Origin of the sequence: Janthinobacterium sp. GMG2, from assembly GCF_033949445.1 — a bacterium.
Taxonomy (GTDB): Bacteria; Pseudomonadota; Gammaproteobacteria; order Burkholderiales; family Burkholderiaceae_D; genus Janthinobacterium; species Janthinobacterium aestuarii.
Genome location: NZ_JAXAWA010000002.1, coordinates 227276 through 452292 on the forward strand (window position 1 = coordinate 227276; position 225017 = coordinate 452292).

209 protein-coding genes, 1 tRNA gene and 1 pseudogene (2 of these 211 running past the window's edge) are annotated in these 225017 nt (G+C 62.7%); 97 read left to right on the top strand and 114 right to left on the bottom strand.

The window, feature by feature from the left end; genetic code table 11:
* The 6 genes from SKZ59_RS07035 to SKZ59_RS07060 all read right to left on the bottom strand — a co-directional run.
* Positions 1 to 70, bottom strand: the 5' portion of a protein-coding gene (locus SKZ59_RS07035; protein WP_319991196.1) for a TonB-dependent siderophore receptor. 2402 nt of this gene lie to the left of the window's left edge; the window shows 70 of its 2472 coding nt (coding positions 1-70); the start codon lies at positions 68 to 70; the stop codon falls past the left edge of the window.
* A gap of 139 nt (positions 71 to 209) precedes the next feature.
* Positions 210 to 1172, bottom strand: a complete 963-nt coding sequence (locus SKZ59_RS07040) for a FecR domain-containing protein (RefSeq protein ID WP_319991197.1) — start codon at positions 1170 to 1172, stop codon at positions 210 to 212.
* Entirely contained in the window at positions 1172 to 1690 is a 519-nt protein-coding gene (locus SKZ59_RS07045; protein ID WP_319991198.1) for a sigma-70 family RNA polymerase sigma factor, read from the bottom strand. The genes SKZ59_RS07040 and SKZ59_RS07045 overlap by 1 nt, the downstream gene beginning before the upstream one ends.
* Before the next feature lie 109 nt (positions 1691 to 1799).
* On the bottom strand, positions 1800 to 2399 hold the full coding sequence (locus tag SKZ59_RS07050; RefSeq protein ID WP_034751900.1) for a metal-dependent hydrolase: 600 nt from the start codon (positions 2397 to 2399) through the stop codon (positions 1800 to 1802).
* Between the two features lie 389 nt (positions 2400 to 2788).
* Positions 2789 to 4150: an FHA domain-containing protein gene (locus SKZ59_RS07055; protein ID WP_319991199.1), complete on the bottom strand. Its 1362-nt coding sequence runs from the start codon at positions 4148 to 4150 to the stop codon at positions 2789 to 2791.
* Positions 4151 to 4625: 475 nt separating this feature from the next.
* Positions 4626 to 5474, bottom strand: a complete 849-nt coding sequence (locus SKZ59_RS07060) for a class I SAM-dependent methyltransferase (RefSeq protein ID WP_319991200.1) — start codon at positions 5472 to 5474, stop codon at positions 4626 to 4628.
* Between the two features lie 148 nt (positions 5475 to 5622).
* Here SKZ59_RS07060 and SKZ59_RS07065 point away from each other — a divergent pair, with 148 nt between their 5' ends.
* Positions 5623 to 6042, top strand: a complete 420-nt coding sequence (locus tag SKZ59_RS07065; RefSeq protein ID WP_034751983.1) for a DUF2177 family protein — start codon at positions 5623 to 5625, stop codon at positions 6040 to 6042.
* Here SKZ59_RS07065 and SKZ59_RS07070 read toward each other — a convergent pair.
* From SKZ59_RS07070 to SKZ59_RS07080, 3 genes are all read right to left on the bottom strand, one after another.
* On the bottom strand, positions 6023 to 6973 hold the full coding sequence (locus SKZ59_RS07070; protein WP_319991201.1) for a PP2C family protein-serine/threonine phosphatase: 951 nt from the start codon (positions 6971 to 6973) through the stop codon (positions 6023 to 6025). The two genes, SKZ59_RS07065 and SKZ59_RS07070, sit on opposite strands and share 20 nt — an antisense overlap.
* 148 nt (positions 6974 to 7121) lie before the next feature.
* Positions 7122 to 7574, bottom strand: a complete 453-nt coding sequence (locus tag SKZ59_RS07075) for a glycine zipper 2TM domain-containing protein (protein WP_319991202.1) — start codon at positions 7572 to 7574, stop codon at positions 7122 to 7124.
* Between the two features lie 120 nt (positions 7575 to 7694).
* Positions 7695 to 8225 carry a GNAT family N-acetyltransferase gene (locus tag SKZ59_RS07080; protein WP_070304745.1) on the bottom strand — a complete coding sequence of 177 codons (531 nt, stop codon included), beginning with the start codon at positions 8223 to 8225 and terminating at the stop codon, positions 7695 to 7697.
* Between the two features lie 175 nt (positions 8226 to 8400).
* Between SKZ59_RS07080 and SKZ59_RS07085 the strand changes: the two genes are divergently transcribed.
* Both SKZ59_RS07085 and SKZ59_RS07090 read left to right on the top strand, forming a co-directional pair.
* Positions 8401 to 9849: a M20/M25/M40 family metallo-hydrolase gene (locus SKZ59_RS07085; RefSeq protein ID WP_319991203.1), complete on the top strand. Its 1449-nt coding sequence runs from the start codon at positions 8401 to 8403 to the stop codon at positions 9847 to 9849.
* A 6-nt stretch (positions 9850 to 9855) separates the two neighbouring features.
* A complete protein-coding gene (locus SKZ59_RS07090) occupies positions 9856 to 10761 on the top strand; it encodes a LysR family transcriptional regulator (RefSeq protein ID WP_319991204.1) in 906 nt (301 codons plus the stop codon).
* Between the two features lie 14 nt (positions 10762 to 10775).
* On the opposite strand, the gene SKZ59_RS07095 is transcribed toward SKZ59_RS07090, so the two are convergent.
* Positions 10776 to 12206 (bottom strand): MFS transporter, encoded by a 1431-nt coding sequence (locus SKZ59_RS07095; protein WP_319991205.1) that lies wholly within the window; start codon positions 12204 to 12206, stop codon positions 10776 to 10778.
* A gap of 121 nt (positions 12207 to 12327) precedes the next feature.
* Positions 12328 to 13185: an MBL fold metallo-hydrolase gene (locus tag SKZ59_RS07100; RefSeq protein WP_319991206.1), complete on the bottom strand. Its 858-nt coding sequence runs from the start codon at positions 13183 to 13185 to the stop codon at positions 12328 to 12330.
* 176 nt (positions 13186 to 13361) lie between these two features.
* Here SKZ59_RS07100 and SKZ59_RS07105 point away from each other — a divergent pair, with 176 nt between their 5' ends.
* Both SKZ59_RS07105 and SKZ59_RS07110 read left to right on the top strand, forming a co-directional pair.
* Positions 13362 to 13598, top strand: a complete 237-nt coding sequence (locus SKZ59_RS07105; RefSeq protein WP_319991207.1) for a hypothetical protein — start codon at positions 13362 to 13364, stop codon at positions 13596 to 13598.
* A gap of 124 nt (positions 13599 to 13722) precedes the next feature.
* Complete coding sequence (locus SKZ59_RS07110) at positions 13723 to 13971, top strand: hypothetical protein (RefSeq protein ID WP_034751890.1); 249 nt, start codon at positions 13723 to 13725, stop codon at positions 13969 to 13971.
* Between the two features lie 24 nt (positions 13972 to 13995).
* Here SKZ59_RS07110 and SKZ59_RS07115 read toward each other — a convergent pair whose 3' ends face one another.
* A complete protein-coding gene (locus SKZ59_RS07115; protein WP_319991208.1) occupies positions 13996 to 14289 on the bottom strand; it encodes a hypothetical protein in 294 nt (97 codons plus the stop codon).
* Positions 14290 to 14339: 50 nt separating this feature from the next.
* Here SKZ59_RS07115 and prpB point away from each other — a divergent pair, with 50 nt between their 5' ends.
* The 7 genes and pseudogenes from prpB to SKZ59_RS07150 all read left to right on the top strand — a co-directional run.
* The gene (gene prpB, locus SKZ59_RS07120; RefSeq protein WP_070304753.1) at positions 14340 to 15227 is read left to right on the top strand and encodes a methylisocitrate lyase; all 888 of its coding nucleotides are present in this window, start codon (positions 14340 to 14342) and stop codon (positions 15225 to 15227) included.
* A gap of 69 nt (positions 15228 to 15296) precedes the next feature.
* Complete coding sequence (gene prpC, locus SKZ59_RS07125; RefSeq protein WP_319991209.1) at positions 15297 to 16451, top strand: 2-methylcitrate synthase; 1155 nt, start codon at positions 15297 to 15299, stop codon at positions 16449 to 16451.
* 11 nt (positions 16452 to 16462) lie between these two features.
* On the top strand, positions 16463 to 19057 hold the full coding sequence (acnD, locus tag SKZ59_RS07130) for a Fe/S-dependent 2-methylisocitrate dehydratase AcnD (RefSeq protein ID WP_319991210.1): 2595 nt from the start codon (positions 16463 to 16465) through the stop codon (positions 19055 to 19057).
* Positions 19058 to 19174: 117 nt separating this feature from the next.
* Positions 19175 to 20365, top strand: a complete 1191-nt coding sequence (prpF, locus tag SKZ59_RS07135) for a 2-methylaconitate cis-trans isomerase PrpF (protein WP_319991211.1) — start codon at positions 19175 to 19177, stop codon at positions 20363 to 20365.
* Between the two features lie 156 nt (positions 20366 to 20521).
* Positions 20522 to 22078 (top strand): MBOAT family protein, encoded by a 1557-nt coding sequence (locus SKZ59_RS07140; protein WP_319991212.1) that lies wholly within the window; start codon positions 20522 to 20524, stop codon positions 22076 to 22078.
* A 9-nt stretch (positions 22079 to 22087) separates the two neighbouring features.
* Positions 22088 to 23314: a hypothetical protein gene (locus SKZ59_RS07145; protein WP_319991213.1), complete on the top strand. Its 1227-nt coding sequence runs from the start codon at positions 22088 to 22090 to the stop codon at positions 23312 to 23314.
* Between the two features lie 32 nt (positions 23315 to 23346).
* Positions 23347 to 25248 (top strand): annotated as a pseudogene (locus SKZ59_RS07150) (propionate--CoA ligase); the annotation flags it as partial.
* Positions 25249 to 25292: 44 nt separating this feature from the next.
* Here SKZ59_RS07150 and SKZ59_RS07155 read toward each other — a convergent pair.
* Entirely contained in the window at positions 25293 to 26006 is a 714-nt protein-coding gene (locus SKZ59_RS07155; RefSeq protein ID WP_070304769.1) for a helix-turn-helix transcriptional regulator, read from the bottom strand.
* Between the two features lie 149 nt (positions 26007 to 26155).
* Between SKZ59_RS07155 and SKZ59_RS07160 the strand changes: the two genes are divergently transcribed.
* The 17 genes from SKZ59_RS07160 to SKZ59_RS07240 all read left to right on the top strand — a co-directional run bounded on the left by SKZ59_RS07160 (position 26156) and on the right by SKZ59_RS07240 (position 44388).
* Positions 26156 to 26572, top strand: coding sequence for a FeoC-like transcriptional regulator (locus tag SKZ59_RS07160; RefSeq protein ID WP_072453198.1), 417 nt, complete (start codon positions 26156 to 26158; stop codon positions 26570 to 26572).
* 25 nt (positions 26573 to 26597) lie between these two features.
* Positions 26598 to 27140: a zinc finger-like domain-containing protein gene (locus tag SKZ59_RS07165; protein ID WP_034751879.1), complete on the top strand. Its 543-nt coding sequence runs from the start codon at positions 26598 to 26600 to the stop codon at positions 27138 to 27140.
* 331 nt (positions 27141 to 27471) lie between these two features.
* On the top strand, positions 27472 to 28677 hold the full coding sequence (locus SKZ59_RS07170; protein WP_072453204.1) for a phage tail tube protein: 1206 nt from the start codon (positions 27472 to 27474) through the stop codon (positions 28675 to 28677).
* A 78-nt stretch (positions 28678 to 28755) separates the two neighbouring features.
* The gene (locus SKZ59_RS07175; protein ID WP_319991214.1) at positions 28756 to 29199 is read left to right on the top strand and encodes a hypothetical protein; all 444 of its coding nucleotides are present in this window, start codon (positions 28756 to 28758) and stop codon (positions 29197 to 29199) included.
* Positions 29200 to 29339: 140 nt separating this feature from the next.
* Positions 29340 to 29543: a hypothetical protein gene (locus SKZ59_RS07180; protein ID WP_051991236.1), complete on the top strand. Its 204-nt coding sequence runs from the start codon at positions 29340 to 29342 to the stop codon at positions 29541 to 29543.
* A gap of 51 nt (positions 29544 to 29594) precedes the next feature.
* The gene (locus tag SKZ59_RS07185) at positions 29595 to 32774 is read left to right on the top strand and encodes a hypothetical protein (RefSeq protein ID WP_319991215.1); all 3180 of its coding nucleotides are present in this window, start codon (positions 29595 to 29597) and stop codon (positions 32772 to 32774) included.
* On the top strand, positions 32771 to 34240 hold the full coding sequence (locus SKZ59_RS07190; RefSeq protein WP_319991216.1) for a hypothetical protein: 1470 nt from the start codon (positions 32771 to 32773) through the stop codon (positions 34238 to 34240). The genes SKZ59_RS07185 and SKZ59_RS07190 overlap by 4 nt, the downstream gene beginning before the upstream one ends.
* Complete coding sequence (locus tag SKZ59_RS07195) at positions 34237 to 35718, top strand: hypothetical protein (protein WP_319991217.1); 1482 nt, start codon at positions 34237 to 34239, stop codon at positions 35716 to 35718. The genes SKZ59_RS07190 and SKZ59_RS07195 overlap by 4 nt, the downstream gene beginning before the upstream one ends.
* Complete coding sequence (locus SKZ59_RS07200) at positions 35718 to 36206, top strand: DUF4376 domain-containing protein (RefSeq protein ID WP_070304779.1); 489 nt, start codon at positions 35718 to 35720, stop codon at positions 36204 to 36206. Before SKZ59_RS07195 ends, SKZ59_RS07200 begins: the two co-directional genes overlap by 1 nt.
* The gene (locus tag SKZ59_RS07205) at positions 36203 to 37033 is read left to right on the top strand and encodes a hypothetical protein (RefSeq protein WP_319991218.1); all 831 of its coding nucleotides are present in this window, start codon (positions 36203 to 36205) and stop codon (positions 37031 to 37033) included. The genes SKZ59_RS07200 and SKZ59_RS07205 overlap by 4 nt, the downstream gene beginning before the upstream one ends.
* Positions 37033 to 39018, top strand: coding sequence for a tail fiber domain-containing protein (locus tag SKZ59_RS07210; RefSeq protein ID WP_319991219.1), 1986 nt, complete (start codon positions 37033 to 37035; stop codon positions 39016 to 39018). Before SKZ59_RS07205 ends, SKZ59_RS07210 begins: the two co-directional genes overlap by 1 nt.
* Positions 39019 to 39172: 154 nt before the next feature.
* Positions 39173 to 40762, top strand: coding sequence for a tail fiber domain-containing protein (locus SKZ59_RS07215; protein ID WP_319991220.1), 1590 nt, complete (start codon positions 39173 to 39175; stop codon positions 40760 to 40762).
* A 70-nt stretch (positions 40763 to 40832) separates the two neighbouring features.
* On the top strand, positions 40833 to 41261 hold the full coding sequence (locus SKZ59_RS07220; RefSeq protein ID WP_219327188.1) for a hypothetical protein: 429 nt from the start codon (positions 40833 to 40835) through the stop codon (positions 41259 to 41261).
* A 14-nt stretch (positions 41262 to 41275) separates the two neighbouring features.
* Positions 41276 to 41773, top strand: coding sequence for a glycoside hydrolase family 19 protein (locus SKZ59_RS07225; protein WP_034751859.1), 498 nt, complete (start codon positions 41276 to 41278; stop codon positions 41771 to 41773).
* A complete protein-coding gene (locus SKZ59_RS07230; RefSeq protein ID WP_319991221.1) occupies positions 41770 to 42096 on the top strand; it encodes a hypothetical protein in 327 nt (108 codons plus the stop codon). Before SKZ59_RS07225 ends, SKZ59_RS07230 begins: the two co-directional genes overlap by 4 nt.
* Before the next feature lie 128 nt (positions 42097 to 42224).
* Entirely contained in the window at positions 42225 to 42389 is a 165-nt protein-coding gene (locus SKZ59_RS07235; RefSeq protein ID WP_319991222.1) for a hypothetical protein, read from the top strand.
* A gap of 499 nt (positions 42390 to 42888) precedes the next feature.
* On the top strand, positions 42889 to 44388 hold the full coding sequence (locus tag SKZ59_RS07240) for a nucleobase:cation symporter-2 family protein (protein ID WP_319991223.1): 1500 nt from the start codon (positions 42889 to 42891) through the stop codon (positions 44386 to 44388).
* A 27-nt stretch (positions 44389 to 44415) separates the two neighbouring features.
* On the opposite strand, the gene SKZ59_RS07245 is transcribed toward SKZ59_RS07240, so the two are convergent.
* The 6 genes from SKZ59_RS07245 to SKZ59_RS07270 all read right to left on the bottom strand — a co-directional run bounded on the left by SKZ59_RS07245 (position 44416) and on the right by SKZ59_RS07270 (position 56876).
* Positions 44416 to 49458 (bottom strand): diguanylate cyclase domain-containing protein, encoded by a 5043-nt coding sequence (locus tag SKZ59_RS07245; protein WP_319991224.1) that lies wholly within the window; start codon positions 49456 to 49458, stop codon positions 44416 to 44418.
* 260 nt (positions 49459 to 49718) lie between these two features.
* Positions 49719 to 51986 (bottom strand): phosphocholine-specific phospholipase C, encoded by a 2268-nt coding sequence (locus SKZ59_RS07250; RefSeq protein WP_319991225.1) that lies wholly within the window; start codon positions 51984 to 51986, stop codon positions 49719 to 49721.
* Positions 51987 to 54065: 2079 nt separating this feature from the next.
* On the bottom strand, positions 54066 to 54308 hold the full coding sequence (locus tag SKZ59_RS07255; RefSeq protein ID WP_319991226.1) for a hypothetical protein: 243 nt from the start codon (positions 54306 to 54308) through the stop codon (positions 54066 to 54068).
* Between the two features lie 33 nt (positions 54309 to 54341).
* On the bottom strand, positions 54342 to 55643 hold the full coding sequence (locus SKZ59_RS07260; RefSeq protein ID WP_319991227.1) for a Y-family DNA polymerase: 1302 nt from the start codon (positions 55641 to 55643) through the stop codon (positions 54342 to 54344).
* 1 nt (position 55644) lies between these two features.
* Positions 55645 to 56118: a LexA family protein gene (locus tag SKZ59_RS07265; RefSeq protein ID WP_102293691.1), complete on the bottom strand. Its 474-nt coding sequence runs from the start codon at positions 56116 to 56118 to the stop codon at positions 55645 to 55647.
* Positions 56119 to 56189: 71 nt separating this feature from the next.
* Positions 56190 to 56876, bottom strand: a complete 687-nt coding sequence (locus SKZ59_RS07270; protein WP_319991228.1) for an SOS response-associated peptidase — start codon at positions 56874 to 56876, stop codon at positions 56190 to 56192.
* 680 nt (positions 56877 to 57556) lie between these two features.
* On the opposite strand from SKZ59_RS07270, the gene SKZ59_RS07275 reads away from it, so the two are divergent.
* A complete protein-coding gene (locus SKZ59_RS07275; protein ID WP_319991229.1) occupies positions 57557 to 57949 on the top strand; it encodes a hypothetical protein in 393 nt (130 codons plus the stop codon).
* 30 nt (positions 57950 to 57979) lie between these two features.
* Here the strand turns inward: SKZ59_RS07275 and SKZ59_RS07280 are convergent, their stop codons facing one another.
* The 29 genes from SKZ59_RS07280 to SKZ59_RS07420 all read right to left on the bottom strand — a co-directional run bounded on the left by SKZ59_RS07280 (position 57980) and on the right by SKZ59_RS07420 (position 84842).
* Positions 57980 to 58267 (bottom strand): hypothetical protein, encoded by a 288-nt coding sequence (locus SKZ59_RS07280; RefSeq protein ID WP_319991230.1) that lies wholly within the window; start codon positions 58265 to 58267, stop codon positions 57980 to 57982.
* Positions 58264 to 58659: a hypothetical protein gene (locus tag SKZ59_RS07285; protein ID WP_319991231.1), complete on the bottom strand. Its 396-nt coding sequence runs from the start codon at positions 58657 to 58659 to the stop codon at positions 58264 to 58266. Before SKZ59_RS07285 ends, SKZ59_RS07280 begins: the two co-directional genes overlap by 4 nt.
* The gene (locus tag SKZ59_RS07290; RefSeq protein WP_319991232.1) at positions 58656 to 59093 is read right to left on the bottom strand and encodes a D-Ala-D-Ala carboxypeptidase family metallohydrolase; all 438 of its coding nucleotides are present in this window, start codon (positions 59091 to 59093) and stop codon (positions 58656 to 58658) included. Before SKZ59_RS07290 ends, SKZ59_RS07285 begins: the two co-directional genes overlap by 4 nt.
* A complete protein-coding gene (locus tag SKZ59_RS07295; RefSeq protein WP_319991233.1) occupies positions 59090 to 59419 on the bottom strand; it encodes a hypothetical protein in 330 nt (109 codons plus the stop codon). The genes SKZ59_RS07290 and SKZ59_RS07295 overlap by 4 nt, the downstream gene beginning before the upstream one ends.
* 248 nt (positions 59420 to 59667) lie before the next feature.
* Complete coding sequence (locus SKZ59_RS07300) at positions 59668 to 60888, bottom strand: tail fiber domain-containing protein (RefSeq protein WP_319991234.1); 1221 nt, start codon at positions 60886 to 60888, stop codon at positions 59668 to 59670.
* Positions 60889 to 61743 (bottom strand): hypothetical protein, encoded by an 855-nt coding sequence (locus tag SKZ59_RS07305; RefSeq protein WP_319991235.1) that lies wholly within the window; start codon positions 61741 to 61743, stop codon positions 60889 to 60891.
* Positions 61743 to 62405, bottom strand: coding sequence for a DUF4376 domain-containing protein (locus SKZ59_RS07310; RefSeq protein WP_319991236.1), 663 nt, complete (start codon positions 62403 to 62405; stop codon positions 61743 to 61745). The genes SKZ59_RS07305 and SKZ59_RS07310 overlap by 1 nt, the downstream gene beginning before the upstream one ends.
* A gap of 8 nt (positions 62406 to 62413) precedes the next feature.
* A complete protein-coding gene (locus SKZ59_RS07315) occupies positions 62414 to 63118 on the bottom strand; it encodes a hypothetical protein (RefSeq protein WP_319991237.1) in 705 nt (234 codons plus the stop codon).
* Positions 63118 to 63399 carry a hypothetical protein gene (locus tag SKZ59_RS07320; protein WP_319991238.1) on the bottom strand — a complete coding sequence of 94 codons (282 nt, stop codon included), beginning with the start codon at positions 63397 to 63399 and terminating at the stop codon, positions 63118 to 63120. The genes SKZ59_RS07315 and SKZ59_RS07320 overlap by 1 nt, the downstream gene beginning before the upstream one ends.
* On the bottom strand, positions 63396 to 64964 hold the full coding sequence (locus tag SKZ59_RS07325; RefSeq protein ID WP_319991239.1) for a hypothetical protein: 1569 nt from the start codon (positions 64962 to 64964) through the stop codon (positions 63396 to 63398). The genes SKZ59_RS07320 and SKZ59_RS07325 overlap by 4 nt, the downstream gene beginning before the upstream one ends.
* Complete coding sequence (locus SKZ59_RS07330) at positions 64961 to 66430, bottom strand: hypothetical protein (RefSeq protein WP_319991240.1); 1470 nt, start codon at positions 66428 to 66430, stop codon at positions 64961 to 64963. The genes SKZ59_RS07325 and SKZ59_RS07330 overlap by 4 nt, the downstream gene beginning before the upstream one ends.
* Positions 66427 to 71640, bottom strand: coding sequence for a tape measure protein (locus SKZ59_RS07335; RefSeq protein ID WP_319991241.1), 5214 nt, complete (start codon positions 71638 to 71640; stop codon positions 66427 to 66429). Before SKZ59_RS07335 ends, SKZ59_RS07330 begins: the two co-directional genes overlap by 4 nt.
* The gene (locus SKZ59_RS07340) at positions 71630 to 71956 is read right to left on the bottom strand and encodes a DUF1799 domain-containing protein (protein WP_319991242.1); all 327 of its coding nucleotides are present in this window, start codon (positions 71954 to 71956) and stop codon (positions 71630 to 71632) included. The genes SKZ59_RS07335 and SKZ59_RS07340 overlap by 11 nt, the downstream gene beginning before the upstream one ends.
* A gap of 35 nt (positions 71957 to 71991) precedes the next feature.
* Positions 71992 to 72339, bottom strand: a complete 348-nt coding sequence (locus SKZ59_RS07345) for a hypothetical protein (RefSeq protein WP_319991243.1) — start codon at positions 72337 to 72339, stop codon at positions 71992 to 71994.
* 39 nt (positions 72340 to 72378) lie between these two features.
* Positions 72379 to 73350 carry a hypothetical protein gene (locus tag SKZ59_RS07350; RefSeq protein ID WP_319991244.1) on the bottom strand — a complete coding sequence of 324 codons (972 nt, stop codon included), beginning with the start codon at positions 73348 to 73350 and terminating at the stop codon, positions 72379 to 72381.
* 3 nt (positions 73351 to 73353) lie between these two features.
* Positions 73354 to 73515: a hypothetical protein gene (locus SKZ59_RS07355; protein WP_319991245.1), complete on the bottom strand. Its 162-nt coding sequence runs from the start codon at positions 73513 to 73515 to the stop codon at positions 73354 to 73356.
* Positions 73512 to 73955, bottom strand: a complete 444-nt coding sequence (locus SKZ59_RS07360; RefSeq protein ID WP_319991246.1) for a hypothetical protein — start codon at positions 73953 to 73955, stop codon at positions 73512 to 73514. Before SKZ59_RS07360 ends, SKZ59_RS07355 begins: the two co-directional genes overlap by 4 nt.
* Positions 73952 to 74272 carry a hypothetical protein gene (locus SKZ59_RS07365; protein ID WP_319991247.1) on the bottom strand — a complete coding sequence of 107 codons (321 nt, stop codon included), beginning with the start codon at positions 74270 to 74272 and terminating at the stop codon, positions 73952 to 73954. Before SKZ59_RS07365 ends, SKZ59_RS07360 begins: the two co-directional genes overlap by 4 nt.
* Positions 74272 to 74601 (bottom strand): DUF2190 family protein, encoded by a 330-nt coding sequence (locus tag SKZ59_RS07370; RefSeq protein WP_319991248.1) that lies wholly within the window; start codon positions 74599 to 74601, stop codon positions 74272 to 74274. Before SKZ59_RS07370 ends, SKZ59_RS07365 begins: the two co-directional genes overlap by 1 nt.
* Positions 74602 to 74658: 57 nt before the next feature.
* Positions 74659 to 76725 (bottom strand): ClpP-like prohead protease/major capsid protein fusion protein, encoded by a 2067-nt coding sequence (locus SKZ59_RS07375; protein WP_319991249.1) that lies wholly within the window; start codon positions 76723 to 76725, stop codon positions 74659 to 74661.
* Positions 76726 to 76804: 79 nt separating this feature from the next.
* Positions 76805 to 78256: a phage portal protein gene (locus SKZ59_RS07380; protein ID WP_319991883.1), complete on the bottom strand. Its 1452-nt coding sequence runs from the start codon at positions 78254 to 78256 to the stop codon at positions 76805 to 76807.
* Positions 78257 to 78336: 80 nt separating this feature from the next.
* Positions 78337 to 78570 (bottom strand): hypothetical protein, encoded by a 234-nt coding sequence (locus SKZ59_RS07385; protein ID WP_314631517.1) that lies wholly within the window; start codon positions 78568 to 78570, stop codon positions 78337 to 78339.
* 87 nt (positions 78571 to 78657) lie between these two features.
* Positions 78658 to 78942, bottom strand: coding sequence for a Mor transcription activator family protein (locus SKZ59_RS07390; RefSeq protein ID WP_319991250.1), 285 nt, complete (start codon positions 78940 to 78942; stop codon positions 78658 to 78660).
* Positions 78942 to 81008: a phage terminase large subunit family protein gene (locus SKZ59_RS07395; protein WP_319991251.1), complete on the bottom strand. Its 2067-nt coding sequence runs from the start codon at positions 81006 to 81008 to the stop codon at positions 78942 to 78944. The genes SKZ59_RS07390 and SKZ59_RS07395 overlap by 1 nt, the downstream gene beginning before the upstream one ends.
* Positions 81005 to 81511 (bottom strand): terminase small subunit, encoded by a 507-nt coding sequence (locus tag SKZ59_RS07400; protein WP_319991252.1) that lies wholly within the window; start codon positions 81509 to 81511, stop codon positions 81005 to 81007. Before SKZ59_RS07400 ends, SKZ59_RS07395 begins: the two co-directional genes overlap by 4 nt.
* Positions 81512 to 81727: 216 nt before the next feature.
* A complete protein-coding gene (locus SKZ59_RS07405) occupies positions 81728 to 82480 on the bottom strand; it encodes a hypothetical protein (RefSeq protein WP_319991253.1) in 753 nt (250 codons plus the stop codon).
* Positions 82477 to 83205, bottom strand: a complete 729-nt coding sequence (locus tag SKZ59_RS07410) for a hypothetical protein (protein ID WP_319991254.1) — start codon at positions 83203 to 83205, stop codon at positions 82477 to 82479. The genes SKZ59_RS07405 and SKZ59_RS07410 overlap by 4 nt, the downstream gene beginning before the upstream one ends.
* Complete coding sequence (locus SKZ59_RS07415) at positions 83144 to 84100, bottom strand: YdaU family protein (protein WP_319991255.1); 957 nt, start codon at positions 84098 to 84100, stop codon at positions 83144 to 83146. Before SKZ59_RS07415 ends, SKZ59_RS07410 begins: the two co-directional genes overlap by 62 nt.
* 130 nt (positions 84101 to 84230) lie before the next feature.
* A complete protein-coding gene (locus tag SKZ59_RS07420) occupies positions 84231 to 84842 on the bottom strand; it encodes a hypothetical protein (RefSeq protein WP_319991256.1) in 612 nt (203 codons plus the stop codon).
* A 349-nt stretch (positions 84843 to 85191) separates the two neighbouring features.
* On the opposite strand from SKZ59_RS07420, the gene SKZ59_RS07425 reads away from it, so the two are divergent.
* The 13 genes from SKZ59_RS07425 to SKZ59_RS07485 all read left to right on the top strand — a co-directional run bounded on the left by SKZ59_RS07425 (position 85192) and on the right by SKZ59_RS07485 (position 92327).
* Positions 85192 to 85908 carry an XRE family transcriptional regulator gene (locus tag SKZ59_RS07425; RefSeq protein WP_319991257.1) on the top strand — a complete coding sequence of 239 codons (717 nt, stop codon included), beginning with the start codon at positions 85192 to 85194 and terminating at the stop codon, positions 85906 to 85908.
* Between the two features lie 19 nt (positions 85909 to 85927).
* Positions 85928 to 86413 (top strand): hypothetical protein, encoded by a 486-nt coding sequence (locus SKZ59_RS07430; protein ID WP_319991258.1) that lies wholly within the window; start codon positions 85928 to 85930, stop codon positions 86411 to 86413.
* Positions 86414 to 86421: 8 nt separating this feature from the next.
* Positions 86422 to 86727, top strand: a complete 306-nt coding sequence (locus SKZ59_RS07435) for a hypothetical protein (protein ID WP_319991259.1) — start codon at positions 86422 to 86424, stop codon at positions 86725 to 86727.
* 154 nt (positions 86728 to 86881) lie between these two features.
* Complete coding sequence (locus SKZ59_RS07440; RefSeq protein WP_319991260.1) at positions 86882 to 87211, top strand: hypothetical protein; 330 nt, start codon at positions 86882 to 86884, stop codon at positions 87209 to 87211.
* The gene (locus tag SKZ59_RS07445; protein WP_319991261.1) at positions 87208 to 87351 is read left to right on the top strand and encodes a hypothetical protein; all 144 of its coding nucleotides are present in this window, start codon (positions 87208 to 87210) and stop codon (positions 87349 to 87351) included. Before SKZ59_RS07440 ends, SKZ59_RS07445 begins: the two co-directional genes overlap by 4 nt.
* A 114-nt stretch (positions 87352 to 87465) precedes the next feature.
* Positions 87466 to 87654, top strand: coding sequence for a hypothetical protein (locus SKZ59_RS07450; RefSeq protein WP_219327149.1), 189 nt, complete (start codon positions 87466 to 87468; stop codon positions 87652 to 87654).
* A gap of 44 nt (positions 87655 to 87698) precedes the next feature.
* Entirely contained in the window at positions 87699 to 88283 is a 585-nt protein-coding gene (locus SKZ59_RS07455; RefSeq protein ID WP_319991262.1) for a PRTRC system protein E, read from the top strand.
* Positions 88284 to 88297: 14 nt separating this feature from the next.
* Positions 88298 to 88693, top strand: a complete 396-nt coding sequence (locus SKZ59_RS07460; protein ID WP_319991263.1) for a PRTRC system protein C — start codon at positions 88298 to 88300, stop codon at positions 88691 to 88693.
* A 2-nt stretch (positions 88694 to 88695) separates the two neighbouring features.
* A complete protein-coding gene (locus tag SKZ59_RS07465; RefSeq protein WP_319991264.1) occupies positions 88696 to 88896 on the top strand; it encodes a hypothetical protein in 201 nt (66 codons plus the stop codon).
* The gene (locus SKZ59_RS07470) at positions 88896 to 89945 is read left to right on the top strand and encodes a PRTRC system protein F (RefSeq protein WP_319991265.1); all 1050 of its coding nucleotides are present in this window, start codon (positions 88896 to 88898) and stop codon (positions 89943 to 89945) included. Before SKZ59_RS07465 ends, SKZ59_RS07470 begins: the two co-directional genes overlap by 1 nt.
* Positions 89942 to 90691: a PRTRC system protein B gene (locus SKZ59_RS07475; RefSeq protein WP_319991266.1), complete on the top strand. Its 750-nt coding sequence runs from the start codon at positions 89942 to 89944 to the stop codon at positions 90689 to 90691. Before SKZ59_RS07470 ends, SKZ59_RS07475 begins: the two co-directional genes overlap by 4 nt.
* A gap of 44 nt (positions 90692 to 90735) precedes the next feature.
* The gene (locus SKZ59_RS07480; protein WP_319991267.1) at positions 90736 to 91506 is read left to right on the top strand and encodes a PRTRC system protein A; all 771 of its coding nucleotides are present in this window, start codon (positions 90736 to 90738) and stop codon (positions 91504 to 91506) included.
* Between the two features lie 11 nt (positions 91507 to 91517).
* Positions 91518 to 92327 (top strand): PRTRC system ThiF family protein, encoded by an 810-nt coding sequence (locus SKZ59_RS07485; RefSeq protein ID WP_319991268.1) that lies wholly within the window; start codon positions 91518 to 91520, stop codon positions 92325 to 92327.
* A gap of 17 nt (positions 92328 to 92344) precedes the next feature.
* Here SKZ59_RS07485 and SKZ59_RS07490 read toward each other — a convergent pair whose 3' ends face one another.
* Positions 92345 to 93043, bottom strand: coding sequence for a hypothetical protein (locus tag SKZ59_RS07490; protein WP_319991269.1), 699 nt, complete (start codon positions 93041 to 93043; stop codon positions 92345 to 92347).
* 193 nt (positions 93044 to 93236) lie between these two features.
* On the opposite strand from SKZ59_RS07490, the gene SKZ59_RS07495 reads away from it, so the two are divergent.
* The 4 genes from SKZ59_RS07495 to SKZ59_RS07510 are packed head-to-tail and all read left to right on the top strand — an operon-like array spanning position 93237 to position 95868.
* Entirely contained in the window at positions 93237 to 94223 is a 987-nt protein-coding gene (locus tag SKZ59_RS07495; RefSeq protein ID WP_319991270.1) for a hypothetical protein, read from the top strand.
* Positions 94220 to 94456 carry a hypothetical protein gene (locus tag SKZ59_RS07500; RefSeq protein WP_319991271.1) on the top strand — a complete coding sequence of 79 codons (237 nt, stop codon included), beginning with the start codon at positions 94220 to 94222 and terminating at the stop codon, positions 94454 to 94456. The genes SKZ59_RS07495 and SKZ59_RS07500 overlap by 4 nt, the downstream gene beginning before the upstream one ends.
* The gene (locus SKZ59_RS07505; protein ID WP_319991272.1) at positions 94453 to 94755 is read left to right on the top strand and encodes a DUF4224 domain-containing protein; all 303 of its coding nucleotides are present in this window, start codon (positions 94453 to 94455) and stop codon (positions 94753 to 94755) included. The genes SKZ59_RS07500 and SKZ59_RS07505 overlap by 4 nt, the downstream gene beginning before the upstream one ends.
* Positions 94756 to 94758: 3 nt before the next feature.
* The gene (locus SKZ59_RS07510; protein WP_319991273.1) at positions 94759 to 95868 is read left to right on the top strand and encodes a tyrosine-type recombinase/integrase; all 1110 of its coding nucleotides are present in this window, start codon (positions 94759 to 94761) and stop codon (positions 95866 to 95868) included.
* A 94-nt stretch (positions 95869 to 95962) separates the two neighbouring features.
* Here the strand turns inward: SKZ59_RS07510 and SKZ59_RS07515 are convergent.
* The 3 genes from SKZ59_RS07515 to SKZ59_RS07525 all read right to left on the bottom strand — a co-directional run bounded on the left by SKZ59_RS07515 (position 95963) and on the right by SKZ59_RS07525 (position 100600).
* Positions 95963 to 96049, bottom strand: a tRNA-Leu gene (locus SKZ59_RS07515).
* Positions 96050 to 96151: 102 nt separating this feature from the next.
* Entirely contained in the window at positions 96152 to 98437 is a 2286-nt protein-coding gene (locus tag SKZ59_RS07520) for a TonB-dependent receptor (protein ID WP_319991884.1), read from the bottom strand.
* Positions 98438 to 98875: 438 nt separating this feature from the next.
* A complete protein-coding gene (locus SKZ59_RS07525; RefSeq protein ID WP_319991274.1) occupies positions 98876 to 100600 on the bottom strand; it encodes a methyl-accepting chemotaxis protein in 1725 nt (574 codons plus the stop codon).
* Between SKZ59_RS07525 and SKZ59_RS07530 the strand changes: the two genes are divergently transcribed.
* Positions 100599 to 100814 carry a hypothetical protein gene (locus SKZ59_RS07530; RefSeq protein WP_319991275.1) on the top strand — a complete coding sequence of 72 codons (216 nt, stop codon included), beginning with the start codon at positions 100599 to 100601 and terminating at the stop codon, positions 100812 to 100814. The two genes, SKZ59_RS07525 and SKZ59_RS07530, sit on opposite strands and share 2 nt — an antisense overlap.
* 52 nt (positions 100815 to 100866) lie before the next feature.
* On the opposite strand, the gene SKZ59_RS07535 is transcribed toward SKZ59_RS07530, so the two are convergent.
* From SKZ59_RS07535 to SKZ59_RS07550, 4 genes are all read right to left on the bottom strand, one after another.
* Positions 100867 to 101256, bottom strand: coding sequence for a nuclear transport factor 2 family protein (locus SKZ59_RS07535; protein WP_319991276.1), 390 nt, complete (start codon positions 101254 to 101256; stop codon positions 100867 to 100869).
* Complete coding sequence (locus SKZ59_RS07540; RefSeq protein ID WP_034755154.1) at positions 101256 to 101468, bottom strand: hypothetical protein; 213 nt, start codon at positions 101466 to 101468, stop codon at positions 101256 to 101258. The genes SKZ59_RS07535 and SKZ59_RS07540 overlap by 1 nt, the downstream gene beginning before the upstream one ends.
* 51 nt (positions 101469 to 101519) lie before the next feature.
* Positions 101520 to 102020, bottom strand: coding sequence for a DUF2939 domain-containing protein (locus SKZ59_RS07545; RefSeq protein ID WP_319991277.1), 501 nt, complete (start codon positions 102018 to 102020; stop codon positions 101520 to 101522).
* 127 nt (positions 102021 to 102147) lie between these two features.
* Positions 102148 to 102594 (bottom strand): DUF2939 domain-containing protein, encoded by a 447-nt coding sequence (locus SKZ59_RS07550; RefSeq protein ID WP_319991278.1) that lies wholly within the window; start codon positions 102592 to 102594, stop codon positions 102148 to 102150.
* Positions 102595 to 102706: 112 nt separating this feature from the next.
* Here SKZ59_RS07550 and SKZ59_RS07555 point away from each other — a divergent pair, with 112 nt between their 5' ends.
* Complete coding sequence (locus tag SKZ59_RS07555; RefSeq protein WP_319991279.1) at positions 102707 to 103543, top strand: hypothetical protein; 837 nt, start codon at positions 102707 to 102709, stop codon at positions 103541 to 103543.
* 15 nt (positions 103544 to 103558) lie between these two features.
* The gene (locus SKZ59_RS07560) at positions 103559 to 105775 is read left to right on the top strand and encodes a penicillin acylase family protein (RefSeq protein ID WP_319991280.1); all 2217 of its coding nucleotides are present in this window, start codon (positions 103559 to 103561) and stop codon (positions 105773 to 105775) included.
* A gap of 102 nt (positions 105776 to 105877) precedes the next feature.
* On the opposite strand, the gene SKZ59_RS07565 is transcribed toward SKZ59_RS07560, so the two are convergent.
* Together SKZ59_RS07565 and SKZ59_RS07570 are read right to left on the bottom strand one after the other, a co-directional pair.
* Positions 105878 to 107059, bottom strand: a complete 1182-nt coding sequence (locus SKZ59_RS07565; RefSeq protein ID WP_319991281.1) for a PLP-dependent aspartate aminotransferase family protein — start codon at positions 107057 to 107059, stop codon at positions 105878 to 105880.
* On the bottom strand, positions 107056 to 108447 hold the full coding sequence (locus SKZ59_RS07570; RefSeq protein ID WP_413774535.1) for a pyridoxal-phosphate dependent enzyme: 1392 nt from the start codon (positions 108445 to 108447) through the stop codon (positions 107056 to 107058). The genes SKZ59_RS07565 and SKZ59_RS07570 overlap by 4 nt, the downstream gene beginning before the upstream one ends.
* A gap of 290 nt (positions 108448 to 108737) precedes the next feature.
* Here SKZ59_RS07570 and SKZ59_RS07575 point away from each other — a divergent pair, with 290 nt between their 5' ends.
* The gene (locus tag SKZ59_RS07575) at positions 108738 to 109286 is read left to right on the top strand and encodes a thymidine kinase (RefSeq protein WP_034755172.1); all 549 of its coding nucleotides are present in this window, start codon (positions 108738 to 108740) and stop codon (positions 109284 to 109286) included.
* 1 nt (position 109287) lies between these two features.
* On the opposite strand, the gene SKZ59_RS07580 is transcribed toward SKZ59_RS07575, so the two are convergent.
* Both SKZ59_RS07580 and SKZ59_RS07585 read right to left on the bottom strand, forming a co-directional pair.
* A complete protein-coding gene (locus tag SKZ59_RS07580) occupies positions 109288 to 109560 on the bottom strand; it encodes a putative signal transducing protein (RefSeq protein ID WP_034755175.1) in 273 nt (90 codons plus the stop codon).
* Positions 109561 to 109609: 49 nt separating this feature from the next.
* Complete coding sequence (locus SKZ59_RS07585) at positions 109610 to 111580, bottom strand: Cache 3/Cache 2 fusion domain-containing protein (RefSeq protein WP_319991282.1); 1971 nt, start codon at positions 111578 to 111580, stop codon at positions 109610 to 109612.
* A gap of 520 nt (positions 111581 to 112100) precedes the next feature.
* Between SKZ59_RS07585 and SKZ59_RS07590 the strand changes: the two genes are divergently transcribed.
* The gene (locus SKZ59_RS07590) at positions 112101 to 114371 is read left to right on the top strand and encodes a carboxy terminal-processing peptidase (RefSeq protein ID WP_319991283.1); all 2271 of its coding nucleotides are present in this window, start codon (positions 112101 to 112103) and stop codon (positions 114369 to 114371) included.
* Between the two features lie 199 nt (positions 114372 to 114570).
* Here the strand turns inward: SKZ59_RS07590 and SKZ59_RS07595 are convergent, their stop codons facing one another.
* Positions 114571 to 115497, bottom strand: coding sequence for a LysR family transcriptional regulator (locus SKZ59_RS07595; RefSeq protein ID WP_319991284.1), 927 nt, complete (start codon positions 115495 to 115497; stop codon positions 114571 to 114573).
* Positions 115498 to 115603: 106 nt separating this feature from the next.
* Between SKZ59_RS07595 and SKZ59_RS07600 the strand changes: the two genes are divergently transcribed.
* Complete coding sequence (locus SKZ59_RS07600) at positions 115604 to 116818, top strand: MFS transporter (RefSeq protein WP_034755187.1); 1215 nt, start codon at positions 115604 to 115606, stop codon at positions 116816 to 116818.
* A gap of 164 nt (positions 116819 to 116982) precedes the next feature.
* Here the strand turns inward: SKZ59_RS07600 and SKZ59_RS07605 are convergent, their stop codons facing one another.
* Positions 116983 to 117666: a pentapeptide repeat-containing protein gene (locus SKZ59_RS07605; protein WP_374106817.1), complete on the bottom strand. Its 684-nt coding sequence runs from the start codon at positions 117664 to 117666 to the stop codon at positions 116983 to 116985.
* A gap of 295 nt (positions 117667 to 117961) precedes the next feature.
* Here SKZ59_RS07605 and alaC point away from each other — a divergent pair, with 295 nt between their 5' ends.
* Both alaC and SKZ59_RS07615 read left to right on the top strand, forming a co-directional pair.
* Positions 117962 to 119179: an alanine transaminase gene (gene alaC, locus SKZ59_RS07610; protein WP_034755193.1), complete on the top strand. Its 1218-nt coding sequence runs from the start codon at positions 117962 to 117964 to the stop codon at positions 119177 to 119179.
* Between the two features lie 364 nt (positions 119180 to 119543).
* The gene (locus SKZ59_RS07615) at positions 119544 to 120347 is read left to right on the top strand and encodes an alpha/beta hydrolase (protein WP_319991285.1); all 804 of its coding nucleotides are present in this window, start codon (positions 119544 to 119546) and stop codon (positions 120345 to 120347) included.
* A gap of 159 nt (positions 120348 to 120506) precedes the next feature.
* Here the strand turns inward: SKZ59_RS07615 and SKZ59_RS07620 are convergent, their stop codons facing one another.
* The 16 genes from SKZ59_RS07620 to araD form a co-directional block, all read right to left on the bottom strand.
* A complete protein-coding gene (locus SKZ59_RS07620) occupies positions 120507 to 121475 on the bottom strand; it encodes an IS1595 family transposase (RefSeq protein WP_319991286.1) in 969 nt (322 codons plus the stop codon).
* Positions 121476 to 121586: 111 nt separating this feature from the next.
* Positions 121587 to 123077, bottom strand: a complete 1491-nt coding sequence (gene glpK / locus SKZ59_RS07625; protein WP_319991287.1) for a glycerol kinase GlpK — start codon at positions 123075 to 123077, stop codon at positions 121587 to 121589.
* Positions 123074 to 124633: a glycerol-3-phosphate dehydrogenase gene (gene glpD, locus SKZ59_RS07630; RefSeq protein WP_319991288.1), complete on the bottom strand. Its 1560-nt coding sequence runs from the start codon at positions 124631 to 124633 to the stop codon at positions 123074 to 123076. The genes glpK and glpD overlap by 4 nt, the downstream gene beginning before the upstream one ends.
* A 43-nt stretch (positions 124634 to 124676) precedes the next feature.
* Complete coding sequence (locus SKZ59_RS07635; protein ID WP_319991289.1) at positions 124677 to 125438, bottom strand: TSUP family transporter; 762 nt, start codon at positions 125436 to 125438, stop codon at positions 124677 to 124679.
* A gap of 7 nt (positions 125439 to 125445) precedes the next feature.
* Positions 125446 to 127467, bottom strand: a complete 2022-nt coding sequence (locus tag SKZ59_RS07640; RefSeq protein WP_319991290.1) for an alpha-glucosidase — start codon at positions 127465 to 127467, stop codon at positions 125446 to 125448.
* An 82-nt stretch (positions 127468 to 127549) separates the two neighbouring features.
* Complete coding sequence (locus SKZ59_RS07645) at positions 127550 to 128953, bottom strand: porin (protein ID WP_319991291.1); 1404 nt, start codon at positions 128951 to 128953, stop codon at positions 127550 to 127552.
* Positions 128954 to 129018: 65 nt separating this feature from the next.
* On the bottom strand, positions 129019 to 130473 hold the full coding sequence (locus tag SKZ59_RS07650) for an NAD-dependent succinate-semialdehyde dehydrogenase (protein ID WP_034755218.1): 1455 nt from the start codon (positions 130471 to 130473) through the stop codon (positions 129019 to 129021).
* A 29-nt stretch (positions 130474 to 130502) separates the two neighbouring features.
* On the bottom strand, positions 130503 to 131291 hold the full coding sequence (locus tag SKZ59_RS07655; RefSeq protein ID WP_034755221.1) for an SDR family NAD(P)-dependent oxidoreductase: 789 nt from the start codon (positions 131289 to 131291) through the stop codon (positions 130503 to 130505).
* 27 nt (positions 131292 to 131318) lie between these two features.
* Positions 131319 to 132227 carry an SMP-30/gluconolactonase/LRE family protein gene (locus SKZ59_RS07660; RefSeq protein ID WP_034755225.1) on the bottom strand — a complete coding sequence of 303 codons (909 nt, stop codon included), beginning with the start codon at positions 132225 to 132227 and terminating at the stop codon, positions 131319 to 131321.
* Positions 132220 to 133116, bottom strand: a complete 897-nt coding sequence (locus tag SKZ59_RS07665; RefSeq protein WP_034755229.1) for an aldose 1-epimerase — start codon at positions 133114 to 133116, stop codon at positions 132220 to 132222. Before SKZ59_RS07665 ends, SKZ59_RS07660 begins: the two co-directional genes overlap by 8 nt.
* An 8-nt stretch (positions 133117 to 133124) precedes the next feature.
* Positions 133125 to 133955 carry a carbohydrate ABC transporter permease gene (locus SKZ59_RS07670; RefSeq protein WP_034755232.1) on the bottom strand — a complete coding sequence of 277 codons (831 nt, stop codon included), beginning with the start codon at positions 133953 to 133955 and terminating at the stop codon, positions 133125 to 133127.
* The gene (locus tag SKZ59_RS07675) at positions 133952 to 134866 is read right to left on the bottom strand and encodes a carbohydrate ABC transporter permease (RefSeq protein ID WP_034755235.1); all 915 of its coding nucleotides are present in this window, start codon (positions 134864 to 134866) and stop codon (positions 133952 to 133954) included. Before SKZ59_RS07675 ends, SKZ59_RS07670 begins: the two co-directional genes overlap by 4 nt.
* Before the next feature lie 76 nt (positions 134867 to 134942).
* Positions 134943 to 136193, bottom strand: coding sequence for an ABC transporter substrate-binding protein (locus SKZ59_RS07680; RefSeq protein WP_319991292.1), 1251 nt, complete (start codon positions 136191 to 136193; stop codon positions 134943 to 134945).
* A gap of 45 nt (positions 136194 to 136238) precedes the next feature.
* Positions 136239 to 137342: an ABC transporter ATP-binding protein gene (locus SKZ59_RS07685; protein ID WP_034755241.1), complete on the bottom strand. Its 1104-nt coding sequence runs from the start codon at positions 137340 to 137342 to the stop codon at positions 136239 to 136241.
* Between the two features lie 64 nt (positions 137343 to 137406).
* Complete coding sequence (locus SKZ59_RS07690; protein WP_072453254.1) at positions 137407 to 138219, bottom strand: HpcH/HpaI aldolase family protein; 813 nt, start codon at positions 138217 to 138219, stop codon at positions 137407 to 137409.
* 46 nt (positions 138220 to 138265) lie between these two features.
* Positions 138266 to 139933 carry an L-arabinonate dehydratase gene (araD, locus tag SKZ59_RS07695; RefSeq protein ID WP_413774547.1) on the bottom strand — a complete coding sequence of 556 codons (1668 nt, stop codon included), beginning with the start codon at positions 139931 to 139933 and terminating at the stop codon, positions 138266 to 138268.
* Between the two features lie 395 nt (positions 139934 to 140328).
* On the opposite strand from araD, the gene SKZ59_RS07700 reads away from it, so the two are divergent.
* Positions 140329 to 141363: a LacI family DNA-binding transcriptional regulator gene (locus SKZ59_RS07700; protein WP_070304909.1), complete on the top strand. Its 1035-nt coding sequence runs from the start codon at positions 140329 to 140331 to the stop codon at positions 141361 to 141363.
* Positions 141364 to 141651: 288 nt separating this feature from the next.
* Entirely contained in the window at positions 141652 to 141903 is a 252-nt protein-coding gene (locus SKZ59_RS07705; RefSeq protein WP_319991294.1) for a hypothetical protein, read from the top strand.
* A 203-nt stretch (positions 141904 to 142106) separates the two neighbouring features.
* Here SKZ59_RS07705 and SKZ59_RS07710 read toward each other — a convergent pair whose 3' ends face one another.
* Positions 142107 to 142295: a hypothetical protein gene (locus tag SKZ59_RS07710; RefSeq protein ID WP_046684175.1), complete on the bottom strand. Its 189-nt coding sequence runs from the start codon at positions 142293 to 142295 to the stop codon at positions 142107 to 142109.
* 134 nt (positions 142296 to 142429) lie between these two features.
* On the opposite strand from SKZ59_RS07710, the gene SKZ59_RS07715 reads away from it, so the two are divergent.
* The gene (locus SKZ59_RS07715; protein WP_319991295.1) at positions 142430 to 143530 is read left to right on the top strand and encodes a transketolase-like TK C-terminal-containing protein; all 1101 of its coding nucleotides are present in this window, start codon (positions 142430 to 142432) and stop codon (positions 143528 to 143530) included.
* On the opposite strand, the gene SKZ59_RS07720 is transcribed toward SKZ59_RS07715, so the two are convergent.
* Positions 143515 to 143994, bottom strand: coding sequence for a MarR family winged helix-turn-helix transcriptional regulator (locus SKZ59_RS07720; protein ID WP_319991296.1), 480 nt, complete (start codon positions 143992 to 143994; stop codon positions 143515 to 143517). The genes SKZ59_RS07715 and SKZ59_RS07720 overlap by 16 nt on opposite strands.
* Positions 143995 to 144125: 131 nt before the next feature.
* Between SKZ59_RS07720 and aceE the strand changes: the two genes are divergently transcribed.
* Positions 144126 to 146801 carry a pyruvate dehydrogenase (acetyl-transferring), homodimeric type gene (aceE, locus tag SKZ59_RS07725; RefSeq protein ID WP_319991297.1) on the top strand — a complete coding sequence of 892 codons (2676 nt, stop codon included), beginning with the start codon at positions 144126 to 144128 and terminating at the stop codon, positions 146799 to 146801.
* A gap of 17 nt (positions 146802 to 146818) precedes the next feature.
* Positions 146819 to 147439 (top strand): glutathione transferase GstA, encoded by a 621-nt coding sequence (gene gstA / locus SKZ59_RS07730; protein ID WP_319991298.1) that lies wholly within the window; start codon positions 146819 to 146821, stop codon positions 147437 to 147439.
* Positions 147440 to 147536: 97 nt separating this feature from the next.
* Here gstA and SKZ59_RS07735 read toward each other — a convergent pair whose 3' ends face one another.
* Entirely contained in the window at positions 147537 to 147680 is a 144-nt protein-coding gene (locus SKZ59_RS07735) for a hypothetical protein (protein WP_161781515.1), read from the bottom strand.
* On the opposite strand from SKZ59_RS07735, the gene SKZ59_RS07740 reads away from it, so the two are divergent.
* Positions 147671 to 149260 (top strand): aspartate:alanine exchanger family transporter, encoded by a 1590-nt coding sequence (locus SKZ59_RS07740; RefSeq protein ID WP_319991299.1) that lies wholly within the window; start codon positions 147671 to 147673, stop codon positions 149258 to 149260. The two genes, SKZ59_RS07735 and SKZ59_RS07740, sit on opposite strands and share 10 nt — an antisense overlap.
* 12 nt (positions 149261 to 149272) lie before the next feature.
* Here the strand turns inward: SKZ59_RS07740 and SKZ59_RS07745 are convergent, their stop codons facing one another.
* A complete protein-coding gene (locus SKZ59_RS07745) occupies positions 149273 to 150481 on the bottom strand; it encodes an MFS transporter (RefSeq protein ID WP_319991300.1) in 1209 nt (402 codons plus the stop codon).
* Between the two features lie 157 nt (positions 150482 to 150638).
* Between SKZ59_RS07745 and SKZ59_RS07750 the strand changes: the two genes are divergently transcribed.
* From SKZ59_RS07750 to SKZ59_RS07775, 6 genes are all read left to right on the top strand, one after another.
* The gene (locus tag SKZ59_RS07750) at positions 150639 to 151226 is read left to right on the top strand and encodes a TetR/AcrR family transcriptional regulator (RefSeq protein ID WP_319991301.1); all 588 of its coding nucleotides are present in this window, start codon (positions 150639 to 150641) and stop codon (positions 151224 to 151226) included.
* 127 nt (positions 151227 to 151353) lie between these two features.
* Positions 151354 to 151689: a VOC family protein gene (locus tag SKZ59_RS07755; RefSeq protein ID WP_319991886.1), complete on the top strand. Its 336-nt coding sequence runs from the start codon at positions 151354 to 151356 to the stop codon at positions 151687 to 151689.
* A gap of 179 nt (positions 151690 to 151868) precedes the next feature.
* Positions 151869 to 153059, top strand: coding sequence for an acyl-CoA dehydrogenase family protein (locus tag SKZ59_RS07760; protein WP_319991302.1), 1191 nt, complete (start codon positions 151869 to 151871; stop codon positions 153057 to 153059).
* Between the two features lie 16 nt (positions 153060 to 153075).
* The gene (locus tag SKZ59_RS07765; protein ID WP_319991303.1) at positions 153076 to 154221 is read left to right on the top strand and encodes an acyl-CoA dehydrogenase family protein; all 1146 of its coding nucleotides are present in this window, start codon (positions 153076 to 153078) and stop codon (positions 154219 to 154221) included.
* A complete protein-coding gene (locus SKZ59_RS07770; protein WP_072453268.1) occupies positions 154218 to 154706 on the top strand; it encodes a MaoC family dehydratase in 489 nt (162 codons plus the stop codon). The genes SKZ59_RS07765 and SKZ59_RS07770 overlap by 4 nt, the downstream gene beginning before the upstream one ends.
* Positions 154699 to 155154, top strand: coding sequence for a MaoC family dehydratase (locus tag SKZ59_RS07775; RefSeq protein ID WP_034755282.1), 456 nt, complete (start codon positions 154699 to 154701; stop codon positions 155152 to 155154). Before SKZ59_RS07770 ends, SKZ59_RS07775 begins: the two co-directional genes overlap by 8 nt.
* Before the next feature lie 119 nt (positions 155155 to 155273).
* Here the strand turns inward: SKZ59_RS07775 and SKZ59_RS07780 are convergent, their stop codons facing one another.
* From SKZ59_RS07780 to SKZ59_RS07860, 17 genes are all read right to left on the bottom strand, one after another.
* Positions 155274 to 156197 (bottom strand): diguanylate cyclase domain-containing protein, encoded by a 924-nt coding sequence (locus SKZ59_RS07780; RefSeq protein ID WP_081367976.1) that lies wholly within the window; start codon positions 156195 to 156197, stop codon positions 155274 to 155276.
* On the bottom strand, positions 156194 to 160675 hold the full coding sequence (locus SKZ59_RS07785) for a PAS domain-containing protein (protein WP_319991304.1): 4482 nt from the start codon (positions 160673 to 160675) through the stop codon (positions 156194 to 156196). The genes SKZ59_RS07780 and SKZ59_RS07785 overlap by 4 nt, the downstream gene beginning before the upstream one ends.
* Positions 160676 to 160907: 232 nt before the next feature.
* Positions 160908 to 161270, bottom strand: coding sequence for a NirD/YgiW/YdeI family stress tolerance protein (locus SKZ59_RS07790; RefSeq protein WP_319991305.1), 363 nt, complete (start codon positions 161268 to 161270; stop codon positions 160908 to 160910).
* A gap of 27 nt (positions 161271 to 161297) precedes the next feature.
* On the bottom strand, positions 161298 to 161870 hold the full coding sequence (locus SKZ59_RS07795) for a prepilin-type N-terminal cleavage/methylation domain-containing protein (protein ID WP_034755294.1): 573 nt from the start codon (positions 161868 to 161870) through the stop codon (positions 161298 to 161300).
* A 43-nt stretch (positions 161871 to 161913) separates the two neighbouring features.
* Entirely contained in the window at positions 161914 to 162666 is a 753-nt protein-coding gene (locus SKZ59_RS07800; protein WP_319991306.1) for a hypothetical protein, read from the bottom strand.
* Positions 162666 to 163439 carry an ABC transporter permease subunit gene (locus SKZ59_RS07805; protein WP_319991307.1) on the bottom strand — a complete coding sequence of 258 codons (774 nt, stop codon included), beginning with the start codon at positions 163437 to 163439 and terminating at the stop codon, positions 162666 to 162668. Before SKZ59_RS07805 ends, SKZ59_RS07800 begins: the two co-directional genes overlap by 1 nt.
* Positions 163439 to 164149, bottom strand: a complete 711-nt coding sequence (locus SKZ59_RS07810; protein ID WP_219330336.1) for a type II secretion system protein — start codon at positions 164147 to 164149, stop codon at positions 163439 to 163441. Before SKZ59_RS07810 ends, SKZ59_RS07805 begins: the two co-directional genes overlap by 1 nt.
* Positions 164146 to 164880 carry a hypothetical protein gene (locus SKZ59_RS07815; RefSeq protein ID WP_319991308.1) on the bottom strand — a complete coding sequence of 245 codons (735 nt, stop codon included), beginning with the start codon at positions 164878 to 164880 and terminating at the stop codon, positions 164146 to 164148. Before SKZ59_RS07815 ends, SKZ59_RS07810 begins: the two co-directional genes overlap by 4 nt.
* Entirely contained in the window at positions 164877 to 165284 is a 408-nt protein-coding gene (locus SKZ59_RS07820) for a hypothetical protein (protein ID WP_319991309.1), read from the bottom strand. The genes SKZ59_RS07815 and SKZ59_RS07820 overlap by 4 nt, the downstream gene beginning before the upstream one ends.
* Positions 165281 to 165976: a hypothetical protein gene (locus SKZ59_RS07825; protein ID WP_254671763.1), complete on the bottom strand. Its 696-nt coding sequence runs from the start codon at positions 165974 to 165976 to the stop codon at positions 165281 to 165283. Before SKZ59_RS07825 ends, SKZ59_RS07820 begins: the two co-directional genes overlap by 4 nt.
* Positions 165973 to 167574: a hypothetical protein gene (locus SKZ59_RS07830; protein WP_319991310.1), complete on the bottom strand. Its 1602-nt coding sequence runs from the start codon at positions 167572 to 167574 to the stop codon at positions 165973 to 165975. Before SKZ59_RS07830 ends, SKZ59_RS07825 begins: the two co-directional genes overlap by 4 nt.
* Positions 167575 to 167581: 7 nt before the next feature.
* Positions 167582 to 168787 carry a type II secretion system F family protein gene (locus SKZ59_RS07835; RefSeq protein WP_319991311.1) on the bottom strand — a complete coding sequence of 402 codons (1206 nt, stop codon included), beginning with the start codon at positions 168785 to 168787 and terminating at the stop codon, positions 167582 to 167584.
* Entirely contained in the window at positions 168787 to 170490 is a 1704-nt protein-coding gene (locus SKZ59_RS07840) for a GspE/PulE family protein (RefSeq protein WP_034755312.1), read from the bottom strand. Before SKZ59_RS07840 ends, SKZ59_RS07835 begins: the two co-directional genes overlap by 1 nt.
* A gap of 7 nt (positions 170491 to 170497) precedes the next feature.
* A complete protein-coding gene (locus SKZ59_RS07845; RefSeq protein ID WP_319991312.1) occupies positions 170498 to 171901 on the bottom strand; it encodes a tetratricopeptide repeat protein in 1404 nt (467 codons plus the stop codon).
* Positions 171898 to 173847 carry a pilus (MSHA type) biogenesis protein MshL gene (gene mshL, locus SKZ59_RS07850; protein WP_319991313.1) on the bottom strand — a complete coding sequence of 650 codons (1950 nt, stop codon included), beginning with the start codon at positions 173845 to 173847 and terminating at the stop codon, positions 171898 to 171900. The genes SKZ59_RS07845 and mshL (SKZ59_RS07850) overlap by 4 nt, the downstream gene beginning before the upstream one ends.
* Before the next feature lie 107 nt (positions 173848 to 173954).
* Positions 173955 to 175340: an ExeA family protein gene (locus SKZ59_RS07855; RefSeq protein ID WP_319991314.1), complete on the bottom strand. Its 1386-nt coding sequence runs from the start codon at positions 175338 to 175340 to the stop codon at positions 173955 to 173957.
* The gene (locus SKZ59_RS07860; RefSeq protein WP_319991315.1) at positions 175337 to 176134 is read right to left on the bottom strand and encodes an ABC transporter ATP-binding protein; all 798 of its coding nucleotides are present in this window, start codon (positions 176132 to 176134) and stop codon (positions 175337 to 175339) included. The genes SKZ59_RS07855 and SKZ59_RS07860 overlap by 4 nt, the downstream gene beginning before the upstream one ends.
* 144 nt (positions 176135 to 176278) lie before the next feature.
* On the opposite strand from SKZ59_RS07860, the gene SKZ59_RS07865 reads away from it, so the two are divergent.
* From SKZ59_RS07865 to SKZ59_RS07945, 17 genes are all read left to right on the top strand, one after another.
* Positions 176279 to 177982, top strand: a complete 1704-nt coding sequence (locus SKZ59_RS07865; protein ID WP_070305056.1) for a GspE/PulE family protein — start codon at positions 176279 to 176281, stop codon at positions 177980 to 177982.
* Position 177983: 1 nt separating this feature from the next.
* Positions 177984 to 179219 (top strand): type II secretion system F family protein, encoded by a 1236-nt coding sequence (locus SKZ59_RS07870; RefSeq protein WP_034755322.1) that lies wholly within the window; start codon positions 177984 to 177986, stop codon positions 179217 to 179219.
* On the top strand, positions 179219 to 179725 hold the full coding sequence (locus SKZ59_RS07875; protein WP_319991316.1) for a type II secretion system protein: 507 nt from the start codon (positions 179219 to 179221) through the stop codon (positions 179723 to 179725). The genes SKZ59_RS07870 and SKZ59_RS07875 overlap by 1 nt, the downstream gene beginning before the upstream one ends.
* A 76-nt stretch (positions 179726 to 179801) precedes the next feature.
* On the top strand, positions 179802 to 180260 hold the full coding sequence (locus SKZ59_RS07880) for a type II secretion system protein (protein ID WP_319991317.1): 459 nt from the start codon (positions 179802 to 179804) through the stop codon (positions 180258 to 180260).
* A 143-nt stretch (positions 180261 to 180403) separates the two neighbouring features.
* On the top strand, positions 180404 to 180943 hold the full coding sequence (locus tag SKZ59_RS07885; RefSeq protein WP_319991318.1) for a prepilin-type N-terminal cleavage/methylation domain-containing protein: 540 nt from the start codon (positions 180404 to 180406) through the stop codon (positions 180941 to 180943).
* Positions 180930 to 181496: a type II secretion system protein gene (locus tag SKZ59_RS07890; RefSeq protein ID WP_319991319.1), complete on the top strand. Its 567-nt coding sequence runs from the start codon at positions 180930 to 180932 to the stop codon at positions 181494 to 181496. The genes SKZ59_RS07885 and SKZ59_RS07890 overlap by 14 nt, the downstream gene beginning before the upstream one ends.
* The gene (locus SKZ59_RS07895; RefSeq protein ID WP_319991320.1) at positions 181493 to 182422 is read left to right on the top strand and encodes a prepilin-type N-terminal cleavage/methylation domain-containing protein; all 930 of its coding nucleotides are present in this window, start codon (positions 181493 to 181495) and stop codon (positions 182420 to 182422) included. The genes SKZ59_RS07890 and SKZ59_RS07895 overlap by 4 nt, the downstream gene beginning before the upstream one ends.
* Complete coding sequence (locus SKZ59_RS07900; RefSeq protein WP_319991321.1) at positions 182419 to 182847, top strand: agglutinin biogenesis protein MshP; 429 nt, start codon at positions 182419 to 182421, stop codon at positions 182845 to 182847. Before SKZ59_RS07895 ends, SKZ59_RS07900 begins: the two co-directional genes overlap by 4 nt.
* Positions 182848 to 182978: 131 nt before the next feature.
* Complete coding sequence (locus SKZ59_RS07905; protein WP_319991322.1) at positions 182979 to 183938, top strand: agglutinin biogenesis protein MshI; 960 nt, start codon at positions 182979 to 182981, stop codon at positions 183936 to 183938.
* Positions 183935 to 184597: an MSHA biogenesis protein MshI gene (locus SKZ59_RS07910; RefSeq protein WP_319991323.1), complete on the top strand. Its 663-nt coding sequence runs from the start codon at positions 183935 to 183937 to the stop codon at positions 184595 to 184597. Before SKZ59_RS07905 ends, SKZ59_RS07910 begins: the two co-directional genes overlap by 4 nt.
* Entirely contained in the window at positions 184597 to 185295 is a 699-nt protein-coding gene (gene gspM, locus SKZ59_RS07915; protein ID WP_319991324.1) for a type II secretion system protein GspM, read from the top strand. Before SKZ59_RS07910 ends, gspM begins: the two co-directional genes overlap by 1 nt.
* Positions 185280 to 185681 carry an MSHA biogenesis protein MshK gene (locus SKZ59_RS07920; protein WP_319991325.1) on the top strand — a complete coding sequence of 134 codons (402 nt, stop codon included), beginning with the start codon at positions 185280 to 185282 and terminating at the stop codon, positions 185679 to 185681. Before gspM ends, SKZ59_RS07920 begins: the two co-directional genes overlap by 16 nt.
* Positions 185682 to 185719: 38 nt before the next feature.
* Entirely contained in the window at positions 185720 to 187504 is a 1785-nt protein-coding gene (gene mshL, locus SKZ59_RS07925) for a pilus (MSHA type) biogenesis protein MshL (RefSeq protein ID WP_034756218.1), read from the top strand.
* Positions 187505 to 188407, top strand: coding sequence for an ExeA family protein (locus tag SKZ59_RS07930; RefSeq protein WP_034755331.1), 903 nt, complete (start codon positions 187505 to 187507; stop codon positions 188405 to 188407).
* A gap of 17 nt (positions 188408 to 188424) precedes the next feature.
* On the top strand, positions 188425 to 189495 hold the full coding sequence (locus SKZ59_RS07935) for a tetratricopeptide repeat protein (protein WP_319991326.1): 1071 nt from the start codon (positions 188425 to 188427) through the stop codon (positions 189493 to 189495).
* Between the two features lie 26 nt (positions 189496 to 189521).
* The gene (locus SKZ59_RS07940; protein WP_319991327.1) at positions 189522 to 190424 is read left to right on the top strand and encodes an alpha/beta hydrolase; all 903 of its coding nucleotides are present in this window, start codon (positions 189522 to 189524) and stop codon (positions 190422 to 190424) included.
* 94 nt (positions 190425 to 190518) lie between these two features.
* Positions 190519 to 191616, top strand: a complete 1098-nt coding sequence (locus SKZ59_RS07945) for a serine hydrolase domain-containing protein (protein WP_319991328.1) — start codon at positions 190519 to 190521, stop codon at positions 191614 to 191616.
* 89 nt (positions 191617 to 191705) lie between these two features.
* On the opposite strand, the gene SKZ59_RS07950 is transcribed toward SKZ59_RS07945, so the two are convergent.
* From SKZ59_RS07950 to SKZ59_RS07960, 3 genes are all read right to left on the bottom strand, one after another.
* The gene (locus tag SKZ59_RS07950; RefSeq protein ID WP_319991329.1) at positions 191706 to 192809 is read right to left on the bottom strand and encodes an HD-GYP domain-containing protein; all 1104 of its coding nucleotides are present in this window, start codon (positions 192807 to 192809) and stop codon (positions 191706 to 191708) included.
* A 41-nt stretch (positions 192810 to 192850) separates the two neighbouring features.
* Complete coding sequence (locus SKZ59_RS07955) at positions 192851 to 194029, bottom strand: pyridoxal phosphate-dependent aminotransferase (RefSeq protein WP_319991887.1); 1179 nt, start codon at positions 194027 to 194029, stop codon at positions 192851 to 192853.
* 83 nt (positions 194030 to 194112) lie between these two features.
* The gene (locus SKZ59_RS07960) at positions 194113 to 194547 is read right to left on the bottom strand and encodes a putative toxin-antitoxin system toxin component, PIN family (RefSeq protein ID WP_034755336.1); all 435 of its coding nucleotides are present in this window, start codon (positions 194545 to 194547) and stop codon (positions 194113 to 194115) included.
* A 30-nt stretch (positions 194548 to 194577) separates the two neighbouring features.
* Here SKZ59_RS07960 and yaaA point away from each other — a divergent pair, with 30 nt between their 5' ends.
* The gene (gene yaaA, locus SKZ59_RS07965) at positions 194578 to 195348 is read left to right on the top strand and encodes a peroxide stress protein YaaA (protein ID WP_319991330.1); all 771 of its coding nucleotides are present in this window, start codon (positions 194578 to 194580) and stop codon (positions 195346 to 195348) included.
* A gap of 96 nt (positions 195349 to 195444) precedes the next feature.
* On the opposite strand, the gene SKZ59_RS07970 is transcribed toward yaaA, so the two are convergent.
* On the bottom strand, positions 195445 to 196248 hold the full coding sequence (locus SKZ59_RS07970) for an outer membrane protein assembly factor BamD (RefSeq protein WP_034755339.1): 804 nt from the start codon (positions 196246 to 196248) through the stop codon (positions 195445 to 195447).
* 89 nt (positions 196249 to 196337) lie between these two features.
* Here SKZ59_RS07970 and SKZ59_RS07975 point away from each other — a divergent pair, with 89 nt between their 5' ends.
* Positions 196338 to 197363: an RluA family pseudouridine synthase gene (locus tag SKZ59_RS07975; RefSeq protein WP_034755341.1), complete on the top strand. Its 1026-nt coding sequence runs from the start codon at positions 196338 to 196340 to the stop codon at positions 197361 to 197363.
* Complete coding sequence (pgeF, locus tag SKZ59_RS07980) at positions 197363 to 198148, top strand: peptidoglycan editing factor PgeF (protein ID WP_070305031.1); 786 nt, start codon at positions 197363 to 197365, stop codon at positions 198146 to 198148. The genes SKZ59_RS07975 and pgeF overlap by 1 nt, the downstream gene beginning before the upstream one ends.
* 16 nt (positions 198149 to 198164) lie before the next feature.
* Here the strand turns inward: pgeF and SKZ59_RS07985 are convergent, their stop codons facing one another.
* Positions 198165 to 198398 carry a hypothetical protein gene (locus SKZ59_RS07985; RefSeq protein ID WP_319991331.1) on the bottom strand — a complete coding sequence of 78 codons (234 nt, stop codon included), beginning with the start codon at positions 198396 to 198398 and terminating at the stop codon, positions 198165 to 198167.
* Positions 198399 to 198503: 105 nt separating this feature from the next.
* Between SKZ59_RS07985 and phaC the strand changes: the two genes are divergently transcribed.
* The 4 genes from phaC (at position 198504) to SKZ59_RS08005 (ending at position 203844) form a co-directional block, all read left to right on the top strand.
* Positions 198504 to 200228, top strand: a complete 1725-nt coding sequence (gene phaC / locus SKZ59_RS07990; protein ID WP_319991332.1) for a class I poly(R)-hydroxyalkanoic acid synthase — start codon at positions 198504 to 198506, stop codon at positions 200226 to 200228.
* 224 nt (positions 200229 to 200452) lie between these two features.
* Positions 200453 to 201016 (top strand): polyhydroxyalkanoate synthesis repressor PhaR, encoded by a 564-nt coding sequence (gene phaR, locus SKZ59_RS07995; RefSeq protein ID WP_010399000.1) that lies wholly within the window; start codon positions 200453 to 200455, stop codon positions 201014 to 201016.
* A 193-nt stretch (positions 201017 to 201209) separates the two neighbouring features.
* Positions 201210 to 202565 carry a 30S ribosomal protein S12 methylthiotransferase RimO gene (rimO, locus tag SKZ59_RS08000; protein ID WP_128143344.1) on the top strand — a complete coding sequence of 452 codons (1356 nt, stop codon included), beginning with the start codon at positions 201210 to 201212 and terminating at the stop codon, positions 202563 to 202565.
* A 112-nt stretch (positions 202566 to 202677) separates the two neighbouring features.
* On the top strand, positions 202678 to 203844 hold the full coding sequence (locus tag SKZ59_RS08005; protein WP_319991333.1) for a cystathionine beta-lyase: 1167 nt from the start codon (positions 202678 to 202680) through the stop codon (positions 203842 to 203844).
* Positions 203845 to 203880: 36 nt separating this feature from the next.
* On the opposite strand, the gene SKZ59_RS08010 is transcribed toward SKZ59_RS08005, so the two are convergent.
* Positions 203881 to 204243, bottom strand: coding sequence for a DUF4870 family protein (locus SKZ59_RS08010; RefSeq protein WP_034755352.1), 363 nt, complete (start codon positions 204241 to 204243; stop codon positions 203881 to 203883).
* Between the two features lie 86 nt (positions 204244 to 204329).
* Here SKZ59_RS08010 and SKZ59_RS08015 point away from each other — a divergent pair, with 86 nt between their 5' ends.
* A complete protein-coding gene (locus SKZ59_RS08015) occupies positions 204330 to 206219 on the top strand; it encodes a serine hydrolase domain-containing protein (protein WP_319991334.1) in 1890 nt (629 codons plus the stop codon).
* Between the two features lie 7 nt (positions 206220 to 206226).
* Here SKZ59_RS08015 and SKZ59_RS08020 read toward each other — a convergent pair whose 3' ends face one another.
* The 7 genes from SKZ59_RS08020 to SKZ59_RS08050 form a co-directional block, all read right to left on the bottom strand.
* Positions 206227 to 206484, bottom strand: coding sequence for a hypothetical protein (locus SKZ59_RS08020; RefSeq protein ID WP_152546516.1), 258 nt, complete (start codon positions 206482 to 206484; stop codon positions 206227 to 206229).
* Positions 206481 to 207335, bottom strand: coding sequence for a DUF692 domain-containing protein (locus SKZ59_RS08025; RefSeq protein ID WP_319991335.1), 855 nt, complete (start codon positions 207333 to 207335; stop codon positions 206481 to 206483). Before SKZ59_RS08025 ends, SKZ59_RS08020 begins: the two co-directional genes overlap by 4 nt.
* Positions 207325 to 208248, bottom strand: a complete 924-nt coding sequence (locus tag SKZ59_RS08030; protein WP_319991336.1) for a TIGR04222 domain-containing membrane protein — start codon at positions 208246 to 208248, stop codon at positions 207325 to 207327. Before SKZ59_RS08030 ends, SKZ59_RS08025 begins: the two co-directional genes overlap by 11 nt.
* A complete protein-coding gene (locus SKZ59_RS08035) occupies positions 208245 to 208973 on the bottom strand; it encodes a nucleotidyltransferase domain-containing protein (RefSeq protein WP_319991337.1) in 729 nt (242 codons plus the stop codon). Before SKZ59_RS08035 ends, SKZ59_RS08030 begins: the two co-directional genes overlap by 4 nt.
* A 109-nt stretch (positions 208974 to 209082) precedes the next feature.
* Positions 209083 to 209925, bottom strand: a complete 843-nt coding sequence (gene serB / locus SKZ59_RS08040; RefSeq protein WP_319991888.1) for a phosphoserine phosphatase SerB — start codon at positions 209923 to 209925, stop codon at positions 209083 to 209085.
* 55 nt (positions 209926 to 209980) lie between these two features.
* Positions 209981 to 213424: a transcription-repair coupling factor gene (gene mfd, locus SKZ59_RS08045; RefSeq protein WP_319991338.1), complete on the bottom strand. Its 3444-nt coding sequence runs from the start codon at positions 213422 to 213424 to the stop codon at positions 209981 to 209983.
* 87 nt (positions 213425 to 213511) lie between these two features.
* Entirely contained in the window at positions 213512 to 214456 is a 945-nt protein-coding gene (locus tag SKZ59_RS08050) for a 5'-nucleotidase (RefSeq protein ID WP_319991339.1), read from the bottom strand.
* A 340-nt stretch (positions 214457 to 214796) separates the two neighbouring features.
* On the opposite strand from SKZ59_RS08050, the gene SKZ59_RS08055 reads away from it, so the two are divergent.
* The 4 genes from SKZ59_RS08055 to SKZ59_RS08070 all read left to right on the top strand — a co-directional run bounded on the left by SKZ59_RS08055 (position 214797) and on the right by SKZ59_RS08070 (position 222261).
* A complete protein-coding gene (locus SKZ59_RS08055; protein ID WP_319991340.1) occupies positions 214797 to 216572 on the top strand; it encodes a methyl-accepting chemotaxis protein in 1776 nt (591 codons plus the stop codon).
* Positions 216573 to 216937: 365 nt separating this feature from the next.
* Positions 216938 to 218524 carry a methyl-accepting chemotaxis protein gene (locus SKZ59_RS08060; protein WP_319991341.1) on the top strand — a complete coding sequence of 529 codons (1587 nt, stop codon included), beginning with the start codon at positions 216938 to 216940 and terminating at the stop codon, positions 218522 to 218524.
* Positions 218524 to 219423 carry an EAL domain-containing protein gene (locus tag SKZ59_RS08065; RefSeq protein ID WP_319991342.1) on the top strand — a complete coding sequence of 300 codons (900 nt, stop codon included), beginning with the start codon at positions 218524 to 218526 and terminating at the stop codon, positions 219421 to 219423. Before SKZ59_RS08060 ends, SKZ59_RS08065 begins: the two co-directional genes overlap by 1 nt.
* Before the next feature lie 51 nt (positions 219424 to 219474).
* Positions 219475 to 222261, top strand: coding sequence for an ATP-binding protein (locus SKZ59_RS08070; protein WP_319991343.1), 2787 nt, complete (start codon positions 219475 to 219477; stop codon positions 222259 to 222261).
* A 3-nt stretch (positions 222262 to 222264) separates the two neighbouring features.
* Here SKZ59_RS08070 and SKZ59_RS08075 read toward each other — a convergent pair whose 3' ends face one another.
* Positions 222265 to 223191, bottom strand: coding sequence for a lipase secretion chaperone (locus SKZ59_RS08075; RefSeq protein ID WP_319991344.1), 927 nt, complete (start codon positions 223189 to 223191; stop codon positions 222265 to 222267).
* 10 nt (positions 223192 to 223201) lie between these two features.
* On the bottom strand, positions 223202 to 224116 hold the full coding sequence (locus SKZ59_RS08080) for a lipase family alpha/beta hydrolase (protein ID WP_034755370.1): 915 nt from the start codon (positions 224114 to 224116) through the stop codon (positions 223202 to 223204).
* Between the two features lie 361 nt (positions 224117 to 224477).
* On the opposite strand from SKZ59_RS08080, the gene SKZ59_RS08085 reads away from it, so the two are divergent.
* Positions 224478 to 225017 carry the 5' portion of a TetR/AcrR family transcriptional regulator gene (locus SKZ59_RS08085; RefSeq protein ID WP_034756249.1) on the top strand. It continues 117 nt past the right edge of the window, so the window shows 540 of its 657 coding nt (coding positions 1-540); its start codon is at positions 224478 to 224480; its stop codon lies beyond the right edge, outside the window.

Here is a 225017-nt window from a genome sequence, read left to right on the forward strand (position 1 = left end):
AAGCCATGGCGAGGACGGCCAGGCGGATGGCGCGCGCGGCGGGATGGAGGACGGGGGTGGTCAGCTGCATGCTCGGTCTTTCTGCTCTAAGGGATAAGAATTGGCGTGTGAATCGGCTACGTGAATTGGCTACCTAATTGGCTACTTAACTAGGAAGCCGAAGCAGCGCAGCGAAACACCAACCCCTGGCGCAAAAAAACTGAAAATAATTACACCGGCCGGGCCGCCATCGTGGCCCAGTAGCGCGTGAAGTACGTCACTTGCAGCCCGTGCGAGGCGCACAGGCTTTCCAGCACGGCGTCGATATCGTCGAGCCGGTAAGTGCCCGTGACGGGGCGCCGCGCCACGGACGCGTCGCACGCGAGGCGCCCGCGCCGGTAGCGCGCCAGCTCCTGCACCAGTTGCTGCAGGGGCCAGTCGGCGGCCACCAGCATGCCGCGCAGCCAGCTGTCCTGGTGCGCGGACATGGCCTGTACGTGCTCCGAGCCGCTTGCGCTGAAGCGCAGCTGCTGTCCCGCTTCGAGGCGGCGCACGGCGTCCGGGCGCGCCGCGCAGCGCACTTCCACTGCGTGTTCGTAGACGCTGACCGTGCTGTCGTCGGCATCGCAGCGCACGCCAAAGCGCGTACCGAGCGCGCGGATCACGCCGTGCGGCGTGTCGACGAGGAAGGGGCGGGCATCGGATGCCGTCGTGATCATGATTTCGCCATGGTGCAGGCGGATGCGGCGGTGCGTGGCGCCGTAAGCGACATCGAGCGCGCTATCCGTATTCACCTCCATGCGCCCGCCATCGGCCAGGGTCACGTGGCGGCGCTGGCCCGGCGCCGTGCGCAAGGACGCCGTCCACGCTTGCCATGGGGCCGACTGCAAGCCCGCCTGGCCCAGCGCGATGCCGCCGCCGGCCGCCACCAGCATGGCCAGCACTTTCGCGGCGGCGCGCCGGCGCTGCTGCGCCGCCTGCAGGGCAGGCATCGCCAGCGCTGCCGGTATCGCGCCCAGCTGGCCATCCATGCGCCGCAGCAGCTCCCAGGCCCGCTCATGTTCGGCGCTGGCGTCGCGCCATGCCTGCAGCGCGGCCGGGTCGGCGCCGCCGCACTGGAGTTCCACATGCCAGTGGGCGGCGGCGGCCAGCACCTTGCGGGCGATGGGAGTGGACGAGGATGCGCCGAACATCAGTTAGCCGCCAGCATCAGGCATTCCGTGTAGGCGCGCACCAGGTGTTTCTTGACGGTAGGTAGCGATACGCCCAGCCGCCGGCTGATGTCGACATAACTGAGCTCCTCGATTTGCGCCAGCAGGAAGATGTCCCGCGTGCGCGCACCCAGGCGGTCGAGCAGGCGGTCGATGGCAAGCAGGGTTTCGATGATGATGGCATGCGCTTCGGCGCTGATCGATATCGGCTCGGCTTGCTGTGCCAGCGCTTCCAGGTAGGCCTGTTCCAGCGCCTGGCGCCGGTAGCGGTCGATCAGCAAGCCGCGCGCGATGGTCGCCAGGTAGCCGCGCGGTTCGCGCAGCGGTGCCAGCGGTGTCACCTCGCGCTTGCCCAGCAGGCGTAGAAATGTGTCCTGCGCCAGGTCGGCCGCCTCGGCGCGGTTGCCCAGCTTGCCGCGCAGCCAGCCATACAGCCAGCCGTGATGCTCGCTGTACAGGGTGCTCAGGTGATTGGCATGGATGGGACTGACGGTGCTCACTGCGTTCTCCAGGCAAGGGAAGAGCTGGGCTGACGGAACGCGGAGTGCCGGCTGGCTGGGCTGTTTGAGAATGATACTCATTATCACATTGCCATGCGTCTTGCGTCAATTACTGTTGGTCGCCCAGACGCCAGCGCTCCTGCCACTGTTGCAGATCCGTCCAGGCTTGCTGCAGAGCAGCGCCGGACCAGTGCAGCAAGCCATCAAACGCCAGCACAGTGCGCTGCCAGTGGATGCCGTCAAAAAACACGTGGTCGGCCACGATGGTGGCGGCAAGCCAGGCGGCGATGATGACGATGATGTCGTGGCGGCCGCTTTTCCACCAGCGCAGCGAGTGGCGGCGAAAAATCCACGGCACGCCCAGCGGATTGGGCCAGTCCGCCAGCAGATGCATGATGCCGCCGGCGGCAAAGCCGAACAGGGGCGGCGCCCACAGGTGGTGCGGCAATTGCAGATACGTGTAGACGAGCAGGGCGATCCAGGCCAGGCCCCAGTGCGTCCACGTGCGGTGCGTAATCCACAGCTTGTGCGTGCGCGCCCACCAGGCCACTTCCAGCCAGTCCGGCGCCGTGCCGCCCAGCGCTCCCATGACAAAGGCGAGCACGCTCAGCACTTGATAGGGACCACCGGCGCCAGCGTGCGCGACCAGGGCCGCGGCGATCACGCCAGCAGCCCAACCGGTCGCATGATGCGCTTTGTTGGAAGCCATAGAAAATGTAAAACGCCATGCGGGGCGTTGTGTGAAATGCAGGGGGATATTAACTGGATAAATATACAGTATTAAAGCGCGTGGAGGGGCGCTATTTGCAGAATATCTGCTGATAATTTGTTAAATTTTGTGTCGGGAGGGCGGGCCAGCAGACTCTGCAACGCATGCCGTCCGGTTAATTGTGTTGTGCGGCTGATAATGTAATTGGCGCAGGGCGCGCTATGCTGAAAGCAGTTTGACGTTTTGAAGAGGTGTCGCCATGAAAATCCCGCGCGAATTGCAGATTCCCGCCCTCGTGTTTTCGCTGGAAGCGGTGTTCATTATTGGCTTGTCGCTGATTTTCCTGGTGCTGGTACCGCGCTAGCGGTCAGGTGTCAGGAGGTGCTGTATCAGGCCGTTTGCATGGTTGTGCTGTCGCACAGCGCCGCGCCCTCGGTGCGGATGATCCAGCATTCCGGATACGGTTCGCTGGCGAAGCGGTTGTGCCGCGCGAAGCCGCTGAGCTTGTCGAGCGCGGTGGCGGGGGCCAGCGCCGTTTCCTTGCCACTGGCCGTGTCGAGGTGCCAGAAACCGCCGTTGCGGTGGAAGAGCACGGGCAGGCAGCTGGCTTGCGGCGTGGCAAGGTGGCTTGCCGGCGTGGGCTGGGTGTCGGGCAGCAGCAGGTAAAAACACTCGGCGCGGGCGCCGTGGTCGATGCGGTGCAGGATCACGCCGTGCGCGAGCAGGGCTGTGACGCTGAGCACGACGATGCCCTTGATGCTGGCAGACAATTCGATGCGCATGCCCAGGCGCAGGGGTACGGGCTTGTGCTTGCCGGGCCACACACCGTCGAGCAGCAAGCCGTAGCGTGACACGTCCTCGATTTCAAAGCCTGGCTGGCTGCGCCGGATGATGGCGTGGCGGCCCGACAGGCGGCGCGTCAAGCCATTGTTGTCCTGGCCGTCGGGGCTGAAATGGCTGAGCAGCACATCGGCTTCCGGGTCCACCAGCTCGAAACGCCCCAGCATGCATTCTTCCAGCGCGAACAGGCGGATCTGGCGCTGTTCGCCCGCTTCCGGCGCCGCATTGACGAGGCAAGCGGCCTGGCTCGGGTGCGGATGGCAGTGGCTGGCGGCGGGCAGGTCGACTTCGATCAACTCCTCGTCCCAGGCAATCGTGGTAAAACCCATGTCGATCTTGCCCTGCGGCGCAGACAGATCCACGTGGGCGATGCCGGCATTGCGCGCCGTCACGTCGAGGTTGCAGCCGTCGCCGCCCGTCACGCGGGCGATCGAGGCGTCGTCGGCCATCACGCGCACGTTCTTGTGCGTGCTGAGGAAGATCTGGTGGATTTCCGTCAGGGTGGCGTCGCGGCGCGGCACGAGGATGACAAACGTACACACCCATTTCTGCGCCACGGCGCCATCGACATGGCTGTGGACTTCCACTTCGATCTGGTATTGCCCGTGTTCCTTGTTGCGTGAGGAAAACTCGACAAACACGGGACGCCAGTCGCCGCGCGTCGTGCGCACGAAATCATGCTGCACGTGGCCGCGCGGGATCAGGTCCGAGCGCAGGCGCAAGGTCAGCTGCGGCGCGCAGGCGGCGCTCATGCCGCGCAATTCCATTTTTAATGTTTGCCGTCCGCCTGCCGCGCGCGGATCGAAGCCGCTGATGTGCAGGTGGGCTTGCACTGGCTGGTAAGCTGGAGGGACCGTTGATGGCGCAACGGGCGCTGGCGTGAACGTCGGGGTGGCGGCAGAGGCCTCCACGGAGCGGGCCACCGTTTGAATGGCGGCATCGCGGATAACGGCATCGCGAATAACAGCATGGCGAATATCAGAATCATGTGCAGGGGCGTGCGAAAGCGCCGTTGCCGATGGCTCGGAACGGGCGCTGCGCAGTGCGGTCAACAGGTCGTAGCTGCTGGAGGCAGTCGTTGCTTGCGGGTGGTTGCCCGCGCAGACTGTTTCCCCAGGCAAGACCCAGAACGTACAGTGCGGGTGCTCCGGGTTGCTGCATTTTTTCATGACATTCTGACTCGAATCGAGCGGGGACATTCTGCCCTCTGTTATACATGAGAGCTTACGCGCTTTTGCGCCTGCTTGGCAACTTTCGCGACACCGGAATGCGCTCTTTTTGCCCAAATTCATGCCCCTGGTCACACCTTGCCATACATGCCATGGAAACTATTGCCTAAAAACACATTTTATATCTTTCTGGATATGTTATTTTGCCAACAGTGTCTTAGCCGCGCCGTTTGCTGACGATGACTTCCAGATACTCGCCCGGCACCACCAGCGAGTGGGTGCCGGCCATATTCAGGCGTTCAAGCATGGCGAGCAGTTCCTGTTCCAGCGCTCCGGCGCCAGTCGCGTCGAGCGCGGCAAACGCCTTGTGGACGGGGCCGTAATAGTCGCGGAAGATTTGCAGCCAGTGTTGGGCGGAAGCGTAGCGGAAATTGAAGACCTTGCTTTGGCCGTGCACCTGCTCCGCCCCCTGGCCGAACAGGTCGCGCACATACGCCTCTTCGCCCCAGCGGGCCGGCGACACCATGCCTGCCGGGGGCGGCACATATTTGCCTATGGTTTTGAACAGTTGCCCGACAAAGCCGTCCGGCGTCCAGTTGGCCATGCCGATGCGTCCGCCGGGCCGCAGCACGCGCAGCATTTCGCTGGCCGCGCGCTGGTGGTCGGGCGCGAACATCACGCCAAAAGTCGACAGTGCCGCGTCGAAACTGGCATCGGCGAAGGGCAGGGCTTCGGCGTCAGCCACGCGGAAGGTCACGGCCAGCCCTTCCGCCTCGGCGCGTGCGCGGCCCTTGTCCAGCAGGGCCGGCACATAATCGGTGGACACGACACGGGCAAAGCGGCGCGCGGCCGCCAGGGTGGCGTTGCCGTTGCCGGCGGCGATGTCGATGACGTCTTCGTGGGCGCGGATATCGGCGGCCTCGGCCAGCGATTCGCCAACCGGCTGCAGGGTCACGCCGATGATGGCGAAGTCGCCGCTGGCCCAGCTCGCTTGCTGGCGCTGCTTGATGGCGGCGTAGTCGGGTGCGCCTGTGGCGGCCTGCGGTGTCGGGATGGTGTTGCTCATGGCGTGCTCCTGACGTTGGAGAGGTCTATCCTTCAGACCGCGCGCCATGGGCATGGTTCAATTCATACAGGCCGTCGTGAGCGTGGCGGCGTTTTGCATTATGCTGGCGCAACTGTTTCCCCACGCTGCCCGACGCCGAGAGATGACCATGCCTGCCCAACGCCCGCTCCAGCTTGCCATTGCCTATGGCGCCACCCTGTGCGTATTTCTCGCCATCGACGCCCTGTGGCTGGCGGTGCTGATGAAGCCCGTGTACGCCGCGGCGCTGGGGCCGCTGCTGGCGGACACGCCGCGCTGGGCGCCGGCCGTGCTGTTTTACCTGCTGTATGTGGCGGGGCTGGTGGTGTTTGCCATCTTGCCCGGCTTGCGGGCGCGCCGCGGACGCACGGCGGCGGCGCTGGGTGCGCTGCTCGGGCTGCTTGCCTATGGCACCTATGATTTGAGCAACTATGCGACCTTGCGCGATTGGCCGCTGGCCTTGACGGCGATCGATATGGTGTGGGGCAGTGTGCTGTCGGCCGTGTCGGCAACGGCCGGTTACCTGGCCGCTAGCCGATCGGGACGCTGAACTCCGCCTCGAAGCGCAGCGCCAGCATGGTAATGTTGTCGCTATGCAAGCCTTTTGGCGGATGCAAGAGGAAGTCGTCGAACACGGCGCTGACCGCCTGCGCCGCAGTCTTGCCGGCGCACAGGGCGGGCCAGCGGGCCGTGAGGGCGAGCGGATCCTCGCAGGCCCAGAAACCGTCGCTGGCCAGCAGATAGTGGGCGCCGGGGCGCACGCGCAGCACGCGGCGGTCGCCCAGGTGCGCGAGGAAGGGCGGCAAGGTGGCCGCGTCGAGGCCCATTAAAGGCTTGGCGAGCTGCAAGCTGTCGCTGATGGCGTTGCCTAAAATAAAGGCCTGCGAGATTTGCGGATGGTGTTCGCCATGCACGGCGGCCCGCCAGCGGGTCTCGTCGAGCGCGCCGCGCATGGCGTACACGGTGGCCGGCACGTGGTCGACGGTGAGGATGCTGGCCACCCCGTCGGCAATTTCATACAGGCGCGAATCGCCCACGTGATACAGCAGCGGCGCTTCGCCGGGCGGCACTTCCAGCAAGGTCAGGGTGGTGCCGGGCGGACGCGCCTGGGCCGGCGCCGTCCTGGCGAAGGTGTCCTGCAAGCGCATGTGCAGCTGGTCGAGCCAGGCCGCCAGGCTGGCCGTGTAGAGGCAGGCGGGCATGGCCAGCAAGCCTTGCACGGCCGCTTCCGCCGCTTCGCGTCCATGTCCGTGGCCGCCCATGCCATCGAGCACGGCGGCGCGCACATGGCCGCGCGGCCAGCCCGGCACCTGGCAGTGGAATGGCGCCTGCTGCGACAGGCAGACGGCGTGGCCGCTGGCATCGATCAGCAGGAAATTGTCCTGGTTCTCGCGGCGCGGCATGGGGCCGGCGCCCACGCTGGTGCCGGCGGCGGCGTCGAGCCAGGGGCCGAAGTCGAGCCCGTCTTTGATTAAATGCATCGGTTGTTGCGGTCCACGCGGCCAGCAATGTTGATCATAGGACACAGCTTAGCCGAAATCATGCGGGAGCGATACCTTGCCTATTTCGCAAAAAAACCTGCGGCAGCAGGCTGGCGCAGGTTTTTCATGGTGCAGTGCAGGGCGGTGCTTAACGGCGATGGCCCCAGCCGTGACCGTGGCCGTGACCGTGGCCACGGTCATAGTAGTCGCGGCGGTCATAATCACGGTAGTAGCCGCGGCCCGGTTGCACGTAGACGACAGCTGGCGGGCCATAGTAGCGCGGTGGCGGCGCGTAGTACACGGGCTGCGGCGCCGGGGCGTAGTACACCTGTTGCGGCGCAGGCGCGTAATAGGTTTCGCGGTAGCCGCCGCGATAGCCGCCACGGTCGTAATAGCGGTCATTCGTGCTGATGCTGTTGCCGACGGCGGCGCCCAGCACGCCACCGACGATCGCGCCATTGCGCCCGCCGGTGCTGTTGCCAATGGCCGCTCCGACAACGGCGCCTGCAACGGTATTGAAGTCGCGGTCACCGGCGACTGCGGCCGAAGACACAGCCACTGCCGCTACCATTACCGCACCCAGGAGTTTCTTGTTCAACATGGCATTTCCTTCCATTCCGGCGAGATCACAATGATCTGCATGAAGTGGACTATATCTGCTGCCGCAAGCTTGTTCCACGTCTAATACAACTTATTACAATCCTACCCCGGCCGTAACAAGTCAGCGCCGGCGCGCCTGCCATTCGGGACGCAGCAGGCTGTACATTTTGACATCGCGCATCACGCCATTGATAAAGAAGGCCTGGCGTAGCAAGCCTTCCTGGGTAAAGCCGTTCTTTTGCGCGATGCGCTCGGAGCCGATGTTCAGTGGATCCATCAGCAGCTCCAGCCGGTGATACGGATAGGCGCTGAACAGGTAATCGACCACCAGGCGCGTCGCTTCGCTCATGTAGCCTTGTCCGTCGCGCTGCCGGTCGAACAGGCGGTAGCCGATCTCGCGCGAGGACGGTGTCCGGCTCTTGAAGTGCGTGATCGTGCCGATGATGTGCTGTGAGTGATCTTCGATGAGGAACAATTCGCTGTCCTCGGTGACAAAGCCCGATTGCAGGAAGTCGCGCCGCATGGCCTCGGGCGACTTGAATTGCATGGAGAAAAACTCGCCGCGCGAGGGCAGGTCGTTGACGAGGGAAATATAGGTATTCAGGTCGGCGGCCTGCAAATGCCGGATGGTGCAGAGGGTTCCCTTGAGCATGTCGGTTTCCGGTAGCGATCACGAATCCTGATGGTAATCGACTCTGGGGGAAACAGGCAATCGATCCCGTAAAAGTTGCTGCAATGACAGAACAAATACGCTATCGTAGAAAGCCGTGCCTTGCCCATGACCAAGGCGTACCCGCTTCGACCTCGTTGACTGGAACTGACATCACATGCCTACCATCCTGACTGGCGCGCCACTGCGCCGTTCCGTTTTATCCATCGCCCTTGGCTGCATCGTCAGCGCCGGGGCCATTGCCGCAGCGCCAGGCAATACGCCGCAAGCGCTGGCGCAAGTGCGCGACACGGCGCTGCAAAGCGACTGGGCGTATGCCCGCCTGGCCGACATGACGGATCTGATCGGCCCGCGCCTGTCCGGTTCCGCCGGCGCTGCCGCCGCCGTGCAGCAAGTGGCGAACACCATGCGCCAGCTGGGCGCCACCGTCACCCTGCAGCCCGTGAAAGTGCCGCACTGGGTGCGCGGCGTGGAAACGGCGGAAATCGTCGACTATGCTGGCCGTCCGCAGGGCGTGTCGCAGCGCGTGGTGCTCACGGCCCTGGGCGGCTCGGGCGCGACGCCGGCCGCCGGCCTGACGGCTCCCCTCATCATCGTCAAGAGCCTGGAAGAACTCAAGGCACGCGCGCCGGAAGTGAAGGGCGCCATCGTGCTGATCGACACGCCGTTCGACCAGGAGATGGCCGAGCGGGGCCTGGCCGGCGTCACCTATGGCCAGGGTTCGCGCTCGCGCTTCCTCGGACCGAAGGCGGCGGCCAACCTGGGCGCGGCGGCTGCGCTCGTGCGCTCGGTCGGTGGCGCGAACTTCCGCATCCCGCACGCGGGTGCCACGGGACTGGACGACAACAAGCGCATTCCGGCCGCCGCCGTCACCGTGGAAGACGCCTTGCTGATCGGCCGCCTGGCCGCGCGCGGCCCCATGAAAATGCACCTGACCCTGACGCCGCAAAACCTGCCGGAAGCGGACAGCTATAACGTCATCGCCGACTGGCCGGGCACGGACAAGGCCGACGAAGTGGTGGTGGTGTCGGGCCACCTCGATTCCTGGGACCTGGCGACGGGCGCGCATGACGACGGCGCCGGCGTGGTGGCGGCCATGGGCGTGGTGGAAACCCTGAAAAAGCTCGACTACCGCCCGCGCCGCACCATCCGCGTGATCGCCTGGATGAACGAGGAGAACGGCGGGCGCGGCGGCCAGGCCTACTTCGAGGCCCACAAGCAGGCGCTCGGCAAACAATATGCGGCCATCGAGATGGATAGCGGCGCTGGCCGCCCGTTCGGCATCAAGGCCAGCGTGGGACCGAAAGCGGAAAAACTGTTTACGCCTTTGCTGGCGGCCCTGCAGCCGATGGGCGCGCACGCGTTCACGCGCCGCGACGCGCTGGGCACGGGCGACCTGCACCGCCTGGAAACGGGCGGCGTGCCCAGCTTCGAGCCGCTGGTCGACAGCCACAGCTACTTCCACTACCACCATACGCCGGCCGACACCCTGGACAAGGTCGACCCGGATAACCTCAAGCGCAACGTGGCGCTGATGTCGTCGCTGGCCTGGTTCCTGGCCAATATCGACGGCGAGATCGGCCGCGCGCCGGAGCAGGGCGAGTAAGCGCCAATGTCGCTACCCGACCTGAACCTGTTGATTACCCTCGATGTCCTGCTGGCCGAGGGTAGTGTCACGCGCGCGGCGCGGCGCTTGCGCCTGAGTCCATCGGCCATGAGCCGCGCCCTGGCGCGCCTGCGCGAGACGACGGGCGATCCGCTGCTGGTGCGCGCCGGCCGTGAACTGGTGCCCACGCCGCGCGCGCTGGAGCTGCGCGAAAGAGTGCGCCCCTTATTGGGCGAGGTGCTGGCCGTGCTGGGACCGGCGGAGCAGCTGGATCCGCGCCAGCTGGCGCAAACATTCACGCTGCGTTCGAGCGACGGTTTCGTGGAAAATTTCGGCCCGGCGCTGCTCGCGCATATCGGCGCGCAGGCGCCTGGCGTGCGCCTGCGCTTCGTGCAAAAGCTCGACCGCGAAAGCGCGCAGCTGCGGGAGGGTAGCATCGACCTGGAAACGGGCGTGATCGGCAGTCTCACCAGCCCGGAAGTGCGCACGCGCAGGCTGTTCGGCGACCGTTTCGTGGGGGTGGTGCGCAGCGGCCATCCGCTGGCGCAGGGCGAGATCAGCGCCGAACGCTATGCGGCCGGCCAGCATGTGCTGGTGGCGCGGCGCGACCAGGATACGGGACCGATGGACGACGCGCTGGCCTCCCTGGGATTGCAGCGCATGATCGCCAGCATCGTCGGCGGCTTTACGGCGGCGCTGGCGCTGGCGGCCGGCTCCGACCTGATTGCCACCGTGCCGGAGCGGCATACGGGCAATCTGCGCGCCGGCATGTTTACCTTTGCGCTGCCGCTGCGCATGCCGGAGCTGACCGTGTCATTGATGTGGCATCCGCGCATGGATGCGGACCCGGCCCACCGCTGGCTGCGCGGCTGCGTGGTCGACGCCTGCGCGGCCCGGATCAACGCGGGCTGATGCCGCCGCGCGCATCATGCGGGCTTTCCAGCCTTGCTCATGGCGCGGCCGAGCACGAAAATCGCCAGCGCCGCCAGAATGAGCGCGCTGGCCACGCCAAAGGTGGCGTGCATGCCGCCGACCATGGCGGCCGGCCTGGCGCTGGCGATATCGCTGGCGCCGGCAGCGAAGACGGCGCCCATCACGGAGGCGCCCGTGACGAGCCCCAGATTGCGCGACAGATTGAGCATGCCGGAAATGACGCCGCGCTGCTCGGGAACGATATCGACCATCACGGCCGTATTGTTGGCGGCCTGGAACAGCGCGTAGCTGGCCGTCAGCAGCATGATCGGTGCGACGTAGCCGGGAATGCCCAGGCTGGCGGGCAAGAGGGCCAGCGCCAGGCAGGCGCCGGCCGCGCCGCACAGGCCCGCGCCGCCCATGCGCTGCGCGCCGTAGCGGTCCACCAGCCAGCCGGACGGCACGCCGCAGAACGCCGCCACCAGCGGTCCGGCCGCCAGCACCATGCCGGTGACGGCCGCACCCAGGCCCAGGCCTCGCGCCAGGTAGAAGGGGCCGACCACCAGGGTGGACATCATGACCGTCGACACCAGCATGCTGGTCGCCAGGCCGGCGCTGAGCACGGGCGCGCGCAGCATGGCCAGGCGTATCAGCGGCGCCGGCGCTTTCAGTTCAACGCGGACGAACACGATGGCGCCCACGCAGGCGGCCAGCAGCAGCGCCACGTTGCGCATGCCGAAATGGCCGTGGCCCAGGGTCATGGCCAGCGCATAGGCGGCCAGGGTCAGCGCCAGCAGCATGGTGCCGCGGTGGTCGAACACGGGACGTTTGGCGTTGGCGCCGCGCTGGTCGGCCGGCAGGTAGCGCCAGGCCAGCAATAGCGCCACGCCGGCCAGCGGCACGTTGACGAGGAAAATGGCTTGCCAGCCGAAGCGCGCGATCAGCAGCCCGCCCAGCGCGGGGCCGAGCGTGGTGCCGATGGCCGACATGGTGCCGAGCAAGCCCATGGCGCTGCCCGTCCTGGCCTTGGGCACGGTGCTGCCGACAAAGGCCATGGTCAGCGCCATCATGACGGAGGCGCCCAGTCCCTGCAGGGCGCGCGCGGCGACCAGCAGCCACAAGGTGGATGCCAGCGCGCACAGGATGGAGGCGGCGGCAAACAGGGCGATGCCGGCCAGCAGCAGGCGGCGCCTGCCGACCATGTCGCCAAGGCGGCCCACGCTGACGATCAGGGCCGTGATGGCCAGCAGGTAGGCCAGCACGATCCATTGCACATCCTGGAACGGCGCATGCAGGGCCGTGGCCATGTCGGGCAAGCCCACGTTGGCGATGCTGGTGCCCAGCGCCGGCAGCAGCATGGCCAGCGACAGGCTGGCAAGCGCGCCGCGCACGGGTAGCGTGATGGCCTGCTGCTCGGGTGGTGCGGATTTTGACGGTGGTTGCATGGCGTGGCGGATCCTCGGATAGGGTCACCACATGGTACTGAGGGATCTGGCACGGCGGAAGACGCAGCATGTGCATTGTGTTGTTGCGTCTGACGCCATGTGAGGGAACTACATCACCAGGCTAGATCGCATTGAGCGGTATCTTCAGGTAGCGCACGCCGTTGTCTTCCGGTTCGGGCAGCTTGCCCGCGTTGATGTTGACCTGGATGGCGGGCAAAATCAAGGTCGGCATGTCGAGGGTGGCGTCGCGGCTGGTGCGCATGGCCACGAACTGTTCTTCCGTGATGCCGTCGCGCAAGTGGATATTGCTGGCGCGCTGTTCCGCCACCGTCACTTCCCAGCGCGCCTCGCGGCCGTTGGGCGGGTAGTCGTGGCACATGAACAGCCGCGTTTGCGGCGGCAGCGCCAGCAAGCGCTGCGCGGAGCGGTACAGTAGAGAAGCGGAGCCGCCGGGAAAATCGCAGCGGGCCGAGCCAACGTCCGGCATGAACAGGGTGTCGCCGACAAACAAGGCGTCGCCGATCTGGTAGGCCAGGTCGGCCGGCGTGTGGCCGGGCACGTGCAGGGCGCGTGCTTCCAGCTGGCCGATATGAAATACCTGGTCCGGCGCGAACAGCTGGTCGAACTGCGAGCCGTCGGCCCTGGCGCCATCCTGGTGGTAGACGGCCGCGAACGCCTGCTGCACCGTCTGGATGGCGGCGCCGATGGCCACGTCGCCGCCCAGTTGCTGCTGCAAATAGGGCGCGGCGGAAAGATGGTCGGCGTGCGCGTGGGTTTCCAGCAGCCAGCGGCATTGCAGGCCGTGTTCGCGCACGAAGGCGATCACCTTGTCGGCCGAGGCGGTCGAGGTGCGGCCCGCCTTCGGGTCGTAGTCGAGCACGGAGTCGATGATGGCGCAGTCCCGCCCATCTGCCTCGTAGACAACATAGGTGACGGTGGCGGTGGCGGGGTCGAAAAAAGCTTGGATTTGTGGAGTCATCACGGCGGCAGGGGGCGGGCAGGGAATAATATTATATCGCCAGAGTTCGTTCAAAAAATGTTGAAAATTAACATTTAGCATGCGAAAAACAGATAAGCGAACGAGCCAGGCGCGCGACTACCGTGCGCACCCTGTGTCTTGCCGCATGCTAACCTCATTCTTCCAAGGAGGATTTCATGAACGATATCACTGCACGCAGCGAACAATACCGCGGTTTTACGATTTCCGTGGCCCCGCAAAAGGATAACGACGACTTATGGGATTTTACCTACCGCCTGCAGCGCGACGGTGAACCCGAGGCGCAGGCGATCACGCGTAGCCGCACCCTGGGCGGCTACGCGGCCCCTGAAACAGCTTGCACGGCGGGCCTGGAAGTGGCCAGGACGGAAGTGGATAATCTGCTGCGCCCTTGAGCCAGCGTAAATCGTTTAGCCCGAAAGTGCGGCCTGGCTATGGCCGGCGCGTGAAACACGTCGCTGCCAGTCGCGCTTCATGCTACGATTTCCAGTATTGAGTCAGTCACCAAGGAGGCACCCCATGAATAGCAGTTCTAAAATTCACTATAAAGGCTGGGAAATCGTTCCCCTGGCCGTGCCCACCACCGACGGCAAATGGTCGGCCAGTTGCGACATCGAACGCGCCACGGCGGAAGGCCTGGAAGTGTTCGAAGGCTCGACCATGCAGTTCGTTCGCGACGACGAGGAGGGCGCCATTGCCGCCGCCTGCGAAGAAGCCGTGCGCCAGATCGACAACATCATCGCCAATCCGCTGGTGCGGCTGGCCTAGTTTGCCCTGATAGTATCAGTGGTATCAGTTGTATAAATCAGCCGGCGCCCGCCGGCTGTTTTTATTGCGCGTCTTGCCAGCCTGGGCTTTCATCGCCTTGTCTACCCGTCTGTTTCGCGTTTCAATAAATGTTTCAAAATAAGTTTCATGAAACAATATTGAAACATTTTTGACGCCAAACGTGACATCGCTGTTCCGCTGCGTCACAGCGCACCGTGCGTGGCCTCGTGGCCGTTTGCCTGCCTTTTCACTCTGCATTCGGCGTTTTCCGCCCAGCCTGAAGGGGCCTGGCACGGCATTTGCAATACTGATGCTCATAGCCACTCCGTGAAACATTCGGGGCCATCCGAAACCCATAAGGTGAACACATGACTCAATACTCCGCAGGTGCCGCATTCCGCAAGGCCGTCCAGGAAGAATCCCCGTTGCAAGTGGTCGGCGCCATCAACGCCAACCACGCCTTGCTGGCCAAGCGCGCCGGTTACAAGGCCATCTACCTGTCCGGCGGCGGCGTCGCGGCCGGCTCGCTGGGCTTGCCCGACCTGGGCATTTCCAGCCTGGACGACGTGCTGACCGACATCCGCCGCATCACCGACGTGTGCGACCTGCCGCTGCTGGTCGACGCCGACACGGGTTTCGGTTCGTCCGCCTTCAACGTGGCGCGCACCGTGAAATCGATGATCAAGTTCGGCGCGGCCGCCCTGCACATCGAAGACCAGGTGGGCGCCAAGCGTTGCGGCCACCGTCCGGGCAAGGAAATCGTGAGCAAGGAAGAAATGGTCGACCGCATCAAGGCGGCCGTCGATGCGCGCACGGACCCGAACTTCGTCATCATGGCGCGCACCGATGCGCTGGCCGTCGATGGCCTGGAAGCGGCGCTCGAGCGCGCCGTCGCCTGCGTCGAAGCGGGCGCCGACATGATCTTCCCGGAAGCGATCACGGACCTGGACATGTACGCCACGTTCGCCAAGGCGGTCAATGTACCTATCCTGGCCAACATCACGGAATTCGGTTCCACGCCGCTGTTCACCCTGGACGAACTGCGCAGCGCCCACGTGGGCCTGGCGCTGTACCCGCTGTCCGCCTTCCGCGCCATGAACAAGGCGGCGGAAAACGTCTACCAGGCGCTGCGCCGCGACGGCACGCAAAAGAATGTGCTCGACACCATGCAGACGCGCATGGAGCTGTATGAATCGATCAATTACCACGATTTCGAGCAAAAACTTGACGCGCTGTTCGCCGCGCAAAAGAAATAAACAGAAGCAGGGGCCGCATGCCGGCCCCGCAGTGATGCAACCGAGACTAGTCAATTTTTGGAGAACACAATGACCGCACCGCAAGCCGCCACTTTCAAGCCTAAAAAATCTGTCGCCCTGTCCGGCATCACCGCCGGCAATACGGCGCTGTGCTCGGTCGGCAAGACCGGCAACGATTTGCACTATCGCGGCTATGACATCCTGGACGTGGCCGACAGCTGCGAGTTCGAGGAAATCGCCTACCTGCTGGTGCACGGCAAGCTGCCGACGTCCGCCGAACTGAAAGGCTACAAGGCCAAATTGAAATCCTTGCGCGGCTTGCCGTCGGCCGTGAAACTGGCGCTCGAAGCGCTGCCGGCCGCCGCCCACCCGATGGACGTGATGCGCACGGGCGTGTCCGTGCTGGGCTGCACCTTGCCGGAAAAAGACGACCATAACGCGCCGGGCGCGCGCGATATCGCCGACCGCCTGATGGCGTCGTTCGGCTCCATGCTGCTGTACTGGTACCACTACAGCCATAACGGCAAGCGCATCGAAGTGGAAACGGACGACGATTCGATCGGCGGCCACTTCCTGCACCTGCTGCATGGCGAAAAACCGTCGGCGTCATGGGAAAAAGCCATGCATACCTCGCTGATCCTGTACGCGGAACATGAATTCAATGCGTCGACCTTCACCAGCCGCGTGATCGCCGGCACGGGTTCGGACATCCACTCGGCCATCACGGGCGCCATCGGCGCGCTGCGCGGCCCGAAACACGGCGGCGCGAATGAAGTGGCGCTGGAGATCCAGAAACGCTACGACAACCCGGACGAAGCGGAAGCGGATATCCGCGAGCGCGTCGCCAACAAGGAAGTGGTGATCGGTTTCGGCCACCCCGTCTACACGATTTCCGACCCGCGCAACGTGGTCATCAAGGAAGTGGCCCGTTCGCTGTCGCAGGAAGCCGGCTCCACGAAAATGTTCGACATCGCCGAGCGCCTGGAATCGGTCATGTGGGAAATCAAGAACATGTTCCCGAACCTGGACTGGTTCTCGGCCGTGTCCTACCACATGATGGGCGTGCCGACGGCGATGTTTACGCCGCTGTTCGTCATTTCGCGCACCTCGGGCTGGGCCGCCCACATCATCGAACAGCGCATCGACAACAAGATCATCCGCCCAAGCGCCAACTACGTGGGCCCGGAAGACCTGGAATTCGTGCCGATCAAGGACCGCAAATAATGAGCATCAATATGAATACCCTGCATCGCAAATCCTTGCCAGGCACCCAGCTAGACTACTTCGACACGCGCGCCGCCGTCGATGCGATCCAGCCAGGCGCCTACGCCACCTTGCCCTACACCTCGCGCGTGCTGGCCGAAAACCTCGTGCGCCGCTGCGACCCGGCGACATTGAATGCCTCGCTGAGCCAGTTCATCGAACGCCGGCGCGACCTCGATTTCCCGTGGTTCCCCGCGCGCGTCGTCTGTCATGACATCCTGGGCCAGACGGCCCTGGTCGATCTGGCCGGCCTGCGTGACGCCATCGCGGCCCAGGGCGGCGATCCGGCCCTCGTCAACCCCGTGGTACCGACGCAGCTGGTAGTGGACCACTCGCTGGCCGTCGAATGCGGCGGTTTCGACCCCGATGCCTTCGCCAAGAACCGCGCCATCGAAGACCGCCGCAACGAAGACCGTTTCGACTTCATCGACTGGACCAAGAAAGCGTTTAAAAACGTCGACGTGATCCCGCCGGGGAACGGCATCCTGCACCAGATTAACCTCGAGCGCATGTCGCCCGTAATCCAGGTGCAGGATGGTGTGGCCTATCCCGACACCCTTGTGGGCACGGATTCGCATACGCCCATGGTCGACGCGCTGGGCGTGATCGCCATCGGCGTGGGCGGCCTGGAAGCGGAAAGCGTGATGCTGGGCCGCGCCTCGTGGATGCGTTTGCCCGACATCATCGGCGTCAAGCTGACGGGTAAACCACAGCCGGGCATCACGGCGACCGATACCGTGCTGGCGCTGACGGAGTTCCTGCGCAAGCAAAAGGTCGTCTCGTCCTACCTGGAATTCTTTGGTGAAGGCGCTTCGCACCTGACCCTGGGCGACCGCGCCACGATTTCCAACATGGCGCCGGAATTCGGTGCCACGGCCGCCATGTTCTACATCGACGCGCAAACCATCAAGTATCTGAAACTGACGGGCCGCGACGACGAACTGGTGAAGCTGGTGGAGCTGTACGCCAAAGAGACAGGCCTGTGGGCCGACAGCCTGGTGGACGCGCAGTACGAGCGCGTGCTGACGTTTGACCTGTCGTCCGTCGTGCGCAATATCGCCGGTCCGTCGAACCCGCACAACCGCGTGCCGACGTCGGAACTGGCCGCGCGCGGGATTTCCGGCGTGGTCGAGAACGAACCGGGCAAGATGCCGGACGGCGCCGTCATCATCGCGGCCATTACCAGTTGCACCAACACGAACAACCCGCGCAACATGATCGCCGCCGGCCTGATCGCGCGCAATGCGAACCGCCTGGGCCTCACGCGTAAACCCTGGGTGAAATCGTCGCTGGCGCCCGGCTCGAAAACCGTGGAACTGTATCTGCAGGAAGCGGGCCTGATGCCGGAGCTCGAAACATTGGGCTTTGGCGTCGTGGCTTTCGCCTGCACCTCGTGCAACGGCATGTCGGGCGCGCTCGACCCCGTGATCCAGAATGAAGTGGTGTCGCGCGACCTGTACGCCACGGCCGTCCTGTCGGGCAACCGCAACTTCGACGGCCGCATCCACCCGTACGCGAAACAGGCATTCCTCGCCTCGCCGCCGCTGGTGGTGGCGTATGCGATCGCCGGCACCATCCGCTTCGATATCGAGAAGGATGTGCTGGGCCATGATTCGGACGGCAAGCCGATTTTGCTGAAAGATATCTGGCCGTCCGACGAGGAAATCGACGCCATCGTCGCTTCCAGCGTCAAGCCGGAGCAGTTCCGCAAGGTGTACATTCCGATGTTTGCCGCGCAGGCGGACGACGGCATCAAGGTCAGTCCCCTGTACGACTGGCGTCCGCAGACGACGTATATCCGCCGTCCGCCGTACTGGGAAGGCGCGCTGGCTGGCGCACGCCCATTGAAAGGCATGCGTCCGCTGGCGGTCCTGGGCGACAACATCACGACCGACCACTTGTCGCCATCGAACGCCATCATGCTCGATAGCGCGGCCGGCGAATACCTGGCGAAGATGGGTTTGCCCGAGGAAGACTTCAATTCCTACGCCACGCACCGGGGCGACCATTTGACGGCGCAGCGCGCCACGTTCGCCAACCCGACCCTGAAGAACGAGATGGTCATCGAGGACGGTAAAGTCAAGGCGGGTTCGCTCACGCGCATCGAGCCGGAAGGCAAAATCTCGCGCATGTGGGAAGCGATCGAGGTGTACATGGAACGCAAGCAGCCCTTGATCATCATCGCCGGCGCCGACTATGGCCAGGGTTCGTCGCGCGACTGGGCCGCCAAGGGCGTGCGCCTGGCCGGCGTGGAAGCCATCGTGGCCGAAGGTTTTGAACGCATCCACCGCACCAACCTGGTGGGCATGGGCGTGCTGCCGCTGGAATTTTTGCCTGGCGTGAACCGCAAGACCCTGGGCCTGGACGGCAGCGAAACCTACGACGTCGTGGGCGAACGCACGCCGCGCTCCACCCTGACCCTCGTCATCCACCGCAAGAACGGCGAAACGGTGCAAGTGCCCGTCACCTGCCGCCTCGATACGGCGGAAGAGGTGTCGATCTATGAGGCGGGCGGCGTGCTGCAACGGTTTGCGCAGGATTTCCTGGAGTCGTCCAAGGCAGCCTGACGGGTAGGTCGGATTAGCGCAGCGTAATCCGACGTTATTTGTGAAACCCGCCATCAATGTGTCGGATTACGCGTGGCGCTGCCCCGCTAATCCGACCTACCTCTTTCCAGGAGTGACATGAGCCACACCCCCCAAATCAAAATCCCCGCCACCTACATGCGCGGCGGCACCAGCAAGGGCGTGTTCTTCCGCCTGCAGGATTTGCCCGCCAGCGCGCAAGTGCCGGGCGCGGCGCGCGATGCCTTGCTGCTGCGCGTGATCGGCAGCCCCGACCCGTACGGCAAGCAGATCGACGGCATGGGCGGCGCCACCTCGAGCACCAGCAAGACGGTGATCCTGGCGAAAAGCAGCAAGCCGGAGCACGACGTCGACTACCTGTTCGGCCAGGTGTCCATCGACAAGCCGTTTGTCGACTGGAGCGGCAACTGCGGCAACCTGTCGGCCGCCGTTGGCTCGTTTGCCATTGGCAGCGGCTTGGTGGACGCCGCCCGCGTACCGGCAAACGGCATCGCCACGGTGCGCATCTGGCAAGCCAATATCGGCAAGACCATCATCGCCCACGTCCCCATGACGGATGGCGAAGTGCAGGAAACGGGCGACTTCGAGCTCGATGGCGTGACCTTCCCGGCCGCCGAAGTGAAACTGGAATTCCTCGATCCGGCCGCGGAGGAAGAGGGTGGCGGTGGCGCGATGTTCCCCACCGGCAACCTCGTCGATGACCTCGACGTGCCCGGCATCGGCGTGTTGAAAGTCACGATGATTAACGCCGGCATCCCGACGATTTTCGTCGATGCGGACGCCATCGGCTACACGGGCACAGAGCTGCAGGACGCCATCAACGGCGATCCGGCCGCGCTGGCCCGTTTCGAGACCATCCGCGCGCATGGCGCCCTGCGGATGGGCCTCATCGCTCACCTCGATGAAGCGGCGAAACGCCAGCACACGCCGAAAGTGGCGTTTGTCGCCAGACCGGCCGGCTATGTCTCGTCCAGCGGGAAGAACGTGGAAGCGGGCGATATCGACCTGCTGGTGCGCGCCCTGTCCATGGGCAAGCTGCACCACGCCATGATGGGCACGGCCGCTGTCGCTATCGGCACGGCGGCAGCCATTCCCGGCACCCTGGTCAACCTGGCGGCCGGCGGCGGTCCCCGCAACTCGGTGCGCTTCGGCCATCCGTCCGGCACCCTGATGGTGGGCGCGGAAGCGGCGCTGGCCGATGGCGCATGGAGCGTCACCAAGGCCATCATGAGCCGCAGCGCGCGCGTGCTGATGGAAGGTGTCGTGCGCGTACCCGGCGACGCGTTTTAAGCTGCCAGGCCAAACAGACGGATGCGCATGCAGATCAGTTGATATTTCTGCTAGCAAAGAAACTGAGCGACAAGGAAAATGGGGGGCGTCAGCCGCGATGCGCGTGAGCGTAGTGCAGGCGCTGGCCGCCTCCCACGCTTCCTGACTGGTGAACAGATGCTATTTAACTCCTACGTCTTCCTGTTTGCTTATCTGCCCATCACGGTGGCGGGATTTTTCATCCTGGGACGACGCAGCCAGTCATGGGCCGCCGCCTGGCTGGCCGGCGCCTCCTTGTTTTTTTATGGCTGGTGGGACTACCGCTACCTGCCGCTGCTGCTCGGCTCCATCGTCTTCAATTACGGTTGCGCCACCTTGCTGGGGCCGGGACGCATCCGCCACCGCAAGGGCCTGTTGATCGCGGCCATCGCCGCCAACCTGGGCATGCTCGCCTATTACAAGTATGCGGGTTTCTTCGTTGCCAGCCTGGCGCAATTGCTGGCGCAACCGATGCCCGTCCTGCACGTGGTGCTGCCGATCGGGATCTCGTTTTTTACGTTTACGCAGATCGCCTTCCTGGTCGATACCTACCAGGGCAAGGCGCGGGAAGGCCGCTTTGTCCACTATCTGCTGTTCGTCACGTATTTTCCGCACCTGATCGCCGGCCCTGTGCTGCACCATAAGGAGATGATGCCGCAGTTCGCCGACAAGCGGATCTTCCGGCTCTCGGCCAGGAACGTGGCCATCGGCTCGACGATTTTCATCATCGGGCTGGCGAAAAAAGTACTGGTCGCCGATAACATCGGTCCGTACGCGGCGCCCTTATTCAGCGATCCGGCCGCGCCATCGCTGCTGGTCGCCTGGGGCGGGGTACTGGCGTACGCGTTCCAGCTGTACTTCGATTTTTCCGGCTATTCCGACATGGCCATCGGCTTGTCGCGATTATTTGGCGTGCGCTTGCCGCTCAATTTCGACTCGCCCTACAAAGCGCGCAATATCGCGCAATTCTGGCGCCGCTGGCACATGACCCTGTCGCGCTTCCTGCGCGACTACCTGTATATCCCGCTGGGCGGCAAGCGCTGCGGCCCCGCGCGGCGCTACCTGAATTTGATGATCACCATGGTGCTGGGCGGCCTGTGGCATGGCGCCGGGTGGAATTTCATCGTCTGGGGCGCGCTGCATGGCGCTTACCTGGCTATCCACAAGGGCTGGGGCACGGTGGCGCGCACGCTTCACCTGCCGTCCGATACGCGTGCGGGCAATGTCGTGGCGACTTGCCTTACTTTTACCGCCGTCTGCATCGCCTGGGTTTTCTTCCGCGCTTCCGATATGGCCAGTGCCCTGACAATATTAAAAGGCATGGCCGGCGGCTACGGTCTTGCCCTGCCCGATGCGCTGGCTTCCTATCTGCTGCCAGTGCAGCCCGTGCTCGCGTCGATGGGCGTATCCTTTTATCTGGGCGGCGGCACGGCGTTTGTGGAAAGCTGGACGTGGATCGCGATGGCGGCCGTGCTGATTTTCGCCATGCCCAATACGCAGCAAATCATGCGGCGCTTCGAGCCGGCGCTGGACTTCCAGGACGGCCAGGCTGCGGCAGGGGCGGGCGGTTTGGGCGGCTTGCGCAGGCTGACCTGGCGCGCCTCACCCGCGTGGGCCGCCGCCATCGCCGCGCTGGCGCTGGCGAGCACGCTGGCCTTGAACCGGCCCGCCGAATTCCTGTACTTTCAATTTTAGGGGACCGCCATGACACGCTCCCCATTCAGGTTGTATCTGCTGACGATGCTGCTCCTGCTGGTGTCGGGGGCCATCATCGTTTGCGCCTTTGTGCTCATCGTCGACCCGTATGGCGTGTATGGAATCGTGCGCCGCGACCATTTCAATGCCGTCAAGCCGGGACTGACCCGCTATCAAAGCCAGATCAAGCAGGAACATGCGCTGCGTCTGCGGCCACAATTCATCATCCTGGGAAACTCGCGCGCCGAGATCGGCTTCGACCCGCGCGCCAGCGCTCTTGCGGCGCTGGGCGCCGGCTACAACCTGGCGATACCCGGCACGGGCCTGGCCACGTCCGCCAGCCAGTTCGCGCAATTGCGCCAGGCTGGCGTCAAGCCGCACACGGTCATCGTGGGCATGGAGTTCATTGACTTTCTCAATCCCGCCGTTGCGCCAGCCGCACGCCAAGCACCAGCGGCCGCTGCGCCCGCGCATGGCCGCGCTGACTGGCGCTTCGATGCGCTCTTTTCGCTGGCCTCCGTCAAGGATGCAGTGCACACGCTGCGCATCCAGCATGATGGCGAGGCGGCGACCATGTCGGCCGACGGCTTCAATCCCTTGCTCGACTATGGCGCCCATGCGCGCCGGGACGGCTACCACAAGATGTTCGCGCAACGGGCGCGGGAAAGCGCCGCCAACTTGGGCCGCAAATCGACGCGCGGCCTCGCCGCCGAAGATTTCCAGTTGTTGCGCACCTTCTTGCTGGCGATGGCGGCCACGCAAGCCGATATCAAGCTGGTGATCTATCCGTACCACGCGCAAATGCTGGCTATGTTCGAGGATGCGGGGCTGTGGCCCTTGTTCGAGGAATGGAAAGCACAGCTGGTGCTGGCAATTGGCGAGGTCAGGGCGCGGTACCCGGGCGCGCGGATTTCCCTGACTGATTTCAGCGGTTATGGCGCATACAACTGCGAGCCGATACCTGCCGCCAATGAGCGGAGCAAGGCCACGCGCTGGTACTGGGAAGCGGGACATTTCAAGAAGGCGCTGGGCGACATCGTGCTGCGGCGCGTGATGTCGGCACAGGAAACTGCGCCGGACGGTGGGCAGTTCGGCATGCCGCTCGATGACGCCAACCTGGAGGCAAACCGCGCGCGGATCGCGCAGGAACGCGGCAGCTGCGTGGCGGCGCAGCCGGGATTGTTTGCAAGGCAGCTGCTGGCTGAACAGCATGGCCATGCCGGCGGACGCAGATGAACAGATAAGTAAAAAAAGCATGGAAAACAACCACCACCGGAGGAGACATGAATTTCGCAAGTTTTTATCAACGCTCGATCGACACGCCAGACGCTTTCTGGCGCGAGGAAGCGGAAAAGATCGACTGGAATACCCCGTTTTCGCAAGTGCTCGATTATTCCCGGCCGCCGTTCGCCAAATGGTTCGTCGGCGGCACCACGAATTTGTGCCACAACGCCGTTGACCGCTGGGTGGACAGCCAGGGCGATGCCGCCGCGCTGATCGCCATTTCCACGGAAACGAACACGGAGCGCACTTACAGCTTTCGCGAGCTGCAGCGCGAAGTGGAGCGCTGCGCCGCCATGTTGCTGTCGCTGGGCGTGGTCAAGGGCGACCGCGTATTGATCTACATGCCGATGATCGCCGAGGCGGCGTTTGCCATGCTCGCTTGCGCGCGCATCGGCGCCGTGCATTCCGTGGTCTTCGGCGGTTTTGCCGCCAACAGCCTGGCCAGCCGCATCGACGATGCGCAGCCAAAATTGGTGTTTTCCGCCGATGCCGGTTCGCGCAATGGCAAGGCGATCACCTACAAGCCGCTGCTCGACGAAGCCATTCGCATCGCCGCGCACAAGCCGCAACAGGTGCTGCTGGTCGACCGCCATCTCGTGCCGATGGAATTGACGCAGGGCCGCGACGTTGATTACGCGGCCCTGCGCGAGCAGCACCTGGACGCGCAGGTGCCCGTCACCTGGCTCGAATCGAACGAGCCCTCGTATGTGCTCTACACCTCGGGCACGACGGGCAAACCGAAGGGCGTGCAGCGCGACGTGGGCGGTTATGCGGTGGCGCTGGCGTCGTCGATGCAGTACAACTTCTGCGGCAAGCCCGGCGAAACCTTCTTTGCCACCTCGGATATCGGCTGGGTCGTGGGCCATTCCTACATCGTGTATGGCCCGCTGATCGCCGGCATGGCCACCATCCTGTACGAGGGCTTGCCCGTCTGTCCCGATGCGGGCATCTGGTGGAGCATCGTCGAGAAATACAGGGTCACGCGCATGTTCTCGGCGCCGACGGCCATCCGCGTACTGCGCAAGCATCCGGTGGAGCTGATGCGCAAGCACGACCTGTCCTCGCTGAAGGCACTGTACCTGGCGGGCGAGCCGCTCGATGAAACCACGTCGCAATGGATCGCCGACGAACTGAAAGTGGACATCATCGACAACTACTGGCAGACGGAAACGGGCTGGCCGATCCTTTCGGTGGCAAAAGGCGTGGCCGACACGCCGACGCGCCTGGGCAGCCCGGGCCTGGCCATGTACGGCTACCAGGTCAAGCTGCTCAACGAAGCGACGGGCGAGGAGTGCGGCGCGAACGAGAAGGGCGTGCTGGTGCTGGAAGGCCCGCTGCCACCGGGCTGCATGCAGACGGTGTACGGCGACGATGCGCGCTTCGTCGATACCTACTGGTCCACCTTCAGCGACCGGCAAGTGTATTCCACGTTCGATTGGGGCGTGCGCGATGCGGACGGCTATTACTTCATCCTGGGCCGCACGGACGACGTGATCAACGTGGCCGGCCATCGCCTGGGCACGCGTGAAATCGAGGAAAGCATCACCAGCCATCCGAACGTATCGGAAGTGGCCGTCGTGGGCGTGGAAGACAAGCTCAAAGGCCAGGTGGCGATGGCCTTCGTGATCCTGAAGGACCCGCAAGGCTTCGACAGCGTGGAAGCGAAAGCGGTGCTGGAACGCGAAGTGATGGCCGTCGTCGACCGCCAGCTGGGCGCCGTGGCGCGGCCTGCGCGCGTGCTGTTCGTGGCGCAGCTGCCGAAGACGCGCTCGGGTAAATTGCTGCGCCGCTCGATTCAGGCCATCTGCGAAGGACGCAGCCCGGGCGATCTGACGTCGATGGATGACCCGGCATCGCTGCAGCAGATCCAGACAGCGCTGGCATAAGCGCCATGATGAAAGCGAAGTTTATCAATCGATAAATTTCGCTTTCAAATCCGGTCGCTTTCCTTGCGCACGACCCGGCCCACGATCAGGCATTCATTGCCGCGGCACAGCTTGCGGTGGTATTTGCGCTGATCGGGGTTGTCCGACGTCAGCCACCATTCGCCGATATCGCGCGCCATGCGCTTGACCACCGGTTCGCCTTCATAATTGATGGCAAACACGATGCCGTCGGCCGGCCGGTTGTCGGCCGTATTGATGATCACCACGTCGTCCTCGTACAGGGCCGGCTCCATGCTCTCGCCCTTGACCTTGATCGCCACCAGTTTTTCAGGGTGGTAGCCATTGCGCTCGACCCAGCTGCGCGGCACGCTGATGGTGCTGCCGTCGTGCGTTTCCGGTTCGATGGCAAAGCCCGTGATGCCGGCCGACAGCCGCAATTTCACCTTGCGGATCGGGTAAAAACGCGCATCCTCGCCATCTTCCACCACCACGGGCTGCGCGCCGGCCAGCGCGCGCGCGGCCATGGCCGCCTGGTCGGGCGCCGCGCCCTGGTCGAAGTACATGCTATCGAGCTGCAGATCCGCTTCCAGCTTGCGCGCGATCTTTTCGCTGAACGCGCGTCCCTCGCGGTAGGTGGGCGAGAGGATTTGCGAGATGCGCGCCTCGCTCCAGCCGCTGACGTCGGAAATCTTCTTGCGCGTGTTGTCGTAGTGCTCGCGGATCAGGGCCAGCAGGCGGTCGCGTCTGTATTGATACATATTCATCTCCACATTAAACCTGAAATTTACCGTTTGATAAATTACCAAATGCTTGACTTTAACATTAGCGATTGATAAAGTCCACTTGTTGCCTGTCGCAAACGCACTACAGCGTCTGCCGGTTGGCGACACCACGGGAGGTCAGGCAGATGTTGAACAGCAGTCAGTTGGTTGAAAGCAGGGCGGCGCCACGGCAGGGGCGCCAGTTACAGGGACGCAGCAAGAAGTCGCAGCTGCATATCGCCCGCATCGCGCAGTACATCCGCGAGCAGGGCCAAGCCAGCGCGGCACAGTTGTCCGCCTTGCTGGGACTCGATGCGGGCACCATGAGCCGCTATTTGCGCCACATGTGCGGCATGGGGCAGATCCATCTGGCGCAGCGCCATTGCACCGAGCCGGGGCGCCAGCGGCCCGCCCTGTACGCCCTGGGCGAGCAGGATGACGAGGTTGACGGCTGGGCCGAACTGCCGCCGCAGGTGCGCCGCACGGCCAGCTGGGCGCGCGGCACGGCGCGCCGCGATCCGCTGGTGGCGGCGCTGTTTGGCCCGGCAAGTAACAACGATTAGTATCAACGAGGAACGAGGAGAAATCATGGGATTCGCAGAAAAATTCATCGCATCGCTGTCGTCGCAAAACCTGCGCGACGATGCCGTCCACCACGACCTGGACGTGATCGCGGCGGCCGCGCTGGCCGGCGACATGGGCGCCTTGCTGTGCCGCGTCAAATACGCGGACGGCACCGTCAGCCGCCTGTTCGAAGGCAATGCGGGCAACCTGGCGCAGCTGCTGCGTGCCTGGACGGCCGCCGTGACGCAGAAGGGCCGCGCGCGGCGCTGGGTCAAGGCGCAGACGGCCTGGGATGCGCAGGCCGCCAATACCTTGTACCGCCGCGTGGCCGAAGCGTCGCTCGCGCATTGGCTCGACAGCAAATGCAAGGTGTGCCACGGCACGGGCGTCGTCGCCGCCATGCAGGCCGGCGCGCCTGTCGTTTGCAAGGCGTGCCACGGTGGCGGCGAAGCGGCCATCAGCTGCTCCGGCGGCTTTGAGCTTGAACGCATCAAGGACATGGTCAGCGAACTGGAAGGCATCTTCCAGTCGCACGGTGCCCGCGCCATGCGCCGTCTCGGTCACTGAAATTTTTTTTGCAATATGCCTGGCACTGAAAAAAACGCCCCTACAATAGAGTCTCGATCACGCAGCAACAGAAACACCGGCAACACAGCACTACACCACATGCTTCTCCACTCGTAATAGACGCGCTTTCGGCGCGACACCGATAGGGGAAATCAGCGCAGCGAACGGCCTTCATGGCCCCTTCGCCCAACATCCATCCGGCATGGCCCCATGCCATCCGGACGCCAGCCCGCCGCCTCACCGCGCGCGGGCTTTTTCGTTTCATCTCCCATTTTTCAGTTTCTCCCACAAGACCGCCCCGGCGGTTTTCATCCCACGAAAGGTATTACTTATGGCACTGACAGCAAACGGCATCGACAGCGTGATCGTTATCAGCAAACAAAGCGCCGAAGGCAGCAAGGCCGCCGCCGGCGGCGGCCAGATTTATCCCCGCGTGACGGCCACCTTCGACACGGAAGCGGACAAATACGCGAGCGCCGAAATCGACGCCAGCCAGCAGCAGGGCGATACCCGCCTGGGCAACTTCCGCACCACGGGCGCCATCAAGGCCGAAGCGGCATGCGGCACGTACGCGCCGCTGATGGCCGCGCTGCTGCGCCGCGACTTCACGGCGGGCGGCGTGGCTGCCGCGCAAACGACCATCGCCGCTGCCGCCTCCGGCCTGACGCGCAGCGCCGGTTCCTGGCTGGCCGAAGGCTTCCGCGCCGGCAGCGTCGTGCGCATCACCGGCATGACGGCACCGGCGGCCGCCAACAACGCGAAGAACTTCTTCGTCACGTCGGTGACAGCTACCAACCTGAATGGCCAGTTCATGGACGGCTCGGCCATGATCGTCAAGGCGGCCGGCGACTCGGTCGGCGTGGCGGCCATCGGCAAGCGCAGCTTCACCCCGTTGACCGGCCATACCACGGACTGGTTCACGGCCGAAGTGCAGGACCCGAACATCGGCGTGCACCGCAGCTTCGTCGACCAATTGGTCAGCAAGATGGATATCGCCGTGCAGCCGAACGGCATCACCAGCCTGGACTTCACCCTGATGGGCAAGTCGGAAGGCCCGACCACGGCCGTGCCGCATTTCGCCACGCCGCTGGCCGCGCCGGGCACGGGCAAATTCTCGGGCGCCACGGCCATGCTGTCGGTGAACGGCATCCCGTCGCAGATCTGCACCGGCATGTCCGTCTCGCTCGACGGCCAGGTCAAGGTCGACCCGGTGATCGGCTCGAAGTACGCCACGGCCGCCTCGCGCGGCAAGGTGATGGGCTCGGGCCAGTTCACGGTGCTGCTGCAGGACGCCACCTACCTCGACTACTTCAAGTCCGAGACGGAAATCCCGCTGGCCTACGCCATGGCGTCGGGCACGGCGCCGGCAGCCGACGTGCTGGCGCTTGCCATGGGCCGCATCAAGATCACCTCGGCCAAGATCGACGACGGCGAGAAAAACAAGATCGTCACCTGCGCCTTCGACGTCCTGCGCTACAAGGGCACGGACGCGCAGCATGAAGCGACCACCCTGACCATCCAGGACAGCGCGCTGTAAGCAGCCAGCGCCTGCACCGGGGCCGCCGCGATGGCGGCCTTTTTTTTATTTTTCTACTTCATCCAGAAAGCATCACACATGAACAACGCGCAAAAAATCCAGGCAGGTTTCGACATCGGCAATATCCACGCGGCGGTCACGCCCGTCACGTTCGACGTGCCCGTCATCTTCGACGCGGACGGCGAAGCGGTGGCCGGCCTGACCATCGTCGGCAAGAACAGCGAGCAATACCGCGTCGCCAACAACGCCGTGCGCGCCGAAGGCTACAAGAAATCGGCGCGCCGCAAGACGGCCATCGACGCGTCCACCGACGAAGGCGCGGAACTGCTGGTGCAAGCCATCGACGGCAACCAGAAACGCCTGGCACTGGCCGTGGTCACGGGCTGGTACGGCTTCACCAGCAACGGTGCACCCGTGCCGCTCGATCCGGCATTGCTGGAAGCGGCCTTTGAAAAGTACCCGACCTGGCAGGAAAAAGTGACCACCGCGCTGGAAAACGAGTCGAATTTTTTGAAACTCTGACGGCCAGCCTGCTGCGCTACGCCGGGCACCAGTTCGAGCGCGGCACACGGGCGGCCGATGGCCATGCCAAGGGCGAGCATATCGATGCCGCCAGGCGGCATCCCCTGTACCGCGCGCCGCCCGAGGAGGCGACGCCACCCATGCCGTTCGAGCTGGCCCACGTGTGGGAATGGTTTGCGCAACTGAACCGCAAGCGGCAGAACGGCATGGCCGTCAACCCCATCGCCAGCACGGAAATCCTCGCCTGGCAGGCGCGCCACGCCATCGCCATCGAACCGTTCGAGCACCAACTGCTCGACCAGCTCGACGCGCTGTTTCTGTCGCATCAGCATGCGGCGGGCTGACCCGCATTTTCCAACCCGGCCGCCATGCGCGGCCTTTTTTATGGGCCAACCATGCCAGAGATAACGGAATTAAAACTTGTCATCGACTTGACGAAGGCAACGGACACGGTACAAGTGCTGAAAGCAATCAGCGAGGCCAGTCTGGCTGCGGCCGAAGGCCTGAAAGTCGTCAATACGGAGGCGGAATCGTCGGCGTTGTTGCTGCGCGCCCAGGCGGAGCAGGCACGCGATGCCACCGCCGCCGCAAAGGCCCTTGGGGCATCGAATGCGGGCGAAGCGAAGTCGCTGGCCGATGCCAGCAAGGTGGTCAACGGTCTGGGTAATGCCTATACGCGGCTGGCGGCTTTCCGCGCCGCAGGTAGCCCCGCCACAGCCGGCGCAGGCGCCAAATATGGCGCTTTTGCGTTTGAAGAGCAGCGCCAGGACAAGCTGGACACCGCAGGCAAAGAGGCTGCCGATGCCAAGGCAAAGGCGGCACCGGCGGCGCCCACGCGCAAATATAGCGAGGCGGAGTGGAAGGAGGCAGGTGAATTTTCCGGTCAACTGGCGACAAAACTGGAGAAGGCCTTTGGCAATGTCGGCGGCACCATCGGCAAAATGACCACTGCCTTGCTGGGATTCAGGAAGGCGCAGGACGATATCGATTTTACCTTTGCCAAGGAAGTGAAGGAGGACCCGTCCGAAAAAGGGCAGGAAAAGGCACAGGAAAACAAGAAAAAGGCCACGGTCAAGCAGTATCACGACATGGCGACCGCCGCGAAGGGGTTTTTCAAAGAAAAGTCGGCCGGCTATGAACTCATGGAAAAGGTGGAAAAAGGCTTCCGCGCCTATGAATTCGCCATGAATACGAAGTCGCTGTTTGAAAAACTGACGAGTATCACCCTTGTGACCACGGCGAAAACTGCCGCGACGACGGCGGAAGTCGCAGGCGCGGCGGCATCGGTCGGACCGGTAACCGCCGCGGAAACGGCCAAGTCCAGCGCGTATGGCGTGTCGGCGCTGGCATCGGCCTTGGCGGCGCCGTTTCCTGCCAATATCGGCGCATTTGCCATGGTGGCCGGCATGCTGCTGGCAATCGGCGTTGCCGTTTCTGGCGGCGGTGGCGGTGCCGATACCACCGCCAAGGACCGGCAGGCTGCAACGGGCACCGGCACGGTGCTTGGTGATTCATCCGCGAAATCGGCGTCGATCGCAAACAGCCTGGAAATCATGGAGAAAAACTCCGGCCTGGGCCTCGCGTATTCCTCGTCGATGGTGGTCTCGCTCAAGCAGATCGTCTCGGGCATCGGTGGCTTGGGCAGCTTGCTGGTGCGTTCGGACATCCTGACGTCCGCGCTGGGCACCAAAGGCAGTTCCAGCGGCGGCGTCATTGGCAATGTCGTCAGCAGCATCTTTGGCGGCAAGACCACGGTGCAGGATGTGGGCATCGTAACCAACTCGTCGAGCCTGGGCGACCTTGATACTAAGCGCTTCAACGTGAATTCCTATGTCGATCTCAAGAAGTCCGGCGGCTGGTTTTCCAGCGACAAGAAGTCCACGAATCTCACGGCCATGGGGACGGAAACGAATGACCAGTTTACGAAAATCGTGCTTGGTCTGCGCACGAGTATCGTCTCTGCGGCCGACTTGCTGGGTGTCGGTGGCGATGCCTTCACCGCGCGCTTGAATTCCTTCGTCGTCAGCCTGGGCAAGATCAGCCTGAAGGACTTGAAGGGCGAGGAAGTGCAAAAGGCCCTGGAAGCGGCCTTTTCGAAGCTGGGTGACGACATGGCGAAGTTCGGCGTTGGGGGGCTGGAAAAATACCAGGCCGTGGGCGAGGGCTATCTGGAAACCTTGGCGCGTGTGGCCAACAACTACATGCAGGTGTCGGATGTGCTGGCCGTGCTGGGCAAGTCGTTCAACAGCTCCGGTCTTTCCGCCGTGGCGCTGAGCGAAAGCCTGATTCAAGCGGCGGGCGACCTCGATACCCTGACCAGCGGCACCAGCTTCTTCGTGCAGAATTTCCTGACCGAGGCCGAGCAGATGGACCCCGTCACCAAGTCGGTGCGTAGCGCCATGGCGGCGATGGGACAGTCCGGCGTGACGACGAGCGAGCAATTCAAGGCGCTGGTGCTGGCGCAGGACTTGAACACGGTGGCCGGCCAGAACATGTATGTGCAGCTGCTTGCCATCGCCGAACCGTTCAAGAAGGCGGCCGATTATGCGGCCGACCTCACCGCCGCCACCGGTGAGCTGGCCGAAGTGAACAAGACGGCCAGCGACATCGCCAGCGAACGCAAGGACATGCAGCAGCAGTTGAACGAACTGACGAAAACAGAAGCGCAGTTGCTGGCTGCCCAGCGCGCCGGCGTCGCCGATGCCAATCGCGGATTATTCGACCAGATCCAGGCCGTCAAGGCGGTAACCAGTGCGAAGGATGCGCTGGCTAAGGCCTATGAGACGGAATCGGCGGCGGCCAAGTCGGCGCTGGAGAAGTCGAAATCGTGGGTGACGACCTTGAACGGGCTGAACTCCAGCATGGCGCTGGGCGCTCAGTCGACGCTGACGCCGGAGCAGAAGTACGCCGAAGCGCGGGCGCAGTTCGAGAAAACCCTGGCTGCCGCGAATGCGGGCGACACGACGGCGCAATCGGGGCTGTCGGCCGCCGAACAGGCGTTTCTGACGGCATCGCAAGTGGTCAACGCCTCCGACGCCCGTTATGCGGCGGACTATGCCCGCGTGGTGGAAGCGAACAAGGAAGCGTTGAAATGGGCAGCCGCGCAGGTCGACGTGCAGCAGGCCAGCCTGGATGCGCTCAATGCTCAGGTATCGGGCCTGATCACGATTAACGACAGCGTGCTGACGGTGGCGCAGGCCATCGCCGGTCTGCGGGCGGCGATGGGCGGTGCGGCTGACCTGGGCGTGCAACTCGGTAATCCTCCCGTGGTCGCAGCACTGGCCGCGATGACTTCTCCCGTGACAGCGGCGGTCTTCGACCCCGTGCGCTACTCGTCGGCTGCGAACGTCGGCTCCGACGTACTGGTGGCTGAAATCCGCGGCCTGCGCGAGGACAACCAGGCCATGCGCGTGGAACTGGAAGGCTTGCGTGCCGACCAGCGGGCGCAAACAGGCGCCACCATCCAGGCCACCTTTGAATCGAACGCCAACGCCGCCAGGACGGTGGTCGATGGCGTGGACAAATCGTCCCGGGCATCCGCCTGGGCCAATGCAGTGAAAGGAGAATACGCATGACCGATGCGCAATTTCAGGAATGGCTGCAAAGCCCGTCGGCCATCCGCATGGTGCTGATCGAGGCGCAAGTGAATGTGGGCGGCAGCGAGGTGACGCGGTATATCGCTTCGCGGCCCTATGTCACCGGGCCGCGCGAAGTACCGGCCAATACCGCGTACCAGCCGCTGGCCAAGGGCGGCCTGGCCTTCACGGAACAGGTCAGCCTGTCCGGCGAGGCGGGCCTGTCGGGCGGCGATATCGAACTCGATAATGCCGATGGCGCGCTCGATGGCTGGCTGGACGATGTCTGGATGAACCGGCCGGTCAAGGCTTGGGCCGGCGATCCTTCCTGGCCGCGTGCCGACTTCCAGCTGGTCTTCGACGGCATCATCGCCGACGTGGCCAGTGCCGGGCGCGAGTCGGTCAATCTGGTCCTGCGCGACAAGCTGCAGCGCCTCAACACGCCGATCTCCGAAGCGAAGCTGGGTGGCACGACGCCGAACAAGGACGCCATCTTGCCGATTCCGTTCGGCGAGTGCCACAACGTGGCGCCCTTGCTGACCAACCCCGCCACCTTGGAATACGGGTTTCTCGGCACGGTCGAAGCGACGTTCGAAGTGCGCACCAACGGCAAGCCGATCGCCGTGGCCTTGAATGACCAGGCGGGCCGCTTCAACCTGACCACCGACCCGTTTTCCACCACGATCACGGCCAGCGTGCAGGGCGACAAGGGTGGCGGCTATGCGCCGCGCATCGCGCCGCTGGTGCAGCGCATTGCCACCGCCTACGGCAAGGCGGCCGACCGTTTTACCGCGGCCGATCTGGATCTGGCCAACCTGGCCGCCTTCGATGCGGTTCACCCGCAGCCAGTGGGGCTGTACGTTGCGGACCGCACGAACCAGGCGCAGGCCATCCAGCAGCTGGCGGCCAGCGTGGGCGCCCAGGCGATCATGTCGCGCACCGGCCAGCTGCGCCTGGTGCAGATCGCCTTGCCTGCCGCCGGCGTGCCGCTGGCGATCGGACCGGAGCAGATGCGCGAACGCTCGCTGCGTCCCGCGCAGCGCCTGCCGGTGACTGCCGCCGTGAAGATCGGCTTCGACCGGAACTACACGCTGCAGGCTGGCCTGACGACCAGCATTCCGCCCGCGCATGCGGATTTGTATGCCACGGAATGGCTGACGGAGACGGTCGTCGACACGGCGGTGCGTGCGCGCTACCGCCTATCCGACGATCCGGTGCAGATCGATACGTGCCTGAAAACGCGGGCCGATGCCCGCGCGGAAGCGCTGCGGCGCCTGGCCCTGAACAAGGTGCCGCGCACCATTTATGAATTCGATGGAGAACCCGAGATGATGATGCTGGAACTGGGACAGCCCGTACAACTGCGCGCTGAACGCTTTGGCTTGCAGGACGGCGTGCCGGGCGTGGTGGTGCTGCTGTCGCGCTTCTGGCTGACGGGCAGAGCGACGGTGGGGGTGCTCGTATGAGCGCGATTGTGGGGGAACGCGACAGGCTGATCATGAATACCGTGCCGCGCTTCGCGCCGGCCAACGACCGCGTGCTGCTGCTCGCTGCCACGGCGCAGGCGTTCAAGGTGGCCGCCACCACGCTTGCCGCGCCGGCAAGCATCGACTTTACGGCAGGCTTGGTGAATATGCAGGGGCAGGTGGCGTTTTCTGCCAGTAACGCCAGCGTGCTGACGCGCGTCGGCAACGTGGCCACGCTGGCGTATGCCGGCATGGTGGGCGATAGCGTCACGGTCACGGCCACGATTGTAGTCGATAGCCTCACTTACACGGCCAGCCAGACGGTCAGCAAGGTTTTTGATGGCGTGACGGGCAATTCTTCGCGCGTCGCCTACAGCAAGACAGGCCTGTCGTCGCTGGGGAGCGCGCCGGCGACCATCAGCTCGCAGGGCGATGCATCCTTTCCGCCAATTAACACCTGGGGGGCCGGCACGGTGTGGGAAGGTTCGCCACAGGCATTCGGTGCCGGAGAATCGCTGTACCGGTCCGATGGAATTTTTAATCCGGCCAGTGGCACTACCAAGTGGGCGGCGCCGTATCTGAATGCACTCAAGGTTGGGCAGCTGAGCGCAATCAGTGCCGACCTTGGCAAGGTCACGGCGGGCGACATTTACAGCGCGACAGTGCACGGCGGTACTGGCTATCCCAGCAGTGCCTATGCATGGCCAAGCAACGGCGGTAGCGGTTTCCACTTGAGCGAGAGCGGATTGCTGTTTGGTAATCCTGCACTGGGAAAGTATATGCAGATCGATGCGGCAGGCAATATCTATGCGCCTGGCTTTTCCATCGTCAATGGCCACGCAGTTTTCAGCGGCAAGCTGGACAGTGTCAAGGGTACGTTCTCGGGAGAGTTGATAGCGGCAAAGGGCAGCTTTTCTGGTGTCCTCGATGCCGCCAAGGGAAAATTTTCCGGTGAGTTGGATGCTGTGAAAGGTACATTTTCTGGCGACCTTTCATCTGCGCGTGTGTCCGTCGGCACTGCAACTGAGGCAACGGCGTTTTTCGAGCCCGGTTACCCATCGATTTCCCTGCAGTCGTCCGCATCCGGGGTATTTGTTGAGACTTCAACTCTCAGTTCCGCAGCTGTATTTACCAATCTGGAAGTACTGTTCAAACACAACGCTCCAGGGTGGCCTGCCGCGCTCCGCATCCGCTCTGGCAGTGTATTTTTTTCAATCGTTTGTACGGCGGTGGTCGACGACCAACTGAGCATTTGGTATCGCATGAATGGCGGCAACTGGCGCTGGTTGAGCGGAGTCCAGGAGCGGCAGGACGGCGATGCCCCTGCCGCAACGGTCTACGGACTTACCTTGAACATCAACGTGGGTGACACCGTCCAGTTCGGAGTTTCCGGCACCAATGCTGACCTTGGCGCAGCGAATATGGGCAAGCTTTATGTTAAACAATGTCAGGCGATTGTGATCGCAAGGAATTTTTAATGGAAACAATCGTTATCAACAGTGATGGCACTCAGACTAACGAACGCACAGGGAAGACGTTGCCACCCCGGCCTGGCGCGCATCACATCTACGACGCTGGTGCCGACTTGTGGATAGACACCAAAACGTTGGAGGGCACCAGGATATCTACCTGGGCACGCATCAAGCTGGCACGCGAGGCAGCCGAGCTTTCTGATTTTACATGCGCCGGATTGCGGTACCAGGCCGACAAGGCACGCATCACAGGTGCAGCGCACATGGCTTTGTTGGCACAAGTGGCAGGCCTGCCATATAGCATTGATTGGACGTTATCCGATAACACGACGGTGGCGCTTGATGCCGCCGGCATGATCGCTGTTGGTGCCGCATTGGTCGCACAGGTCTCGGGTGCGTTCGTCATTGCCCGTGGCTTGCGCGAACTGATTGCAACGGCGGAGACCATCGGACAGCTTGAGGCTATTGTTTGGCCAGTAGAGGTAGTGAAATGAACAATTTGCGCATCATCCACGACAATGTCGGCGACCGCGCGGCCTTGAGCGCATCCAGCCAGGCCGGAACCTTGGGACCCGCCAACTTACAGCGCGAAGACAAGTCCTCGGTGCTCCGTTCAGTTGGCACTCAGTTGAGCATTACGGCGGCCTGGCCAACGCCGGAGATCATCGGCGGCGTGGCCCTGCCATTTTGCAACCTGACGCCGACGGCGGCGATTCGCGTTCGCGGCTACGTCGAGCCAGGGGACGCCGTGCCCGATTTTGATACCGGCACCATGCCGGCGTGCGAGTACGCGCGCCTGGGCATGTGGAACTGGGGGGCGCTGCCGCTTGGGGTCAATGCCTTCAGCTATGGTGGTACAACCTACGGCCGATGCTGGTTCCAGATGCGCAGTGTCAAGAAACTGGTAATCGACCTGGTCGATCTTGACAACCCTGCCGGCTACATCGAGGTTGCGCGCCTGGTGGCTGGTGCTTACTGGGAACCCCAGGTCAATGCTGCGTACGGGGCCGGCGTAACACCGGGCGACACCAGCAGCCTATATCGCAGTGGAGCCGGCGAGCAGAAAGTGGAACGGGGCACACTGTTTCGGAAGCTATCGCTGGCACTTGATCATATGACACCCCAAGACCGCGCTGACCTGTGGCGCATCGTGCGAGGTAGCGGCCTATCGCGGCCCATATTTGTCAGCCTGTTTCCGGATAACGATGACGTCGAGCTTGAGCAGGCACATCAGGTCTACGGACGCCTGGCCAGCCTCGTCGCCATCACTACGCCATCTTTCCAGGCATATGCTACTAACATTGAAATAGAGGAGATGTAATGAGCGATGCTTTTTACTACGGGCAGCGCGACACGCTGTACCAGCTGAACCGGCTGGCACGGGCGCAGGATGTCGTTGATATACCGGCACACTCGGCCGCCGCCGCCGCGAGTGCTGCGGCAGCCGCTGCCTCAGCGAAGTCTGCGGCCGGGAGCGGGAATACTTCGACAACATCAGCCGCTGCTGCTGCGGCATCATTTACCTCGTTCGACGCGCGCTATCTTGGTGCCAAAGCGCTGCCGCCGACATCGGACAACGCTGGCGGTGCGCTCCTGGCGGGCGCTACGTATTGGGATATGGCGCTGAATGGCGGTTGCCTGCGCGTGCGCCAAGACGGACAGTGGGTGACGGTCCCCGCCAATGTGGCTTCGCAGATTGCCAGTACCCCCTCGGGGACGGTGCTTGCGACGGATGTTCAGGCGGCGTTAAATGAGCTTGAGCTGAAAAAGGCGGCAACGACCAGTCTGGCCAAGGTGGCCATTTCCGGTAACAAGGTTGATGTTGGCTTGGGGAATGTTGACAATACGGCAGACGCGGCAAAACCAGTTAGCGCTGCGGTGGATAGTGCGTTGTCATTGAAAGCCAATGCATATAACGCGGTGTTTGGCGGTGTCATCGGTGGGGATTTTTCCAATGCGACTCACGATGCCCGGGTGCTGTTGCGTACGACAACAGCGAATAGTTCCACTATTATTGGTGCAATTCCTAACGGTACCGGTACGGTCGCGCAATTCAATGCCTATGCCGACGACAATCCGCAGAATACCTCCTTGGCCGCGCTGGGCGTCGTCAGGGCTGATAGTGTCAGGCTGTCGTCTGCGCAAATTGGTACGGGAAGCTTTCTTCCATTGAAGTTTTATACGGGTAATACGAACACCATGACTCTTGGTATTAACGGTAACGTGAGCGTGGGAGAGCAGCGTCCGGTTGTCGGCTACCGATATCTTGATGTGGTGAACGAGGCCAGCGGAACGGGCAATTGTTCGATCATGAGGCTGATTACAAAGGCGGCATCGGGGGCAGGATCCGCCTCGGCGGATATCCTGAAGAACTCCAACGGTCCGTTTGCGATTATTAACTACGAGCCTAGCAGTGCCGGAACCATTTACTTCAAAACCAGTACGTCAGACGCGACGCTGTTTCCTGGCGGATTTCAGGTCAATGCGCCCGGCCAGAATACAGTGGCCGTCAAATCCGCAGGGGGTTATACAGCGCTGGCGCTGGACGCGGCGCAGGGCCAAGCATCGTATATTTTCAGCTATAACAACGCGATTGAACAGGGACGTGCTTGGTTTGATAATAATGCAACACTGGGAAGTTTCACTATCGCAGTAAAGCGAGCCGGAGTGTTAACTGCCGTATTATGCGTGCAAGGAGACTACGTTTACCCTTGGGAAGACAATGTAATTGGACTCGGCAGCTTTAACCGGCGCTGGACCAATATATACGCCTCTACTGGCGTGGTCCAGACATCCGATGCCCGGCATAAAACGGCAGTCGTTGCCTTGTCTGGAAATGAAATCGCCGCTGCCATCCAATTGGCCAGAGAAATAGGAAAATATCGCTTCTTGGAAGCGATGAGGGAGAAGGGAACGGCAGCGCGTCAGCATATTGGCATGACGGTGCAGCGGGCAATCGAAGTGATGGAAAGCCATCGGCTGGATCCGCTCGCCTACGGCTTTATTTGCTATGACGAGTGGGATGAAAAGACCACCGAGCATCCGCAGATCCAGGCGCCGGATAAAGTGCACCCACCCGTCGTGGTCCGCCATGCAGCCACAGAGACAGCCGAAGCCTGGGACGAGGTATTCACAGAGGGGTATACCGAACCCGGTGAAGTTCAGCCTGCTCGAATGGAAGTCCAACTCGCTGGCAGCATGTACAGTTTTCGTCCGGATGAGTTAAATCTGTTCATTGCACGTGGCCAGGCCGCCCGCCAGGATCAGCTGGAACTGCGGCTGGCGGCACTCGAGCTTGCTGCCTAGCCATCTACTTGTTACCACTTCAACCCGCTACGGCGGGTTTTTCATGTCCACTACCTTGCAGGCAATTTTTTGTATGGAAAGCGATCTCACGAGAATATCGCTTTCAGGAAGCATTGCGGGCCTGTTCGGCATCTACCACTTTTGAGGAAATTAAATGCCAGCTAATTTTTATCCGGGCCAGATGGACTATCTGCGCAAGCTCAATGAGCTGGCGCGTGCGCAGGATATTGTCGATATCCCGCTCAATGTCGCCGCCGCTGCGGCTAGCGCGGCAGTTGCGGAGCAGGCCTCCACCGATGCCAGATCCGATGCGGCCAGTGCGACGGCATCCGTCGCGTCCGCAGTCGCCACCTTCGCCTCGTTCGATGCCCGCTACCTCGGTGCCAAGGACATCGCACCAGGCCGGGATAACCATGGTGCTGCGCTCCTGGACGGCGCCGTGTACTGGGATACGGTGCTCAATGGCGGTTGCCTGCGCGTATTCCAATCCGGCGCGTGGGTGACGGTTCCCGTCAATGTGGCTTCGCAAACCCGTAGCACGCCAGTCGGCGGGATCGTTGCGGCGAACGTGCAGGCGGCGCTGGCTGAGCTGGACGAGAAAAAGGCGACGCGCGCGACGACGCTGGCGGGCTATGGCATCACGGATGCGCTGCCGGGATCATACATGCCGGCCTGGTCAGATATTGCAGGACGTCCGTCGTTTGCGGCAGTTGCGACGTCAGGCAACAAAGCCGACGTCGGGCTGGGCAGCGTGGACAATACCAGTGATACGAATAAGCCGGTGTCAGCGGCTCAGACCGCGGCGCTGGCACTGAAGGCGCCGTTGGCTAACCCGGTCTTTTCAGGGACTGTGCAAGCCGGTATCGGCGTCCTGTTCGGGCCAGGGCACGGCTTGTACTCTCCCGTGGCGGGGGCATTGGTGATGATTACAAACTCGGTCGAGCGATTTCGTGTAACGGCGGCTGGTGACATGACGTTTACTAACCTGCAGTCCCTCAAGGCTTTGACACCATCATTCATCCTTGAAGCACCGTCGACTGCAACTATCACATCGAAAAGTGGTGAAGGCTACGGTACGTTCTTGGCTTCATCAGGCAATACCCTCCCGGCTATTGTCGATTTCGCAAATGCGGCAAGCGGAACGTCGGGCCGTATTCTTTGTGTAAATGGGCCTGATGCGTCGCTCTTGTGGCAAGTCAACAAGCGGGGGGTCTTGAGTGACGTGATTGGCGTGAATGGTAATTACCTATACCCTATTTCTGATAGTGTTACCGGATTGGGCGCGCCGTCCAATCGGTTTGCCGTTGTGTACGCTTCCACTGGTGCTATCAACACATCGGATGCTCGCTTGAAAACGGCCATTTCCCCGATGACGGAAAGGGAGATTGCCGCTGCTCTGGACATCGCTGAAAGCTTGGGGACATACCAGTGGCTCGAAGCAGTGCAGAGCAAGGGGGCTGATGCTCGCAAGCACATCGGCGCGACTGTTCAGGGAATCGTCAGCATCATGGAGGCGCACGGACTTGAACCGTTCGAGTACGGATTCATCTGCTATGACTCGTGGGGGGAGGAATATGGACACCGTCCACCAGTTGACGGCAAGGGTGGTGGCGACGTGAAACTGCGAGAAGCTGGCGAGGTGTTCTCGTTGCGCAATGACCAGCTTAATATGTTCATCGCCCGTGGCTTGAGGGCCAGCATGGTCAGAATAGAGGCGCGCCTCGCTGCTTTGGAGGCTATCTAACGTAAATATAGATTTTCCTGTCAAACCCGCTTCGGCGGGTTTTTTCATTTCCACCACCTGAAAGGCAACCATGGCCCTCGAAACCACCGCCGCCGGCGGCGCATTGATCAAACTGTTTGGCGTGCCCGTGCTGGCCGGCGCCGCCGCCACGTCGCTGGGCTTCATGTTCATGTGGCCCCGATCCACCAAGGAGGCATTTATTCGTTTTTGTTCCAGCATCATCATTTCCACCTTTCTCGGCCCCGTATTGGTGGCCGTCGTGCTGTCGTGGTGGCCCAGCCTGTTCGACAGCGCGAAGACCGTGGCGGGTTTGTATGGCGGCGACCCATCCACGGGTTTTTTGTTCATCGCCGCCCCAGTGATGGTGGCGGCCGGCTTGCCTGCCTGGTGGGTGCTGGGTGCCTGCGTGCGCTGGTTCGACAAGCGTCGCGGCAAGGATATCGGCGAACTGGCAGTCGATGCGGCCGCTGCCGTCAAGGATGTGCGAGGCATGCTGTGACAGGCGCCCAATTGATGCAGATCATGCCCTTGGCCGGTCGCCGCGCTACGCTGTTCCTGGCGCCCTTGAATGCGGCGATGGCCGAATTCAGTATCGATACCCCGCTGCGTCGGGCCTCGTTCCTGGCGCAGGTGGGCCACGAATCGGGACAGTTGCGCTATGTGCGCGAACTGGCCAGCGGTGCGGCCTATGAAGGACGCGCGGACCTGGGCAATGTGATCGCCGGCGATGGTGTGCGTTTCAAGGGGCGCGGCTTGCTGCAGGTGACGGGGCGCGCCAACTATGCGGCGTGCGGTGTGGCGTTGGGCCTGGATTTGCTGGCGGCGCCGCAACTGCTGGAGCAGACGTTTTTCGCTTGCCGCTCGGCGGGCTGGTTCTGGCAATCGCGCGGCTTGAACCGCCTGGCCGACGCGGGTGACCAGGAACGGGTGACGCGCCGCATCAACGGCGGCGTGAACGGCCTGGCCGAGCGTCTGGCCTTGTACCAGGCAGCGCGCAAGGTGCTGGCATGAAGCCGTCATTGAGCATTGTGGCCATGCTGCTGTTGCTGGGGGCAGCCGTGTTTTGCGCCCAGCGCTGGGGCCGCGAAACGGGCCGTGCCGCGTGCGCGGCGCAAGTGCTGGAGGTGCAAGCTGTGTTGCGGCGCCAGAACCAGGCCCTGAATGCGATGCGCGAGGAGGGCGCGCGCCGGTCGGCGCGGGTAGGGCAGGCGCTGGCCACGGCGCAGGCCGGGCAGGCAGATGCGCAAGCGGCTGCGGCGCGTATCCTGGCGCTGCAGCCCGAAGGCGACGCCTGCCGTGCCGCCGAGGCGCTGATCGCCAGCGAAATGCCATGAGGCCGCCGCGTGAAGGTGCCGAAAGGCCTGCAGGCGGCCTCGCCAGCAGGCTAGCTACTTTATTGCTGGCGAGCTTGTTGACCGGCTGCGCGGCTTGGGCACCGGCATCGACGCTGGAAGCTTGGCCCGTGAGCGCGCCGTGCATCGCCACGCGCCCCGCCGCGCCCGTCTTGCCGGCGGTGCCATCGCACGGCATCTTCGAGCAAGTGCAAGCCTTGCTGGCGCGCGAGCAATTGCGTGCCGCCCATGTACGCCAGCTGGAATCGCTGCTCGATGCTTGCGGCGGCGGCTAAGCGGTTAGCAACGGCTAACAACGCCTGGCAACGCATAAAATGCCTGGCAACTAACAAAACTGCTGCGGGCGGAAGGAGGGCTTGGCACCGCTGCTGGCCCAAGAAGCGCAACTGCACGAGGTGCGGAGCCGCCGAGATAGTGAGCATCGCAGGCCGCAAATCAGGACGGGCAGCAGGTATTGACAGGCACTCCAAGCAGCAGTCACCAGTGGCCTGCCAGTGCCGCCGCCTTTGCCGCCTTCTGGTGCAGGTGCGCGGGGCGGCATGCGAGAAAACGGTGCATCCACGGTCAAATTGACCAATCCCTGGTGATTTTTGCCACAATTTCTGTATACAATCCACCTGGCACGAAGCATGCATGGCTATCTTGGTCGTCCCATCCAAGGAGCTTCGCATGCATCAGCCGTCACCGTCGTGTTCCTGCCGTCCCGTTTCTGTCTTGCTTTTCCCTTTCACCTGCGCCCATCCGGGCCGCGGTAACCCAGGAAGTGGAGCGTAAATGGCCTCTCCCCGTCTGAAATCCATCCACCGCAGCGTGCCCGGCAGTACGCCTGCCGCGCCATCGCCCGTCGATGAAATCCTGCCAGCTGGCAAACTGTTTACCTTGGGCTTGCAGCACGTGCTCGTCATGTATGCGGGCGCCATCGCCGTACCGCTGATCGTCGGGCGCGCCCTCAAGCTGCCGCCCGAGCAGGTGGCGGCGCTGATCAGTGCCGACCTGTTCTGCTGCGGCCTCGTGACCCTGATCCAGTCCCTGGGCATAGGCAAGCATTTCGGCATCCGCCTGCCCGTCATGATGGGCGTCACCTTTGCCGCCGTCAGTCCCATGCTGGCCATGGCGAACAATCCGGCCCTGGGCATCACCGGTATCTTTGGCGCCGTGATCGGCGCCGGCGTCGTCTCGATGCTGATCGCGCCCTTCATCAGTCGATTGCTGGCGCTGTTTCCGCCCGTGGTTACCGGCAGCATCATCGCCGTGATCGGCGTGTCGCTGATGCGCGTGGGCGTGAACTGGGCCATGGGCGGGCCGCCCGCCATGGCGCAGATCGCCGATCCCGCCTTTCTCAAGATGGCCTCCACCGCCTCGGCGGCTGGCCTGCCCGCGCCAGCCGGTCCCGTGCCCATGATCGCCAACCCCGGCTATGGCGCGCTGGACAACATGGGCATCGCCTTCTTCGTGCTGGCCGTCATCTTGTTGGTGGCCAAGTATGGCCGCGGTTTCCTGTCAAATATCGCCGTATTGATCGGCATCATCGCCGGCACGGCCCTGTCGTTTGCGCTGGGCAAGGCCGATTTCGCCAAGGTGACCAGCGCCAAGGCTTTTGCCGTCGTCACGCCATTCCAGTTCGGCATGCCGACTTTCGACGTGGTGGCCATCGTCACCATGAGCCTGGTGATGATCGTCGTCATGATCGAGTCGCTGGGCATGTTTTTGGCCTTGGGTGAGATGACTGGCAAGCGCATCGAGCAGGCCGACATCAGCCGCGGCTTGCGCGTCGATGGCCTGGGCACCCTGATCGGCGGTATCTTCAATACCTTCCCGTACACCTCGTTCTCGCAAAACGTGGGCCTGGTGGGCGTGACGGGCGTGCGCAGCCGCTGGGTTTGCGTGGCGGCCGGCGTCATCCTGCTCGTCATGGGCGTGATTCCGAAGATCGCGCAGACGGCCGAAGCCGTGCCGGCGTTCGTGCTGGGCGGGGCAGGGCTGGTGATGTTCGGCATGGTTGCCGCCACGGGCATTCGCATCCTGGCCGGCGTCGACTACAAGAGCAACCGCAACAACCTGTTCATCGTAGCGCTGTCGATCGGCTTCGGCATGCTGCCGCTGGTGGCGGAACAGTACGCGCAGCACATGCCGAAAGCCCTGTCGCCGCTGCTGCACAGCGGCATCCTGCTGGCCGCCATCGTTGCAGTACTGCTCAATCTGTTCTTCAATGGATTGGTGTCGCAGGAAAAGGCGCAGGAGCAGGCGCGCGAGAACAACCATGGCAGCGATTGAGGAACTGCTCCACGCCGTGAACGCGGATTAGCCGGGCGGCAGAATTCTTAGCACCACGCAATTGCGCCCCGCATCCTTGGCGTAGTACAGCGCGGCATCGGCCAGGCGCAGCAGAGCGTCCGGATCGGCGGCACCCGGTGCCGACTGGACCGCGATGCCGACGCTGATCGTTACCTGCAGTGCATCCGCGTTCACATGGGCGATGCCCAGCTCTTCGATGGCGCGCCGTAGCGCTTCGCCGATCTGGCGCGCTTCGTCCGCCCCGGTGTTTGGCAGCACGATCGAAAATTCTTCGCCGCCGTAGCGCGCCGTCAGGTCGCCCGCGCGCCGCATGCCGGCCGCCAGCGCATGCGCGACCCGGATCAGGCATGCGTCGCCGGCCTGGTGGCCGTGACGGTCGTTGAAGCGCTTGAAATAGTCGACGTCGAGCATGACGACGGCAAGCGGCTGGCCGACGCGCGTGGCACGCGCACATTCGGCGCGCAGCACGTCGTCGAAATGGCGCCGGTTCGCCAGGCCCGTCAGGCCGTCGGTGATGGACAGGGTCGCCAGCTTGCGGTTAGCGTCCTCCAGCTGTTCCGTGCGTTCGGCAACGCGCCGTTCGAGACTGTCATGCAGCCTGGCGCTGGAAATCGAGATCATCGCCTGCGCGCCGAGCATGCGCAGGAACGCCACGCGTTCTTCCGTGAACGAGGCGTCGGCAAGCCGGTTCTCGAAGTACAGGATGCCGCCGACCTCGCCGCCGTGCCGGATCGGCAGGCACATGACGGCGCGCGGCAGGTGCAACTGCACGTACGGGTCGGCGGCAAAGCGCGAAGCGCCCGTGATGCAGTCTTCGATCACCTCGGCACCGGTGCGCACGACGTAGCGCAGCAGCGATAGCGGGAACTGCGGGTCGCTGGCGGCGCTCAGGTCGAGCTGGCGCGATTGCAAAACGGTGACGCCATCGCCATCGATATTGGCCTCCAGCTGGTAGCTGCCTTCGGACAGCAGCAGCAGGCGCGCCACCTGCGCACCGGCGTTTTCGCATACGATGGCAATGAGGCGCGTCAGCACCTTGCGCAGGCCCACCTCGTTCGACAGGATCTGCGACGCCTTCAGCAGCGACACGAGGTCGAGCGCGGAACTGCCGTGCGTGTGGGAGACAGAATGCCGCTGCGTGCTGCGGCCTTCCATCCTTGACAGCAGTACGCCGTGGCGCGCATGCAGCTGCGCCACTTTGCCCTGCGCACCCCACTGGCCGTAATGCGCGATGGCGTCCTGGATGAAGACGCCGGCCACGCGCGCATGTCCCTGGTCGAACCAGCATTCGCCGCACAGTTCATTGCCCAGCGCTTGCATGTTGACGTAGCCGGCCAGGCCTGCCGCGTCGATCGCCTGTTGATAATAACGTGTGGCCAGTTGCAGCTCTTCCCGGTAGCGTGCCATCTCGGCCTGCACCAGCAGGTGTTTGGCGTTGCTGTTGTCCGAGCCTTGTTTGGCCCACTTGGCGAGGCTCGCCTGAAGCGTGCCGATGACGGTCAGCATATCGCCCGCATCGGGGCGCGCAGGATCGCGCCGCAAGGCGCGGATCAGGATCAGCGCGGCGTAGAAGCTGCACTCGACAACCTTGGCCTGGCCGCGCATGATCTGGGTGACGTTGCCGAGCTGGCCGGCCAGCTGTTCGGCGTCGGCGCCGTCGAACAGGTAGGCGTTGCGTATCTTCCCCTGCAAGAAGTAGGCGCGGTACAGGTGCGAGCCGCCATACTGATCGAGGAAGCGCGCCTCGCTGAAGGCCCCATCGTCGTAGCTGCCGTGGCGGGGCAGGAGACCCATCAGGCACTTGATCGGCTGGATCGCGGCGGCGACGCAGCAATCGGCCATCGCCTGCTGGCCGTTGGCGCGCATCAGCGCCAAGTCATGCTCGATGTCGTGCATCAGGTGTGGCAGGTAGTCGCCGAGGATGAGCCGGTCGGTGGCGCGCACGGCCGCCACCACGCCGACCTGCACGAAATCGGCGATTTCCAGCGCCCAGCCAAACGCTTCTTCGTACAGGGCGTCGGAGCTGCGCAGCGGCTGCGTCCAGTGGTTGCTGAGCGCACCGAACATCAGGCCCGTGAGCGTGCGCGTCTGCAGGTTGGCACGGCGCCTGGCCAGCGCCATCGCCATGGCACCGAAGGCGTAGCCGCGGGCGATGTCGCCGCTGTACAGCGCCACCATCATCGCGTAGCCGACATAGGCGACGGCGCTGAAATCGCTGTTCCCCCGCTGTATGGACAGCCGCGTCATCGACACCACCATCAGCGCGCTGAGATCCTGCTGGCCGGCGTAATAGCTGGCCATCCACAGGCCCTGCATCATCTGCATCGCGGCCACCGCGTCCGGCTCGCACATCTCATCGGCCGCCAGCAAGGTGTCGGGCGCCTGCGCGCCGGGCTGCCGCCCGATGTCGGCGAGGATATCGGCGAAGCGCGCCTTCATCTGCGTCACATCGTGCGGAATGTCGATGTGCAGCAGCGCCAGGCCGTCGCGCTGGACGGCGATGGCGTCGAGCAGGCGGCCCTGCAATTGATACTGGTGCGCCTGGATGGCAATGCAGCGCACCTGCAGCAAGGGGCTCAGGGTACGGGCGCGCACCTGCGGGTAGATCGCCTCGGCCGCGTCGAACTGGCCGCACAAATAGGCCGCTTCGGCCGCACCCAGCTGCAGGTCGAGCCAGAGGTCGGCGTGGACGCTCCATGCCTGCGCCGGCAGCAGGTCGAGACCGGTGCGCATGTGCTCCAGCGTGGACTGGAATGCGGCGGAGCGCCGTGCCTTGACGCCGGCCTGGAGATTGAGCATCGCCAGCTGCGCGCGCTCGTCCGCATCGTTGATCAGCGCGCGGCCGGCATTGAGCTGCTCGACGATCTCGAACAGTGTCTCGTCCCGACGCTCCGGCGTCGCATGCCGCAAGAGCAGGCGGCCGATGAGAAGATGGTTGGCCGCGCGCGCATCGTCGTCAGCGACCAGGTAGGCGGCCTGCTGCACCCGGTCATGCAGGAAGCGGTAACTGACGCCGCTGTTGGCCGCATCGGTGTCGCCACTCACGTATTTATAGCGTTCGTCGAGCGGCTGGATCAAGCCTGCACTGAGCGCCGGCCACAGGTCTTGCTGCGTTTTCCGGGGCGCGCGGTCCACTGCCAGCGCGAGCGTGTCGAGTGCGAAGCGGTTGCCGCACGAGGCGGCCAGTTGCAGCAGGTGCTGCGTCGCGATGGGCAGGCGGCGGATTTTCTCCAGCAGCACCTCGACCACGTTGTCGGTATATCTGGCCTGTTCTATCGCGGGCAAGTCCCAGTCCCAGCAATCGTCGGCGGCCCGGTAGCGCAGCTGGCCCGTCTCATTGAGCGAAGCGAGAAACTGGTTGAGGAAAAACGGATTGCCGGCCGTCTTGCGGTGGCAAATGCTGGTCAGTGGCGCGCAGTCTGTGGCCGCGACGCGCACGGTGGCCGAGACCATTTGCGCGACCTGCGGCTCGGTCAGTGCGCCCAGTGACAGTGTCGACAGACGTACGTCACGGGAGAGCAGCTTGTCGCGCAGTGCGATGAGCGGATGCGCGGGACTCACCTCGTTGTCGCGGTACGCGCCGATGAACAGCATGCAGCTCTTGTCGCACGAGACCATCAGCAGTTCGATCATTCGCAAGGTGGCCGCATCGGCCCATTGCAGGTCGTCGAGGAACAGCACCAGCGGATGCCCGGCGCAGGCGAATACTTCGACGAAGCGGGGGAAGAGGCGGTCGAGGCGCAGCTGGGCCTGTGCCGGCGCCGACGCGGGGATCGGGTCCGTGGGGCCGACGATCAACGCCAGTTGGGGAATCAGCTCGACCAGCATGCCGATGCCGCTGCCCAGCGCCGCGTGCAGTTTGGCTGACCACTGGCGCAGCGTTTCCTCGGGCTGGCCGAGCAGCTGGCGCACCAGCCCCTGGAAGGCCTGGATCAGCGAGGCATACGGCACGTCGCGCTGGAGCTGGTCAAATTTGCCGGACAGGAAACAGCCGCGCCGGGCGATGATGGGCTTTTGTACTTCGTTGATGACCGCCGACTTGCCGATGCCCGAATGGCCGGCCACCAGCAGCATCTCGCACCTGCCCGCGGCGCTGCGCTCAAACGCCGCCAGCAGCTCGGCGATGGCATCCTCGCGCCCATGCAGCGTTTGCGGCACGAGGAAGCGGCCGTTGTGGTCGGACAGCTTGAGCGACAGCGCCGGCTCTTGCGCGCGGCAGGCTTCGAGGTCGCTGCGCAAGCCCTGCAAGCTCTGGTAGCGCTGGTCGGCATTTTTTTCCAGCAGCCGCTGGATGATCGGCAGCAGCTGGCCAGGCAGGCTTGCCAGCGCCGGGTGCGACCAGTCGGGACTGCGCGCAATGTGGCAGTGCACGAGTTCCATCTCGTCGCCCGTCTCGAACGGCGCCTGGCCGGCCAGCAGTTCGTAGAAGGTGGCGCCCAGCGCATAGAAATCGGCGCGCCAATCGACCCGCCGGTTCATGCGCCCCGTCTGTTCCGGAGCCATGTAGCGCAGCGTGCCTTCCAGCGTTTGCAGATTGACGATGCCGTGGCTTTCGTACGGCAGTTCGCAGGCGATGCCGAAATCGATCAGTTGCAGCCGCCGCCGCTCGCCATTCCACACCAGGTTGGAGGGATTGATGTCCTTGTGGATCACGCCATGCGTATGGACCTCCTCCAGCGCCGCGCACAGTTGCAGCGCGATGTCGAAAAAGTCGTCCAGCGCCAATGCGGGCTGCGACGGCGTCCTGCGCGCCGCCACCTGCGCGCGCAATACGTGGTCGAGCGCCTGGCCGCCAGTATCCTCAAGGACCATCGTCCAGCACCCGCCGTGCAGCTGCAGCGCCAGCGGATGCGCCACGCCAGGATGGCGGCAGCGGCGCGCGATCGCATACTCGCGCTTGAATTGCGCCAGTTGCTGAAAGGAGGGGAACGGCTGATTGGGTTTCTTGACGATCAGCGCGGCACCATCCGCAGCCCTGGCGCGGTAAACCCGTGAGCGGGCACCGCTGTGCAGCTGTTTGATGATCTCGTGATCGAAAAGGGAGCGCATGGGCTGGGCTAGCAGTACACAGACGGTTGCGGGAGCCGGAAGGCGCACATTTCGGAATATTACTTGATTGTAAGTATTATATCAGCAGGGGGCTGTGGGGGAGTCAGCGGGCTGATGGGGGGTGTTGTAAAAATGCCAGTGGAGAGGTTAGTGCGGAGGCGGGAACTTATCGTGATGACAGTACGAACTTGCGGCGCATCCCCGTACCGGGTGGGGTATACGCCGCAGTCTTATTTGTACCTTCAGGATCAATTTTTGAGCTATGAAACTCCCAGCGACGGGTCGCTCACGGAATCCTTGCCATTCTCGATTCGCCCTGCGACACGGCGCCGGAAAGTCTTCTGAGTACTGCAGGTAACCGAGAAGTCATACCAGTTGCCGCTGTCGGCCAACGACCAGTTAAGCGTTCTCACCTCGCCGGCGGGTACCTCTACCATCCAGGGACCGTCGCTTCGATATGCTTCTGCCGCTACTATGAATGAGCAGCGCGCGCTGCTTTTGTTGTGCAGTTTGAGCGCGAGTTCAGTAGGGCTGCACGTCATATAGCAGGCCTGAATTTCCGGGCCTCTCGGATCGCCCTGTTCCTTGAGGTCGCCAATAAAGTGGCGGTGGAAGCCGTTGGGGCCGAGCACCCACAGGCGGTACGCTCCCCCATCGGACGCAACTTCCCAACTTCCCTCCAGCGTCTTTCCGGCCTCTACGACATAGCGCCGCGGGATCCGGTCGAGATGCAGCTCGTCATACACATGGAACACCGCGCCGGCCTGGTTGCCGCTGTCGTTGGCAAACACCAGCGTCACTTTTTTTGCGCCGGAGTCGGCGCGGGCCGTCACATGCAGTACATACGGCAGGGCACGCGATGGACGGGTACCACCAGCCTGCACCGGTAACCTTGATGTTGTAGACGCCAACGGTCTCGCCAGGGTACGAGCAGCGCTCTGGCTTAGTGCCAGCGCGTCGACATCCGCTTTGCTGCCATGCCCGGGGAGTGTTGGCAACACTCCGGCATTCGGGGTGACAAAATTAAAGCAGGAGGTCAGGTCACCACAGACGGCACGCCGGTAAGCGCTGATCTGTGGCTCGAGGACGCCGAACCGCTTCTCGAGAAATTGCAGCACGGAGGTATGGTCGAAGACCTGCGAGTTGACCCAGCCGCCACGGCTCCACGGTGAAACGACCCACATCGGCACACGCAGTCCTGGCCCATATGGCCGGCCATCAATGCCCGGTTGAAGATTGGTTGCCGGCTTGTGGTTGTGGTACTCGGCCGCGATGTCGGCCTTGCTGAGCGTGGTGGCACCTGCGACGCTGCCGTCAGGATTGACCGATGGTGCGCACGGCGGTGGCAGGTGGTCGAAGAAACCGTCGTTCTCGTCGAAATTGATCAGCAGAACGGTCTTGCTCCATACATCCGGATTCGCCGTGAGCGCATCGAGAACCTGCTGGACATACCAGCCGCCCTGGGCAGGACTGGAACACTCAGGATGCTCGCTGTAGGCCGAAGGTGCAATGATCCATGAAACGGCTGGCAGCTTGCCTTTGTTGATGTCTTCGCGGAAGGTTTCCAGAAAGCCATGGGGCATGGTGTTGTGGAATCCCTTCGCCAACGGGCTGAGGGCGTCGTCGATGCTGGATTCATAGAATGGACCTGCGCGGGTGACATCCTGGGTGATGTCGACTGCGGAAACATGGAGTGGACGGCGACTGGCGGGCAGTTTTTCAATTTCAGCGCGCCAGTGGCGAAAACTCATCATCTCATTGCAACCAAAGTTGTCGATCAGACTCTGGTAGACCTTCCAACGGACCCCGGCCTTTTCCAGGCGGTCTGCATAGGTGGTCCAAGTCCATCCTTCGCTCGAAGGCCCGATGTCATTGCCTCCGTTGTACTGGTTGTTGAGTACAGCGATCTCCACTTTTTTGCCATCGATGGGGCTCCGGCCGTTGGGGCCGTTTGTGCCCGTAAAATAGAATAGCCGGTTTGCAATTGTCCCCGTGTGCATGCCACAGTGATAATGGTCACAGACGGTAAAGGCATCGGCTAGCGCGCGTTGAAAAGGCACTTCCGCTGTATCGAAATATCCCATGGACAAGGGGCCCTTGGCGTCTGGCCAACGATTCATCCGGCCGTGGTCCCACGCCGCCTGCGAGTCGGCCCATGTGTGTGGTGTGCTGCCGGCGCGTTGCGCATTGCCCTTTGTTTCATCAAGGCGGAAGGGAATATACGTTCCGGCAGGTTTTGCCTGAGTATAGGTCTGGTACATGATGTTGTACCCGTTCGGCGATGGTGCTGCGAAACGGTCACCGTATCCCCGAACGCCCTTGAATGTTCCGAAGTGGCTGTCGAATGAGCGGTTTTCCAACATGATCATGACGACATGTTGAACATCCTTGATCGTGCCGGTGACATTGTTGGCTTCGATCGCCAGGGCACGACGGATTGCCGGTGGGAATGCGGACAATGCGGCAATAGACGCCATCGTACCGAACGAATTACGCAGGAACGTGCGTTTGGAATTGTTTGTGGACATGGTGGGGTGGCTGCAGGGCGCGATGTTTGGTGGATAGATGGTCAGGTGGCAAAGGTTGCTTGGCGAAGCTGACGCGGGCTGGCACGTCCATCCTGGATGCCAATCGGACGATTCGCGTTCATGGCGTCAGGGAGAGGGGGCGCACTGCGATTTCTCGCATGTTGACGGAGTCGTGCCCGGAACCAGGATCGGAGCCGGGGTCGACGCCGAAGTTCCGCCTCCGCCGCCACAGGCTGCGAGTGCGCATAGCAGTGACAATGGCAATACGCGCTGGAAGCGGTCGCGCGAAAGGCGCAAGGTTGCAAAAGTTTTTTTCATTTGAGTACGCAAAAAGTTGATTGCAAACGCAACGACCTGCCTGGGTGCATCGTGTGATTACCCAGTCTTGGCCACTGTCGCAGGTTTGTTCATGGGTATTTGCTTTGCACCGCAATACCGTTAGCCAGGGAAATGCTGATCAATTCCCTTTCCAGGCGAGGTTGACGTGCAAAATGGTCGAACGGCGAGTCATTCGCCGGGGCAGCTTTTTTTGGGCGGCGTATTCAAGGTCGGAAAAGCTTTTTTGCATGATCAATGGCGGCCTATTGTGATATCGATATTGTCTCAGATCAATGCGTCGTAGGGAATGGCGGCCGGTGAAATAATCAGTGCTTCCTTAAGAAAACTGAATGAAATCTCTAAATTTCATCTAGGAAGATGAGTGGGTATACCCGCAGGAAAAATGCCGGGCATATGGTAATGAGAATGACGTTTGTTGCGATGTGCAATCAACCGAAATAGAAGCACCGACTCGCCATGCATATAATTACTGCGTTCTGCATTGAAGTCTATTCTTGTGGCAATCCACAATGTTGATGTAAAGCAGCTCTTTAGCATGGAAACCATCCTGGCGCCTCATGCCACTTGACCACTGCGAAGCACCGAAAGTGGATGAAAAATGACCTGATCCTTCATTTTCCTCCACACTTGCAGACCGGTTTGCCGCCTTTGCCAAGGTTTTGCGTCGGTTAATAAGTGGTACTGATTATCGTCTATCCGGATCAATTCGAGTATTCGTTTCCGCAGCATGGCCATGGATAATTTGGCGCAATATGTTCTGTTGAAAACTTAATATTGAAAATCCCTTTGATTTTCTCCAAAGAAGTGGAGTGCGTTATCACGATTGCGCTCTTTGCTTCAAGAAGATCGGATCAATTTAGCATATGGGTATAGCTTAAATTTCAATAATGCATAATTTGCATGATTGATAATGAATTCTATCTGGCATAGAACGCTTGTCAAAACCTCCTGCGCGTCGTAATTTATGGCCTGAGATGCTTGTAGCTCCGGCGGCCCGTACTTCGTAGAGTTGCGCTTCTGGACCACAACTTCCTTCCGATCGAGGCGATTTTGATAAGAATTGTTAGCCGCTGGCTTTTGCCGGGTTTACTCTCGATTAAGAGAAATGCCAAGGCGAAAAAAAACCACTAACCCCTTGGGAGTTAATGGCTTTTCTGACGTTTCCAAATTCTGTGCGCTGGTGCCCGGAGCCGGAATCGAACCGGCACGCCCTTACAGGCGGGAGATTTTAAGTCAGTAGGGAAAACGTTAAGATTCAATGACTTAGATTGGTTTTTCGTTCCGCAAAAGTTCTAATTCATGCTTCTAGATGCCGCATGTTTGCATGCCAACTCCCTGTTTTGCGGAACGATTTTTGCCCCGGCTTTATGTCGGGAGGAGGGGACCCTGCGCCATATCAGCGCCAGAATATTACCGTGAACTATCCTTATACGTATCGAGTAGTGAGGCCAGTATCATGAGATTTGCAGCGATGTGGATGACGATTCAGCTTGCCACGGGATGTACATCTGCACAGTCATATCAAACGGAAGCCCCAGATTTGCTTGGCTTGAATTCGTTTGCGCTAGCTGCCCGTTATGGCACGCCCGACAACTACCAGCACCAAGGCGAATACCTGCAGCTAAATTATGGAGGTACAGCCACAGGCTGCCGCGTGATTGTTTTGATTGACCAGTCGCAGCGTGTAGCTGGCTGGGCGACGAAGGGGAAGTCGTGCCCGGCACGCTAGCGATCGTTGGCTCACTCATGTGGCGACATTGCAACAAAGCAAGGTTGGCCGTCCAGTTGCACTCGCAGTGCTGCTCGGATCAGTCCAAGCTTGCCTTCGCGCGGGCCAAGGCTTCGATCTAATTCGTCTGCCATAGCGGCGATCTCGCGCAGGCGGCGCACTTCCCACAGCACCGCTCGCATATCGGGCGAGTCGCTGCGCTTCCGTATCTCTTTAAGCTGCTCGATGCTGAGTGGGGCTCGAAACTTACTCATTTGAATGTCACTTCTTTAAAAATGAACATTTACCTACTTCGCCAGCACTTTCGGCAGCTCGGTCCAGCTGGTGGTATAGCGTGGCGTACGGTTTTCGGACAACATTGCCCAACGCCTGACTAGGCCGGCAGATCCCAAGTGCACAGTATCCCGGCCGAACCGCTCATTCACCGCGTCCAGGGCAGCCATGGCGGCAACCGACCGCCCTCGGTCTCGCCCCGCATCAAACAAGACGCCTTGGCGCCGCGTATCCGGCTGCAGGTCCATCAGCATGATCCCGGCCTTCTTGTATTTGAACCCCTCGCGAAAGATCATGGCCAGGCCGTGGAGCGCGGCGCCCGCCAGGACGCGGTTATCTGCACTGGGCTCCACCAAGGGGATGGTGATGCCGTTGCTGTATTGTTCATCCCGCTCGCGAAACCGGTTCGTTTGCACGAAAACATGGACTGCACCGCATAGGGAATGCTGGCCACGCAGTTTCTCGCCGGCGCGCGCGGCATAGGTGGATATCGATTCGCCCAGCTCGGAGGCTGTCACGACCATGGTGCCGAAGGAGCGCGACGACACAATTTCCTTGCGCGGCGGCGCCACCTCTTCCAACTCTAAGCACGAAATTCCGCGCAGCTCTTTGCACGTGCGCTCAAGTACGACGCCGAAGTGGGCCCGCATGGTGCTGGGCGGCGCATCCTTCAAATCTTGCACCGTGCTGATGCCCATGGCTCGCAGCTTGGCGCCAATGCGCCGGCCGACGCCCCACACCTCGCCGACGTCGATGCGCTGCAGCAGCCAGGCGGTCCGGGCATCGGACATGGTCGTGAAGTCGGCAACGCTGTCGAACAGCGGGAATTTCTTTGCCACGTGGTTGGCCAGCTTGGCCAAGGTCTTCGACTGGCCCACACCCACACATACGGGAAGGCCGGTCCACTGCGCCACCTTGGCGCGAATATCCTGCCCCATGGCTGTCGGCGAAGCCCATAGGCCGCCCAGGCCGTTCAGGCTGAGAAACGATTCATCGATCGAGTAGACCTCGACATTGGGGCTGTAGGTCCGAAGGATGGTCATGATGCGGTTGCTCATATCCGCGTACAGGGTGTAATTGGAGGAAAGGCCCACGATGCCGTGCTGGCGCGCCAAGTCGCGCATCTGGAACCACGGCGCCCCCATCGGCACCCCCAGGGCCTTCACCTCGTTCGACCTGGCCACTGCACAGCCATCGTTATTCGACAGCACCACCACCGGGCGGTCGCGCAATCGAGGGTTGAATGCGCGCTCGCAGCTGACGTACATATTGTTGACGTCGACAAGCGCAAAAATCTGCTTGGTCGGGTCGCCCATGTCACACCCGCAGCTTTCGCACGACGCCCGTCACCACACCCCATATCTGCAGCTCGCTACCTTCCGCCAGGCAGATCGACTTGTATGCAGGGTTGTCGGGACGCAACTCCACCCTGCCACGCTGGCAATAAAGACGCTTGAGGGTGTATTCGGCATCGATGACAGCAATGACAATGTGACCGTGCAAAGGCGCGACGGAGCGGTCGACCACCACCTTGTCGCCATCCAGTATGCCGGCGTCGCGCATCGAGTCGCCCTCGACCGTAAAGAAAAATGAGGCTGCCTTGTGCTGCACCAGCAGCGCATTCAGGTCCAGGCCGTCCTCTGTGTAGTCGGCGGCCGGCGATGGAAACCCTGCGGAAATACGGTGCGAAATCTCCGGCCGCGCACTAGCAATTGGGTACTGTGCTAGCGGCAGTGGCGACTGCGAGACACCGGGCTGGCTAGGTTGAAGTATTAATAATGTTGCATTCATGGCTGGGCAATATACTGTGTTTTTATACAGTATATCGACCGAAGCAAGAAACAGGAAGTATAAAATTGTTTCTAGAAAAGTGAGTCTGGCGGCGCTTCATCAGCCTTCACAGCCGGCTTAGCTCTTGTCCGGGGTGGTAATGGGTCCGGCTGCGCGACAAGAAGCTCCGCTGGATACTGCCGATAAACGTCTTCTTCAGACACCAGCGAGCCATCCAGCCAGCCTTGATACTGATCTGGGTCCAGGATCATCACCATGCGCTTTTCGTCGTCTGGCTTATGGAAGCGCTGCATCAGAGGGTGCCCATCGGCGTTGATCGTCAGCATAGAGAATGACAGCAACTGATCCGCAGGGCGGTACTCCCAGATGCCAGCAATGGCCACCAGCCCGCCATCGGCGCGCTCGATACGCCAGCGCACGGGCTTACCCGTCTCGTAGTTGGGTTCGAAGAAATTGGCCACCGGTATGATGCAGAACTGCTTGCGCTTCCAGGCGCTGCGGAAGGATGGTTTGCTTGCCACCGTCTCTGTGCGCGCGTTGTAGGTCTGGCGGGCCAGCTTGTGGTCGGCCGCCCAGTGGGGCACCATGCCAAACATGGCTGGGGCAGTTTCCAATTCGCCGGGCGCTTCTTGTGAGCTACGCAGGATGGGCGCCATGTAACCAGGCCAAGCTTCAGGTGGCAGCTCGAGCTGAGGCGATCGCATCCCGAACTGGCGTTCGATCTGCTCCTTGCTGCTGGGGGTATAGTCGGCACACATGCATATACATTAAACATTTGCGTTGCTTTACGTAAGTAAATGCCAAAAATATACTCATTAAGTAGGCATAACCACAACTGTTTGTGTATCATTTAAACTACACATTTCCCCACTCTGTGACATGATTAGTTACAAACTATTGACACGCCTGCTCCTGCGCCGCTGCGAAAGTTAGCGTACAATTCAGTGTATATACACGGTTTGGTTATGCGGAGATGTCAACCTCTGTAGAACACGGTGAAAATTGCGGCAAATTGTTGCGGAATCTCAACAAAATCTGTATCTTCTGTATATACACTGATTTTGCGAGGTTAAGATGCTGCCATTGATTATGATCTCCGCTGCCGTTCGGGCAAAGTTGGAGACAAAGCACAAGGTCACGGAAAAAGAAATTTGCCAATGCCTTGAGAATCGGGTGGGAAAATTCCTTATCGATGATCGTGAAGACCATCGTACTGACCCAGCGACACAATGGTTCATTGCTGAAACGAACTGTCAGAGACGCCTCAAAATCGTGTTTATATTCAAGACGGGTAAACTTCATATCCGCACTGCTTACGAGCCAAATGCTACGGAAATTTCCATCTACGAACACAAAAGTAGGTAGTAAACTAGCCCAATGTGGGCATAATTTAGAAGCAACCTTTCATATACCACATCAGTGGTACACGGAGAATTACATGAAAAACAAGGAATTGATTAACGGAACAGTAGAAGCATGGGAAAGTGGTGAACTTGGTCGTGAAATCGATCATGCCATTCCTGTAGCTATAGAACTGGAACAGCAAATCGATGATGCCTTGGGAATGCAGATGATCTCGATTCGGCTGCCAAAAGAGTTGATCGAAGAGTACAAAATGATTGCCCAAGTACACAAATTGGGCTACCAACCACTCATGCGTGATGCACTTAAACGATTTGCTGAGGCAGAGTTGAAAAAACTTGCCGTTCAGTATGCAAATGAAAAAGCTGCTAAAGAACCACCAAAAAAGCAGCCAGAGACAGCTCAAGGAGCAGATGAACCTAGTCGTACGGCCCCAAGAGCGAAACAAATAGAAAAGAAAGCAGCATAATTAAAAAGCCCGCAAAATGCGGGCTTTTTTTTAATGCTTTAGCAACGTACAGCCAGCAACTATACTAACTAGTTCTTCTTCATACTTTCGACCGCGCGGCCAATCTCGCGCAAGCGCCAGAACAATTTCACCATCTGTCATATCTGGTGCCAGCTTGTCGAACTCGTATGCCGGGCGCAGCGGCACCTCACCAACGCACGGTACCATCACAGGTACCTCAATATGAACTGAAGCCGGCAGAATAGTGCCGCAACCGGACAGTAGCAAGAAAGCGCCCAAAACCTCTAACTTGGTCAAGTTGAAGATTTTCCGATTCATCGCACGCCCTCCAGGAGAAGCCTGACCGCAGGCATGGCAGCGTCGCAGGTCGTGGCGCGCACACCAGCAACGTGTGCAAGCGCGGCATCATACTTCCTGCCTTTGGCAGCGGCAGCAGCCTGCGCCGCCGCGCCGCGCTCCTGCGCCGCCAGCGTTGCCTTGGCCATGCCATCGATGGCCCGGTTCTGCTCGGTGATCGCCACGCGCAGTGCAGCGCTGACACCTTGCTCTTGCACCAGCGCAGCGCGCGCAGCGGTGCGGTCGCCAGCGGCCAGCCACCAGCCGGTGCCGGTGGTGCTGGCCACAATCAGCAGCGCACCGGCCAGGACGACGGCCGCCGCCTTCCAGATTCCGCTGACGGCGGCGCCCACCAGCGTGCCCAGGGCGCTCATACGATGCCCGCCACGTAGCTGACGCCGCCGCCGGCAAACTTGGCCGTCAGCACTTGGCGCCGCGGCTCGCCCACCGACAGGCCAATATGCACCCACGTGCCCTCGTAGATCAGCTGGTCGAAGGCGATATCGCTTTGGCGGATCAGCAGGGCCAGCGCCTTGGGCGCCAGCTTGGTCGTGCTGATATCGGCGGCCAGGCCCAGCACGTGGGCGCTGTTAGCCGCGCCGACCACGGCCTTGTTCAGCGCGGGCGAGCGGTAGCCGCTGGAGATCGCGATGGGCGCGCCGACCAGGGCGCGCACCTGCTCGAGCAGCGCGGCAAGACGCGTGAGGTTAGCGACGACGGCCAGCGCCGGCGTATTGTCGATACCTTTGCGGGTGGCTACCTGCGAGGCGACCAGTTCTGCCAGGCTGAAATGTGGGCTCAGGTTCACAGGCCACCCCGCACATCCTTGACGACGGCGGCCACATCGCGCGCCATCTCGCCGATGTCCTTGTCGCGGCGCTTGTCGAACCAGCGCACTGTGGCGCCCAGCACCCACCAGGCGGGCAAGCCGGCGGCCACCATCAGCGGCGCGGCAATGAACAGGAAGCCTAGCGTCGGGTCGCTTCCGTATAGCACGGCGACGGCGCGCGCGCTGTCGAACATGCCCGGCAACCAGTTGCGGGCAGCTACCACCAGCGCTGGCCCCATGAGGACGGAAAACAGAATGGTGACGAAGAAGCGCACAAAGGCTTCCTTAGCGGATTTTGGCCACATGAACATGAATCCCAGCGAGGTTGCAGCTGCGCCGGCCAGGACCGGGATACCAAATATCTTAATCAGTGCGCTGCCGGCAGCAGTTGTTTCGATGGCCATAGTGTCTTTCTTGATGAGGAGGTAGGGGAGGGGGTGTTGCAGACATTACGGCGGTGGCTGTCTCATTTCTAGGGAAAAGTGAGACAGTATTTCCGATGATGGAAATGAAAAAACCCGCCGAAGCGGGTTTATGGTGATGCAGTGATTTTTTACGCCGCTTCGAGCGCTGTCAGCCGCGCCTCCTGGCCCGCAGCGATAAACATGGCCATTTCGTCATAGCGGAACGCGTAGCGGTCACCGGCCTCCAGCGTGACCTCGGTGTACGCCGCGCGCGCCTCGATAGCCGGAACGCCCACGCTGGCCAGTACAGCCGGCGTGATGACATCGCCGAATGAATTGAGCACTTCCGGCGCCGCTTCGGTGGCTGGGGTCGCTGGGCGGGTCTCGATGGAGGGATGATCCACAGTTTGCGCTTCCCAAGTGTCGTGACAGATGAATCCGTAGTTGAACGGGTCCAGGCCGTGAGCCTGCATAATCTCGATGGCGGCCTGCACGGTCGGCCCGACGTGCTCGCGCGCTTCAGGGCCCTTGCAGTCGACAGCATCCCGCCAGCGATAAATGCCGATGGCGCGCGCCAGATCCTTGGCAGCGGCAATCTCGGCCGCGCTCAGGTCGCGGAAATCACATTTGAGGCGTGCGTCCGAGGTGTTGATGGTGCCGGTGCGGGCATAGATGGTGCGGTATGCCGTCGCCGCCGAACCGATGTCATGCGCGTTATCGGCAGCAGGGAGAAGCCGCGCCCCCGTAAATTCGCATGGCGTGCTGATCGTTGTTGGTGTAATGGTTAAGGATTTGACACTGCCAAATGCGGTGATCTGCTGGGCCAACATCGCCTGCCCTGCCGGCGCCACAACCCCGTACGCCTGGAAGTCGGGCGTGAATCCAAACTGACCATATACTTGCACATCACCATTAAAAAATGCCCCAAGAAGCAAATATACGTCTCTCAGGCTGTCTATTATTACGGCGGATATTGTACTGTTACCTGCCGTCGTGCTGTAAAAAAAACCGCGAATTACGTTATCATTTTCACTGCGAAAATGAATTACGGTGGCGCCCGCACTGGCAGAGGCTGCCCCTCCGGCGCCGTACCCATTAACCCCGCCTATTACCATGCGACCTGCGGAGGGCGTCGCGCCGATCAATCGCCCTACTTTATACCACTGCCCTCCGCCACCGGTTTGCAACCCAGACCCGACCAGGGCCCGCGTCTGTATCGAGTTCGCGGAAACGAGTGTGCCGTACAGCGCCCCACTCAGCGTACCTCCCGTCAGCGGAAGCGCGTTATACGGCCCGGCCGCAAACGCCGTGTACATCTGGTTGAGGCGCTGGATGTAGTCGAGCTGCCCGTCCTTAAAAAAGTCTGCCATTTAAATGCCCTCGATTTGTAGTGGTGCTGCATAGGTGTCGTAATACGGGGTGGCCACAGCATCGAGATTGCTGACGCGGCCGTAAATCATGTGGTCCTGCTCGAGCAGAACGTCGGCATGCTCGGGGAACAGGCTGAGCAGCATACTGCGCCGGGTGCCGTTATCGCGCAGGATGCGCATCAGCTGCGCGCGGTCGGCTGGCGTGAGGTGAGCAAGATTGATGCTGATCTTGTCACTGGCCACACCCTGGGCGGCGCGCAGGTCGCCGGCGGAAGTGCGGTAATTCTCGCTGGTGTCCTGCAGCAGCAGCTGGGCACCGTATTCGGCGTTATATTCCGGCGACCAGTAATTGCCCGCCACCAGGCGTGATATTTCCAGGTAGCCGCTATCGCTGTATGGCGACGATATGTCGATCACCAGCTGCGCCGCCCGCACCGCAGGAAACCAGACCACGCCGTCGGCTCCGCCGCCACGCGCCCAGGTGTTGGCACCGCCCCATTTGTAAGCATTCCAGCCCAGCGGCTGGGCGCCCCATGTGAAATGCCCCAGCGGAACCGGCGGACAGGGCAATACATCGCCGGTATCGAGCGCAGGCACCGCGTCGCCGATCCTCGCATAAGCGCGCACGCGCACGCGCGCGCTGCTGGTCATATTGGTATTGATCAGCGCCACGCAGGCAATCGCCTCCTGCATGGGCCACGTGGCCGTAATGGTTTGCGCGGTACCGGTGGCGCGCAACACGGCCGATTTGCGGTCGATCTGCAGGTTGGCCGGCCCCAGCGCGTCGGCCTGGCTCGATGCGGTGAGCGCGGCTCGGTCGGCAGCGTTATCGTGGATGATGCGAAGGTTTGGCATCAAAACCCCTGCAAGACACGAATGGGCCAAGTTACAGCTGCCACCTGTCCTATCGTGGTGGCGGCATCCAGATCGCCGCGCAACGCCTGGCCCTGATCGATGACGGCTTGCACGTGCGCGCCGGCCGCCGCGCCCAGGGCCATGGTTTCGGCGGCATCCAGCTCGCGTGTCGTGTTATCGGCCAATACCCATGTCACCTTGTACGGCGTGGCGGCAGAGACCGCCATCATGGCCAGCATGGCGGCGCCGGTGATGCGCGAGATCGACACCGGGTCGCTGTCGAACATACTGCCGTCGAACGCCATACCGCCTGCGAGCGCCGCATCGCGCGCCACCTTGATCTGGTCCCACTGGCGCATTTTCATCGCCTCCAGGCCTTGCGCCTGGTCCGTCGTGATCACGCCGCCCGCAAAGATGCTTTCCTCAGCAGCTGTAAGCCACACCTCAGCCGAGGCCAACAACGGCGCTGCACATGCCGTCGCCGGCACCAGGACAGGAGTGGTGTAAATCGGCCCGGCGCCGGCCAGATATGCTGTTTCGTTCGGATAGCTCAGCACCGACAGCATGGCAATCGATTTGACAAAATCGACTTCCAGCCGCCGGGCCACGTGAAATTCGCCAACAGCATGGTTGGGCAAGGTAATGGATTTAAGAATAGGCATGGTAACTTTCAGGCAAGGCCACTTGCATCGATGAGAATGGCGGAGATTTGGCGGATGGTGTCGACCGCGGAAGCGCCGCCGTCTTCACGCCGCCAGCGGTTTTGGAAAATATTGCGTTGCACAGTGCCGGCCACCAGCTGCCAGCCGCGCGCTTGGTTCCTGATGATGTAAAAGGCGCCGTCCCGAACAGAGGTCACGTTGTAGTCCATCGGCGTGCCAACGATGGCAGGTATCGCTACGCCTGAAGGCATGCCCCAGGATAGTGTTCCCGCTGCAATATTGATGCGCGCACGGTACGTCAGCGGTTGTCGGGTGAGATCGGCGCAAACACTGGTGTCGTCAGCGTACAAGGCTGCGGTGAAACCGGGTACCAGCACCGGGGCGCCGAACACATAGACCTCGGTCGATTCCTGGATATCGAAGCCATTGGCATCGAAAGCGCCGTTTCCCTTGTGCACGTTGATGGTCCAGGTGTTGCCGGATTTGCTGATATTGCGCAGCGCCGTGGTGCCGTTCGCCTTGACCGGCAGGGCGACGACAATGTCGCCGGCCCAATCGATGGTATAGACACTCTGCCCTGGCGTTTTCGTGATGCTGCCGCCCCCGGCCTGCGCCACCCCGAACAGTTGCGCACGCCCGATGTAGCCGTAGGTGATGCCGCGATCAGAGATCACCAGCTCATCGGTGTCATTGACGATTTGAACGAAGGTCATTAATACACCTCCACGGCAAACCGCCTGGTCGTGCTGGCAACGGATATAGTGACGCGCGGATAGCCCAGTGCCGTATCGGCCACGACGCCCATCGTGCCCGCTTCAACCCACAGCAATAAAGGCACGATTTCGACCGAGCGGCCGGCAAAAATGGGATAGGTCAACACTGCAGTTTCGGTGCTGGCATATTGGCGGACGTCGGCAATGATGCCGCCGGCAACAGTCCGGGAATCCCAGTTCTTGGTGCCGTTATCGTTGAAAAGCTGCAGCGCCGTCGTCATGCGTCACCCATTTTCAGCTTCAATGTATTGGCGGAATTGAAAAATGATAAACCTGAACCAGTAAGGTCATACCCGGCACCAGTGCCAGTGACAGCGCGCGCTGGACTGCGAATCAGGCTAAAAGTGCCTGTTGCTGCAGCCAGCGTGCCATTAAAAGTCGCCAGACCTGCTACCACGTTGAATCCGGGAGCATAAACATCGCCGTTAGACCCAACACTAAAATATCGGCCGTTCTGCGGGTTTCCTATAAACAGTCCGTCAGCGCTGAGGTGATATCCAACGCCAAAGTTGCCGGTGGCCGGCCAGCCAGGTGCGTTCGTCGGATAGCCAGCTCCACCATGCAGCGTCGTGCCGTACAAATCACCAGCCTTCACATTGCCCAGAATCGCGGTGATTGCCGCCAGGTTGTCGACCGCCAATGCCTGCGCCGCCACCGTGCCAGGAACCAGCAGGTTGCCATTCAAAACCATGCCCGCCTCCAGCCAGGCGCCATCAACATAAAACTTCGTCACCGCATGTGCCGCGTCGTACAGCGTGACGGTGTCGCGGTTGATCGGTGCGCCGTAGCCGGCGTGGCCTAGCTCATAGACGGCAGAGGCATCCGACCAGCTGGAATAGCCAGGCGCTGTCACGGTGACGGTGCCGCGCTGGCCAGTGGCACCGTCGGCAGCCAAGCGCGCAGCGGCGGCCCATTCGCCGGGCGCGATGTCGTCGGTCGCGGTGCGCGAAGCGGCCGTGGAGCCCGATGTGAACAGGTAGGCACCGCCGGCCGTCGGCACCTGAGTCGACCAGCCATTATTCAGGCCCGTCAGCGTGCCCGTGGCAAAGGTGAACGTGCATGCCGCGCTCGGCAGTGCCGGCGCGATGTTGGTCGCCCCGCGCTGGTAGATGCGCACGGGCGCCACATTCAGGCCGTCGACACCGTTGGCGCCGTCCTTGGCCAGCTGCACCGCCCCCGCCCACTCATTGGCAGCGATGTTGTCCGTGGCATTGCGCGAACTGGCGGCGGCCACGCGCACGTACAGCGGCGCGGTACCGGCCGGGATATTCTTCGACCAGCCGTTGGCCAGGTCATTGCCAGCCGGCGTCGTGATACTGGCCGTGGCAAAGGTGAAGATCACGTCCCCCGGCGAATCAGCAGGCACGGCTGCCGCGCGCTTGTAGGCGAAGGCCTGGCCCGTATTCAATCCAGACAGGCCCGGCTCGCCGGTGACGCCGTCGAAGACCTTGCTGATCATGTAGTTGGCGATGTAGTCGACGCCAAACTCACGGATGGTGGCTTGCACCAAGGCTGTATCCGTGGTCATGGTGGCAAAATTGACCGTGGCCACATTCCCGTTGACGGTGATCTGCGTGCCGGCGGATACCGAAAACACGATATCGCCCACTACATTCACCGGTTTTGCCGTAATGGCAATCGAGCCTGGCGCACCGGCGCCGGCACTGTTCACGCGAAATACCGGCGTGCTGCCAGCCAGTAGGATCGCTTTGCCATCGGCCGTCGTGCTGAAGCGCTCCGCCGAAGCCTGCAGCAGCGTATCGCGCGCACCACCGATGGCCGTCATACCAGCACCCCCACCGTCACGCGCCCGGCCAGCCATTGGTGCGACAGCAGCACCACCACACCCGGTGCGCCGTCCTGCAGGCCGAAACGATCATCGCGCAGCACCACGGGCTGCCCCAATTCCAGCATCATCATCTCAGGCTCCCCATCAAATTCGTAAATCGTGCGCTGCACCTTGTTCAGGGCCAGGCGCCGCGCTGCTTCCGCTTGCGCGTCCGCGTTCGTCTTGAGGCAAGTTTCAATCTGCGGCGGGTCGTCCGTCAGTCGGTACCTTGCCTTTACCGCAGCATCGACAGCCGTTTCCGTCAGCCACTCCGTCGCGTATAGGTCGGCGTGCGCGGCCGGGATGCTGGTCGTCAGGTTCGTTTGCACCGTCCAGTTCTTGTCGAAACCGATCTTGACGGCCGCCACGACCGGCAGGCGCTGTACCGGCCGCAGGGAATCGAGCCGCATGTGTTCTGGTCCGATCTCCACCGGCACGCCGGCGGCCGGCAGCGCGATCTGCACCAGACGCAGCTGGCCGGTGCGCGACATGATCGCCTGGGCGCCCACGCTGGCCGCCAGCTGCTGGATGGCCTGCGCCTGGTTCGTCCGGTCCGCAACGTACAGGCCCACCAACTGCGGGTGGGCGGCATCGAAGGCGGCCAGATTGTCCAGATCGAGGTCGGCCAAGGTAAAGCGGTCGGACGCCTTCCCGTACGCGGTGGCAATGCGCTGCACCAGCGGGGCGATACGCGGCGCGTAGCCGCCGCCCTTGTCGCCCTGCACGCTCACCGTGATCGCCGCCGAATACGGCGGCGTGGTCAGGTTGAAGCGTCCGGCTTGGTCGTTCAAGGCCACAGCAATCGGCTTGCCGTTGGTGCGTACCTCGAAGCTCGATTCGACGGCGCCGAGAAAGCCATATTCCAGGGTGGCCGGATCGGTCTGCATCGGCGTGACGTTGTGGCATTCGCCAAACGGCACCGGCAAGGTCGCATCCTTGTTCGACGTCGTGCCGCCCAGCTTGGCCTCGGTGATCGGCGTATCCAGGCGCTGCAGCTTGTCGCGCAGTGACAGGTTGATCGATTCGCGTGCGGAACTGCCAATATCGGCGACGATGCCGTCGAAGACCAGGCGAAATTCGCTGCGCGGCCAGGCCGGGTCGCCGGACCATGCCTTGATAGGCCGGTTACGCCAAACGTCGGCGAGCCAGCCATCAAGCGCACCATCGCCGTTATCGAGCTCAATATCGCCACCCGACAGCCCCGCCTCGCCGGTCAGGCTGACCTGTTCGGTGAAGGCCAGCCCGCCGGTGGCCAGCGGCAAGTACTCGACGTTGGGCGGGGTATCGGCCGGGCCGGTGACATACGGCCAGGATGAGATAAAACGCGTCACTTCGACGCCCGCCACATTCACTTGCGCCTCGATCAGCACCATGCGAGCGGCCGACGAACTTTGCAGCCACGCCAAAAATTGCGCATCAGTCATTCGGAATACTCCACTTTTTTCGCCCAGGCGGATGCCTTGGCGGATTTATCGACGCCGGCGACGACCGTCTTGGCAGCCTTGTCATTCGACTCGACGGTGGCCTGGATGGTGGCGCCGGTTTGTTTGGCTTGATCGGCGCGCAAGCCCTTGATCTCGACTGTTTGGGCATCGAGCCTGGCGTTTAGAGCACGGATTTCAGCGACCAATGCGTCGGAACCAACATTCGAGCCGGCCGAATAGCGCATGGCGTCGAAAACTACGGGGGCAGGGGGGCTGGACAAAGCGACCGGCGCAGCAACGGCAGGCGCGTTGGTAAATTCCACACCCCGTATGCTTGCCGTGCCCATTGCGGCCTGCAGGTTGGCGATGGCTTGCGCCACCGTCAGCACGCTGTCGTTGATGGTGATCAGGCCCGACACCTGGGCCTTGAGGGCATCCAGGCTGGCCTGCTGCACGTCGACCTGCGCTGACGCCCATTTCAGCGCCTCGTTGTTGGCCGCCACCACGCGGGCGTAATCTGCCGCGTAGCGAGCATCCGAGGCGTTGACCACCTGAGACGCTGTCAGGAACGCCTGCTCGGCAGCCGACAGGCCGGACTGCGCCGTCGCGTCGCCGGCATTGGCCGCCGCCAGGGTTTTCTCGAACTGGGCGCGCGCCTCGGCATATTTCTGCTCCGGCGTCAGAGTGGACTGGTTGCCCAGGGCCATGCTGGCATTCAGGCCGTTGAGCGTGGCCACCCACGACTTCGACTTGTCCAGCGCCGTCTTGGCCGCTGCCGACTCGGTGTCATAGGCCTTGGCCAGCGCATCCTTGGCGGTAATGACTGCCTTGGCCGCCTGTACCTGATTGAACAGTGCACGGTTGACGGCGGCGATGCTGGTGCGCTGAATGGCCAGCAGTTCGGTTTCGCTTTTCGTCAGTTCGTTCAGCTGTTTTTGCAGATCCATCCGCTCGCTGGCAATCTCACCGGCGGTCTTGACCACTGCGGCATAGTTGCCCGTCGCGGCGGCCAACTGGCTGCTGTAGTCGGCGGCCGCCTTGAAGGCCGGCGCCAGGGCCAGCAGCTTGATATACAGCTCCTGATCCGCCGCGCTGGCCAGGTTCAGGCCCAGCACCTTCTTCTTGTAGTCGTCTATGGTCGTGGTGCCGGCCATACCCAGCTTGCCCAGCGTATCGGCCACGGTCGACAGCACGGGCGCCATTTGCTCGGCTTCCGTCAGGAAGTTTTCAGCAAAGAAGCTGGTCCCGCTGGTGAGCGAGTCCAGGCTGCCGGCTAGCTTGATCAGATTCTCTCGCGCACCGATAGTGGCTACACCTACGGCGCCGAACGCATCCTGCGAAGTACGGCCGATCAGCAGCAGCGCAGCATCGACCGCAGCGTAGTTTGTGCCAACGCGCTGTAGTGTTTCGCTGAGTTCCTCCGTGCCGACCTTGAACTGCGCCAGAGTGGGAACGACTTCCAGGGCAATGGAATTCGCCACATTGCCAAAGAATTTTTTGACCGCCTCCTCATTTTTGGCGGCGTCACTTGTCAAAGCGATATTGAGAGACTGGGAGCGCGCCTTGATGCCGGCGGCATCCACGCCAAGGGTTGTCGCCATGGCTGCAGACACATCTCGGATCGCAGCATAGGTGCTTGAGAACGCACTCGCCGTGGCCGTGTCGACCGCTCCGATATCCGTGTCGGATTTGTTGCTACGGAACAATCCACCTTTTTGAGTCCAATCCGCAAAGGTCTCGCCCTTAAACGAGCTGTCAGCCCCCAGCGTGCCTCGAATACCGGATGAAGTAATCTTTTTCTCCGACATACCAAAGGCGCGATTAATCAAGCCGCCAACGATACCGCCAAGAATCGGCACAGAATTTGTTAGCGTGGAGAAATTAATAAAACCACCACCATTCCCACCGTTGACGGAATAGCCATTGGAGATTTTATTCCCAAGCGCCCGGCCAATTCCCGCAGCCGCAAGCCAGGCTGTCGCCACAGTGAGGGCAGAGCCGGCTGTCGAGCCACTCGTCAACGAGCTGGCCGTGCTGGAATCGCCGGCCTTCAGATAGGCCTGCGTGGCCGTACTGGCTTGGTCGCCCGACAGGGTCATGCCCTTCCCAAAACTGGAAATCGAACCTGAATTGAAGTAATTCCCTGCTGAACTAAGGGCTTCACCCAGCGACGACGTCATACTGGCAAAGCCATCCGTTGCGATGGTGTAGGCAGTCTTGGCGCTCTGCGCCAGGCCGGCAATGCCGCCCAGGCCTCCACCAGCCGCGCCGCCACTCATGCCCAGGCCATTGGATGAGGCCAAGCCAGCAGCGCCGCCTCCGGACACCGACGTGCCAATATTCAGAATCCATTTTTTGATCGTCATCTGGTACAGCAGGTCGAGCAAGCCATTTTTCAGGCTGTCTCGCAGGCGATCGAACGCCGACTTGCCCGAATCGAAGATCGACACGAACGTATCGTGGGCTGTCGAGTCGATCGATTCCCACATTTTGCGGTTGGCTTCGATCTCGGGCTTGGCCAACTGGTTGCTGTACCAGGTCGAGTATTCTTCCTGCAGGCGTTTCTGGGCGTCCGTGCCGGCGCCGGCCAAGGCAATGCGTTCCTGCCACATGGCGGCGTCGATCTTCAGCAACGCGCTAGCGCGTGCTTTTTCATCGAATATGGACTCCGCGGCGAAGCGGCGGTTTTCGTCGGCCAGCTGGGCGGCGTAACTGAGAGCTTTGGTCTGCGCCAGCGTGGCCTGCTCGACGCGCACGCGCGCGGTCGCTTCTTCCGTCAGGCGTTTGATCTGTTCCTCCGTAACGCCCTTGCCGGCCACTTTCTCCTGCAGCAAGAATTTTTCAAGTGCAGTCTGCTCGCGGACTGCCACCATGGCCAATTCACGGGCATCGTTGGACTTGCCCATCATTTGGTACTCCACCAACAGCGCGGCTGCGGAGTCCTGGCGCGCCAGCGTGCTTTCCTGGATGTGCGTGGAAACGTCCTTTTCGGTAGCCCGGGCCTTGGCCACCTTTTCGACAGCCGCCAGTTCGTCCAGCGCCGCGTGGGTTGCCGTCAGATGCGCGTCGGCCAGCTTAAGCTTATTGACCTTGCTCGCCTCGTCCAACTTGATGCGCAGCTTCTGGCTTTCGGTCGCATCGACGTCGGTGGCGTTCTCCAGACGGCCAGCCTCAATCTTCTCGCGGATGCTCGCAATCAACGTGGAGTAGGCCTGCTCCTCTTTTTTGAGGCCGGCAGCAACACCCTTGTCAGCATATTTAGCCCTTACCAGCTTTTCCATTTCCGGAGGGATTTCCCCGAACTTCTTTTTTAGCTCTCCAAGTTCGGCCGCCATTTTCTGCGCGGCTGTGCCGTTCTGATCGAACCAAGTTTTAATATCAGCGTCGCGCGTGAATGCTTTGTTTTTTTGTTGTTCGTTATTAAATGTCTCCATTTCCTGGTTGATTTCGTTCAGTCGACCTCCCCAAACACCCATCAGGGCCGATTTGGCAACAATGTCCAAATCGGTACGTTTTCCGATCGAGTTAATTTCAGCCAAGATTCTTTCGCGGTTCTTTTCTCCGTCCGTCGCAGGTATCGCGCCTGTTGTCATTTTCTTATTTGCAAGCTCATTGCGTTCCTTGAGCTTTTCAATTTGCTTGTTCAAATTTGCTAAGTATTCGTCGATTTCGTCCGCCAACGTTGTCGTAACCGCTTTTTCCGCCTCACTACCTTTACTTCCCCACAATACCCATGCAGCGGCGCCTACGCTAAGCAGCGTGGTAATAATCCCGATCGGCCCTCCGAGGAAACCGAGCGCTTTGGATGCAATGCTTGCAGTGACCGCTGTACGTCCAATTGCACCATTCAATCCATTAGTTGCGGCAGTGCGCGCAGCAGTCGCTGCGGTATCCGCAGATGTGGCAGCCGTAACCGATGCCGTCGCCGCTGCCAACTGCGCTGACACGCGCCCCAGCGCAATGCTAGATGCGGTAAGTTCAGCCAGCGCTGCTACTCTGGCCTGTTCGGCCACAGCCAGGTCGAGCGTTGATGCGCGCACGACGCGCAGGGCAAAACTGAGCGCGCCAGCAGAGGATGCCGCGGCGATAGCTGCTTCAGCTGAGGCAATATTTGCCTTTGCCTGGTTGTATTGAGCGAACACCATTTCGCGCGCTGCTAGCAAGGCCGACTTTTGCGCCACAAGGCCCGCCAGTGTCGCCTCTGCCTCGATCAACTTCGCTGAGGTGGATGCAGACGTTGCGGTTGTACTGGCCACAAGAGCCTCGGCCTTAGAAATTAGCGCCGCACGTTCAACCACCAGCAACGCAGCTAATTCAGCATTTGAAGCGAAATAGGCCTGGACCGCCGCGACGCCCATGAAAAAGTACCCGGCCAGCTTCAAGGTCATTAATCCCGCCGTGGCAGCAAACAGCACGTTAATGTTGTCGGAAAGTAATTTAATACTTGTAGTGAGAATATTCACGGTGCCATTTGCTTGCGCTTTGATAGCCGTAAATTCCATGAACTCATTTTTCAGCACAGTGAAAGCGCCACCAATTGTGGCAACTTTTTTACCTTCCTCGCGCAAGGCTACAAGTGCGTTTGGCAAGACCTCTGCCATGATTTTGGAGGTAATCTTTCCCTCACCAGCCATGCCCTTTAAGGCTCCAATCGGCAATCCCATGCCATCGGCCAGCGCCTTCATCAAGCGCGGGGCAGCTTCATTCACTGCGTTGAACTCTTCGCCACGAAGCGTGCCAGATGCGAATGCCTGCGACAGTTGCAACTGGGCCGATGCTGATTCTGTTGCCGTTGCGCCGCTGACCTTCAAGGCCAAATTAACGGTCTCAGTGATTTCAGCAACCTGCTTTTGCGTGGTGCCCAGCTCCCGGGTTCCGTTTGCAATACGAGCATAAAGGGTGCCGGTGCCGTCCAATGCTTGCTGTGAGCTGTTTGCAATACGCTTCACGTCGGCGTATGCCGCGTTATATTCACGTTGAGACACAGTCGCCAGACGCAGCTGCGCGGTAAACTTGGCGTATTCATCACTCATTTTGACGATGCCAGCCAGGCCGGTACCCAAGCCGATGGCGCCCAACGCGGCGCCGACCTTGTCGCTGTACGCAGCGATATCCCGAAGAGACGATGTTGACTGTGTGCGCAAGCGATTGAATTCACGAATCGCCTGTGCCGAGTCTGCAGTAATGATGACGCGAGATTCATTTCCCATCGGTTTTTTCTCTCCAGGCGCTCAAGGTCGCCCGTTCCATACATTGAATTTCAAAAAAAATACGCTCTTCATCGCACCGCTTGACGCGGTTCTTACGCATGACGACCTCTACACCTGGATAATTGAGCCCTGTCGGGCCAGCCATACCTGTCATCCACTGCGTGCTTACGGCTTGAAACAAATTCCAGCTGGGTAGGTTCTCGGGCCATAAATAGAGGTCTTCGCAAACAACAGCCGCGCGCTTAACCCGCAATCCAAAGGCAGCTGCTGCTGTATCGGTTGATTCCTGCTCCTGCTCTTGATCTTCGTCCGACACGACCAGGCCGAGCGCTACACAGCGCGCGACCTGACTTAGTTTTTTGCCTTCGCCCCGGCTTCTTTCATATAGGCGGTGAAGCACAACATACCCATGCCGCTAATGCTGAGCAGGGCGGCCAGCGCTTCTTCGCAAAATTCGGCAGGTTTATCGTCGTCTTCCAGCACCAGGCGCTGATCGCGCCAACCCATCGCCACGTCTGCGATAAACTCGTCAATTTGCGTCTCGCCACCGTTCAATGCACTTTTCAGGCCAGCGGTATCCAGACGTTTGCAAATCAACGAGAATTTAAATGGGATCGCGTTGCCGCTTTCGTTGGTGTGCGAACCAGCTACCAGGACTGCTACCGTATTGCCAACGACGATTTTGTATTGCTTTTTCATTATTTTCTTTCTGAGGGGAGGGCACTTTGGCCCCAGGGTTTAGAAACTGGTGGCAATGCGGATTTCGTCGTTGCCAGCAAGCGGGTTGACCAGCAGCTTGTAGCCGATCATGCGGGCGCCATTAAGATCTTCTTTGGACGGTTCAATGCGCTGCACACCTGGCATGAACACGGCGACGCGACTGCCGGCCACGGTACCGTGGATCATTCCAAGGCTGGTTTTGGCTGTGGCCAGGACTGCAGCCATAGCGGCCACCTCCTGCGCAGCTGTCAACTCCAGCTGCACCGCGCCAGTTACCTTGCGTTCGGTAATTGGCACGGATTCACCACCGAGGAGCGCCTGAAACGGCGAGGTGACACCCAGATCGATCGTCAGCCCCTTACTCGGGTAGGAATCGCCCCCGACCAGCGCTGGCGGCGTAGCTGTCGCATGTGTAGCACCCCACATCAGTTTGCCGGAGTTGGCATCAAGCACGATTTCCGGGACTTGCCACTCTTCCAGGTCTGCCGTTGGAGCCGCTGCCACGCCAATGCCGCCGTACAGGCAGACGAACTTGCACGAGATGACTGGCTTTTCGCCAACGCTTAACTTAAGCGAAGCGGTACCGCGAGCACCCAAGCCTTTATGCAGCACGCCATCGTCGTACCAGTAAATAGTGGTCGATTCGAAACCAGTTGAAATCGGGACATAGTCCACACGCACGCCTGCTGTGATGACTTCGGCGAAACCACAGGCGCGCAGCAGCGGGCCCCATGCGGGGGCGATACCCAACGTGCCGGCGCCGACCAGCTCGACATCGAAGCCCATCTCGACATAGCGGCTGCCGACCAGCTGTTCATCACCGCCCAAAAATGGACGAATGTTGTTGCGGTCGACGTTTTGGGCGTTCAGCGGGTTGATGCTCAGCGTGCTGACCAGCATTGCGTTGGCGGCGCCGGTCGGCACGGCATCGATGCCGTATACCGGTTCAATCTTGGCGAGGATCGCCGTATTACGAATGAGGCGAGACATGGATTACTCCTGGTTGGGTTGCGTGGCCGGGGCCGGGTTCTTGATGAGCGAGCCGTCAACGGGGTTGCGGGAATAGCTGCCGCCCGATTTCGGCTCAGCCTGGCGAATTGGCGCAGGCGTATCTTGTACGGTGGCTGCGGCCGGCTTTTGTGTTGCGACATTCATGTCAAAGTCCTTCCTTTGGTTTGATGCATCACCACGAATTTGGCAGTGATGCAGGCTATTTTTGAATCGAGCTCGTCCACTTCCCAGGACAGCGTGTCGCCCGGCAGCGGCTCGACCGACATGGCGGCGCCGCTTAGGGTGGGCGCCAGCGCCAGGCGATCAAACACTTCCACCAGCAGCGCGTCGGCGACCGCATCTGGCTCGGCGCCGGTTGCGCGCGCATAGCATTCGACGTTAATCAATGTGGCCCAGGTTGTCGGGCCGCCGATGACCTGCGCCAGGGTGGAGGTGCTGCGTTCGATGCGCACCACCAGGCCGCTGGCCTGGTCTACCGCAAGCGGCCGAGCTCGCGAGCGGAAAATACGGCCGCCCGACAGCGCTGGTTCGGCCTGCAGATGGCCGACGATTGCGGTGACGATGGTAAATTGCGCGCTGTTCATGGACGTTCCAGCAGCACAAGGGTGATGCCGGTGGGCGCTTCGCCATCAGGCTGCCGATCTGCAACGCGCCACGTCACCGCCTGGGCCGCGTCACCGACTACGATCTGGATCATGCTGCCGTCGAAATCGGCAGGCACGTCAGCGTTCATGATCTGCATTTGCGGCACAGAGGCACCGACGCGGGCCGGACCTACCGTAGCCGCCGAATATTCGGCATCGAATACTACCGGTACCACATTGGCGCCGATGGTCGCCGTAGCGTTTGCCAGTTTTTTATGCGCAATGCAGTTCATGCGCGCTTCCAGACCGGCGAACATCAGGCGTTGATCTTGATGTAGACGAAAGTGGTACCGGCAGCAGCTGGCGCAGCAGCGAAGCCGGCCAGGGTGCTGCCAGCAGCAGTGGCGGTCATGCGGCTGTTTGCGGCATCCCAGTACAGCAGATCGCCTTGAGCGACAGCGTCGGTACTCAGCTTGGCGACAGCCCACACGCCGGTGACGGAGGCGCTGCCAGCGCCCAGCGCTGGAATATCGGCCAGGGCGATACCGACACGCTTGCCGATGAGAACGACAGCGCCAGAGACAATGGCGGTAGCGCCGGCGGTAACGGTCAGGATCTCGCCTTCCTGAATGTAATTCTTGGCCATGATGGCTCCTATATAGTTGTGAAGTGCCGTCGTAGCGGCGCGTATCAGGGTGGCGGCTTACTGGCCGGGGTTTTTGACCATCGTGCGGTAGTCCAGCGCTTTGACGCCGGCATCGATGCGGACCTTGAATTCGACGCCATCGACATGCCAGCCGTTTTGCTGTTCCAGGGTCGGCGCCTCATTGCCATCCAGGTAGCTCACTTCGACAGTGTCATGCAACGCGGCGTTGGCGGTGCCGTACCACGTGGTCGACGAATTGGCGTCCAAGCGCGCTTCGGAAATGACGTCGAAGGTGTTGCGCACGGAGTTCGGCGTCGTGTTGTTCTTACTGGCTGCGCCGACTTCATATTCGCTGTCACGCACCACGCTGGCCGTGCCTTCCAGCGCCAATGGCACCAGCAAATGCGCCATCCGCAGGCCGAGGAGTGACTCGCCTTGCTTTTGCAAGCCCATGCCAACACGCATCGCATCGATGCCGGCCGTGCTGATGGCGGCGGCGGCAAGCAGATTTTTATGATCTGCGTGGAACAGCGGCACGCCATCCGACATCGGCGGATTGCTGGTCAGGATGGCGTATACCAGGTCGCCGATCGTACGGATTGCGGCGCGGCCCATGCGCTGCGGGATCTTGGAAAACGCGTCGATGTCATCATTGATGATGCCCTGGCGTGTGATGCTGAACATTTTTCCGTAGGTGGCCAGTTGCACCGTCTCGCCGCGTTCGCCGATGGTGGCATAGGTGTATTCACCGCCATCCTGCACCTGGGCGAGCGCGGGGAACATGTTCAAGTCGACGCGCTTGCCAGGCTTGAAGTCGGTCAGCGTGCCTTTCGCGGTCCACAGCTGGAACGTTTCTTCGGCTTCTTCATAGCCCTTCAGCATCGCCTTGTTGGCAACATTCGCCAGCAGAAGCGGGAAATCACTGCCGGTATGGGTAAATGCAGCGGCGATCAGGCCCATTTTGTCCATACCAGTGGTTTTGACGCCCGCATGCACTAGGCTTTCACGGGCAATATCGAGCAGGGTGAAGCCGCGATAATTGTTGTTGGTCTCGTCCTTGGCCAGCTTGCCGCGCGCCATGATCGACGCGGCGGCGCCAGCGCGGAACTTGTCGCGCGAGTCTTCAACGGTGACAATGTGCGTGCCGGCCACCGGACCAGCGCCTTGCGCCAGGTGCGCCAGCAGCTTGATGCCGGCCTGCTCGGCGCTGCAGCCGTGGTCGTCGGCGCAGGCCGCCTGCAGCTCGGCGACACCAGCGACGTTGCTGAATTTCGCAAACGCGGCGCTGATATCGGTGCGACGTGTCTTGTCTGCCGCCAACGCAGCGGCGGTGATTTGGGCGTGGGTCAATGCAGTCGCTGCTGGAATCGGTGCAGCTGCAACCGGGGCGGTGGTACCTGACATGGTGGGGTTCTCCTTTGGGGTGATCGGTGTTGGTGCGGCGGCAGCCGCTGGAATTTGTGGCAGAACAAATGAATCGAAGCGCGCTTTGACAGACAGCGCCAGGCTGGCCGATGCGGCGATCGGCAGCGCCGAAATGGTGGCGTCAACCAGCTTGGCGGCCAGAGCCTGTTCGGCGGTGTACCAGTGGTCTTTGCCGTCCGTAAGCAATGCCAGGATTTCCGCACGGTCGCCGCCGGTCTTGCTGGCGTAGCTGGTAGCCATCGCCTCGGACCAGGTGTCGAGCATGTCGGCATACTCACGCATGGCCACGCTGTTGCCTTCGGTCCAGCCCCATGGTGCGTGGATCATCATGGCGGCGTTTTCCGCCATCTGCACGGTATCGCCGGCAACCGCAATCAGGCTGGCGATCGAGGCGGCTATGCTGTCGATAATCGTTGTGACATGCGCCTTGTGGCGTTTGATCGCGTTATGGATCGCAATGCCATCGGTGACCGAACCGCCATAGCTATTGATACGCACGGTCATGTGGTCGACATCAAGCGCGGCCACGTCTCGCACAAAATTGGACGCCGTGATGGTGTCGCCATACCAGCTCTCGCCGATATCGCCGTAAATCAGAATTTCAGCCGAGGATGCCGACGCCGCTGCACCGGCCCGCGCGCTTGGGCGGATGGTGTACCAGCTTGCGGCTTGGTTCGATGCTGCGTTTGGAGTGGGCATGCTGTTTTCCTTGTTCAGAGCAGACAGTGTCTTTTTTACGGAGTCTCATTTCTAGGGAGAAATGAGACAGTTTGTATATTTATTCGACGTTGGCGTCAGGCGTTGCTGGCTGCGGGTTTTTCTGCTCATTGGCGTAGTCCGACTTGAAGACCAGGTTTTTTTCCTTTGCGGCCGCGCGATGCGCCGCACTCTGCTCGAGCACGTCGCGCGGGTTGGCGCCGCGCTTGCGGATGACTTCCACTTCGCTGGCAAATCCGTCCTGCACCAGCGCATGCCAGGCCATCGCTTCCTTGAGCGGATCGATCCAGGGCATGGACTGTCCCACGAACAGCGCATCGTCCACGGTGGCCGGGTTGACATCCTTCGGAATACGCACCACGCCCGACAAATGCGCGACGGCGACGAAATCGATCCAAGTGGGCTGCAGGTATTGCCCGACAAATTCGTCCGTCAGCACGGCGTAATTGATCCATTGCTCGACCAGTTCCTGGCGCTGGCCGGAATAGGTGCCGGTGTAATCGCGTGCGACGCTGGAATAGCTGGCCTGGATGCCGGCGGCGACTGCGCGCAGCTGGCCCTGGCGGAATGTGATCAAGTTTGGGTTCGGTCGGTTCGAGTCGATCATGCCGATCTCTTCGCCGGCCAGCAGACTGTCGATGATCATGCCGGGCGCCATGCCCAACTCGCGCGGCGCGCCATCGGGAGCTGCACTTCCATCATTGGGATTGCCATAGAGGCTGGCGTCGCCTTTTTTGACGTAGGCGGTCAGCGAGGCTGCCACTTTGGCGGCGATGCGTTCGGACTCCTCGTAATCCTTGATGTCTTCCAGGCGCGTGATCACGCTGGCAAACACAGAAACGCCGCGCATCTGGCCGATGCGGTCGACCATGGCGATATGGTGCATGCGCGAGACGTCGATGCGTTTCATTTCGGTGGCATGCTTGCTCCAGATGCCGCCGTTCGGGAATTCCTTGTAGGTGTAATAGCCGGTTGGCCGGCCCCAGGCGTTGCGCTCGATGCCCTGCTGGATATTTTTGCCGATGTCGTGGTAATCCATGGGGATCAGATCGGCCTCGATCAGTTCGAGCGAGTAAGGCACGCGCGTGCCATGGTCCAGTCCTGGCACGGGGCCGATCAGCCGCTGCGAAAAGCATTCGCCATCGCGCAACCAGGTGCTGGCAACAAGCCGCTGCGTTTTGCTGAAATGGTGGCGGTGCGTGACTTCGGGAATCAGCTGCCAGTCGCGGTACGCGTCGCGCAGCGCTGCCGCATATTCTTCGTGGATGGTGCCATCCATTCGTCGCGGCTGTGGCTCGATGCCGATACCGTTCGGTCCGATGACGTTGTTGACCAGTACGCCCAGCGCGCCGCGCGCCAGGTCGTGATTTTCGACCAGGCTGCGGGCGAGCGCGCGCAAAGTGGTGGCGCCGTGCTGTACCACTGCATTCGGCGATAGCGCATCCTTGGTCATTTTGCGCAGGCGCGACGGCTTGGCCGCCTCATACTGGCTCAGCACGCGGCGCGCCTGCATGCGGCGCAAGCCTGTCGCCGGCGAAATATACGCAACGACTCGATCAAAAAAATTAAATGGTATTTTGGTATGCTGGACCATTAGTATGGCCCCCGGAAGCTGGCCAGCGAGTAGCCCAGGCCGCCGATGGTGGGCGCCCTGATCACGGTTGTCGCTTCCTGCTGGACGCGGCGTTCCCACTCTTTGCGGCCCGCGGTAATACTGGCGAGGTCTTCCATGCGAAGCTTGCGATCGCCCAGGGATACCTCTTTCCCTTCCAGTACCGCCGCTTCAGCGGCAAGGTACTTGGCGAGCATGTCGGTGGCGGTAGTCATTTGTGCTCCTTCAGGTGAAGGGCCAACGGTACCGGCGCGGCTGTCTCATTTCTAGGGAGAAATGAGACTGTATTTCACTGCTGCGTATCAGCCACCTTTCACGATTTTGTAGAAGTGGCCGCGGCTGATGCCATATTCCTCCATCAATTCGCGGCGGTTGCACATGTTGTATTGGTCACGGATCGCCTGCGCACGCTCGTCGGCGACATTGCCGGTTTTCTTTACGTAGACTTCCTGGCCGCCCCATTCAATGCGCAGTTTTGATTCAAGCGCGCGGCGCACTTCCGTCGTAATCACCTCGGCGCCGAGGACTGCACGCAGTTCATGCAGCATGTGCGCGACGATATCTTTTCTGTTGTAGTACGTTGTCATTATTTAAAACCCCTTTTGGACCAGCTGTCAGAAGCAAAGCGGCTAGCGCCTCGCTGTTGTGTGGGCGCCGCCGGTTTCGCCGGCGCCGAAATTTTTGGTGTTTCTACCGCACGCGCAGGCGCTGACGATTCGGAAATATTCAAAGGCTCGGCGAAGAGATCAGCCATCGATGGCTGCACTTCTTCCTCGAGCTGGTCCCAGAACTTCGCCGTTTTTTTCGCCAGCTCGAAATGCGTCTCCAGCCATACTGCATAAACGGTGCAATCCCATGCCTCGACGCGTTTGCGGATCGCCGACCAGCGCGATTCCGTTCCGCCGGCGGTAATTCGCTCAGCACGAATCTCACCTGCCATTTGCTTGAAGAATTCATCGGGCAACTCCTTCGAAAAATGGATATAGCCTGGGCCTGGCCTGGTGATCTGCAGGCGACCGTAAATCAGGTCTTTGGCCAGGTTGGTGCCGACCTGCCACAGCAGCGCGCCGTGCTTGCGGATACGGCCGCGCCAGTCGATATCGACCTTGGTGGCGCCGTCCTTGATGTGCTTTTCCTTGCCTGAGCGGCCCTTGACGGCGAACACGCGGCGCGCGGCATTGGCGGCGCAAAATGCGTAGACCGCATGCGTGTTGTGGCCGCCGCTATCGATTGCGGTACCGTAAATCTTCAGTTCCTGGCCGCTGGCGTGCCGGAACTTGTTCTCGAACAGATATTCGGCGACGTCTGCCCACACAGCATCCTCGTCCGGATTACCGTAAAAAATGCGGTAGTCGATGATCCATTTCTGGCAGCCGCGGCCATAGCCCCACACGGCAATCTCGATCCGGTTCGGCTGGGTGTCGGCGCCGGCCAGCAGGCGCACACAGCCGTGCGGTACTTCGCCCAGCTTGTAGGGCTCGGCGCGCTGTTTCAGCTGCTCGGAGTCGGTTTTTTCGACGTCCAGCTCCCAGGTGCGGCCAAGGGTGGTATTGGTGAAGGTCTTCAGCGACGTGATGTCGCCTTCCTGCGCCTTATTATGCGCGGCGATAAATTCGCGCACCAGCTTGGCCCAGGTGACCAGTGGGCTATACGCGGTCCAGACGTGGAAGGCGATATGGCGCAGCGCGCTGATGACGGCGCCGCTGGAATTGCGGAATACCCCGGCGTGATCAATGGTGACGCTGGCGTCTTCGTTTTGCCAGCGGCCAGCCGGCGCCGCCGCCAAATATTGGCCTTGGTCGATCATCGAGCCGCAATGTGGGCAAAGGTGGCGTACGCTGTCTGGATCGTTGTCGAGCCATTTGAAGCCTGTCGTTTCATCCTTGCCGCCCCAGGCGAGCGGGTGGAATTCGCCACAATCCGGGCAAGGGATGGCGAACTGGAAGCGCGCATCGGCCAGGATGAAGCGAGCCTCGATCAGCGAAAAGCCTTTCAGGCCTGGGGTTGAGCCCGCCACCAGCTTGGGAAAAGTGGCTCCTTCGACGCGCTTGCCCGCCAGCGTGACGGGATCGCCTTCTTTCTCGACGTCACCGTCGAACGCGTCCAGCTCGTCCAATAGCGCATTGTCGACCGAAATACGGCGATAGCTGCGCGCGGCCTTTCCGCCACGCGTGTGCAGCATGCAGCCCAGGAACTTCTTCTGCTGCAGCGTGTTGTCCTTGTGCCGCGACATGTGAGCAGGGAACGCCTTGCGCATGGCTTTCACGTCGCGAAGCATCGGTTCCAACTCGGTCTTGACGAATTCATCGCTGTCGCCGTCGGTCGGCTGCCAGAGCGCCTGGTTGCGGCGCTTGTGTTCGATGAAATAGGCAATGGCGGCCAGAAGCATCTTGGTGTAGCCGACCCGGGCCGACTTCATGAAATCGACTTCGGCGATATCGTCGTTGCTGATGCAGGCCATGATGGCGCGCTGGAACGGCCACGCCTCCCATGCCTGTTCGACATACGACGATTCTTTCGACAGGTAGAAGTGCTTGCCGGCCCATTCGTCCAGCGTCATTGGATCAGGCACGCCAAATGTGCCCAGCCCGCGTGTCAGGCAGGCGGACAATTCAGGGGATCGCCAGTTGAGCACTTCGGCCAGATCGCTCATTCGCCCTGGTCCTCGATCACTTGATGTTCCTGTGCCGCGCCGTCTTCTTCGTCGTCTCGCAGATCGGCCAGCGAAATGTTGGCCACGATGTTGCGCACCTTGGCGATCTCTTTTTCGATGTTGCCGATCTCGTCCGATGACAGCGACGGCACGCGGCGCTTGACTGCGCCCGGGATGGCGTCGAACAGGCCGCCAATGCGCGCACCCGCCTTAGACAGCACCTCTTCGATCAGCACTACCGGCGCCAGCTCGCCGCGCGTGACGCCGTTCTGCATCTCGATGCGCTCGCGCTGCACCTTGGCCAGCATGGCGCGCTCGGCTACCAGGTCCAGATCGCCGCCAGATGATCGCCCGGCTGCTGTTTCGCGCAGGTGCGAGCAGTAGGCGTGCAGCATCTGCTGGCCGGACATGCTCGAATCGAGCAGGCCGCGCCCGACAAGATTGCCGACCGCTTGCTGGCTCACGCCCACCAGCGCGCCGAAGGCGGCTTGCGTCATTGGCATAGACAAATCAGACAACACAACCCCCTTGCAAATACCCTGTGACTAGCGAAAAAAGGGGGTTCGAATTACCCTTGCAAGGGGAGGCTGGGGAGTACCTTTGAGAAATATTTCCCTCTTGAAACATTGCTATTGATGCATTGTTGCTATAACGCAACATGCGTTTTTGCTCGATTGTTTCCATTGGATGAGATTTCATAATAGCAATATTTTTTTGTGTCAGCGTGCGGTTCGCAGCGCATCGACGTAGGCGCGCGCGAACTGGCCGGCAAACTCTTTCTCAACGGTGTTTTGAACGACGTATTCGAAGTCGAAAATCTTGTGATAGCTGGCGTAGCGTACGAACACCATCACCGGCTTGAGCGATCCAGGGCCACCGCCCCGCATGCTTTGGTACACGCCCAGCGGCATGCGGTCGCCAGGCCGGCCGACGAAGTAGTGGAAGCCTGGCTTCTTCTTCGTGCCCATGGCCATCTTGGCTCGGCCTTGGGCTGTCATGTTTGCTTTGTAGCCAGCTTCCGGGAACGAGCGGAAATAGGCCAGGATCTGCACGATCTGGCCGCGGTTCATGTTGCCGTAGCTGTCGAGCTTGGCGCCGCCGCCGGGCACGATGCGGTAGCCAGGTGGTAGCGCACCCACCGACTGCATGGCGCGCTCGAAGCGCTTCATGGGCCGCGTGCCGCCCTTGATCTGCGGCGCCAGGTAGGTGGCCGCCGGCGTCGCCTTGGCTGCGAAGTCCTTCAGCTTGACCTCCGCGCTAAGGTTGGTCTTGGTAGCAGGCCGCACGAACAGGCTCGACAACGTGTAGGGGGTCGGGCTGCGGAAAATGTCACGCATCTCGTGCTTGAGCTTGGCGCTGGCTAGCTGGGCCGTGCGCGTCAATGCCACGCGCGTGGCGAACTGCACCTGCTTTGTCCCGGCATCGACAAACGCCGTCAACTGGCGGATGGCTGGGGCCACGTTGATGGTCATGCGCGCATCCCCAGTTCACGCTCAGCGCATTCGATGACGAATATGCTGAATTCCATACCAGCCTTCTTTCTCTCGATGATACGGCGAGCCCATCGCCTGCCGTCGCCGTGACCGGCATCGCCCAGGTTCTTGAGCTTGAAGGCGCCGATCAATTGCTGTGCCTTACGGCTCGACATCATCGTCTTGCCAGGCGCGGGCAGGGCTACCGTGTCCTGCGCCGGGACAGGCTCGATCACGTCACGCTCCAGCTCGGCGGCCAACGCCGCTTCCCAGCGCGGTCGCAGCACGGCATAGGTGCTGTGCGCGCAATCGAAGGCACCCAGCTTGCGCCAGGCCCAGAACACGGCCGGCGACGACCACACGTTCGGCTCGCCGCGGTCGCGCAGCGCGCCTTGCTCCAGCGCTTCGTGGAACGCCACCGACGGGTCGATGGGCGGGCGGCACAGCGCCAGGAATTCCGGCAGCGTCGGAGGCCAGGCGCGGGTATCCAACCGCTCGACGCCGCGCGTCAGCTCGGCCGTGGTCAGCACGAACAGCTTTTGCGCCCAGTGGCGCTTGATGCCATCGGGATCGATGCCTTTCCACTGGTCTGCGAATTTCACGCCATAGCTGAACGCCATCTTGTTGAACAGCGCCTTGACCCACTTTTCCGGGATCGCTTTTTCAGGCCAGGCAAGCGCCTGCTCTTCCAGGGGTGATGTCGATAATGTTGTTTGATCGTTCATGTTTTTGTGGTCCGCTTCCTGTCAATCCATCAAGGGTGTCCTGCCGTGCCTGATCCCGTACTGCAGCCGTGCTGCCTGGTGCTGCCCGTGCTGGCGGCAGGGCGCCGGCCACCTGCATGGTCTTTGCCTCGTTTGCCCAGCGATTCAGGATGCCCACTACGTAACCAATGCCGATGCCGCCGTTCGGTTTGGATTTTTTTGCCTCGGCGCATGCCGAGAGCGCCGTATTGACGCTGATGCCTTGCTCGACCAACGCCAGCAACCGGGGGTCTGCTGGCTGCGTTTGCACGCCTGCCTTGCGAAATGCAATGCTCAGCTCGCCCGCTGTTGCCGCGCCCGCGCGGTCTACGTTCAGTGTTGGCGTTGCTGGGTGTTGGTTCTGGTTCTGGTTTTGGTTCTGGTTCTGGTTCTGGTTCTGGTTCTGGTTTTGGTTGGCACCATCGGGCACGGTTCCCGCACCGTTCGCGCACTGTTCGGGAACCGTGCTCGAACCTTGAGCGTGCTGCTGTTGCACAAAATCCAGTGTGCTTTGCCCTGCCGCCGCGCGTTCAGCGGCTAGTCGTGCCGCCTCGTCACGCTTTTTCTTCGCTGCCTTGCCGCCTGCACTGCTGGCCTCCAATCCTTCGTAGTACGCCTGGATCTGCGCCTCAGCATCAGCATCCACCCAGCCTGCATCGGTCAGTACGAAAAAGTCTTCCAGCACATTTTGCGCAGCGGCGATTTCTTCGGACGTGCTGACGCGCAGCAGGCGAAATAGCCTGACGGTGTCGGCCAGCAGTGGCGCTTCCTTGTCGAAATAGAGGTCGCGCATGTCGCGGTAGATGCCGCGCTCCAGGCGAGACAAATGCAGCGTGCGCGTATTGAAATCGCCGATGTGATGCGGGTAGTAATTCATGAGTGGCGATTACCCTGGTCCTTGAAAACCGCTAATGTCAGTCTCTTTTTCACAATCAATTTCCCAATAGCAACAAATAGGGCAAAAAAGAGCCGGCCTTCATAATTAGGCCGGCCCATTCAGATAGGCGTTATCGCTGCCGCGCCGGGTGGAGCACCTTGTCGATAACCGCTCTGGTGCGGCTCATGGCGCGTTTGGCTCCTTCGAGCAGGCGCACCACGCGCGCTTTCTTTTCGTGGGCGCGGGCGGTGCGTCGCAGGGCCAGGTCCAGGTTGGCTTGTGTCGGCTGGGCTATTGCGGTGGCAACGGCTGCCAGCGCATCAGCGTCGGCGCTGGCCATCTCGCATACGTCGGACAGGCCAAGGCCGATTTCGTCGGCCGTTTCCAGGGAGCGCACGCACAGGCCGAAGCGATGCAGCAATTCGTTCAGACAATCCATCCGCTCGGCAGGCGGCAGGCCGGCCAGCACCGACAACACGAAATTGGCCGGCAACAGGTTGTTTTCCTTCGATTCATCATCCAGCCAGCGCAGTACGCGGTCGCCGTTGTTTTTCGTGCGCTGGTACTCGTCCGGATGGGGTTCGAAGCGAATTCCGGTGGCAGCCGGACCGCCCGCCTCGTCGTGCGCCTGAACGATCACGCTGATCGCGCTGTAGCTCGACAGGCCGACATCTTTTCGCCAAGAGCTGACGTGTTCGCGCAGGATGCCGATCAGAGTTTTCTTGTGCGAATCGTTCCGCATGCTTTATTCCTTGTCGTAATTTATGCTGGGTCAATGAACAATATTTCGCATCTTCAAACGTATTTAGGAATCGCTTCCGCAGGAGCCAGCGGCAGGTTTGCCACACAATTCCGTATGGAGTTGCATCAGACGCAACCCAATAGCCAGCGTTGGCCGACTCCCTCGATTACCTCGTGAAAATGCGTTTATCGTGGATTGGTGGCATGGCACCTTGTCCGCCAAGGCTTGTTGTGTCAGGCCGATAGCAAGCAATTCTGAGACAATTTTTTTCGTATCCATACCAAATTATTACATATGTATTTTGCTTTAACAATACCTATGTATTTGCACTGTTTATTACAATCGTAATATGAAGACACTAGCTGAACGACTTATCTGGGCACGATCGCAAAAAAGTTTGCGAGATGGCAACGACTTTACGCAAGTCGACCTAGCGACACGTGCGGGGGTTTCCCAGGGAGCCATCGGCCACCTAGAGTCCGGGCGAACGAGCACGTCAAGAAGCATAACCAGCATTGCAAAAGCCTTGGAAGTTGATCCCGTTTGGCTCGCAGAGGGTAAAGGTGATCCATTCCCCGTGACTTGGGGAGCCGTACCTGAAAACGTTGAAAAAATCGGAGTCGTTGTTGCAGAGGAAGGCGACCCCGACTTCTACCAGATACCTAAAGTGCAACTACAGCTTTCGGCTGGTATCACTGGATTCCAAACGGTCCCAGAAATACATGACGGCTCAAAAGTTAGCGTTGCAAAGAATTGGGTCGACAGGAATAAATATCGGCCCAGTGCATTAATTGCACTGACGGTAAAAGGAGAGTCCATGGAACCAAATTTATACCCAGGGGATTTGGTAATTGTTAATACAGCGCAGGTGGAAATGGTTGATGGAATGGTTTATGCCGTGAACTATGAAGGCGAGGCGGTAATTAAGCGACTTTCGAGAGACATGGGGCAATGGTGGCTTTCTTCAGATAATCCAGATCAGCGAAAGTATCATCGCAAAAGCTGCAGGGGCGGAGAATGTATCATGATTGGCCGCGTAGTTCGTAGAGAAACAGATCGAATTTAATTTCTCACAATAAAACACGATGATGCAAAAAATAAAACTGGCAGTTTACTTTTCGTTCGGCATTGTAGTACTTGGGTCAGCCATACTCTATGCAAATTATGACTCTTGGATCACCTTGCCCAAGGTCCGGGAGCCTGTACGCGCAATTGCAAAAGACCCTGGTAGCGCACAGTTCAAGGCTGAACGACTCACTAGCAATGGCTGGCATTGTGGAGAAATGAATGCAAAGAACGATTACGGTGCTTACGTCGGATTTAAAAGATTTATTTCCAATGTTAAGTTAGGAAAGATTTATTACGAAGGATCAGGACTGATAGGCGAACTCAATACCGAGGAAATTTTGAAAACTCTGGACAAGCAGATAGCATTTCTTAAGAGGCAAAACGAAATAAAGGCAGCGGGCGGTAAGGTCGTAAAATATTCAGATAGCGAACGCGAGCGCATGGCAACCCAAGAGGTATTTGAAGATCACTGGAAAGAAATTTGTCAACCGCCTAATAATTAGAAAAACTCATGGGGGAAATCTCCGGGGCAGTTTTAGGAACTGCAACCATTAGCATTTTAGGTGTCCACCTTGCCCTGGTGCTGGTTGACCCCGAATTTACCTATCCGCATCAAGCCCAGCGCATGTTGAAATTTGTTGAAAGAGCACTTTTCGCAGCCCCAATCATCCTGCTCTCACCAAGAGTTTGCGGATTTTCCAGAGCCTACGCAACATTCAACATTGATTTATTTTTACAAAGAATCAATGTTGATGAAATAGCATGGGCCGATCTGCCTGCCCATGACCATGCTCATGCGGCGGAAGTCCCATTCTAAAAAATATTTCCCATAAGTAACTATCAACACCTCTAGTAGTTTTTTCGAGAGAAAATCTTAGGCCGTCAAAAAATATTACATACGTATTGTTAAAATAAAATACGTATGTAATAATTCATTCCATCGAAACATCTTGCCACCGATGGAGAGAAGTATGCCCGCCAAAATTCAAGCACTTTCATTACCGAATGCAAACGTCACACGTGTGCGCCGGGTGGCACTTGTGCTTTCAAATCGGCTACAGCGCAATGCAGTTGGCGCCACGTACAGCTTGGCGAATGAGCGCGGCGAAAAACTAGCCCTTGTTTCGATTGCTCAGCACGGCCTGGGATCGACCCACCGGGCGGCAGCCCGCATGGCGCTATCCAGTGAAATGGCGGGCGCGTTACGCGCGGCCAGTGCTGATTATGAGTTGAGCGGGGAAGTGTTACCCGAAACCATGAACCGCATGCGCTTGGTGCTCAGCGCGGTGGACCAAGCATGATGCGCACCTTCACCGTCACCGTATGCCGGGCCGCCGAGCCGCTGCTCACCTATTCGGCCTTGGGTACCGACAGCGCCGCCGTGATCATGGCTGCAATCGATCGCTTTGGACCGTGCGTCATCACCGCGAAACCTCGCTGAAAGAGCCCGTCATGCGCACCATTTTCAACCTCTTCAGTTTTTACCGCCGCCGCGGCGCCAGCATCTACGTCGCCGCGCGCCACGCTTTGCACGTCTATCGAAACGGATTCTGACATGACCAAGATCGAACCCGACCGCGCCGCGCTGGAAATCGCCTACGGCCAGCTGCATACCACCAGGCCACTCGACGAGCTGCTCAAGGTGCCAAATCTGCGGGCCACGCTGTACGCGGTGGCGCGCCGCCACATGAAGCGCCGTGACAGGTTCGATCCGAAAAAAATGCAGGCGAACGACAACGATTAATTCCGAGCAACACCAACCGCAGCACCAACCATAGAAAGCACGCCATGTTTACAGCATTGCACGCGCTCACCCAAAGCGCGACGCTGATGATCGTCGTCACCGCTGAGGGCGACGATATGCGCGTCAGCATCACTCCCATCCAGGCAGGCGACAAGACCAAGGCCCACAAGTTGCAGCCGCTGTCGCTGGTGGCCAGCCCGGCCGAGCTGGACGACGGCTTTGCCGCGGCCATCCAATCCTGGCAGGCGCCGAAGCTGTCGCTACTGCAGCAAGTCGAGGCAGCGAACGCCGTCGGCGCCGATCCCGTCGCGTCAACAGCCAGCGGTAAAGCGGCGCCGAAAGAAGCGGCCAAGCGCTCAGGACCAGGCCGGCCGAAAAAGAACGAAGGTGCATCACCAGTCGGCGAAGGCACGGCCGTCACCGCAGATAAGGCAGGCCAACAAGACGACCAGCTTCCACCCGGCAACGACGCCGGCGCTGGAGAAGCACCGGGCGCGGCCACCCAGGATGGCGCCGTGCCTCCAGCTGGCGCCGCTGATATTGAAGAGAAGGAAGAAAACACGTTGCCGCCTGCCAGCAACGCCGCAATCACCGCCGCCGTCGACACGGTAACCCTCGACCTGTTCTAAGAAAGCTATCTGCCATGGCAATGCAAATCGAAAAACTGATCCGCGAATTCCGTTATAACGGCGTGGTGCTGCAAGACCCGAACAGCACCTTCAACCTGGTGCAGGTGCGCGACTTCTACGCCACGGTCTACCCTGAAATCATCAGCGCCGATATCGAGGGCCCCGAGCAGTTGGGCGCCAAATCGGTCTACACCTTCCGTCGCGCCGTCGGCACCAAGGGCTGCGAGCTGACGAGCCTGATTCGTGACGTCGGCGCGCTGCTGCACGCCAACTGGCTCGACGGCGAAGACGCCGAATTCATCAAGGAACTGCAGGCCGCAGTGGGTCGCAACGAGGTGACATTCATCGACCACGATGCGCGCGTGCGTCTGGCCGAACTGCACAGCAAACACTGCAGCGTGGCGGCCTGATCATGTTGACGCGCAAAACCGCAATCGCGCAGCTGCGCGAAGCCGGCACCCTGGCTTCAAGCGGCGTTCCGGCCAATACGATCACCCCGGCCGAGGTGAATTCATCCCTGGCTCACGCGCTGGCCAGCACCCTGGCACGCGACAAAACGCGCAACCGCCCGCGCTTACTGGCGCCGTCCTTCGCCCACGTGGTGCTGCCTTGATGGGGCCGGGCCTGCTGGCGATGCCAGCCCTGCATGCGGGCATTCCTTCGGCCGTGCGCATGCGCGAGCCAAATAGTTTGGTCGCGCCTCTTGCAATTGCCCTGCTGCAGGCAAACCAAATTACCGCCGCCATGCTCAACCCGCGCCCGAACGCGCTACTGGTCGAGGTATTTGCCGAACCGGACGAAAGGGCGCTAGCAGTAAAGGCCCTGAGCACCTGGTGGACCTCGATCCAGTATTACGCCAAATATTTCAGCTGGGGCCTGCATGTGCAGCAGTTGCCTGAAGATGGATATCACCACCAGCATGATTCAGGCACCATCTGGTTTTGCATGACCAGAAATACAGACGTTCCGATGCCGCGTTTCGCCCTGGAGCCGCGCATTACCGAGATGGAGCAGCACCTGGCCGGCTTCGGGCAGACAGTGCTGGCCGTTCTTTTCGATGCCACGATGTACCTGCCGAATGCGCTGGACCCGTGGCGCGCGGTCAGCGCGGCAGAGTGGCTGCACTGGCACGAATGCCAGACGGACGAAGAATTGCTCGAAGATCAGCGCGAGGATCGCGGCTACGACACCATTCAGCAGGTGATCGACGATGGCGACATTCTGACGCGAGCCGAATTTTACGGCGACATGCCGCGCTGGGTAACGCACCCAGCACGCGTGCTGTCGCGCGGCGAGATCGTCGCCGCCGCCAGCAACAGCTTTCACCGCGACGTGATTGCCGCCTGCGATGCCATTGCCGCGCTGGTCAACGGCCCGGAATTTACTATTCGGCCACATGAGGTAGGCGCGCACAACTATCCGGCCGACTGCGTTGATGGCTGCATGGTGCTGCTGTGGCGCGATAACGACCAGATTAGCCGCGTGCTCGATGACGAATTGAACATGCACGGCGCATCGGGCGAATACATCGAATTCATCGACGTTCACGGGATGGTGCCGTCGGGCGCCGCCATCAAAAAATATCAATCGCGTACCAGCCAGGTCATGCAACTGGCCCAGCTGACCGAGCGCCTGCTGGAACTAATCGGAGAACCCATATGAAAACCGTGGCCATCATAGCCGCCGGCGACACCACGCTGAGCCTGAGCGGTGCCTTGCTGCTGTACCAGGCAGACAATCATAGCGGCCCTATCTACGCCACGACGCACGGGATCGAGATCGATGCCAATAACCCTGCGCGGCGCGTGATCGGGCCCGGTGTACCGATGACGCAAGCCGCCCTGGCGGCGTTTGCAGCGCGAGTTAGCGTCAAAACCGCCTACGCCGGCTTTGTGCCTGAAAATTTGTTGTACACGGCGCCGAACATGATCGCCTGGTGGACGCCTGCGGCGGTGCGCACCACCTGGTTCAAATCGAGTTACCCCGAGATCGGTACCACCCACGGCCCGGCAGCGCATCCGGCCCTGGTGTTTGTGGCCGTGCCAGGCAGCTGGTATGTATTCGCCCTGCGCGACTCGACCAGGCCTGGCCCCACCACAACCCTGTATCACTCGCCGCACTTCAATGTGTGGGATGGCGGCCGCATTTGTACCGGCAATGTCGACCTGCCCGAAGCGCTCGCCGCCAGTGCGATACCCGCCTATGAAGACGCATTTTTTCGAAGCCACTTCACCCACTCGAACCGGCAGACGCCGCATGCGGTGAAAAACAAGGGAGGCACGAAAGCCGTTTGGGTCAGCCAGCTGGCCAAGCCGGACCCTGACGCGATGCGCAGCGCGCTGGCGTCAACGAAAGAAGATTTACAAAGCGCGATTGCGCGCATCACACAAAGCAACAGCAACCAATAACCACCCATACCAAAGGACACACGATGAACGGCCAAGATCTTGCAATGAAATTCGATGAACTGCTCAATATCACCAAAACGTCCTACGAGGCGTTCCTACTGCACACCGAAACGGCGCTGCGCGACGCGCGCCCGCTGCTGCTGGCTGTCGACGAAGAAGCGGCCGATCCGGAAAAACTGGCCATGGATATGGCGCTGTTGCGCGCCGCACCGGTCGTCGTGGTGCCGTTGCACAGCGAGTTTCACGCGCTGGAGGAAGCCGGCCACCGCTTCCTGATGGCTGATGACGGCGTCTACCTGGAGGTGCGCCGGCCGTGGCTGTACCTGATCCAGCGCCTGGCGGAGCAAAAAGCGGTGCGCATGCCGTTTGGCGCCATCGTGCCCAAGGTCGAATTCGCGTTCGGCAAGATCGGCAGCGCGCTTGCGGAATTGCGCGCTTTTGGTGAGGTGGCGCGCCTGCAGTCCCCGATCGAGAGCGCGGCCAGCTTGATCTGGAACGACGAAACGCGCGAGTGGGCCTTGCGCTATCCATTGCCGATCGGCGAACCGACCAGCGGCCACATCCAGTACCAGCAATTGTTGCTGGCAGAGCGCGAGCACCTGACCATCGACTTGCACAGCCATGGCGCGCATCCGGCGTTTTTCAGCGAGACCGACAACCTGGACGACGCCGGCACCGTGAAAATTTCCGGCGTGTACGGCAACCTGGACCAGCAGCTGCCGACGGTCGCATTCCGGCTGTGCGTGCTGGGCCTGTTCATAACGCTGGCGGTACCGGCCGACAAGATTTTCACGGCCGAACTGGCTGCCGCGTAGGAGCCATCGACATGCCCCACATTACTCCCGCGCATTTCCTTCAGCACCAGGTGATGATTCACCTGGTGGGCTGCGGCGGCAATGGCTCGCAAATGCTGACCGGCCTGGCGCGCCTGAACCACGCGCTGACGGCACTGGGCCACCCCGGCCTGAACGTGATCGCGTTCGACCCGGACACGGTCAGCGAGGCCAACATGGGTCGCCAAATGTTTGGCCAGTTCGACGTCGGATCGAGCAAGGCGATCGTACTGGTCAGCCGCATCAACGCATTTTTCGGCCTGAACTGGGAGGCCCATTTCGGTCGATACGAAGCTGGCAAGGGCGCGCCCGACATGTTGATCGCCTGCGTCGACAGCGCCAAGTCGCGCTACGAAATCGCCAACGGCCGCGCGCTGCGCCATCCGAACAAGCCGTACTACCTGATGGACATGGGCAACCGCGCCGCCGACGGCCAAGTGCTGTTCGGCGAGCTGGCCAACGCCGACGGCAGCCCAGCCCACAAGGCGCCACCCGGCAGCGCGCGCCTGCCCGATCCGTACCGCGTGCTGCCCGAGTTGGTCGACGTCCATGCCATCGAGGACGACACGCCCAGCTGCGGCCTGGCCGAAGCGCTTGAGCGCCAGGAATTATTCATCAATCAGGCGGTCGTCACGCCAGCGCTTTCCATTTTGTGGGAATTTTTCCGGCATGGCCGCCTGACCTGGCATGGCGCCTTCGTCAACCTGCGTACCGGTAGCATGCGGCCTCTGCTGGTGAAAGAGCCTGCACCAGTACCGGAAGCGCCCGAGACGGAAGAACAGCGTGTGCTGGTGATGGCATAAAGTGCGCCCATATCCATTTAAACTATTTTTCCCTTAATTATAAAAATAATAATAGAGTACATAAAACGTGAGGGCATCCATAAATTAGCGCGGGATAGCGCATCAATTGCATTGTGGTTCGCCTCTTCTGCCTCGGTTATCAGTTCCTTCAAGTTAGCGATTCGCTCGCGAAGAAGCTCTGTTTCTCCATTAGACAATGGTTCATTTTGTGAAAATGGGGAGGTCATCGCAGTAGAGGTTTGGAGAATCATCCCGCGAGCTCGGAATAACCTTGTTATGCGGTTTTGATTATTTTCTCGGCTTTCAAGAGCATGAATCCGTTGGAGTAAATCAGCGGTTTCTATATCTTTACGGGAGTACATTCTTGGCATACTTTCACTCCCTAAATAGCCATTGAGGTAATTTCTAACTTCGCCTAGGAGGTAATAAGAAAGTAACGCTAGAGAGGCATTTACGCTTTGAACATCGCGCCAACGATCCAAGTTTTGACCATGACGCTGCCATGCCGGAACCATAATTGCAAGAACAATAGCGGCCGTAGCACCAGCGAACTGTGCCCAACCTGACAAATCGGGATGATCCTCCATCCACTTTAATGAGGGTTTATGATCAAATTGAAAATGATATGGCTCTAAAAAATGAATTAGAAAATATCGCGCGGCCAAAAAAACAAGAAGTACAGCTATAAACCTAAATAGTCTCTTCGCCCAGATCATTATTAATCTCCATGCTTGATTGTTAGTGAATAAATTGAAAATATTTTAAAAATCTTTCCGGAATATGGCATTGAAAATTCTGGTCTATACCGAAATAGTTCATGACGTCCGGAACGAAGGAAATCTACCGCAGTGCTTATATCTTATTTAGCAGAATTGACAGTATATATAACTTGAAATAAAGGACATCATTATGAAAATCTACCGCGAATTTTGCCGCTTGCGCGACCTTCATACACCTGGAGCGAACGTTCCTAAACATACCGAAGCTGACGCTTTTTTTATGGCCGCCACCCAACTAGTTGTGCCAGACGGCTACAAACTCGTGCCGCTTGAGCCTACACCTGAGATTATCGCCGCTGCGGCAATAGCTGTCTGGCCTACGGCTACACCTGCGGATGTTGCCTTGGCGCGCCTGGCAGCGCCGATCGTCTTGATGCAGATGGATATGGCGCCAGGCACGACAGCCGACGCGGTCGCCGGCATGCTTGCCACGATGGCGCCTGCATACCGCGCAATGCTGGCGGCCGCACCTATTCCACCCGCGGCCGAACAGCATGCCGATGACGCTGCCGTCGACCGCTTTGCGCATGCTATGAAGGAAAAATTGGCCTTAGCACGCGCAAAGGGGCGCGGCGGCTGGGACGACCCGGAGGAGTGTAGCGTGGACGATCTGACAACCATGCTGCGCAATCAGGCAAATGGAGGCGACCCAGTTGATGCAGGTAACTTCGCAATGATGATTCACCAACGAGGCGGAAAAATCGCGCGGCCAGCATTTGCGCGCGCCGATGGCATCGAACATGCCGAGCTACAAACGGTATTGGCAGGTCGCTTCTCGCATTGTCGCCCAGCATATCCAGCCGGCATCGCCGCCTGGGCCAGTGCAGCGCTGGCAGATGACAGCGAAAGCAATGGCGACTTACGCTATCCGGCCAAGATGACGGCAGCACTTGCCGATGTTCTTGGATTGCCGAATTTTCGTACAGGACCAATCGCACACGTATATCGCGCAGCTGGTGCCGAGATCCGCACCAAATGCGAGGACGAACAGGCTTTCGTGCTCGACCGGTATCTTCGCCTGGCGATCGAGCACGGTGATGACTGGCGCACGGCCGCGGCGGCCGATCTCAAGGCAGCGCACGAACGGGCTGAAGCCGGCAAGGCGGTGAAATCATGAGCCGCCTTCCGGACTGCTTCGCCCCCAAGCCCTTGCCGAAGCCGATCAGCGCGGCTCGCTGGGTACCGCTGGCAAAAAAGCACGGGCTGAATATCGAATGGGAAACCAAATGCGTCGGCAACATCGGAATTACTGAATTCTGGGGCGGCCCTTGTTTTGAGCCGGATGTTGGCGCTTGCGTGGTGAAGGTAGCCAAGATGATCGAGGCATCTGCCGAAAGGAAAAGTCCATGATGCACGGCCAACTTGCGGGCGTGATCCCGCGCAGTTCTCAAGCTAGTCGCCCAGCAGCTGACGGACCAGCTGAAAACGTGAAGGCGAGCGGTACCTTCCTGACTGCAGATGATGTCGCAGTTTTAACTGGGCGCAAGCTCAAAGGCCTGCAGGTGCAGGCCCTGCGAGCAATGGGAGTTCCATTTTTTATCAATGCTATCGGGCGACCCGTCGTGGCGAGAACAGCCATAGACGGCAAGACGGCAGCAGCACCCCAGGAAAAATCCCCTTGGGTTCCACCTGGATTGAGGATGAAATAACGCATGGGACGAGTTCCAACCAGAAATAAAAACCTGCCGACGGGCATGCGAGCGCGCCATCGCGGTCGGATTACCTATTACTTCCTGGATACGGGCAAACGGCCGCGAAGCGAAATATCGCTTGGCTCGGACTATGTCGAGGCTGTGCGGAAATGGGCAGAGTTGACGGCCAGCGCGATTCCATCAGCAACACGGCCGACTTTTCGCATGGTGGCTGAGCGCTATATCCGGGAGGTCATGAATAAAAAAGGCCTGGATACGCAACGCAAGAACATGAACGAGCTGGCGCACCTGTACCAGTTCTTCGATGATCGTCAAGAGCCGATGGATTCCATTCTGCCGGTAATGGTGCGCCAATACCTGACGTGGAGGTCGACCAGCATAGCCGAAGAGCAACGGAAAAAGAACGCCAGCTTGGCGGCGCGTGGCAAACCCGTGCCCGACTGGACCGGCAAGGAAGGGCAAGTTGCGGCCAATCGGGATAAGGCGCTGCTGTCGCATATCTGGAATTTTGCACGTGGCGCTGGCTTGACCAATCAAGCTAACCCGTGTTCAGGGATCAAGGGCTTCAAGGAGGAGGGAAGGGACGTATACGTCGACAATGAAGTGTTTTCAGCCGTATATGCCGCGGCAGCGTCAGGACTGCGAGACGCACTCGATTTGGCTTACCTCACTGGCCAGCGACCGGCCGACATACTGAAGATTACGCGCGCCAATTTGAAAGATGGCGCAATCGAAATAAACCAGAATAAAACACGCAAAAAATTACGGATCGAGATCGTAGGTGAGCTGGCGGCGTTGCTGGAACTGATCGACAAGCGCCCGGTCGTCGGCATAGGACTGATCAATAACGACGATGGCCAGCAGATGACGAAATACATGCTGCGATATGCATTTGAAGCGGCGCGCGCGAAAGCGGCCGCCGACAATCCAGGAATAGCCAAAGACATCAAGAATTTTCAGTTCCGGGATTTGCGAGCCAAGGCCGGCACGGATACGGAGGAAATTAGCGGAATTGCAGCGGCACAAGCGCAGCTGGGGCACACCACAACGGCCATGACAGCCAGGTATGTGCGACATCGGCGAGGCAAGCTCGTCAAGCCTACAAAATAGCTACGGGAGACTTTTTGCGGAACAAAACCAGCTTTGCGGAACTGGTGGGAACGAGAAAAATAGTGGTCACTATCTCTGTAAAATGCATGTGCGCTGGTGCCCGGAGCCGGAATCGAACCGGCACGCCCTTACAGGCGGGAGATTTTAAGTCTCCAGTGTCTACCAGTTTCACCATCCGGGCAGCGCGGCGAGATTCTAGCACAGGTGATGCGCATCACGCCATCTCGTGCCTGAGCCGCACTGTCCGGTTTGCGCCGGACAGTGCGGTTTTATCTACCGGCGGTCAGAACGTTGCCTTGAACTGCACCCCATACGTGCGCGGTTCGTTGACGATGCCCGTCAGGTTGTCGAAATCGATCGCGCCCAGCGACTGGACCTGGTTGGTGATGTTGCGGCCGTATGCGGAGAGCTCGTATTTGTCCCATTTGTAGCCGACGCGCAAGCCGCCTTCGAGCAATTCCTTGGCCTTGTATTCCTTCGCTTCATACAGGAAGAAGTTGTAGCTGGTGCGGTAGGCCCAGTCCGTGTAGGCGTAGAACTCGCCATTGGCGAGGGGAATGCTGTACTTCAGGGTGAAGTTGGTCTGCCATTCCGGCGCGCGCGGCAGCGGGTTGCCGTCGATGTAGGCCGTGCCTTTGAACGGGCCCAGCGGGTCGGTCACGGTGCAGCCGCTGGCCGGGTTGTTTTGCGCGTTGCCGCAGCTTTGCACGAACAGCTTCTTGTCCTGGATTTCCGTGTGGTTGTAGCTGCCGCCCAGGGTCATGCTGAGCGAATCGCTGAGGTTAGCCTGGAAATCGAGTTCCACGCCACGGCCCGTGGCCTTGTCGGCGTTGATCAGCTGGTTCATGTTGACAGCGCCGCTGCCGGCCGTCAATTGCTTGTCCTTGACCCGGTACTGGAACACGGCCAGGCTCAGGCGTGCGCGCTTGTCGAACAGGTCCTGCTTGATGCCTGCCTCGACGGACAAGGCTTTCTCGGCGCCGGCAAACGAAGGGCGGTCGGCCAGGCCGTTCAGGCGTCCCTGCATCGACGGCGCGCGGTAGCCGGTGGCGATGCGCGCGTAGGCATTCGTTTCCGGCGTGAGCACATAGGTGCCGCTCAAGTCCCAGCTGACGTTGTGCGACGTGTCGTTCAGGTTGAAGGGGCCGGCCGTGGTCGCTTCCACACGCTTGGCCGAGAAATCCTTCTTGTCGGTCGTGTAGCGCAGGCCGGCGCGCAGTTTCAGGGCGTCCGAGACCGTGTAGTTGAGCGAGCCGAAGGCCGCGTACGACTTCGAGCTCTGGTTTTGCGTCGCGTAGTTCGGGCTTTGCGGATTGCCGGGCGCCAGGCTGTTGAAGCCGATGCTGTCGATCTGGATATCTTCCTTGAAATAGAACAGGCCGCCTATCCATTGCAGCGGGCCGCGGGCAGACGACTCGGCGCGGAATTCCTGCGAAATCTGCTTGTGGTTGGGGATCACGTCGGCCGTTTCCACGACGAAGGGGATGAAGCCGGGGCCCATCGGCGGCGCGTATACGGCGCCATAGCCGCCGTCGACGTCGGCGCGGCTGAAGAAATCGAGTTTTTCGTAGCCGGTGATCGAATGCAGGGTGACGCCCGGCAAGTCCCATTTCAGGCGCATGCTGCCGCCCTTGGTTTTCAGGTGCTGGCGGTTGATGCCGTCGGTCGGGTAGTTATCGTAATCAAAGCCGTCGACCAGGTCATTCGTGCCCTGTTTCAGGATATTCGCGCGGAACAAGGTGGCCGTGCCATCGAGGTTGCGCGCATGCACGTTGAACAGGGCGCTGAAGTCGCGCGTGGGCTTGACGAGCACCTGCAGGCGGGCGGCGCTGTCTTCATAGCCTTCGAAGTCGCGCGTGCCGGTGGGGCGCGGGTTGTGCACGCGGTCGTCGCGGCGTTGCGTCTGGCCGGAAAAGCGCAGGGCGACGGTGTCGCTGACGGGCACGTTGAAGGCGCCTTCCAGGTTCTTCATGCCATCCTTGCCGAAGCCGCCGCTCAGGTAGCCTTCCGTCTTGAAGACGGGCTTGGCGGAATCGAACTTGATCACGCCGGCCGGCGAGTTGCGGCCGAACAGGGTGCCTTGCGGGCCGCGCAGCACCTCGACCTGGTCGACGTCAAACACGGGAAAACCCTTGAGCATGGCGTTTTCCTGCACCACGTCATCCATCACCAGGCCCACCGGCTGCGAGGCGTTCAGGTCGAAGTCGGTATTGCCCAGGCCGCGAATGTAGAAGCGGGGGAAGGTGCGGCCGTAATCCGATTCGACGGAGACGCTGGGCGAGCGGCTGTTGAGGAAGCGGATGTCGGCGCCGCCGGCCGTCAGGGTGTCGAGTTTGTCCCCCTTCAGGGTGGCGATCGACATGGGTACGTCCTTGATGTTTTCCGCGCGCCGCTGCGCCGTCACGATCACCGTTTCCAGCTGGCCAGGACCGGCCTGTGCCGCCGGAGCGGCAGGGGCGTCGGCGGCCGGCGCCGGGATGTTGTCCTGTGCCATCGCCTGCAAGGGGAAGGCGGCAGCGATTGCCAGGGCAATCAGGGTGTGGCGTACTGTGCTGGCATGCGGTGTCATCATGAAACGGCTCCTGTCGGTCGAGGTTGTTGGGGGCATGCAAGCTGGCGCTGGCCAGCTGAACGAAAAATCATGCTAGCACGGAAAGTTTTGGTATTCATGCCATTTTCCAGCGGCGGCTATTCATATCTGTTTCGACTGAATACACGAATAAAATCGTATTTGTCGTCAATATCTGGTGGGTGCATAGTGGAGTGCCGGCAGGCTTGTGCGAGCGCAACAGCGGCCTGGCATGGTGGTGGAGTTTCCTGCGGGAGCGCAAACAGAGCGATGGTTTTTGCGGCGCTGCCTGTGCCCGGGCACGGGAAATACAACAACTGCCACAGATTTTTTTGGAACGGGGCTTGTTGTTGCTGCGCGACAGGAAGGCGACGCCTGCGGCTATCTCCCTGTGCGTGTGACGTGGGGCACGCGTGACCGCATGCCCGGTCTGGTCAATTAAAACTCTTCCCAATCGCCGGCCGTCACGGCTTCCGCTTGTACCGAACGGTGTTTTGCCGGTGTGGCCTGGCGCTTGACGGGGCTGCTGGCAGGCGCCGGTACCAGGCGCAGCGGCTTGCGGCTGGCGCGCGCTGGCGTGGGTGCCGCCACCGCTACATGGCTGTCGTGCGTCTTGAAGATGCTCACGGTTTGCACCAGGTGGCTGGCCTGGTCGCGCAGCGATTCGGCCGCCGCCGCCGCTTCTTCCACCAGGGCCGCGTTTTGCTGCGTGACGCTATCCATCTGGGCGACAGCCTGGTTGATCTGCTCGATGCCGGTGGACTGTTCCTGGCTGGCCACCGTGATTTCCGCGATGATGTTGCTGACGCGGGCGACGCTGGCAACCACCTCGGACATCGTCGTGCCCGCTTGCGCTGCCAGCCTGGAGCCCGCATCGACGCGGCTCACGGAATCATCGATCAGCGCCTTGATTTCCTTGGCCGCGCTGGCGCTGCGCTGCGCCAGGCCGCGCACCTCAGTGGCCACGACGGCGAAGCCGCGGCCCTGTTCGCCGGCACGCGCCGCTTCCACTGCTGCATTCAGGGCCAGGATATTGGTCTGGAAGGCGATGCCGTCGATGACGCTGATGATGTCGACAATCTTGCGCGACGACTCGCTGATCAGGTCCATGGTGCCCATCACTTGGCCCACCACGGCGCCACCCTTGCTGGCGACCTCCGATGCCGTCGTGGCCAGCACATTGGCTTCGCGGGCATTTTCCGCATTCTTGCGCACGGTGCTCGTGAGTTCTTCCATCGAAGACGCGGTTTCTTCCAGTGAACTGGCTTGCTGTTCCGTGCGCAGCGACAGGTCGCTATTGCCGGTGGAGATTTCCTCGGCGGCCAATGAGACCGTGTCGGAATCCTGGCGCACGGAAGACACTACCGAAGTCAGCGACTCCTGCATGCGCTGCAGCGCCGACAGCACGCTGACGCTATCGGTCGGTGCAACACTGAGTTTGCCAGTCAGATCGCCAGCGGCAAGCAGGCTGACGGCGTCGCACAGCTGTTTCGGTTCTGCGCCCAGCGCCTTGAGCAGGCTACGCGTGATGAGCCAGCCAGCCAGGCCCGCCAGCACGATGGACAGCAAGCTGGCGCCGATGAGGATATTCCTGTTGAGAATGTAGTGCTCCTTGTCTTCCTGCAGGATGACGGCGGAGTGCCTGTCCGTCAGGGCGAAATATTCATCGCTGGCGGCGACGAGGGCGGCCAGCAGCGGGCGGCATTCCTCGTTCATCTTGACGATGGCTTGTTCGGTTTTCTTTTGCAGCGCCAGGTCGACGATGCCTAGCGCCACGGGAGCATAGCGTTTTTCGATGCTGTCGATCTTGCTGATGATGGCGCGCACCTCGTCCGATACTTCCGGCTGCTGTGCCAGTTGCAGCAGCTGCTGCATGTTCTTGACGACATCGGCATGCGCCTGCAAGACCTGCTTGCGTTCGATTTCCAGGTCTTCCGGTTTGGTGACGAGCACCAGGTTCCTGGCCGCCACGGCACGCATGTCGATCGCGTCACGCACGCGGTGCGCCTTATTGGCGCGGGCCGTGATGCCGTTGACATACTGGTCAAAGCCGGCGTTGAAGGTGGAAAAACTCCGCACGGACAGGATCGAGATGCCGATGAGGAAAAAGACCAGCAGGCCGAAAGCCAGAGTGAGCTGGGTGCGTACGGTGAATTTATCCATGATGTCTCTCCCAAAATACGTGGTGACGATTAGAAAGGGGGCTTGCGTGGGACGGGTGGCAGGCACTTGCCTGGCAGCGGGTCATGCCTTACGCAGTGCTTTTCTATCCAGAACACGGATTCGTGGTGCGAGGATCGAATTAATTCAAAAAACCGATTTAGATAATTTATTTGTTTTATTTATTAAATTCATTGTCGCACAAAAAATTCATTAAATCAATCAGATTTTGCGTGTCAAAAAACAACTTTTCGACATGGGATACTTGTTCAGACAGGTATCGGCGTACCTTGGTGAAAGGTCATTTGCCAGCGGCCATCGCGCCACTTCCACAGCGAACTGCGCAAGCTGGCGCCGGCGGGCAGGGCGCCCCCGGCGTGGCGTTGCGAACGGTAGGTAACGAAGGCTACATCGTCGGCCAGCAAGCGGGCCTGAAAATCGCTGATGCTGCGCGGGCAAAAGTCTTCCGCCGGCAAGTCCGCCAGTGTCGCCGCGCGCGTCCACAGCGTGCCCGAGCTGCCGAATTCGATGAACTCGTCGGCCAGCAATGCCGCCAGCCTGGCGCTGTCGGCACGCACGGCCTGGCTTTGCAGCGCCGCTTCCAGCGCCTGCAGCTGCGCCGCCAGATCCGTGGCGTCCGGCCCCTCCGGCCCCGTCATCAGATGGGAAACGCGCCGGCGCCCGATACATTCAGGCAGGCGACCTTGTCGCTGGAAAAGTATTTGATCTGTCCCAAGCCGATGGCGTAGCAGCCGTCGCTGAGCGGGGAAATGGGGCCGGTGAGTTTTTCACCGTTGATCAAGGTCACCACCCAGGGCGTGGTGGCCGGTTTGCCTGCGTGGGTCAGGGCGTGTTGTACCAGGTCTGACATGCTGCCTCCAAAGAAATGTGGTTGGGCAGATGATAGCAGTGCGCGGCCGTTTTAAGCGTCGGCCAGCAGATTCTTGGGCAGCGCCACCGACGTGAGTTTCCAGCTCCACAGGCCATCGCGCGTCAGGGTCAATTCGCCGATATGGCTTTTGCTGTGGGCGCGCTGCACCACGACGCTGTTCCAGGACGTGTAGCGCAGTTTGTAGTCGGGCTTGGTGTTGCGCTTGCGGCCGCTGATGTCGCTGACCTTGGCGAGTGGCTTTTCGTAGCGGTCATTGAGCTTCATCAAGGCGACGATGCCTTCGGGCATCAGCATGGTGTCGAGCAAGGGATCGATGACGTCGGGACTGATGTCGTCGGCCACTTCCGGCGCCGAGAACAGGGCATGCAGTTGCTGCCCGAGACTGCCGCGCAGCTGTGGCAGGTCGATCTGTGCAGCCAGGGCCTGGCTATCCTCGTCCATGGTGGCCGCGCGGATCTTGTCCATGGTGAAATACGGGCTGCCATAGAAGACGCCGGCCAGCGAGACCAGTACCGCTACAGCGAGAAACATCAATCTTTTCATCTGCGATCTCTCGGATCCCTGGCGACCCGGTGCGCCTGAAGTGTTGGCATTCTACATAATATTTCCCAAAATCAATATGGCGGTTTAGGTAAGTGTTGTTTTAGATCAAGTTTCGTCAGAGTAATTCCGGCGGCAAGGTAATGTCCGCCAGTTTCCAGTCCCAGATGCCATGGCGGCGCAGCAGGAACTGGCTGGCCGCAGAGCCGGCGCCGCTGCGCCGCAGCACCACTTCATTCCACGAGCGGTATGCCATGCCGAAGTCGTGGCGCTTGCCGTCCGCCCCCTGCTTGCCGTGCAGGATCAGCACCGTGATGCCGGGCGGCGAGACGATGGTGTCGAGCATTTCCTTGAAATCGTCTTCATTGGCCGTTTCACCGGCCGCCCGCAGCTGGCGCGCCACGCTGGCCCGCACGGCGGGCAGGTCGGCCTGCTGCGCCAGGGTTTCCAGGCGCACGGATTTTGCCGCGATGCTGATGCGGTACATGGCGATGTAGGGGCTGACCCAGGTGAAGCCGATGGCGGCAACGCCAAAAATGATCGCGGTGGCGTACTTTCTTTTCATGGTCCGTGTTTTTGTATGAGCTGTGCCGCCGTGATTTTACCCGGCCAGGCATGTCGGATGGTGTAGCATTCGTGCCGGCGCGGACCATCGCGCCGCAATATTGAGGACAACCATGAATATCACTATCAATCAGGTGCTGCAGTCGTATATCGACCCGCTCACCGCCAGCGAGTACGCGGCGCTCGAGCGCAGCCTGCTGGCCGAAGGCTGCCGCGATGCGCTGGTGCTGTGGAACGACGTGCTGATCGACGGGCATAACCGCTACGCCATCTGCCGCCAGCACGGCATCGAATTCAAGACTATCCAGAACACCAGCTTTACCTCGCTCGACGACGTCATGCTGTGGATGATCGACAATCACTTGGCGCGCCGCAGCGTGTCGGATTTCCAGCGCGGCGTGCTTGCCCTGCGCAAGAAGGAAATCGTCGCCGCGCGCAGCCCGGCGCCCGTCAGCGCCCAGGATGCGCCCGACGGCGAAAACGCGCCCAAGCCCCCCATGAGCACGCGCGAAGAAGTCGCCAAGGCGGCGCGGTTGAGCAGCAACCAGATCAGCCAGATCGAGAAAATCCAGAAAGCGGCGTCGCCGGAACTGGTGGAAGCCGTCCGTTCGGGCACGATCTCCATCAATGCGGCGGCCACCGTGGCATCCCTGCCGCCGGAAGAACAGGTGGCAGCCGTCGCCGGTGGTAAAAAACTGCTGCGCCAGGCGGCCAAGGAAATCCGCGAACAGCGCGCCGCCACGCGCACGCCGCGTGAGCCGAAAGTCCACGTGTCGCAGGATACGCCGGAAACGGGCAACGAGCCGTGGGCGGACAACGCGGCCCAGGCACCTGGTGAGGCGGAGCGCCTGCGCGGCGAGATCGCCAGCCTGAAACAGAAGGTGGCGCAGCTGCAGGCGGAAAATGTGGAACTCAACCAGCGGATTGCAACTCTCATCGACGCATCCTGATTATTGGAGTAGTGAATGCCAGCTCGCCGTGCCTTGTTTGCCGCCATCGCCTGCGGTGCCGTCGCCGCTCCTCCCGTGCTGGCCGCGCCCGCCGTTTCTGTCACTGACATGGCCCGCTGGCAGGCGCAGGCCGCCCATGTCAGCATCGCGCGCGACACCTGGGGCGTGCCCCATGTGACGGGCAAGACGGATGCGGATGCCGTCTTTGGCCTGATGTATGCGCAGGCCGAGGACGATTTCCCGCGCGTGGAACTCAATTACATCAACGCCATGGGGCGGCTGGCGGAAGTGGAGGGCGAACGGGAGCTGTACCGCGACCTGCGCATGAAGCTCTTCATCGACCCGCTTGAGCTGCAGGCGCAGTACCGCGCCAGCCCGCCGTGGCTGCGCAAGTTGATGGATGCGTTTGCCGATGGCTTGAATTTTTACCTGGCCACGCATCCGCACGTCAAACCCAGGCTGATCGCGCATTTCGAGCCGTGGATGGCCCTGAGTTTCAGCGAGGGCAGCATCGGCGGCGATATCGAATCGATCAACCTGGCGCAGCTCGAAGCGTTTTACGGCCAGCAGACCAGGCCCGCCACCGTGGTGCTGGCCAGCGTGGAAACTGGATTGGAGCCGGAGCCGAGCGGCTCGAACGGTTTCGCCATCGCGCCCGCGATCACGAAAAATGGCCATGCGCTGCTGATGATCAATCCACACACCTCGTTCTACTTCCGCCCCGAAGTGCAAGTCACCAGCGGCGAAGGCCTGAATGCATATGGCGCCGTTACCTGGGGTCAGTTCTTCGTCTACCAGGGTTTTAACGACCGCCTCGGCTGGATGCATACCTCGGGTGGCGGCGACGTCATCGACGAATACCTGGAAAGCATCGTCGACAAGGATGGCGCCTGGTTCTACCGCTATGACGGCGGCCTGCGCGCCTTGAAATCTGTGCCGATTACCTTGCCATATAAACTGGCGAACGGCGGCATGGGCTCGAAAACCATCACCGTCTACTACAGCCATCATGGCCCCATCGTGCGTGCCCAGGATGGACGCTGGGTAGCCGTGCGCCTGATGAACGAACCCTTGAAGGCGTTGACGCAGTCGTACACGCGCACCAAGGCGCGCGATTACGCGGCGTTTTACCAGACGATGGAACTGCGCACGAATTCGTCGAACAATACCGTGTACGCGGATGCGGACGGCAATATCGCCTACTTTCATGGCAATTTCATCCCCGTGCGCGACCCGCGCTTCAACTGGAAACAGCCCGTCGACGGCAGTGACCCGGCCACGGAATGGAAAGGGTTGCACACGGTGGCGCAAACGATCACCCTGTTCAATCCGAAGAATGGCTGGATACAGAACACGAACAACTGGCCGTATTCGGCGGCCGGCGCCCACAGCCCGCGCCAGCAGGACTACCCCGCCTACATGTCCGTGTATGGCGAAAACGCGCGCGGCCTGCACGCCGTCAAGGTTTTGCAGAACAAGAAGGATTTCACGCTCGACAGCCTGATCGCTGCCTCGTACGACAGCGAACTGACGGCGTTCGAAGCGCTGCTGCCGCCGCTGTTCGCGGCATACGATGCGCTGCCGGCGGGTGACGCGCAACAGCTGGCGCTGGCCGACAAGGTGGCTTTGCTGCGGGCCTGGGACTGGCGCTATTCACTGACGTCCACGGCCACCTCGCTGGCCGTGTTCTGGGGCCAGGAGCTGGCCGAGCTGGCAGGGAAACAGGCGCGCGAGCAGGGCGTCCCCGTGGTCGATTTTCTGGCGACGGAGAACGTCACGGCGGCGCAACGGCTGGCTGCCCTGGCGACGGCGGCGGATAAACTGCAGCGCGATTTCGGCAACTGGCAAACGCCCTGGGGCGAGATCAACCGCTTCCAGCGCCTGACGGGCGACGTGGTGCAGCCGTTCGACGATGCGCAAGCCAGCTTGCCCGTGCCTTATGCGTCGGGCAACTGGGGCGCGCTGGCCGCGTATGGGCAGAGCAGCAAGAGCACCGATAGCAAACAGCGGCGTATTTACGGCGAGCGTGGCAACAGCTTTGTCGCGGCCGTGGAATTCGGTCCGCGCATCAAGGCGAAAAGCATCCTTGCCGGTGGCCAGAGCGGGGACCCGACATCGCCGCATTTCAAGGACCAGGCGGCCATGTATGCGCGCGGCGAGTTCAAGGAGGTGCTGTTTTATCCCGAAGACGTGGCGAAGCACCTGGAGCGCAGGTACCGGCCGGGGGAGTGAAGTTGGTGAGGTGTCGGATTACGCCCTCGCGGGCTAATCCGACCTACCTGCCACGGTATACCGTAGGTCGGATTAGCGCAGCGTAATCCGACAATCATCCACTCAAATCGCATCGAGCGCCGTGCGCAGATCATGCCGCAAATCCTCGATATCCTCGATCCCCACCGACAGCCGGATCAAGCCATCCCCGATGCCCAGCCTTGCCCGTTGTTCGGCCGGGATGCTGGCGTGCGTCATCAGGGCGGGGTGCTCGATCAGGCTTTCCACGCCGCCCAGGCTTTCGGCCAGGGCGAATACTTCGCAGCGCTCGAGGAAGCGCCGCGCGCCGGCCAAATCCGTGTCCAGGTCGATCGAGATGATGCCGCCGAAACCGTCCATCTGGCGCTGCGCCAGCGCGTGCTGCGGGTGCGAGGCCAGTCCCGGATAAAACACTTTGCGTACTTCCTTTTGCTGTTCCAGCCACTGCGCCAGGGCCAGGGCGCTTTCGCAATGGCGCTGCATGCGGATGGCCAGGGTTTTCACGCCGCGCAACGCTAAAAAACTGTCGAACGGGCCGGCAATCGCGCCCACCGAGTTTTGCAAAAAGCCCAGCTGTTCGCGCCATTCCGCCTGGCGTTCTTCCGCACCGACGATGGCGATGCCGCCGATGATGTCCGAGTGGCCGTTCAAATACTTGGTGGTCGAATGCACGACGATATCGAAGCCATGCTCCAGCGGGCGCTGCACCAGCGGACTGGCGAAAGTATTGTCGGCCACGGCGATGATGCCCCGCGCGCGGCAGATGTCGGCGATCGCCCGCAAGTCGGCCAGTTTCAGCATCGGGTTGGTGGGCGTTTCCACCCACACCATCTTTGTTTCCGGGCGCAGCGCGGCCAGCAGGTTCTCGGGATTGGTCAGGTCGACATACGTGAATTCGTGACCGGCCGAGCGCCGGCGCACCCGTTCGAATAAACGGTAGGTGCCGCCATACATGTCGTCGCCGGCGACGATATGGCTGCCAGCATCGAGCAATTCCAGCACGGACGAAATGGCGGCCAGGCCCGAGGCGAACGCGAACGCCGCGCTGCCGCCTTCCAGGTCGGCCACGCAGCGCTCGAGCGCCCAGCGCGTGGGATTGTGCGAGCGGCCATAGTCGAGGCCCTTGTGCACGCCGGGGCTGTCCTGTACGAAGGTGGAGGTGGCGTAAATGGGCGGCATGATGGCGCCCGTCGACGGGTCGGGCGACTGGCCGGCGTGGATGACGCGCGTGGCGAGGCGGCTCTTGCGGGTGGTTTCCTGGCTCAAGATAGTGTCCTGCGTAAGTGGTTGAGAAGGTCGAAGCGGGTGATCAGGCCATAGAAGGCGGCATCGTCGGCAACTACGGCCGTCAAGCCCCGGTCCAGGGTGGCGCGCAGGGCGGACAAGCCGCTTGACGGCGCCAGCGTTTCGATCTGCGTCGTCATGGTGGCGCCCACCAGTGAGGCGAAATGGGCGGCGTCGCCGGAGACGTGCAGCAGCAAGTCCGATTCATCGATGATGCCAACCAGCTTGCCGTCGTCGATGACGGGCAGCTGCGCCAGGTCGCTGGCGCGCATGCGGTTGAAGGCCGTGAGCAGGGTATCGCCCGGGGCCACGCTGACGACGTCGCCCTCGTCGTAGCGGCGTCCGATCAGGTCGCGCAAGTCGCCGGACACGGCGCGCTGCAACAGACCCTGGTCGCGCATCCAGCCGTCGTTGTAAACTTTGGATAGATAGCGCGTGCCCGTATCGCACACAAACGTGACGACCCGCTTCGGCGTCGTCTGCTCGCGGCAGTATTTGAGGGCGGCGGCCAGCAGGGTGCCGGTGGACGAGCCCCCTAAAATGCCTTCGGCGCGCAAGAGGGCGCGCGCGGAATCAAAGCTTTCCTGGTCCGTGATGGTGTAGGCCTTCGTCACGCTGTCCATGTCGGCGATAGCCGGGATGAAGTCTTCGCCGATGCCTTCGACGGCCCATGAGCCGCTCGTGTCGGCCACTTTGCCCGTGTCGATGTATTCGGTGAGGATGGACCCTTGCGGGTCGGCCAGCACGAATTCGAGCTTGGGCTGCGCCTTGCGGAAGTAGCGGGTCAGGCCCGTCAAGGTGCCGGACGAGCCGACGCCGACGACGATGGCGTCCACGTCATGCCCGCTTTGCTCCCAGATTTCGGGCGCCGTCGTCGTTTCGTGGGCCAGCGGATTGGCGGGATTGTTGAACTGGTCGGCGAAGAAGGCGCCCGGCAGTTCGCGCGCCAGGCGCGCCGCGTAATCCTGGTAGTACTCGGGATGGCCCTTGCCCACGTCCGAGCGCGTGGTGTGCACTTCCGCGCCCAGGGCTTTCAGGTGCAGCACTTTTTCCGTCGACATCTTGTCGGGTACGACGAGAATCACGCGGTAGCCCTTGATGCGGCCGACCAGCGCCAGGCCGATGCCCGTGTTGCCGGCCGTCGCCTCGACGATGGTGCCGCCCGGCTGCAAACGGCCGTCCGCTTCGGCCGCCTCGATGATGGACAGGCCGATGCGGTCCTTGATGGAACCGCCGGGGTTTTGCGATTCCAGTTTCAGGAACAGCTGGCACAGGCCCGTGTCGAGCCTGGTCACTTCGACCAGCGGGGTATTGCCGATCAGCTTGTATAGCGCTGGCGGCTGGGATGGGGATGGCATTCGATCATTCATGGTGGCTCCTGTCAGAGAAACAACGGCTCCGGATTGTGTCCCGAGCCGCCTTCCGTGCCGCGCAGTGTAGGCGGGCGGACGAGTGCGGCGAACGAATGTTTATATGCTTGCATATGCGCGCTTCGCATATCGGCGGCAAGGTTCGCGATGCGAGTATGCGCCGTTTTTTGCCCGCTTGCCGCGCCAATGGCGCGACTATTAAGCTGCCGCAAGCGCGCCATTGCGATTTATAATCACGCCTCGAAAAGATACTAAATAGTATTGAAATTACTCAGACAGGGCAGGCGGCAGTGGCAAAACTTTATTTCCGGTATTCCGCGATGAACGCGGGCAAGTCGACGGCCTTGTTGCAGGTCGCGCACAACTATGAAGAGCAGGGCCAGCAGGTGCGCCTGTACACGGCCGCCATCGACAGCCGCTACGGCGTGGGCCGGGTCACCTCGCGCCTGGGCCCGCAGCGCCAGGTCGATATCTTCCATGCCGACACGAATTTCCTCGACGATATTCCCCAGGTCGCCTGTTTGCTGGTGGACGAAGCGCAATTTCTCAGCACGGCCCAGGTGCAGCAGCTGCACCAGCTGGCGCAAGTGAAGGGCGTACCCGTCATCTGCTACGGCTTGCGCACGGATTTCAAGGGCGAACCGTTCCCCGGCTCGGCCTATCTGCTGGCGCTGGCCGACGATATCGAGGAATTGAAGAATATTTGTACTTGCGGCAAGAAGGCCACGATGAACATCCGCGTGGATGAGCAGGGCCGCCGCATCAAGGAAGGCGAGCAGATCAGTATTGGCGGCAACGAAAGCTACCGCCAGGCGTGCGGGCGCTGTTTCTACTCGTAAATTAATCAGCGACGGGCGCACCCACATCGGCATCATCCGACAGCGCCAGGTCGCCCCGCTCGAAGGCTGCCAAGATGTCATTGGCGCGCGCCACGTCGTGTTCGCGCACCATGACGCGGGCGCCGCCGATGGCGGCCGCCAGCAGCATGTCGGCCTGCATGTGCTGGTCGTCCGTCAGCAGCACGTCGATGCCGGCCGCTGCCAGGCAGCCGCGAATGACGTGCGCATCCGTGGGGATCATCAGCCGGGCAATCAAAACATAGTCATCGTGCATCGCGTCTCCTGGCAAGGTGGTATGCGCCATCTTAGCACCGCGCCCGCTTTTACAGCTTGAACACGCTCACCACCTGGTTCAGCTCCTGCGCCTGCTCCTGCAAGGCGTCGGCGGCCGCGGCCGCTTCTTCCACGAGGGCCGCGTTCTGCTGGGTCACCTGGTCCATCTGGGCGATGGCCTGGTTGACTTGCTCGATGCCGCTGCGCTGCTCTTCGCTGGCCTGCGCGATTTCGGCCATGATGGTGCTCACTTGCTGCACGCTGGCCACCACGGTATCCATGGTGGCGCTGGCCTGGCTCACTTGGGCGTGGCCCAGGTCCACCGTGCTGGCGGACGCCTGGATCAGGTCCTTGATGTCTTTTGCCGCTGCCGTCGAGCGCTGCGCCAGAGTGCGCACCTCGGTGGCGACGACGGCAAAGCCGCGTCCCTGCTCGCCGGCCCTGGCCGCTTCCACGGCCGCGTTCAAGGCCAGGATATTCGTCTGGAAGGCAATGCCGTCGATGACGCCGATGATGTCGGCGATCTTGCTTGACGAGCTGCGGATGGCGTCCATGGTGCTGGCCACCTGCGCCACGGCCGCGCCGCCCGTCGCCGCCAGGCTGGACGAGTCGTGCGCCAGCCGGCTTGCCTGCTGGGCGTGATCGACGTTCTGGCGCACGGTGGAACTCAGTTCCTCCATCGAGGCGGCCGTTTCTTCCAGCGAACTGGCTTGCTGTTCCGTGCGGCTCGACAGATCCAGATTGCCGCTGGCAATTTCACCGGACGCCGTGGCGATTTGCCCGGCGCTGCCGCGCACGTTGCCGACCACTTGCGACAGGTTGTCGCTGATGCGGTTCATGGCCAGCAGCAGGCGGCCGATTTCATCCAGGCTGCTGGTGTCGAGGTGCACCGTCAGGTCGCCGGCGGCGATTTGCGCGGCGGCCGTTTCGGCGGCGGCCAGCGGACGCGACACGAGGGTGCGCACGAGCCAGTACAGCAGCAGGGCGAAGACGAGCAGGGCGATGAAGCCGGAAACGGCCAGCTGGTTGCGCATCTGGCGCGCTTCCGCCGTGATCTCGTCCGTGAACGTGCCGCCCGCGATGATCCATTGCCAATCCTTGAATTGACGGTAATACAGCTGCTTTTCGCGCGCGCTGGCAGCCGTTTCGCCGGGCGCCGTCCACGTGTAGCGCATGGCGCCGTCTTTTTGCGCCAGCATGTCCTGGATGAACAGGCGCCCGTCGCTGGCCTTGAACTCGAGCGCGCTCTTGCCTTCGCTGTTCGGGTGCAGCACCAGGTGGCCGTAGTTGGCGCCGGGGGCCGTGTCGACGATATAGATGTAGCCCGTCTGGCCGATCTTGACCTGGCGAATCTTCTCTTTCAGCATGGCCAAATTCTTGCTGATATCGAGGCCGATGAACAGCACGCCCACCACCTTGCCGCCCGCATCGCGCACGGGATCGTATTGCGTGATGTATTGCTTGCCGAACAAGGTGGCCATGCCGACAAAGCGCTGGCCCGCGCGCAGCGGCGCATAGCTGGGGTGGTTGTGGTCGAGCTGGGTGCCGATGGCCCGTTCGCCATCCTGCTTTTTCAGCGAGGTGCTGATGCGCACGAATTCATCGCCATTGGCGGCAAAAATGGTGGCGATCACGCCTGTCTGGGCCGTGTAGCGGTCGACCAGGGCCGTGTCGAGGTTGAGCACCTTGCCGCCGTTGGCCAGCGCGGGCGTGGCCTTGCCAGCGACGGCCACCATGGCGCCCGCGTCGACCGTGAATGGGCCGGGAAATTCGGCCGCGAACAGGCGCGCGAAGCTGGCCGCCTCGTTGACCATGGCCGTATGGAACACTTGCGTGGTCGTCATGACGCTATTGAGTTCGCTGGTGACGGCCGCTTCGGCGCGCTGTTCCAGCGCAGTCGAGGTGCGGATGCTGATCAAGGTCGTCAGGCTGGCGAGGATCAGGCTGACGAGGGCAAACGTGAACACGGTAATCTTGCCGCCGACACTCCAGTGGCGGGGGGAGAACGAAATTGTAGGCATAGTTTGAGTCTGGCAAAGGGTAATCAGCTCGGCCATTCCTGGTCATGACATGACACGCGGGGAGGGGATCTGGTGGGGATACTGCTGAAACGGAGGCGCGCCGGCTGTGGGAGCCGCGCACGGGCAAGCTGGATTTCAGGCCGCGATGATAGCATGTTGCTTGCGTTTTGTTACTAAGTGTTTCCCGCAGGAATTAATTTTTCGCGTAAAAACATCATCCACATCAAGAATCGGAAAAACAGCCCATTGACTTTTTTGATTCCAATAAAGCGCTTTGGTCTTCGCCGTTGAGCGGTGATGCAATTTTTGTCACGAATGTTTCACTTTGTAATGAATGAGACGCCATCCTTAATCCGCGTTTAAGCTTCCGGGAAGAAACTGATATTCCTTGGGAGACTGCCAGGCCGTATCCTGTAGAATAATATGCAGACCAGTCGTGTATTCCCCTTACTGTCTTGCTGGCTGGCGCATGAATAGCTGCGCCGCCTGGAATTGATTCAACTAATTTTCGGAGAAGCCGATGAAGAAGCAAATGATGCTGGTCACCCTGGTGCTTGCCCTGTCAGCCAACGCTGGCGCAGCCCAGACGGACAAGAGCGCCGCTCCTCCGCTACCCATGAAGCCGCTGGCCCAGCAAACGCAGGCCGCCTTGTGGGCATCGCGCGTATTGACGCGCGTCCATTACAAGGCCATGCCGCTCGACGACGCCATGTCCGAGAAAATCTTCGACCGCTATTTCAAATCCCTGGACGCGGAAAAACTGTTTTTCGTGCAGGCCGACATCGACCGTTTCGCCCCGCTGCGCACCAAGCTCGACGACGCCATCATCAATGAAGACCTGACGTCGCCATTTGCCATCTACAACTTGTACCAGCAGCGTTTCGACGAGCGCATGGCGTATGCGCGTGAATTGTTGAAAACCAAGTTCGACTTTGCCGCCGACGAGAGCTACCAGATCGACCGCGAAAAGGCCACCTGGCCGAAGAACGACGAGGAAGTGCGCGACCTGTGGCGCAAACGCGTCAAGAACGACTGGCTGCGTTTGAAACTGGCGGGCAAGGAAGACAAGGCCATCCGCGAAACGCTGGACAAGCGCTATGAAAGCTACACGACCCGTGCGCGCAAGCTCAACAGCGAAGACGTGTTCCAGATTTTCATGAACGCCTACGCCATGTCGATCGAGCCGCATACCAATTACCTGGGTCCGCGCGCGTCGGACAACTTCGACATCGCCATGCGGCTGTCGCTTGAAGGCATCGGCGCCGTGCTGCAGACGCGCGACGAATACACGGTCGTGCGCGAAGTCGTGCCGGGCAGCCCGGCCGGCTTGTCGGGCAAGCTGAAAGTGGGCGACCGCATCGTTGGCGTGGGGCAGGGCGAAAGCGGCCCCATCACCGAAGTGCTGGGCATGCGCATCGACGACGTGGTGCAGCTGATCCGCGGCGCCAAGGATTCCGTCGTGCGCCTCGACATCCTGCCGGCCGACGCCGGCCCCGACGCCAAGCACGTGATCGTGCCGCTGGTGCGCAAGAAAATCAGCATGGAAGAGCAGGCGGCGAAGAAATCGATCATCGAAGTGCGCGACAACGGCGTCAAGCGCCGTATCGGCGTCATTGCCCTGCCGACGTTCTACCAGGACTTCGAAGCGCGCCGCCGTGGCGACAAGGATTTCAAGAGCGCCACGCGCGACGTCAGCCGTTTGCTGGCCGAGTTGAAGAAGGATAAGGTCGACAACGTCCTGATCGACTTGCGCAACAATGGCGGCGGTTCGCTGAACGAAGCCGTTGAACTGACGGGCCTGTTCATCGACAAGGGCCCGGTCGTGATGCAGCGCAATGCCGAAGGCAAGGTCGACGTGGAAAGCGATACCAATACGGGTCTGGCCTGGGATGGCCCGATGGGCGTGCTGATCAACCGCGGATCGGCCTCGGCATCCGAAATTTTCGCCGCCGCCGTGCAGGACTACGGCCGTGGCGTCATCATCGGCGAAGGCAGCTTCGGCAAGGGTACGGTACAGACCTTGTTCAACCTCGACCGCTTCGGCGGCAGCGAGAAAGCCCGCTTCGGCGAGCTGAAGATGACCATCGCCCAGTTCTTCCGCATCAATGGCGGTACCACGCAGTTGCGCGGCGTGACTCCCGACATCAAGCTGCCCGCCATGTCGGACACGGAAAACTTCGGCGAATCGAGCTATGACAATGCCCTGCCATGGGTGGCCATCAAGCCGGCGCCGTACATGCCGACGGGCGACCTGAAGGATATCGTGCCGCTGCTGGACAAGAAACATGAAGCGCGCGTGGCCAAGGACAAGGATTTCCAGTACCTGCTCGATGACATCGCTCTCGTCGTCAAGCAGCGCAAGGAAAACCAGATTTCGCTCAATGAAACCGTGCGCCGCAAGGAGCGCGATGCCCAGGAAGCGCGCGCCAAGGCCCGTGAAAAACGCCTGATCGCGCAGATTTCGAATCCTGCCGACGACCTCGTGGTAATTCCCGATCCGAAGGACGTGCTGAAGGGCGCGAAAGCGGCCAACAAGACGGCCAAGCAGATCGCCGCCGTGAAGGGCGCCTTGCGCACCGACGATGGCCTGCAGGGCGACGAGCGGGCCCTGAGTGCCGAGCTGGATGCCGAAACGGCGGCCAAGAGTGCCAAGGACGTGCTGCTGAACGAAGCGGCGCGCATCCTGGCCGACGAAGTGGCGCTGATCAAGGCAGACACCCGCCTGGCATCCAAGGTCTTGCCGTATGCCGCGGATGTGAAGGCGACGCCGGTGGCGGCGACAGCGAAGTAATGAATGCGGGGTCAGACCCTTCGGGTCTGACCCCAGCTTTTGCTTTGGGGTAAACAGTAGTTATTCGTTTCGCGAATTTCTATCATTCCAACAATCAATTGGATTGATATGCCGCGATGCAGCATAATTCACTTGTCTCCTCTATTCTCCTCCAAGAAAATAGATTCAGCCCGCTCCTTGTAGCGGGCTTTTTTTTGCCTCAGATATTGTGCGTGGACAGTTGTACGTCGGGGTGGGCGGCCAGCAGGGCCGTGATCCAGCCGGCGAACGCCTGCAGCTTGGGCGTGGCCAGGCGGCCTTGCGGCGTCAGCAGTGACATCGGCATCGGCGTCGGCGGGCAGTCGGGCAGCACGGCCACCAGCGCGCCGCTGTCGAGGTGCTGGCGCACCTGGTACATGGCCGCCTGCGCCACACCCAGTCCTTGCAGTGCGCAATCGACGCTGGCATCCGCGTCGTTGACGGCGATGGGGCCGGCCATCTGCACGCGCACCACTTCCTTGCCTTGTTGGAAATCCCAGTCGAAGGCGCGTCCCGTGCGGCCCGAATAATGCATGATGCCCCGGTGCTCTGCCAGGTCGGCCAGGGTGTGCGGCGTGCCGTGCCGCGCCAGGTAGGCGGGCGAGGCGCACGTGGCGAAGCGCATCAGGCCGACCTGCTTGCCGATGAAGGCGGAGTCTTGCAAGGTGCCCACGCGCAAGGCGCAATCGATGCCTTCCTGCGTCAGGTCGACCAGGCGGTCAGTCAGGCTCAGCTGCAAATGCACGTCGGGATACGCGGCATGGAATTGCGCGATATGGGGAATGATCAGGCGCCGGCCCACGGTATTGGGCAGGTTGATACGCAGCAAGCCGCGCGGTTTTTTCGCGTCGGGACCACGAAACGCCAGTTCCGCCGTATCGACGGCTTTCAGGATCTCGATGCAGTGGCGAAAGTACTCGGCCCCTTCTGGTGTCAGCGACAGGCGGCGCGTGGTTCGCTGCAGCAATTGCGTGCCCAGGTAGGCTTCCAGCTTTTGCAGGGTGGCCGTCAGCGCGGCGCGCGGTAAATTCAATGTTTCGGCCGCCTTGGAAAAACTGTTGGCCTCGACGATGCGCACGAAGGTTTGCATGGCCTTGATCTTGTCCATGGTGATTGTTCATCTTATGTGAAAAGTATAAGTCGATTATGCCCTAATTATCTTTGCCACAGTTTTGCCTAGAATGGCAACATCCCTATCGAACCGAGGAAACAACATGAACAAGGCCTCACCGTCTGCTCCCCACGACATTTCACCCGCCATGGTGCTGCTGCTGGCCATCGCTTCCGGCCTGATCGTGGCCAATCTGTACTACGCGCAAACCCTCGTCGGGCCCATCAGCGCCTCGACGGGCCTGTCGGCCAAGGCCGCCGGTCTCATCGTCACCCTGACGCAAGTCGGCTATACCCTGGGCCTGCTGTTTGTAGTGCCTTTGGGTGACTTGCTGGAAAACCGCCGCCTGATCGTCACGGCCTTGCTGGTGACGGCCACGGCTCTCGTGGCGGCGGCCCTCTCGACGGGCGCCATCGTGTTCCTGGCCGCCGCGCTGGCCATCGGGCTCGGTTCCGTGGCGGCGCAAGTGATCGTGCCGTTTGCCGCCCACCTGTCGCAGGAAGCGACGCGCGGCCAGACGGTGGGCAAAGTGGTCAGCGGCTTATTGCTGGGCATCATGCTGGCCCGCCCCGTGGCCTCGCTGGTGGCTGCGCACGCCAGCTGGCACGTGGTGTTTGGCGGTGCCGCCGTGCTGATGGTACTGCTGGCGCTGGTCCTGCGCCGCGCCTTGCCCGTGCGCCAGCCTGTGTCGAGCATGAAATATCCCGCCCTGATGGCTTCGCTGTGGCATCTGCTGCTGGGCACGCCCGTGCTGCGCCGCCGCGCCGCCTATCACGCGGGCCTGTTTGGCGCTTTCAGCCTGTTCTGGACCGTCACGCCGCTGGTGCTGTCCAGCCCCGCGTTCGGCCTGTCGCAAACGGGCATCGCCATCTTTGCCCTGGTGGGCATGGCCGGTGCCGTCGCTTCGCCCATCGCCGGCCGCCTGGCCGATGCGGGCCACACCTTGCCGGCCACTGCCGTTGCGCTGGCGCTGGGCATCGTCGCGTTTGCCTTGCCGATGTTTGCGCCTGAATCGAAACATGTGGCGCTGGGGCTGCTGGTGGTCGCCTCCATTGTGCTCGACATGGGCGTGGCGGCCAATCTGGTGCTGGGTCAGCGCGCCATCTTCAGCCTGGGCGCGGAAGTGCGGGGCCGTCTGAATGGCCTGTATTTCGCGCTGTTCTTCGCCGGCGGCGCGGCCGGCTCGGCCATCGGCGCCTGGGTATATGCCAGCTACGGCTGGCAGGCAACATTGCTGACCGGCATGGCGTTTCCAGGCTTGGCCTTGCTGGTGTGGCTGGGAGAATTTATACCGCAGGCCGCGCGCCGCACGGCTTGAAACCCTGATGGGGCCTCATTATCACTGATGAGTATTTCTATCATCATGAAGATAAAGTGGCGTGATATGCCGCAATGCCGCAAGATGCACTTGTCTCCTCTATCTCCTCCAAGGAAATAGATTCAGCCCGCTTCCGTAGCGGGCTTTTTTTTTGCCTGTTCAGATCAAATCACCACCAGATCGAGCGCGCGCATGAAGTTCGCCGCCTGCGCATGCGTGATGACGGCGCCTTTCAGCAGCGCCGCTTCGCTCAATTTGAAACCGTCGATATCGGCGCCGCGCAAGTCCGCGCCCTGGAACTTCGCCAGTTTGATGGTGGCATTGCGCAGGCTGCCGCCTTCGAAGACGGCTTCGCGAAAGTCGCAGCCGGCCAGGTAGGCATCGGAAAAATCCAGCTGTTTTAATGTCGCCTTGCGGAACGAGAAGCCGCGCAAGTCGGCGCCCACCAGCAGGCTGTCTTCGAAGGTGAGACCCAGGTGGGCCACTTCCTCGAAAGACGCGCCCGTCAGCTTGCAGCCGCGGTAGGTGGCCGAGGCCAGCTTGGCGCGCCGCCATTTCGTGTTGTTCAGGTCGCAGCCTTCGAAACTGGCGTCGACGGCGTCGACGGATTCGAAATCGGCGCTGCCGGCGCGGCAGCGGCGCCAGGTGCTGCGTGCCAGTTTGCTGGCGAACAAGCTGGTGTCGGCAAAGGTGCAGCGCTCGAAGGTGCAGCCTTGCAAATCGAGGCGCGACAGGTCTTCGCCGTCGAACGCGCAATCGATGAAGTGGCGTACCGGCAAGGCCAGTTGCTGTTCCATGCCGGTGCGGTCCAGGGTCATGCCAGTTACTGCGGTGTCGTGTGTTGCCATCCGTCTAATTCCTAAAGTAAAAAACAGGGGAGGGATGGCGCGGCGGGAAAATGCACGAACCAGAACACCTCCCCGGCTGGTGTAACAGTCAGAGGTCAGCGCCGTGGGTCCGCGTGGGCGGGAGCATGCCGGACTGCGGGTTACCAACCGGTGCGCTCATTTTCGATCAGCCTGCATTGTAACGGCTTGACTACACACTTGCCAGTTCTTGCGAAGCCGGGTTAGTATCGTTGCAGGCACACGCATTGTGCCAACGTCGCTCGGACGGATCCGGGCGCTTACGTATAGAGATACCATGACCGACAGCCAAGCTCCGCGCAGCTTTTCGCGCATCAATCGCCTTCCCCCCTACGTTTTCAATATCACCGCCGAACTCAAGATGGCCGCGCGCCGCCGTGGCGAGGACATCATCGACATGTCGATGGGCAATCCCGATGGCGCCACGCCGGCCCACATCGTGGACAAGCTGGTCGAGACGGTGAAACGCCCAGACACGCACGGTTATTCCGCGTCAAAAGGCATCCCCCGCTTGCGCCGCGCCATTGCGCACTGGTACAAGAAGCGCTATGAGGTCGACATCGACCCGGACAGCGAAGCCATCGTCACCATCGGCTCGAAAGAGGGCCTGGCCCACTTGATGCTGGCGACGCTCGACCGTGGCGACACGGTGCTGGTGCCCAATCCCAGCTACCCGATCCACATCTGGGGCGCCGTGATCGCGGGCGCCGATATCCGCTCAGTGCGCATGGGGCCGGGCGTGGACTTCTTTGCTGAACTCGAACGGGCCATCCGCGAAAGCTACCCGAAACCGAAGATGATGGTGCTGGGTTTCCCGTCCAACCCCACGGCGCAATGCGTGGAGCTGGAATTTTTTGAAAGAGTCGTCGCGCTGGCGAAGCAGCACAATATTCTGGTGGTGCATGACCTGGCGTATGCCGACATCACTTTTGATGGCTGGAAGGCGCCGTCCATCATGCAAGTGCCCGGTGCGCGCGACGTGGCCGTCGAGTTTTTCACCATGTCGAAAAGCTACAACATGGCGGGCTGGCGCATCGGCTTCATGGTGGGCAATGCGGAACTGGTGGCGGCCCTGGCGCGCATCAAGAGCTACCACGACTACGGCAGTTTCACGCCCGTGCAAGTGGCGGCCATTGCCGCGCTGGAAGGCGACCAAAGCTGCGTGACGGACATCTGCGCGCAATACCAGCGCCGCCGCGACGTGCTGGTGAAAGGCTTGCATGAAGCGGGCTGGATGGTGGAAAAACCGAAGGCGTCGATGTATATCTGGGCGCATATCCCGGAAGCGTATCGCCACCTGGGCTCGCTGGAATTTGCCAAGCTGCTGCTGCAAAAAGCGAAGGTCAGCGTGTCGCCCGGCATCGGTTTCGGCGAATACGGTGATGAATACGTGCGCTTTGCCCTGATCGAAAACGAGGCTCGCGTGCGGCAGGCGCTGCGGGGTATCAAGAATATGTTGCGTTCCGGCGACGGGAAAACGGAAGCGGCGGCATAAAAGTTGCCGCATGGAATGCTTCGTTGCCCCTAATATCACTATTACGTATTTCTGACATCACGAATATAAAGTGGTTTTATATGCTGCAACGCGGCATCATGCATCTGTCTCCTCTATCTTCCTCCAAGGAAATAGATTCAGCCCGCTCCCGCAGCGGGCTTTTTTTTTGCGCGTCAGCATCGCCGCTGTCTGCCGCCGGCAACACCAGCGGCCCGCCGCCAGCCCATCGGGCCAGGCCTTGCCCCTGCAAGAAGATCAGGTCGCCGCCAAAGCTGCAAAAATGACATTGTTGAGTGCTAGTATTTCGACTCGCCTGCCGATGCGGGCAGCTCGTCACCACTCTCCAATAATATCGGGAATCATCATGACCTCATTCATCAAGCCATTGTCCATTGCCGCCGTCGTGGGTACCTTGTTCGCCAGCGTCGTTCCTGCCAGCCCGGCTTCGGCGGCGGGCGCCGTCAAGCCCACCATCGTCCTGGTCCATGGCGCGTTTGCCGATGCATCGAGCTGGGACGGCGTCGCCGCCATCCTGCAAAAAGACGGCTACACCGTCATCGGCGCGGCCAATCATCTGCGCAGCGTCAAGAGTGACGCCGATTCCGTGGCCCGCGTCGTCAACAGCGTGCCTGGCTCCGTTGTGCTGGTGGGGCACTCCTACGGCGGTTCGGTGATCAGCGCGGCTGCCCAGGCAGGCGGCAACGTCAAGGCGCTGGTCTACGTGGCGGCTTTTGCGCCCGATGCCGGCGAGACGGCCGCTGGCCTGTCGGGCAAATATCCGGGCGGCACCTTGGGTACGGCCTTGGCCAAGCCCGTACCGCTGGCCGATGGCAGTAACGACCTGTTTATCGAGCAAGCCAAGTTCCACGACCAGTTCGCCGCCGATTTGCCGGCGGCCAAGGCGCGCCTGATGGCGGTCGGCCAGCGTCCGATCACGGATGCGGCGCTGAACGAAGCCTCGCCTGCGCCAGCTTGGAAGGGTATCCCGTCCTGGTTTGTCTACGGCAAGGCAGACAAGAATATTCCCGCAGAAGCGCTGGCCTTCATGGCCAAGCGTGCCAACGCGAAGAAAACCGTCGTGATCGACGGCGCTTCCCACGTGGTGATGAGCTCGCATCCGGCGGAAGTGGCCAAGCTGATCGAGGAAGCGGCTGGCAGCGTCAAGTAATCAACCAGGGCGTCACGCCAAGATATTGATGGGGCTTATCTTGCTCATCACAACACATGATTGGCGTGATATGCCGCAATGCGTCAAGATGCATCTGTCTCCTCTACTTCCTCACAGGAATTAGATTCAGCCCGCTCCCGCAGCGGGCTTTTTTTTTGGCTATGTCACCGTCAGATGTGGGAACGCGCCCAGCGTTGCTCTCAATAACGTTTCTGGCGAGCGTATGCGCCTGGCGTCGAGTATCCAGCGCCATCCCAGGTAGTTCGAAAGATAGCGCGTCGCCACGCCGTGAAACGGCCCCAGCCATTGACGCAAACGGCTGTGATAGGCGTTGACGTTCTGTACGTGGGCGGCGCCCTGCACGCGGATGCCGGCGCGCAAGTTGACGGCCTGGTGGCTGATACCCGCTTCCCGGGCAAAAGCCCGATAGGCGGCATGGCCATCGGTGACCAGCAGCACGTCCTTGTCGATCATGGGCAACAAACAATGGTGCAACTGCGCCTTGGTCAGCGCTCCTTTACCCGTGACGAAATCGAGGGTCTGGCCCGTGCGGTCGCGCGCCACCAGGATGCAGACCTGCTCATTGGAAATGCCGCGCTGGCGGGCATGGCCGCCACGGCGGCGCGCCGGACGTGTCATCTGCCGTGCTCCCTTTTCCGATTCCAGCAGATATAACTCGTCGGCTTCGGCGATGCCGTGCAGGCCATGCGGCCGGTCCGTCTTTGCCAACGATAAAAACCGGTGGCGCCAGCGAAACGTGGTGTTGCGATGCACGCCCAGTTGGCTCGCCGCCTTGCGCACGGAATCCGATGCCAGCAGGCAATCGGCGTAGTCGAGCCACAACGATTTATGGCGCAGGCGGGCCAGCGGCGTGCCCGTCAAGGCATTGAAGGTACGTCCGCAAGGGACGCAACGGTAGCGCTGCAGGCCGTGTGTATGGCCATGCCGGTGCAAGTGCGCCGATTGGCAGGCGGGACAGGCCAATCGCGGCTGCGCCACACTTTCCAGCAGCGCGACGGTCGCGTCGTGTGGCGCGTTGCCACGCAGCAGGGCAATGCCTGCCTGCCGCTGGCGTCGGTTCAACTGCGCAAACTGCGCGATAAAGCTGATCCATTCGGCTAGCTGCATGATCTGCTCCCTGCGTGGTGAGTATGCAGAGTCAGACAGCACAAGCAAGGGAAGATTCCGGCATTTCCCCTATTTGCCGATGACATAGCCTTTTTTTTGGCCCGACGTTTGTCAGTGTTCCCCGGTACCGGTAAACCGCCGCACGGCTACCTCCCACTGCTGCATCAGGCTGGCCGCCTGGTCACGCCCGATGGTGGGCAAGAACGTCCGGTCGGCGCGCCAGTGCGACGCCAGTTCGTCGGTGCCTTGATACAGGCCGATGGCCAGGCCCGCCAGGTAGGCGGCACCCAATGCCGTCGTTTCGATCACTTGCGGGCGCACGACGGGGATGCCCAACAAGTCGGCCTGGAATTGCAGCAGCAGGTTGTTGGCGCAGGCGCCGCCGTCCACGCGCAGTTCCGTGATCGGCGCTTGCGCGTCGCGCGTCATGGCGCCCAGCAGGGCGGCGCTCTGGAAGGCGATCGCTTCCAATGCCGCGCGGGCGATGTGGCCCACCGTGCTGCCGCGGCTCAGGCCCAGGATGGCACCCTTGGCCGACGGCACCCAGTACGGCGCACCGAGTCCCGTAAACGACGGTACGAAGACGACGCCGCCCGAATCGGGCACGGAGGCGGCCAGGCCTTCCGCTTCGCCCGCGTGGCCGATGGCACCGAGGCCGTCGCGCAGCCACTGCACCACGGCGCCGCCGATGAAGACGCTGCCTTCGAGCGCATATGCCGGCTGCGCGCCCACCTGGCAGGCGGCCGTGCTGATCAGGCCATGCTGCGATTGCGCGCACTGTTCGCCCGTATTGAGCAGCAGAAAGCAGCCCGTGCCATAGGTATTCTTGGCCATGCCCGGCTTGAAGCAGGTTTGGCCGAACAGCGCCGCCTGCTGGTCGCCGGCAATGCCGCCGATAATGACGGGGCTGCCCAGTACGTCCGCATCCGTTTCGCCATACACGTGGCTCGATGGGTGGACGGATGGCAGCAGGCTGGCGGGAATGCCCAGCCAGTCGAGCAGTTGCGCATCCCAGCAGCCTTTATGCAGGTTCCACAGCATGGTGCGCGAAGCGTTGCTGACGTCGCTCACGTGCAGGCGTCCGCCCGTCATTTTCCACGCCAGCCAGGTATCGATGGTGCCGAAGGCCAGTTCGCCGCGCAGGGCCCGCGCGCGGGCGCCGGGCACGGCGTCGAGTATCCAGCGCAGCTTGGTGCCGGAAAAATACGGGTCGAGCACCAGGCCTGTTTTCGCGTGGATGGCGCCGGCCAGGCCGCGCGCGCGCAAATCTTCGCACAGCGCTTCCGTGCGGCGGTCTTGCCAGACGATGGCGTTGTACACGGGTTCGCCCGTGGCGCGGTCCCATACCACCGTCGTTTCGCGCTGGTTGGTGATGCCCAGCGCGCCGAGCGCGTCGGCCCGCAAGCCCGTCTTGGCCAGCACTTCGCGGCAAGTCTCGATCTGGCTGTGCCAGATTTCCATCGGGTCGTGTTCGATCCAGCCCGGCTGGGGGAAGAGCTGGCGAAACTCGCGCTGTGCCACGGCGACGATGGCGCCTGCTTCATCGAACACCATGCTGCGCGAGCTGGAAGTGCCCTGGTCGAGGGCCAGCAAATACGTCATGCCGCCACCTCCTGCGCCAGATGCACCGCCAGCCACTGCTGCACGCGCGCCACGTCGGCCGGCGTGCAGCGCAGCCCCAGCTTGCTGCGCCGCCACAGTATGTCGTCGCTGCTCCTGGCCCATTCCACCTCGATCAGATAGCACGCTTCGGCTTCGTACAGGCCGGGCGCCAGCTGCGCGCCCAGGTCGGCCATCGAGGTGGCGCCCGTCAGCAGGCGCGTGGCGCGGCTGCCGTAGGCGCGCGCATAGCGGCGCGCCAGCGCGGGCGGCAGCCATGCGTGGTCGCGCTGGAAGCGGGCGAGGAAACCATCGAAATCATGGCTGTCCACCAGGCGGTTCGGCTGCTGCAGGTCGCCGCCGGGCAGGGGCGCCTCGGCCGTCCACGCCGCGGCGGTATTGTCCAGCAGGGGGGCCAGCAAGCCCAATGCTTCCTCGGCCAGCTTGCGGTAGGTGGTGATCTTGCCGCCCCAGATATTGAGCAGCGGCGCGCCCGTCGCCGCCGCGCCGCGCGCCACTTCCAGCAGGTAGTCGCGCGTGACGGCCGACGCGTTCTGCGCGCTGTCGTCAAGCAGCGGGCGCACGCCCGAATACGTCCACACGACATCGGTGGGCGAAATCTCGCGCTTGAAATAGCGGTTCGCGGCCTGGCACAGGTAATCGATTTCCATCTGGCTGATTTTGACCTGGCTGACCTCTCCCTTGTATTCCTCGTCCGTGGTGCCGATCAGGGTGAAGTCATCCTGGTAGGGAATGGCGAAGATGATGCGCTGGTCCGGGTTCTGGAAGATGTAGGCGTTCGGATGATCGAACAGGCGCGGCACGATGATGTGGCTGCCCTTGATCAGCCGCAGCCCCTGCGTCTTGCCGCCGCCGGCCGCACCGGCGAATTGCGCCGTCCACGGTCCCGCCGCGTTGACGATGGCACGCGCGCGCAGCGTCTTGCGCTGGCCATCTTCGGCTTGCACGGTGGCGTGCCAGGCGCCGCCATCGCGGCGCGCATCGACGCAGGCCGTGCGCGTGAGGATATGCGCGCCGTGTTCCTGCGCATCGAGCGCATTGAGCACCACCAGGCGCGCATCGTCGACCCAGCCGTCGGAGTACACGAAGCCCTTGCGGTAGCCAGCCTTCAGCGGCGCGCCCGCCGCGTGCTTGTCCAGCGCGATGCCTTGCGAGGCGGGCAAAAAGGCCCGTTTGGCCAGGTGGTCGTACAGGAACAGGCCCGCACGTATCATCCAGGCGGGGCGCTGGGCGGCGTCGTGCGGCATGACGAAGCGCATCGGCCACATGATGTGGGGCGCGGCGCGCAGCAGCACTTCGCGTTCCTGCAGCGCCTTGCGCACCAGCTTGAATTCATAGTATTCGAGGTAGCGCAGGCCGCCGTGTATCAGCTTGGTGGAGGCGGACGAGGTGTGCTGCGCCAGGTCGTGCTGTTCGCACAGCACCACGCGCAAGCCGCGGCCGGCCGCGTCACGCGCGATGCCGGCGCCATTGATGCCGCCGCCGACGACCAGCAGGTCGCAGTCGGCGGGCAGGGAGGAAAAGCGGGAAGCGGACATGGAAGACTCGTCTGGTAAAAGTAAAAGAAAATTAAATGCCGTATCAGGCGAGCAGCGACAGCACGGGCGGCAGCACGAGGGCCAGGCCGGCGATCAGCAGCAACACGAAGACGGCGCGGCGCACGTGTTCGATGGGCAGGCGCGAAGGGTGGCGGCGCGCCAGCCACGTCAAGCCCATCACCAGCGGCAAGGCCTCGAGCGTCAGCCACAGGGCCGTCATGCTGAACTGGCCATGCGCCAGCACGAGGACCAGGCGCAGCACGGCATTCGCGGCGAACAGTACGATCAGCGAATGGCGGATCATGTCGGCTGGCCATGGCTGGCGGTACAGGTGGTATACCATGGGCGGGCCGGCGCTGGCGAACAGGCCGCCCATCACGCCGGACACGCCGCTGAAGAACAGAAACGCGGGCAGGCTTGATTGCCGCGCACGCGCGCTGGCGCGCAGCACCAGCATGAAGGCGCAGATGACGATGGCGCAGCCGAGCAGGAAGCGCAGCACGCTCACTTGCTGCGCGCTGAACCAGCCCAGCAGGGCCACGCCCGCGCCCACGCCCAGCTGGCTGACGGCCAGCGAGGGGCCGAACACGGGCCAGGCCAGTTGCGGGCGCGTGCGGCCAAACGTGATGGCCGCGTTGACCAGCACCAGCACGCTGACCACGTTGGCGACGTCGCCCAGGCTGGCCAGGTGCAGCACGGCCGTCAGGCCCAGCAGGATCAGGCCGAAGGCAAAGCCCGTCAGGTTCTGCGCCACGCTGGCCAGCGCCACGCAGGCCAGGAACAGCAGGTGCGACGCCACGCTCATGCCAGGCTCATTTCGCCAGCGACAGGAAGAAGTCTTGCTGCGCGCAACCGCGCCGCACGAAGACGGGCGGCTGGCCCAAAGGCGCATCGACTTCCACGCGCTGGCCGCCGTCGAACGCGGCGCCGCTCCACAGGTGGATCCAGGCGTCGCCCTGCGGCAGGTAGGCGCTCCAGCGCGCGGCACCGGCCGCGTGCACGGGCGCCACCAGCAGGTCGGGGCCGAACAGGTACTGGTCCTGGATGGCGTAGGTGGCGCGGTCGTGTTCATAGTGCAGGAACAGCGGGCGCTGCAGCGGCAGGCCGCGCGCCACAGCCTCTTCGGCCAGGGCGCGGATGGTGGGCGCCAGCGCCACGTGCAGCCGCGTCATGCGGGCAAAGTGGCGGAACACGTCTTCATCCTGGTAGAACTGGAAATTCTCGTCCGGGCGGTTGCCTTCGTGCGTGCGCATCATCGACGTGAACACGGCCATCTCGGTCCAGCGCTGGAACAGTTCGGCCGTGCGCAGATTGCCGAACAAGCTTGTATAGCCGCCGATGTCGCTGTGGTGGTAGGCATTTCCCAGGAGGCCCGAGGACAGGGCGCCGCAGATCACCGTCTGCAAACCGTCATGGCGGCTGAAGTCGACCGACTGGTCGCCCGCCCACAGCAGCGGGCAGTGCGCCTGCACGCCCGTGTAGCCGGCGCGCATGAAGAAGGTGGCGTCGCCCGTCTTCCCGGCCCGTTCGATGGCGCGCGCATTGACTTCGGCCCACAGGGTCGGCCACGCATTGTGCATCAGGCGCGCGTCGGCGCCATTGTGCAGGCGCAGGTCGATCGGCAGGTATTCGCCGAAATCGGCCATCCAGCCGGACAGGCCGAAGTCGAGCATTTCCTGGCGCAGGATGCGTTCCTCGAACCACAGCGCGGCGGCCGGATTGGTGAAGTCGACGACGCCGCAATCGAATTCGCCGAAGTCCACCAGGTAGGCGCCGCCATCCATGGCTGTCGCCAGGAAGCCCTGTTGCAGCGCTTCCTGGTACAGGGTGCCGTCGTTGCACAGATAAGGGTTGACGTAGCCGAGGAAGCGGATGTCCTGCTTGCCCAGGTCGGCGATCCAGTTCTTCAGGTCAGGGTAGCGCTGCGGCTGCCAGCGCCAGTCCCAGAACAAGCGTTTGCCGAACGAGGTCTGGCGCAAGCCCACCCAGTCTTCGCACCACAGGGCGCTGACGGGCAAGCCATGTTCCTGCGCCTGCGCCAGGATGGTGCGCGCGTGCTCTTCGCCGCCTTTCAAGCCCAGCATGGCGCCATTCTGCAGCCAAATCGGAAGGTGAGGCTGGCGGCCGAAGCGCTGCGAGACGACGCCGACCAGGTCGACGAAGGTGTCGGCCAGCATGAATTCCAGGCGCTCGGGCATGGCCCAGAATTGCAGTTCGTGGAAATCGGGCTGGCGGAAATCGAAGTCCGCATACGCCGTCGTTTCCGCATGCAGGCAATAGCGCTGCGAAGAGATGAAGCTCGGTTGCGGATAATTCGTGTGGTAGTAGTCGCCGCCAGACTTGGACGTCACGTCCGCCTGCCACGTCAGATGGGTCGACTTGTCGCGGCCCACGCCCGGCTCCGACGTCCACAGGGGGAAGTGGCGGCCGCGCAGGTCGAAGTACGACATCTGCTCGCCGCAGCCCCATACATGTTCGTCCTGTTCCGCGGGCAGGCGCAGCCACAGCCGGTTCCAGCCCGGTGCCGCGTACTGCACCACCAGGTGCACGCCATGCGGCGTCGCTTGCACGGCCAGCACCAGTTGCGGTGCGTCGCCCGCATGGCGCGCAAAGCTCAGGGTGGCGGCGTCGCCATCCTGCGTGACGGCCAGCGCGCGCAGGGCATTGCGCTCCTCGACGTAATCCTCGATCTCGAAGTTACCACGGTACATTTCCATGCTTTCGCGGCCCTGGCCGACAAACACGCATGGGGCTTCGGCACTGTGGCGCAGCAGCAAGCGGCCGGCGCAGCGCAGGGCGACGCTGTCATTTTCCTGGTGTAGTGTGTACTGCATGACGATCAACTCCTGTGAAAACCGGCCGTCCGCATGGCGGGGCATGGGACGGGCCGGCGGTGCATCAACAATTAAGCACTAATTAAAAGACGAGGAACATGCCGGCGGTCAGCTCGACGGGGCTGTAGCCGAAGTAGTTATTGTCCCCCCGGAACTGCAATACGCCCAGCTTGGCGTGGCTGTTGTTGGCGATGCGCGTGGCATACGCGTAGAACGACAGGGTAGGCTGGAAGTTGTACAGGTAGCCCAGCGAGTACGCGGTCGACTTCGGCTTGCCCACGCCGTCGCCCGTGTTCGCGCCGAACGCGCCTTTGGCGTTGGCGCCGTCATAGCTGATGTGCGCCAGGCTGCCTTCGATGCGGTGCTTGCCAAGGTCATACGCGCCCGACACGCCGAAGGCGTCGGCCGCATAGCCGCCCGCGTTCGACACGCGGTAGGACGTGTAGGAGCCGCCCAAGGTAAAGTCGTTCCACTTGTAGCGCGCGCCGACGATATCCGTGACCTGGTTGCGCTTGATGAAATTCGGCGTGCCGGCCGTGCTGATGTCGTTGCTCTGCTGGTAATCCATGTGCGCATAGCCGAGGAACAGGTCGCCCTTTTTGTACAGCACGTTGGCGGCCCAGCTGCGGCCATCGTTTTCCAGGTCGGTGGCGGAAGACGCCTGCTGGCCGGCCGAATACGATACTTCGGCCGAGATATTGTTCCAGGTGGGACTGCGGTAGCGCAGCGCATTGCCGTAGAACAGGGCCGTGCCCGAGTTGTTGCCGGCCAGGCTAGTCGTCTTGCTGGCGTTGCCCGTCACGGGGTCTTTCAGGTAGCGGCCCAGCGATTCGGGGCGCGTGAGCGAGAACAGGGCGCTGAAGTCATTGGCGCCATAGTTGTGCGCCGAGGCCAGGTCGGCACCCAGCGAGACCCAGAACGGCGCCATGTACATGGTGCCGCCTTCGATCGAACCCCAGGTGGTCGAGGCAAAGCCGACGGTGGAACCGCGGTTGAACAGCACGGACGAGGTGGTGTTGTTTTGCGTGCCGCCGCCCGCGTTGCCGTTGAACAGGTTCAAGCCCGTCTCGACGCCGAAGATGGCCTTGTATTCATCGCTGAAGACCCAGGCGCCCGTGAGGCCCAGGCGGCTGGCCATCTCGCCCTGGTTCAGGCGATGGTTCGTCAACTGGCGCCCGCTGGCATCCTTGCCGCGCGAGACCGTGTAGCCGATGTCGCCACGGCCGTACAGCTTCCAGTTGAAGCCGGTGACGGGTTTTATCGGGGCCGCCGCCGATGATGCCGGTGCGGCCGCCATCGCTGCTGCTGGCGCTGCTGGCTGGGCCGCCTTCGCTTCCATCTGCGTTACCCGGTCCTGCAATTGGGCCAGCATGGCTTTCATGTCGCTCAGTTCGTCGGCGCGCGCGTTAGCGCTAACAAATGACGCCGAGAAAAGGGCGCCCGTGATGGCTGCGGCCAATGTGGTCTTGCGTAATGTCGTTTGCATGATCCTGTCTCCTGTGTTTTTATAGGTGTATTGTTGCTGGTCCCTGCCTTGCCTACATTAAATAATCAAATCCCTCCCATGCACAAATATTTGATATCGAGGAAGTCGTCCATGCCGTAATGCGAGCCTTCGCGGCCCATGCCCGAATGCTTGACGCCGCCGAACGGCGCCATTTCATTGGCGATCATGCCCGTGTTGATGCCGACCATGCCCACTTCCAGTTCTTCCGCCACGCGCCAGACCCTGCCCAGATCGCGGCTGTAGAAATAGCCGGCCAGGCCGAATTGCGTGGCGTTGGCCATGGCGACGACTTCGTCTTCGCTGCCGAAGCGGAACAGGGGCGCCAGCGGGGCGAAGGTTTCCTCTTTGGCCACCAGCATGTCGCTGTTCGCTTCCAATACCACGCTGGGCTCGAAAAAGCTGCCGCCCAGCGCGTGGCGCTTGCCGCCGATGGCCAGCTTGCCGCCCTTGGACAGCGCGTCGGCGATATGCTGCTCGATCTTGCGCACGGCGTTTTCATCGATCAGCGGGCCTTGCGTGACGCCAGCGTCCAGGCCATTGCCCAGTTTCAGCTCGGCCACCTTGGCCACCAGGCGGGCGGCGAAGTCATCGTAGATGCTGTCCTGTACGTAGATGCGGTTGGCGCACACGCAGGTCTGGCCGCTGTTGCGGTATTTCGACATCAGCACGCCTTCGACGGCCGCGTCGATGTCGGCATCGTCGAAGACGATGAAGGGCGCGTTGCCGCCCAGTTCCAGCGACAGCTTCTTGATCGTGCCGGCCGCTTCGCGCGACAGCCAGGCGCCCACTTCCGTCGACCCCGTAAACGTGATCTTGCGTACCAGGTCGTTGTGGCACAGTTCCGTGCCGATCGCTTGCGCCGCGCCCGTCACCACATTGAAGACGCCGGGCGGCACGCCGGCGCGCAGCGCCAGTTCGCCCAGGGCCAGGGCCGACAGCGGCGTTTGCGACGCCGGTTTCAAGACCATGGCGCAGCCGGCCGCCAGGGCGGGGCCGGCCTTGCGCGTGATCATGCCGTTCGGGAAATTCCACGGCGTGATGGCCGCGCACACGCCGATCGGCTGCTTGATGACGACGATGCGCTTGTCGTTCGACGGCGGCGCGATCACGTCGCCATACGCGCGCTTGCCTTCCTCGGCAAACCACTCCAGGTAGGCCGCGTTCGAGACGATCTCGCCCTTCGCTTCGGCCAGCGACTTGCCTTGCTCGCTGGTGAGGATCAGCGCCAGGTCGTCGGCATGCTGCAAAATCAAGGCATGCCAGGCGCGCAGCACCGTGGCGCGCGCCTTCACCGTCTGCTTGCGCCACAGCCGGAAGGCCGCGTGCGAAGCGGCGATGGCGCGCCGCGTCTCGGCCGCACCCATGCGCGGTACGGTGGCGATGACTGCGCCCGTGGCCGGGTTGGTCACGGCGATGGTGGCGCCGTCATCGGCGTCGCACCAGACGCCATCGATCAGGCATTGCTGTTTCAACAGGCTTGCATCTTGCAGGTTCAACATGAGGGTTCTCCTTGGATGGGTGATGCGGCTTAACCCGCTACAGATACTTGTGCGAGGCCGGCGTCGACGATGATGTTCTGCCCTGTGATGCCGTCCGAATCGTCGGCCGCCAGGAACAGGGCCGTGCGCGCCACGTGGCCCGCGTCGAGCCGGTATTTCAGGCATTGCAGTTCGATGAAACGCCGGTCTTCCTCGGGATCGCGCCACAGGGCGGCCTGGCGGTCCGTGGCGATGGCGCCCGGCGCGATGGCGTTGACGCGGATATTCTGTTCGCCCAGTTCGCGCGCCAGGGTGCGCGACAGGCCCGCGATGCCGGCCTTGGACGTGGTGTAGCCGACCAGGTTGGGGCGCCCGCGCATCCATGAAATGGAGCCGAGGTTGATGATGGAGCCGCCGCCGGCGGCCGCCATGCCGGGAGCCACCTGCTGGATGGCGAACACATGGTGCTTGAGGTTCAGGGCCAGGCAGTTGTCCCAGTACTCGGGCGTCAGTTCGGCCAGGCTGTGGCGGTCGTCGCGGCCCGCGTTATTGAGCAGCACGCGGATGGCGCCGAAACGCGCCTCGACGTCGGCCAGGCTGGCCTGGTAGGCGGCGATGTCGCGGATGTCGCTGTACACAAAATAGGGCGCATGGCGCGACAAAGGCGCCAGGCGCGCGGCCAGGGCGGCGCTGGCGTCGCGGTCGATGTCGCAAAAAGCCACTTGCGCACCTTGCAGGGCGAAATGTTCGACCAGCGCAGCGCCGATGCCGGAGCCGCCGCCGGAGACGAAGACCACGCGGTCCTGCAGGCTGGGGTAAAGAGTGATGTTGGCGTTCATGCTGTCCTCGGGGGCAAATTGTGGGGATCAATCCCGGTAAAGGGGTTCGGGGCGGCCGGCCACGTCCAGGCGCACGGCAAAGAGGCCGCCGGCCTGCGGCTGGCGCGCCAGTTCGTCGTCCGCCGCGCCTTCGCGCGCGCTGGTGATGTACAGGGTGCGCAGGTCGGCGCCGCCAAAGGCGATCATGGTGGGACGCGTGACGGGCACTTGCACGATGCCGATGATCTCGCCCTGCGGCGAAAAGCGCAGCACCCGGCCGCCTTCGTACTGTGCGCTCCAGTAGCAGCCTTCGGCGTCCAAAGCCGCGCCATCGGGACGGCCGCCATACACGGCTTCTTCGCCCTTGACGGGAAGGCGGGCGAACACCTGGCGCTCGCCCACCTGGCCGCTGGCCGCGTCAAACGCGAAACGGTAGATCACGTGATTCGGCGTGTCGGACTGGAACAGGGATTTTCCATCTTCCGCGAAGGCCAGGCCGTTGCTTACTTTGACGCCAAGATCCTGCTGCGGCCCCCAGCCCAGGCGCGTGGCGCCTCGTTCCAGGCAAAACATGGCGGCCAGTTCCGCCGTGCGCGGTTCGTACATGGCGCCGGCCCAGAAACGCCCGGCGCTGTCGCAGCGGCCGTCGTTGAAGCGCATGTCGCGGCTGTCGTACGGTGCATCGGCCAGCTTGTCGAGCAAGCCTTCCTGCGGATAGAAACGGTAGAAACCGTCGCGCAGGGCCGCCACCAGGCCGCCTTTTTCAGCCAGGGCGATGCAGCCCGGCTCGCACGGCACCCACCAGACGCGGTCGAGGTTTGTCGCCGGATCGTAGCGGTGCAAACGGCGTCCGGCGATGTCGATCCAATATAAACACTGCTCGGCCACGCTCCACAGCGGGCATTCGCCCAGCTGGGCGCGCGCGTCGAGCACGAGTTCGGCTTGCCATTCACGCATGCTGGTTCTCCGCAGTGTCTTCCATGGCCAGGCGCATGGCGATGTGCAGGCTTTCGCCGGGCGCCAGCAAACGCATGCCCGTGCCCTGCGCGCCGCGCGCGGCCAGCGCAAACGCGTTATTCGCGTGCGTGACGGGTTCCAGCGCAATGAAGCTGCGCTCGTCGTCGGGCGCGAAGCACACGAGGTGGCCGCAATTGTCGCTGGCCGACAGGTGCACGGCATAGTCTCCGTAATCGAGGCTGGCGCGGCCCGTCCAGCCGCTGTAGCAATTGTCCGCCTGCCAGCCGGCCACGGGCTGCGGCGTGGCGAATGGCGATGCTTGCGCCACGGGCGCCAGACCGGCCGGCAAGTGGTCGTCGCCCATGCTCCACACGCCATCCCACTGCGTCTGCAGGCGCAGGCCAGGGGCCAGCGGGAAGTAGGGGTGAAAACCCAGGCCGGCGGGCATGGTGCGCGCGTCGTCATTACGCACCGATAATGTCAGGCGCAGGCCGGCTTCGTCGAGCAGCACGGTTTGCTGCACCGTGCAGGCAAATGGCCAGTCCGCGTCGCCGCCATGCACGAGCAGCAGTTCGGCGCTGTGGGCCGTGCGCGCCGCCACATGCCAGACGCGCTGCCAGCCGAAGCCGTGGATGCTGTGCGGCTCGGGCGGGAAGTTGGCGCGCAGCGCATGCGTCTGTTCCGGCGCCTGCAGTACGGCGTTGCCGATGCGGTTCGAATACGGCGCCAGCGGATAGCAGGCCATCTGCCGCACACCGGCGCTGGCCGGCGCGGCGCGCAGGATGTCGCGCCCGCGCCAGCGGAGCGCCGCCAGCGCGCCACCCGTGGCAGGGTGGACGTCGGCGCGGCAGTCGCCATGCGTCAGGGTGAAGGGAGGCTGGTGGTTCATTTTCAGCCTCAGCCCTTCAAGCCGCCCGAGGTCAGGCCGCTGACGACCTTTTCCTGGAAGATCACGATCAGCACGACGATGGGCACGATGGCCACCACCAGCGCCGCCGAAATGATCGGCCACGGGAAGGCGAACTCGCCCTGGTACAGCTGGATGCCGACGGGCAGGGTGCGGTATGCCACGGCCGAATTCATCGACAGCGCCAGCAGGAACTCGTCCCAGGAATTGACGAACGCGAGGATGGCGGCCGTCGCCACGCCAGGCGCGGCCAGCGGCAGCACGATGCGCCACAGGGCGCTCAGGCGGGTGCAGCCGTCGAGCATGGCCGCGTTCTCGATGTCGCGCGGGATATCCTGGAAAAAGCTCACCATCATCAGCGTGCAGATGGGCAGGTTCAGCACCGTGTACGGCAGCACGAGCGCCCAGTAGGAGTTCAGCAAGCCCAGGCTGCGCATGATTTCGAACAGCGGCACCATCAGGGTCACCAGCGGGAACATCGACACGCCGATGATGGCGGTCAGGATCAAGCCACGGAAACGCAGGCGCAAGCGGGCAATCGCATACGCGGCCAGCGCGCTGATGAACAGGCTGAGCAGGGTCGACAGGCCGGCCACGATCAGGCTGTTGGTCAGGAACGTCAGCAGCGGCTGGTCCTGGAAGGCCGAGATGAAATTGCCGATGGTCGGTTCGTGCGGCCAGTAGGTGATCGGCTTTTGCGTCAGTTCGCTCTCGGTCTTCAATGAGGTGAATAAAATCCACAGGGCGGGGAAGACGCCGTTGAGGATGACGATCGCGGCGGCGAACCAGCGCAGGCGCTTCGATGAAAACAGGCCGCTCATTCTTTGTCTCCTCTTACATATTTCAGATACACAAACGTGGTGGCCATCGACAGCAGGAACATGAACACGGCCAGGGTCGAGCCGTAGCCCACGTCAAGGTAGTCCACCGTATTGGACTGGATATACATGGCCAGGGTCTTGGTTTCATCGCCAGGGCCAGGCATGTTGTACGGAATATCGAAGGACTGGATGGCCGTCAAGGTGCGGAAGATCAGCGCCACCAGCATCGATGGCACCAAGAGCGGCAGGGTGACTTCCGTAAATTGCTTCCACTTGCTGGCGCCGTCCACTTCGGCCGCTTCATACAGCGAGGCGGGGATCGTTTGCAGGCCGGCGAGCAAAATCAGGGCCATGAACGACGAGGTTTTCCAGATGGTCGTGATGCAGATGGCGGCCATCGTCAGCGCGGGCGAGTTGAACCAGATTTGCGGTTCCCAGCCCAGGCCGGGGATCAGCAGGTCGATGCGGCGGATGATGTCGTTCACCAGGCCGTATTCGCTGTGAAAGAACCACGCGAAGATCAGGCCGACGAAAGCCAGCGGCAGCGCCCACGGCAGCAGCAGCGCCAGGCGCACGGGCCAGCGGTATTTGAACGGCATGTTGGCCAGCATGGCCAGGCCCAGGCCCGCCACCAGCGCGCCCGGCACGGTGACGACGGTGATGATGACGGTGTTTTTCAGCGACTTCCAGAACAGGGAGTCTTCCAGCGCCATCTTGTAATTGTCCAGGCCCACGAAACTGGGCAGGCTGCCGCCGGACAGGCGGATGTCGAAAAAGCTGTTGTAGATCAGTTTGCTGACCGGATAGGCCACGATCAGCAGTAAAAACAGAATCGCCGGCGTCAGCAGGACCCAGGCCAGCGTCGTTTCGCTGGGGTCCGTGATGCGGCTTTTCAGGGTGCGTTGCCTCATGATTTCCTCGTCTGTTGCGGTGTGCGTATGCGTGTGCCGCCCGGGCCGCCGTCGTGGCGGCACGGGCGCATGCCGGTTAGCGCAGGATGCGCTTGACCCGGTTTTCGATCTCGGCCACGCCGGCCGCCGGCGTTTTCACGCCCGCCATCACGGCATTTGTATTGACGCGCACGGCTTCGGACACTTCGCTGTAGCGCGGCGTGACGGGGCGCGAACGGGCGCTTTGCACGACCGGCAGGGCGTCGGCGAACCAGCCATTGGCGGCCAGCACTTCCTTGTCCTGGTAGACGGACGGGTAGACGGGCAGGTTGGAGGCCTTGATGGCCAGCTGCTTCGACACTTCCGAGCTCGACAGCCAGCGCACCAGCTTGGCCGACGCTTCCTTGTTCTTCGAGAACGAAGACACGGCCCACTGCCAGCCGCCGATGCACGACGCAGGTTTGCCGCCCGCCATGGCCGGCAGGCTGACGACGCCGACTTTATCCTTCACGCTGCTGTCGGCGCCATCCTGGAAGTGGTTCCAGGCATAGCCCCAGTTGACGGCGAACAAGACGTTACCGGCCTGGAATTCCTTGCGCGTATCGTCGGTGGCCACTTCGGCGATGTTCTTTTTCGCCACGCCCTGGTCGACCAGCTTGCGCCACATGGCCAGGCCCGCTTCCGCCTTGGGCTTGTCCAGGGTCAGCTTGCCGTTGGTGACCAGTTCGCCACCCTGGCTCCAGTACGGCAACAGGAAGGTGCAGACGGCGCCTTCGATGGCCTTGCCCTGGAAGCTGATGCCTTGCAATTCCGGATTCTTTTCGCCGGCCTGGATGGTGCGCGCCACGGTGGCCAGCTCATCCCAGGTTTTCGGCGCCGCCAGCTTGTATTTGGCCAGCAAATCCTTGCGGTAGTAGAGGAACATGGCGTCGGCAAAGGCGGGCAGGGCCACGACCTTGTTGTCGACCATATTCGCTTGCTTGTAGGCGGGCAGGTACTGGCCCATGATCTTGTCGCGGTCGGCGCCCAGGTATTTATCCAGGCTTTCGATCCAGCCGGCCGACGCGTACTGGGCCGGGCGGATGATGTCGATCAGGAACACGTCCAGGGTGGTATCGCCGGCCGACAGCACGGTGTTCAGGTATTTCTGCTGCAGCTCGGAAGTGGCGCCGCCCGTTTCCAGGTCGATCTTGACGCCGGGATTGGCGGCCATGAACTTGGCGAACAGTTCGCGCATGACTTCGGGGCGCTCCTGGCCGCCGACAAAGACCTTGACCGTCTGCGCGTGCGCACCGGTGGCGAGGACGAAGGTGGCGCCGAGCGCCAGGACGAGGGATTTGATACGCATGATGCTTGTCTCCTGTTTGGTATGGGAATGCCGCTTGTGCGCGGCTTATCGGGATGGCAAAACCGCGCCGCCCTGCGGATCGAACAGATGGAATTTCTCCATGTCCAGCTGTACCGTGACTTGCTGTCCTGGCGCCAGGGCAAATGTGGGCGGCAGGCGCGCCGTCAATTCGCCTCCTTCGCACTGGAAGATGACGAGGGTTTCCGCGCCCAGCGGTTCGACCACCACGACGGTCGCGGCCAGGGCGGCGCTGGCGCTGCCGGCCGCTTCCAGGGTGATGTCTTCCGGGCGGATGCCGAATTCCACGGCGCGGCCATCGAGCTTGCCGCAGGCAGCCTGGCGCTCGAGCGGCAGGGTCAGGCGGGCCGCGCCCAGCACGATCTCTGCCTGGCCTGCGCCATTGCGCGCCACCTTGGCGCCGAGGAAGTTCATCGGCGGCGAGCCCGTGAAGCCCGCGACGAATTTCGACACGGGTTCGTTGTAGATCTGGTCCGGCGTGCCGACCTGCATGATGTTGCCGCCGGACAGTACGACAATGCGTTCGGCCAGGGTCATCGCTTCGACCTGGTCATGCGTGACGTAAATGGTGGTGGCGCCGATGCGCTGGTGCAGCTTCTTGATTTCCGTGCGCATTTCCGAGCGCAGCAGGGCGTCCAGGTTCGACAGCGGTTCGTCGAACAGGAACAGCTTGGCCTGGCGCACGATGGCGCGGCCCATGGCCACGCGTTGGCGCTGGCCGCCGGACAGGGCGCGCGGCTTGCGGTCGAGCAAGTGGTCGATTTTCAGGATGGTGGCGGCGGCGCGCACGCGCTGTTCGATTTCCGCCTTCGGGAACTTGCGCAGCTTCAAGCCGAAGCCCAGGTTGTCGAACACGGACTTGTGCGGATACAGCGCATAGTCCTGGAACACCATGGCGATGTCGCGCTCGCGCGGCGGCAAGTCGTTGACGACCTGTCCCTCGATGGAGATGGTGCCGCCCGTGATGGACTCGAGCCCCGCGACCATGCGCATCAGGGTGGATTTTCCACAACCCGAAGGGCCCACGAAGACGACGAATTCGCCTTGCTTGATTTCCAGGTCGATGCCATGAATGACTTCGACGCCGTTGTCGTACTTCTTGACGACCTTTTCCAGTTTTACACCTGACATGCTTGTCTCCAAAAGATGCGAATGACGCGTCTGAGCGCGCTACGTGCGTTGCAACAGAAATAGATTAGTAGGCACCCGTGTCGAGGGCTTTCGCCAGCGACGGTTTCAGGGCCGTGATAAAGGCATTGGCCTGGCGCATCATCATGCCCATGTCCGAGGCGATGGCCACATAGTCATAGCCGTAACTAATGAAAGTGTGCACCATTTCCGGCGAGGGGCCGACAATGCCGATGGGTTTGCCAATGGCGCGGGCGCGGCGGGCAGCGTCGGCAATCGCCGCCTGCACTTCCGGGTGGCCGATATTGCCGATATGGCCCATGGCTGCCGACAGGTCGCCGGGTCCCACGAACAGGGCGTCGACGCCATCGACGGCGGCGATCTCTTCCAGTTGCGCCAGGGCGGCCGGCGTTTCCAGCTGGATGATCGAGAAGACGGCGCCGTTGGCGCGGGTGGCGTAGTCGGGCACGGTGCCGTAGCGGCTGGCGCGGTGCATGGCGGCAAAACCGCGCGTGCCGGGAATAGCCTGGCCCGGCTGCGGATAGCGGGTGGCGGCCACGGCGCTGCGCGCTTCAGCGGCGTTTTCCACGAACGGGAACATCAGGGTTTGCGCGCCGATGTCGAGCGCGCGCTTGATTTGCACCAGGTCGTTCCAGGCCAGGCGCACGACGGGGCAGGCCGGCGTGCCGCCCACTGCCTGCAGGATCTGGTAGGCGTCCTGGTAGTCGATGGGCACGTGTTCCATGTCCAGCACCAGCCAGTCGAAGCCGGCGCAGCCCATGGCTTCGGCCGTCACGGGCGTGCCGGCCATCAGCCAGCTGCCCAGCGGTACTGCTTTGTCCGCCAGCAGGGCGCGGAAGCGGTTGTCCAGGATATCCATATTTACTTTGTGCTCTCTCTATATATATGTAGGGAAGACGGCGGCGTCAGAAGATTGGCGGCTCGGGCGTGGCGGCGTTGCCCAGCAAAAAGTCCAGGTCGCAGCCCTGGTCGGCCTGCGTCACGTGCTCCATGTACAGCTTGGTGTAGCCGCGCGCATATTTTTGCGCCGGCGCCTGCCATTCGGCGCGGCGGCGCGCCAGTTCCTCGTCCGTTACATCCATGCTCAGGCTGCGCGCGGCGATGTCCAGTTCGATCATGTCGCCGTTGCGCACCAGGGCCAGCGGGCCGCCGACGGCCGCTTCCGGCGTCACGTGCAATACGCAGGTACCGTAGTGGGTGCCGCTCATGCGCGCGTCGGAGATGCGCACCATGTCGCGGATGCCTTGCTGCAGCAGCTTTTTCGGCACGGGCAGATTGCCCCATTCCGGCATGCCGGGCGCGCCGATGGGGCCGCCATTGCGCAGGATCAGCACCGTGTTTTCATCGATGTCGAGGTCGGGCGCGTGGATCTGCGCCAGCATTTCCGCGTTCGAGTCGAACACGAGGGCGCGTCCGCGATGCTTGGCAAATTTCGGATTGGCGGCCGACGGCTTGATGACGGCGCCGCCAGGACACAGGTTGCCGCGCAGCACGGCCAGCGCCGCGCCGTCGGCCACCGGCTGCGACACCTTGCGGATGACGCTATCGTCCAGGCAGACGGCGTCGGCGATGTTCTCGCCCAGGCTGCGGCCCGTGACCGTCAAGGCCGTCAAGTCCAGCTGCGGCGCGATTTCCTTGAGCAGGGCCGGCATGCCGCCCGCATAGAAGAAATCTTCCATCAGCTTGTCGCCGGACGGGAACAGATTGGCGATGACCGGTACTTTTTGCGCCATCGCATCCATTTCATCGAGCGACAGGGCCAGGCCGGCGCGCCCGGCGATGGCGACCAGGTGGATGGCCGCATTGGTCGAGCCGCCGAGCGCCATGTAGGCGGCCACGCCGTTCGACAGCGCGGCGCGGGTGAAGAAGCGCGACGGCTTCAAGTCTTCCCACACCATGCCGACGATGCGCTCGCCGCATTGCGAGGCCATGCGTACGTGGTTGGCATCCATGGCGGGAATGCTGGTGGCGCCCGGCAAGGTAAAGCCCATCGCCTCGACGATGGACGTCATGGTCGAGGCCGTGCCCATGGTGTTGCAGGTGCCGGGCGAGCGCGTCATCTTCGCTTCGAGCTTGATCCACTCGGGCTTGGCGATGTCGCCGGCCACGTAGTCGTCCCAGAATTTCTTGGTGTGCGTGCCCGCGCCCACGCTCTGGCCGCGGTAGCGGTCGTTGAGCATGGGGCCGGCAGGGCAGAAGATGGCGGGGATGTCCATGCTGATGGCGCCCATCAGCATGCCGGGCGTCGTCTTGTCGCAACCGCCCAGCAGTACGGCGCCGTCGATCGGCAGCGAGCGCAGCAGTTCTTCCGTTTCCATGGCGAGGAAGTTGCGGTAGATCATGGTGGTGGGCTTGACCATCACTTCGCCCAAGGACAGGGCAGGTAGCTCGACGGGGAAACCGCCGGCCAGCAGGATACCGCGCTTGACGGCTTCGGCCCGTTCGCGCAGGTGCGAGTGGCACGGCGACAGGTCGCTCCAGGTATTGATGATGGCGATGACGGGGCGGTCGAGGAATTCCTCGCGGCGCAAGCCCATCTGCTGCAGGCGCTGGCGGTGGGCGAACGAGCGCATGTCGTCTGGGGCCAGCCAGCGCTGGCTGCGCAGGGATTCCAGCGTGCGGCGGGAAGTAGCGGAGCTCAATGTGTGTCCTTTTCGGTTGCCTGGCGCGCTGCGGATGGCGTTCCAGTGCTGCTGTCTCGGGTCTTGCTTGCCGCCTTTGTTAGCGCTAACATTGCAAGTACAGCGAAATATAATTTGAATCGCACGGGGCTGTCAACAGATTTAATGCAAGGGGCAGGCGCGCAGCCCTTACACTATCGGCATGATTTCATTGACGCCAATTTCCAAGGGGGAATTTCCGTGGCCCAGCTGATGAGTGGTAGCGCAGCGGCGTTACGCTGGCATCCCCGTGCGGCCGGCCATGGCATGATGCGTGGTGATTACCGATTTTTGAGAAGGCAGTACCCATGAACGACCCAGTACGCAAGCGGCGCGGCCTCGGCCGCAGCACCGTGTTCGATGTGGCCAAATTGGCACAGACCTCGGCCATTTCCGTGTCGCGCTATTTCAAGGAACCGGACCGCGTGTCGCAGGAAACGCGCGAGCGCATCAAGAGCGCCATCGACCAGCTCGGCTATATCCGCAACGAGGCGGCCGGCGGCCTGGCCTCGACCCAGGGCCGCATCGTGGGCGCCATCGTGCCCAGCGTGTCGAACTCCATCTTTGCGGAAACCATCCAGGGCTTGTCGACCACCTTGTCGCAGCACAATTACCAGTTGCTGCTGGCCACCCACGATTACTCGATCGAGACGGAAGAGAAGGTCGTGCGCGCGTTTCTCGGCTGGTCGCCGCGCGCGCTCGTGCTGACGGGCGCCGACCATAGCGCCGCCACGGAAACCTTGCTGGCGGGCTTGCAGATTCCCGTCATCGAAACGTGGGATATCCGCCCCGAGCGGCCGTATCCGCAGATCGGTTTTTCGCATATCGCCACGGGGCGCGACATGACCTTGTATTTGCACGGGCAAGGCTACCGGCGCATCGTCTACGTCGACAGCGGCATCGGCAGCGATTTCCGCGCGCGCAAGCGGGCCCAGGGGTATGAGGAAACCATGCGGCAGCTGGGTTTGCGTCCGGAAATTGTGCAAGCGTCGGTGACGGCGCCGCTCGATGCGGGCGGGCAAGTGTTCAGCGAGCAAATGGCGCGTGCCGAGCGTCCCGACGCCCTGTTTTTTGCCAACGACAACATGGCTGCCGGCGCCATCTATGAAGCGGCGCGCCTCGGTATCCGCATTCCCGAGCAATGCGCGGTGGCGGGCTTCGGCGACTTCCCGTTCTCGGAAAAGCTCATGCCGGCGCTGACGACGATACGCGTGCCCCGCTATGACATCGGCCGCTTGGCCGCGCAAGCGATCCTGCAGCGCCTGGGCGAAGTGGACGAGGGCGCCGCGCCACCGGCCTTGGCGCCGCTGCCTTACGAGCTGATCGCGCGTGCCAGCGCTTGAGATACCGTGCTTGCTACAGATATTGATGAATCGTATTTCTATCATCACAACATACAATTGGCTTGATATGCTGCGATGCGGCATCATGCACCTGTCTCCTCTACTTCCTCACAGGAATTAGATTCAGCCCGCTCCCGCAGCGGGCTTTTTTTTGCCTGTTTTCATGGTCTTATCGCTTAAGATAAGCTTGTTTAAACATAAACATGCAAGGAGACAAATTGATAATGCCTTTGTTTCGCGCCGCCGCCATGCTGGCGCTCGGTGCCTGTTCGGCGGAGAAGCACCCGTTTGGCCCAATTGCGTCCGGTCACGGTCGCAGCGCTGCCCGATATGGGGTGGCCGCCCGGCACGATGCTGTGCCCGATGGGAATTTATCAGAGCGAGCTGAGCGATTCGGCGCCGCATGCAGACCGCGTTAACGCATTCCTGAAGCAAAAGAAATTTCTGGGTGATGAAGGCCTTTGGTCGCTGATCGTCGTCACACCGATGTCAAGGGGACGCCGGTATCGAGCAATTGTTTTTCAAGCGAGGCGATTATGACGTGATCAATGATCCGCAACTCATCGCGCGCGATGCGGAAACAGTGCCAGCGGGGTTTGCGCCGCAGACTTGCGTGACCGTGGAGCAAGCCCGCGTGCTGGTGACACGTGAACAAAGATCACATCGGAAACTCATCATTTTTGGAACGAGCTAGGCCCGCTTGCGTCGCGGTTTTTGCCTGCACCATGCGTGAGCATGGTGCGCTACAGCACATTCGCCGCCACGGCCGAACTGTAGTTGCGCGCCAGCGCCGCGATGATGGCGGCCATCGCCTGCGGGTTGTCCGTGCCGCCGAAATGCGCGGCATACAGGCGCTTGGCCGCCTCGACTTGTGCATTCGTCAGTTTCACGGCATACGCCATGCGCACGGTTTCAGGATTGTTCAGCGTCATTTTTCACCTCGAAGACAGGATTTCGCTTGGCTCGCGTCACTTGTACGCGCAAAGGATTGCAACTACAATAATTGCATTTGCAATCGTATAGGCAATGTCTGCCTTGCGCAAGCATTGTTGCGACAGGAGCTTTCATGCATTCGTCCCCTTTATTTCCTCCCCCGCCATTGGACGCCGCGCGCGACGCCGCCCAAGCCTGCCTGGCCGCGCTGGCGGCACCGCCGGCGTTGCCGTTGCCGCAGGTGTCGCCGCGCCGCGCGCTGGGCGCCATGGCGGGCAGCTTGCAGACGGGCCCGGGCGCGGCGAATGCCATCCGCGTCGTGCGCGCGGAAGTGACGCAGCGGCCTGACGATGCCTGGAATGTGACGGCGTCCGCCAGTGCCTGGCCGCTGCGCTATGGCGCCGACAAACCGCTGCTGTATCTGTGCCGCCCCGCCTCGCTCCAGGCATTGAATGGCGTGCTGGTCGATGCGCGCGAGCGTGGCATCGTCTGCAGCGATGCGGAAACGCAATCTTCTCGCTGGCCGAAAGGCGTGCAGCCCGCGCTGCCCGCCTGGCTCGCCACGCAGCACAATTGCACGCCGTTCGACCCGGCTACGGGCGAGGAAGTGCGCGCCATCCTGCGCTCGGCACTGGAAACGTTGTACCTGGAACAGCAGACAGGCTATTACTACCTGGCCATACATGACGAAGAGGCGGACGAAGGTGCGGACGAAGATGCGCTGGCGATGCCCTTGTCGGACGCCGATGCAGCAGCGGCCAGCCTCGGCATGTACCGCGTGTCGCCGCCGGGGCCGGCGCCATGCCGGGTGCGTCTGTGCGGAGCGGGAACGATGCTGGCCGTCGTTGCCGATGCGGCCCGCTTGCTGAAGGACGACTGGGATATCGCCGCGCAAGTGTGGAGTTGCCCCAGCTACACGCGCCTGGCGCGCGATGCGCAGGCGGCGGAGCAGTGGAACCTGCGTCATCCGCGCGCCATCCCGAGACTGGCCCATGTGCGGCGCTGCCTCGATGACAGTGCCGCGCCCGTCATCGCCGTCACCGGCTATGGGCAGCACATCGCGGGCCAGATCGGCGGCTACGTGCGTGGGCGTTTCATCGCCGTCGGCGCTGACGCCATGATGGAGGTCAGCGCGCCATGGCTGGCCGTCACGGCCTTGAAAGCCCTGGCCGACGACGGCGCGCTGCCCCTGCAGTTCGTCGATTACGCGCTGCGGCGCTACGCCTTGCTCTGAGCTGCGTTGCGTGCCGCCTCGGCGGCGCGCGCGAGGGCGGCGCTGAAGTCCTGCTGCTCGCCGCCGTCAAATTGCGTCAGGAACAGGTCGGCCACCGTGGCCTGGTAGACGGCCCACATCTTCTTGCGCAAGACCTTGCCATCTTCCGTGATGGAAACGAAGGCGGCGCGCCCGTCTTCCATCGAGCGTGTGCGCGTCACCAGCCGGTCCGTTTCCAGCTTGTCCACCAGACGCGTCAGGTTGTAGCGCTCGATGGCCAGAGCGTCGGCCAGTTCATGCATGCGGCGCGAACCGTCCTGTCCGCTTTCGAGTCCCCACAGCACGTCATACCACGCATACACGGGCAGGCCGGCGGCGGCGAGGCGGCGCTCGATTTCCCGGATCATCAAACGGTGCGTGCGCACGAACGAGAACCACAGGTCGGGCACAGTGGCCAGGCCAATTTCAGGCGCAATTTCAGACATAGTATTCCTCCAGATCGATCACAGTTGCAAATGCAATTATAGCGCTATACAATGGCCGCCGTAACGATTGCAAATGCAATGATTGCATCAGCAATTATTCGCATATTGAATTTCCAACTCAGGAGACTGCCATGACCACATCCCTTGCTGTGCCCGATATCGATCCGCAGGAAACCAAAGAATGGCTGGAGGCGATGCAGGCCGTCGTCGCGGTGGAAGGACGCCCGCGCGCCCATTATTTGCTTGACCAACTCGTCGATTCCGATTCCGCGCAGCACGGCGGCATGCATGGCCGCGTCACCACCGCGTATACCAACAGCATCGCCACCGAGCGCCAGGGTGGATATCCGGGCGACCTGGCCATCGAGCGCCGCCTGAATGCGTATATCCGCTGGAATGCGATGGTGATGGTCTTGCGCGCGGCCAGACACTCGAACGTGGGCGGCCATATCGCCACCTACCAGTCGGCGGCCGTGCTGTACGACGTGGGTTTCGACCACTTTTTCCGTGGCCGCACGGACCAGTTCGCCGGCGACCTGGTCTACATCCAGGGCCATTCCGCGCCCGGCATCTATGGCCGCGCCTATCTGGAAGGCCGCATCACGGAAGCGCAGCTGGACAATTACCGCCGCGAAGCGGGGCGCGAAGGCCTGTCCTCGTACCCGCATCCCCGGCTGATGCCCGACTTCTGGCAATTTCCCACCGTCTCCATGGGGCTGGGCCCGCTGACGGCCGCCTACCAGGCCCGTTTCATGCGCTACCTCGAGTACCGTGGCTTGAAGGAACACCAGGGCCGCAAGGTATGGGCCTTCCTCGGCGATGGCGAGATGGACCAGCCGGAATCCCTGGCCGCCATTTCCCTGGGCGGACGCGAGCGTCTCGATAACCTGATCTTTGTCGTCAACTGCAACTTGCAGCGCCTCGACGGTCCCGTGCGCGGCAACAGCAAGGTCATCCAGGAACTGGAGGGCACGTTCCGTGCGGCGGGCTGGCATGTGATCAAGGTCATCTGGGGCAGCGGCTGGGATGCCTTGCTGGCGCGCGATACGAGCGGCTTGTTGCGCCAGCGCATGATGGAATGCGTGGACGGCGATTACCAGACCTTCAAGTCGCAGAATGGCGCCTACGTGCGCGAGCATTTCTTTGGCAAGTATCCGGAACTGCTGGCGCTGGTGGCGCACATGTCGGACGATGACATCTGGAAGCTGACGCGCGGCGGCCACGACCCGGAAAAAGTGCACGCCGCGTATGCCGAGGCCATGCGCACGCCGGGCCGTCCCACCGTGATCCTGGCCAAGACCGTCAAGGGCTTCGGCATGGGCGAGGCGGGCGAAGGGCAGAACATCAACCATCAGCTGAAAAAGATGAGCGCTGACGCCGTGCGCGCGTTTCGCGACCGCTTCGCGCTGCCCGTCAGCGATGCCCAGCTGGAAGAGATGCCGTATCTGAAACCGGCGCCGGACAGCGAGGAAGGCCGCTACTTCGCCGCGCGCCGGGCGCAGCTGGGCGGCTACATTCCCGCCCGCATCAGCAAGGTGGCGCCCTTGCCAATCCCGCCACTGTCCACGTTCGCCACCCAGCTCAAGGATAGTGGCGAGCGGGGCGCGTCCACCACCATGGCCTTCGTGCGCATCCTCGGCACTCTGCTGAAAGATCCCGCTTTGAGCAAGATCATCGTGCCCATCGTGCCGGACGAATCGCGCACGTTTGGCATGGAAGGCCTGTTCCGCCAGATCGGCATCCATTCCTACCTGGGCCAGCTGTACACGCCGCAGGATGCGGGCCAGCTCAGCTATTACAAGGAAGCCAAGGATGGGCAGATATTGCAGGAAGGGATCAACGAATCGGGCGCCATTTCTTCCTGGCTCGCCGCCGGCACGTCGTACAGCAACCATGGCCTGGCCACCATTCCGTTCTACATCTTCTATTCGATGTTCGGCTTGCAGCGTGTGGGCGACCTGGCGTGGGCGGCGGCCGATGCCCGCACGCGCGGCTTTTTGCTGGGCGCCACGTCGGGACGCACGACACTGATGGGGGAAGGCCTTCAGCACGACGATGGCCACAGCCACGTGCTGTCGTCCGTGATTCCCAACTGCATCTCGTACGACCCCACGTTCGCGTATGAGCTGGCCGTGATCATCCATGACGGCATGCGCCGCATGTTTGCCGAGCAAGAGGATATTTTCTATTACATCACCTTGCTCAACGAAAACTATCCGCACCCGGCCATGCCGGCAGGAGCAGAGGCGGGCATCTTGCAGGGCCTGTATCTGCTGCAGGAAAGCCCTGAAGCCCTCACGGCAACCACGCCGCGCGTGCAGCTGATGGGCAGCGGTTCCATCCTGCGCGAGGTGCTGGCCGCCAGCGTGCTGCTGCAGCAGGATTTCGGCGTCGCGGCCGACGTGTGGAGCGCCACCAGCCTGACGGAAGTGCGGCGCGACGGCCTGGCCGTTGAGCGCTGGAACATGCTGCACCCGGACAGCGAACCGCGCGTGCCGTATATCGCGCAATGCCTGGCTGGCCGGCAGGGCCCCGTGGTGGTCGCCACCGACTACATGAAAATCGTCGGCGACCAGGTGCGTCCCTTCGTGCACGACCGGCGCTTCGTCACCCTGGGCACGGATGGCTTCGGCCGCTCCGATACGCGCGAATCGCTGCGCACCTTCTTTGAAGTGGACCGCCATTTCATCGTGCTGGCCGCGCTGACGGCGCTGGCCGATGGGGGCCAGCTGCCGCGCAGCAAGATTGGCGTAGCCATCGCCAAATACGGCATCGACGTGGAAAAACTGGATCCCGCGTCCGTGTAACTTTTCGAGGAGTGATCATGAAACTGTATTACGCAACGGGAACGTGTTCTTTGTCGCCGCACATCGTGGCCATCGAGGCGGGCATCGCGCTGGAACTGGAACGTGTCGATATCCGGAAGATTCCGCGCGTCACGGAAACGGGCGCCGATTATGCGCGCATCAATCCGAATCTGTACGTGCCGGCGCTGGCGCTGGACGACGGTACGATCTTGCTGGAGGGCACGGCTATCGTGCAGTACCTGGCCGACCTGGCGCCTGCCAGCGGTCTGGCGCCGCCGGCAGGCACCATGGAGCGCGTGCAGCTGCAATCGTGGCTGGGTTTCATTGCCACCGAGCTGCACAAGGTGTTCAGCCCCTGGCTGTTCCATCCGGAATACGGCGCGCAGGCACAGGACGTGGCCCGCTCGCGCCTGGCTGCACGCCTCGATTATGTGGAGCGGCAACTGGCGGCCGGCGGGCCGTATCTGCTGGGAGAGCGCTATTCCATTGCGGATGCCTATCTGTACACCATCCTCGGCTGGTCTGCGCACACGAAGGTAGACTTGTCGGCCTTCCCGCAAGTGAGGCGTTTGATCGAGCGCGTCGGCGAGCGTCCCGCCGTGCGTCAGGCGTTGCGCGAGGAGGAGGGTAGATATTGATAAAACATATTTCTATCATCACAACATAGAATTGGATGAATATGCTGCGATGCGGCATCATGCACCTGTCTCCTCTACTTCCTCACAGGAATTAGATTCAGCCCGCTCCCGCAGCGGGCTTTTTTTTGCCTGTTTTTATGGCATAAAGCTGCGCACGCTTGCTTGCCATCATCGCCATCGTGTTGCTTTTGTGCATGCTAAACTGGGCCTTCCCCAGACCAAGGTTGTTCGATGCTTTCATTATTTCGCCATACGCTGGAGTCCACGCCGATCCTCGCCCTGTTTCTCGTCATCGGCGCCGGTTATGCGCTGGGGCGCATCAGCGTGTTCGGCTTTTCGCTGGGCGTGGGCGGTGTGCTGTTCGCGGGGCTGGCGCTGGGCGCCTTTGCTCCCGGTTCCGTGCCGCCGCCGATGGTCGGCTCCATCGGCTTGCTGCTGTTCCTGTATGGCATTGGCGTGCAGTACGGCGTGCAGTTTTTCGCCGGCTTGCGCGGCGCGGGGCAGAAACATAACCTGATCGCCTTCGTCGCCGTCATGGGCGGTCTGGCCGTGTCGATCTGGGGCGGACAGTGGATCGATATCTCGCTGCGCATGGCCAGCGGTGTGTTTGCCGGTGCCATGACCAGCACGGCTGCCTTGCAGGCGGCGCTGGAAGCGTCGCATGGCAATGGCGACGCGGCCGTCGGCTATGCCGTCGCGTATCCGTTCGGCGTCGTCGGCCCCATGCTGGGCCTGTACCTGGCCGGGCGCATCTTGAAACCCGTGCTGACGCCGCCGCCGGCGCCCATCGTCGTCTCCGAAATCACCATCGATGCAGCCAAACTGGCGGGCGCGGCCCTGTCCGAATTGGCCGATGGCCCGCTGGCTGGCGTGCAAGTGATCGGCGTGCGCCAGGGTCACCAGAACCGCTTGCCCGATCCTGGCCTCGTGCTTGGCGTGGGCGACGCGCTGATGGTGTCGGGCACGGTGGCGGGCGTGGAAGCGGCGCGCACGGCGCTGGGCCATTTGGACCCGGGTCGGCTGATGAAGGACCGCAGCGATTTCGACGGCACGGAAGTGTTCGTGTCAGACGCGGAAATCGTCGGCGTGCCCTTGGGCGAGCTGAACCTGGCAAAAGACTTTCCCCTGCAGATCGCGTTCATCCGCCGCGGCGACGCCATGATTTTGCCGCACCCCTTCCTGACCCTGGAGTTTGGCGACAGGGTGATGGCCATTGCGCCGGCCAGACATGCGGCCGATGTGCGCAAGCTGTTCGGCAACTCCATCACGGCCACGGCCGAGTTCAGCTATGTGTCGCTGGGCATGGGCATGGTCTTGGGTGTGCTGCTGGGGCTGGTGCCGATTCCGTTGCCGTGGATAGGTTCGTTCAGCCTGGGCCTGGCCGGCGGTCCGCTGGTGATGGCGCTGATTTTGGGGCGCCTGGGCCGAGTCGGCAAGATCAGCTGGCGCCTGCCGCTGTCGGCCAACCTGGTGATGCGCAACTATGGCTTGACGATTTTCCTCGCTTCCGTCGGCATGGCCTCCGGCTTGCCCTTCGTGCAGCAAGTGGGCGCCGACGGCTTGCCCATGCTGGCGCTCGGTGCCGTGACGGTGCTGGTGGTGGTGGCGCTTGTCGTGATCCTTGGCAAGGTCTTCCTGCGCCTGCCATTCCCTGAACTGCTGGGCATCGCGGCCGGCGCCACCGGCAACCCGGCAGTGCTCGTGTTCGCCAACCGCCTGGCCAAGTCGGACCGGCCGAACCTCGGCTATGCGATGATTTTCCCCAGCATGACCATCGTCAAGATCGTGGCCGTGCAGGTGTTGCTGCACTTGTATGGCTGATGGCGGCCACCATCAATGCCTTGCAGCGCCAGGCCGTTTGTTGGTTCCAGCAACGCTGATGCCAGACGACAGCAGCAAGGCGGCAGCGGCAAATCCTGCGGCAAGCCACAGGTTGGCGGAGAGGCCCAGCCTGTCGACGGCTTGGCCACCGGTCCACGCCCCGAGCGCAATGCCGATATTGAAGACGCCCACATATAGCGCGGCGACGATTTCCACGGCGCCGGGCGCCGCCTTCATCATCAAGGTCATCAGGCCGACCGATACGCCGCCGTAGGCCAGTCCCCAGGCCAGCAACACCATGCCGCCGCCGATGCCGGAGTCGCCGACAGCCAGGAACAGCAGCGGCGTGAGCAACAGGCCGCCCGAGATGGCGATGATGGTAGTCGCCGTGCGCCGCGCCGCAGCGACACCGGCCAGGAAGTTTCCAATGATGCCCGTGAAGCCATAGGCAAACAGCAGTGCGCCCAGCCATTGCGCATCGAACCCCGACACGGACAGCAGTAGCGGGCGCACGAAGGTAAAGGCCATGAAATGGCTGCTCACCAGCAGCAGGGTCAGAAGCAGCCCCGCTTGCAACTGCCTGTTGCGCAGCTGTTGGCCGAATTGGCGCAAGGTCGTCGACGCGGCAGCGGGCAGGGCGGGAATGACGGCCAGGTGCAGCGCCAGTACCAGGCCGCTGAACAGCGCCATGACGCCGAAAGCCCAGCGCCATCCTGCAAGGTCGCCGATGTGTGCGCCAAGCGGCACGCCCAGCACGGAAGCGGCCGCCACTCCACCGAAGATGACCGACGTTGCCAGGCCAACCGAACGGGCAGGAACCAGCCGGGAAGCGAGGCCGCCGGCGATGGCCCAGATGCCGCCCATGCAGAAACCGACGAGAACACGGGCCGCCAGCATCCACGCCATGTTCTGCGCCAGGGCCGAGGCAATGTTCGCGATCACCAGGAGCGTCAGCAAACCGCAGAGTATCTTGCGCCTGTCCACGCTTCCCGATGCGAGCACGACCAGCGGCGCGAACAAGGCCGCCAGCAATGCGGGCAGCGAGATCATCAGGCCGGCCGTTCCCGTGGAGGTGCCCAGGGTGTCGGCAATCGGCGTCAACAGGCCGACCGGCAGCATTTCCGTCGTCACGACGGAAAAGGTGGCCATGCCGACAGCGGTAACCGCCAGCCACGGGTGGCGGGCAGAAGTTTCTGCGGCAGCGCAGGAAGACGTACTCATGGTGCATATCCTTCATGTGATCAGGCGATAAACGGGTGTGTCCCGCTTGCAACGGAAACACGCCGCAGCGATAATACATACATCGCGTATGAATAAAGTATATATACATACGCAGTGAATGTAAACAATCATACGTTACGTATGTAAGGAGAAAGCAATGGTTCGCCGCACCCGTGTGGAAATGGAAGAAACCCGCGCCTCGCTGCTGGCCACCGCCCGCAAAGTGTTCAGCGAGCGCGGTTATGCCGACACGTCCATGGACGACCTCACTGCGCAGGCAGGGCTGACGCGTGGTGCGCTGTATCATCACTTCGGCGACAAGAAGGGTTTGCTGCTGGCGGTGGTGGAGCAGATCGACGCGGAGATGGATGGCCGCCTGCAGAGCATCTCCGACAGCGCCGCAGACTTGTGGGATGGCTTTCGCCATCGCTGCCGTGCCTATCTGGAGATGGCCCTGGAACCGGAAATTCAGCGCATCGTCTTGCGCGATGCGAGGGCGGTCCTGGGCGGCGCTTCCCCGGACTCGCAGCGCCATTGCCTCGACTCGATGCAGGGGCTTATCCAGCAGCTGATTCACCAGGGCATCGTGGCCGACGCTTGCCCGCAGGCACTGGCATCGCTGATCTACGGCAGCCTGGCGGAAGCGGCGTTCTGGATCGCCGACGGCGACGAAGGCAATGCGCGCCTGGTAAAAGCAGTGGCGGCATTGGAATTGCTGCTACGCGGGCTGTTGCTGAAAAGGTAGGTGCGAAAAGTGCTAATCTCGCCAGTAGCGGACATGCCCGGAGACAGGGATGACGATATTGAGCAGGGTGGGGAAATGGCGGGCGAAGCTTATATTGACACGGAGGAAAACTATGTAAGTCACGCGTATCGTTGCAAATTTCCCGGCGTCGGATCCGGGCCTGGCGCGGACGTTTTACGGGGACGTGCTGGGCCTGAGCCTGTTGATGGACCATGGCTGGATCATGACGTATGGTTCGCAAGCCGAGATGAGCGTTCAAGTGAGTTTTGCGACGGAAGGCGGCTCGAACACTGCCGTGCCCGACCTTTCCATTGAAGTCGATGACGTGGATGCCGCATTCGAACGCATGTCCGGAGCAGGGTTCCCTATTGAATATGGTCTCACCGATGAACCTTGGGGTGTCCGGCGGTTTTTCGTGCGCGACCCGTTCGGCAAGCTCATCAATATCCTGTCGCACACATAGACGCGGTGCCACGGCAACCCGCCGATTCCATCCCCTTGCCTTGCCGCGCCAGCCATTGTAAAAGGTCTGGCGCCACCCGCAATCTGTTGTACAATCCTTGAGAACGGTCGTGCTTTTTTGTGCGCTGAGCTTCCTTGCGTGCAGTCATCACGGCAACCGACAAGAACAAGGAGACAGACATGGACCTGCATTACACGGCCGAGGAGATGGCCTTCCGCGACACGGTGCGCGCCTTCCTCGACACCCATTTGCCGGCGGATTTGCAGCGCAAGGTGCGCCAGCATTTGCGCTTGAACCGCGACGATTACGTGCGCTGGCACAAGATTGTCGCGCAGCAGGGCTGGGCCGCGCCGGCCTGGCCCGTCGAATATGGCGGCACGGGCTGGACGTCCGTGCAGCGCCACATCTGGGAAGACGAGTGCGCGCGCGCCGCCACGCCGCCGATCCTGCCGTTCGGCGTGAACATGGTGGCGCCCGTCATCATGGCCTTCGCCAACGCCGAACAAAAAGCATACTACTTGCCGCGCATTTTGAACTGCGACGACTGGTGGTGCCAGGGTTACTCCGAGCCGGGCGCCGGTTCCGATCTCGCCTCGCTGAAAACCACGGCCCAGCGCGACGGCGACCATTACATCGTCAATGGCCAGAAAACCTGGACGACCCTGGGCCAGCACGCGGACATGATCTTTTGCCTGGTGCGCACGGACAGCACGGTGCGCAAGCAGGAAGGCATCAGTTTCTTGCTGATCGACATGAAAACGCCGGGCATCACCGTGCGCCCCATCATCATGCTCGATGAAGAACACGAAGTGAACGAAGTCTTCTTCGACAATGTGCGCGTACCGGTCAGCAATCTGGTTGGCCAGGAAAACAAGGGCTGGACGTACGCCAAATACCTGTTGGGCCATGAGCGCACGGGCATCGCCGCCGTCGGCCGCTCCAAGCGCGAGCTGACTTTCCTCAAGCAGCTGGCCATGCGGGGAACCAAGCGCGGCGCGCCGCTGCTGCACGATCCCGCTTTTGCCGCCAAGGTGGCCCATCTGGAAATCGAATTGATGGCGCTGGAAATGACGGTCTTGCGTGTCATCAGCGAAGAAGGCAAGGGACCGGGACCGCAAGCGTCGATGCTGAAGGTGCGCGGCTCGGAACTGCAGCAGCAGCTGACGGAACTGATGCTTGAAGCCATCGGCCCGCAAGCCTTGCCGTTCGACCCTGACTTCCTCGACGGCAGCGCGCAACACAGTGCTGGCGGCGACGACCTGGCCGCGCCGCTGGCCGCGTATTACTTCAATTACCGCAAGACATCGATCTATGGCGGCTCGAATGAAATCCAGAAAAACATCATCACGCAGATGATCCTGGGCCTGTAAGCCAGAAGGAGACGACATGGACTTCCAATTTAATCAGGAACAGCAGCAATTCGCCGACGCGCTCAGGCGCTGGGTAGACAAAGATTACCCGTTTGAAACGCGCAAGCAGATCGTCCACTCGGCCACGGGTACCTCCGACCTTGCCTGGGCCACCCTGGCCGAGCTGGGCATGACGGCCTTGCCGCTGCCGGCCGGCGTGGGCGGTTTCGACGGCACGGCCGTCGACATGCTGCTGGTGATGCAGGAACTGGGCCGTGGCCTGGTGGTCGAGCCCTACCTGGCCACCGTGCTGGGCGCGCGCTTCCTGAGCCTGGCCGGCGGCCACGACGGCGTGCTGGAACAGGTCGCCAGCGGCAGCCTGAAACTCGCGTGTGCGCTGGGCGAGCGCCAGTCGCGCCACGACATGCACGATATCGCCACCACGGCCAAGGCCAGCGGCGACGGCTTCGTGCTCGACGGCGAGAAAACCGTCGTCATCCACGGCGCCCAGGCGGGCGCCTTGATCGTCTCGGCGCGCAGCAGCGGCGGCCAGAGCGATACGGATGGCATCTCGCTGTTCCTCGTGCCCGCCGACGCGCCCGGTGTCAGCGTGCGCGACTACCGCACCATCGATGGCCAGCGCGCCGCTACCGTCACCCTCGTGCAAGTGGTGCTGGGGCATGAGGCCCTGATCGGCCAAACGGGGCAGAGCTGGCCCGTGCTCGACGCGGCAGTGGATTACGGTGCCGCCTTGCTGTGCGCGGAAGCCGTGGGCGCCATGGACGCCATCTTTGCCGCCACCCTCGAGTACCTGAAGACGCGCCAGCAGTTCGGCGCGCCGATCGGCAAGTTCCAGGCCTTGCAGCACCGCATGGCCGACATGTTCATCCACCTGGAGCAGGCGCGTTCGATGGCCATGCTGGCTGCCGCCAAGGCCGACAGCGACGATGCGGTTGAACGCCGCCGCACGGTGTCCGCCGCCAAGGCGCGGGTGGGACTGGCCGCCACCTTTGTCGGCCAGCAAGCCGTGCAATTGCATGGCGGCATGGGCGTCACGGACGAATTGCCCGCCGCCCACCATTTCAAGCGCCTCTCCATGATTGCCCTGACTCTGGGCGACGTGGAGCACCATATCGAGCGCTTTATCGCCCAGCCGGGCTTCTTGCCGACGGAGACCGCATGACCGCATCGCCTGCCATCACACCGAAACACTGGTATTTCGAAGACTTTACGCAAGGCCTGGAAATCGACTTGGGCCAGCGCCATGTGACGGAAAAGGAAATCATCGCCTTTGCCACGGATTTCGATCCGCAGCCATTCCACGTCGACCATGACGCCGCCGAAAAGACCATCTTCAAGGGCGTCATCGCCAGCGGCTGGCATACGTGCGGCATGATGATGCGCCTGGTGGTCGATAACCTGCTCAAGCATTCGTCCAGCATGGGTTCGCCCGGCCTGGACAGCATCCGCTGGCTCAAACCCGTGCGCGCGGGCGACACCTTGCAGCTGACCTACCAGGTCAAGGAAGTGCGCCCGTCCACGTCGAAACCGGACCGCGGCATCGTCATTTCCGTGTGGAGCGTGCGCAACCAGCATGGCGAAGTGGTGACGACAGTCGAAGGCATGGGCATGTTCGGCCGCCGTCCTGCCGGAGAGCAGCATGCGTGATATCGCCGGCATCGCCGGTTTTCAGGCCTTGGCGGGACAGCACGTGGCCGTCTCCGACTGGCTCACCATCACCCAGCAGCGCATCGACACCTTTGCCGACGCCACGGACGACCATCAGTGGATCCACGTCGATACGGAACGTTGTGCGCGCGAGTCGCCGTACGGCTGCACGGTGGCGCATGGCTTCCTGACATTGTCGCTGCTGCCAGCCATGTTGCAGGGCGCCTTGCACATGGCCGGCATCCGCATGGCCATCAACTACGGTTTAAACAAGGTGCGCTTTCCCGCACCCGTACCCGTCGGCAGCCGCCTGCGCGCGCGGCTCGACATCCTGTCCGTCGACGACTTGCCGGAAGGCGCGCAAGTGAACTGGGCCGTCACCATGGAGCGCGAAGGCGACACGAAACCCGTGTGCGTGGCGGAATTCCTGATGCGCTGCTATCCCTGAGCGATAAGCCTGGCTCGCCGCGTAGGTCGGTGTAGGTTGGCGTAGGTCGGCGTAGGTCGGCTTCGCCCGCAGGGCGTAAGCCGACGCAGGCAGGCATGCAGCAGGCGCGCGCCTCCTCCTCACTCCCCCTCCGACGCGCAATACCTGTCGCGCCCCGTATGCTTGGCGCGGTACAGCAGGGCGTCGGCGGCGCGGATCAGGGCGCTCGGGTCCATGCCTTCGGTGGGCATGACGCTGGCCATGCCCAGGCTGACGGTGACGTGCGGGCCGACGCTCGACCTGGCGTGGGGAATGTGCAGCGCGCGCACTTCGTCGAGGATGCGCTGGGCCACCACCTCTGCGCCGTCGCGCGTTTCCTGCGGCAGCAGGATGATGAATTCCTCGCCGCCGTAGCGCGCCAGCAGGTCGGGCGGGCGCACGGCGCAGCGGCGCAGGGCGGCGCTCACCTGTTGCAGGCACAGGTCGCCCGCCTGGTGGCCATACGTATCGTTGTAATCCTTGAAGTGGTCGATATCGGCCATGATGAGGGCCATCGGCACGCCGTCTCGCGCGCAGCGCCGCCATTCGCTGTCCATCGTGTCGTTGAAGCTGCGCCGGTTGGCCACGCCCGTCAGCGAATCCGTCAGCGACAGTTCGCGCATGGCATCGGCTTGCCGCTTGATGGTCAGCTGGCTGCGCACGCGGGCGCGCACGACGGCCGCGTTGAACGGCTTCGTGATGAAATCGACGGCGCCCGCTTCCAGTGCCCGCGTTTCGTCTTCGGGCTGGTTCAAGGCCGTAACGAAGATGACGGGAATGGCGCTGAGGATGGCCGACTCGCGCAGCGCATTGCAGACGGCGTAGCCATCCATGCCGGGCATGACGGCGTCGAGCAGGATCAGGTCAGGCAGTTGATTGTGCGCAATTTCCAGCGCCTTCTCGCCGCTCAGGGCGAACAGCACGTCGTGTTCCTCGCGCAGCAGCTGGTGCAGGATCTGGATGTTTTCCATGGCGTCATCGACGATGAGGATGCGCCCGTTCATGGCAAGGTTGGTCCAGCTCACTTGTTTTCCTCTCGTTTCAGCTGATCGAGCACGAGTTTTTCCGCAGCGGAAAAATTCAGGGTCTCGATCGCGTTGGCCAGCGCCAGGGCCGCTTCCCGGTCTGATTGTTGCAGGGCGGGGTGCAGGACGTGGAACTGGGCCAGCGCCTTCAGGTTATTGTTGCGGATCAGGACCAGCAGCTCGGCCAGGCCGGCGTGCAGGTCGACCGCTGCGCTGCCGGACGCGGCCTGTGCCGGCTGCCCGCGCCGCAGGGGCGAGGGCAGGGTGCGCGCCGCATCGATGACTTCGGCCATCGCCCGTTCCAGCTGTTCCAGCAAGGCGGCCGTGGTGTGCGATTGCCCTGTCTTCAGCGCTTTTTCAGTCTCGGCGGCCAGGCTGGCGACATGGGCTGCGCCCAGGTTGGCCGCCACGCCGCACACGCGGTGCAGCAGCTGCGCCGCCTGCGGCGTCTGGCCATCGGCCAGCAGGCGCCGTGCTTCCTCGACGGCGTCGCCCTGCGAATTTTCAAAGCGCTTGAGCAGCGCCAGGAAAGCGCCATAGTCGCCGCCGAAGCGGTGCAGGGCCGCCGCCAGGTCGATGCCGGGTATCGAGGCCGGCATTTCCAACACCTCCGTGGCGCCGCCGCCTGGCTGCGCGGCGCTGCTGCCGCCAGCCTGGTGCGCCGGCACCAGCCGCGTCAGGGTCTCGATCATGTCGTCGACATCGATGGGCTTGGCCACGTGCGCATTCATGCCGCTGGCAATGGCGCGCAGGCGGTCTTCGTCCATGGCATTGGCCGTCATGGCGACGATGGGCAAGTCCGGCAAGCCCAGCGCGCGGATGGCCAGTGTGGCGTCGTAGCCGTTCATGACGGGCATCTGCAAATCCATCAGCACCACGTCCCACGCTTGCGGGCTGTGCGCCAGCATGTCGACGGCCAGCCTGCCGTTGGTGGCCACGGCTACGCGCGCGCCCGAGTGCAGCAGGATGTACTGCGCCACTTCCTGGTTGATTTCATTGTCTTCCACCAGCAGCACGCGCATGCCTTCCAGCAAGCCCGACAGGGGCGAGGACACGGGCAGCATGGATGGCGCGCTGCGGGCATTGCGTCCATCCCGCACAGCGGTGACGGCCGCCAGCAGGCGCGCTGGCGTCGCCGGTTTCGAGACGATGCCGGCCAGCATCAGGCTGTCGGCCAGCCGTTCGAGGTTTTCGCTGTCCTGGTCGGCCACCAGCATGATCACGGGCGGCAGCGCCAGGTGTTCGTCGGTGCGCGCCTCGGTGAGCATGGAAATGCCATCCATGCCCGGCATGGCCGCGTCGAGCAGCACAAGATCGGCCGCCGCTTCGCCGCTGGCCTGGGCGCGCAGCAGGGCCAGGCCGGCCGCGCCGCTGTCGGCGCTGCGGCTGCGCCAGCCCTGCGCCGCGCACCAGTCTTCCAGCATGGCGCGCACGCTGGCGTTGTCGTCGATGATCAGCAGCGACAGCGCCCTGGACGCGCCCTTGCCGTGCGGCTCGGGCGGCGGCGCCACCTTGTCGAAGCGGCAGCGGAAGCGGAAGTCGGAACCCTGGCCCAGCGTGCTTTTCACGCTGAGCTGGCCGCCCATCAATTCCACCATGCGCCGGCAGATGGCCAGCCCCAGCCCCGTGCCGCCGTATTTGCGGCTGGTGCCGCTGTCGCCCTGGGAAAACGCGTCGAAGATGTGTTCCTGCTCGGCCGCGCCGATGCCGATGCCCGTGTCGCGCACGGAAAACTCGAGGGTGGCGCTGGCCGCATCCTCGGCCACCATGGTGATGGCCAGCACCACTTCGCCATGCGAGGTGAACTTGACGGCGTTGCCCATCAGGTTGATCAGGATCTGTTCCACGCGCAGGGCGTCGCCGATCAGTTCGTCGGGCACGCGCGGGTCGAGCACGAACACGGGCTCCACGCCGCGCGCCCAGGCGCTGCTGGCCAGCAGCACGCCGACGCTGCCCAGCATGCGTTCGAGCTGGAAGCGGCGCTGTTCCAGCACCATTTGTCCCGCCTCGATCTTGGAAAAATCGAGCACGTCGTTGACGATATGGAGCAGCGACTGCGTGGCCATCTGGATCTTGCCGACATAGCTGCGCTCGCGCCGTTCCAGCGGCGACTCTTCCAGCAGGCGCGCCAGGCCGATGATGGCGTTCATCGGCGTGCGGATTTCATGGCTCATGTTGGCGACGAATTCGCTCTTCGCCGTGCTGGCCGCCTCGGCCTTGTCGCGCGCGCGCACCATTTGCTCGTTGAGTTCGTGCAGGCGCAATTCCGTGCGCTTGAGTTCGGATACGTCCGAGGCCAGCACGAAGAAGCCGCGCACGCCGCCGCCGTCGTCGAGGTCGGGAATGTAATTGGTCCACGTGTGGCACACCTGGCCCGTGGGGTCGAGCAGGTCACGCTCGAAGCTTTGGGGCCGGCCCGCCAGCACGCCCTCGACGTGGGGCGCGTACACGTCGAACAGTTCCTGCCCCAGCAGTTCGCTCATGTGGATGCCGGCCATCTCGGCGCTGCTGCGGCCAAACCATTCATTATAGAAATTATTGGCGAAGCGGCAGCGCAGATCGGCGCCCCAGTACGACACCATGCCGGGCAGGTTGTCGGTGACGGTGCGGATGAAGCGCTCGCTCTGTTCCAGGCGCAAGGTGGTGGCGTGCAGCACCTCGGTGGCGCGCTTGCGTTCCGTGATGTCGATCGATACCCCCAGCACATGGCTGGCGCGCCCCGCATCGTCGCGCAACACCACTTTGCGCGTGGTGAAGTGGCGCGTCGTGCCGTCGGCCGTGTTGATCGCTTCCTGTTCGATTTCCACCATCTGCCCCGTGGCCAGCAGCTTGCGGTCGGCGCTGACGAAGGCGGACGCCTGCTGCGGCGGGAAGAAATCGTGGTCAGTCTTGCCCAGCAATTGCTCGCGCGAGCGTCCCAGGGTCAGTTCCGCGTGGCGGTTGATCATTTCAAAGCTCAGCTTGTCGGCGCGCTTGACGAAGACCATGGCCGGGATGTTTTCGATGATGGTGCCGAACAGGTGTTTCGAACGGCGAAACTCCGCTTCGCTGCGCTTGCGCTCGCTAATGTCCAGCCACAGGCCCGATACGCCCAGCAATTGCTGCTCTGGGCCGAAGATCGGGTGAAACGAGACGATCCAGTGACTCGGATGCTCGCGCTGCCGCCCGCCATGGCCTTGTAATTCGAGGTCGACGATGGGCGTTCCCGTATCCAGCACTTGGCGCACGCAGCGTTCGACCTGCACGCGCACGGCGTCGTCGAACTGCATGGCGCCCACGGGCTGGCCCAGATGCTGCGCCACGCTGGCCCCGCTGATGGCGGCCAGGTAGTGGTTGATCATGACGATGCGCAAGTCCAGGTCCACGAACAGCATGCCGATGGGCGCCGTCGCGTACACGGTTTCCAGCAGGCGCGTGGATTTTTCCAGGGCCAGCGTGCGTTCGGCCACCAGGCTTTCGAGCTGCGTGCGGTGGCGCCGCAAGTCGCGTTCCAGCGCGCCCAGGGCGCCTGCCATGTCGGCCGATTCGCGGTCCGCATGGCGGTTCGAGAGCAGGGGCTTGCCCTGCGCCAGCGCGTGGATCTGCTGTGTCAGTTCCTGCAGGGTGCGGGCCAGGCGGCCGCCCACGCGCCAGGCCAGGGCAAAGCCGGCACCGAGCAGCAGGGCCAGGATGAGGGAACCAGTGACCACGGAACCCAGCAGGGCTTCGGCCACCGTGCTGGTGCGCATGGTAACGGCCACCGTCCAGGCGTCGTCGGGCGCGCGGCGAAAGCCCGTATACACGTCGAGGCCTTCCAGGGTGGTATGGCGCAGCACGCCTTCGCGCGCCTGGCGTATCTGCTCGAGCAGGGGCGCCGCGCTGCGCTGGCCCACATAGCGCTGCGGCGCCAGGGTGCGCGCCACGTTGATGCCGTCGGCATTGACGATGGCCGCGCCCAGGTAGGCGGGCAGGTGCAGCTCGCGCAGCAGCAAGGGCAGGTAGTCGGGCGGGTATAGCGCCGTCAGCACATAGGCGGGCCCCTTGTCACGCGGCAAGGGCAGGTTCAGGGCCAGACGCGGCACCTCGTCCGGCGCCATCAGCAAACTGGTCAGCCGGGGCTTGCCGGAGTCGCGCGTGCGCTCCATGCTGGCGGCCCATTTCTGCGGCAAGGGGGGCGGCACCTGGCTGGCGGGCAGGGCTGTATTGACCAGCTGGCGCCCCTTGGTATCGGAGACGATGAAGGCGCTGACGGCCAGGCCCGGCTGCAGCAGGCTGCCGGCCAGGGCGCGCAGGGCGCCGATGTCGTCGGCTTGCAGGGCGGGCGAGGCGGCCAGGATGCGCGCGGCCATCTGCGCGCCGCTCAAGTCGCGTTCAACGGCGGCCGTGACGGCGCGCGCCGCCTGCGCCGTTTCGCTGACGACATGGTCGCGTTCGCGCGTGTAGCTTTGCGCCACGAGCAGGAGAAACACGAGGGCCGTCGGAATGACCCAGGCAAGCACCAGCCATGAAATTCTTGAGCGTATCGAAGGCAAATCTTGCACCCGGAAAGCTCCCAGAATGGATGAGTCGACAGGCAGGCTCACGCTGGCGCTGGCTGACCTTGAATGAAAAGATGCTAGACGAAATTGATTGTTCTGACAAGCCTAGTTTCTGGAATGGAAAAAAGGTTGCGCAAGGCATACAGAAGAGGGTGACACCCACCCCGCCGTGGCGGCGGGATGGCAAGGCAGCTTACGGGACGACGGTCAGCACGTCGACGTCGATTTCCGGGCTTTCCATGAAATCTTTTTCCACTTCGCCGCGGATTTCCACGCGGGTCCTGGCGTCGATCTTGCGGTTCATGAAGACCTTGTCGTCGATGTCCACGCGGATTTCCGCCGTGCCGTCGGAGAAGGTATATTTCTCGTTGCCCACTTTGCGCAGCAGATTGCCGCGCAGTACGACGGCTTGGTCGTCGACGGGATTTTTCAGGATGGCGGCCACACTGGCGGGCGCGGCCGGGCCGGCCGTCGGTCCCACGTATTGGGCTTGCGCGCTGCCGGCCAGCGCGGCGCAGGCGGCCAGGGAGACGATGAGTGTGCGGTGCAGTGACATGGTATTCCTTCGATAGTGACTGGTGGCTCAGAAAAATACGGCGGTGCGGGGAATGATAGCACCGGCATTGCCATAGGGCATGTTCGCCCGGACGCTGCCCGTGCTGGCCACGCCATCGTCGAGTTTGCTGTCGATCTGCTCGGCGTAGCTCTCGGGCAGGTTGTCGAAACGGATGCCGTTGCCGGCCCGGCCGCCCACTTCGTCGTTGTACAGGTAGACGGCGCCGCCCTGGGCGCTGGTCATGAATTGCGAGGTGCCGTTGAACGAGCCGGTGATGAAGCCGCCCAGCGCCAGGTGCTGCGGCGCCAGGGTGAATTCGCGCGGCTGGCCGTCGCCGATCTGGCCATCGCCATTGCCGTTGCCGGCCGAATTGGGCACGTGCACGGTGCCCTGGATATCGTCGCCGGGCAGGGCGCGGAACTTGTCCTGGTAGGCGTTGACGGCGGCCGTCAGCGCATTCGACTGCTGGATGATGTTTTTCACCTTGGCGCTGTCGATCAAGCCTTGTCCCTTGAGCACGCCACCGAGCAGCAAGCCGATGATGACCAGGACGATGGCGATTTCTACGAGCGTAAAGCCGTGCTGGCGGCGTGGGAGCATGGGATTTCCTTGGAAAAAAGTGCTGGTGCCTGGTGTGGCGTCTTCAGAATGGCAGTTTACTGCAAATGGCGCCGCGCGCGCATGGCCTGGCTTTCTTTTTGGCCAGTTCATCGAGCTTGCGCGCAAGGAAAGCGAGCTCGTGCGGGTCGCTGATCTGGCCGCTGGCGATCAGGCCACCGATCACCAGGCGGGCGCCGTCGAGCTGGTCCATGTCTTCCAGGATGAACGCTTCCATTTCGCGCACCCACGGCGGCACGTGCGGCCCCGTCGCTAGCTGGCGCAGCGCGCGCGCATAGCCGAGCGCCAGCGGCAGGTCGTGCAGCTGGTGCTTCGCCACCAGCACCGCCTGCGCCATCGCGGGCCAGCGCTGCTGCGGGTCGGCCGCGAAGCTGGCGGCGACAAAGGCCAGCATGCGCCGCGCGCGCTGCGGATCGGCCACGCCCGCATACACTTCGCTGGCGGCCACCAGCGCGTAGCGGCTGCGCGGGTCGAGCGTTTGCGCCGTCTCCAGCCAGCTGGCCAGGCGGTCATAGTCGAGCGCGCGCCACGGCAGGCTGACGCCGGGCTGGTCCTCGAACGACTGCAGGTACAGCAGCATGGCCTTCGACATGGCCAGCGGTTCGCCCAGGCTGGCCAGGCGCGCCACGCCAGGTGGCGGCGCGGCGGGCAGGGGCCGCGCCTGTGCGGGGGCGTGCTGCTGCGCCAGGCGCCAGCCCAGCTGCAGCAGCAGGCAGGCCGCCAGCAGCCAGCACAGGGGGCGCGGCACGCTGCTCCAGGGACGCTGGGCGGCGGCCATCAGATGTTCCTGCGGTAAAAGTCGCACAGCGCGCAACTGGCCAGCAAGGCCACATAGATGGCCGTTTGCGCCGCCACGCCGGCCAGGGCTTGCCAGTCGCCAGTCGCGTACAGCAGCCACTCCGTGCGCGTAAACGCGTCGAGGCGGGGCAGCAGCAGGGCCAGCATGTCGATGGCGCCGGCCGTGGCCCGCTGCGGCCAGGAGTCGCCCGCCTGCGGGCCGTGCGCCAGCAGTTGCAGGCTGCCCAGCATGCGCGCCAGCACATAGAAGCCGCCCGTGGCGGCCAGCGCCGGCAGGGCCTGCTGCAGGCTGGCCGCGCACAGCAGGCTGAAGGCGGCGACGATCCACAGTTCGCCCAGCAGGGACAGCGCCCACAGCGCGCTTTGCGCGGCCGCGGCGAACAGCGCCATCAACAGGCCGAACAGCACGGCGGGCACGGCCGCCAGCGCCCCGTAGCCCAGCAGTTTGCCCAGCAGGTAGGCCGCGCGCGGCATGGGTAGCGCCAGCAGCAATTCGAGGCCCCGGTCGGCCGCTTCGCGCGCCATGCTGGTGATGATGAACGTGGCCAGCAGGAAGACGCTGGCCAGGCGCAATGCGGCGGCCAGCAGGGACGTTTGCACGGCGCCGCTTTCCGTCAGCGCCAGTTGCTGCAGGAAGCCGGCCAGGCCGGCGCAAGCGCAGGCCACCAGCACGAACAGCCACGGCAGGCGGCTGCGCAGCGCTTCGAGCAGCGTGTAGCGGGCGATGGTGAACGAGGGCAAGAGCATGCGCATCAGCGGGGCAGCCTTTGCGCCGCCACCATGCGGTTGAACAGGATGTTGGGCGACAGCCAGACGATGATATCGTCGAACTCGCCGCCCGGCTGCTGCGGGCCGCTGGCGGCGCGGCTGATGAAGGTGGTGGCGTTCGATGCATTGTTGCGCTCGTCGACATTGTTGCCGAAAGGGACAGCCTGGCGCTGGCCCTGCACGCCCGTGGCGCCAAAGCCGTTTTTCCCGTGCGACATGATCATGGCGGGGATGTCCCTCAAGGCCGTCGCCTGCAGCAGCGCGCCGCCGTTGCGCGTGACGATGCTGATGTCGCGCGGCGTGCCCAGGTTGAACTGCTGTTCGCTGTCGCTGAAGGCCGGTGTGACGCTGTAGCGGAACAGATTGTTCCAGCTGTCGCCCTGGCGCAGCCCCAGGGTGGCCCATGGCAGGAAGCCGGCGCGTTTTTCGCCCGTGCAGCGCGTGCCGCGCCGGTCTTCCAGGCCATTGCCGGCGGAAATGGCGGGACACGGCAGGTAGCCGTAGCGCAGCGCGTAGCCCGTCAGCGCTTCCTTCGCTTCATTGAGCGCCTGTTGCGTCTCGGCCACCTTGCGCTGTTCCAGCTGCACCGTCAACGGCGTGACCAGGCCGCCTATCATCAAGCCGACGATGACAAGCACGATGGCGATCTCGATCAGGGAAAAGCCTCGCTGGCGGCGCGGATGGCGGGCGCTCATGGCAGGTTGCGCGCGGCGCGCATGCGTTGATACAGGGTAGGCAAGGTAATCCAGGTGAGCATGTCGTCAAAGGCGCCGCCGGGCAGCGCGGCAAGGTCGGTGGTGGGGCGGGTGATGAAGCTGCGGCTGGCGCTGTCGTTGGCCGCTTCGTCGATATTGCCGCGCGCCGTATTGATCTGCGGCACGCCGCTGGCGGCCGTGCCATAGTGATCCTTGCCTTGCGAGAACAGCACGACGGGCAGGCATTGGGCGCTGACGTCGCACTGCTCCTGTCCCGCCACGAAGGCGACGGTGCCGCGGCCGTCGCGCGTGAGCACGACTCTGTTGGCGACGGCGGAAAACGAGACGATGGGCGCGCGCGCCATTTCCGGTGTGACGCTGTAGCGCAGCAGCTTGCCCCAGGCATCCACGCCGTCCACGCCCAGCGCGACCCACGGCAAAAAGCCGCTGCACTCGGTATCGTTGGCGCAGTCGGCGGCCCGTTCGCGCCCGTCGAGAGCGGACGCGGCCGGACGGGGCAGGCGGCCATTGGCCACCGCAAAGCCCAGCAAGGCGTCGCGCGCCTGCGCCAGGGCGGCCAGGGTGCGCTGCTGGCGTTCGGCTTCGCCCGTGTTGCGCCCGAAGGCGCTGATCAGCAGGCTGGCCGTGCCCAGGCCCAGCACGGCCACCAGCAGCAACAGGGCGGCGCCGCGCTGGCGACGAGGTTGACGATGCGCTTGGCGCGGCGTCATGGCGGCGCCTCGGTGACCGTGCCGCTGGCCGGATCGTAGCGCTGGCCCGGTTTGAGCAGCAGCACCTGGCCGTTCGACAGGCGCAAGGTCAGCGTGCCTGGCTGGCCACGCGCGAGATGGTTGTGCGGCTCGTTCTGCGCTTCCTGGTTCAGCCAGACGGTGGTGCGGCCGCTGCTGCGCTGTACCACGCCATTCAATTCCACGGGCGGTGCGGGCGGCGGTGGCGGCGGCGGGGACGGCGGTGCCGCCAGGGCCGGATCGGGCGCCGGCGGGCCGTAGCGCTGCGCGTCGAGCTGGGCGCGCTGCTCGGGCGACAGGAACAAGCGCCCCAGCTGCGGTGGCTGCGCCTGGGCCGTGAGCGCGGCGCCAGCCAGCAGCGCACACAGGACGAGGGTGCGCTTCATGGCCGCCCCGGCACGGGCGTGCTGCCCAGGGTCAGCCACAGCAGCTCGCATTCGGCGCCCAAGGTGGGCGCCGCCCCGCTCGCACCGCCGCTGCCTGGCCCGGCGCCGGCCGTGGCATGGCGCTTGAGCGTGCAATCCTGCACGGCGAAATAGCCAGCCTGGCGCAAATCGTCCAGCAGGTTCAGCAAATCCATCTCGTGCAGCAAATCCATCTGCAGGCGCATGCGGCTGCCGCGCAAATGATATTGCCCCATCACCATGGGCAATGGCACTTGTAGCCCTTGCTGCGGGCTGATGTCATAGCTGATCGGCAGCAGTTTGCGCTGTTCCTGACTGCGGCGGATGGCGTCGATCCAGGCGAGGCGGTTTTCCTCGCCGATCAGGCCGCGCTGGCGCAAGGCGAGGAATCGCGGTTCATAGGCGCGGATTTCCTGCTTCTCCGCTTCCACGTGGTTGAACAGCATGGCGGCCGCCGAACGCGTGCGCTGGGCCAGGTCCAGCTGCTGCGCCTCGCGTTCGCGGTAGGCGATGCTCAGGCTCAGCAGCACCAGGCTGGCCAGCATGGTCAGGGTAAAGCACAGCAGGGCGCGGCGTATCAGGTGCAGTTCGCCCAGCCAGGCGGGCAGGGCGCGCGCGGGCGTGCTGGTCCGCTGCATGCCGGGCAGGGGCGGCTGCTTGACGGGGCCGCTCATGGCTGCCACGCAAGCAAGAGGGTGAAGCGGGCCTGGCTGGCTGGCGCCGGCACGGCGCTCTTGCCGGACAGGGCCGCGCTGGGGCGCAGGTCGAGCGGCGTTTCCTCGATCGTCACCTGCAAGCCCGGCTGGCGCGCCAGGGTTTGCGCGAAGGCCGTGATGGCGGCCAGGGCCGCGCGGTAATCGTTGTTCGGCATGGCCACGTTCGCTTCCAGGCGCAGCGCCTGCGGCGGCGCGACGGGAATGCCGGCCAGGGCGCTGCCGGTCGTCCCGCCCGTACTTTGTTGCTGTTGCTGTTGCTGTTGCTGTTGCTGTTGCTGCTGCTGTTGCGGTGGCTGATTGCCGGCTACGCGCGCGGGCGCCTGGCCCGCATGCCAGTGCAGTTGGCCCAGCGCCACCTGCGGCGCCTGGTCCAGCGCGGCGCTCAGCATGCCCAGCAGCCGCCCCGGCTCCGGCGCCTGGCTGGCGATCATGTGGCCCAGGGTCACGGCCACTTTCATGTTCTGCGTCTTGGCCGGCGCCGGCGGCTGGGTCGACATGACGCTGCGGTAGCGCTCCTGGTAGGACGCCGTTTCCTGCGCCAGGCGCTGGATGGCGGCCCCGTCGGCTATGCCGCCGAGCAAGTTAATCGCGCACCACAGGGCTGCCGACGCGCCGATCAGCGTGCTGGCGCCATACAGCGTCTTGCGCGCGCGCTGGAAGTGGTAGTAGCGGGCCAGCGCGCCTGGCGGATAGTGGCTGGACGGCGGATGCTTGCCCAACAAGGTCAGCAGCAATTCATCGGCCAGCGCCGGCGTCTTGCGCAAGCCCACTCTTTCGGCGGCCAGTTGCAGGTCGATGAAGTGGTAAGCCACTTCGACGCCGTTGTCGCACAGCAGTTCGAGCTTGGCGATCTGCGCGGCCGGCGCCAGGATGACGGTATTCAGGACGTCGCCGCGCGCCAGCATGCGCGTGCTGGTCAGAAATTGCCGTGTCTTTTCCGTTTCCAGCGCAATATTCACGGCCACGCCGTCGAGCGCGATGGTGGCCGTCTGGCGCGAAAAGCGCAGCTGGCCCTTTTCATAGTAGCTTTGCCGCAAGCCGCCCGACTGCTGCGTCACGAGCAGCAAGTGTTCATGCGCGATCGACAGCTTTTTGACCAGCGCGATACTGAGCAGGCTGGTCGAATAGATGCCGGCCACGGGCACGCACAGGTGCTCGAGCGCCTCCGTCCACGGCTGCAGCAAGGATGGGTTGGTCAGGGCGAAGAACAGCACCTGGTCGTCGTGGCGGCCCGTGCTTTCACGGCCCAGCAGGGTGCTGCCCCGGTAGGGCGTATCGCGGTGCAGTTGCTGCTTGCGCCGCTCCAGCAAGGCTCGGCCCGCCTTGCCGCGCACGTGGGGCAGCAGCTGGCGCTGGAAATCCTCTTCGATCAAGTCCGTCAGCAGGTAGGCGGGCACGTCGAAGCGGTGCGCCTGCGGGTCTTCCAGCCACGCGGCGAAACCGTCCAGCCCGGCCGCGCTGGCGGGAAAGGCCTGGCCCGGGCCCAGCACGCCATGGTCCCAGTCGTAGGCGCACAGGGCGTCGCTGGTGATGTAGAGTAATTGTTTGCGGAACACGGCGGCCTCAGGTCTTGATTGTACTGATGGTGTCGTAGATCGGCCCCAGCACCGACAACATGATCCAGCCCAGCAGCAGGCCCAGGATGACCGTCATGGTCGGCTCGATCATGGCTTGCACTTTTTCAATCAATTCCTTCACTTCGCGGTTGTAAAAGTAACTGACATTGCGCAAGGCCGTGTCCAGCGATCCCGTGGCCTCGCCCACCTTCAGCATGCGGATCACGAGCGGCGGGAAGATGCCCGTGTGCTGGAAGGCGGCCGTCACGCCGTAACCCTCGCTGATCAGCTGGGCGGCGCGGCGCAGGCCTGCCGCCACCACCTGGTTGCCGGCGATGCCTTCGGACAGGCGGATGCATTCGAGTATCGTGATGCCGGAAGCATACATCAGGGCGAAAAACGTGGCGAAGCGGGCCAGGATGATCTTGTGCAGCACGGGTCCGACCAGCCACAGCCGCAGCTTCAAGCCATCCCAGGCATAGCGGGCCGCCTCGCTGCGGCGGATGAGCGCGCGCAGCCCGAAGAACAGCAGCACGGGCAAGGCCAGCAGCACATACCAGTAATTGATGAAGACATTCGACACGGCAATCAGCACGCGCGTGTGCAGCGGCAGCTCGCCGCCCATGTTGCGAATGAACGCCGTCAGTTGGGGGACCAGATAGATCATCAGGAAAAACGTCACGGCCGCCACGACGATGGCGACGATGATTGGGTACATGATGATCTTGCGCGTCTGCGAGGCCAGCTCGTCCTGCCATTTCAGACTTTCCGACAGGTTCTTGAAGACTTCGGCGATCTTGCCGCTCTGTTCGCCCGCCAGTATCAGACTGGTGAACGTGGCGTCGAAGATGTCGCCATGCTGGGCCAGCGCGCCCGACAGGGGCAGGCCGCCTTCGATGCTTTCGATCAGATCCGTGACGACTTCGCGCAGGCGTGGGTGGTCCGTGCTTTCGCGCAAGTCGTTCAAGCCATCCAGGATGGGCACGCCCGCGCCCGTCAATTGCTCCATGTGGAAGCAGAAATTGATCAGGTCGCGGCGGTGGATGACCCGCTTGCCCAGCAGCACCAGATACTGGCCCGTGATCTTGCAGTCGATCAAGTCGAGCTGCATGCGGTGCAGGCGTGCTTCCAGGTCCGGCACGTTGGCCGCCTCCATGCTGCCGGGAATCAGTGTGCCGGCGGCATCCATGGCGCGGTAGACATATTGCGCCATCAGGCCAGCCTTTCCGTCAGGTCGACCACGCGGCCCACTTCTTCCAGCGTGGTGACGCCTTCCATCACGCGGCGCATGCCGTCGTCGACGAGGCCCTTGAAGCCGCCCGCGCGCGCCGCGTTCTTCAATTCGCGCGAACTGGCGCGGCGCGCCGTCAATTCATCGAGTTCGGCCGTCATCTTGAGGATTTCCATGATGGCCAGGCGGCCCTTGTAGCCCTGGTGCGCGCAGCGCTCGCAGCCGACGGCGCGGCAGATGGACACGGGCGCATCGGTTGCCGCCAGGCCCAGCAGCCGGCGCTCGACGTCGTCGGCGATCACGGTTTCCTTGCAATGCGGACACAAACGGCGCACGAGACGCTGCGCCACGATGCCGATGATGTTGCCGGCCATGATATCGGGCAGGATGCCGATATCGAGCAGGCGCGAGATGGAGCCGATGGACGAGTTCGTGTGCAGGGTGGAATACACCTGGTGCCCCGTCATGGCGGCGGCAAAGGCCATTTCCGCCGTTTCGCGGTCGCGGATCTCGCCTACCAGGATGATGTCCGGGTCTTGCCGCATCATCGAGCGGATGCCGTCGGCAAAGCCCAGCTTGACGGATTCGTTGACGGAGGTCTGGCGTATCATGTTCATCGGATACTCGACCGGATCCTCCAAGGTCATGATGTTGACGCTTTCCGTATTGATGTGATTGATGATCGAATACAGGGTCGTGGTCTTGCCGCTGCCCGTTGGACCCGTCACGAGGATCACGCCGTCGGGCCGCGCGATCATGAGTTTCAGCAAGTTCAGTTCCGCCTCGGCCAGGCCCAGGGCATCGAGCGGCACGATGCCTTTCTGACGGTCCAGCACGCGCAGCACGAAGTTTTCGCCATGCGTGGTGGGCTGCGCCGACGCGCGGAAGTCGATTTGCCGCCCGGAAAACTTGATGCTGATGCGCCCATCCTGCGGCGCGCGCGCCTCGGCGATATTCATGTTCGACATCACCTTCAGGCGCACGGCCATGGCTGGCCAGTACGATTTGTGCAGGCTGCGGATTTGCCGCAGGATGCCGTCGATGCGGTAGCGGATGCGCAGGAACGACTGTTCCGGCTCGAAATGGATGTCCGAGGCGCCGTTTTGCACGGCATCGGCCAGCAGCGCATCGATCAGGCGCACCATGGGCTGGCTGTACTCGTCCGACGGCGAGGCCATGCTTTGATAGCTGACTTCGCCCGTTTCGATTTCGTGCAGGATGCCGTCGATCGACAGTTCAAAACCATAGTACTGGTCGATGGCGCGCGAAATGTCCGATTCGTTGACGAGCACGGTGGAAATCGTGATGCCCTTGACCAGCATGGCGCTGATCTGGTCGAGCGCGACGATGTTGCTCGTGTCGGCCATGGCCAGGATCAGATTGTCCGCCTGCCGTTCATACACGATGGGGAATACGCGGTAGCGCTTGGCCACGTCCTTCGGGATCAGTTTCAAGGCGATGGCGTCGACCACCAGGCTCGACAGATCCGCGCTGACCTGTTTCAGGTTTTCGCTGAGCGCTTCGCGCACGGTGGCTTCCGTAACGAAACCCAGGGTGATCAGCAGCTTGCCCAGCGGCTCGCTGCTGCGCCGCTGCTCGATCAGGGCGATGCGCAGCTGGTCTTCGCTGATCACGCCTTTCTGGATCAGCAATTTGCCCAGCGGAAGTTTTGCCTGTTCTGCCATGTAATGCTTATTCCTGACGGGGTGTGATGGTGATGGCCGGGTCGGCCTGGGCCGCCGGCGCGGGGGCCGCCAGTTCGCGCAAACGCGTTTGCACGACGGCCTGGTCGAACGCGGCGGGCGCGGTTTGCGCCAGGGTCAGGGCGCGCTGGTAATAGGTGGCGGCCAGTTTCGGCTGGTTCAGCCGGTCCAGGCCCACGGCCAGGTTGAAGGCATAGTCGGGATTGCCGGGCGCGGCGCTGTAGGCGCGGAAAAATTGCTGCTGCGCTTCGTTCCAGCGGCGCTGCTTGGCGTACACATTGCCCAGTGCAAACAGCACGGGGCCGCTGTCGGGGGTACGCGCCAGGATGGCTTTCAGTTTTGCTTCGCTCTGCACGACGTCGCCCTGGCGCAAGCCGATCAGGCCGGCCAGCGCTACGCCATCATCGGGATTGATTTCCAGCAAACGCACGTACAGCGACGCCGCCTGCGCGCCCTGGTTCTCGCGCTGGGCCACGGCTGCCAGGCCCAGCAGCGCATCGCGGTTGTTGGCATCCTGCTGCAGCACGCTTTCATATTGCTGGCGCGCCGCGCCCAGCTGGCCTCCGTTAAAGGCGTGGTAGGCTTGCTGCACGCCGGGGTTGATCTGCGGCGCCGTATCGTTGCGTACTACCTGGATCTGGCTGTTGTCGGGCGCGGCCACCGGTGGCAGGCTGGGCGGCGCAGGCGGCTGCAGTTGCGCCAGCTGGGCGGCCACGGCCGCTTGCGCGGCGGCTTGTATCATCGCCTGCTGTTCCGCCGCGCCGGCCGGCTGGCGCTGTTCGCGCGGCATGTCCTGCGGCAGCGGTGCGGGCGCGGGGGCATCCGGCAGGGCGCCGCCGGCCCCGGGCAGCACCACGATGGGCCCGGCAACGCCGGACGTGCCCGGGGCGTCCGTCAGCGGCATGGGTACGCCGGGCAGGTTGGCGCCCGCGCCGGGGCTGCTGCTGGCGCGCCAGTACCAGTACGCCATGGAGCCGGCCACCAGCAGCAGGATCGCCAGCAGCACGGCCAGGCGCACGGTGGCCGGGTCGACGCTGATGGGACCGGTGGGACCTTTCGGCGGCGGATTGCTGCGGCTGGCGCGTGGCTTGGCGGGCGGCGGTTCCGGACGGGCGCGTGGTGGCTCGGGGGGCGGGCCGGCTTGCGGACCGGGCTGGGCGCTACTCGGCTCGGGCTGCGGCGCCGGAGCGTCCGGCAGCGGTTCCAGGCGCAGGGTGCTTGCCGGCTGCACGGGCGGTGGCGCAACCGGCGCGGGACGGGGCGGCGGGGCGTCGGCCGGCGCCAGTTCCAGCACCTGGTCGTAGGCTTCGGACGGCTTTTCCAGCTCCTCGTCGGAAAGGCTGTTCTGCTTGGCGCGCTCGGCTTTCTTGAGCGCCTGCATCAGCAAGCTCATGGGACGTCTCCCTGCAGGCGTGCCTGCGGCTGGACGGCGGGCGCCGGCGGGCCATCCGTGTACGGCTGGCTGTTGAGCGGCGCCTGGCCGGGCAGCAGATAACGGTAGTCGCGGTAATCGCCCTCGACGCTGGCATCCTTGACGACGACGGGGCGCATGAAGATCACCAGTTCCGTCTTGCTGCTCGCTTCATTACGATAGGTAAACAAATTGCCGACCAGGGGCAGGCTGGACAGGCCGGGCACGCCATCCTTGGCATTGTCGACGGAGTCCTGCATCAGGCCGCCCATCACGGCGATCTGGCCATTGCCCACCTTCATGATCGACTCCAGTTCGCGCGCCTGGATCACGGGCACGCGGTTGCGCACGTTTAGCGCGGCCAGGGCCGGATTCGGGTCCTGCTCATAGCCGACGATGCGCGTGATGGTGGGGCGCACGTTCAGGGTCACTTCATCGCTGTCGGAAATCTGCGGCGTGACGCTCATGACGAAGCCGACGGGCACGGTTTCCAGTTTCGATTCATACGTGGCGGGCGTGGTGATGGTGCCCGTCGAGCTGATCACGGCAGGCGTTACCTTGATGGTAAAGAAGACATTGTTGTCGACCACCTTCAGCATGGCCGTCTGGTTGTTGAGCACGCTGATCTTCGGGCTGGACAGCACTTTCACCTTGCCGAACGACTCGAGCAGCTGGATGGTCGTGCTGAAACTGTCCTTCAGATAATTGAGCACGAAGATACCCGGCGTGGCGCCGGGCGTGACGCCGCTGCTGAGGGCAGTCGTACCCACTTGCTGCTGCCGCAACTGCAAGCTGCCCGTCAGGCGCGACCAGTTGATGCCTTGCTGGTATTCATTGCTCAGGCGCACTTCCATGATGGTCGCCTCGATCAGCACTTGCCGCTTGGCGCTATGCAATACCGCATCGAGGAATTCGGCGATCTTTTCGTGCTGGCGGCCCGTGGCCCGCACGGCGATCAAGCCGCCTTCCACGTTGACGACGACGGACGAGGGAGTGCCCTTGTTGGCGAGTTTCAGCAGCGGCAGGCCGTTCGCGTCGAGCGGCTGGGACGGGTTTGCGTTGGTATTGCCCTGCTGCTGGCCTGGCGCAGACTGGCCGCCAGTCTGCATCGGCGCCTGGCTGCCGTATTGATTGCCGGCCTGATTCTGCTGCTGGAAAGGCTGGCCTTGCTGTCCCTGCTGTCCCTGCTGCCCTTGTTGACCGGGCATGCTCGTCAACTGCTGGTTCAGCTGCGCCAGCGGGTCCACCTGCACATCGTTGAGTGTGGTCTCGCGCAGCAGGTCGCGGATATTCTTTTCCAGGCTGTACCAGAAATTGTTTTCCGAACGATTCACGACCAGGGTGGTCGAGTTGTTATTGCCGTTGCCGCCGCTGCCTTGCGTGCCGCCGACGGGGTTGCTGGCGCTGTTCGACCCGCCGCCCGCCGTGGAAATTTGCGTGGCGATATTCACGCTGCTGTTGGTGCTGCGCGCCATGTTGACGTAATCGACCTTGTAATTGCGCCATACGGGCGCGTCGGGCAATACCGTCAGGTTCTTGCCATCGATTTCGTAGCGCATATCGACTTGCTTGCCGATACGCGTCAGCAGTTGCGGCAGGGTCTGGTTCAGCGCATTCAGGGTGACGCTGCCTTCGATCTGCGGGTGGATGTCGATATTCATGCCCGCGTCGCGCGCCAGCGCAAACAGCAGCGATTGCACGGGCACCTTGTGCACGGTGACGCTGTAGGTTTCCACTTTTGGCGCAGGCAGGGGCGCGGCCAGCGCGCTGCTTTGCTGCACCGGTTCGGGAATGGCGCCGGCGGGGCGGGGCGGGGTATTGATGTGGGCAGGCGACAGCGGCGTTTGATGCGTGGCGCAGCCGGCCAGCACGGTGCTGCAGGCGAGGGCGACCCAGGAGGCCAGCACAGGAATAGGGTGTTGATTCATGAAAAGTTCGCCCTTGAAGTCGTGTTGTGCTTTTGTAATTTTACCCAGCATGATCGCCTAAAAGCAATCGGGTGTGCGGGCCCCGGAGGCAATATACCGAAATAAAGTCAGGGGGCGCCACGCCCCGTTTGTGCTGGTGTCGCGGCTTTCATTTCCGCACGGATACTATCTATGTCGTACAGCAATATTTTCTGTGGCGACGCAGGGGCCAGCCGGGCCCAGACGGCCTCGGCGCTGGCCCGGTCGGCGAAGCTGCCGTAGACGATATCCAGGCGCCCGGCGGCGCTCGCGGACGCCGCGCCGGGCAGGCGAAACACGTGCAGGTCGCGCAGGCCGATGGCTTGCTGCGCCTGCTGCAGGAAAGCTTCCGCTGCGGCCGTTTCGGTGGCGGGCAGGCTGGCGATGTGCAGCACCAGTTGCTGCGGTCCTTGCCGTGCCAGCCAGTCGCGCGATTCCGCCAGCTTGCTGTCGAGCAGCGTCGACGGCGCAGGCAGCGGCGCGCGCGGGGCCGCAGCCGGGGCCGGGATCGCCGCTGTCGTCCCCGGCGCTAGCCATTGCCACAGCAGCGCAGCGGCCAGCAGCAGCATCAGTGCGCTCAAGGCGCCCGCCACCAGCTTGCCCGCATGCCAGGGCGGCCGGTGAAATGGGCTGTCGGCAATGGCCAGGCGCACGTGGCGCGCGCCGATTTCCTGCGCATCGTCCGCAAACGCGGCCAGCAAGGCCTTGTCGGCGAGGATATTGACCCTGCGCACAATGCCTTGCGCCGCGCGGGCCAGCCGGCGCAGCGCGGACGGTGTGAAGACGAGCGGCGCCATGCGGCCGGCGGCGGCCAAGCGGCAGGCCAGATAATCGTTCAGCAAGGCTTGCGGCAGGCGCGGCACGGTAAAACTGTGGGTGATGCGCTCCTTCAATTGGCGGAACTGGGGCAAGTCCAAGGTGTGCTGCAATTCCGGCTGGCCAAACAGCACGATCTGCAGCAGCTTGTGGCTTGCCGTTTCCAAATTCGTCAGCAGGCGCAGCGCTTCCAGGGTTGCGCCCGGCATGGCTTGCGCTTCTTCGGCCAGCAGTACCACCTGGCGCCCTGCAGCATGCCTGCCTATCAGCTCGCCATGCAGGGCGCGCAGCACGGCATCGGCGCGGCAACCGTCCAGTTCCAGGCCCAGTTCGGCGGCGATGGCGTGCAGGACTTCGTCCGGCTCCAGGCGGGGATTGAGCAAATACAGCACGTCGACCTGGGGCGGTAGGCGCTCGGCCAGCATGCGGCACAGCATGGTCTTGCCGCTGCCCACTTCGCCCGTCAGCTTGATGATGCCTTCGCCTTGCGTGACGGCATACAGTAGCGCGTCGAGCAGTTCGCCCCGTGTATTGCCCGTATAAAAAAAGGCCGGGTCCGGCGTGATGCCGAACGGCGCCGTGCGCAAGCCGAAATGGCGCAGATACATGCCGTGCGGCGAGGGCGCGTAGTGGCTGGAAACCTGCGTGCCGGTGTTCATGCCGCGATGCAATTGAGAAAAGCCTGTTCCAGGCTGGCGCCGGCCGCACCGCCATGGCGGGCGCGGCATTCGGCGGGCGTGCCTGTAAACACGATGCGGCCCGCATGCAGGATGGCCATGCGGTCGCACAATTCTTCCACGTCGGCCAGCGCATGCGAAGTGAGCAGGGCGCCACGGCCCTGCGCGCGCGCTTGCCGCAGCACTTGCTTGAATTGCGCGCGCGCTTTCGGGTCGAGTCCGCTCATCGGTTCATCGAGCACCAGTTGCCGCTTGCCCGACAGCAGGCAGGCGGCCAGTCCCAGTTTCTGCATCATGCCTTTTGAATATGCGCGTGCGGGGCGCAGCAGGGCGTCCGGCGCCAGGTCCAGCGCATCCAGCGCTTGCTGCACGGCTTGCGTATCGGGGCGCACATCGTGCAGGCGCAACAGGTAGCGCAGGAAATCGCCGCCCGTCAGGTAATACGGTGCCTGGAAGCGTTCCGGCAGAAACGACAGGGGCTGGCGCGCCGCGCCGTGCCGGTGCGGCTGGCCGAAGATGGCGATATCTCCCCGCTCTGGCGTGCAAAAGTCCAGCAGGCATTTGAGCAGGCTCGTCTTTCCCGCGCCATTCACGCCGACGAGGCCGAACAGTTCCCCCGCGCGCACCTGCAGGTCGACGCCGCGCAGCACGGCGCTGCCCGCCAGTTGCAGATGCACGTTGTGGAACTCGATGGCGCAGGCGTTCATAGGGGCAATGGTCGGCAGGAAAGGCGGTGAACGACCGCCATTATTGCCATGGGCGCAGGTGGGCGGCAAGCGTTTCCTTGCAGTGTGTTGAAATGCGCAAAAATCAAACGTTGGAATGTATTTTCTTTAAGAAACAACAGGTTCTGGAATAAAATACCCCCGCGCGCCGCTGGCGTGTATCGTCTGTGGAATTTGTTTGTCGAGGAGTATGCAATGGCAAGGCCAGAGAAAGTCCGGCTCGGTGAAATTTTGGTACAGCAGAAACTGCTGACGGAAGAACAGTTGGGCCAGGCCTTGACGGAACAGAAGCGTTCGGGACGCAAGCTGGGCCGCGTTTTTGTCGAGCACGGCTTCGTCACGGAAGAGCAGATTTCGGGCGCGCTGGCGCGCCAGCTCGACATTCCTTACATCAATCTGAAGTTTTTCAACATCAATCCCGAACTGGTGCGGCTGCTGCCGGAAACGCAGGCGCGGCGCTTCCGCGCGCTGGTGCTGGAAGACCGCCGCGAAGGCTTGCTGGTCGGCATGTCCGATCCGACCGACCTGTTCGCGTACGATGAAATTTCGCGCCTGGTCAAGCGCCAGATCGAACTGGCCGTGGTCAATGAAACGGAAGTGCTGGCCGCCATCGACCGCATCTACCGCCGCACGGAAGATATCTCGACCCTGACGCGCGAGCTGGAGCAGGACCTGGGCGACGTGTCCGTCGACTTCGGCGCGCTGGCCGCCAATCCGGGCCTGGAAGAGGCGCCCATCGTCAAGCTGCTGCAATCGGTGTTCGAGGATGCCACGCAGGTGCGCGCTTCGGACATCCATATCGAGCCGCAGGAAGGCCGGCTGCAAATTCGTTTCCGCATCGACGGCGTGCTGCACCTGCAGACGGAAGCGGACAGCAAGATCGCCAGTTCGCTGGCGCTGCGCTTGAAACTGATGTCGGACCTCGATATTTCCGAGAAGCGCTTGCCGCAGGATGGCCGTTTCGCCATCCGCGTGAAAAACCAGCGCATCGACGTGCGTATTTCCACCATGCCGACGCAGTACGGCGAATCGGTGGTGATGCGTCTGCTGAACCAGGGCGGCACGACCTTGCGCCTGGACGCCATCGGCATGCCGCCCAAGCTGGTGCAGCAGTTCCGCGCCATCGTCAGCCGCCCGAACGGCCTCGTGCTGGTGACGGGGCCGACCGGCAGCGGCAAGACGACGACCTTGTATTGCGCCTTGTCTGAACTCAATTCCGTGGAAAAAAAGCTCATCACGGTGGAAGACCCCGTCGAGTACCGCTTGCCTGGCATTAACCAGGTGCAAGTGAACGAGAAGATCGAGCTGAACTTTGCCAGAGTGCTGCGTTCGGCCTTGCGGCAAGATCCCGACATCGTGCTCGTCGGCGAGATGCGCGACCAGGAAACGGCGCAAATCGGTCTGCGCGCCGCCATGACGGGCCACTTGGTGCTGTCGACCCTGCATACGAACGATGCCATCAGCACGCCGCTGCGGCTGATGGACATGGGCGTGCCCCGCTACATGGTGGGCAGCTCGCTGCAAGCCGTGCTGGCGCAGCGCCTGGTGCGCGTGATCTGCGAAAGCTGCAGCACGCCGTACCAGCCCACGCCGAACGAATATGAATGGCTGCGCCTGGAACTGGGCGAGCTGGTCGAGCGCAACCAGTATTTCCACGGCAAGGGCTGTTCGCATTGCAACGGCATGGGTTACCGGGGCCGTACGGGCGTGTACGAATTGCTGGAAATCACGCGCGCCGTGGCCGATGCCGCCAACCATGCCGACCCATCGCACTTCATGAAGGTGGCGACGGCGCAGATGGCGGGCGAAACCTTGCGCCGCCACGCCGTGCAACTGGTGGTACAGGGCCGCACGACGGTGATGGAAGCGATGCGCATCAGCAACCAGAGCGAGGATTGAGGTGCCGTTTTTCTCCTACAAGGCACGTAGCGCCAGCGGCGAACTGCTGACCGGCGTGATGGAAGGCGCCGACAGCGGCGCCGTGGCCGACCAGTTGATGGCGGGCGGCAGCACGCCCGTCGATATCAGCGCCACGAAACAGACGGTGACGAAGGCCGGCGCCAACCAGCTGGGCTGGTGGGCCAGGCTGACCGAGAAAAAAGTCACGCCCATGGACGTGCAGCTGTTCAGCCGCCAGCTGTACACCCTGCTCAAGGCGGGTGTGCCCATCATGCGCGGCCTGGCCGGCTTGCAGGAGTCCGCCATCAGCCCAGCGTTCGGACGCATCATCAAGGATGTGCGCGAGTCGCTCGACGCGGGGCGTGAGCTGTCGGCCGCCATGGCGCGCCATCCCACGATCTTCACGCCGTTTTACTTATCGATGGTGCGCGTGGGCGAAATGACGGGGCGCCTCGACGAAGTGTTCCTGCGCCTGTTCAACCACCTGGAATTCGACCGCGACATGCGCGCGCGCGTGAAAACGGCGACGCGCTACCCGACCTTCGTCGTCTTCGCCATGCTCGCCGCCATGATCGTGGTGAATATCTTCGTCATTCCCCAGTTCGAGAAAGTGTTCGCCAGCTTCCACGCGGAACTGCCCCTGATGACGCGCATCCTGATCGGCACGTCGCGCTTCACGGTGGCGTACTGGCCCATCCTGCTGATGCTGGGCGTGGGCGGCTTTTTCGGCTGGCGCGCCTGGCTGCGCACGAAAGAGGGCTTATACAAATGGGACCGCGCCAAGCTGCGCCTGCCGATCGCCGGCAAGATCATCCTGAAGGGCACGATGGCCCGCTTTGCGCGCAGTTTCGCCTTGTCGAGCACGAGCGGCGTGCCCATCGTGCAGGCACTGACCGTGGTGTCGCAAACGGTCGACAATACTTATCTGAGCGCGCGCGTGGAACAGATGCGCGACGGTGTCGAGCGCGGCGAAAGCATCTTGCGCACCTCGGTCGCGGCCGGCGTGTTTACGCCCGTGGTGCTGCAGATGATCGCCGTGGGCGAGGAATCCGGTTCGCTCGACGACCTGATGGACGAGATCGCGGACATGTACGAACGCGAAGTCGACTATGAATTGAAGACCCTGTCGGCGCAGATCGAGCCGATCTTGATCGTCTTCCTCGGTGCCATGGTGCTGGTGCTGGCGCTGGGCATCTTCCTGCCGATCTGGGACCTGGGCCGGGCGGCCCTGCACTGATGGCAAAACCGTTCCGCCAGCGCGGTTTCACCCTGTTCGAGCTGGCGGTGGTGGCGGGCGTGTTCGCCATCCTGGTGGCGGTATTGTTGAACCGGGTCGGCTATTACCAGCAGCAGGCGCAGCAGGTGGCCGTGGCCCAGATGCTCGGCGTCTTGCGCACCAGCTTGCGGGTGCAGGTGCTGCAGCTGTACCTGGCGGACCGGCGCGACAGAATGCCGGCGCTGGCGCGGCAAAACCCGTTCGACTGGCTGATGGATAAACCGGCCAACTACCTGGGCGAGTTCGCGCAGCCGGACCTTGCAAAATTACCGGCAGGGAATTGGTTGTACGACAAAAAAGAACAAAAAATTATCTATTTGTTTAGTAATGGCAATATTTTTCCCGCTACAAGGGTTGATTCAGTGAAATTTAAGGTAACCTTGCCGGGTGCGGACGCCGATCTTGACAAGCTCTCCCGGGAGCCCGATATCGTGGTGTGGAAATCGCCGGACTCGGCAGCAAACTGACGCACTTCCTAGTCTGGTGCAGCGACAGTTTCATGGCGTTGGTTTTAATGTTTTTATTTGATTTTGGAGAGCAGGTATGAATAAGTCTTTACGTAGTATGAAAAGCGGCGCCCAGGCAGGTTTTACCCTGATCGAACTGATCGTCGTCATCGTGATCCTCGGCATCCTGGCAGCGACGGCGATTCCTAAATTCATCGACATGTCGACCGATGCGCGTATTGCCAAGATGAATGCGGCGGTAGGCGCCATGAAGGCGGGTGCGGCGCTGTACCATGCGCAGTGGCTGGTCAAGGGCTCGGTCGATACGCCGAAGGTGCAGATGGAAGGCAAGGAGATCGAGGGTGCATTTGGCTACCCGACAACTGCCAGCATCATCGATGCTGCAGGCTTGACCGATCCTGATTACAAGTTTTCCGGTGGTGTCGTGACGCCTGATGCAACGCGTACAGGGTGCAAGGTTACCTATGTCGCCCCTACTGCCGCAGGTGGCGCGCCGACCATCACGCCTGCTCTGGATATTGCAGATTGTAAATAATTTGCACTGATTTGCAAGGATGGCCAGCTAATGCCCGGCTTTCCTTGCGCACCACCAGCCCAACCCCAGGCGCCAGCCCGTTGGGCTTTTTTACGGGCCATCCATTGCAGCAGCCACCGACAGTTTGTCCGCATCGTCACGCAGTGCCGCCAGGCTCGCTGAGGCGTACGCCTGCGCGCGGCTTTACCTTGATCGAACTGGTGGCCGTGATGGTGATCGCCGGCCTGCTGGCGACCTTTGCCGTCAACCGGTTTTTCCAGCGCGACACTTTTGACGTGCGCAGTGCCAGCGATCAGGTGGCAAGTATCGTGCGCTATGGGCAAAAGCTTGCGGTAGCGCAAAACCGTCCCGTGTATGTCCGCATCAATGCCAAAAGCATGGCCCTGTGTTTCACGCAGGCCTGTGACAGCCCGGCCAGCCGCACCGTGCCACCCACTGGCACGAACAGCGGCAGCAAGGAAACCCTGCTCGCTTGCGGCGGGTGGAGCAACTGGCTGTGCGAAGGATGGCCGTCGTCCGTCACGCTGTCGGACGGCCCCGCCGGCTTTTACTTTGACCCGCTGGGGCGTCCGTATTACACGGTGTATGGCGATTTTCGCGAGATACTGGTGCTGGCCGTGGCGGGTGGCGGGCAGCAATACCAGATCAAGGTATCACCGGAGACCGGCTATGTGTACCGCTAGGCGCCATGCCGCCAGGCGCACCCAGGCCGGCGTGACCTTGATCGAACTGGTGCTTTTCATCGTCATTGTGGGCGTAGCGGTGGTGGGCATCCTCGGCGTGATGGACCTGACGACGCGCAACAGCGTCGACCCGCAGCTGCGCAAGCAGGCGCTGGCCATTGCGGAAGGCATGCTCGACGAAATCGAGGGCGCGCGGTTTACTTTTTGCGCAGTGAACGACCCGGCAGCCGAGACGGCCATCAGTGTGGCCGGCTGTGGTGTCGTGGAGGCGCCCGGGATACAGGGTGGTGCAACGCAGCGGCCTTATGACAACGTCAACGATTACGTGGCCAAGGATGGCAGCGCCATCACGTACACCACGGATGTGGCCGGCAATCCTTTTTCATCGCTTGCCAACCAATATGCGGCGACAGTCAGCATGAATTCCGTCGCGCTGAACGGTATCGCGGCACCGAATGTGCTGCATATCCAGGTCAGCGTCGCTTATGGCGACAAGCAGCAGGTCGTGCTCGACGGCTACCGCACGCGCTACGCGCCGAACAGCATCCCATGAATATCTATTTTTCCCGGCGCCGCGCGCGCGGCTTTACCCTGGTGGAGATGATCATCGTGATCGTCATCACCGGCATCATCGGCGGCATGGTGGCCATGTTCATACGCCTGCCCGTGCAAGGTTATGTTGATGCCAATGCCCGCGCCGACCTGGCCGACGTGGCCGATACGGCCGTGCGGCGCATCGCGCGCGACCTGCGTCTTGCGCTGCCCAATAGTGTGCGTGTCAGCACGAATGGCAAGTACCTGGAGCTGCTGCTGACGAAATCCGGCGGCCGCTACCTGTCTGAGGATGATCCGCCAGGCCTCGGGGCCGTACTGGCTTTCAATCCCGTCGGCCCTGGTGTCGATCCCAATCAATTCACTGTCGTCGGAAACGTGCCGGCGATCGCGCCCGGCGACTTTATTGCCGTCTACAATATGGGCGATAACCTGCCGGACGCCTACGGCTGTGCTGTCAACGGCGGCATTTGCAATCTGGCGCAGGTCGCGGCTGTCAGCGGCGCCGTGGTGACCTTGCAGGGCAATCCCTTCCTCGCGCAGTCGCCGCAAAAATTTCCTTCGCCATCGCACCGTTTTCAGGTCGTGACGACGCCTGTCAGCTATGTTTGCGATCCGCAGACCGGTACCCTGACGCGCTATTCCGGCTATACCATCCAGGCAGCGCAGCCGCTCAATGCGGCGGCTGCGCCGCTGTCGACTGCTCCTGTGCGTGCCTTGCTGGCGCAAAAAATCCTGAAGAACACGCTTGGCAGGTCTGGCGTTCCCGCGACGGAAGCAACTCCGCCCGAAGGTTGCTTTACCTATGAAGTACTGAAAAATGTGCCGCGCGGCTTGCTCAGCATCGTGCTGAGCCTCGGCGCGGAAAACAGCAACACGGGAACGCTGCGCCTGGTGCAGCAGGTACAGGTCAGCAATACGCCATGACTACATTTTCCTTGCGCCGCATGCGCGGTTTCAGCCTGGTCACGGCGATTTTCCTGTTGGTGGTGCTGGCGGGTCTGGGCGCCGCGATGGTGAATATTTTTACCCTGCAGCAGGTTGAGTCTGCACTGGACGTGCAGGGCGTGCGCGCCGAGCAGGCCGCCCGGGCAGGTATCGAGTGGGGCGTGTACCGGCAGTTGGTCGATGGACAGTGTGATCCCGTCAAGTCGTTTGCCTTGCCTGCAGGCACCTCGCTGTCTATCTTTTCCGTCAACGTGCAGTGCAGTCGCGGCACCGGTCCCGGCACCTTGACCAGCTGGACCATCACGGCCACCGCTTGCAACCAGCCTGGGCCTGCCGGCTGCCCGAACGCGGGCAATAACCCCGATTACGTCCAGCGCCGCCTGCAAGCCGTGTTGTCGCAGTAAGGTCAACTGCGTGAAAAAAAGATCGCTAATTTATTGTTTTTACACAATAAAGTTGGCTTCATGAATTAAAATTGGCTGGATGCATTAACTGCGCGACAAGATCGGGCAGGCACTTACACTGGATAGTTCGCATGGGTTTATTCGCAAGAGCAAAGAAGTACGATGGCTGGCTGGCCACGGCGTTTGGCCGCGAGGGCGTCAGCGCTGTCGTGGTCGAACGTCCCGCCGGCGGCATGCCGCGCGTGCTGCGTGCCAGCTATCAGCCGGCCGCACGGCCGGCGCCGGCCGAGGTGCTGGAAAAACTGGGCAAGGAGCTGCAGGCACCAGCGCGCCACTGCACCAGCGTGCTGGCTGGCGGCGAATACCAGCTGCTGTCGCTGGAAGCGCCGGCCGTGCCGCGCGAGGAGTTGAAGACGGCCGTGGGCTGGCGCCTGAAGGACATGCTGGACTTTCCGCTGGCCGACGCCACTATCGACGTGTTCGACATTCCCGGCGATCCGAACGGCACCCAGCGGGGCAGCAGCGTGTTTGCCGTCGCCGCGCGCAACGGCGCCGTGTCGCGCCGCCAGGCGCAGTACGCCGAATGCAAGATCGGCCTGTCCGTGATCGATATCCCCGAAATGGCGCAGCGTAATATCGCCACCTTGCTGGAAACGCCGGGACGCGGCATCGCCGTGCTGTTTTTCGATGGCGACGGCGGCTTGCTGACCATGAGTTTCAATGGCGAGCTGTACCAGGCGCGCCGCATCGACGTGACCCTGTCGCAATTGCAGTCGCCCGATGCCAGCCAGTACTATGACCGCGTCACCCTGGAACTGCAGCGCTCGTTCGACCACTTCGACCGCCAGTTCCATTTCATTTCGCTGGCCCGGTTGATGCTGATGACGGGCGCCAGCGATGGCTTGCACGCCTATCTGGCCGACAATCTCTACATGCCCGTCGAGCAGCTGGACCTGGCCACCGTGCTGGACTTGTCGCAGGCCGCCGAATTGCGCGACCCCGCCATGCAGGCGCGCTACTTCCTGGCCATCGGCGCGGCCTTGCGTGAGCTTGGCCCGCACCCGGGCAAGCATGAAGGGAAGGGCGCATGAGCCAGCAGATCAATCTGTTCAATCCCCAGTTTGAACTGAAACAACACCATATGTCGGCAAGCACGGCCGGCCTGGGCCTGAGCGCGCTGGCGCTCGTCTTGCTGGTCCTCGGCGTGCTGGCCCGGCAGGCAATGGCCGGCCTGGAACAGCGCGAAGCGGGCGTCAAGGCGGCGCTGGCGCAAGTCGAGGCGAAGCGCGACCAGATTTTGCGCGATTACCCGCCACGCAAGAAAGATCCGGCCCTGGCGCAGGAACTGGCGGCCGTCGAGGCGCAGCGCCAGTTGCTGCAAGACGCGGCTAGCATGCTGGACAGCGGCAAGCTGGGCAATACTCTCGGCTATGCCGGCTATTTTCGCGCGCTGGCGCAGGCCAGGGTCGAAGGCGTATGGCTGACGGGCGTGGACATCGCCGGCGCCGGCAATGACTTCGGCTTGCAGGGCCGCGCCTTGCACGCGTCGCTGCTGCCCGCGTACATCACGCGCCTGGGCCAGCAGGAAATACTCAAAGGCAAGAGCTTCGCCAGCCTCGACATCGGCCAGCCCGAGCAGCCGGCCGTGGCAGAGGGCAAGGCGGCCAGCCTGCCTTACGTCGCGTTCAGCCTGCAGTCGGCGGAGCGTGCTGTCACGCCGGCCAAACCTGTTGCGGGAGGAACACGCTGATGCTGCCCTTGCTGAAGAAATGGGCCTCCGCCTTCGACGCCCTCAGCCTGCGCGAGCGGCTGATGGTGTTTGGCGCCGGTGCGGTCGCCGTCCTGTTCGTGTTTTATTTCATGAGCCTCAATCCCTTGCTGGCGAAGCATGCAGCGCTGGAAGCGAGCATTGCGCAAAAGCAAAGCCTGTTGACCGCGACGAACAAGGAAATCGAGCTGACCATGCTCGCCCATGCCACCGATCCCGACAAGGAAGCGCGCGCGCGCCTGCTGGCCCTGCAGGCGGAAACGGCATCCCTGGCGCAGGCGCTGCGCGAGAAGCAGCATGGCCTGGTGGCGCCCGAGCGCATGGTTACCCTGCTTGAGCACCTGCTGCGCCGGCATGCGGGATTGCGCCTGGTGTCGCTGAAAACCTTGCCCGGCAGCGCAGTCGGCGCACATCAGGCTGAAACCGCGAACGGCGATGCGGCAGCCAAGGCGGATGCCGCCAAGGCGCCGGCCCCGGCGCCGTTGCTGCACCAGCATGGCGTGGAAGTGGTGCTGCAAGGCAGCTATGCGGACATGGTGCAATACATGCAGGCGCTGCAAGCGATGCCGACGCGGGTCTTCTGGGGCGCCGCCCACCTCGATGCGGCCACTTACCCAAGCGCCACTTTGACCCTGACCTTACATACCCTCAGCATGGACGACACATGGATCGCACTCTGACCTTTGGTCCCGCGCTGCTGGCGCCTTTTCTTGCGTTGAGCCTGGCATGGCCGGGCGCGCAGGCGCAGGCGCTCGATGATCCGACGCGTCCGCCTGCGGCCCTGTGGGCACCCGCCAGCGCCGCGCCCGTCGTTGCGGCCAGGCCGCAGCTGCAATCGGTGCTCGTTTCCACCCAGCCGGGCGGACGCCGCCTGGCCGTCATCGATGGCCAGACGGTCAAGGTCGGCAGCAAGGTGGGCGACGCCGTGGTGACGGAGATCCACGACACGGCAGTGCTGTTGCGGCGTGGCAAATCACTGGAAACCTTCAAGCTGTACCCGAGCAGCAAGACCGATAACAAGGCCGATCGCAAGACCGATAGCAAGACCGGCAGCAAGCAGGAGTAGAAGAAGTGGCCAAGCAACTCAATCAACACAAGGCGAGCATGTTCAAGATCAGTACGATGGCGGCTGTCATCAGCGTCAGCCTGGGCCTGGGCGGCTGCAATGTCGCGCCCGTCAAGCGCGACACCTACAATGCGATCTCCGATGCCGTCAAGGGCGCGGCGGCCACCACGGCGCCAGCGGCCCAGCCCGATGCCGTGGAAGCGGCGCTGCTGCCGCCCGTGGCGGCCCTGGCCCAGCAATTGCCAAAGGCCCGCGCCGCGCTCGACGAGCGCTTCAACGTGGCTTTCAACAATGTGCCGGCGCGCCAGTTCTTCACTTCCATCGTGGCTGGCACACGCTACAACATGCTGGTCCATCCCGACATCGGCGGCACGATTTCCGCCAACCTGAAGGACGTGACCCTGTTCCAGGCGCTCGACGCCGTGCGCGAACTGTATGGCTACGATTACAAGGTCGAGGGGACGCAGATCTACATCAAGCCCCTGACCATGCAGACGCGTTTGTTCCACGTCAATTACCTGACGGGCGCGCGCCGCGGCAGTTCCAACCTGCGCGTCTCGTCGACGTCCGTGGGTTCGGTGGGCTCGACCAATTCGGGCGGCTCGGGCAATGGCGGCAACAACAACCAGGGCAACAACCAGAATAACGAGCAGAACCAGCAAACCAATGGCGGCCAGGGCGGCCGCACCCTGGACAGCAGCAACCTGACCACCTCGTCGACGGCCGATTTCTGGCCGGAATTGAGAGCGGCGCTGGAAGCCATCGTCGGCAGCAGCGAAGGCGGGCGGCAAGTGGTGCTGAGCCCGCAGTCGGGCGTGATCGTCATCCGCGCCATGCCGGAAGAGTTGCGCAATGTCGACATGTACCTGAAGGCCACGCAATTGTCCGTCGACCGCCAGGTGATACTGGAAGCGAAAATCCTCGAAGTCGAGCTCAACGACAACACGCAGACGGGCATCAACTGGGCCTCGTTCGCCTCGATCAAGAGCGGCCACACGAACCGCATCTCGACCGGCTTCATCCAGCCGGGCGGCACCCTGGCGCCGCTGCCGTTCAACGGCGGCCAGCCGCCCAACATGACCACCGGCAATGGCCTGACGGCCAGCAGCGGCTTTGGCCTCAGTTCGGCGGCCAACGCGGCCGGTTCCATGTTCGGCCTGGCTTTCCAGACGGCCAATTTTGCCGCCATGATTTCCTTCCTGGAATCGCAAGGTTCCGTGCACGTGCTGTCGAGCCCGCGTATCGCCACCATGAACAACCAGAAGGCCGTGCTGAAGATCGGCACGGACGAGTTTTACGTGACGGGCGTGTCGACCACGACGAACACGACGGCCAGCGGCGCGACGACCAGCCCCAACGTGACCTTGCAGCCCTTCTTTTCCGGCGTGGTGCTGGACGTGACGCCGCAGATCGATGCGGATGGCAACATCATCCTGCACGTGCACCCGTCCGTCAGCCAGGTGTCGACCATCAGCAAGGAAATCGACCTGGGCAGCGCCGGTTCGCTGAAACTGCCGCTGGCCGCATCGAGCACGTCCGAGATGGACAGCATGGTGCGCAGCCAGGATGGCCGCATCGTCGCCATCGGCGGCCTGATGCGCCAGGCCACCACGGCGGACCGTTCGCAGGTGCCGGGCGCGGGCGACCTTCCCGTACTGGGCGCGCTGTTCCGCAACACGGGGCAGGTGATCCAGAAGCGCGAGCTGGTGGTGCTGATCAAGCCGACCATCGTCGATGGCGCCAACAGCTGGAACGAGGACTTGCTCGATTCGGGCAAGCGCATCGAGGCGCTCGACCCGCGCCGACCGTCGGAGCGGCGCTAAATGTACCAGGCCCATTTCGGCTTGCGCGAGGCGCCGTTCGGCCTCACGCCCGATACCAGTTTCTTCTTCAACGGCCCGCAGTCGCAAAAGGCGCTCAACACCCTGCTGGTGGCGGCGCGCAATGGCGAGGGCTTCATCAAGATCACTGGCGAAGTGGGGACTGGTAAAACCTTTTTGTGCCGCAAGTTCATGCAATCGTTGGGGCCGGATTTCGTCACGGCCTACATCCCGAATCCGAACTTGCCGCCCCGTTCGCTGATCCTGGCGCTGGCGGACGACCTCGATGTGCTGCTGGAGAAAGATGCTGATCAGCATCAGTTGCTCAAGTCCCTCAACCTGCGCCTGCTCAACCTGGCGGCGCAAGGCAAGCGCGTGCTGCTGTGCCTGGACGAAGCGCAGGCGATTCCCGTCGATAGCCTCGAAGCGCTGCGCCTGCTGACGAATCTGGAAACGGAAAAGCGCAAGCTGCTGCAAATCGTGCTATTCGGCCAGCCGGAACTCGACGTCAAGCTGGCCCTGCCGGAAATTCGCCAGCTGGCGCAGCGCATCACCTTTCACTACCACCTGGGTCCGCTGTCGCGCGATGACGTGGATTTCTATGTGGCGCACCGCCTGCGCGTGGCCGGCTTCGATGGCGCGCGCCTGTTCAGCCGTGGCGGCGTGCGCAAGCTGTACCAGGCTTCCGGCGGCATCCCGCGTCTGATCAACATCATGGCGCACAAGGCGCTGATGGTGGCGTATGGCGAAGGCCGGCAGCAGGTCAGCGGGCGCCACGTGGCGCTGGCCGCCAGCGACACCCTGGCCAGCAAGCCGCGCTTCTGGCAGAAGCCCTGGCCATGGCTGGCCGGCGCCGGCGTGCTGGCCGCCGCTTGCGGCGTGAGCTGGACTTTATTGAACCGATGACGAAGATGAGCCTGTAGATGAGCCTGATTAACAAGATGTTGCAAGACCTCGATGCGCGCGGCACCCCCGATGGACGCGGCGACGCGGCCGGTATCCGCTCCGTGCCCGAACGCGAGCGGGGCCTGCCGCGCGCGCTGGTCTTTGGCGGCGCTGCCGGCTTGACGGCCGCCGCCATCGCCCTGGGCTGGGTCTACCTGAAGCGCCCGGCCGTGCCGCCCGTGCTGATCAATGTGGCCAGTACGCCTGTTCTGGCTCCCTTACCAGTGCCGGTGTCTGTCGTTGCACCGGCTCCCGTGGTGGCTGCACCAGTTGCGCCCGTCGTGGCGCTTGAACCCGAACCCGTGTTCCAGGCCGAGAAAGTTGCTCCCGCGCCCGCCAAGGCGCGGCCCGCCGAATTGCGCCGCATCGCGGAAAAAGCGGCCAAGCCTGCCGCTGCGTCCGTCGTGAAAACGCCAGCACCTGCCGCCAGCGAACGCATCATCGACGGCAAGCACGTCACTGCCCAGCAGCGCGTGGAGAACGAATACCGGCGCGCGCTGGCCCAGTTGCAGGATGGCCGCGTCTCCGACGCCATGCTGGCCTTACAGCAGACCCTGCAGCTGGACCCGCGCCACCAGGGCGCGCGCGAAACCCTGGTGCGTCTGCTGCTCGAAGCGCAGCGCCCCGACGAGGCGGCCCGCCAGTTGCAGCTGAGCCTGGCATTGGACCCGAAACAGCCGGCGCAAGCGATGATGCTGGCCCGTCTGCAGCTGGACAAGGCCAACGGCGGCGTGGCCGCCCTCGATACCCTCACGCGCAGCTTGCCGTATGCGACCGACAACGGCGAATACCACGCCTTCCTGGCCGGCGTGCTGCAGCGCGAACAGCGCTACCGCGAAGCATCGGAGCATTATCAGCAGGCCCTGCAGACGGCGCCCGACAACAGCGTCTGGTGGATGGGCCTGGGCATCGCCTTGCAAGCGGACAACCACCCAGCCCAGGCGCGCCAAGCGTTCGAGCGGGCCAAGGGCTTGCAAACCCTGTCGCCGCAATTGCAGGCGTTTGTCGAGCGCAAATTGGTGCAGCTGACGGCGGCTGTGTCGAAGTAACTTTTACCTCAATGAAAGAAACCAGCTTGAAACCTCGCAATCTTCTCATCGTCCTGTGCTGCTTGGCCAGCAGCGCCCTGGCCGCGCCCGCCAGTGTCCCTGCCAGCTACGTGCTGGAAAATACGGAAGTGCGCGACATTCGTGCACAAGCCCTGAAACGCGACTATCAGCTATATGTCGCCTTGCCCGATTCCTATCGGCAGGGAAATAAACGCTATCCGGTGCTGTTCGTCGTGGACGCCAATTACTCGTTCCCCATCGTGCGCAATATCGCGCAGCGTCTGAACAAGCATGCGGGGATGGAAGAAGTCGTGGTGGTCGGCCTGTCGTACGCCAACGGCGATGGCGGGGTGTACAGCCGCCGCCGCGACTACACGCCCACCACGCCGCGCAAGCACGATTACCGCTCGGACATGCCGGGGCGGCAACCAGCGTTTGGTGAAGCGAAGGCGTATGGCCAGTTCATCTCGGGCGAGGTGTTTCCCTTTATCGCCAGTAACTATCGCGTCAACATGCAGCGCAAGGTCTTCATTGGCCATTCCTACGGCAGCCTGCTGGGTCTGCAATTCCTGCTGACGGAACCGCGCACCTTCGAGCACTACATTCTCGGCAGCCCGTCGCTGTGGTACGACGCTGGCGTCATGTTCGACCGCGAGCAGGCGTATGCCGCCAGCCACAAGGACTTGCCTGCATCCGTGTTCTTCGGCATCGGCGGCCTGGAAAAGCTGGCGGCGGGCAAGAAGCGTTCGCGTTTGGAGGAAGAGGCCGACATGCTGGCCGACTTGCGCGAGTTCGACGGCAAACTGAAATCGCACAAGTACCCGGGCCTGAAGACGCGCTTGCGCGTGTTCGAAGATGAAGACCATGCGAGCGTGTTTCCCTTTATTTTGACGCATGGCTTGCGCGCGTATTTGAAGTCTTCAAACTGACGGTTCTGTTACTGGCCGTTTGAATTCGCAGCCACGCAGTGGGCGGGGTATAATTTTCTCAGTTGAAGTTCTTAAACCAAACGACAATATCCCCATGAAAACCTCTGATGCTGATAAAAAAGCGACTTCGCCACTGAAAATATTGGCGATTTCATTTCTATTGACAAGCGCTGTATTCGCCAATGCCCATGCTGAAGGTAATTCACCTGCGGACAAGTCAGTTGACTACGCTGCTGAAATTGACAGCTTGATCAAGGAAACCAGTCCAAGAAGTTTCAATGGGGTGATTCTCATCACGCAACATGGGAAAACAATATACTCAAAAGCCTATGGCTATGCGGATTTTGAAAATAAGGTGCCGTTGAAACTGGATGACAACTTCAGGATCATGTCGAATAGCAAGCAGATCACGGCAGCGCTGATTTTGCGGGAAATTGAAAAAGGCAGGATAGACTTGCATAGTCCCGTTAGAAAATACTTGCCTGATTTGCCGCAGGCGTGGGCCGACAAGGTGACCGTGCATCAGTTGCTCAACTTTTCGGCAGGAATCACCGAGATTGACGCACCGCTGAGCTTCCAGCCCGGAACGGACTTTTTATATGGCGTGACGACGTACGCCATGCTGGGGCATATTTTTGAAAAAGTAAGCGGGAAAAAGTATATCGAAGCGGCAAATGACTTGTTCAAAGAGCTGGCAATGGACAATAGTTTTTGCTATGAGGAAGGCAAGAAGAATAACGTTATCAATGGCTATGTCAATTCGAAAAATGTATTCGCATTGAAAATGCATCCTGTTCAGGGGCAAGGCTGGGTTGATTTTATTCCCGCTGGAGGCATTGTTTCAAATGCAAGGGATTTGAATGCATGGGATGAAAAACTTCATAAGGGGAAAATCTTAAAGCCGGAAACCTACAAGCTGATGACAAATTATGACATATCCAGTCAGCACGTCGCTTTCGGTGCTGAAAAAAATGGCTATGGTTATGGTGTCTATGTCAGTGACAAGACGCCGATTAAATACATCGGCCACTCCGGAAAAGGCTTGGGCTTTGCATCAATCAAAATGTATTTCCCTGAAAAAGATGTCGACGTTGTTGTCCTGGAAAATCAGTTCAGCGAAGACAGCGCCCTTCATTACTATTTTGAAATAAAAATAAGAGAAATAGTGATGAATAGCAATCTTTTGAGATAGTAAAGATCACTTCGAATCATCATTTTTGCAGGCTGCCTGCGAAACTTGTCATCAAGGCATTCGCGTATTGCGACCCATGCCAATAAGCGCTACAACCGCGCTTCATCCCCCCACACATGCCGCATGCTGAAGCGCACGCCCGCATCATCTTCGTGCAGCGAGGAAACGATGGCGAACTGGCTGTCGCCCGTGTCGCGCGGCGTCATCTGCGATAGCTGGGCGGCGGCCAGCGGCGCGCCCAGCGGGTCGCTGAGCGGGTGGACCTGGCCGGCGCCCCGTTGCGTGACGACGCCCAGTTCGCCGCTGCGCAGGCGCACCAGGGTGCCAGGCGGATATTTGCCCAGCAGATTGACGAACTGTTCTCCCAGCAGCGGATCGATAGGTACGCCCTGGTCGAGGAAGATGTGCTGCAGCGCCTGGTCGGGCACGATGGAGCGCCGGTAGTTGCGCGCCGAGACGCGGGCGCAATAGCGGTCGGCCAGGCCGATCAGCTTGGCGTTTTGCAGGATTTCATCGGCCGTGCGCCCCTGCGGGTAGCCGCTGCCATCGTCGTTTTCATGGTGCAGCAGTACACAACTGAGCCACTCCTCGTCGTCGACGCCGGCGCAACGCAACAGTTCCGTGCTTTCCTGCGGATGCTGGCGCACGATGCGCATTTCCTCGTCATTCAGGGGGCCACGCCGGTCCTGGAAGCTGTCGTGGTGGCGCAGCATGCCCACGTTCATCGTCAGCGCGGCCGCACCGATCAACAGTAATTCATCGTGGGACTTGTGCATGCTGCGGCCCACCAGCATGGCCAGCAGCGCCGTTTCGATGCAGTGGCGCACGGCGTAGCTGCCGGCGATCTGGTTGAGCAGGATGCTGGCCAGCGCGATGTCGGCATCGTGCTCGAGCGCGCGCAGCAGTTCGCGGGCGATGTCGCGCACGTCGCGCTCGGCATTGTTTTCGCTGCGCAAGGCCAGCAACAGGCGCTCCAGGCGCTGCGCCGCCTCGTTGAGCAGGCGCAAGACGGACGGCTGGTCCGGCGCGCCCACGTACAGGCCCAGCTGCAGCAAACGGCCCAGCTGCGCGCCGTCCGTGATGATCTGCCCCTTGCGCAGTTGCGGGCCGGCACTATGGTCCGCGAGAAACAGATCCCAGGGCAGGGGTTCGCCGGGAACCAGGTCGGCCGGGCCGATGCGACGCTGTACCATGCTTGTTATCCTTTGCCCCGCCGCAGCGGAGCAGTGCGGTATTAAATGCTGCGCAGGCGCTCGAGCGCCAGGCGCAAGGTTTCGTCTTTCTTGGCAAAGCAGAAGCGCACGATGCCCGACTCCTTGCCCTGCGCATAAAACGCGGACACGGGAATGGCGGCCACCTTGATTTGCGTCGTCAGCCATTCGGCGAACTGCGCTTCGCTCTCTTGCGAAATGGCATCGTAGCGCACGCACTGGAAATACGTGCCGTCGGCTGGCAACAGGGTAAAGCGGCTGCCCGCCAGGCCATCGCGGAACAAGTCGCGCTTGCGCTGGTAGAACGCGGGCAAGTCCAGGTAGGGCTGCGGGTCGGCCATGTAGCCGGCCAGGCCGTGCTGCATCGGCGTGTTGACGGTAAAGACGTTGTACTGGTGCACCTTGCGAAACTCCGCCGTCAGTGCGGCCGGGGCGGCTACATAGCCGACCTTCCAGCCCGTCACGTGATACGTCTTGCCGAAGCTGGAGACGATGAAGCTGCGCGCCGCCAGTTCCGGGTTGCGGCTCAATGAGGCGTGCGGCACGCCGTCGTACACCATGTGCTCGTAGACTTCGTCGGACAGTATCAAAATTTGCGTGCCGCGCACGATGTCGGCCAGTGCGGCCACATCGGCGGGGCGCAAGATCGTGCCCGTCGGGTTATGCGGCGTGTTGATGATGATCAAACGCGTCTTGCTGCTGACGACCGCGGCCAGCTTGTCCCACGGCACGTTGTAGCCGTGTTCACCCACCTCCATGGAGACGAGCACGGGCACGCCGCCGGCCAGTTCTATGGCGGGCAGATAGCTGTCGTAGGCCGGTTCGATGACGATGACTTCGTCGCCCGGGTGCACGCAGCACAGGATGGCGGTGGTGAGCGCCTGCGTGGCGCCGGCCGTGACGGTGATTTCCGTGCCGGCATCGTAGCTGTGACCGTACAGGCTGGCGATCTTCGCGGCAATCGCTTCACGCAAGGGCGCGGCGCCCGTCATCATCGGATACTGGTTGTGGCCGGCGCGCATGGCGTCGCTGACGCGGTCGACCAGTTCAGGCGCGCAATCGAAGTCGGGAAAACCCTGGCCCAGGTTGACGGCGCCATGCTGGGCCGCCAGGCTGGACATGCGGGTAAACACGGTGGTGCCGACAGCAGGCAAGCGGGTGGTCAGGGCGGGAGTCGTGTAGGGCAGGGACGGGCTGTTCATGAACGGTAGGGGCGCGGTGCGGAAAGTGGAATCGTGTCCCATTCTAGCGCAGCGCGCCCCGTTGCGTGCGGGGCTTTAAAGGCTCAGCCTGGCAATGCCCAGCCTTCCGGCACCATGATCTTGAACATGCCGGCCTTGGCCGTCTTGCGGGCCAGTTTCAGCAGGGCCTTGTCCTTGGTGATCAGGATGTCGGCGTTGGCGTCGCGCGCCAGTTCGAGGAATTTCTGGTCATCCTTGTCCGTGCAGACGGGCAGGCGCACGCCGGAGACGGGCGGCGCCACGACCGTGATGTGGGCGTCGAAGCGGGCGGCGGCAACGGCACGGCTCGCTTCATCGAGGGGCAAATGCTTGTAGTGCAGCACGACCAGATATTCCGCGCGGCAATCTTCGCGCGTGATGGCATGTACGGCGCCGCTTTCCATGGCCGCCAGCAGCCCCGCCCAGCGCGGGTCGTTGAAGACGAACAGGTCGAGGCAAACGTTGGTGTCGAGGACGAGTTTTTGTGGAGCAGGTATCATGTCGGCAATTCTATTCTGTAGTGATAATTTATGTTGATCGTGCTTTCGCCCGCCAAGAGTCTCGACCTGGAGACGCCGCCAACAACCTCGTTGCACAGCACTCCCGATTTTCTCGACCATTCCGCCCAGCTCATCGCCCGCATGCGCCAGTTTTCGCCCGCCGAAGTGGGCAGCCTGATGGGCATTTCCGACGCCTTGTCGGCTCTGAACGTGGCCCGCTACGCGTCCTGGACACCCCAGCTTGATGACGCGCGCCAGGCCATCATGGCCTTCAATGGCGACGTGTATGCCGGTTTCGAGGCGCGCAGCCTGCAGCCGGCCCAGCTCGACTATGCCCAGTCGCGCGTGCGCATCCTGTCTGGCCTGTACGGCCTGCTGCGCCCGCTGGACCTGATCCACCCGCACCGCCTGGAAATGGGCACGCGGCTGTCGACCGCGCGCGGCAAGGATTTGTATGCGTTCTGGGGCGACACCATTACCAACGGCCTGAACCGCACGGCGAAGGAGCAGGGCGCGAAAGTGCTGGTCAACCTGGCTTCCGAAGAATATTTCAAATCCGTCAAGCCGCGCCAGCTGGACGTGCCCGTCATCGCGCCCGTGTTCGAGGACTGGAAGAACGGCAAATACAAAATCATCTCGTTCTACGCCAAGCGCGCGCGCGGCATGCTGGCCCGCTATGCGGCCGTCAACCAGATCCGCGATCCCGAGCAGCTGAAGCAGTTCGACGTCGATGGTTATGCGTATGTGCCGGAGGCGTCGAACGATACTAACTGGGTGTTTCGGCGCAAGGTCGGAGAATAACCCTAAAGCAAATGCCGGGGTCGTACCCTCAGGGTACGACCCCGGATTTTGCCGTTGGGCTAAGAAAAAACCGGGCTAGCCCGGTTTTTTCTTATCTTACTGCCAGAATTTCCACCACTTGCGTTCCTTGTTCACCCCTTCCGGGCTGAGGAATGCCGTGTTCGGGTAGTTCTTGGTCAGCACGCGCAAGGCATCGTCGCGCAGGTCAGTCAAGCCCAGCTTGTCATACGAGCGGTACATGATGAACAGCGCTTCTTCGATGGCCGGCGAGGCACGGAAGTCGCTGACCGTCGTTTGCGCGCGGTTGGCGGCGGCCAGGTAGGCGCCGCGGCGGTAGTAATAGCGCGCCACGTGCACTTCGTATTTCGCCATGGCATCGATCAGATAGTTCATGCGGGCCAGCGAATCGGGCGCATATTTACTATTCGGGAACTTGTCGACCAGTTGCTTGAAGGCGGCAAACGCTTCGCGCGTGGCTTTCGGATCGCGCTCGGTCGGGTCTTGCTCGTACAGGAAGTTCAGGAAGCTGATCTGGTCATTAAAGCTGATCAGGCCCCGCAAGTAGTACATATAGTCCACATTGGCGTGGTTCGGATGCAACTTGATGAAGCGTTCGACGGCAGCCAGTGCCTGCGCCTGGTCTCCCGACTTATAATACGCGTAAGCGATCTCCATCTGCGCTTGCAGAGCATAGTTGCCGAAAGGATAGTTAGCCTCCAGCTTCTGGAACAGGCCGATTGCAGCTTCATAGTGCTGCCCGGCCATTTCTTCACGCGCCTCCGAGTATAATTTCGTAACGGACCAGTTTTTGGTCTCATCCACTTTTTCAGGCAACAAGCTGCAAGCGGACATGCCGAGCAGAACGACTGAAGCGACTACCAACGATAATTTTTTTTGCATGACGTTTTGCAAGAAGGTTTTAACCAAGATTTTACAATAGGCTGATTATAGCCGATGGGAATGCTGTGATATTAACTCCGAAGCCTAATTTGGCTGACCCCGCGTTTGACTCCCTTTCTGACCATGCTGCCGAAGAGGCGTTTGACGGCGATTTTGCCGCCGACGACGTCTTCGAGGAAATGGCCCCGATTACATTGGAACTGACGCCGGACGCCTGCGGCCACCGCCTCGATAAAGTCATCTCCAAGCTGGTGCCGCAATATTCGCGCAGCCGCTTGCAATTGTGGCTGGAAGCCGGTTTCGTGACCGTCGATGGAAAAGTTGCCAAACGCAACATGACCGCCTATGGCGACGAAAAGATCGTCATTCTGCCGCAAAGCGCGCCGGAAGACGAGGCTTTTAAGCCGGAAGCGATGGAATTGAACATCGTGCACGAAGATGAGCATATCATCGTCATCAACAAACCGGCCGGACTGGTCGTGCATCCGGGCCCCGGCAACTGGTCGGGCACCTTGCTCAACGGCTTGCTGCACCACTGTCCGCAGCTGGCTGGCGTGCCGCGCGCGGGCATCGTGCACCGCCTGGACAAGGATACGAGCGGCCTGATGGTCGTCGGCAAGACACTCGCTTCGCAAACGGACCTCGTGCGCCAGTTGCAGGCACGCACCGTCAAGCGCGAATATTTCGCGCTCGTGTGGGGCACGCCGAAAATGGCGGGTACCATCGATGCGTCCATCGCGCGCCACCCGCGCGACCGGGTCAAGATGGCCGTCTCGGAAAACTTTACCGCCAAGCCCGCCATCACGCACTATGAATTGATCGGCAGCGGCGAACTCGACCGCCGTCCCGTGAGCCTGATGCAATGCCGCCTGGAAACAGGCCGCACGCACCAGATTCGCGTGCACATGCAGCATCTGGGATTCGCGCTGGTCGGCGATTACGTGTACGGCAAGCAGCACCTGGTGTCCGTCTTCTCGCGCCAGGCGCTGCAGGCGCGTCGCCTGGGCCTCGTGCATCCGGGCACCCTGGAAGCGTGCGAGTGGATCGTGCCGCTGGCCGATGATTTCGCCGAGCTGATCGCTACCGCCGGTATTCCCGAGCCGGAACAGGTCTGATGACGTCGCCGTTGCCTTGCCTTATACCCGATTGGCCCGGCTTGCCCGCGAACGTGGGCGCGCTGGCGACCGTGCGCGCGGGCGGCGTGAGCCAGGGTCCGTATGGTGACGGGCAGGGCGGCGGTGGCTTGAACCTGGGCACGCACGTGGGCGACGAACCCGCGCACGTGGCCACCAACCGCGCGCGGCTGGCGGCCATCTTGCCCGCCGAGCCGGCCTGGCTGTCGCAGGTGCATGGCGTGGTTGTGGCCGATGCTGGCAAGCTGGACGGCCATGTGCCGGACGCCGATGCCAGTATCGCCGCCTTGCCTGGTGCCGTGTGCGTGGTGATGACGGCCGATTGCCTGCCGGTACTCTTCTGTTCGACCGATGGCCTCGTCGTCGGTGCGGCCCACGCGGGCTGGCGCGGCCTGGCCAACGGCGTCTTGCAGCGCACGGTTGCGGCAATGCGGGAGCAGGGCGCGACGGACATCCTCGCCTGGCTGGGGCCGGCCATTGGTCCGCAGCAATTCGAAGTGGGTCAGGACGTGCTGCAAGCGTTACGCGACGGCGCGCGTGATGATGTTGAACGGCAAGTATTGAGCGCCGCCTTCGTCGCCATCGCTGGCAAGCCGGGCAAATACCTGGCCGACATCTATGCGCTGGCGCGTACCATGCTGCTGCGCGATGGCGTGGCGCAAGTGGCAGGCGGGGAATACTGCACCGTCAGCGATGCGGCGCAGTTTTACTCGTACCGGCGCGATGGCGTCACGGGAAGACAGGCCAGCTTGATCTGGCGCAAATAATCTGCACGGCAGACACTTATGTGTCTGCCGTTTTTGTTTTATCGTCTGCTGAGGCTTGGGCGCGCGCCTTCTGTTCCGCGATGCGCACGGCCTTGCGTTTGCGTCGCCGCGAGCCCGTCAGATAGAATAGGATGGACAGGGGGATGACGCAGTACAGCACGAAGGTCATCACCCCGGCGACGATGGACGGTTCCGTCAGCGCCATGAGGCCAACGACATAGATCCAGGCAACAGCGGTCATGAGCATCATTGGTATTGCCAGTCAGTAAAAGTTTGCATGCAGGTGGCCCGGAAGTAATTATTTATTAATTCTTGAATGGACTTACATATACCTATGAATATGCCCGATCCTCAAATGATGACCAAAGAATGGATGGCGCAGATCAGCAATCCTGAGCAGTGGAAGACGTGGTTCAACATGGTACCGCAGCCCCAGGGCAATCCGATTGCCGGCATTTTGCAGGATGCGGGCGCCAGCATCAAGCCGGAAGCGATCGAGCAACTGAAAAACGCCTACGTGGCCAAGCTGACGGGCTTGTGGGCCGACTTTATGGCCGGCAAGGTGCCGGAGCTGAAAGACCGCCGCTTCGCCGCGCCCGCCTGGCACGCCAGCCCTTTGTCGGCCTTCAATGCGGCCGCCTACCTGCTCAATGCGGAGTTTCTCGGCGCCATGGCCGATGCCGTGGAAGCGACGCCGCACCAGAAGCAAAAGATTGCGTTTGCCGTGCAGCAAATCGTCGATGCCATGTCGCCGGCCAACTTTCTTGCCACCAATCCCGACGCCCAGCAAACCCTGATCGAGACCAAGGGCGAAAGCCTGACCAAGGGCTTGAGCAATATGCTGGCCGACATGCAGAAGGGCCGCATTTCGCAGTCCGACGAGTCGGCTTTCGAAGTGGGCCGCAACGTGGCCACCACGCCAGGCACGGTGGTATTTGAAAACGCCTTGTTCCAGCTGATCCAGTACACGCCGATGACGGCCACGGTACACCAGCGGCCGCTGTTGATGGTGCCGCCGTGCATCAATAAATTCTATATCCTTGACTTGCAGCCAGAAAACTCGCTCGTGCGCTACGCGGTGGAGCAGGGCAATACCGTGTTCCTGATGTCCTGGCGCAATCCGGACATGAGCATGCAGCACCTGACGTGGGACGATTACGTCGAGCAAGGCGTGATCGAAGCGATCAAGGTCACGCAGGAAATCTCCGGCCAGGACAAGCTCAATATGTTCGGCTTTTGCGTGGGCGGCACCATCGTCTCGACGGCGCTGGCCGTGCTCAAGGCGCGCGGCGAGAATCCGGCCGCCAGCCTGACACTGCTGACCACTTTCCTCGATTTCTGCGATACGGGCGCGCTCGACGTCTTTATCGACGAGCCACAAGTGGCGCTGCGCGAGCAGTCTCTGGCCAAGGGCGGCCTGATGACGGGCCGCGACCTGGGCAGCACTTTCTCGAGCCTGCGGCCGAACGACCTCGTGTGGAACTACGTGCAGTCGAATTACCTGAAGGGCAAGGAGCCGCCCGCGTTCGACCTGCTGTACTGGAACGGTGACGGCACGGGCTTGCCAGGCCCCATGTTCTGCTGGTATCTGCGCAACACTTACCTGGAAAACAGCCTGAAAGTGCCGGGCAAGCTGACGGTGGCCGGGGAAAAGGTCGACCTGAGCAGCATCGACGCGCCCGCTTTCATCTACGGTTCGCGCGAAGACCATATCGTGCCCTGGGGCGCGGCCTACGCCAGCACGGCCTTGCTGAATCCGAAAAAACCGAAAGCCAACCGCTTTATCCTCGGCGCTTCGGGCCATATCGCCGGCGTGATCAATCCTGCCTCGAAGAAAAAGCGCAGCTACTGGAGCAATGACGCAGGCAAAGGCGCCCGTACGGCGAAAGCCAAGCCCTTGACTGCCGAGCAATGGATGGAAGGCGCGACCGAGCACGTGGGCAGCTGGTGGCCCGAATGGGCGGCCTTCCTGGCCGAACACGGCGGCACCCAGGTGAAGGCACCAGGCAAGCCAGGCAACAAGCGCCACGCGGCTATCGAGGCGGCGCCGGGCCGGTATGTTAAAGTCAGAGCGGATTAATTCACAAAGCGTTTTTGCTGACAAGACCGGCGTAATCTCCGGTCTTGTCAGGAATCTACTTTTAGTTGCGTTGCAATAAATGCGGGAATCTACTACCCTGATGTGCAATGGAGCCGTTTTCCACTCTATAATGGAAAACGTAGGCAGGTGCGAAAGCGGACCCTGGTTCGCTTTTTTTTCGAATCAACTCAGTATGCGCTGCGGCGCAATAAGTGGAACTTGTGATGAGTAGTGCAAAAAAAAGTATAGACCGCCTGATTAAAAAATATCCCAACCGCCGTCTGTATGACACGCAAACCAGTTCCTACATCACCTTGACGGACGTCAAGCAGCTGGTGTTGGACAATGAGGTGTTTACGGTCGTCGATGCCAAATCCAATGAAGATTTGACGCGCAGCATCTTGCTGCAAATCATTCTGGAAGAGGAAGCGAACGGTGCACCGATGTTCTCGAGCAGCGTGTTGTCGCAGATCATCCGCTACTATGGCCACGCCATGCAGGGCATGATGGGATCCTACCTGGAAAAGAACGTGCAAGCGTTCACCGATATCCAGCACAAATTCACGGGCACCTCGGCCGGCAGCTTCGAAGGCAAGCCATTCAGCCCTGAAATGTGGACCCAGTTCATGAATGTCCAGGGCCCGATGATGCAAGGCATGATGAACAACTACATCGACCAGAGCAAGAGCCTGTTCGTGCAGATGCAGGAGCAGATGCAAAGCCAGAGCAAGAATCTGTTCGGCACGTTCCCGTTTGTTCCGCCTGTCCCGCCAACGGACAAGAAATAGTCTAGCCACACGCTCACCGGGCGATTTGATCGCCCGTGAGTTGTATCGGCGTCATCAAAACAGCATAGTTCTGCCAGCAAGGAGCGGCTCGGGGTACAATAGCCGATTCGCCTCACCATTTTACTAGCTGCCAACTATGTCTGAAATTCACCGTATTCCTGTTCCTTCCGCCCAGCCCGAGGCCATGCTGGCCATGCCAGGTGCGGCGCCGAAAGTGGGCTTTGTCTCGCTCGGCTGCCCGAAAGCGCTGGTCGACTCCGAACAAATCCTGACCCAACTGCGCGCCGAAGGCTACGAAACGGCGAAATCCTACGCTGGCGCCGATCTGGTGATCGTCAATACCTGCGGTTTTATCGATGCCGCCGTACAAGAGTCGCTCGACGCCATCGGCGAAGCGCTGGCTGAAAACGGTAAAGTGATCGTCACCGGTTGCCTGGGCGCCAAGAAAGATGCTGCCGGCGACGACATCATCATGAAGGTGCACCCGAAAGTACTGTCCGTCACGGGCCCGCACGCTTTGGCCGAAGTGATGGATTCCGTCCACTTGCACCTGCCGAAGCCGCATGCGCCATTCCTCGACCTGGTGCCGCCGCAAGGCGTCAAGCTGACGCCGAAGCACTATGCCTACCTGAAAATTTCCGAAGGCTGCAACCACCGCTGCAGCTTCTGCATCATCCCGTCCATGCGCGGCGACCTCGTTTCGCGTCCGATCGGCGAACTGATGATCGAAGCGGAAAACCTGTTCAAGTCCGGCGTCAAGGAATTGCTGGTCATTTCGCAAGATACGTCGGCGTATGGCGTGGACGTGAAATTCCGCTCCGGCTTCTGGAATGGCCGTCCCGTGAAGACCCACATGACGCAGCTGACGGAAGCGCTGGGCGAACTGGCCAAGTCCTACGGCGCCTGGGTGCGCTTGCACTATGTGTATCCGTACCCGCACGTGGACCAGATCATCCCGATGATGAGCGGCGGCCACATCCTGCCTTACCTCGATATTCCGATGCAGCATGCGCACCCTGACGTCCTGAAACGCATGAAGCGTCCGGCCAGCGGCGAGAAAAACCTCGACCGCATCCAGGCTTGGCGCGCCATCAACCCGGACCTGACGATACGCTCGACCTTCATCGCCGGTTTCCCAGGCGAAACGGAAGCGGAATTCGAATACCTGCTCGACTTCCTCAAGGAAGCGCAGATCGACCGCCTCGGCTGCTTCGCCTATTCGCCTGTCGAAGGCGCGACGGCCAACGCCATCGCCAACCCCGTGCCGGAAGAGCTGCGCGAAGAGCGCCGCGGCCGCGTCATGCTGCTGCAGGAAGAAATTTCCAAGAAACGCCTGCAAGCCAAGGTCGGCAAGACCGTGCGCGTGCTGATCGATGAAGTCACCCGCTCGGGCGGCGTGGGCCGCTCGTCCGCCGACGCGCCGGAAATCGATGGCGTCGTGTATGTGAAGCCGCCGTTCGAACCGCACCGCAAGCTGGCGGTCGGCCAATTTGTTGACGTGACCATCACGTCCGCGGATGCGCATGACTTGTGGGGCGCTGCGGAATAAAAATTTTTCGCAGGTGTAACACTCTGTCATACGTACGGCAGGCAAGGGCATAAGCCCTTACAATCAAGGCGGACCAGCACAGGCTGATCCGCCTTTTTTATTTCCCGACGCCATGACCACACCCAAATCTCCGCAAACCGCGCTGATCCACAGCGATTACCAGGCGCCGCAAGGCTTCGCCGCGTTTCCGAACGCCATCCACCATGCGTCCACCGTGCTGTTCAAGGACGTCGCGGCCATGCGCTCGGGCGACTGGAAAGAGAAGAACGCCTACACCTACGGCTTGCACGGCACGCCCACCACGTTCACCCTGGAAGCGCGGCTGGCCGAAATCGAAGGGGGCAAGCACTGCCTGCTGGCGCCGTCGGGCCTGGCGGCCATCGCCATGGCGGATTTTGCCTTGTTGAAAACGGGTGATGACGTTTTATTGCCGGAAAATATATACAACCCGAACCGCGAACTGGGACGCTGGCTGGCGCAGGACTTCGGCATCACGGCCCGCTATTACGATCCGCTCATCGGCGCCGGCATCGCCGCCCTGATCCAGCCAAACACCAAACTGATCTGGACCGAAGCGCCAGGTTCCGTGACGATGGAAGTGCCGGACTTGCCCGCCATCTGTGCGGCCGCCCATGCGCGCGGCGTGCTGGTGGCCCTGGACAACACCTGGTCGGCGGGCCTGGCCCTGCGCGGTTTCGACCTGGGCGTGGATATCATCATGCAGGCGCTGACGAAATACCAGTCGGGCGGCTCGGACGTGCTGATGGGTGCGCTGATCACGCGCGAGCGGGCGCTGCACGACCGCCTGGCGCAGGCGCACATGCGTCTGGGCATGGGCGTGGGGGCGGACGACGCCTATCTGGTGCTGCGCGGCTTGCCTACCATGAAGCTGCGCTTCGACGCGCACGATGCGGGCGCGCGCACGGTGGCCGCCTGGCTCAAGGGGCGCAGCGAGATCGCCACGGTGCTGCATCCGGCGTTCGCCGATTGCCCGGGCCACGCCATCTGGCAGCGTGATTTCACGGGCGCGGGCGGTCTGTTTTCCGTGCTGTTCGATGCCCGCTACACGGAGGCGCAGACGGACCGTTTCGTCGATGCCTTGCAGTTGTTCAAGATTGGCTACAGCTGGGGTGGCGCGAACAGCCTGGTGATGCCGTACCGCATTGCCGCCATGCGCAAGGGCTGGCAGTTGCCAGGCCAGCTGGTGCGCCTGAACGTGGGACTGGAAGATCCGCAGGATTTGATCGCCGATATCGAACGGGCGTTCGCGGCGATGTAGGCGGCGGCAAGCCGTTGGCTTGCCGCGAAGCACTTGTTACATGGGCACGGGCTTGTTGTTGTTCAGGTCGAGGAAGCCGCGCAGCAAGCGGTACGCTTTCCACAGCCAGGCCACGCCCCACACGATGATGGCCAGCGGAATGCCGATCAGCGTGACCCACAGGATGGCGCCGACGACGACCCAGGCCACATACCACCAGAAGGAACGGATCATCCAGCTGTGATGGCTGTACACGAAGGTCCCGGCCGCCTCGTCCCGCTTCACGTAATTGATGATGAGCGGAATGAAGGAAAACGCGCCCAGCGAAAACACGAAGCTGGCGCCATGTATCAGGTACAACCACCAGGCCAGGTTTTTGGTCTGCTGGAGTTGGGTATCCAAAATAATATCTTGTGACATGAAAGCTCCCGTCGTTGCTCAATTTTTAATTGTAACAAGCAAAGCGGCGCAGGAGCGCAGTCCATGGAAAAAGGCAGAATACATTGTTGAAACGAGATCGATATCTTACCGTGGCCGCGCGCGCGAGGTCATGGCTGCAGCGCGCCGTGCCAGCCTTGCTGCTGTGTGTCACGGCTGCCCATGCGGCCGGCCCCACCCTGGAGGCGGAGTTCGCCGCCGGCTTGAAGGACGAGGGCCTGGCGGGCGCCGTCTGGAGTGAAGTCTTGCCTGACGGAACAGTCAAAGTCGGCGCGTCCGGCTTGCGCGATGCCGCCAAGAATATACCGATGCAGACCGACACGCGCATGCAGGTGGGCTCCGTGGGCAAGGTGGCGCTGGCGCTGGGCGTCTTGCGCCTGGTCAGCGAAGACAAGCTCACGCTCGACACGCCATTGCAGCAGGTGCTGCCGGAACTGGCGCTGAAAAATCCGTGGCAGGCCAGCGACCCCGTGCGCATCCGCCACCTGCTCGCGCATACGTCGGGCCTCGATAACGTGCGCTTCTGGCAGGCGTTCAGCCTGAACCCGGCGCCGGAGACGCCGCTGGCCGAGGGCTTTGACGGTGGACGCAATCTGCTGCGCGTGCGCGCGCGGCCCGGCAGCCGCTATGCGTACTCGAACATGGGCTATGGCTTGCTGGGCATGGTGATCGAGAAGGTCACGAGCCAGCCCTATGAACGCTATCTCGACGCGCAGCTGCTGCAACCGCTGGGCATGGCGGACAGCACGTTTGCCTATGTTACGCAAATGAGTACGCAAATGAGCACCCAGGCGGGAGCGCATGCGGACCCGCGTCTGGCCATGGGCCACTTCGAACATGGCGTGGCGCAGCCGGCCGTGCCCCAGTATTTGCGTCCGGCCGCGCAATTTACCACTACAGCGGCCGACATGGGCAAGCTGGCGCAATTCCTGATGGGCGATGGCAAGCTGCAGGGCACGCAGTTCATCGACCTGGCGCTGATGGGCGCCTTGTCCGAACCGGCCGGCACGGATGCGGCGCAGGCGGGCCTGGCAACGGGTCACGGCCTGGCGCTGGCCGTACGCGACCGCCATAACGTGGTGGGTGCCTGCCATCCCGGCACGACTGGCGGTTTTCGCGCCATGCTGTGCATCTACCCGGAGCAGGACAGCGCCTTCTTCGTGGCCTTCAATACGGATGCAGAGCAGGCCGACTATGAGCGCTTCAACCGCCTGCTGCTGCGTGACCTGGAACTGCCGCTGCGCGCGCCGGCCCCACGCGGCACGCCCGCGCCGACGGTGGAAAACTGGCAGGGCGTCTACGTGCCGTCGCCCAGCCCCATGGCCAGCATGGCCTGGGTCGACGCCGTCTTCGGCTTTACGCGTGTGAAATGGGATGGCGAGTCGCTGTTCCTGATCCCGTTCCAGGGCGAGCCGAAGGAGCTGGAACCGGTGGGCGGCCTGCTGTTCCGCGCCAGCGACCGCAGCACGCCATCGCACGTGCTGATGCAGGAGGATGGCAAGCATGTGCTCAGCGATGGCTTGCGCAGCTATGAGCGCGCGTCGATGCTGCGCATGCTGGTGCTGTGGGGCAGCCTGGCCCTCGGGGCGGCCGGCTTGCTGTACGTGCTGCTGGTGGGCGTGTGGCGCGCCGCGCGGCGCAGCCTGGAACGGGGCGACCATCTGTTCGCGCCTTTGCTGGCCATGCTGGCGCTGCTCTTGCCGCTGCCGTTTTTCTATTTCCAGTCTTATCTGCGCCTGGGCGACGTCACCATCGCCAGCGTGCTGCTGGCATTGGCGACGGGCGCGCTGCCGCTGGCGACGGCGTTCGGTTTGGCCCGCTGCTGGCGCAGCCGCGGCACGGCGGCCGAGGCGGGCTCGCTGGCGAAATGGGATTGGGTGGCCTTGCTGGCGGCCTTGCAACTGCTGCTGGTGCTGGCTTGGTGGGGCTTGCTGCCGCTGCGTATGTGGCAGCTGTAGCGGGCGCTTAGCGCCACATTTGCAGCAGCCGGCGCCACCAGCGTTGCGCTGGTTTCGTCTGGCCAGCGCGCCCGGCGCGCTTGGCGCGGTAGCTCGCTGCTGCCATCTGCAGGCCGATGCGGTCCATTGCGGCTATCGCCTCCGCTTCCTGCGGCGACAAGCCATGCTGCAAGGCTTGCGCAAGTGGCTCAAGCAGGAAGGCGGCACGCAGGGCGTCGTCCGTGTACAGCCTTGCCAGCAAGGTTTCCAGTGCGGGGGAACTCATGCGTTTCGCCCCGCGCGCAAGGCCGCGCGCGCCGATTCCAGCTGGCCCAGCACATGCTCGAACGACGGGTAATTGCCGTCGCGTTCGACTGTCACCGTCAACGGTTGCGGCGCATGGCGCGCCAGCACGGTCAACAGATCGAAGACTTCGGGCGGCACATCGTGCAGATGGTCGTCCAGCAAGCGCTGGCCGCCGCCCGGCGCTTCGATCCAGTGGCCGCCGCTCAGGTGCACGGCGCCGACTCTGTCCAGGGGCAGGCGCAGCAGCAGTTCCTGCGGCGACTCGCCGGCATTCACGGCATTCGCATACAGGTTGTGCAGGTCGAGCAGCAGCGGCACCTGCGCGCCGTGGATAATCTGCGCCACCCACTCGGCTTCGTCCATGGTGCTGGCAGGCGGCTGGACCAGGGTGGCGATGTTTTCCATCAGCGGCGCGCTGCCGACGATGCGCGTGGCCAGCGCGATATTGGCGATGGCGCCCGCGGCGCTGTGCGGCGTGCGCGGCGGTGCCGCCAGGTGGCCGATCTCGATGCCGCCGGCACGCACGAAACTCAGGTGCTCGGACCACGATTCCGCCTGCACCGCTTGCATCAGGCGCGCCATCGCATGCAGGCGGCGCGGGTTGGCGGCAATCGTCGACGCCAGCCCCATGCCCACGCCATGCAGGCTGACCGGCACCTGGCGCGCCAGGCTGCGCAAGGCCGAAATGCCGGCGCGCGAGGCGCCGTAATAATCGTCGGCGATCACTTCCAGCACGTCGATCCGCGCCAAGTGGGACAGGATGCCGGCAGCCAGTTCGCCGCGCCAGCCCAGGCCGACGCGGTCGCGCGTGGCATCCTGGCTAACTGCCACAGCCGCCGCCACCGCCGCAACCGCCACAGCCGCTGCCGCCGCCGTCACCGCCACCGCCGCCCGATGACGAGTCGCCGGAGTCGCCCGTGCTGCTGGACGAGGAGTCGCCACCGCCATTTTGCCGGGGCGCCGGATACAGCTCGGCGACATACGCGTACACGGACAAGGGCAGGGCGCCGATGCCGAAGATGGCGGCCAGCAGGGCCATGTCGGCACTGCTGCTGCCCGCCTGCAGGCGCGCCGAGCGCATGTTCAGGCGGCCGAACAGCATGCGCAGGTCGGTCAGCAGCCGCTGCGCGCTCCAGCTGGTCGCCTGGGTGCGCAAGCCGCGCAGCATGAGGAGAAAAATCGCCAGCAGGGCCGCCAGGAACAGCAGATTGTAGTGCTGGCGGCTGATGGCGATGACGGCTTTGACGCCGGCCACCGTCAGCAGCAGCCAGTGCGCGGCCCAGGTGATGCGTTCGCGCCGGCGCAGCAGCGGCGGGCCGACCAGCAATTCCTGCCGCGTCAACGTCTCCTGGTAGGCGCGGCACGATGGCAGCATGTCGGCCTGCACGGCCAGTTCCTTGCTGTGGCCCTGGCGGCCCAGGTACAGCCGCAGCACGTCGCGTTCGATGTTGTGGCTGGCAAAGCGCAGGCTGTCGGCGCTGGCCGTTTCCAGCAACGGGCCGTCGGCGCGCAGCAAGCCGCGGTCGACCAGCACGATGGCGGCGATTTTCACGGCTTCGAGCGCGCCGCCACGCAAAAAAGCAATGCGGTAGGGATCATCGGCCAGCGACAGCTGGGCGTGCGGATTACGCAGCTCCTGGCGGATCAGCAGCTCGCGCACCAGGTAGTACACGAGCGCGCCGAAGATCAGGTAGGCCAGCAGGAACGATGGCCCGCTCCAGTCAAAGGGATTGAAGCCGGTCACCGCATCTGCTCCGCGTGTTCGCGCAGGCGTTCGGTAATCGCCATCAGGCTTGTGAAGGCGGGCAGGGCCTGCCCCGGCGCCAAGCGCGCCGTTTCGCGCGCGGCCGACATGGTGTGCAAAGCCACGTGCAGGGCCGGCTCGCCCAGCTGGTCGACAAACGCTTCGAGCGCCTGCTTGCCGGACTGCGCAGGTTTGCCCTCGAGCTGCGCCAGCGAGGCCGCCGCCGAACGCAGCGGGCCGGCCGCGTCGGCGATGGCGCCGGCCAGCTGTTCTTCATTCAGGCTCAATAGCATATACCGTTCGCGCATGCGCACCTGCTGGTTCAGCAGCACTTGCCGCAGGCGGCGCAGCACGGCGTCGCGGCTCGTGTGCAGGCTGGCGAAAGGGTCTACGCCATGCAGTACCTGGTGGCGTGCGATGATGTCGGCGAATTTGACGGCGAAGGCGTCGGCGGCCTGCGTCAATTCGCTTTCGAGCAGGAACATCACCTGCAAATCGATGGCGGCGTGTGCCAGGCGCAAGGGGCCGCGCAGCGCATCGGCCGCCTGTGGCGTAAAGCGCTTGAGCAGCAACAGCAGGTTGACGTCGGAGGTGGCGCGCAGCTGGCCATCGGCGGCCGAGCCAAACAGCACGGCGGCGGCCAGGTCGGCGCCGAAGGCCTTTTGCGCGGCGGCGACGAATATATCGAGGTGGCGTTGTATTTCTTCTGGCAGCGGTGGCGGCATGCGGTGCTCTTTCATGATGGGCTGGCGGGATGATCGCAAGTTTGCAATATAGCAAACTTGTGCCATCGCGCGCGCACCGCCCGCCAGATAGCGCTAAGCTGGCGCCGGCTCAGCTCAAGACGTTGAGCAAACCATCGAGTCCGACAAAGTTCAACGCCACGTCGGCCTGCGAGCGCACCACGGGCTTGGCGCGGAAGGCCACGGACAGGCCGGCGATGCCCATCATTTTCAAGTCGTTGGCGCCGTCGCCCATGACGATGGCCTGCGATGGCGTAATGCCCATCTCTGCGCACACGCGCTCCACCGTGCGCTGTTTTTCCTCGGCGTCGACGATGCCGCCCAGGACTTTGCCCGTCAGCTTGCCGTCGATGATTTCCAGTGCGTTCGCATGCGTGTAGTCGAGGCCCAGGCGCTCCTTCAGGCGTTCGGTGAAGAAGGTGAAACCGCCCGACACCAGCAGGGTTTTCAGGCCGGCCTTTTGCACGGCCGCCAGCATGGCTTCCGCACCCGGCGACAGCTTCAAACGCTCATCGTAGACGCGCTGCAGGGCCGACGCATCGAGGCCTTCGAGCAGGGCCACGCGCTGTTTCAGGCTGGCCGCAAAATCGAGTTCTCCGCGCATGGCCGCTTCCGTGATGGCCGCCACCTGCGGTTTCAGGCCCTGCATGTCGGCGATTTCATCGATGCACTCGATGGTGATCAGGGTCGAATCCATGTCCATCGCCACGAGCTTGAATTCGGCAAGTTCACGCTGGCCCATCATGTAGGTGGCGTCCAGCTGCGCCGCCTGGGCCGCCACTTCGATCGTGGGGCGCAGCGCGGGCGAATAGGCGATCTGTTCGCAGCGCACGGCGTTCGGACCGAGGCGCGTGACGGACGTCGGCGCGGCCAGCGCGGCGATGCGTTCGAGGCGGGCGCTATCGCCGTCCAGGCCCTGCAGGATCAGATTCATGGTGATGGTCTTGGTATTGGTCATGGGGCAGTCCTGCATTAATTATCGAAATGGTCTACACCGTCAATTGCTTGATGGTGGTCTTGATCTGCGTCACGCGCGCGGCCAGGTCCGGCATGGCGGCCGTGATTTTCAGCTTGTCCTGGCCATGCAGCTTGATATGGCGGTTTTTCTGGATCAGGTCGATGATGCGCATCGGGTCGATCGGTGGCTTGGCCATGAATTGCAGGGTGGCCGCCTCGCCATGCACGTCGATCTTGACGATGCCCACGGTTTTTGCCGCGATGCGCAAGCGGTGCGTCTCGACCAGGGCCTTGACGGCGTCGGGCAGCTTGCCGAAGCGGTCGATCAGCTCCTCCTGGATATCGTCGATCTTCTCTTGCGTGGCGCAGTTGGCCAGGCGTTTGTAGATCGACAGGCGCTCGTGTACGTCGCCGCAGAAATCGGCCGGCAGCAGGGCCGGCACGTGCAGGTTGATCTCTGTCGTCGAGGCCAGCGGCGCGGCCAGGTCCGGCTCCTTGCCCGCCTTCAGCGAGCGTACGGCTTCGTTGAGCATGTCCGAATACAGCTGGAAGCCGATTTCCGTCATCTCGCCCGACTGGCTCTCGCCCAGCACTTCGCCGGCGCCGCGGATTTCCAGGTCGTGCATGGCCAGGTAAAAGCCGCTGCCCAGTTCTTCCATCTGCTGGATGGCGTCCAGGCGGCGCTGCGCCAGTTTCGTGAGGCCTTGCACGTCGTGCACCAGCAGGTAGGCGTAGGCCTGGTGATGCGAGCGTCCCACACGGCCGCGCAACTGGTGCAACTGCGCCAGACCGAACTTGTCGGCACGGTGCATGATGATGGTGTTCGCCGTCGGCACGTCGATGCCGGTCTCGATGATCGTCGTGCACAGCAGGATGTTGAAACGCTGGGCGACGAAGTCGCGCATGACTTTTTCCAGGTCGCGCTCGTGCATCTGGCCGTGCGCCACGGCGATGCGCGCCTCGGGCAGCAGTTCCGTCAGCATGGCCAGGCGGTTCTGGATGGTTTCCACCTCGTTGTGCAGGAAGTAGATCTGGCCGCCGCGTTTGAGTTCGCGCAGGCACGCTTCGCGGATGATGGCTTCGCCCTCGCTGCGCACGAAGGTCTTGATGGCCAGGCGCTTTTGCGGCGCCGTGGCGATGATGGAAAAGTCGCGCAAGCCTTCCAGTGCCATGCCCAGGGTGCGCGGGATCGGCGTGGCCGTCAGCGTCAGCACGTCCACTTCCGCGCGCAAGGCTTTCAGCGCTTCCTTCTGGCGCACACCGAACCTGTGTTCCTCGTCGATGATGACGAGGCCCAGGCGGGTAAACTTCACGTCGTCGGACAGCAGCTTGTGCGTGCCGATGACGATGTCGATGGTGCCGTCGGCCATGCCCTTGAACGCCTGCGTGATCTCCTTGCCGCTGCGGAAGCGCGACAATTCCGCGATGCGCACGGGCCAGTCGGCGAAGCGGTCGGCGAAGGTTTGCGCATGCTGTTCGGCCAGCAGGGTGGTGGGCGCCAGGATGGCCACCTGCTTGCCGCCCATGACGGCGATGAACGCGGCGCGCAGCGCCACTTCCGTCTTGCCGAAGCCGACATCGCCGCAGACGAGGCGGTCCATCGGTTTCCCGGAAGTCATGTCCTTGATGACGTTGTGGATGGCCTCGGCCTGGTCCGGCGTTTCATCGAAGCCGAAGCTGTCGGCGAAGCGCTGGTAGTCGTGCGACGAGAATTCGAACGAGTGGCCCTGGCGCAGCGCGCGGCGCGCATACAGGTTGAGCAGCTCGGCGGCCGTGTCGCGCACCTGTTCGGCCGCGCGCTTCTTCGCCTTTTCCCACTGGCCCGAGCCGAGCGAGTGCAGCGGCGCGTCTTCCGGCGAGGCGCCTGAATAGCGCGAGATCACATGCAGCTGCGACACGGGCACGTACAGCTTGGTGTCCTTCGCGTATTCGAGGTGCAGGAACTCCGTCTCGCCTTCGCCCAGGTCCATGCTGGTCAGGCCCATGTAGCGCCCGATGCCGTGGTTGATGTGCACGACGGGGTCGCCGATTTTCAGCTCCGACAGGTCGCGTACCATCGACTCGACTTGCGTCACGCCTTCCTGTTTCTTGCTGCCGACCCGGCGGCCGGAACCCGCGTACAGCTCCGTCTCGGTGATGAAGGATAGATTTCCTTCAGGCGTAAACAGCTCGAAGCCCGCATGCAGCGGCGCCACGCCCAGCATCAGCTTGGCGTCGGATTGCAAAAAGCCGTCGCTGCCTTCGACGGGCGTCAGGTGCAGGTCGTACTCACTGAAGTACTGCTGCAAGGTTTCGCGGCGGCCGTTCGATTCGGCGCAGATCATCACGCGGCGCCCCGATTGCAGCAAATAGCTGCGCAGGTTGGCCAGTGGGTCGTCGGCGCGGCGGTTGACGGCGATGTTCGGCACGGGCGCCGACAGTTCGGACGCCAGCGCATCGTTCGACTTGGCGATCGCCAGGCGCGCATACGGCTTGGCCAGGCCGAAGAACTGCTCGTCGGACAGGAACAGCGATTCGGGCGGCAGGATCGGCCGTTCGCGGTCCGCCTTCAGGAAGCGGTAGCGCGACTGCGTATCGGTCCAGAAGCGCCCGATGGCGGCGTCGATTTCTCCCACCAGGGCCAGCGAGGCGTCGGGCGGCAGATAGTCGAACAGGGTGGCCGTCTGTTCGAAGAACAAGGGCAGATAATATTCGATGCCGGCCGAGGCGATGCCGCTGCTGATGTCCTTGTAGACGACCGAGCGCGATGGATCGCCTTCGAACTGTTCGCGCCAGCGGTTGCGGAAAGTGGTGCGCGCCGCTTCGTCCATGGGGAATTCGCGGCCCGGCAGCAGCCGTACTTCATGCACGGGATACAGCGAGCGCTGGGTGTCCGCATCGAACGTACGGATGGTCTCGATGGTGTCGCCGAAAAGGTCCAGGCGGTAGGGCAGGGCGGACCCCATGGGGAACAGGTCGAGCAGGCCGCCGCGCACCGAGTATTCGCCCGGCGACATCACTTGCGAGACATGGCTGTAGCCGGCCAGGGTCAGCTGCGACTTCAGGCGCGCTTCATCGAGCTTTTCGCCCTTCTTGAAGAAGAAGGTGTAGGCGGCCAGGAACGATGGCGGCGCCAGGCGCACGAGCGCCGTGGTGGCTGGTACGATCAGGACGTCGCACTGGCGCGTCTGGATTTCGTGCAAGGTGGCCAGGCGCTCGGAGACCAAGTCCTGGTGCGGCGAGAACGCATCGTAGGGCAGGGTTTCCCAGTCCGGCAGCAGATGGCAGCGCAGGTCCTTGCCGCCAAACCACGGGATTTCATCAAGCAGGCGCTGGCCGTCGCTGGCCTGCGCCACCACCACGGCCAGCATCTGGCCCCGCGCTTTCAAGGCCAAAGCGGCCAGCGCCAGGGCATAGGCGTCGGATGAACCATACAGGGCGGGCAGCGCATAGCGGTTGCCGGGCTTGGGGAGGGCTTTTGTTAAGTCTAAGGACATGCAGGCGATGACACTAGTGGCAGAGGCAGTTGAATGGGACAGCTGTGGTGCGCGCCGCGCCGCCAGTGACGGCGCTGACAGGCAGGATTATAGACCATCGCCCGCGCGCATATTCGCGACACCGAAAGGAACATGCACCATCGGTATCGTGCCGCCCGCCGATTTGAGGTGGCTCAGCTGGTCGTCGAAGAAGATATGCGGCTTGAATACGGCCAGTACGCGCGACTTGTCCATGCCGCCAAGGAAAAACGTCTCGTCGGCCGCCACGCCCCAGCTTTTCAGGGTCGTCACGACTCTCTCGTGCGAAGGCGCGTTGCGCGCCGTGATGATGGCGATGCGCAGGATCTTTTTATAGCCGGGGTCGCGCCGCTGCGCCCTTTCTTCCAGGCGCTGCATGGTGGCCAGCTTCTGGAACAGGCCGGCCAGCGGGCCGGGGCGGTGCGGCGTGCCCACGTTCAGGGTTTCATGGGCGTGGAATTCATCGACGTCGTTGTTGCGCTTGAAGACGGTTTCCGCTTCGTCGTCGGCGATCACGCCGTCGAAATCGAAGGCCACGCGCAATTCCTCGTCGTCCTCGTCGTCTTCCGTGCGCGACGGCAGTACCAGGCCGGCCGGGTAGTCGCAGGCCAGCGCGCTGCGCACGTCGCCTTCATTCGCGCTGAGGAACAGCGAGGCGTTGAAGGCGGGCAGGTAGGGGTAGGGCGACTTGCCCGTCATGAAGGCGGCGCGTGAAATGTCCAGGCCGTAGTGGGCGATCGAGTGCATGACGCGCAAGCCCGTTTCCGGCGAATTGCGCGAAAACAGCACCACTTCCACGGGTGACTGGCGCGGATAGTGCTTGTTGATGTTCAGGAAACGGCGGATGAAGGGGAAGGCCACGCCGCGCGGCAGGACCGTGTCGATATGCGTTTCCTGGTACTTGCGGTACTCCTCGGGGCCGTTGTCGAGGTAGACCTGGTGCGATTCTGCCAGGTCGAACAGGGCGCTGGAAGCGACCCCGATCACCAGTTTGTGTTCGATAGGATAAGCCATGGTCTGCCTGTTGTTTGCTTGTTGCTCATCTTATACGACTATCAACTGCGTAGCCAATAGTGAAGCACGGTCACTTTTTGCACCAAAGCGGGGCGCCATGTCAATTTTTTTGACCGCTGTGCAATACGCGCCACAGTAAAGAAATAAATCTTGTCTTGTATCAAGTATTTGACAGCCAGCACGCTTGTTTTCCACTATGCTTCCACTTATGAAATCTCGCCAATTGTAACGAAGCGTACGCCCTATCCCCGCCACCTTTATACAAGTGTCAGCTGTTTTACTCGAACATGCCAGCCCCGACTTCGCCAGCAGTCTTCGTGACTTTATAAAGGACCTCGCCATGTTTAAGAATTTACTGATCAAATGGAAGCTGGCGACGCTTGTCGCCGTGATGATGACGGCCTTGCTGGTGGTGGGCGTCAGCGGCTATTCGGGCATCGCCACCGTCGGGCGCGCCGTCAATGAAATCGGCGTGGTGCGCCTGCCATCGATCCAAGGCTTGATGATGATGAGCGAAGGCCAGACGGCCGTCGCCGCCGCCACCCTGACGGCCGCCATGTATGAAAACAATTACCAGGCACAGGACAAGTTCGCGGAAGCGCTGCAATTGCGCACCAAGGCATGGACGAATATCGAGGCGGGCCGCAAGCTGTACGAGCCGCTGCCGCAAACCCCCGAGGAAGTCGTGCTGTGGCAGCGCTTCCAGGGCGAGTGGGCGGCCTGGAAGGGCGATGACGACAAGGTGCGCGCCATCCTGCGCCAGCTGGCCGACAACCGCGACGAGCCGCGGCAGAAAGAGTTGTTCGCGGCATTCTACAAGCAGTACCAGGATTCGCGTGCGCTGTTCGGCAAGGCCGAAGGCACGCTCAACGAGATCATCAAGCTCAATAACGGCGTGGCCGATGCCAGCGTCAAGGATGGCAGCGCGGCCGTGATCCGCTCGGAAAGCCTGATGGTCATCCTCGGCTTGCTGGCCTCCGCGCTGGGCATCGGTTGCGCCGCCTACATCACGCGCGCCATCACCCAGCCGATCAATGCGGCCGTGAAAGTGGCGCAGACGGTGGCTTCGGGCGACCTGACGAGCCAGATCGAGGTGCACACGACGGAAGAAACGGGCCAGCTGCTGCGGGCGCTGAAAGACATGAATTCCAGCCTGGTCAGCATCGTCGGCCAGGTGCGCAGCGGCACGGAGACCATCGCCACGGCGTCGTCGGAAATTGCCAGCGGCAACCTGGACCTGTCCTCGCGTACGGAAGAGCAAGCCAGTTCGCTGGAAGAGACGGCGTCGTCGATGGAAGAACTGACGTCGACCGTGCGGCAGAACGCCGACAACGCCCAGCAGGCGAACCAGCTGGCGCTGAACGCCTCGGGCGTGGCGGTCAAGGGCGGCGCTGTGGTGGGCAAGGTGGTCGAGACCATGGACGCCATCAATGATTCGTCGCGCAAGATCGTCGACATCATTTCCGTCATCGACGGCATCGCCTTCCAGACGAATATCCTGGCACTCAACGCCGCCGTGGAAGCGGCGCGCGCGGGCGAGCAGGGACGCGGTTTCGCCGTGGTGGCCACCGAGGTGCGTAATCTGGCGCAGCGTTCCGCAGCCGCCGCCAAGGAAATCAAGACGCTGATCGGCGACTCCGTCGTGGCCGTCGACACGGGCAGCAAGCTGGTGGCCGAGGCGGGCAGCACGATGGCTGAAATCGTCGCCAGCGTGCAGCGCGTGACGGATATCATGGCAGAAATCAGCCTGGCCACGCAGGAGCAAAGCTCGGGCATCGACCAGATCAACCAGGCCATCGGCCAGATGGACCAGGTGACGCAGCAAAACGCGGCCTTGGTGGAAGAGGCGGCCGCCGCAGCCGAATCGCTGCAGGAGCAATCGGGCCAGCTGGCCCAGGTGGTCAGCGTCTTCAAGCTCGATGGCGCGCAGGCGCCTGCCGCGCACGCAAACGCAAACGCAAAGCCGGCCGCGCCGCGCACCGTGGCGGCCAGTGCCGCGCTGAAGCGTCCTGCACCGGGACAAGCTTCGCGCCCTGCCGCAGGCCGCCCGGCCCTGCACGCCGTGCCGTCCCAGCGCCAGAGCGCGCCGCGCGACGACGAGTGGGAAGTGTTTTGATCGATTGACGGCGCCCGCATGCGCTACCGGACGGCCGCCTTGCGCGGCCGTTTTCACATGCGTGCGCAGGGGCGCACTCCGGTTCGAACTGCGGTTACTACTTACTAAAAAAACAGCGTTATTAAAATAGCTGTTTTGCCATCTAAGCAAATCTTTGCAAAACTTAACGCGACATTGCCTGTGAGATAACTCACACTGCCAGCCGTACCACCCTTGTTCCCGCCTCGGCCACATCCCGGCTGACCCTTCCGCCTGCTGCGTCCGGCCATACCTGGCAGGCGGCAGCCATTGCCGTCAGCCTTGCATGCGAGCCCGGCGCGATGACCGATGCACCACACTGAAGGATGCGAATAAAGATGGCAAATATGAAAATCGGCACACGCCTGCGCTGCGCCTTTGCGTTGTTGACCTTGCTGCTGCTGGCGACCGCCGTGCTGGGCATGCTGCGCCTGTCCAGCCTGGAACTGCGCATGCGCGACGTGATCGATGACAAATATCCGAAAACCGTGCTGGCCAACGACATCATCAAGAATGTCAACATCATCGCGCGCTCCTCGCGCAACCTGCTTTTGATGACGGAGCCGCAGCAGCTGGCGCAGGAACGCGCCACCATCGCCAGGGCGGGCGGCGACACGGAAAAAGGACTGGCGCAGCTGGAAAAGGCGGTGCAGTCGCCGCAGGGCCGCGAGCTGATGGCTGCCGTGACGCAGGCGCGCGCCGCGTTCAACGGCGGGCGCGACAAGGTACTGGCCCTGCTGGAAGAGGGCGCACGCGATGAAGCGACCAGTTTGCTGCTTGGCACCGTGCGCGGCGAGCAGCTGCGCTACATGGCGGCGCTGGAAAGCCTGATCGCGTACCAGCATGCGCTGATGGAGGAGGCGGGCGCCCAGGTGCATCACGAATACGCGACGGCGCGCAACATGATGCTGGCGCTGAGCGCGCTCGCCGTGCTCTTTTCGCTCGTCACGGCCTGGCTGGTCACGCGCAGCATCGTCGATCCGCTGCGCCATGCCTTGGGCGTGGCGCAGACCGTGGCCGCCGGCGACCTGACGTCGACCTTCGGCCGCCACGGCGGCGATGAAACGGGCAAGCTGCTCGACGCGCTGTGCATCATGAACGGCAACCTGCTCGACATCGTGCAGCGCGTGCGCAGCGGCACCGACACCATCGCCACGGCCTCGTCGCAGATCGCGGCCGGCAATATCGACCTGTCGTCGCGCACCGAGGAGCAGGCCAGCTCGCTCGAACAGACCGCGTCGGCCATGGAGGAACTGAGTTCCACGGTGCAGCAGAACGCGGATAATGCCCGCCATGCAAGCGTGCTGGCCGTCGAGGCGGCGAACATCGCCGGCGCCGGCGGGCAAGCCGTGGGCCAGGTGATCCATACGATGGACGCCATCAGCGCCTCGTCTGCGCAGATCGCCGACATCATCGGCGTGATCGACATGCTGGCCTTCCAGACGAATATCCTGGCCCTGAACGCAGCCGTGGAAGCGGCGCGTGCGGGAGAGCAGGGGCGCGGCTTTGCCGTCGTGGCAACGGAAGTGCGCAACCTGGCGCAGCGCAGCGCGGCGGCGGCGCGCGATATCCGCGCCCTGATCGCCACCTCGACGCAGCAGGTGGACGCGGGCGCGGCGCTGGTTGCGCAAGCCGGCGCCACGATGCAGGAAGTGGTGGCGGCCGTGGGGCGCGTGAGCCAGATGGTGGCCGACATCACGGCGGCCAGCGCCGAGCAAAGCACGGGCATCGGCCAGGTCAGCCAGGCGGTCGTGCAGATGGATGAAGTGACGCAGCAGAACGCGGCCCTGGTGGAAGAAGCGGCGGCCGCGTCGCAATCGCTGGAAGGCGAGGCGGCGAATCTGCTGCAGGTGGTTAGCGTGTTTCGCCTGCGCCAGGGGCCGGCGGTTCTGGCGGGCCGCCCTGCGCCTGCCGTGCCGCGCCTGCTGGCTTAGTGGCGGGCCTGTCAAGGTTCTGGCACGGCGCGCTGGCGCTGCTGTGCCGGGCGCCGGCGCGCAGCCGGGAGTTGCAGGGGCGCCTGGACAGGGCCATCGTCGACGGCGAATTCTGCTTTCATTACCAGGGCAAGTTCGATACGGCGCGGCTGCGCCTGGTCGGCCTGGAAGCGCTGCTGCGCTGGAACCATCCGCGCCACGGCCTCGTCTACCCGAACGAATTCATCGGCCTGGCCGAGCGGACGAACGCCATCGCCGCGCTGGGCAACTGGGGCATCGACGCGGCCTGCCGCCAGCTGGCGCAGTGGCGCGCGCAGGGCCTGCCGGTGGTGCCGGTCGCGGTGAATGTCTCGGCGCGCCAGCTGTGCCAGCCGCAGTTGCCCGACTTCGTGTTGGGCTGCCTGCGGCGTCACGCCATTCCTGCCGGCCTGCTGGAGCTGGAAGTGACGGAAAGCTGCTGCATAGACGACATGGCGCAGGCGACGCAGGGATTGCGCCGGCTGCGCGCGCTGGGCCTGTCCATTTCTCTCGACGACTATGGCACCGGCCATTCGGGCCTGAGCCATGTCAGGCTGCTGCCGATTCATACCATCAAGATCGACCGTTCCTTCATCCACGACCTGGGCAGCGGTGGCAGCGCAGATTGTGACACTGTCATCGTCGCCTCGACCCTGGCGCTGGCGCGGGGACTGGGCTTGCAGGCGCTGGCCGAGGGCGTGGAAAACGGTGAACAGCTGGCGCAGCTGCGGCGGCTGGGCTGCCCCCAGGTACAGGGCTTTTACCTGCACCGCCCGGCGCCTGCGGCCGACGTGGCCGCGCTGCTGGCCGCTGGCGCGCCGGCCGGCCCTGTAACAGTGCCGAAACATGGCGCCATGCGGCATGGCGCGGATGCTCAGTAAAATATGGCCACTGCAAGCCGCGTGCTTTAACACCTACTCCCCCACGCAAGAATGATAAACAGTCCTGCCCCGGCCTATGTCTTCGGCCCGTTTCGCCTTTTGCCGCTGGAGCGCGTGCTGTTCGAGGGCGAACGCGCGCTGCGCCTGGGCAGCAGGGCCATGGACTTGCTGCTGGCCCTGCTGGAGCGCGCCGGCGACATCGTCGACAAGCATGAACTGGTGGCCATCGTCTGGCCCAATGCCGTGGTCGACGACGCGACCTTGCGCGTGCATCTGGCGGCGCTGCGCAAGGCGCTCGGCGACGGCCGCGATGGCCAGCGCTACATCACCACCATTCCCGGGCGCGGCTACGGCTTCCTGGCGCCGCTGGCGCACACGGGCCGGCCGGCGCCCGGTGCGGCCGGCGCCGAGCCGCGGCACAACCTGCCCGTCATGCTCACGCGCATGCTGGGGCGCACCGAGGTGCTGCAGACGATGGCCAACCAGTTGCTGCAATTGCGTCTGCTGTGCATTGCCGGCCCGGGCGGCATCGGCAAGACCACGCTGGCCGTCGTCCTGGCCACGCGCGTGCTGCGCCGCTATGCCGACGGCGTGTGTTTCGTCGACCTGTCGCCGCTGGAGGAGGGCCGTCTGGTGCCGCTGGCGCTGGCCACGGCGCTGGGCGTGGCCGTGGCGGCCGGCGACGCCATGCCGGTGCTGCTGGCCTACCTGCGCCCGCGCCACATGCTGATCGTGCTCGATAACTGCGAGCATGTGATCGGCGCGGCCGCCGCGCTGGCCGACGCCTTGCTCAAGGGCGCGCCGCTGCTGCACGTGCTGGCCACCAGCCGCGAGCCGCTGCGCATCACCAGCGAGCAGTTGCAGCGCCTGCCCGCGCTGGAATTGCCGCCGGCCGATGCCGTGCCCGATGCGGCGGCAGTGCGCCATTTCGCCGCGGTGCAGCTGTTTTGCGAACGCTGCGCGGCCGTCGACGATGCTTTCGTGCTGGCCGACGCCGACGTGCCCGTGGTGGTGGATATCTGCCGGCGGCTCGATGGCATCCCGCTGGCGCTGGAGCTGGCGGCCGGGCGCATCGGCCATTTCGGCCTGCACGAATTGCGCCGCCAGCTCGACGACCGTTTTCGCCTGTTGACGCGCGGCGCGCGCAACATGCCCTTGCGCCATCAGACCCTGCGCGCCACCCTGGACTGGAGCTATGGCTTGCTCGACGCGCAAGAGCGCCAGGTGCTGCAGGCGCTGAGCGTGTTCAGGAGCCGCTTCCGCCTCGAGTCCGCCAGCGCCGTGGCCGGCTGCGACGTGTTCGACACCCTGGCCGACCTGGCGGCCAAGTCCCTCGTCAGCATCGAGTTTTGCGGCCGGCATGTGTATTACCGGCTGCTCGACACCACGCGCGCCTATGCCGGTGCGCTGCTGTCGGCGGGCGGGGATGCGGGCGCCGTGCTGCTGCGCCACGCGCGCCATTGCCTGGGCCTGGCCCAACGCACCGCGGCCGACTGGGCGAGCATGCCGCCGGCCCAATGGAGCGCGCGCTACGGTCGCCATGTCGACGACCTGCGCGCCGCCATCGACTGGGCTTTCGGCGAGGAGGGCGACGTGGCGCTGGGCGTGTCCCTGACCCTGGCCGCGCAAACCCTGTTTTATCAGCTGTCGCTGATGGACGAATACCGCGTGCGCGTCGGGCGGGCGCTCGAGCGCATGGCCGCGCATGCGCTGGACGACCCGGACAGCGAGATGCGGCTGCATGCCTCGCAGGCGCACCTGCTGCTGCATACGCAGGGCATCACCGGCACCATGCTGCGTTCGTTCCAGCACGGCTATGCGCTGGCCATGCGCACGGACGATGGCAGCCGCCGCTGTGAGGCGATTTGCGGCATGTGGATCTGCTGCCTGAAGCTGGCCGATTTCCAGCGCGCCGACAGTTACGCCACCGAGCTTGCCGTGCTGTGCGACGCGCGCGAGGCCCGCGATGACGCGCCGATGCGGCTGGTACTGGCGCGCATGCGCTCCGTGGGCGAGTATGTGCAGGGACGCTACGCGCAGTCGGCGGCGCTGGCGCGCATGGTGCTTGCGCATCCCGAGGGTGCGCGTCAGCTCGGCTTCAATCATGCCTTGCTGGCCGATCACCAGGTTTGCCTGCGCGGCACGCTGGCGCGCTGCCTGTGGATGCAGGGCCGCCCCGACGACGCCCTGGCCCTGGTGCGCGAGGCGGTGGCGGTGGGCTTCGAACACAATGGCGTCACGCTGTGCGTGGCGCTGGCCCTCAATGCTATTCCCGTCGCCTTGTGGTGCGGGCAGCGGGAACTGGCGCATGCGTGGACTTGCCTGCTGTGCGAGCATGCGGCCCGCTATGGCTTGCTGTACTGGAGCGCCTGGGGCGCCGCCTACCGGCGCCTGCTCGACGGGGGCGAGGCGCTGGCGCAGTTCCCCTGGCCCGCGGTGCGCAGCTGGCCGATACAGGTCGATTTGATGGCCACCTTGCACGACGCGGCCGCCGATAGCCAGGCGCTGCGACGCGCGCGCATGGGCATGGCGCCGTGGAGCGCGCCGGAAGTGCTGCGCCGCGACGCGCACCACCGATGGCGGGCGCTGGCGCAAGATGATACGGCGGGCCTGGAAGCGGTGCGGGTGCAGCTGGAAGAAGCGCTGCGGCTGGCCAGGGGCCAGCAGGCGCCTGGCTGGGAGCTGCGCTGCGCCACCAGCCTGGCGGCCGTGCTGCAGGCGCAAGGCCGCCGCGCCGCCGCGCATGCCGTGCTGGCTCCCGTCCATGCGGGCTACCGGCAGGGGCGTGACACGACGGACGTGATGGCGGCCGCCGCTTTGCTGGCGCAGCTGGCTTGAACGCTATTCGTAGGCGCCCAGCCGGCGCTGCTCGTCCGGCGTGAAACTGGCGTCGCGCAGCTGCTGCAGGGCTGCCGCATCCTGTGCGCCGCCGGGCAGGCTGGCCTTCTGGGCTTTGAGCGCTTGATACGCGATGATGCGCTGCTGCCACTGCGATTCTTCGCGGTCCAGTTCCGCCAGACGCGCGGCCGCCGCCGGCGTGAAGGTGCTGGCGCGCAGGCGGTACACTTCATTCTCGCCGCCGCCCTGTGCCCGCAAGGTCCTGACGGAGGCGTCCAGCTGCGCCACCTGCAGCGGCGCGTCGCGCGCGGCGCGCTGAGCGGGCGTCATTTTTTGATCGAGCGCCGCCAGTTGCGCCTGGCGCTGCGCTTCATCGAGCGACGTGTCGCCGAGGATGGCCATGCGCGCCACGGCATCGTCGTCATACGCGTCGCTGGCGCCGAACAGGCCCGCGCTTTCCTCGGGCGTAAAGTAATTGCCGCGCAAGGCCCGCATGGCTTGCAGGCGCGCGCGCGCCGCCAGGGCCGCATCGGCTTGCGCCGGCAAGGCCTGCTCGGCCCCGGCCAGCGCCTGCTTGTAGGCTAGATACGCGCCCAGCAGGCGCTTGGCTTCGCGGGCGGGCACGGGCGCCAGGCGCCGGTCCAGTTCCGCCTCGATCTGGCTGCGGATGGCGGCCAGCGGCTTTTCACCGAGGCCCGCCAGGTAGTAGTCGAACAGGTGCGCCAGTTCCGCGTCGACCACCAGCTTGTCGCCGGTGGCCACCGTCACGTTGCCGTCGGGCCGCGTGCCTTCCATCGAGCGCACGAACGCGAACAGGTCCGGTTCCGCCTTTTCCGGCGGCGGGGCCGGCGCTTCGCCAGGGCGCAGCGCCAGGTACAGGGCCAGGGCCAGGGCCGCCAGACTGCCGCCGATGATCGATTTCGCGTGCATGCGCTTCTCCTTACAGTCCCAGGCCTTGCAGGCGGTTGGCCTGCTGGCGGAAGACGGTGACGGGGTTCGTTTCGAACAGGTTGACGATGCCGACGAACTGGTTGACTTCATCGAGGTGGTTCATGGCGTAGTCGTCGCGGATTACCTTGCCCAGGTGGCTGGAGCAGCTGCTGACCAGGCCATCGTTCTTGGCACCGCCGAAGGCCAGGCTGATGGCTGCCAGTGCCGGGTCGCCCACGTCGAGCACGTTCGTGTACGGTTGCGCGCCGCTCCAGGAAAAATAGTGCACGCCTTGCACCTGGTACGCGCCTTCGCCGCAGGCGGAGGTGGGCACACCTTGCGGATGGCGGCTATTAAAAGCGAGCGAGCCGGCCGTGGACAGCGACGCCAGCGAGGCGCCCGCGTTTTGCGGCAATCCCTTGTTGCCCGATAAAATGCCGATCAGGGAGGCGAGCGCATTGCCCAACGCGTTGCTGGTGTTGGGAATGGCGCCGCTGAGGATGTCTGCCACCTTGGAGCCTTTGTTCACGCCGGCCACGCTGGTGACGGACGCCACCAGGTCGGGGCGCACGGAGGCGACATAGCGGGCCGTGGGGCCGCCGTGGCTATGGCCGATCAAATTGACCTTGGCCGCCCCCGTGGCGGCGAGGATTTGCCGCACCTGCGACAGCAGCTGCTCGCCGCGCACTTCCGTGCTGTTGGCGGCCGACACGGTGGTCACATACACTTGTGCGCCGCCGCTGCGCAAGGCGTCGGAGACGCCATAAAAATAGTCGACGGGACCGAGCTTGTCGAAGCCGAACAGGCCGTGCACGAGCACGATCGGGTACTTCGTTTGCGTGTAGCCGGCGGCGCTGGCGCTGCCGGGCAGGATGGCGAGAGTGAACAGCAGGGTGGATAGCAGTTGCCAAAAGCGAGTCTTCATTTTGTCTCCGTTATTTGAATAATATGGAAATGTCGATGCTGTAGCGATGAACCGTGCGCTCCTTACATTCTCGATGCATTAAAAATAGCGAGCGCTCGGTTTTTTAAATGTAGCACCGCTCGATGTAAATTGCATTTGAATTGCATGATGCAGCGCAATAACTGTGGGTATTTGGCGTGGCTTATGCGCCCATTGCATAGTTGAAAAGTAAAATAGTTGTTTTCCTGAGCTATAATCGGCCCCGCATCAGCCGTCCCGCCGTCTTGCAGTGCCTTGCCCAGGCATTGCATGGATATCGCTCTTACACCGTTATTTGGGAATGCACTTGTCGACCCATTTTAATTTTGAACAGTTTCAGCAGATGACGCCTTTAAATGGCGAAAACATCTGGGAATATATTCTTGACCGCCACGCGGAACGTATCGGCGTCAAGCGCCGCAAGCCGGCGCTGGAAAACCTAGAACGCATCTTCGTCGCCACCTTCCGCCTGGCCAATGACGTGGGCTTCCGCGCCATGAGCTTGCGCGACCTGTGCCGCGAGACGGGGCTGTCGATGGGCGGCTTGTATGGCTACATCACCAGCAAGGATCAACTGGCCGAAATGATCGAGGACGTGGTGCGCCACGCCACGCAAGCCTTGCCGCTGCTGTTCGTCGACGTGAAGTCGCCGCTGGACCGCCTCGAAGCGATGATACGCTCGTCGATCTACCTGTCCGAAGTGCTGCAGCCGTGGTTTTATTTCGTCTTCATGGATTCGCGCGTGCTGCAGGTCGAGCAGCGCAGCATGGCGAAGAATTCGGAACTGTATGTGCAGACCCTGATCGCCGCCACCATCGCCGAAATCGAACCGAAGCCGCAGGGCGATCCCACCTTGCTGGCCGCGCACTGCCTGGCCCTGTTC

What these genes read in the sequence shown, in the direction of transcription:
- SKZ59_RS07040 (WP_319991197.1), bottom strand. Translation starts at nt 1,172, where the DNA reads ATGTTCGGCGCATCCTCGTCCACTCCCATCGCCCGCAAGGTGCTGGCC.
- SKZ59_RS07050 (WP_034751900.1), bottom strand. Translation starts at nt 2,399, where the DNA reads ATGGCTTCCAACAAAGCGCATCATGCGACCGGTTGGGCTGCTGGCGTG.
- SKZ59_RS07060 (WP_319991200.1), bottom strand. Translation starts at nt 5,474, where the DNA reads ATGAGCAACACCATCCCGACACCGCAGGCCGCCACAGGCGCACCCGAC.
- SKZ59_RS07065 (WP_034751983.1), top strand. Translation starts at nt 5,623, where the DNA reads ATGCCTGCCCAACGCCCGCTCCAGCTTGCCATTGCCTATGGCGCCACC.
- SKZ59_RS07070 (WP_319991201.1), bottom strand. Translation starts at nt 6,973, where the DNA reads ATGCATTTAATCAAAGACGGGCTCGACTTCGGCCCCTGGCTCGACGCC.
- SKZ59_RS07075 (WP_319991202.1), bottom strand. Translation starts at nt 7,574, where the DNA reads ATGTTGAACAAGAAACTCCTGGGTGCGGTAATGGTAGCGGCAGTGGCT.
- SKZ59_RS07080 (WP_070304745.1), bottom strand. Translation starts at nt 8,225, where the DNA reads ATGCTCAAGGGAACCCTCTGCACCATCCGGCATTTGCAGGCCGCCGAC.
- SKZ59_RS07085 (WP_319991203.1), top strand. Translation starts at nt 8,401, where the DNA reads ATGCCTACCATCCTGACTGGCGCGCCACTGCGCCGTTCCGTTTTATCC.
- SKZ59_RS07090 (WP_319991204.1), top strand. Translation starts at nt 9,856, where the DNA reads ATGTCGCTACCCGACCTGAACCTGTTGATTACCCTCGATGTCCTGCTG.
- SKZ59_RS07095 (WP_319991205.1), bottom strand. Translation starts at nt 12,206, where the DNA reads ATGCAACCACCGTCAAAATCCGCACCACCCGAGCAGCAGGCCATCACG.
- SKZ59_RS07100 (WP_319991206.1), bottom strand. Translation starts at nt 13,185, where the DNA reads ATGACTCCACAAATCCAAGCTTTTTTCGACCCCGCCACCGCCACCGTC.
- SKZ59_RS07105 (WP_319991207.1), top strand. Translation starts at nt 13,362, where the DNA reads ATGAACGATATCACTGCACGCAGCGAACAATACCGCGGTTTTACGATT.
- SKZ59_RS07110 (WP_034751890.1), top strand. Translation starts at nt 13,723, where the DNA reads ATGAATAGCAGTTCTAAAATTCACTATAAAGGCTGGGAAATCGTTCCC.
- SKZ59_RS07115 (WP_319991208.1), bottom strand. Translation starts at nt 14,289, where the DNA reads ATGAGCATCAGTATTGCAAATGCCGTGCCAGGCCCCTTCAGGCTGGGC.
- prpB (WP_070304753.1), top strand. Translation starts at nt 14,340, where the DNA reads ATGACTCAATACTCCGCAGGTGCCGCATTCCGCAAGGCCGTCCAGGAA.
- prpC (WP_319991209.1), top strand. Translation starts at nt 15,297, where the DNA reads ATGACCGCACCGCAAGCCGCCACTTTCAAGCCTAAAAAATCTGTCGCC.
- acnD (WP_319991210.1), top strand. Translation starts at nt 16,463, where the DNA reads ATGAATACCCTGCATCGCAAATCCTTGCCAGGCACCCAGCTAGACTAC.
- prpF (WP_319991211.1), top strand. Translation starts at nt 19,175, where the DNA reads ATGAGCCACACCCCCCAAATCAAAATCCCCGCCACCTACATGCGCGGC.
- SKZ59_RS07140 (WP_319991212.1), top strand. Translation starts at nt 20,522, where the DNA reads ATGCTATTTAACTCCTACGTCTTCCTGTTTGCTTATCTGCCCATCACG.
- SKZ59_RS07145 (WP_319991213.1), top strand. Translation starts at nt 22,088, where the DNA reads ATGACACGCTCCCCATTCAGGTTGTATCTGCTGACGATGCTGCTCCTG.
- SKZ59_RS07155 (WP_070304769.1), bottom strand. Translation starts at nt 26,006, where the DNA reads ATGTATCAATACAGACGCGACCGCCTGCTGGCCCTGATCCGCGAGCAC.
- SKZ59_RS07160 (WP_072453198.1), top strand. Translation starts at nt 26,156, where the DNA reads ATGTTGAACAGCAGTCAGTTGGTTGAAAGCAGGGCGGCGCCACGGCAG.
- SKZ59_RS07165 (WP_034751879.1), top strand. Translation starts at nt 26,598, where the DNA reads ATGGGATTCGCAGAAAAATTCATCGCATCGCTGTCGTCGCAAAACCTG.
- SKZ59_RS07170 (WP_072453204.1), top strand. Translation starts at nt 27,472, where the DNA reads ATGGCACTGACAGCAAACGGCATCGACAGCGTGATCGTTATCAGCAAA.
- SKZ59_RS07175 (WP_319991214.1), top strand. Translation starts at nt 28,756, where the DNA reads ATGAACAACGCGCAAAAAATCCAGGCAGGTTTCGACATCGGCAATATC.
- SKZ59_RS07180 (WP_051991236.1), top strand. Translation starts at nt 29,340, where the DNA reads ATGCCGTTCGAGCTGGCCCACGTGTGGGAATGGTTTGCGCAACTGAAC.
- SKZ59_RS07185 (WP_319991215.1), top strand. Translation starts at nt 29,595, where the DNA reads ATGCCAGAGATAACGGAATTAAAACTTGTCATCGACTTGACGAAGGCA.
- SKZ59_RS07190 (WP_319991216.1), top strand. Translation starts at nt 32,771, where the DNA reads ATGACCGATGCGCAATTTCAGGAATGGCTGCAAAGCCCGTCGGCCATC.
- SKZ59_RS07195 (WP_319991217.1), top strand. Translation starts at nt 34,237, where the DNA reads ATGAGCGCGATTGTGGGGGAACGCGACAGGCTGATCATGAATACCGTG.
- SKZ59_RS07200 (WP_070304779.1), top strand. Translation starts at nt 35,718, where the DNA reads ATGGAAACAATCGTTATCAACAGTGATGGCACTCAGACTAACGAACGC.
- SKZ59_RS07205 (WP_319991218.1), top strand. Translation starts at nt 36,203, where the DNA reads ATGAACAATTTGCGCATCATCCACGACAATGTCGGCGACCGCGCGGCC.
- SKZ59_RS07210 (WP_319991219.1), top strand. Translation starts at nt 37,033, where the DNA reads ATGAGCGATGCTTTTTACTACGGGCAGCGCGACACGCTGTACCAGCTG.
- SKZ59_RS07215 (WP_319991220.1), top strand. Translation starts at nt 39,173, where the DNA reads ATGCCAGCTAATTTTTATCCGGGCCAGATGGACTATCTGCGCAAGCTC.
- SKZ59_RS07220 (WP_219327188.1), top strand. Translation starts at nt 40,833, where the DNA reads ATGGCCCTCGAAACCACCGCCGCCGGCGGCGCATTGATCAAACTGTTT.
- SKZ59_RS07225 (WP_034751859.1), top strand. Translation starts at nt 41,276, where the DNA reads ATGCAGATCATGCCCTTGGCCGGTCGCCGCGCTACGCTGTTCCTGGCG.
- SKZ59_RS07230 (WP_319991221.1), top strand. Translation starts at nt 41,770, where the DNA reads ATGAAGCCGTCATTGAGCATTGTGGCCATGCTGCTGTTGCTGGGGGCA.
- SKZ59_RS07240 (WP_319991223.1), top strand. Translation starts at nt 42,889, where the DNA reads ATGGCCTCTCCCCGTCTGAAATCCATCCACCGCAGCGTGCCCGGCAGT.
- SKZ59_RS07245 (WP_319991224.1), bottom strand. Translation starts at nt 49,458, where the DNA reads ATGCGCTCCCTTTTCGATCACGAGATCATCAAACAGCTGCACAGCGGT.
- SKZ59_RS07250 (WP_319991225.1), bottom strand. Translation starts at nt 51,986, where the DNA reads ATGTCCACAAACAATTCCAAACGCACGTTCCTGCGTAATTCGTTCGGT.
- SKZ59_RS07255 (WP_319991226.1), bottom strand. Translation starts at nt 54,308, where the DNA reads ATGAGTAAGTTTCGAGCCCCACTCAGCATCGAGCAGCTTAAAGAGATA.
- SKZ59_RS07260 (WP_319991227.1), bottom strand. Translation starts at nt 55,643, where the DNA reads ATGGGCGACCCGACCAAGCAGATTTTTGCGCTTGTCGACGTCAACAAT.
- SKZ59_RS07265 (WP_102293691.1), bottom strand. Translation starts at nt 56,118, where the DNA reads ATGAATGCAACATTATTAATACTTCAACCTAGCCAGCCCGGTGTCTCG.
- SKZ59_RS07270 (WP_319991228.1), bottom strand. Translation starts at nt 56,876, where the DNA reads ATGTGTGCCGACTATACCCCCAGCAGCAAGGAGCAGATCGAACGCCAG.
- SKZ59_RS07275 (WP_319991229.1), top strand. Translation starts at nt 57,557, where the DNA reads ATGAAAAACAAGGAATTGATTAACGGAACAGTAGAAGCATGGGAAAGT.
- SKZ59_RS07280 (WP_319991230.1), bottom strand. Translation starts at nt 58,267, where the DNA reads ATGAATCGGAAAATCTTCAACTTGACCAAGTTAGAGGTTTTGGGCGCT.
- SKZ59_RS07285 (WP_319991231.1), bottom strand. Translation starts at nt 58,659, where the DNA reads ATGAGCGCCCTGGGCACGCTGGTGGGCGCCGCCGTCAGCGGAATCTGG.
- SKZ59_RS07295 (WP_319991233.1), bottom strand. Translation starts at nt 59,419, where the DNA reads ATGTGGCCAAAATCCGCTAAGGAAGCCTTTGTGCGCTTCTTCGTCACC.
- SKZ59_RS07300 (WP_319991234.1), bottom strand. Translation starts at nt 60,888, where the DNA reads ATGGCAGACTTTTTTAAGGACGGGCAGCTCGACTACATCCAGCGCCTC.
- SKZ59_RS07305 (WP_319991235.1), bottom strand. Translation starts at nt 61,743, where the DNA reads ATGCCAAACCTTCGCATCATCCACGATAACGCTGCCGACCGAGCCGCG.
- SKZ59_RS07310 (WP_319991236.1), bottom strand. Translation starts at nt 62,405, where the DNA reads ATGCCTATTCTTAAATCCATTACCTTGCCCAACCATGCTGTTGGCGAA.
- SKZ59_RS07315 (WP_319991237.1), bottom strand. Translation starts at nt 63,118, where the DNA reads ATGACCTTCGTTCAAATCGTCAATGACACCGATGAGCTGGTGATCTCT.
- SKZ59_RS07320 (WP_319991238.1), bottom strand. Translation starts at nt 63,399, where the DNA reads ATGACGACGGCGCTGCAGCTTTTCAACGATAACGGCACCAAGAACTGG.
- SKZ59_RS07325 (WP_319991239.1), bottom strand. Translation starts at nt 64,964, where the DNA reads ATGACGGCCATCGGTGGTGCGCGCGATACGCTGCTGCAGGCTTCGGCG.
- SKZ59_RS07330 (WP_319991240.1), bottom strand. Translation starts at nt 66,430, where the DNA reads ATGACTGATGCGCAATTTTTGGCGTGGCTGCAAAGTTCGTCGGCCGCT.
- SKZ59_RS07335 (WP_319991241.1), bottom strand. Translation starts at nt 71,640, where the DNA reads ATGGGAAATGAATCTCGCGTCATCATTACTGCAGACTCGGCACAGGCG.
- SKZ59_RS07345 (WP_319991243.1), bottom strand. Translation starts at nt 72,339, where the DNA reads ATGAAAAAGCAATACAAAATCGTCGTTGGCAATACGGTAGCAGTCCTG.
- SKZ59_RS07350 (WP_319991244.1), bottom strand. Translation starts at nt 73,350, where the DNA reads ATGTCTCGCCTCATTCGTAATACGGCGATCCTCGCCAAGATTGAACCG.
- SKZ59_RS07355 (WP_319991245.1), bottom strand. Translation starts at nt 73,515, where the DNA reads ATGAATGTCGCAACACAAAAGCCGGCCGCAGCCACCGTACAAGATACG.
- SKZ59_RS07360 (WP_319991246.1), bottom strand. Translation starts at nt 73,955, where the DNA reads ATGAACAGCGCGCAATTTACCATCGTCACCGCAATCGTCGGCCATCTG.
- SKZ59_RS07365 (WP_319991247.1), bottom strand. Translation starts at nt 74,272, where the DNA reads ATGTTCGCCGGTCTGGAAGCGCGCATGAACTGCATTGCGCATAAAAAA.
- SKZ59_RS07370 (WP_319991248.1), bottom strand. Translation starts at nt 74,601, where the DNA reads ATGGCCAAGAATTACATTCAGGAAGGCGAGATCCTGACCGTTACCGCC.
- SKZ59_RS07375 (WP_319991249.1), bottom strand. Translation starts at nt 76,725, where the DNA reads ATGCCCACTCCAAACGCAGCATCGAACCAAGCCGCAAGCTGGTACACC.
- SKZ59_RS07380 (WP_319991883.1), bottom strand. Translation starts at nt 78,256, where the DNA reads ATGCAGGCGCGCCGCGTGCTGAGCCAGTATGAGGCGGCCAAGCCGTCG.
- SKZ59_RS07385 (WP_314631517.1), bottom strand. Translation starts at nt 78,570, where the DNA reads ATGACTACCGCCACCGACATGCTCGCCAAGTACCTTGCCGCTGAAGCG.
- SKZ59_RS07390 (WP_319991250.1), bottom strand. Translation starts at nt 78,942, where the DNA reads ATGACAACGTACTACAACAGAAAAGATATCGTCGCGCACATGCTGCAT.
- SKZ59_RS07395 (WP_319991251.1), bottom strand. Translation starts at nt 81,008, where the DNA reads ATGAGCGATCTGGCCGAAGTGCTCAACTGGCGATCCCCTGAATTGTCC.
- SKZ59_RS07400 (WP_319991252.1), bottom strand. Translation starts at nt 81,511, where the DNA reads ATGCCAATGACGCAAGCCGCCTTCGGCGCGCTGGTGGGCGTGAGCCAG.
- SKZ59_RS07405 (WP_319991253.1), bottom strand. Translation starts at nt 82,480, where the DNA reads ATGACCATCAACGTGGCCCCAGCCATCCGCCAGTTGACGGCGTTTGTC.
- SKZ59_RS07410 (WP_319991254.1), bottom strand. Translation starts at nt 83,205, where the DNA reads ATGAACGATCAAACAACATTATCGACATCACCCCTGGAAGAGCAGGCG.
- SKZ59_RS07415 (WP_319991255.1), bottom strand. Translation starts at nt 84,100, where the DNA reads ATGAATTACTACCCGCATCACATCGGCGATTTCAATACGCGCACGCTG.
- SKZ59_RS07420 (WP_319991256.1), bottom strand. Translation starts at nt 84,842, where the DNA reads ATGCGGAACGATTCGCACAAGAAAACTCTGATCGGCATCCTGCGCGAA.
- SKZ59_RS07425 (WP_319991257.1), top strand. Translation starts at nt 85,192, where the DNA reads ATGAAGACACTAGCTGAACGACTTATCTGGGCACGATCGCAAAAAAGT.
- SKZ59_RS07430 (WP_319991258.1), top strand. Translation starts at nt 85,928, where the DNA reads ATGATGCAAAAAATAAAACTGGCAGTTTACTTTTCGTTCGGCATTGTA.
- SKZ59_RS07435 (WP_319991259.1), top strand. Translation starts at nt 86,422, where the DNA reads ATGGGGGAAATCTCCGGGGCAGTTTTAGGAACTGCAACCATTAGCATT.
- SKZ59_RS07440 (WP_319991260.1), top strand. Translation starts at nt 86,882, where the DNA reads ATGCCCGCCAAAATTCAAGCACTTTCATTACCGAATGCAAACGTCACA.
- SKZ59_RS07445 (WP_319991261.1), top strand. Translation starts at nt 87,208, where the DNA reads ATGATGCGCACCTTCACCGTCACCGTATGCCGGGCCGCCGAGCCGCTG.
- SKZ59_RS07450 (WP_219327149.1), top strand. Translation starts at nt 87,466, where the DNA reads ATGACCAAGATCGAACCCGACCGCGCCGCGCTGGAAATCGCCTACGGC.
- SKZ59_RS07455 (WP_319991262.1), top strand. Translation starts at nt 87,699, where the DNA reads ATGTTTACAGCATTGCACGCGCTCACCCAAAGCGCGACGCTGATGATC.
- SKZ59_RS07460 (WP_319991263.1), top strand. Translation starts at nt 88,298, where the DNA reads ATGGCAATGCAAATCGAAAAACTGATCCGCGAATTCCGTTATAACGGC.
- SKZ59_RS07465 (WP_319991264.1), top strand. Translation starts at nt 88,696, where the DNA reads ATGTTGACGCGCAAAACCGCAATCGCGCAGCTGCGCGAAGCCGGCACC.
- SKZ59_RS07470 (WP_319991265.1), top strand. Translation starts at nt 88,896, where the DNA reads ATGGGGCCGGGCCTGCTGGCGATGCCAGCCCTGCATGCGGGCATTCCT.
- SKZ59_RS07475 (WP_319991266.1), top strand. Translation starts at nt 89,942, where the DNA reads ATGAAAACCGTGGCCATCATAGCCGCCGGCGACACCACGCTGAGCCTG.
- SKZ59_RS07480 (WP_319991267.1), top strand. Translation starts at nt 90,736, where the DNA reads ATGAAATTCGATGAACTGCTCAATATCACCAAAACGTCCTACGAGGCG.
- SKZ59_RS07485 (WP_319991268.1), top strand. Translation starts at nt 91,518, where the DNA reads ATGCCCCACATTACTCCCGCGCATTTCCTTCAGCACCAGGTGATGATT.
- SKZ59_RS07490 (WP_319991269.1), bottom strand. Translation starts at nt 93,043, where the DNA reads ATGATCTGGGCGAAGAGACTATTTAGGTTTATAGCTGTACTTCTTGTT.
- SKZ59_RS07495 (WP_319991270.1), top strand. Translation starts at nt 93,237, where the DNA reads ATGAAAATCTACCGCGAATTTTGCCGCTTGCGCGACCTTCATACACCT.
- SKZ59_RS07500 (WP_319991271.1), top strand. Translation starts at nt 94,220, where the DNA reads ATGAGCCGCCTTCCGGACTGCTTCGCCCCCAAGCCCTTGCCGAAGCCG.
- SKZ59_RS07505 (WP_319991272.1), top strand. Translation starts at nt 94,453, where the DNA reads ATGATGCACGGCCAACTTGCGGGCGTGATCCCGCGCAGTTCTCAAGCT.
- SKZ59_RS07510 (WP_319991273.1), top strand. Translation starts at nt 94,759, where the DNA reads ATGGGACGAGTTCCAACCAGAAATAAAAACCTGCCGACGGGCATGCGA.
- SKZ59_RS07520 (WP_319991884.1), bottom strand. Translation starts at nt 98,437, where the DNA reads ATGACACCGCATGCCAGCACAGTACGCCACACCCTGATTGCCCTGGCA.
- SKZ59_RS07530 (WP_319991275.1), top strand. Translation starts at nt 100,599, where the DNA reads ATGATGTCTCTCCCAAAATACGTGGTGACGATTAGAAAGGGGGCTTGC.
- SKZ59_RS07525 (WP_319991274.1), bottom strand. Translation starts at nt 100,600, where the DNA reads ATGGATAAATTCACCGTACGCACCCAGCTCACTCTGGCTTTCGGCCTG.
- SKZ59_RS07535 (WP_319991276.1), bottom strand. Translation starts at nt 101,256, where the DNA reads ATGACGGGGCCGGAGGGGCCGGACGCCACGGATCTGGCGGCGCAGCTG.
- SKZ59_RS07540 (WP_034755154.1), bottom strand. Translation starts at nt 101,468, where the DNA reads ATGTCAGACCTGGTACAACACGCCCTGACCCACGCAGGCAAACCGGCC.
- SKZ59_RS07545 (WP_319991277.1), bottom strand. Translation starts at nt 102,020, where the DNA reads ATGTTTCTCGCTGTAGCGGTACTGGTCTCGCTGGCCGGCGTCTTCTAT.
- SKZ59_RS07550 (WP_319991278.1), bottom strand. Translation starts at nt 102,594, where the DNA reads ATGAAAAGAAAGTACGCCACCGCGATCATTTTTGGCGTTGCCGCCATC.
- SKZ59_RS07555 (WP_319991279.1), top strand. Translation starts at nt 102,707, where the DNA reads ATGAATATCACTATCAATCAGGTGCTGCAGTCGTATATCGACCCGCTC.
- SKZ59_RS07560 (WP_319991280.1), top strand. Translation starts at nt 103,559, where the DNA reads ATGCCAGCTCGCCGTGCCTTGTTTGCCGCCATCGCCTGCGGTGCCGTC.
- SKZ59_RS07570 (WP_413774535.1), bottom strand. Translation starts at nt 108,447, where the DNA reads ATGAATGATCGAATGCCATCCCCATCCCAGCCGCCAGCGCTATACAAG.
- SKZ59_RS07580 (WP_034755175.1), bottom strand. Translation starts at nt 109,560, where the DNA reads ATGCACGATGACTATGTTTTGATTGCCCGGCTGATGATCCCCACGGAT.
- SKZ59_RS07585 (WP_319991282.1), bottom strand. Translation starts at nt 111,580, where the DNA reads ATGCCTACAATTTCGTTCTCCCCCCGCCACTGGAGTGTCGGCGGCAAG.
- SKZ59_RS07590 (WP_319991283.1), top strand. Translation starts at nt 112,101, where the DNA reads ATGAAGAAGCAAATGATGCTGGTCACCCTGGTGCTTGCCCTGTCAGCC.
- SKZ59_RS07595 (WP_319991284.1), bottom strand. Translation starts at nt 115,497, where the DNA reads ATGGACAAGATCAAGGCCATGCAAACCTTCGTGCGCATCGTCGAGGCC.
- SKZ59_RS07600 (WP_034755187.1), top strand. Translation starts at nt 115,604, where the DNA reads ATGAACAAGGCCTCACCGTCTGCTCCCCACGACATTTCACCCGCCATG.
- SKZ59_RS07605 (WP_374106817.1), bottom strand. Translation starts at nt 117,666, where the DNA reads ATGGCAACACACGACACCGCAGTAACTGGCATGACCCTGGACCGCACC.
- alaC (WP_034755193.1), top strand. Translation starts at nt 117,962, where the DNA reads ATGACCGACAGCCAAGCTCCGCGCAGCTTTTCGCGCATCAATCGCCTT.
- SKZ59_RS07615 (WP_319991285.1), top strand. Translation starts at nt 119,544, where the DNA reads ATGACCTCATTCATCAAGCCATTGTCCATTGCCGCCGTCGTGGGTACC.
- SKZ59_RS07620 (WP_319991286.1), bottom strand. Translation starts at nt 121,475, where the DNA reads ATGCAGCTAGCCGAATGGATCAGCTTTATCGCGCAGTTTGCGCAGTTG.
- glpK (WP_319991287.1), bottom strand. Translation starts at nt 123,077, where the DNA reads ATGACGTATTTGCTGGCCCTCGACCAGGGCACTTCCAGCTCGCGCAGC.
- glpD (WP_319991288.1), bottom strand. Translation starts at nt 124,633, where the DNA reads ATGTCCGCTTCCCGCTTTTCCTCCCTGCCCGCCGACTGCGACCTGCTG.
- SKZ59_RS07635 (WP_319991289.1), bottom strand. Translation starts at nt 125,438, where the DNA reads ATGAGCGTGGCGTCGCACCTGCTGTTCCTGGCCTGCGTGGCGCTGGCC.
- SKZ59_RS07640 (WP_319991290.1), bottom strand. Translation starts at nt 127,467, where the DNA reads ATGCAGTACACACTACACCAGGAAAATGACAGCGTCGCCCTGCGCTGC.
- SKZ59_RS07645 (WP_319991291.1), bottom strand. Translation starts at nt 128,953, where the DNA reads ATGCAAACGACATTACGCAAGACCACATTGGCCGCAGCCATCACGGGC.
- SKZ59_RS07650 (WP_034755218.1), bottom strand. Translation starts at nt 130,473, where the DNA reads ATGTTGAACCTGCAAGATGCAAGCCTGTTGAAACAGCAATGCCTGATC.
- SKZ59_RS07655 (WP_034755221.1), bottom strand. Translation starts at nt 131,291, where the DNA reads ATGAACGCCAACATCACTCTTTACCCCAGCCTGCAGGACCGCGTGGTC.
- SKZ59_RS07660 (WP_034755225.1), bottom strand. Translation starts at nt 132,227, where the DNA reads ATGCGTGAATGGCAAGCCGAACTCGTGCTCGACGCGCGCGCCCAGCTG.
- SKZ59_RS07665 (WP_034755229.1), bottom strand. Translation starts at nt 133,116, where the DNA reads ATGAACCACCAGCCTCCCTTCACCCTGACGCATGGCGACTGCCGCGCC.
- SKZ59_RS07670 (WP_034755232.1), bottom strand. Translation starts at nt 133,955, where the DNA reads ATGAGCGGCCTGTTTTCATCGAAGCGCCTGCGCTGGTTCGCCGCCGCG.
- SKZ59_RS07675 (WP_034755235.1), bottom strand. Translation starts at nt 134,866, where the DNA reads ATGAGGCAACGCACCCTGAAAAGCCGCATCACGGACCCCAGCGAAACG.
- SKZ59_RS07680 (WP_319991292.1), bottom strand. Translation starts at nt 136,193, where the DNA reads ATGCGTATCAAATCCCTCGTCCTGGCGCTCGGCGCCACCTTCGTCCTC.
- SKZ59_RS07685 (WP_034755241.1), bottom strand. Translation starts at nt 137,342, where the DNA reads ATGTCAGGTGTAAAACTGGAAAAGGTCGTCAAGAAGTACGACAACGGC.
- SKZ59_RS07690 (WP_072453254.1), bottom strand. Translation starts at nt 138,219, where the DNA reads ATGGATATCCTGGACAACCGCTTCCGCGCCCTGCTGGCGGACAAAGCA.
- araD (WP_413774547.1), bottom strand. Translation starts at nt 139,933, where the DNA reads ATGCGCTCGTTCGCCCACCGCCAGCGCCTGCAGCAGATGGGCTTGCGC.
- SKZ59_RS07700 (WP_070304909.1), top strand. Translation starts at nt 140,329, where the DNA reads ATGAACGACCCAGTACGCAAGCGGCGCGGCCTCGGCCGCAGCACCGTG.
- SKZ59_RS07710 (WP_046684175.1), bottom strand. Translation starts at nt 142,295, where the DNA reads ATGACGCTGAACAATCCTGAAACCGTGCGCATGGCGTATGCCGTGAAA.
- SKZ59_RS07715 (WP_319991295.1), top strand. Translation starts at nt 142,430, where the DNA reads ATGCATTCGTCCCCTTTATTTCCTCCCCCGCCATTGGACGCCGCGCGC.
- SKZ59_RS07720 (WP_319991296.1), bottom strand. Translation starts at nt 143,994, where the DNA reads ATGTCTGAAATTGCGCCTGAAATTGGCCTGGCCACTGTGCCCGACCTG.
- aceE (WP_319991297.1), top strand. Translation starts at nt 144,126, where the DNA reads ATGACCACATCCCTTGCTGTGCCCGATATCGATCCGCAGGAAACCAAA.
- gstA (WP_319991298.1), top strand. Translation starts at nt 146,819, where the DNA reads ATGAAACTGTATTACGCAACGGGAACGTGTTCTTTGTCGCCGCACATC.
- SKZ59_RS07740 (WP_319991299.1), top strand. Translation starts at nt 147,671, where the DNA reads ATGCTTTCATTATTTCGCCATACGCTGGAGTCCACGCCGATCCTCGCC.
- SKZ59_RS07735 (WP_161781515.1), bottom strand. Translation starts at nt 147,680, where the DNA reads ATGAAAGCATCGAACAACCTTGGTCTGGGGAAGGCCCAGTTTAGCATG.
- SKZ59_RS07745 (WP_319991300.1), bottom strand. Translation starts at nt 150,481, where the DNA reads ATGAGTACGTCTTCCTGCGCTGCCGCAGAAACTTCTGCCCGCCACCCG.
- SKZ59_RS07750 (WP_319991301.1), top strand. Translation starts at nt 150,639, where the DNA reads ATGGTTCGCCGCACCCGTGTGGAAATGGAAGAAACCCGCGCCTCGCTG.
- SKZ59_RS07760 (WP_319991302.1), top strand. Translation starts at nt 151,869, where the DNA reads ATGGACCTGCATTACACGGCCGAGGAGATGGCCTTCCGCGACACGGTG.
- SKZ59_RS07765 (WP_319991303.1), top strand. Translation starts at nt 153,076, where the DNA reads ATGGACTTCCAATTTAATCAGGAACAGCAGCAATTCGCCGACGCGCTC.
- SKZ59_RS07770 (WP_072453268.1), top strand. Translation starts at nt 154,218, where the DNA reads ATGACCGCATCGCCTGCCATCACACCGAAACACTGGTATTTCGAAGAC.
- SKZ59_RS07775 (WP_034755282.1), top strand. Translation starts at nt 154,699, where the DNA reads ATGCGTGATATCGCCGGCATCGCCGGTTTTCAGGCCTTGGCGGGACAG.
- SKZ59_RS07790 (WP_319991305.1), bottom strand. Translation starts at nt 161,270, where the DNA reads ATGTCACTGCACCGCACACTCATCGTCTCCCTGGCCGCCTGCGCCGCG.
- SKZ59_RS07795 (WP_034755294.1), bottom strand. Translation starts at nt 161,870, where the DNA reads ATGCTCCCACGCCGCCAGCACGGCTTTACGCTCGTAGAAATCGCCATC.
- SKZ59_RS07800 (WP_319991306.1), bottom strand. Translation starts at nt 162,666, where the DNA reads ATGGCCGCCGCCCAGCGTCCCTGGAGCAGCGTGCCGCGCCCCCTGTGC.
- SKZ59_RS07805 (WP_319991307.1), bottom strand. Translation starts at nt 163,439, where the DNA reads ATGCGCATGCTCTTGCCCTCGTTCACCATCGCCCGCTACACGCTGCTC.
- SKZ59_RS07810 (WP_219330336.1), bottom strand. Translation starts at nt 164,149, where the DNA reads ATGAGCGCCCGCCATCCGCGCCGCCAGCGAGGCTTTTCCCTGATCGAG.
- SKZ59_RS07815 (WP_319991308.1), bottom strand. Translation starts at nt 164,880, where the DNA reads ATGACGCCGCGCCAAGCGCATCGTCAACCTCGTCGCCAGCGCGGCGCC.
- SKZ59_RS07820 (WP_319991309.1), bottom strand. Translation starts at nt 165,284, where the DNA reads ATGAAGCGCACCCTCGTCCTGTGTGCGCTGCTGGCTGGCGCCGCGCTC.
- SKZ59_RS07825 (WP_254671763.1), bottom strand. Translation starts at nt 165,976, where the DNA reads ATGAGCGGCCCCGTCAAGCAGCCGCCCCTGCCCGGCATGCAGCGGACC.
- SKZ59_RS07835 (WP_319991311.1), bottom strand. Translation starts at nt 168,787, where the DNA reads ATGGCGCAATATGTCTACCGCGCCATGGATGCCGCCGGCACACTGATT.
- SKZ59_RS07840 (WP_034755312.1), bottom strand. Translation starts at nt 170,490, where the DNA reads ATGGCAGAACAGGCAAAACTTCCGCTGGGCAAATTGCTGATCCAGAAA.
- SKZ59_RS07845 (WP_319991312.1), bottom strand. Translation starts at nt 171,901, where the DNA reads ATGAGCTTGCTGATGCAGGCGCTCAAGAAAGCCGAGCGCGCCAAGCAG.
- mshL (WP_319991313.1), bottom strand. Translation starts at nt 173,847, where the DNA reads ATGAATCAACACCCTATTCCTGTGCTGGCCTCCTGGGTCGCCCTCGCC.
- SKZ59_RS07855 (WP_319991314.1), bottom strand. Translation starts at nt 175,340, where the DNA reads ATGAACACCGGCACGCAGGTTTCCAGCCACTACGCGCCCTCGCCGCAC.
- SKZ59_RS07865 (WP_070305056.1), top strand. Translation starts at nt 176,279, where the DNA reads ATGGCAAGGCCAGAGAAAGTCCGGCTCGGTGAAATTTTGGTACAGCAG.
- SKZ59_RS07875 (WP_319991316.1), top strand. Translation starts at nt 179,219, where the DNA reads ATGGCAAAACCGTTCCGCCAGCGCGGTTTCACCCTGTTCGAGCTGGCG.
- SKZ59_RS07880 (WP_319991317.1), top strand. Translation starts at nt 179,802, where the DNA reads ATGAATAAGTCTTTACGTAGTATGAAAAGCGGCGCCCAGGCAGGTTTT.
- SKZ59_RS07890 (WP_319991319.1), top strand. Translation starts at nt 180,930, where the DNA reads ATGTGTACCGCTAGGCGCCATGCCGCCAGGCGCACCCAGGCCGGCGTG.
- SKZ59_RS07895 (WP_319991320.1), top strand. Translation starts at nt 181,493, where the DNA reads ATGAATATCTATTTTTCCCGGCGCCGCGCGCGCGGCTTTACCCTGGTG.
- SKZ59_RS07900 (WP_319991321.1), top strand. Translation starts at nt 182,419, where the DNA reads ATGACTACATTTTCCTTGCGCCGCATGCGCGGTTTCAGCCTGGTCACG.
- SKZ59_RS07905 (WP_319991322.1), top strand. Translation starts at nt 182,979, where the DNA reads ATGGGTTTATTCGCAAGAGCAAAGAAGTACGATGGCTGGCTGGCCACG.
- SKZ59_RS07910 (WP_319991323.1), top strand. Translation starts at nt 183,935, where the DNA reads ATGAGCCAGCAGATCAATCTGTTCAATCCCCAGTTTGAACTGAAACAA.
- gspM (WP_319991324.1), top strand. Translation starts at nt 184,597, where the DNA reads ATGCTGCCCTTGCTGAAGAAATGGGCCTCCGCCTTCGACGCCCTCAGC.
- SKZ59_RS07920 (WP_319991325.1), top strand. Translation starts at nt 185,280, where the DNA reads ATGGATCGCACTCTGACCTTTGGTCCCGCGCTGCTGGCGCCTTTTCTT.
- mshL (WP_034756218.1), top strand. Translation starts at nt 185,720, where the DNA reads ATGTTCAAGATCAGTACGATGGCGGCTGTCATCAGCGTCAGCCTGGGC.
- SKZ59_RS07930 (WP_034755331.1), top strand. Translation starts at nt 187,505, where the DNA reads ATGTACCAGGCCCATTTCGGCTTGCGCGAGGCGCCGTTCGGCCTCACG.
- SKZ59_RS07935 (WP_319991326.1), top strand. Translation starts at nt 188,425, where the DNA reads ATGAGCCTGATTAACAAGATGTTGCAAGACCTCGATGCGCGCGGCACC.
- SKZ59_RS07945 (WP_319991328.1), top strand. Translation starts at nt 190,519, where the DNA reads ATGAAAACCTCTGATGCTGATAAAAAAGCGACTTCGCCACTGAAAATA.
- SKZ59_RS07950 (WP_319991329.1), bottom strand. Translation starts at nt 192,809, where the DNA reads ATGGTACAGCGTCGCATCGGCCCGGCCGACCTGGTTCCCGGCGAACCC.
- SKZ59_RS07955 (WP_319991887.1), bottom strand. Translation starts at nt 194,029, where the DNA reads ATGAACAGCCCGTCCCTGCCCTACACGACTCCCGCCCTGACCACCCGC.
- SKZ59_RS07960 (WP_034755336.1), bottom strand. Translation starts at nt 194,547, where the DNA reads ATGATACCTGCTCCACAAAAACTCGTCCTCGACACCAACGTTTGCCTC.
- yaaA (WP_319991330.1), top strand. Translation starts at nt 194,578, where the DNA reads ATGTTGATCGTGCTTTCGCCCGCCAAGAGTCTCGACCTGGAGACGCCG.
- SKZ59_RS07970 (WP_034755339.1), bottom strand. Translation starts at nt 196,248, where the DNA reads ATGCAAAAAAAATTATCGTTGGTAGTCGCTTCAGTCGTTCTGCTCGGC.
- pgeF (WP_070305031.1), top strand. Translation starts at nt 197,363, where the DNA reads ATGACGTCGCCGTTGCCTTGCCTTATACCCGATTGGCCCGGCTTGCCC.
- SKZ59_RS07985 (WP_319991331.1), bottom strand. Translation starts at nt 198,398, where the DNA reads ATGATGCTCATGACCGCTGTTGCCTGGATCTATGTCGTTGGCCTCATG.
- phaC (WP_319991332.1), top strand. Translation starts at nt 198,504, where the DNA reads ATGATGACCAAAGAATGGATGGCGCAGATCAGCAATCCTGAGCAGTGG.
- phaR (WP_010399000.1), top strand. Translation starts at nt 200,453, where the DNA reads ATGAGTAGTGCAAAAAAAAGTATAGACCGCCTGATTAAAAAATATCCC.
- rimO (WP_128143344.1), top strand. Translation starts at nt 201,210, where the DNA reads ATGCCAGGTGCGGCGCCGAAAGTGGGCTTTGTCTCGCTCGGCTGCCCG.
- SKZ59_RS08005 (WP_319991333.1), top strand. Translation starts at nt 202,678, where the DNA reads ATGACCACACCCAAATCTCCGCAAACCGCGCTGATCCACAGCGATTAC.
- SKZ59_RS08010 (WP_034755352.1), bottom strand. Translation starts at nt 204,243, where the DNA reads ATGTCACAAGATATTATTTTGGATACCCAACTCCAGCAGACCAAAAAC.
- SKZ59_RS08020 (WP_152546516.1), bottom strand. Translation starts at nt 206,484, where the DNA reads ATGAGTTCCCCCGCACTGGAAACCTTGCTGGCAAGGCTGTACACGGAC.
- SKZ59_RS08035 (WP_319991337.1), bottom strand. Translation starts at nt 208,973, where the DNA reads ATGCCGCCACCGCTGCCAGAAGAAATACAACGCCACCTCGATATATTC.
- serB (WP_319991888.1), bottom strand. Translation starts at nt 209,925, where the DNA reads ATGAATCTGATCCTGCAGGGCCTGGACGGCGATAGCGCCCGCCTCGAA.
- mfd (WP_319991338.1), bottom strand. Translation starts at nt 213,424, where the DNA reads ATGTCCTTAGACTTAACAAAAGCCCTCCCCAAGCCCGGCAACCGCTAT.
- SKZ59_RS08050 (WP_319991339.1), bottom strand. Translation starts at nt 214,456, where the DNA reads ATGGCTTATCCTATCGAACACAAACTGGTGATCGGGGTCGCTTCCAGC.
- SKZ59_RS08055 (WP_319991340.1), top strand. Translation starts at nt 214,797, where the DNA reads ATGTTTAAGAATTTACTGATCAAATGGAAGCTGGCGACGCTTGTCGCC.
- SKZ59_RS08060 (WP_319991341.1), top strand. Translation starts at nt 216,938, where the DNA reads ATGAAAATCGGCACACGCCTGCGCTGCGCCTTTGCGTTGTTGACCTTG.
- SKZ59_RS08070 (WP_319991343.1), top strand. Translation starts at nt 219,475, where the DNA reads ATGATAAACAGTCCTGCCCCGGCCTATGTCTTCGGCCCGTTTCGCCTT.
- SKZ59_RS08075 (WP_319991344.1), bottom strand. Translation starts at nt 223,191, where the DNA reads ATGCACGCGAAATCGATCATCGGCGGCAGTCTGGCGGCCCTGGCCCTG.
- SKZ59_RS08080 (WP_034755370.1), bottom strand. Translation starts at nt 224,116, where the DNA reads ATGAAGACTCGCTTTTGGCAACTGCTATCCACCCTGCTGTTCACTCTC.